At 36.9% G+C, this 164768-nt stretch carries 176 protein-coding genes, 5 tRNA genes, 1 rRNA gene and 2 pseudogenes (1 of these 184 only partly in view); 46 read left to right on the forward strand and 138 right to left on the reverse strand.

All coding sequences use genetic code 11. The annotated features are described in order from the left end of the window. Both QMD71_00325 and QMD71_00330 read right to left on the reverse strand, forming a co-directional pair. A protein-coding gene (locus QMD71_00325) for a HEAT repeat domain-containing protein (GenBank protein MDI6839298.1) crosses the window boundary here: on the reverse strand, nt 1-341 show its start. Its footprint begins 1561 nt before the window's first position; 341 of the gene's 1902 nt are visible here — the first part of the coding sequence; its start codon is at nt 339-341; the stop codon falls past the left edge of the window. A 26-nt stretch (nt 342-367) separates the two neighbouring features. Further along, a complete protein-coding gene (locus tag QMD71_00330; protein ID MDI6839299.1) occupies nt 368-1216 on the reverse strand; it encodes a permease-like cell division protein FtsX in 849 nt (282 codons plus the stop codon). Nucleotides 1217-1386: 170 nt separating this feature from the next. On the opposite strand from QMD71_00330, the gene QMD71_00335 reads away from it, so the two are divergent. The 7 genes and pseudogenes from QMD71_00335 to QMD71_00365 all read left to right on the forward strand — a co-directional run bounded on the left by QMD71_00335 (nt 1387) and on the right by QMD71_00365 (nt 5570). Then, nucleotides 1387-1459: transfer RNA gene (locus QMD71_00335), tRNA-Lys, on the forward strand. A gap of 2 nt (nt 1460-1461) precedes the next feature. Beyond that, nucleotides 1462-1533 (forward strand) — tRNA-Glu (locus QMD71_00340). Between the two features lie 89 nt (nt 1534-1622). Further along, nucleotides 1623-2957 carry a hypothetical protein gene (locus tag QMD71_00345; protein MDI6839300.1) on the forward strand — a complete coding sequence of 445 codons (1335 nt, stop codon included), beginning with the start codon at nt 1623-1625 and terminating at the stop codon, nt 2955-2957. An 11-nt stretch (nt 2958-2968) separates the two neighbouring features. Further along, nucleotides 2969-3106 (forward strand): annotated as a pseudogene (locus QMD71_00350) (dUTP diphosphatase). After that, entirely contained in the window at nt 3081-4157 is a 1077-nt protein-coding gene (locus tag QMD71_00355; protein ID MDI6839301.1) for a glycosyltransferase family 9 protein, read from the forward strand. The pseudogene QMD71_00350 and the gene QMD71_00355 overlap by 26 nt, the downstream one beginning before the upstream one ends. Then, on the forward strand, nt 4135-4860 hold the full coding sequence (locus tag QMD71_00360) for a PASTA domain-containing protein (protein ID MDI6839302.1): 726 nt from the start codon (nt 4135-4137) through the stop codon (nt 4858-4860). The genes QMD71_00355 and QMD71_00360 overlap by 23 nt, the downstream gene beginning before the upstream one ends. Next, entirely contained in the window at nt 4857-5570 is a 714-nt protein-coding gene (locus QMD71_00365; protein MDI6839303.1) for a PASTA domain-containing protein, read from the forward strand. Before QMD71_00360 ends, QMD71_00365 begins: the two co-directional genes overlap by 4 nt. 27 nt (nt 5571-5597) lie before the next feature. Here the strand turns inward: QMD71_00365 and QMD71_00370 are convergent, their stop codons facing one another. The 4 genes from QMD71_00370 to QMD71_00385 form a co-directional block, all read right to left on the reverse strand. After that, a complete protein-coding gene (locus QMD71_00370; GenBank protein MDI6839304.1) occupies nt 5598-5744 on the reverse strand; it encodes a hypothetical protein in 147 nt (48 codons plus the stop codon). A 74-nt stretch (nt 5745-5818) separates the two neighbouring features. Further along, nucleotides 5819-6604, reverse strand: coding sequence for a hypothetical protein (locus QMD71_00375; protein MDI6839305.1), 786 nt, complete (start codon nt 6602-6604; stop codon nt 5819-5821). Then, a complete protein-coding gene (locus QMD71_00380; GenBank protein ID MDI6839306.1) occupies nt 6597-7271 on the reverse strand; it encodes a hypothetical protein in 675 nt (224 codons plus the stop codon). Before QMD71_00380 ends, QMD71_00375 begins: the two co-directional genes overlap by 8 nt. A gap of 282 nt (nt 7272-7553) precedes the next feature. Then, nucleotides 7554-10199: a valine--tRNA ligase gene (locus QMD71_00385; protein ID MDI6839307.1), complete on the reverse strand. Its 2646-nt coding sequence runs from the start codon at nt 10197-10199 to the stop codon at nt 7554-7556. A 145-nt stretch (nt 10200-10344) separates the two neighbouring features. Between QMD71_00385 and QMD71_00390 the strand changes: the two genes are divergently transcribed. From QMD71_00390 to QMD71_00410, 5 genes are all read left to right on the forward strand, one after another. Beyond that, a complete protein-coding gene (locus tag QMD71_00390; protein ID MDI6839308.1) occupies nt 10345-11091 on the forward strand; it encodes an NAD-dependent deacylase in 747 nt (248 codons plus the stop codon). A gap of 86 nt (nt 11092-11177) precedes the next feature. Next, entirely contained in the window at nt 11178-11966 is a 789-nt protein-coding gene (gene tpiA, locus QMD71_00395; protein ID MDI6839309.1) for a triose-phosphate isomerase, read from the forward strand. A 75-nt stretch (nt 11967-12041) separates the two neighbouring features. Further along, nucleotides 12042-13016 (forward strand): 4-hydroxythreonine-4-phosphate dehydrogenase PdxA, encoded by a 975-nt coding sequence (gene pdxA / locus QMD71_00400; protein ID MDI6839310.1) that lies wholly within the window; start codon nt 12042-12044, stop codon nt 13014-13016. Nucleotides 13017-13027: 11 nt separating this feature from the next. Further along, the gene (locus QMD71_00405; protein MDI6839311.1) at nt 13028-13852 is read left to right on the forward strand and encodes a transketolase; all 825 of its coding nucleotides are present in this window, start codon (nt 13028-13030) and stop codon (nt 13850-13852) included. Further along, entirely contained in the window at nt 13845-14777 is a 933-nt protein-coding gene (locus QMD71_00410) for a transketolase family protein (protein ID MDI6839312.1), read from the forward strand. The genes QMD71_00405 and QMD71_00410 overlap by 8 nt, the downstream gene beginning before the upstream one ends. 72 nt (nt 14778-14849) lie before the next feature. On the opposite strand, the gene QMD71_00415 is transcribed toward QMD71_00410, so the two are convergent. Next, nucleotides 14850-15530, reverse strand: coding sequence for a TIGR00153 family protein (locus tag QMD71_00415; GenBank protein MDI6839313.1), 681 nt, complete (start codon nt 15528-15530; stop codon nt 14850-14852). Nucleotides 15531-15910: 380 nt separating this feature from the next. Here QMD71_00415 and QMD71_00420 point away from each other — a divergent pair, with 380 nt between their 5' ends. Then, nucleotides 15911-16036, forward strand: coding sequence for a hypothetical protein (locus tag QMD71_00420; protein ID MDI6839314.1), 126 nt, complete (start codon nt 15911-15913; stop codon nt 16034-16036). Between the two features lie 789 nt (nt 16037-16825). Here QMD71_00420 and QMD71_00425 read toward each other — a convergent pair. The 3 genes from QMD71_00425 to QMD71_00435 form a co-directional block, all read right to left on the reverse strand. After that, on the reverse strand, nt 16826-17467 hold the full coding sequence (locus QMD71_00425) for a hypothetical protein (protein ID MDI6839315.1): 642 nt from the start codon (nt 17465-17467) through the stop codon (nt 16826-16828). After that, nucleotides 17364-17771 (reverse strand): hypothetical protein, encoded by a 408-nt coding sequence (locus QMD71_00430; protein MDI6839316.1) that lies wholly within the window; start codon nt 17769-17771, stop codon nt 17364-17366. The genes QMD71_00425 and QMD71_00430 overlap by 104 nt, the downstream gene beginning before the upstream one ends. Before the next feature lie 385 nt (nt 17772-18156). Continuing rightward, nucleotides 18157-18552, reverse strand: a complete 396-nt coding sequence (locus QMD71_00435; protein ID MDI6839317.1) for a hypothetical protein — start codon at nt 18550-18552, stop codon at nt 18157-18159. Nucleotides 18553-19233: 681 nt separating this feature from the next. Here QMD71_00435 and QMD71_00440 point away from each other — a divergent pair. The 3 genes from QMD71_00440 to QMD71_00450 all read left to right on the forward strand — a co-directional run bounded on the left by QMD71_00440 (nt 19234) and on the right by QMD71_00450 (nt 21949). Continuing rightward, nucleotides 19234-19491, forward strand: coding sequence for an MjaI family restriction endonuclease (locus tag QMD71_00440; GenBank protein ID MDI6839318.1), 258 nt, complete (start codon nt 19234-19236; stop codon nt 19489-19491). Between the two features lie 147 nt (nt 19492-19638). After that, the gene (locus QMD71_00445) at nt 19639-21282 is read left to right on the forward strand and encodes a carbon starvation protein A (protein ID MDI6839319.1); all 1644 of its coding nucleotides are present in this window, start codon (nt 19639-19641) and stop codon (nt 21280-21282) included. Between the two features lie 361 nt (nt 21283-21643). Beyond that, on the forward strand, nt 21644-21949 hold the full coding sequence (locus QMD71_00450) for a sialidase family protein (GenBank protein ID MDI6839320.1): 306 nt from the start codon (nt 21644-21646) through the stop codon (nt 21947-21949). Here the strand turns inward: QMD71_00450 and QMD71_00455 are convergent. Beyond that, nucleotides 21943-23190, reverse strand: a complete 1248-nt coding sequence (locus QMD71_00455) for an inorganic phosphate transporter (GenBank protein MDI6839321.1) — start codon at nt 23188-23190, stop codon at nt 21943-21945. The two genes, QMD71_00450 and QMD71_00455, sit on opposite strands and share 7 nt — an antisense overlap. Before the next feature lie 285 nt (nt 23191-23475). Between QMD71_00455 and QMD71_00460 the strand changes: the two genes are divergently transcribed. The 6 genes from QMD71_00460 to QMD71_00485 all read left to right on the forward strand — a co-directional run bounded on the left by QMD71_00460 (nt 23476) and on the right by QMD71_00485 (nt 28503). Next, nucleotides 23476-24456, forward strand: a complete 981-nt coding sequence (locus QMD71_00460; protein MDI6839322.1) for a beta-ketoacyl-ACP synthase III — start codon at nt 23476-23478, stop codon at nt 24454-24456. Nucleotides 24457-24490: 34 nt separating this feature from the next. Beyond that, entirely contained in the window at nt 24491-25531 is a 1041-nt protein-coding gene (locus QMD71_00465) for a T9SS type A sorting domain-containing protein (GenBank protein MDI6839323.1), read from the forward strand. A 268-nt stretch (nt 25532-25799) separates the two neighbouring features. Continuing rightward, nucleotides 25800-26030: a 4Fe-4S binding protein gene (locus tag QMD71_00470; GenBank protein ID MDI6839324.1), complete on the forward strand. Its 231-nt coding sequence runs from the start codon at nt 25800-25802 to the stop codon at nt 26028-26030. Beyond that, on the forward strand, nt 26027-27136 hold the full coding sequence (locus tag QMD71_00475; GenBank protein MDI6839325.1) for a 3-methyl-2-oxobutanoate dehydrogenase subunit VorB: 1110 nt from the start codon (nt 26027-26029) through the stop codon (nt 27134-27136). The genes QMD71_00470 and QMD71_00475 overlap by 4 nt, the downstream gene beginning before the upstream one ends. 1 nt (nt 27137) lies before the next feature. Beyond that, on the forward strand, nt 27138-27953 hold the full coding sequence (locus tag QMD71_00480; GenBank protein ID MDI6839326.1) for a thiamine pyrophosphate-dependent enzyme: 816 nt from the start codon (nt 27138-27140) through the stop codon (nt 27951-27953). A 10-nt stretch (nt 27954-27963) separates the two neighbouring features. Further along, nucleotides 27964-28503: a 2-oxoacid:acceptor oxidoreductase family protein gene (locus tag QMD71_00485; protein ID MDI6839327.1), complete on the forward strand. Its 540-nt coding sequence runs from the start codon at nt 27964-27966 to the stop codon at nt 28501-28503. A 487-nt stretch (nt 28504-28990) separates the two neighbouring features. Here the strand turns inward: QMD71_00485 and QMD71_00490 are convergent. The 7 genes from QMD71_00490 to QMD71_00520 form a co-directional block, all read right to left on the reverse strand. Then, nucleotides 28991-29062 (reverse strand) — tRNA-Ala (locus QMD71_00490). A 102-nt stretch (nt 29063-29164) separates the two neighbouring features. Continuing rightward, a complete protein-coding gene (locus QMD71_00495) occupies nt 29165-30370 on the reverse strand; it encodes a hypothetical protein (protein MDI6839328.1) in 1206 nt (401 codons plus the stop codon). A 97-nt stretch (nt 30371-30467) separates the two neighbouring features. Beyond that, nucleotides 30468-30541, reverse strand: a tRNA-Ile gene (locus tag QMD71_00500). Between the two features lie 152 nt (nt 30542-30693). Continuing rightward, nucleotides 30694-32195, reverse strand: a 16S ribosomal RNA gene (locus tag QMD71_00505). Nucleotides 32196-32299: 104 nt separating this feature from the next. Beyond that, nucleotides 32300-33292: a recombinase RecA gene (recA, locus tag QMD71_00510; GenBank protein ID MDI6839329.1), complete on the reverse strand. Its 993-nt coding sequence runs from the start codon at nt 33290-33292 to the stop codon at nt 32300-32302. A gap of 49 nt (nt 33293-33341) precedes the next feature. After that, nucleotides 33342-34763: an apolipoprotein N-acyltransferase gene (lnt, locus tag QMD71_00515; GenBank protein MDI6839330.1), complete on the reverse strand. Its 1422-nt coding sequence runs from the start codon at nt 34761-34763 to the stop codon at nt 33342-33344. Between the two features lie 243 nt (nt 34764-35006). Further along, nucleotides 35007-37838 (reverse strand): C25 family cysteine peptidase, encoded by a 2832-nt coding sequence (locus QMD71_00520; GenBank protein MDI6839331.1) that lies wholly within the window; start codon nt 37836-37838, stop codon nt 35007-35009. A 64-nt stretch (nt 37839-37902) separates the two neighbouring features. Between QMD71_00520 and QMD71_00525 the strand changes: the two genes are divergently transcribed. The 4 genes from QMD71_00525 to QMD71_00540 all read left to right on the forward strand — a co-directional run bounded on the left by QMD71_00525 (nt 37903) and on the right by QMD71_00540 (nt 43070). Then, the gene (locus tag QMD71_00525; protein MDI6839332.1) at nt 37903-38058 is read left to right on the forward strand and encodes a hypothetical protein; all 156 of its coding nucleotides are present in this window, start codon (nt 37903-37905) and stop codon (nt 38056-38058) included. 390 nt (nt 38059-38448) lie between these two features. After that, nucleotides 38449-39546 (forward strand): butyrate kinase, encoded by a 1098-nt coding sequence (gene buk / locus QMD71_00530; GenBank protein ID MDI6839333.1) that lies wholly within the window; start codon nt 38449-38451, stop codon nt 39544-39546. 2 nt (nt 39547-39548) lie between these two features. After that, nucleotides 39549-40205: a hypothetical protein gene (locus QMD71_00535; GenBank protein MDI6839334.1), complete on the forward strand. Its 657-nt coding sequence runs from the start codon at nt 39549-39551 to the stop codon at nt 40203-40205. Nucleotides 40206-40232: 27 nt separating this feature from the next. Further along, entirely contained in the window at nt 40233-43070 is a 2838-nt protein-coding gene (locus QMD71_00540; GenBank protein ID MDI6839335.1) for a M14 family zinc carboxypeptidase, read from the forward strand. Between the two features lie 8 nt (nt 43071-43078). Here the strand turns inward: QMD71_00540 and QMD71_00545 are convergent, their stop codons facing one another. The 22 genes from QMD71_00545 to QMD71_00650 form a co-directional block, all read right to left on the reverse strand. After that, a complete protein-coding gene (locus tag QMD71_00545) occupies nt 43079-43264 on the reverse strand; it encodes a type Z 30S ribosomal protein S14 (GenBank protein MDI6839336.1) in 186 nt (61 codons plus the stop codon). 3 nt (nt 43265-43267) lie between these two features. Continuing rightward, complete coding sequence (rplE, locus tag QMD71_00550; protein ID MDI6839337.1) at nt 43268-43840, reverse strand: 50S ribosomal protein L5; 573 nt, start codon at nt 43838-43840, stop codon at nt 43268-43270. Beyond that, complete coding sequence (gene rplX, locus QMD71_00555) at nt 43807-44118, reverse strand: 50S ribosomal protein L24 (GenBank protein MDI6839338.1); 312 nt, start codon at nt 44116-44118, stop codon at nt 43807-43809. Before rplX ends, rplE begins: the two co-directional genes overlap by 34 nt. After that, complete coding sequence (gene rplN / locus QMD71_00560; protein ID MDI6839339.1) at nt 44115-44483, reverse strand: 50S ribosomal protein L14; 369 nt, start codon at nt 44481-44483, stop codon at nt 44115-44117. The genes rplX and rplN overlap by 4 nt, the downstream gene beginning before the upstream one ends. Nucleotides 44484-44485: 2 nt before the next feature. Further along, nucleotides 44486-44722 (reverse strand): 30S ribosomal protein S17, encoded by a 237-nt coding sequence (rpsQ, locus tag QMD71_00565; GenBank protein ID MDI6839340.1) that lies wholly within the window; start codon nt 44720-44722, stop codon nt 44486-44488. Further along, nucleotides 44688-44894 (reverse strand): 50S ribosomal protein L29, encoded by a 207-nt coding sequence (gene rpmC, locus QMD71_00570; protein MDI6839341.1) that lies wholly within the window; start codon nt 44892-44894, stop codon nt 44688-44690. Before rpmC ends, rpsQ begins: the two co-directional genes overlap by 35 nt. Further along, nucleotides 44891-45310, reverse strand: coding sequence for a 50S ribosomal protein L16 (gene rplP / locus QMD71_00575; GenBank protein ID MDI6839342.1), 420 nt, complete (start codon nt 45308-45310; stop codon nt 44891-44893). The genes rpmC and rplP overlap by 4 nt, the downstream gene beginning before the upstream one ends. Nucleotides 45311-45312: 2 nt before the next feature. Beyond that, complete coding sequence (rpsC, locus tag QMD71_00580; protein ID MDI6839343.1) at nt 45313-45936, reverse strand: 30S ribosomal protein S3; 624 nt, start codon at nt 45934-45936, stop codon at nt 45313-45315. Continuing rightward, on the reverse strand, nt 45936-46280 hold the full coding sequence (gene rplV, locus QMD71_00585) for a 50S ribosomal protein L22 (protein ID MDI6839344.1): 345 nt from the start codon (nt 46278-46280) through the stop codon (nt 45936-45938). Before rplV ends, rpsC begins: the two co-directional genes overlap by 1 nt. Further along, nucleotides 46280-46564 carry a 30S ribosomal protein S19 gene (rpsS, locus tag QMD71_00590; protein ID MDI6839345.1) on the reverse strand — a complete coding sequence of 95 codons (285 nt, stop codon included), beginning with the start codon at nt 46562-46564 and terminating at the stop codon, nt 46280-46282. The genes rplV and rpsS overlap by 1 nt, the downstream gene beginning before the upstream one ends. Further along, the gene (gene rplB / locus QMD71_00595) at nt 46565-47383 is read right to left on the reverse strand and encodes a 50S ribosomal protein L2 (protein MDI6839346.1); all 819 of its coding nucleotides are present in this window, start codon (nt 47381-47383) and stop codon (nt 46565-46567) included. Between the two features lie 11 nt (nt 47384-47394). After that, the gene (locus QMD71_00600; protein ID MDI6839347.1) at nt 47395-47571 is read right to left on the reverse strand and encodes a T9SS type A sorting domain-containing protein; all 177 of its coding nucleotides are present in this window, start codon (nt 47569-47571) and stop codon (nt 47395-47397) included. A 2-nt stretch (nt 47572-47573) separates the two neighbouring features. Then, nucleotides 47574-47981 (reverse strand): hypothetical protein, encoded by a 408-nt coding sequence (locus QMD71_00605; GenBank protein ID MDI6839348.1) that lies wholly within the window; start codon nt 47979-47981, stop codon nt 47574-47576. Between the two features lie 26 nt (nt 47982-48007). After that, nucleotides 48008-48298 carry a 50S ribosomal protein L23 gene (gene rplW, locus QMD71_00610; protein ID MDI6839349.1) on the reverse strand — a complete coding sequence of 97 codons (291 nt, stop codon included), beginning with the start codon at nt 48296-48298 and terminating at the stop codon, nt 48008-48010. Continuing rightward, the gene (rplD, locus tag QMD71_00615) at nt 48295-48930 is read right to left on the reverse strand and encodes a 50S ribosomal protein L4 (protein ID MDI6839350.1); all 636 of its coding nucleotides are present in this window, start codon (nt 48928-48930) and stop codon (nt 48295-48297) included. The genes rplW and rplD overlap by 4 nt, the downstream gene beginning before the upstream one ends. Before the next feature lie 3 nt (nt 48931-48933). Continuing rightward, on the reverse strand, nt 48934-49356 hold the full coding sequence (locus QMD71_00620) for a hypothetical protein (protein MDI6839351.1): 423 nt from the start codon (nt 49354-49356) through the stop codon (nt 48934-48936). Between the two features lie 76 nt (nt 49357-49432). Next, nucleotides 49433-50041 (reverse strand): 50S ribosomal protein L3, encoded by a 609-nt coding sequence (gene rplC, locus QMD71_00625; protein MDI6839352.1) that lies wholly within the window; start codon nt 50039-50041, stop codon nt 49433-49435. Between the two features lie 82 nt (nt 50042-50123). Beyond that, nucleotides 50124-50426 carry a 30S ribosomal protein S10 gene (gene rpsJ, locus QMD71_00630; GenBank protein ID MDI6839353.1) on the reverse strand — a complete coding sequence of 101 codons (303 nt, stop codon included), beginning with the start codon at nt 50424-50426 and terminating at the stop codon, nt 50124-50126. Continuing rightward, nucleotides 50427-51620 carry an elongation factor Tu gene (tuf, locus tag QMD71_00635; protein ID MDI6839354.1) on the reverse strand — a complete coding sequence of 398 codons (1194 nt, stop codon included), beginning with the start codon at nt 51618-51620 and terminating at the stop codon, nt 50427-50429. A 99-nt stretch (nt 51621-51719) separates the two neighbouring features. Then, on the reverse strand, nt 51720-53819 hold the full coding sequence (fusA, locus tag QMD71_00640) for an elongation factor G (protein ID MDI6839355.1): 2100 nt from the start codon (nt 53817-53819) through the stop codon (nt 51720-51722). Nucleotides 53820-53823: 4 nt separating this feature from the next. Further along, nucleotides 53824-54291 (reverse strand): 30S ribosomal protein S7, encoded by a 468-nt coding sequence (rpsG, locus tag QMD71_00645; GenBank protein ID MDI6839356.1) that lies wholly within the window; start codon nt 54289-54291, stop codon nt 53824-53826. 277 nt (nt 54292-54568) lie between these two features. After that, nucleotides 54569-55645 carry a dipeptide epimerase gene (locus QMD71_00650; GenBank protein ID MDI6839357.1) on the reverse strand — a complete coding sequence of 359 codons (1077 nt, stop codon included), beginning with the start codon at nt 55643-55645 and terminating at the stop codon, nt 54569-54571. An 88-nt stretch (nt 55646-55733) separates the two neighbouring features. On the opposite strand from QMD71_00650, the gene QMD71_00655 reads away from it, so the two are divergent. From QMD71_00655 to QMD71_00675, 5 genes are read left to right on the forward strand one after another with little or no spacing between them, the layout of a single operon-like run. Then, a complete protein-coding gene (locus tag QMD71_00655; GenBank protein MDI6839358.1) occupies nt 55734-56387 on the forward strand; it encodes a Wzz/FepE/Etk N-terminal domain-containing protein in 654 nt (217 codons plus the stop codon). Nucleotide 56388: 1 nt separating this feature from the next. Beyond that, nucleotides 56389-57300 carry a UDP-N-acetylmuramate dehydrogenase gene (gene murB / locus QMD71_00660; GenBank protein ID MDI6839359.1) on the forward strand — a complete coding sequence of 304 codons (912 nt, stop codon included), beginning with the start codon at nt 56389-56391 and terminating at the stop codon, nt 57298-57300. Continuing rightward, complete coding sequence (locus tag QMD71_00665; GenBank protein ID MDI6839360.1) at nt 57301-58317, forward strand: hypothetical protein; 1017 nt, start codon at nt 57301-57303, stop codon at nt 58315-58317. It begins immediately after the preceding gene. Between the two features lie 6 nt (nt 58318-58323). Beyond that, nucleotides 58324-59457, forward strand: a complete 1134-nt coding sequence (gene amrS, locus QMD71_00670) for an AmmeMemoRadiSam system radical SAM enzyme (GenBank protein MDI6839361.1) — start codon at nt 58324-58326, stop codon at nt 59455-59457. Between the two features lie 9 nt (nt 59458-59466). Further along, nucleotides 59467-61779 carry a spermine synthase gene (locus tag QMD71_00675; protein ID MDI6839362.1) on the forward strand — a complete coding sequence of 771 codons (2313 nt, stop codon included), beginning with the start codon at nt 59467-59469 and terminating at the stop codon, nt 61777-61779. 53 nt (nt 61780-61832) lie between these two features. Here the strand turns inward: QMD71_00675 and QMD71_00680 are convergent, their stop codons facing one another. The 90 genes and pseudogenes from QMD71_00680 to QMD71_01125 all read right to left on the reverse strand — a co-directional run bounded on the left by QMD71_00680 (nt 61833) and on the right by QMD71_01125 (nt 141382). Next, on the reverse strand, nt 61833-62735 hold the full coding sequence (locus QMD71_00680) for a phosphoribosylaminoimidazolesuccinocarboxamide synthase (protein MDI6839363.1): 903 nt from the start codon (nt 62733-62735) through the stop codon (nt 61833-61835). Further along, nucleotides 62736-65498: a tetratricopeptide repeat protein gene (locus QMD71_00685; protein ID MDI6839364.1), complete on the reverse strand. Its 2763-nt coding sequence runs from the start codon at nt 65496-65498 to the stop codon at nt 62736-62738. Continuing rightward, nucleotides 65495-65791, reverse strand: coding sequence for a hypothetical protein (locus QMD71_00690; protein MDI6839365.1), 297 nt, complete (start codon nt 65789-65791; stop codon nt 65495-65497). Before QMD71_00690 ends, QMD71_00685 begins: the two co-directional genes overlap by 4 nt. A gap of 22 nt (nt 65792-65813) precedes the next feature. Beyond that, entirely contained in the window at nt 65814-66917 is a 1104-nt protein-coding gene (locus QMD71_00695) for a diguanylate cyclase (protein MDI6839366.1), read from the reverse strand. A 15-nt stretch (nt 66918-66932) separates the two neighbouring features. After that, complete coding sequence (locus QMD71_00700; protein MDI6839367.1) at nt 66933-67310, reverse strand: hypothetical protein; 378 nt, start codon at nt 67308-67310, stop codon at nt 66933-66935. A 107-nt stretch (nt 67311-67417) separates the two neighbouring features. Continuing rightward, nucleotides 67418-68530, reverse strand: a complete 1113-nt coding sequence (locus QMD71_00705) for an MraY family glycosyltransferase (GenBank protein MDI6839368.1) — start codon at nt 68528-68530, stop codon at nt 67418-67420. Continuing rightward, the gene (locus tag QMD71_00710; protein MDI6839369.1) at nt 68514-69563 is read right to left on the reverse strand and encodes a DegT/DnrJ/EryC1/StrS family aminotransferase; all 1050 of its coding nucleotides are present in this window, start codon (nt 69561-69563) and stop codon (nt 68514-68516) included. Before QMD71_00710 ends, QMD71_00705 begins: the two co-directional genes overlap by 17 nt. Then, the gene (locus QMD71_00715) at nt 69560-70174 is read right to left on the reverse strand and encodes a PIG-L deacetylase family protein (GenBank protein MDI6839370.1); all 615 of its coding nucleotides are present in this window, start codon (nt 70172-70174) and stop codon (nt 69560-69562) included. The genes QMD71_00710 and QMD71_00715 overlap by 4 nt, the downstream gene beginning before the upstream one ends. Before the next feature lie 5 nt (nt 70175-70179). Then, entirely contained in the window at nt 70180-70704 is a 525-nt protein-coding gene (locus QMD71_00720) for an AAA family ATPase (GenBank protein MDI6839371.1), read from the reverse strand. Further along, the gene (locus tag QMD71_00725) at nt 70667-70975 is read right to left on the reverse strand and encodes a hypothetical protein (protein ID MDI6839372.1); all 309 of its coding nucleotides are present in this window, start codon (nt 70973-70975) and stop codon (nt 70667-70669) included. Before QMD71_00725 ends, QMD71_00720 begins: the two co-directional genes overlap by 38 nt. Before the next feature lie 13 nt (nt 70976-70988). After that, a complete protein-coding gene (locus QMD71_00730) occupies nt 70989-71801 on the reverse strand; it encodes an AAA family ATPase (protein ID MDI6839373.1) in 813 nt (270 codons plus the stop codon). 3 nt (nt 71802-71804) lie between these two features. Continuing rightward, nucleotides 71805-72620, reverse strand: a complete 816-nt coding sequence (locus tag QMD71_00735) for an AAA family ATPase (protein MDI6839374.1) — start codon at nt 72618-72620, stop codon at nt 71805-71807. Then, nucleotides 72596-73297, reverse strand: coding sequence for a WbqC family protein (locus QMD71_00740; GenBank protein MDI6839375.1), 702 nt, complete (start codon nt 73295-73297; stop codon nt 72596-72598). The genes QMD71_00735 and QMD71_00740 overlap by 25 nt, the downstream gene beginning before the upstream one ends. Nucleotides 73298-73307: 10 nt before the next feature. Then, a complete protein-coding gene (locus QMD71_00745; protein ID MDI6839376.1) occupies nt 73308-74492 on the reverse strand; it encodes a glycosyltransferase family 4 protein in 1185 nt (394 codons plus the stop codon). Then, nucleotides 74485-75348, reverse strand: a complete 864-nt coding sequence (locus tag QMD71_00750; GenBank protein MDI6839377.1) for a class I SAM-dependent methyltransferase — start codon at nt 75346-75348, stop codon at nt 74485-74487. The genes QMD71_00745 and QMD71_00750 overlap by 8 nt, the downstream gene beginning before the upstream one ends. A 99-nt stretch (nt 75349-75447) precedes the next feature. Further along, entirely contained in the window at nt 75448-76476 is a 1029-nt protein-coding gene (locus tag QMD71_00755) for a glycosyltransferase family 9 protein (protein ID MDI6839378.1), read from the reverse strand. A gap of 3 nt (nt 76477-76479) precedes the next feature. Then, nucleotides 76480-78411, reverse strand: a complete 1932-nt coding sequence (asnB, locus tag QMD71_00760; GenBank protein MDI6839379.1) for an asparagine synthase (glutamine-hydrolyzing) — start codon at nt 78409-78411, stop codon at nt 76480-76482. Between the two features lie 12 nt (nt 78412-78423). Further along, nucleotides 78424-79455: a GDP-mannose 4,6-dehydratase gene (locus QMD71_00765; GenBank protein ID MDI6839380.1), complete on the reverse strand. Its 1032-nt coding sequence runs from the start codon at nt 79453-79455 to the stop codon at nt 78424-78426. A 3-nt stretch (nt 79456-79458) separates the two neighbouring features. Then, a complete protein-coding gene (locus QMD71_00770) occupies nt 79459-80595 on the reverse strand; it encodes a glycosyltransferase family 9 protein (protein ID MDI6839381.1) in 1137 nt (378 codons plus the stop codon). Beyond that, on the reverse strand, nt 80552-80941 hold the full coding sequence (locus QMD71_00775; GenBank protein ID MDI6839382.1) for a hypothetical protein: 390 nt from the start codon (nt 80939-80941) through the stop codon (nt 80552-80554). Before QMD71_00775 ends, QMD71_00770 begins: the two co-directional genes overlap by 44 nt. Before the next feature lie 25 nt (nt 80942-80966). After that, nucleotides 80967-81398, reverse strand: coding sequence for a class I SAM-dependent methyltransferase (locus QMD71_00780; GenBank protein ID MDI6839383.1), 432 nt, complete (start codon nt 81396-81398; stop codon nt 80967-80969). A gap of 70 nt (nt 81399-81468) precedes the next feature. After that, nucleotides 81469-83202, reverse strand: a complete 1734-nt coding sequence (locus QMD71_00785; GenBank protein ID MDI6839384.1) for a glycosyltransferase family 39 protein — start codon at nt 83200-83202, stop codon at nt 81469-81471. After that, entirely contained in the window at nt 83203-83481 is a 279-nt protein-coding gene (locus QMD71_00790) for a hypothetical protein (GenBank protein MDI6839385.1), read from the reverse strand. Between the two features lie 30 nt (nt 83482-83511). Next, nucleotides 83512-83688 carry a glycosyltransferase gene (locus QMD71_00795; protein MDI6839386.1) on the reverse strand — a complete coding sequence of 59 codons (177 nt, stop codon included), beginning with the start codon at nt 83686-83688 and terminating at the stop codon, nt 83512-83514. A gap of 20 nt (nt 83689-83708) precedes the next feature. Then, nucleotides 83709-83915, reverse strand: coding sequence for a glycosyltransferase (locus tag QMD71_00800; GenBank protein ID MDI6839387.1), 207 nt, complete (start codon nt 83913-83915; stop codon nt 83709-83711). Then, complete coding sequence (locus tag QMD71_00805; protein ID MDI6839388.1) at nt 83912-84910, reverse strand: radical SAM protein; 999 nt, start codon at nt 84908-84910, stop codon at nt 83912-83914. Before QMD71_00805 ends, QMD71_00800 begins: the two co-directional genes overlap by 4 nt. An 8-nt stretch (nt 84911-84918) precedes the next feature. Next, on the reverse strand, nt 84919-85275 hold the full coding sequence (locus tag QMD71_00810) for a cobalamin-dependent protein (GenBank protein MDI6839389.1): 357 nt from the start codon (nt 85273-85275) through the stop codon (nt 84919-84921). Between the two features lie 202 nt (nt 85276-85477). Further along, nucleotides 85478-85876: a hypothetical protein gene (locus tag QMD71_00815; GenBank protein ID MDI6839390.1), complete on the reverse strand. Its 399-nt coding sequence runs from the start codon at nt 85874-85876 to the stop codon at nt 85478-85480. A gap of 75 nt (nt 85877-85951) precedes the next feature. Then, nucleotides 85952-86170, reverse strand: coding sequence for a glycosyltransferase (locus QMD71_00820; GenBank protein MDI6839391.1), 219 nt, complete (start codon nt 86168-86170; stop codon nt 85952-85954). A gap of 220 nt (nt 86171-86390) precedes the next feature. Further along, the gene (rfbH, locus tag QMD71_00825) at nt 86391-87704 is read right to left on the reverse strand and encodes a lipopolysaccharide biosynthesis protein RfbH (GenBank protein ID MDI6839392.1); all 1314 of its coding nucleotides are present in this window, start codon (nt 87702-87704) and stop codon (nt 86391-86393) included. Between the two features lie 8 nt (nt 87705-87712). Beyond that, nucleotides 87713-88402: a glycosyltransferase family 2 protein gene (locus tag QMD71_00830; protein MDI6839393.1), complete on the reverse strand. Its 690-nt coding sequence runs from the start codon at nt 88400-88402 to the stop codon at nt 87713-87715. Then, complete coding sequence (locus QMD71_00835; GenBank protein MDI6839394.1) at nt 88399-89460, reverse strand: NAD-dependent epimerase/dehydratase family protein; 1062 nt, start codon at nt 89458-89460, stop codon at nt 88399-88401. Before QMD71_00835 ends, QMD71_00830 begins: the two co-directional genes overlap by 4 nt. Nucleotides 89461-89463: 3 nt before the next feature. Continuing rightward, nucleotides 89464-90522: a radical SAM protein gene (locus tag QMD71_00840; protein MDI6839395.1), complete on the reverse strand. Its 1059-nt coding sequence runs from the start codon at nt 90520-90522 to the stop codon at nt 89464-89466. A 156-nt stretch (nt 90523-90678) separates the two neighbouring features. Further along, nucleotides 90679-91218, reverse strand: coding sequence for a hypothetical protein (locus QMD71_00845; GenBank protein ID MDI6839396.1), 540 nt, complete (start codon nt 91216-91218; stop codon nt 90679-90681). A gap of 247 nt (nt 91219-91465) precedes the next feature. Beyond that, nucleotides 91466-91762, reverse strand: a complete 297-nt coding sequence (locus QMD71_00850) for a glycosyltransferase family 2 protein (GenBank protein ID MDI6839397.1) — start codon at nt 91760-91762, stop codon at nt 91466-91468. An 11-nt stretch (nt 91763-91773) separates the two neighbouring features. Continuing rightward, nucleotides 91774-92889 (reverse strand): radical SAM protein, encoded by a 1116-nt coding sequence (locus QMD71_00855; GenBank protein ID MDI6839398.1) that lies wholly within the window; start codon nt 92887-92889, stop codon nt 91774-91776. Next, entirely contained in the window at nt 92864-93361 is a 498-nt protein-coding gene (locus QMD71_00860) for an NUDIX hydrolase (protein MDI6839399.1), read from the reverse strand. Before QMD71_00860 ends, QMD71_00855 begins: the two co-directional genes overlap by 26 nt. Next, the gene (locus QMD71_00865) at nt 93339-95087 is read right to left on the reverse strand and encodes a radical SAM protein (GenBank protein ID MDI6839400.1); all 1749 of its coding nucleotides are present in this window, start codon (nt 95085-95087) and stop codon (nt 93339-93341) included. Before QMD71_00865 ends, QMD71_00860 begins: the two co-directional genes overlap by 23 nt. A 24-nt stretch (nt 95088-95111) precedes the next feature. Continuing rightward, nucleotides 95112-95696 carry a hypothetical protein gene (locus tag QMD71_00870; GenBank protein ID MDI6839401.1) on the reverse strand — a complete coding sequence of 195 codons (585 nt, stop codon included), beginning with the start codon at nt 95694-95696 and terminating at the stop codon, nt 95112-95114. After that, nucleotides 95693-96181: a hypothetical protein gene (locus tag QMD71_00875; protein MDI6839402.1), complete on the reverse strand. Its 489-nt coding sequence runs from the start codon at nt 96179-96181 to the stop codon at nt 95693-95695. Before QMD71_00875 ends, QMD71_00870 begins: the two co-directional genes overlap by 4 nt. A 37-nt stretch (nt 96182-96218) precedes the next feature. After that, nucleotides 96219-96752, reverse strand: a complete 534-nt coding sequence (locus tag QMD71_00880; protein MDI6839403.1) for a cobalamin-dependent protein — start codon at nt 96750-96752, stop codon at nt 96219-96221. Beyond that, the gene (locus QMD71_00885) at nt 96739-96948 is read right to left on the reverse strand and encodes a hypothetical protein (GenBank protein ID MDI6839404.1); all 210 of its coding nucleotides are present in this window, start codon (nt 96946-96948) and stop codon (nt 96739-96741) included. The genes QMD71_00880 and QMD71_00885 overlap by 14 nt, the downstream gene beginning before the upstream one ends. A gap of 73 nt (nt 96949-97021) precedes the next feature. Next, nucleotides 97022-98158, reverse strand: a complete 1137-nt coding sequence (locus QMD71_00890; protein ID MDI6839405.1) for a methyltransferase domain-containing protein — start codon at nt 98156-98158, stop codon at nt 97022-97024. Between the two features lie 30 nt (nt 98159-98188). Further along, entirely contained in the window at nt 98189-98938 is a 750-nt protein-coding gene (locus QMD71_00895) for a glycosyltransferase family protein (protein ID MDI6839406.1), read from the reverse strand. 225 nt (nt 98939-99163) lie between these two features. After that, on the reverse strand, nt 99164-100984 hold the full coding sequence (locus tag QMD71_00900; protein MDI6839407.1) for a thiamine pyrophosphate-binding protein: 1821 nt from the start codon (nt 100982-100984) through the stop codon (nt 99164-99166). Beyond that, a complete protein-coding gene (locus QMD71_00905) occupies nt 100984-101565 on the reverse strand; it encodes a hypothetical protein (GenBank protein MDI6839408.1) in 582 nt (193 codons plus the stop codon). The genes QMD71_00900 and QMD71_00905 overlap by 1 nt, the downstream gene beginning before the upstream one ends. Before the next feature lie 20 nt (nt 101566-101585). Beyond that, on the reverse strand, nt 101586-103097 hold the full coding sequence (locus QMD71_00910) for an N-acetylneuraminate synthase family protein (protein MDI6839409.1): 1512 nt from the start codon (nt 103095-103097) through the stop codon (nt 101586-101588). A gap of 43 nt (nt 103098-103140) precedes the next feature. Continuing rightward, on the reverse strand, nt 103141-104214 hold the full coding sequence (rfbG, locus tag QMD71_00915) for a CDP-glucose 4,6-dehydratase (protein MDI6839410.1): 1074 nt from the start codon (nt 104212-104214) through the stop codon (nt 103141-103143). Between the two features lie 20 nt (nt 104215-104234). Next, nucleotides 104235-105020 (reverse strand): glucose-1-phosphate cytidylyltransferase, encoded by a 786-nt coding sequence (gene rfbF / locus QMD71_00920; protein MDI6839411.1) that lies wholly within the window; start codon nt 105018-105020, stop codon nt 104235-104237. Nucleotides 105021-105294: 274 nt separating this feature from the next. Beyond that, nucleotides 105295-105624: a class I SAM-dependent methyltransferase gene (locus QMD71_00925; protein MDI6839412.1), complete on the reverse strand. Its 330-nt coding sequence runs from the start codon at nt 105622-105624 to the stop codon at nt 105295-105297. A gap of 62 nt (nt 105625-105686) precedes the next feature. After that, nucleotides 105687-105848: a hypothetical protein gene (locus QMD71_00930; GenBank protein MDI6839413.1), complete on the reverse strand. Its 162-nt coding sequence runs from the start codon at nt 105846-105848 to the stop codon at nt 105687-105689. Nucleotides 105849-105958: 110 nt separating this feature from the next. Further along, on the reverse strand, nt 105959-106792 hold the full coding sequence (locus QMD71_00935; GenBank protein ID MDI6839414.1) for a glycosyltransferase family 2 protein: 834 nt from the start codon (nt 106790-106792) through the stop codon (nt 105959-105961). A gap of 407 nt (nt 106793-107199) precedes the next feature. Beyond that, entirely contained in the window at nt 107200-107532 is a 333-nt protein-coding gene (locus QMD71_00940; protein ID MDI6839415.1) for a methyltransferase domain-containing protein, read from the reverse strand. Between the two features lie 17 nt (nt 107533-107549). Beyond that, complete coding sequence (locus QMD71_00945) at nt 107550-108671, reverse strand: glycosyltransferase family 4 protein (GenBank protein MDI6839416.1); 1122 nt, start codon at nt 108669-108671, stop codon at nt 107550-107552. Nucleotides 108672-108707: 36 nt separating this feature from the next. Then, entirely contained in the window at nt 108708-109433 is a 726-nt protein-coding gene (locus QMD71_00950; protein ID MDI6839417.1) for a class I SAM-dependent methyltransferase, read from the reverse strand. 59 nt (nt 109434-109492) lie between these two features. Beyond that, complete coding sequence (locus QMD71_00955) at nt 109493-109867, reverse strand: hypothetical protein (GenBank protein MDI6839418.1); 375 nt, start codon at nt 109865-109867, stop codon at nt 109493-109495. Between the two features lie 18 nt (nt 109868-109885). After that, entirely contained in the window at nt 109886-110395 is a 510-nt protein-coding gene (locus QMD71_00960; protein MDI6839419.1) for a class I SAM-dependent methyltransferase, read from the reverse strand. Between the two features lie 2 nt (nt 110396-110397). Continuing rightward, nucleotides 110398-111702: a flippase gene (locus QMD71_00965; GenBank protein ID MDI6839420.1), complete on the reverse strand. Its 1305-nt coding sequence runs from the start codon at nt 111700-111702 to the stop codon at nt 110398-110400. A 362-nt stretch (nt 111703-112064) separates the two neighbouring features. After that, entirely contained in the window at nt 112065-112310 is a 246-nt protein-coding gene (locus tag QMD71_00970) for a hypothetical protein (protein MDI6839421.1), read from the reverse strand. 134 nt (nt 112311-112444) lie between these two features. Continuing rightward, nucleotides 112445-112696: a nucleotidyltransferase domain-containing protein gene (locus QMD71_00975; GenBank protein ID MDI6839422.1), complete on the reverse strand. Its 252-nt coding sequence runs from the start codon at nt 112694-112696 to the stop codon at nt 112445-112447. Between the two features lie 239 nt (nt 112697-112935). Next, nucleotides 112936-114297, reverse strand: a complete 1362-nt coding sequence (locus QMD71_00980) for an O-antigen ligase family protein (GenBank protein ID MDI6839423.1) — start codon at nt 114295-114297, stop codon at nt 112936-112938. A 53-nt stretch (nt 114298-114350) separates the two neighbouring features. Then, nucleotides 114351-114725, reverse strand: a pseudogene (locus QMD71_00985) (four helix bundle protein). Nucleotides 114726-114756: 31 nt separating this feature from the next. Next, nucleotides 114757-116652, reverse strand: coding sequence for a polysaccharide biosynthesis tyrosine autokinase (locus QMD71_00990; GenBank protein ID MDI6839424.1), 1896 nt, complete (start codon nt 116650-116652; stop codon nt 114757-114759). A 121-nt stretch (nt 116653-116773) separates the two neighbouring features. After that, entirely contained in the window at nt 116774-117001 is a 228-nt protein-coding gene (locus QMD71_00995; protein MDI6839425.1) for a hypothetical protein, read from the reverse strand. Between the two features lie 107 nt (nt 117002-117108). After that, the gene (locus QMD71_01000) at nt 117109-117504 is read right to left on the reverse strand and encodes a hypothetical protein (protein ID MDI6839426.1); all 396 of its coding nucleotides are present in this window, start codon (nt 117502-117504) and stop codon (nt 117109-117111) included. Next, complete coding sequence (locus QMD71_01005; GenBank protein MDI6839427.1) at nt 117501-117716, reverse strand: DUF5678 domain-containing protein; 216 nt, start codon at nt 117714-117716, stop codon at nt 117501-117503. Before QMD71_01005 ends, QMD71_01000 begins: the two co-directional genes overlap by 4 nt. 24 nt (nt 117717-117740) lie before the next feature. Continuing rightward, nucleotides 117741-118151 carry an aspartyl protease gene (locus tag QMD71_01010; protein ID MDI6839428.1) on the reverse strand — a complete coding sequence of 137 codons (411 nt, stop codon included), beginning with the start codon at nt 118149-118151 and terminating at the stop codon, nt 117741-117743. Nucleotides 118152-118325: 174 nt separating this feature from the next. Next, nucleotides 118326-119558 (reverse strand): nucleotidyltransferase family protein, encoded by a 1233-nt coding sequence (locus QMD71_01015; GenBank protein ID MDI6839429.1) that lies wholly within the window; start codon nt 119556-119558, stop codon nt 118326-118328. 242 nt (nt 119559-119800) lie between these two features. Next, nucleotides 119801-120340: a signal peptidase I gene (locus tag QMD71_01020; protein ID MDI6839430.1), complete on the reverse strand. Its 540-nt coding sequence runs from the start codon at nt 120338-120340 to the stop codon at nt 119801-119803. A gap of 187 nt (nt 120341-120527) precedes the next feature. Then, a complete protein-coding gene (locus QMD71_01025) occupies nt 120528-122093 on the reverse strand; it encodes a UPF0489 family protein (GenBank protein ID MDI6839431.1) in 1566 nt (521 codons plus the stop codon). Then, nucleotides 122083-123297 (reverse strand): hypothetical protein, encoded by a 1215-nt coding sequence (locus QMD71_01030; protein MDI6839432.1) that lies wholly within the window; start codon nt 123295-123297, stop codon nt 122083-122085. Before QMD71_01030 ends, QMD71_01025 begins: the two co-directional genes overlap by 11 nt. After that, complete coding sequence (locus QMD71_01035; protein MDI6839433.1) at nt 123298-124362, reverse strand: radical SAM protein; 1065 nt, start codon at nt 124360-124362, stop codon at nt 123298-123300. Between the two features lie 582 nt (nt 124363-124944). Then, nucleotides 124945-125880, reverse strand: coding sequence for a hypothetical protein (locus QMD71_01040; GenBank protein ID MDI6839434.1), 936 nt, complete (start codon nt 125878-125880; stop codon nt 124945-124947). A gap of 125 nt (nt 125881-126005) precedes the next feature. Continuing rightward, a complete protein-coding gene (locus tag QMD71_01045) occupies nt 126006-127070 on the reverse strand; it encodes a radical SAM protein (protein ID MDI6839435.1) in 1065 nt (354 codons plus the stop codon). A gap of 1 nt (nt 127071) precedes the next feature. Continuing rightward, nucleotides 127072-128082: a radical SAM protein gene (locus QMD71_01050; GenBank protein MDI6839436.1), complete on the reverse strand. Its 1011-nt coding sequence runs from the start codon at nt 128080-128082 to the stop codon at nt 127072-127074. A gap of 91 nt (nt 128083-128173) precedes the next feature. Beyond that, nucleotides 128174-128482: a PqqD family protein gene (locus QMD71_01055; GenBank protein ID MDI6839437.1), complete on the reverse strand. Its 309-nt coding sequence runs from the start codon at nt 128480-128482 to the stop codon at nt 128174-128176. Nucleotides 128483-128780: 298 nt separating this feature from the next. Next, the gene (locus QMD71_01060) at nt 128781-128993 is read right to left on the reverse strand and encodes a hypothetical protein (GenBank protein ID MDI6839438.1); all 213 of its coding nucleotides are present in this window, start codon (nt 128991-128993) and stop codon (nt 128781-128783) included. Between the two features lie 148 nt (nt 128994-129141). Next, the gene (locus QMD71_01065; protein MDI6839439.1) at nt 129142-129426 is read right to left on the reverse strand and encodes a hypothetical protein; all 285 of its coding nucleotides are present in this window, start codon (nt 129424-129426) and stop codon (nt 129142-129144) included. A 19-nt stretch (nt 129427-129445) separates the two neighbouring features. After that, a complete protein-coding gene (locus tag QMD71_01070) occupies nt 129446-131641 on the reverse strand; it encodes a tetratricopeptide repeat protein (GenBank protein ID MDI6839440.1) in 2196 nt (731 codons plus the stop codon). Nucleotides 131642-131701: 60 nt separating this feature from the next. Then, the gene (locus QMD71_01075; GenBank protein ID MDI6839441.1) at nt 131702-132535 is read right to left on the reverse strand and encodes a polysaccharide biosynthesis/export family protein; all 834 of its coding nucleotides are present in this window, start codon (nt 132533-132535) and stop codon (nt 131702-131704) included. 20 nt (nt 132536-132555) lie between these two features. Further along, entirely contained in the window at nt 132556-132807 is a 252-nt protein-coding gene (locus QMD71_01080; protein MDI6839442.1) for a DUF2283 domain-containing protein, read from the reverse strand. Beyond that, nucleotides 132789-133010: a hypothetical protein gene (locus QMD71_01085; protein ID MDI6839443.1), complete on the reverse strand. Its 222-nt coding sequence runs from the start codon at nt 133008-133010 to the stop codon at nt 132789-132791. Before QMD71_01085 ends, QMD71_01080 begins: the two co-directional genes overlap by 19 nt. A gap of 113 nt (nt 133011-133123) precedes the next feature. Next, nucleotides 133124-134089, reverse strand: coding sequence for a hypothetical protein (locus QMD71_01090; protein ID MDI6839444.1), 966 nt, complete (start codon nt 134087-134089; stop codon nt 133124-133126). A gap of 52 nt (nt 134090-134141) precedes the next feature. Next, nucleotides 134142-134477 carry a DUF5615 family PIN-like protein gene (locus QMD71_01095; GenBank protein ID MDI6839445.1) on the reverse strand — a complete coding sequence of 112 codons (336 nt, stop codon included), beginning with the start codon at nt 134475-134477 and terminating at the stop codon, nt 134142-134144. 3 nt (nt 134478-134480) lie between these two features. After that, nucleotides 134481-134780 carry a DUF433 domain-containing protein gene (locus QMD71_01100; GenBank protein MDI6839446.1) on the reverse strand — a complete coding sequence of 100 codons (300 nt, stop codon included), beginning with the start codon at nt 134778-134780 and terminating at the stop codon, nt 134481-134483. Nucleotides 134781-134893: 113 nt separating this feature from the next. Further along, a complete protein-coding gene (locus QMD71_01105) occupies nt 134894-135703 on the reverse strand; it encodes an AAA family ATPase (protein MDI6839447.1) in 810 nt (269 codons plus the stop codon). 614 nt (nt 135704-136317) lie between these two features. Then, nucleotides 136318-136731 (reverse strand): hypothetical protein, encoded by a 414-nt coding sequence (locus QMD71_01110; protein ID MDI6839448.1) that lies wholly within the window; start codon nt 136729-136731, stop codon nt 136318-136320. Nucleotides 136732-137149: 418 nt separating this feature from the next. After that, nucleotides 137150-137455: a PqqD family protein gene (locus tag QMD71_01115; GenBank protein MDI6839449.1), complete on the reverse strand. Its 306-nt coding sequence runs from the start codon at nt 137453-137455 to the stop codon at nt 137150-137152. Between the two features lie 106 nt (nt 137456-137561). Further along, nucleotides 137562-139691: a T9SS type A sorting domain-containing protein gene (locus QMD71_01120; GenBank protein ID MDI6839450.1), complete on the reverse strand. Its 2130-nt coding sequence runs from the start codon at nt 139689-139691 to the stop codon at nt 137562-137564. Between the two features lie 38 nt (nt 139692-139729). After that, complete coding sequence (locus tag QMD71_01125; GenBank protein ID MDI6839451.1) at nt 139730-141382, reverse strand: hypothetical protein; 1653 nt, start codon at nt 141380-141382, stop codon at nt 139730-139732. A gap of 343 nt (nt 141383-141725) precedes the next feature. Between QMD71_01125 and QMD71_01130 the strand changes: the two genes are divergently transcribed. Further along, nucleotides 141726-142973: an IS110 family transposase gene (locus QMD71_01130; protein ID MDI6839452.1), complete on the forward strand. Its 1248-nt coding sequence runs from the start codon at nt 141726-141728 to the stop codon at nt 142971-142973. Between the two features lie 188 nt (nt 142974-143161). Here the strand turns inward: QMD71_01130 and QMD71_01135 are convergent, their stop codons facing one another. Both QMD71_01135 and QMD71_01140 read right to left on the reverse strand, forming a co-directional pair. Further along, on the reverse strand, nt 143162-144976 hold the full coding sequence (locus QMD71_01135; protein ID MDI6839453.1) for a T9SS type A sorting domain-containing protein: 1815 nt from the start codon (nt 144974-144976) through the stop codon (nt 143162-143164). 96 nt (nt 144977-145072) lie between these two features. Continuing rightward, nucleotides 145073-147829: a C25 family cysteine peptidase gene (locus QMD71_01140; GenBank protein ID MDI6839454.1), complete on the reverse strand. Its 2757-nt coding sequence runs from the start codon at nt 147827-147829 to the stop codon at nt 145073-145075. Between the two features lie 156 nt (nt 147830-147985). Between QMD71_01140 and QMD71_01145 the strand changes: the two genes are divergently transcribed. The 4 genes from QMD71_01145 (at nt 147986) to QMD71_01160 (ending at nt 150549) form a co-directional block, all read left to right on the forward strand. Then, on the forward strand, nt 147986-148420 hold the full coding sequence (locus QMD71_01145) for a hypothetical protein (GenBank protein MDI6839455.1): 435 nt from the start codon (nt 147986-147988) through the stop codon (nt 148418-148420). Between the two features lie 145 nt (nt 148421-148565). After that, entirely contained in the window at nt 148566-149471 is a 906-nt protein-coding gene (locus tag QMD71_01150) for a T9SS type A sorting domain-containing protein (protein MDI6839456.1), read from the forward strand. A 59-nt stretch (nt 149472-149530) separates the two neighbouring features. Next, a complete protein-coding gene (locus tag QMD71_01155) occupies nt 149531-149728 on the forward strand; it encodes a hypothetical protein (GenBank protein ID MDI6839457.1) in 198 nt (65 codons plus the stop codon). 617 nt (nt 149729-150345) lie between these two features. Further along, nucleotides 150346-150549 (forward strand): transposase, encoded by a 204-nt coding sequence (locus QMD71_01160; protein MDI6839458.1) that lies wholly within the window; start codon nt 150346-150348, stop codon nt 150547-150549. Nucleotides 150550-150782: 233 nt separating this feature from the next. Here QMD71_01160 and QMD71_01165 read toward each other — a convergent pair. The 3 genes from QMD71_01165 to QMD71_01175 form a co-directional block, all read right to left on the reverse strand. Next, a tRNA-Met gene (locus QMD71_01165) sits at nt 150783-150856 on the reverse strand. A 40-nt stretch (nt 150857-150896) separates the two neighbouring features. Next, nucleotides 150897-151088 (reverse strand): hypothetical protein, encoded by a 192-nt coding sequence (locus QMD71_01170; GenBank protein MDI6839459.1) that lies wholly within the window; start codon nt 151086-151088, stop codon nt 150897-150899. A 24-nt stretch (nt 151089-151112) separates the two neighbouring features. Next, on the reverse strand, nt 151113-151715 hold the full coding sequence (locus QMD71_01175; GenBank protein MDI6839460.1) for a DUF502 domain-containing protein: 603 nt from the start codon (nt 151713-151715) through the stop codon (nt 151113-151115). Nucleotides 151716-151816: 101 nt separating this feature from the next. Between QMD71_01175 and QMD71_01180 the strand changes: the two genes are divergently transcribed. From QMD71_01180 to lpxB, 10 genes are all read left to right on the forward strand, one after another. Further along, nucleotides 151817-152023 (forward strand): cold shock domain-containing protein, encoded by a 207-nt coding sequence (locus QMD71_01180; protein ID MDI6839461.1) that lies wholly within the window; start codon nt 151817-151819, stop codon nt 152021-152023. Between the two features lie 142 nt (nt 152024-152165). Continuing rightward, the gene (locus QMD71_01185; GenBank protein ID MDI6839462.1) at nt 152166-152432 is read left to right on the forward strand and encodes an HPr family phosphocarrier protein; all 267 of its coding nucleotides are present in this window, start codon (nt 152166-152168) and stop codon (nt 152430-152432) included. Further along, nucleotides 152422-154167, forward strand: a complete 1746-nt coding sequence (gene ptsP / locus QMD71_01190; GenBank protein ID MDI6839463.1) for a phosphoenolpyruvate--protein phosphotransferase — start codon at nt 152422-152424, stop codon at nt 154165-154167. The genes QMD71_01185 and ptsP overlap by 11 nt, the downstream gene beginning before the upstream one ends. A 23-nt stretch (nt 154168-154190) precedes the next feature. After that, a complete protein-coding gene (locus QMD71_01195) occupies nt 154191-155204 on the forward strand; it encodes a bifunctional phosphoglucose/phosphomannose isomerase (GenBank protein MDI6839464.1) in 1014 nt (337 codons plus the stop codon). Further along, entirely contained in the window at nt 155201-156217 is a 1017-nt protein-coding gene (locus QMD71_01200; protein ID MDI6839465.1) for a sugar phosphate nucleotidyltransferase, read from the forward strand. Before QMD71_01195 ends, QMD71_01200 begins: the two co-directional genes overlap by 4 nt. Then, nucleotides 156214-157371, forward strand: coding sequence for a methionine adenosyltransferase (gene metK, locus QMD71_01205; GenBank protein MDI6839466.1), 1158 nt, complete (start codon nt 156214-156216; stop codon nt 157369-157371). Before QMD71_01200 ends, metK begins: the two co-directional genes overlap by 4 nt. A 15-nt stretch (nt 157372-157386) precedes the next feature. Continuing rightward, nucleotides 157387-158643, forward strand: coding sequence for an adenosylhomocysteinase (gene ahcY / locus QMD71_01210; protein ID MDI6839467.1), 1257 nt, complete (start codon nt 157387-157389; stop codon nt 158641-158643). Nucleotides 158644-158819: 176 nt separating this feature from the next. Beyond that, on the forward strand, nt 158820-159581 hold the full coding sequence (lpxA, locus tag QMD71_01215) for an acyl-ACP--UDP-N-acetylglucosamine O-acyltransferase (protein ID MDI6839468.1): 762 nt from the start codon (nt 158820-158822) through the stop codon (nt 159579-159581). A gap of 93 nt (nt 159582-159674) precedes the next feature. Next, nucleotides 159675-161405, forward strand: coding sequence for an agmatine deiminase family protein (locus QMD71_01220; GenBank protein ID MDI6839469.1), 1731 nt, complete (start codon nt 159675-159677; stop codon nt 161403-161405). An 8-nt stretch (nt 161406-161413) separates the two neighbouring features. After that, the gene (gene lpxB / locus QMD71_01225) at nt 161414-162574 is read left to right on the forward strand and encodes a lipid-A-disaccharide synthase (protein ID MDI6839470.1); all 1161 of its coding nucleotides are present in this window, start codon (nt 161414-161416) and stop codon (nt 162572-162574) included. Between the two features lie 94 nt (nt 162575-162668). Here lpxB and QMD71_01230 read toward each other — a convergent pair whose 3' ends face one another. From QMD71_01230 to QMD71_01240, 3 genes are all read right to left on the reverse strand, one after another. After that, nucleotides 162669-162812, reverse strand: coding sequence for a hypothetical protein (locus tag QMD71_01230; protein MDI6839471.1), 144 nt, complete (start codon nt 162810-162812; stop codon nt 162669-162671). Nucleotides 162813-162852: 40 nt separating this feature from the next. After that, the gene (locus QMD71_01235; GenBank protein ID MDI6839472.1) at nt 162853-164355 is read right to left on the reverse strand and encodes a T9SS type A sorting domain-containing protein; all 1503 of its coding nucleotides are present in this window, start codon (nt 164353-164355) and stop codon (nt 162853-162855) included. Nucleotides 164356-164485: 130 nt separating this feature from the next. Continuing rightward, on the reverse strand, nt 164486-164768 hold a 283-nt coding region (locus QMD71_01240; GenBank protein MDI6839473.1), incomplete at its 5' end, for a T9SS type A sorting domain-containing protein.

Consider the following 164768-nt stretch of genomic DNA (forward strand, 5'->3'; position numbering starts at 1 on the left):
TCAATATGGGGAAGTCCCTTAGGTTCAGCTTTTTGTTTTTCTGATAAATTACGAAGAAAAGTGTACAACTCTCCTTGAGTGAATCCGGGTTTAAATGTTATACTTTTAATATTGCATGCGTATAGGGAATCAAGAAATATACCTCCTTGAGCCTCAATTGGCTTACCATTAGCAAGAATTTTGCCTTCAGATTCACTTATAATGAATGTCTTTTCCTTTTTGAGTGCATCGGATAAAATTTTGTGGCAAGTAGTCAGAGAGTCTTTAATAAGACGGCTCTCAGGTGGATACAATAATATATTGCTGATAGCAATTCTGAATTCTTTTATTAAATCTTCCATTAGGCTAATAAATTATATCCTAATTATTACAAATTGTCAAGTATTTGAAAGCTCTTTTTTCTAATCACAATTAATGAAATGATAAAAGTTAGCATTCCACAACCACCGATAAACCCTAATATAAAATTAACTGGTAAAAAAGTAACCCAACCTGCTATCTTTACTAAAACAAATTTGTAAATGTAATAAATTGCAAGCATGGCTATTCCACTCAAAAGTACGCCTTCAATAAAGTTTCTTAAACTAAATTTCCATCTGTAACCATTGAATTGATATACTGTTTGAGTTTGTTCAGCCTTCATAGGCTTATCAGGCGTAGTGTTTACCTTAAGTGATGCTAATTTATTCTTTAAAGTGGATGCCCTCTCTTTCAAAGTCACAGCAAGTGTAAATATAAGCGAGAGAAATAATAAGCCACCTATTCCAGATGAAATCTGTTTAAAGTAACTTGAGATTGCACATACACTTTGAGTGTATCCTTTACCATAAACAACTTCTTTGATTCCTTGCAAAGCCTTAATTGAGTGCCTTATTGAATCAATGTATTCAGTTGTTCTACACTCTGGTCTTAAGATAATTTTAAATGAGGCAGGTAGCGGATTTTCATCCATTTCTCTAAGGAATGGAGTGCTATCTTTAAAGTCTCTTTTAAACTCTTGAAGTGCTTGCTCTTTAGAAACAAATATGATTTCTTTAACCCCATCTAACTTTTCAATTTTTGAACTTAATGAATAATAGTTTGCGTCATCCTCTAAAAATGCCTTGACCTCTATCTTGTTCTTAAGGACTTTGATATATAAGTATGAATTAAATTCTAATAGCAAAAAAATTCCAATAATGAGAAAAGTCAAAAAATTCAATCCTTTACTTATCATATCATATATGTTTTTAATTATAAAATAAATTTCCCATAAATCAAGTTTTAATTACTGGAGTTTTCCCCTTTTTTATTTTTCCAGCACACTCAGACTGCTTAACCTTTCAACTGACGCTAATTAAAAAATCCTTGACAACTTTTATTAAAGATAGTATATTAAAATAAAATGGGCCGTTAACTCAGGCGGTAGAGTACTGGATTTTTAATCCAGGAGTCGCGGGTTCGAATCCCGCACGGCCTAATGTCCTCATCGTCTAGGGGTTAGGACACCACTCTTTCAAGGTGGTAACACGGGTTCGACTCCCGTTGGGGACATTGAATTATAAAATATGATTACACAGATGGAAATAGCGATTTATGTTTTAATCTGTGCAATCTCAAATAAATCTGTGTAATCAGGTATTATGCAAATAATCCTAATTATTGCCTTTCTTGTATATCCTGTTAATCCTGATAACAAAGGGTTATTCCACAGTGTATCTCCTTATTTTTACAAAGAGAAGACACTCTACCTATTTAGCGATGTATTTGGGACTTATGGCCCGAGACCTGATATATTGCGTGATAGACATTGGTATGGCGATGGGTTATATGGGGTTGGGTACACAATTTTACCGCAATTGGAGCTGTTCTTGGCAAATCATGGATATGTAAAGTATATAGAGCGGGTAATACTTGGGGATACACGATTTGTGGATATGCCGCAAATCTTACTTGGTGTTAAAACAGGATTCCCGTTGAAGGTTGGTAAATATTCCTTGGCTAACGGATTTATAATATGGGTTAATCAATGGGTAAGTCGATTAGCAGCAAAAGAAATCCCCAGTGATATTGTAGATGAATTTAAGCCGACAAAACTTTATGATTTAGAGACTGGTATTAGATGGCTTCTCGGATTTGAATCCTCAATTGGTACATCTTATTTTAACATTGGATACACGCAAGTCTCTCACTTCCACAATGGTTATCAAAAAGGACTTATCGCATTGGGAGGAGGTACAGAATTTAATTTTCTACCTTATCTTCATCCGGGAATAGAATTTTCAAAAGATGACATAATAACTTCTGTTACTCCACAGATAAAGTTCTTATTTAAAGACATATTAAATCTAAATTTTGGCCTCGATTTTCCAATTTCTGACTTTGACTGGGTTCCAGATGATACGCTTGTAAAAACGCCAAGATTGATGCTTTCTATGAATTTAAACTTTAATTTAAAGAGACCGGCCATACCAAGTGCAAATATATTAGTTAAAGGAAGTGTGTGTGACTTACTATCAAAAAAGCCTATCCCTGGGACGATTACCTTTATAGGGCCGGTTTCTGGAACGATAAAAAGTAAAGGTGGAGTTTATGAGCTTGTTCTAAAAAAAGCCGGTGCATATAGGATAAAGGCAGATTGTCCCAGTTATAAGTGGGAGGAGAAAGTTATTAGGGTGATGGACTGCGATTTAGTAAATTTAGATTTTCAATTGTTAAGGGCAGTGGATTGGTCAATTACTGGCAGAATATTAGATAAAAAGACAGAAAAACCAGTTTATGCAACCATCAAATTAGTTGGCGATGAGGATGCATCAACTTATTCGGATTCCTTATCCGGAGAGTATAGACTATGGGTGCAAGCTGGTTCTTATTATTTACATATTAAAGCACCGGGTTACATAAGTAAAAAGATTCCAATTTTTATTTCAAATGCAACTATTTTACAACAAGATGTACGGTTAGAGCCAAAAAAGTAACCATTAGAGTTAAAAAGAAATTTAAAGTAAAGTATGGAATGCGGATTGCCCAGCCTGTAATTGCAAAGTCATACCGTGTTAAAATAACAGAGAGAGAAATTTCGTCTACAAAACGAGGTTCACATGGATTTGGGTCAACAGGTATCTAACCTGACTGCTGTCAGGCCTACCTTGCCGTCAAGCAGGCAAGTAAAGATTCTTGTATCGGTTTGGCCTGGATTAGGCGACGTTGTATTTGCGACTCCAGTATTCAGGATATTGCGTAAAAAGTTCCCGGATGCCAAAATTGCAGTCTTAACTCAGTCTAAAGGTGGAAAAGAGTTATTAAGCCATACTCCGTACATTGACGAAATTGTATACTCTCCTCTTTTATCAATACCTGCACTTGTTTTAAAGTTTAAAGGATATGATATTGGACTTCAATGTTCAGGTCCTATCCAGTTATTTTTTATACTTTGTAGGATTAAGAAAAGAGTGAGCTTTAGTGGAAATCCATTTTGGTGGCTTTATCCTGTGAGTGATAATAACTATCACTCTACAGAGTATTATCTAAGAGCGGTAGATAAGATAGATGGAGTAAAGTTAAGAGATACAAATGGGTGTGAACTCTTTATTGGAGAAAAAGGAAAGAGGTTTGCACAAGCTATGTTAAAAAATATCCCTCACCCAATTGTAGCTGTACATCCTGGGGCAAGATGCAATAAGAATAAACAATGGGGAGCCAAAAATCTTGTTAAGCTTTGTAACTCCATCATTGAAAAATTTAACGCCCAAATATTGCTAATTGGAGGTAAAAGTGATGTAAAATTATGTAACTATATCCAGAATCATATCCATACAAAAGCTTTAAATCTTGCAGGAATGACGACACTACTCCAATCAGCCGCTATTATTGAGGAGTGTGACTTGTTTATAGGACATGCATCCGGGCCTACTCATATAGCAGCTGCACTTGGCACTCCTGTAGTTGCAATATACGGTGCAGATAACCCAAAAAATTTCGCCCCATTAGGGAGAAGTGTGATAGTTGTGACACCAAAACTTAGATGTGCACCATGCTTCCACTTTTACAGAAACTTTTTATGGGGTCTTAGGCTAAGATATATCCCAGTTTGCAAAGCTATTCAAACAATTAAGGTGGAAGATGTATTTAATGCATGCGCTCAAGTTTTAAAAAATGAGGAAAAAGAAAGAAAGTAAAATAAAGTATTTTTTAATATCATTCTTCACTTCTCTCATAGTAGCCGCTTGTGTTTCATACGGAATTTTTCAATTCTTTTTTAAATTCAAATGGGTTGAAGTACCAAAAATTGATGGAACAACACTTTCGGAAGCAATAACTACACTTGAGAAAAGCGGTCTTGAAATTATAGTAGAAGAAGAGCGCGCTGATACCATCGTCCCTGAAGGTAAGATAATATCACAACAACCACTTCCGTGGAGCATAGTAAGAAAGGGAACATTAATTAGAGTAGTGTTGAGCAAAGGGCCGTTGAAGATAAAAATGCCAAATCTTATAGGAATGCCACTGGACGAGGCAGAATTTAAACTAAATGAAATTGGTCTATCGGTTGGTGAAGTCAAATATGAAATTTCTGATTCAGCTCCTAATTCTATTATATTAAGCTCTCCCGGCCCAAATGAGTTTGTAGAGAAAGGTAAAATTGTAGACCTCATTGTAAGTAGAGGAGCATATTTAATCACTGTCCCAAACTTATTTGGAAAGACATTATGGCAAGCAAGGAAGATTTTAGCGGAGAAAGGACTTAAAATTGGAGATATTTATTATACATGCGATGAAGAATATAGATTTGGTATAATTATACGCCAGGACCCACCTGCTAATACCAAAGTGAGTAAAGAAACTCCTATCTATTTTACTATAAATAGGGAAGAGAAATGAAGACATTTGGGATTGTAATTTTGATAATTGTTGTATCTTTTGCACTTGGTGTGATTGGATTTAATTTCATCGTTATGCCCCTATGGGTGGGACTACATGAGGAAACAACTGTCCCAGATGTTTGCGGTAAAACATTAGAAGACGCAAAAAATACGCTATCTAAACTTGAGCTTAAAAGTGAAGTAAAAGCTCAAAAATTTAGCAATATGCCGGAAGGTGTTGTTATCTCTCAAATCCCTTTACCTACAAGGCGCGTAAGGAAGGGAAGGATTGTAGAGTTATGCATCTCAAAAGGGATAGAGAAAGTTAAAGTTCCATGGGTTCAAGGGTTGCTGGTCTCTCAAGCACAAAATTTAATTGAAAGAACAGGATTTAAGTTAGGCGAATTAAATTACGAATACTCAACTACAGTCCCTGAGGGCAAAGTAATTTATACCATACCATCCACAGATTCACTTGTTCCTAAAGGATATAAGATTGACATCTTTGTAAGTGGAGTAGTGAAACAAAGCACTATGCCCGAACTTACAGGAAGAAGCTTAAAAGAGGTAAAAGAAGAGGTAGATAAACTTGGCTTAGATTTAGTAGTTAAGTATGCTGCAGAACCCTCTTCATTAGGAATAGTTATACTCCAATCCCCACCAGCTGGGGCCACAGTAAAGGCGGGCGATTCGCTATATTTGATAGTTGGGAGACCGTCTCAAAAGTAAAAATAGTAGAATTTAGGGTTTAGGTACTTAACGCAGCAAAATAAGTTTTTCTGCCTTTATGCAATCTTTTGATACAAATTTTGCAAAATAGACGCCAGATGGAAAGCCTTTGGTAGACCAGTTCACATTATAATACTCAGGTTCCTTCTCTCCGTTGACCGTTGTCTCTACCATACAATATAGGAATAGGAAAATATGGGGTCTGTCCTTTGTCCCTTTCTTGTCCTTGTTATCTTAATCACCTTTGCTCAATATTTTTGTATTTTAGCCGTTGTAGTTGGTGAGTAGCCAATTTTGTTATTATAGAAGAATAAATATATAATAAAGTCATCTAGTCTATTGAGTTTAGTAGATATGGTGATGTAAGCTTTTCCGTCTCCTCTTTTAGCAATAGGTGTAATTGTGTTTTTGCTTTCTCCACTGTTCCATATTTTGATTGTAGTCCACGGTTTAGCATCTGGTATCTCATCTTTTTCGTTTATAGTCCATTGTATAATTATGAGATAAGCCTCATCTTCTTGTTTACCGTTAAAGTAGCATTCAGTTTTCCATTGTAATTCTATTTTTCCATTTAAATAATTAGCTTTAGTAATTTGAGCTGTTTCAAGTCTTCCCTGGGTGAGTGTTAGTACTTTAATATCTGGCATATTTTTGCTTCCATATAGTTTGTCTTTATCAGGTATTGATTGATATAAAGGGGTAATATTGTATTTCATAAACAGGTTATGTCCACTCATTGCAACTCTTTTAGCTCTGCATATAGGCTCCCACACAGGTACTATAATGGGTTCAAACAGTTCCTTTCCTATCCAGCTGACTGCGGCAAATACCATTTTAGCATTTATCTCTTTAACTGGTATTTTAGCCATCTCAAGTTCATCCCTTTTAGCTTTTTTAACCATCTCAATTGATGCATAGCTTTTTCTTTCTCTATTTCTTTTTTTAACGACTCGTATTCCTTTATAATTGGAGAATACGAATTCTCCAATACTTCCGTATATTGTTCCAATTATGGATCCTATATATTTAGCCATGTCTATATTTAGGCACTATTGCTGTAGATGTAGAGTATTCGTTGTTCTGTTTAAAATACACATATAGGATTGGGTGATGTAAAAACTGTTTAACCTTTATCCTAATTTCAGTCTCTGTATTGTATTGTTTTGGTTCAATATGTATGAGTTCAAAGTTTTTAGTATCAAGCACTCCAATTCCTATTTCTTTGTTTTCACTTTTGCTATGCTGTCTTGCTTCAATTTTCATTTTTATTGTTTTATTTGAGTATGTACTGTATAAAACTTCTGGTGGTGCTAGTTTTCCTATAGTAATGAGCATATTTTTCCAATCTGGTGGTATTCCTATCCCCTTCATATTGAGACTGACAAACATATTAAATCCTGATATGTACTTGTGGTGAGTCCTATTCTTGTTTCTCTCTTTTGTCCATATTGGGTCGATTAAGTCTTGCATATGTCTACTTCCTATTTTTGATATAAAGCTCATTTTTTTCTCCCTCATTTGTTGCATTTTAGTATTAACCCGTGTTTTAGGCATCAAGCTTCTAATAAATATCCTATTTTTTCTTCTCTGTAGCACTATTCCCTTAGCTCCCTGTTTCATATTGTATCCAAACATAAGGTTTGCCTGTTCTCTTGTGAGCGACAGTTTACCAATTATTTGTATTATATGCTTAAGCCACATCTCTCAATAAAAACTCCAAATTTCAGATTTCAAATTTCATCCTATAATAATATATTTTCTACACTTTTCTTTTTCATTCTATATTTTTCTATTTTTTTTACATCAAGTCCTTATTGGTTTTACATCATCCTAAAAAGTCAAAAAACTTTTCATTGTTCAAACTCCAATCTTGGCGGTTAAATCGAATGGCATCGACTAAAATAAATATCTTTGATTATGTAGATTCTTTATTTTACTCAGGATAACAAGGATAGGTAGTATCCGCAGATTACAAATTACAGATTACAATTTGATTAAATTAATATGCTCTTGTAGTTTAAGTAACTTTTGTTCATATTCTTTTACCTTTTCTCTTGTCTTTTTTACTATCTCTCGTGGTGCTTTTGAAAGGAAATCGGGTGAACTCAGACGGGCTTGAATGCTTTTGAGAAGCGAGCTAACTTCTAACTGCTCTGTTTCAAGTTTTTTGAGTTCTGCTTTTAAGTCTATAAGACCTGAGAGCGGTATAAATATTTCTACTCCTTTTGTGAGTTTAATGGTGCATCCCTTAGGCACAGACTCTGTAAATTCAATTGCCTTAACTTTACCTAATTTCTCAATGTATAATTTATTTTCATCAATAATTGAGCGTTCACGAGTTCCACACTTTACTAAAAGTCTTATCAATTTAGTTTTAGGAATATTCATAGTAGCTCTTGTATTTCTGCATGTTATTATAATATTTTTGATAATTTCAAATCCTTTTTCGGCATCTGAATCAAAGTAACCCGTCTCCGCCTCCGGCCATTTACTTACCATAATTGATGGTTCTTTATGTGTTATCATTTGCCACACTTCTTCTGTTACAAATGGCATAAATGGGTGTAATAACTTCAAACTACGGTCAAGAATCTCCAATGCAATTCCTTTACACTTCTTTATTTTAATAATTTCAAGGTACCAGTCACAAAAGTCGTGCCATAAGAAGTCGTAAATCCGCATAAGTGGCTCTTGTAATTTATATCTTGAAAGTAATTCAGTCACATCCTTAGTAAGTTTATGTATCCGTGATAATATCCAGCGGTCAGCAAGACTAAGAGGCAAGTCAGGAGACCTGCCTCTACCCGGTTTTTCTTCTGCGTCCGGTAGTGATGCAATAAGTCTGTACGCATTCCAAATTTTGTTCGTAAAATTCCTACCACTTTCAAATGTATTAGTTGCAATATGAGGGTCTTGACCTTCACCAGCCGCAGTTATAAGTGAAAAACGCATCGCATCTGTTCCGTAGTCCTTTATAATATCTCTCGGGTCTATCCCATTACCTAACGATTTTGACATCTTCCTACCCTGTGCATCTCTCACAGTTCCGTGTATATACACATCTTTGAAAGGCGGCTTTCCAGTAAATTCGTAGCCCGCCATAATCATGCGTGCAACCCAGAAAAAGATTATCTCTGATGCAGTACTAAGCATAGAAGTGGGATAAAAATAATTAAGTTCATCTGTCTCCTCTGGCCACCCAAATGTAGAGAATGGCCATAGCCAGGATGAGAACCAAGTATCAAGTACATTAGTATCTTGAACTAATGTCTTTGATTCGCAGTAAGGACAATTTTCCGGCCTCTTAGTAGAAACAATAACCCCATTTTGCATTTTACATTTTTCATTTAGCATTTCCTTGCAATACCATACAGGGATGCGATGTCCCCACCATATCTGTCTTGATATACACCAGTCTTTGATATTATACATCCAGTTCAAATAAACACCTTTCCACCTATCTGGATAAAACTTAATTATGCCATTCTCAACTGCTTCTATTGCTGGCTTAGCCATCTCCTTCATCTTAACAAACCATTGTTCAGATAGGATTGGCTCAACTACAGTATTGCACCTGTAACAGTGACCTAATGAGTAACGATAAGGTGTAGTCTTTGCAAGAAGCCCAATAGTTTTGAGTTCAGATAGAATCTTCTTCCTTGCATCAAATCTATCGAGCCCATTATATTTACCACCATTTTCATTAATCACTCCCCGCTTATCCATAATAAGTATTTTCGGTAAATTATGACGAATAGAAAGCTCAAAATCAATTGGGTCATGAGCGGGTGTAACCTTAACCACTCCGGTACCAAATTTTGGGTCAACTACATCGTCTGAAATAACGGGTATTTCACGATTCATAAGTGGGAGTATTGCCGTGCATTTAATAAACTTAGCATTCTTTTTATCTTTTGGATTAACTGCACAAGCAGTATCACCGAGCATTGTTTCAGGTCGAGTAGTAGCTACTTGTATAAATTTATTTTTACCTTTTACCTGTCCGTCGACAGGCAAGATTGGATAATTGATATAGTAAAGTTTACCATTAATTTCTTTATGTTCTACTTCCTCGTCAGCAAGTGCAGTCTCACACCTCGGGCACCAGTTAACAATGTAATCCCCTTTGTAAATCATCCTCTTTTTATAAAGTCTAACAAAAGCCTCATAAACCGCATTGGATAGCCCTTCATCAAGTGTAAACCTTGTCCGCGTCCAGTCACATGAGCATCCAATATCTTTAAGTTGCGCAATGATAGTATCCTTTTTTTCATGCACCCACTTCCACACAAGTTCAATGAATTTCTCTTTACCTATTTTTTCTTTTGATTCGCCCTTCAGTATTTCTTTCTCAACTATAACTTCAGTAGCAATCCCTGCATGGTCGACTCCTGGTAGCCATTCAGCTTCAAATCCCTGCATCCGCTTCCATCTAATGAATATATCCTGTATTGTGTTATTTAGAGCTTGCCCAAGATGCAGGACATCAGTTACATTTGGTGGTGGTATTACAATTGAAAATGGCTTAAGTTCAGGATTAGGGCTTGCATTAAAATAGCCGTTATCAAGCCAAAACTTGTACCACTTACCCTCTACTTCCTTTGGATTGTATATTTTATGAATTTGCATGTGAAACTTTAATAGATTAAAAGAAGCATGTTACTTCATCTTTTTATTTATACTCCAATATTACTCTTTTGTCAACTAATTTTTATTTTTTGTTTGACAGTAAAGGGAAAGCAAAGTATTATAAGTAAATGGTCATTAACCCAAAGTGGAAAATTTAGCCAAAAAAGTTTCCAACTCTAAATTTGTAGTGACACTAACAGGAGCTGGCGTTTCAGCAGAGAGTGGCATTTCTACATTTAGAGATAAAGATGGGCTCTGGAAAACCTATCGTGTCGATGAGCTTGCTACTCCTAATGCATTTGCAAGGAATCCTAAATTAGTATGGGAATGGTATGAATGGCGCAGAAATATAATCCGCAACGCCTCTCCTAACCCAGCCCATTATGCAATTGCAAAATTAGAAAGAACTCTACAAAATTTCCTACTCATCACCCAAAATGTAGACAATCTACATAAAGTAGCGGGTTCAGAAAAAATAATAGAGTTACATGGTAATATATTTAAGAATAAATGCTCAAGGTGTGGCAAAATTTACGATGCAACTAAAGGGCCAGTCCCTTTGGGACAGTCCCTTGAAAATCTGCAGTGTGATTGTGGTGGTCTTTTACGTCCCGATGTCGTATGGTTTGGTGAATCTATTCCCCATATTGAAGCTGCATTTAATGCAAGTTCAACTTGTGATTTTATGTTAGTTGTAGGCACCTCTGGAACAGTGGAGCCAGCTGCTTCTCTTCCCTATATTGCTAAAAGGGCTGGTGCCTTTATCCTTGAGATTAACCTGAATGAGACTCCGCTCACTCAGGTTGCTGATTATTCTATATTTGGTAAAGCAGGAGAAATACTACCAACTTTAGTGCAAAATTTATTGACAGTTCAAAAATTTAAAGTATAATTTAAAGAGTAAAATTATGAATTATAAATGCTGAATGCTAAATTAAGAAATTCATAATTGAGCATTAAGAATTTAGCATTTCTAAAGTGAAGAGGCGTTATCTAATTGCAGGAAATTGGAAGATGAACAAAACAATTGGAGAAGCAGTAGAGTTAGCAACTAAAATAAAAACTGGACTCACCGAGATAGACGATATAGATATAGCCATATTCCCACCATTTACTGCTCTATATCCTGTTTATGAAGTAATAAAGGAGTCAAATATTAATTTAGGGGCTCAAAATTTATGGTACGAATCTAATGGTGCCTATACAGGTGAGATTTCACCTATCTTCATTGTAGATGTAGGCTGTAAGTATGTGATTATAGGACATTCAGAGCGTAGACAATACTGTGGTGAAACAGCTGAACTTGTAAACCGTAAGCTTAAGACAGCACTCAAATATGGACTTATCTCCATTGTTTGTATAGGTGAAACAATAGAAGAAAGAGAGAATGGAAAAACATACGAATTAGTTGAGCGTGAATTCAATGTTGCATTTGATGGCCTTCTACCGGGGACAGTCCCCATACGGGGACAGTCCCCTTTTCTACCTATAACTATAGCTTATGAGCCAATCTGGGCAATTGGAACTGGGTTTACAGCAACTCCTAAAATTGCAGAAGAAGTGCATAAGTTTATAAGGAAATTGGTGGAAACTAAATATGGTTACAAAGTAGCAGAAGAGTTTCGCATCCTTTATGGTGGTAGTGTGAACTCTGAAACCATATCTGGACTCCTCCGTGAGCCTGACATAGATGGCGTCCTTGTAGGAGGGGCGAGTTTGGATGCAAAATCATTCATAGAAATAGTTAAGAAAGCAAACAGTATATGAAAATTATGAATTATAAATGCTGAATGCTAAATTAAGAAATTCATAATTGAGCATTAAGAATTTAGCATTTCTAATGTGAAGATTGGTATAACAATAGGCGACCCATCTGGGATTGGACCTGAGGTAACACTAAAAGCTTTACAATCTCTTAAAACCATAAATGAGGTGCGACCTCAAGAGGTGCAACCTCAAGCTGTTGTAATAGGAGCCCAGTCTATAATTGATGAGACAATAGAAAGATTTGGCATTCAATGGGATGGCGAAGTAATAAATTGTAGCGAGCTCAAAAGAGTGGATGTAGGCTATGGGAAGCTATCAGCGTTAGCTGGTAGGGCAGCTTATAGTTTTATTTTAAAAGGATACGAGCTTATAAACGATAAAAAAATTGACGCCTTAGTGACAGCTCCAATTTGTAAAGCTTCGCTAAATCTTGCCGGTTTTAACTTTCCAGGTCATACTGAGTTGCTTGCAAATCTATCAAATACAAAACGGTTTGCAATGATGCTTTGTGGTGATGAAATTAGAGTAACACTTGTGACAACACATATTCAACTTAAAAGAGTTCCTGAGGTACTAACAAAAGAGCAAATTGTTGAAAAAATAGAACTAACATATGAGTTTTTGAGTACCCGTTTTAACATCCATTCACCCAAAATTGGCATTTGTGCTTTAAATCCACATGGGGGTGAGGGTATTTTTGGTAACGAAGAAGCTCTAATAATAAAACCAGCAATAGATGATGCAAAGAAAAAAGGAATTCTTGTTGATGGTCCCTATGCAGCAGATACTTTATTTACACGTACTGATTTTGATGCAATAATAGCTATGTATCATGACCAAGGTTTAATTCCTATTAAACTCAAGGAATTTGGTCATGCAGTAAATGTGACTATAGGACTACCTTTTGTTCGTACATCTCCAGACCATGGTACAGCTTTTGATATAGCAGGAAAAGGGATAGCAAATCCTGAGAGTATGATTCGGGCAATAAAGCTGGCAGTCCGGCTGGCTCAACTGAAGCCAGAAAGATTAGCTGAGGGTAGGACATAATTCAATTTCTTATGGATGAGTTAAAAGAGATTGCAAAAGATGTAAGAAAGGATATAATTAAGATGCTTACTAAAGCGGGCTCAGGCCACCCCGGGGGTTCGCTTTCCTGTGTTGAGATTCTAGTCACTCTTTATTTTAAAGTGCTGCGTCATAATCAAGCAAATCCTAAATGGGAGGATAGGGACAGATTCGTCCTCTCCAAAGGTCATGCGGCACCCACCCTTTACGCTGTTCTTTCGAGAGTTGGCTATTTTCCGCGTGACTGGCTGTGGGAGTTAAGGAAGTGTGGTGCAAGGCTACAAGGCCATCCTTACTCATTATCTACCCCAGGAGTAGAGGCATCAACAGGGTCACTTGGCCAAGGGTTATCAATTGCAAATGGGATAGCATTAGCTGGTAAGATTGACAAGAAAGATTACCGTGTATATGTGCTCATTGGGGATGGTGAAATTGACGAAGGTGAAATATGGGAGGCAAGTCTAACTGCGTCCAGGTTTAAACTTGATAACCTTTGTGCTATACTTGACCACAATAGATTTCAGATAGATGGCTCAATAAAGGAAATAAAAGACCCTTATCCATTAAAAGAAAAGTGGCAATCATTTGGGTGGGAAGTCTTTGAGGTAGATGGTCATAATTTTAATGCGCTCCCGGATGTATTTTCTAATGCAAAGCATATAAAAGGGAAACCAACAATAATAATTGCAAATACTATAAAGGGAAAGGGAGTCTCATTTATGGAGAATGCTATAGAGTGGCATGGCAAGGCGCCAAATGAAGTGGAAGCAAAAAAGGCGATTGAGGAGATAGAGAGGGGTGAGTCCTCAAATGGATGACCTTATTTCACTCAGGGAAGCTTATGGTGAAACACTGATAGAACTCGGTAAAGTTAATCCAAACATTATAGTATTGGATGCAGACCTATCGTTTTCTACAAAGACCCATTTGTTTAAAGATGCCTTTCCTGATAGATTTTTTGACCTCGGCATTTCAGAGGCTGATATGATGGGTACAGCGGCTGGTTTAGCTTCTTGTGGCAAGACAGTTTTTGTATCCACTTTTGCAGTGTTTGCAACTGGTAGAGCATGGGACCAGATAAGATTAGGGATTGCTTATCAAAAACTACCAGTTAAAATAGTTGCCTCCCATGGTGGGATTGGGATTGGTGAAGACGGGTACTCACATCAAGCTGTCGAAGATATAGCTCTCATGAGAGTTCTACCCAGTATGAGAGTGATAGTTCCCTGTGACGTAGTTCAGACACGTGCAGTTATCCGATTAGTAGCTAATGAAGAAGGTCCATTTTATGTCAGGCTTGTAAAACAGAGGTTGCCAATAATTTATAAATATGGCTGTAATTTTGAACTTGGCAAATCCATAACACTGAGAGCTGGTAATGACATTACTATCGGAGCTATAGGCTCTTTGGTGTATGAAGCATTACAATCATACGAAATTTTAAAATCAAATAAAATAGAGGCAAGGGTAATTGACTTTGCATCAGTTAAGCCAATAGATAAAGAGGCAATAAAAAGGGCTTGTGATGAAACACAAGGTATTATAACCTGTGAAGACCATACAGTAATAGGTGGACTTGGCGATGCAGTAGCTGAAGTAATTTTATCCTATCGACCGATTCCTCATAGGAGAGTTGGGATTCAAGATATTTATGGAGAATCTGGTTCAACTAAAGATTTATATGAAAAATACGGCTTAAGTTCACACCATATAGTAGAGAAAGCAATGGAGTTGTTGAAATGACAGTAGTATGTGTATAGATTGCTTCGCTATCGCTCGCAATGACAGTGGGTAGGTTCACAATGACAGCTCAAATTATCTAACTATCATTGCTATCACTCTATTGCCTGCATTCTCCATATGGTTTGCGAGTGCCCCAATTAAGCGAGTAGCTTTTAATAAATGGTAAACAGAAACTGCATCAATAGAGAGCTCGAAAATCTTCTTTCCTAATTTATGTTCTATAAGGTCTGCTTCTCTCTCTTTTTCGTGTATCGCCTCCATTGCACGAATTGTAGCTTCTCTGCTAATCTTCCTTAAAGACAGTCTTACTATGTCTTTCAAATTCACTATAGCTTCTCCATATTCTTTTATACTCTCAAGTACCTTATAGAAGTGCTGCAGGAATAGTTCCTTAACTTCATCTGCTAACTTTGTATGTTTAAGTGTAAGCCATATAGCAATATCCTCTGCAAAATCGAGTACTGTATCCTGTTCACTTAAGCAAGTGAGAAAATCAGTTTTATCTACTGACATGAATATATTCCTTGGGAGCGATTTTCTAATCTCTATTTTCAAAGTATCAGCTTCCTGTTCAAATTCTACAATCTTTGGAACTATACTTTCACATTTCTCATAATTTCCATTACAGTAACATTCTATAAGTTCTTTCAGCACCTTAACGCATTCCTCAACTTTTGCTGCGTGTGCAAGAAGTCCATCAAATGGTGACTTCTTAATTATGTCTTTCATTGGTGTCCTTATGTGCTCGTCCATTTTTCACCTCCTAATCATTGAGAGGCTGTTTAGCATTCTATAGATACTTATCTACCAGGAATCTATAAGCACCAATAAAAATGCTATCACCTCCTGTTTTCATTTGACCTCCTCTCTATTGTATAATATAATTTGTTACAAAAGAGGCCAACATAATTTAAAACCAAAAAACAACTTTCCTTTGCACTCCTCCCTGCTATTCAAAAGATTAAATCCAGTGACCCCTTAAAGATTATATTTGACTCCATTGGCTGGTCCTTTATTCTACCACTTGTAGAGAAATCATATTCAATACAAGGAAATGAAGCTTATAATCCAATCTCTATCTTCAAATGTTTTCTCTTGCCTTACCTTAGAGAGATGACACTTTCTATCGCATTATGCGACTTCTTATAGCTCAGCTTGTTACAATCGGTATTATAAAAGGCAAGAAAATAGCTATTGATTCTTCTCATATCTCCGCTTATTCCAATCCAAAAAAGCATTCAGATCCTGATGCACAATAGGGTTGTAAAAGTGAGGACTACTATTTCTTTGGATACAAAATCCACCTCGTAGTTGACACAGAATCACAATTGCCTATTGATGTTATAGTTACGCCTAGCAATAAAGCAGATAGTCCTTATGCCCGACCCCTCATTGAGAAAACTAAAGAACTTGTCTCACCAAAATTAGCTGCAATGGATGCTGCTTACGATTCGCACGATAACTACCAACTTTGTAATAGCTCTGATATAATCCCAATCATCGACTTAGGAGTGGAAACTCTTTTATAATCTCAGGACAAGTGTAGAGAGATGTTTTTCAGAACTCAAGGGTCAGCATTTACTTGAAGACCCAAAGGTACGAGGAATTGTAGGAATATCAATTCATACATTTTTAAGCATAATAGCACTAATTATCAAACGAATCAAGGACTTCATTTTCATAGGAGTACATACTTTTACTCAATCCAGCACATAATTTATGTGCTGTGTAGTTCTTTCACATATTTGAATTTCAAAGAGCGTAGTTTTTATCCACTTGAAGTGGATTTAAAATTTCACCTCACAGAACTTTTACCAGAAAAACTGCTCATTTCTAAACAGCCTCTTGAAATTAAAATCATTGCAAAATGATTATTTTGCTTATAGGTTCGAATTCGCTTGCTTTTAATATGCAGAAGTACACACCGCTTGCAACCCTCTTACCATCATCTGAACATTCATCCCATTTGACAGTATGTTTTCCCGCGGGCATTGGCTTATCTACCAAAGTCTGTACCAGTTTACCTGTGACATTGTATATCTTTAAGGTTACACGACTTCTTTTAGAGAGTATATATTGAATATTGACTTCTTTAAAACAAGGGATTGGGATAGGTTTGTAGTAATCTTGGATTTAACATCAAGCATTCTGTATTTTGCGTTTTTCTCTTCTGCACCGGTGGTAGAATAGCGAAGTATTAGACCAAGGTCTCCAACAGCCCAGCCCTCATCTTTGCTTATAAAATAGACAGAACACGGAATGATAAAATGTAGCCCGGGCGTAGTATGCCACTGGTTGTCGTAGAAGTGCAGTATTTTTAGAGAATCCGGCGTGTCCTCAATACCATATCCCACTGCCCAACCTTCCTCTTCAACAGGGAAATGTACACAGTGAAGGTAAAGCTCAAAAGATGGAGGGGGACTCCATACTATACTCCACTCATTTCCATCCCAATGAATTACCTCTCCTCCAACTGCCCAGCCATTAGTAGAGCTTGTGAAATGAACCGAATGCAAACATCCTCCAGTTGGGCTACTTACTTCACTCCAACTTTCACCATCCCAATGGAGTATAACACCGGGTCCATTAACTACCCAACCAACTGCCCACCCATTGGTGGGAGAGATAAAAAAAAACTGAGTATAGATGTTCAGTTGTCGGACTTGTGAATGTGTTCCATATTTCTCCATCGTACTGGAGTATAGTACCAAAGTTACCAACTGCCCAGCCAGTATCTGGACTTGTAAAATAAACGGACCAAAGTACATTACCAGTCGGGGACCCAACAATACTCCAATTATTGCCATCGTAATGAATTATTATTCCATCGTCGCCAACTGCCCACCCATCATCTTTGGCCACAAAATATACAAAACACAACCTACTTGTAGTCGGACTTGCCACTTGTTCCCAAATTCCATCCGTAAACCCAAATACACTTATATTTATAGATAATAAGATAATCACTGTTACTACTGACCTACTTAACTTCATTTTACGCCTCCCGGTGTAATATTTTTACTTATTTTCTCTAATAGGTAAAATAAGAACCGTCTACTTTGAATACCCATCCGCACAATATGCTAATACTTATGGCTAACATTGTAAATACTCTCTTATGCATAATTCCCTCCTACTACTTAAGATTATATCCTACCATTGCCCCCAATGGTGGAAAGCCAAAGAAACAAATACATAGTCCTACTTTCTCTAAAGAATTGGGAGTGCGTTCTCCTACATAATTCATGATCACACAATATCCTCCTATACCTGTGATATATCCTTCTATTACTCCAACTGCAGATTTCCAGAAAGACCCTTCTTGTCCCAAAAGTTTCCCAGTTCCCCACACCGTAGTTGCAGTCAAAGGTATACTTGCTCACATAAAAGAAGTGTATATTATAAAAGGCAAAGGGGTCTCAAGATGAGATTTGTAAGCACTCTCGTATCCCTGAAGTAGCCAGAGAGTATTCACAATCTCTCCTGAAAGAAACTCGATCCCATAAATTCCCGCTTTCTTCCACCTCGATATATTGTTATTTCCGCTCATTTTTGAACCCTGTAAAGATGAATTACTGAAATAAAGATAATCACTCGCGTGTGAATATTGTGAACCCGCTCTGTAGGAAGAAACAGGGAAAGCAAAAGTATTTGTAACCGATGAAGAGGAATATTTTCCAAACACATCACAGGTATAAGAAGCTTCTATTTGGAACACCCATCCTAGCATACCAATACTCACAACTAACATTATAAAAAATTTCTTTTTGTTCATACTTCCCCCTTTTTCTTAAGTATAATATTTATTTATAATCCATTTTTCCAATTTTGCAAGTTATTTTTACACTTCCTTGTAACTTGCATCGTCACTGGAATCAAGAAATCTTATTCCATACCAATCTTCCACACCGGGAGTTTCAGTCGCCGAAGTAAATCTTATTGGATCACTCTCAGTTCCCACTACCAAAAGTGCACCATTTACTATTATTTCACATCTACTAGTATCTACTCCACCTCTCTGGTCATCACTCCAAGGTGAAGCCCAAATCTTAACACCCGGTTTTATTGTGAGCGTGACACCACTATCAATTATTACATCGCCTGTGATATAAACATCACGGTGAAATTGGTGTCGTTTCTCATTTTTCTGTCTTGCTGGCTTGTCAATGAAAAATCAGACCTGACACCATTTTCCGACACCATTTTCCCAACTTTTGGCACAATTTTCTTCTTGACTTCTGACGAAGTCTCTGTTACAATGATACTATTCATGGAAGCCTCCTTTTTTGTTTAAGTTTATCATAGTATCAATTATATCGGAAAGGAGGCTCCTTTCAAGTTTTTTTATTTTCAAAATTTTCACCTATTGGGTGAAAATCTCAAAGTGTGTAATTGCTTATTGCGACAAGACAAAGAACATTCATGTCCTTGTTATCGCTGAATTTGGGTAAATTATATTAAAGAGGTAGTGATTAATAGAACTTTTGATGGCTATCAAACCGAGATTCAAACTGTATACGGTCCACTGCAAAATATTCTTGGTGTCTCCATAAAACCGGCACCAGATGAGTGGGATAGGCTTTATAATGTAGATTTCTTTATAGAGGTGAACGGCAAATATATTGGGCTGCAGATAAAGCCTATTACTTTTGAACATACCTTTGAGGATTACAAATGGAAAGAGATGCAAGAGGCAACTCATCTTAAGTTCTAAGAAAAATTGGGTGGAAGAATCTTTATTGTGTTCTCTGTTAAAGTTGGGGGAAAGAAGATGATAAAAAATTCGGAAGTGATAGATGAGAGTGAAAATGAGATTGAGAAACTAAAAAACTTAAAAAGAAGTAGATTATAGTGAAATAGAATGAACTCACTTTGGCTGGGGGTAATTGGGTTGGTAGCATTCGCTCTGGGGTATAAGTTTTATGGCAAGCTAATAGAGAAGCTGTTTGATGTAGACCCAGAGAGGAAAACGCCCGCCCATACTAAATTTGATGGCATAGATTATGTTCCCGCAAGGCACTGGTTAATGCTTTTTGGGCACCACTTTTCATCAATTGCGGGTGCAGGACCAATTCTTGGTCCTGTAATTGCTGGTGCTATATGGGGATGGGGACCTGCGGTGCTGTGGATTATACTGGGCTCTATACTTTTGGGTGGTGTGCACGACTTTTCTACACTTATGGTTTCAATTAGACACGAAGGGCGCTCTATTGCTGATGTTGCTGAATCTACTCTGGGACGCAGAGCAAGGACTATCTTTGCCATATTTGTTTGGCTCGCACTTATCCTTGTTATAGCCGTGTTTGCCGCCTCTGCTGCAAAAACACTTGAGACTACACCTGAGATTGTGATTCCTACATTCGGAATTATACCTACAGCTATATTAGTGGGGCTTATGCTATACAGGTGGAAGTGGCCATCACCACTTGCAACGGTTTTAGGTGTCGGCATCCTATTTGGACTAATAGTTTGTGGTTATTATTGCCCGATACCAGGGAGCTACCATCTATGGCTTTTTATTTTGCTAATAGCATATGCTTATACTGCATCTATATTGCCAGTAAATATTATACTACAGCCACGCGACTACCTATCATTTTTCATTTTATTCTTTGGCCTGCTTGTCGGCTATATAGGGCTTATATCCACACGTCCACCCATACATGCCCCAATCTTTATCGGTTTTTCTGGTGGTAAACAAGGATGGCTATTCCCTATGATGTGCGTGACAATAGCTTGTGGTGCAGTATCAGGGTTCCATTCGCTTGTGGCAAGTGGCACAACTTCCAAGCAATTGCCAAACGAGAGGTTCGCCAAGCCCATAGGCTACGGTGCTATGCTAACCGAGGGTGTGCTTGCAATCCTTGCATTAATTTGTGTTTGCGCAGGGTTATACTGGGTAGGCGGCCCTGAAGGGCTTGTTTATCCAGAGCTTATAAAAGGCGGCAACTGGATAGTAGCATTCGGCAAAGGGTACGGCGAAATAACCAGACCAATCTTAGGTATGTTAGGTATGTTTATAGGCATAACAATGCTCAAAACCTTTATAGTTACAACACTTGATACTGCTACAAGAATTACAAGATATATAGGGACAGAATTGTTTGCTGATAAGCTGGGTCTCAAATTTATGCGAAATATGTATATAAATACTGCAATTGTAATTGGGTTAGCTACTTGGCTGGCACTCGGTGCCTGGCAGACGATTTGGCCTGTGTTTGGTGCTGCAAATCAGCTTGTTGCTGCACTTACATTGCTTGTGGTTACTGCGTGGTTATTAAGCAAAGGTAAGTATATAAAGTGGACATTATGGCCGGCTATTTTTATGTTGCTTACAACTGTTGTTGCTCTTGTTTGGGAGGTGGTTGGCTTTTTTTCTGGACATAAGGTTTTGTTAGGTGTAATTGCTTGCGTCCTAATCGTGCTGGCATGTGTAATGATAGGAGAAACACTGCGAGTGGTGCTTACCACTAAAGCAATAAAGAGGGGGTGCGTTATGAAATAACGCAAAACTCAAAAAAAGGATTTGAGATGTTTAACTAGAGGATATGTGTAGAAAGGTATTACTGATAGTAAGCGTAGTTGTCTGTGGGTTATTTTCGCAGGGGTTCACACCTAATGTCAGAGGAAATGATGTGACCACGAATAAGCAGAATAGTTAGGGGAACTGTGCGATTGCAGTCAGAGGTGATACTGTCTATGCGGTCTGGAATGATTTACGAGGAGGAGCATACTTGGATTTATAGTTTGCTAAATCAACAGATGGTGGCGCATCATTTGAGCCGAGTATCAAGGTGAGTAGTTTTCCTGATACTGCGTATCAAGCCTGACCATCAATTGTTGTTGACGATGACGGTGTCATCTATGTGAGCTGGTCAACCGATGGTGGCGAAAACTGGGCCTCTCCAGTTATAGTTGACAGCGGAATATGTAATCTCTCATCTATTGCAGTTTATGGGAATGATGTTTATGTTCTAATCTCAAAGGGCTGGCCCTTTATGGATTACTATTTTGCCAGCTCAACTGATGGGGGTGCAAGTTTTGAGCCCTCCTATCAGATTAATGATACTGTAGTGCAAGATTCAGTAAATGAAATGCCTGTCGGTGATTTATGTCAGAATGGTGAAATTGGTGTCGTTTCTCATTTTTCTGTCTTGCTGGCTTGTCAATGAAAAATCAGACCTGACACCATTTTCTGCAAAATTGTATATATGCCAACAGATGTCAACGCTGCTATCGGCAGTGTGATTACCCATGAGATTAATATTTTACGTACTACACCAAAGTCAACCGCATCTAATCCTCTTGCAAGCCCAACCCCAATCACTGAGCCCACAGCTGCATGAGTGGTTGATACCGGCATACCAAGTTTAGTTGCTAAAATGACACTTGTAGCGCCGCCAAAGTCTATAGAATATCCTCTTGTGTTTGTAAGTTCAGTAATCTTAAATCCAATCGTCTCCATCACCCTATAACCCCAAGTTAATACCCCTATTGATATCCCGACTCCGCCTAATACTAATATAAAAAAAGGAATAGGAACTTGTGTCCCAAATGTACCAGTCTTAATGATACAAAAAATCGTAGCTACAGGTCCCATAGCATTGGCAACATCATTTGCACCTATTGAAAAAGCTACGTAACAGGAGGTTATAACTTGCAGTCTCCTAAACGACTCTTCAACTCCTTCAATTTCTCTACTTTTACTCTTGATAACTCCAATTACCCAATGGTAGCCTATCATCCCAGCAATACCAGCTATTATCAATGAAACGCCCAAAATTTCTACTAAATTATTTGTAAATTTACCAAGTCTTGTATTAAGAAGCATAGCTAATGCCATAATAAAAAAAGCAATTCCCATATAAAATGGTACTAATCTTATAGTAGCACTGGCAGGTTCTTTATTATTTAATATAAATTTAACTATTGACTTAAATGTAAAAAAAGAAAACACTCCTGCTATTGCTGGAGACATAACCCAACTTGCTACTATTTCTACAATTTTTTTCCAATTCACACAATAAGGACCACCAATAAGAAGCCCAAATCCAACTAAAGCGCCTACAATTGAATGCGTAGTAGAGACTGGCATTGCCTTCCATGTTGCAAGAGTCACCCAAATAGCAGCTGCAAGTAGCGAGGAAAGGGCACCGAGTATCATAATCTTTGGATTAGGGATAAATGTTGGATTAATAATTCCTTTCCTTATTGTCTCTGTCACATGTGTACCAACAAAAGTAGCTCCTATAAAAGTAAATATAGAAGCAATTAAAACAGCTTGTCGTAAAGTAATTGCCCTCGCCCCAACTGCCGTTGCCATAGCGTTAGCAATATCATTTGCCCCTATTGACCATGCCATATATAGACCAACAGCACAAGCAACTAAAAGTAAAAGTGGGATAGTTACCATTCAACAAAAATATAATCTAAATAAAATTTGTGTCAAGTGAATTAAAATTGAGTTCTAAAACTCTGGGCAAGTTTTTCTTGCTTTGTTGAATAATTCGCTTTACAAAACTTGCAACACCTTGATTGACACCGATTTATGAGATTCTTCATTTCGTTCAGAATGACAATGTCAAAATTGTCTAAAACCAAGTCAGAGGTTGAAAATCAAAGGTGCCAAAAATGTTTATTCAACAAAGCAAATTTTTCTTGACAGCAGTTTATTTTCTCCTTATAATTTAAAATTCTAATGCGTAATATAAAGATTATAGGTACTGGTTCATATGTGCCACCAAAAGTTATAACTAATTTTGATTTAGAGAAGATGGTTGATACCTCAAATGATTGGATAATAGAGCGGACTGGTATTCGTGAGCGTCATATAGTAGAAGGTGATACCGCGACATCTGATTTAGTAGTTCAGGCGGCTAATAATGCATTAGCGCAAGCGGGTCTAAAAGCTACTGCCCTTGACGCACTTATAGTAGCGACTGCGAGTCCTGATACTGCGTATCCGTCAACTGCTTGTTGGGCACAGAAAGGTTTGGGTATCCCTGGTATAGCTGCATTTGATGTAGGGGCTGCGTGTTCAGGCTTTCTTTATGGGCTTGAGGTAGCGGCGGGGCTTATAGAGTCTGGCAATTACAAGAATGTTCTCGTTTGCGGTGCTGAGGTTATGTCAAGGGTTGTTAACTGGGAGGACAGGAACACTTGTGTATTATTTGGTGATGGTGCTGGTGCGTGCATAGTTACAAGTAGTGATGGTAGTAGTGGCATTTTATCTTCTTATTTAGGTGCGGATGGCACTATTGGGCACTTACTTGTTCAGCCAGCGGGTGGGACGCGGCTGCCAGCTTCTTCTGAGACTGTTACTAATAAGCTTCATTCAGTGCATATGGAGGGTAGGGAGGTATTTAAGCATGCAGTGCGTGCTATGGGTAATTCAGCTATCCGTGTACTAAAATTGGCAAATCTAAAAAATGAAGACATAGCCCTGTTTATTCCACATCAAGCTAACTTACGGATAGTGGAGGCGACTTGTAAGCGTGTAAAGATACCGATGGATAAGGCGTATATAATAATAGACAAGTATGGCAATGTGCCAGCAGCTTCTATTCCACTGGCACTGGATGAGGCAAACAGGGTTGGCAGGATAAAGCGTGGCGATATAATCCTATTAGTTGCTTTTGGGGCTGGGTTTACTTGGGGTGGGATGGTATTGAAATGGTGACTGGTGAATGGGCAAGAGTCTAAAAGTCTAAGAAATGATAAATAATAAATACCGAGAGAATGACGAAAGGATATGTGCGATGTATAAGTTAATTGTTAAAGTTGTAATAGCAACTGTGATTGGGCTACCATTATTGTCTAATCCAATAGTTGCTGGCTGGGAAAGGACATATGGTGGAATTAATAGCGACGTTGGCTGCTCAGTGGTACAGGCTCAAGATGGTGACTATATTATAGCTGGAGCAACCAGTTCATACGGTGTGGGAGGAGAAGATGTTTGGTTAATAAAAACAGATGCAACCGGTAATATACTTTGGACTAGAACATATGGTGGAGCTGGTAACGATGTTGGCTTGTCGATCATGCAAACACTGGATAGTGGCTATATTGTAGCTGGAATAACTAATTCATATGGTGCAGGACTGGATGATATCTATCTAATAAAGACAAATTCAAATGGTGATTTAGTGTGGACAAAGACATATGGTGGAACTTATGAAGATGTTGGTCTTTCAATAGCTCACACCTTGGACGAAGGCTGTATTATAACTGGAAGCACTGAATCGTATGGTGAAATATGGGGGGATGTTTGGTTGGTAAGGATAGGTGCAGCTGGTGATACACTCTGGACAAGAACATACGGTGGAAACAGAGAAGATTGCGGCCTCTCAGTGAGACAGACATTGGATGGTGGTTATATTGTAACAGGACGGACTGCTTCATACGGTGCGGGAGCGGTTGATGTCTATCTAATAAAGGTTGATGCTGAAGGAGTAGAAGAAAGTTCAAATGTCAAAGCTCAAAGTTCAAATCTTGAAATCTATCCTAATCCATTTACTTCAGTAGTTAGTGTCAAGTGGTCAGGGATTAGTGAAAGCCAAGGAATTGGCATACAAATTTATGATTTAAGTGGTAGGTTGGTAAAAACACTAATCACTAACCACTCTCCACTGACCACTGCTGTTACTTGGGATGGTACAGATGCGAGTGGAAAAGAGGTTGAGTCAGGTGTATACTTCTGCCAGCTTAAGGTTGGTGATAATAGTGTGATAAAGAAACTGATTATGATGAGGTGAGTCGGTTATGTCCGTTAGGTCGGTTAAGTAGATTTTTTACTGATGAGGTTCTTCGCTTTACTCAGAATGACAAAAAAGAGGGTATAATGATATGGTTGGGATAAGGTTTAACATGGGGCAGGATGGTGCTAAAATGGTAGGGTGTAATTCAAATTAAAAATCAAATATTAAATATGCAGATTGCAAATTACAAATTACAGATTACAAATTAAAAAGCTATGGTTGAGATAAGGTTTCACATGTGGCAGTATGATATTAAAGTAGTGAGATGAAAGAGTCAACTACTAAACTGAAGGCAAAAGTAACAATTTACGAAGAGCTTTGTAAGGGGTGTGGCTACTGTATTGATGCCTGTCCTAAGAAGATACTTGAGATGACATCCAAATTTAATTATAGTGGCTATCATCCACCACACTGCACGAATATAGAAGAATGTATTGGGTGTGGTCTGTGCTATCAGGTATGCCCGGAGATAGCGATTGAGGTTGAAAAGTTATGACTACAAAAGATATAGTGAGGTATAAGACAGGTGAAAAGATATTAATAAAGGGAAATGAAGCTCTTGCAGAAGGTGCTGTTCGTGCTGGGTGCAGATTTTTTGCTGGCTATCCTATTACACCACAAAATGAGATTCCTGAGTACCTTTCCTGGCGTTTATTTGAGGTAGGTGGTACTTTTATTCAGTCAGAATCTGAGATTGCTGCTGTTAATATGATATTTGGTGCTGCTGCTTGTGGTGTCCGGGGGATGACATCTTCATCTGGGTGCGGTATTAGCTTGAAACAGGAAGGTATTTCGTATATATCATCAGCTGAACTCCCTTTTTTTTATGCCAACATCGTTCGCGGTGGTCCTGGACTTGGCAACATTGCACCTGCACAAAGTGATTATTTTCAGGCAACTCGTGGTGGTGGTCATGGGGACTATCGTGTGATTGTGTTGGCGCCCGGTTCAGTGACTGAGATGGGTAATTTTCCAAAGTTAGCATATGACTTGGGAGATAAATACCGTAATCCGTGTATGGTATTGGCAGATGGCTTGTTAGGTCAGATGATGGAGCCGATGCAGTTTGAGTTTGACTGGGTAGACTTAGATAAGTTGCCTCCAAAGGATTACATAACGACGGGCTGCAAGGGTAGAAAGCGTAGGATTATCAACACACTGTATATGGCACCGGGTAGACTTGAAGAACACAACTGGCACCTGTATGAGAAATACCAGAAAATAGAGACAAATGAGGTACGATATGAGGAATTGGAACTGGACGATGCTGAGCTCGCAATCATTGCCTACGGGACTTCAGCTCGGATATCAAAGGATGCAGTGATCAAGGGTAGGAAAAAGGGAATAAAGATTGGACTCTTCAGGCCAATAACTTTATGGCCGTTTCCTAAAGTGGCTATAAATACACTGGCTGATAGGGTGAAGAAATTTTTAGTTGTTGAGATGAATATGGGGCAGATGATTGAAGATGTCCAGATATCTGCTCGTGGCAAGGCTAATATTCACTTTCTTGGTCATCCTGGCGGTGGTCTGCCGACAGGAGATGAAGTCTTGGGTAAAGTAGAAGAAATATTAAGCACCTCCACAGGATACTGCGTATAATATGGGCAAAATTTACAAAAAGCCGGCAAGCATGACAGGAATTACGATGCGTTACTGTCCAGGTTGTGGTCACGGTATCGTGCATCGGCTTATAGCAGAGGTGATTGATGAGCTGGGTATTCGTGAGCGTACTACTGGGATAGCACCTGTGGGCTGTTCTGTATTTTTAGATGAATACTTAGATTGTGACATGATACAGGTTCCTCATGGACGAGGTTGTGCTGCTGCAACCGGGATGAAACGGGTATGCCCAGATTTAGTTGTCTTCTCCTATCAAGGTGACGGTGATTTGGCTGGCATCGGGACAGCTGAAACCATTCATGCTGCTGCCAGAGGCGAAAACTTTACAGTAATATTCATCAACAATGCTATTTATGGGATGACTGGTGGGCAGCAAGCACCAACAACTATGCCGGGTCAGAAGACAAGCACCAATCCTTTTGGTCGGGACCCAAAGGTTGCTGGCTATCCTATCAGGGTGTGTGAACTTCTCTCCTCACTTGACGGTCCTGTCTATTTGGAGCGGACTACTGTGAACAGTGTTTCCAATGTGCTGAAAACGAAGCGTGCTCTGAAGAAGGCATTTCAGATACAACTTGATAGACTAGGTTTTACACTGGTTGAAATTCTATCACCATGTCCTACGGGTTGGGGTGTAACCCCTAAGAAGGCGTGCGAGTTTATAGAGGAGAAGATGAGTAAATATTATCCGCTGGGTGTGTATAAAGATTTGACGCCAGCAAAAGCAGAAATAAGAATTTATGAGGAAAAAATACCACCAGAAAAACCGTCAGAAATAGAGGGTATCGGATTTTAGTATTAAAGGAATGAGACAGGAAGTAATTATCGCTGGCTTTGGTGGCCAGGGAGTTATCAAAGCGGGTGTCTTATTGGCGGCAGCGGCTATGAATGAAGACAAGCACTGCACCCATTTTCCATCTTATGGTGCTGAGATGAGGGGTGGGACTGCAAATTGTTCCGTGATTGTGTCCACGGACGAGATTGCATCCCCAGTGATTACAGAACCGGATACTATAATCATCATGAATGAACCCTCTCTTGACAAGTTTGAGCCCCGTCTAAAGAAGGGTGGACTCCTTATCTACAATTCTTCACTTATCCATAGGAAGCCGAAAAGAGATGATATTCAGGTACTTGCAGTTCCGGCCAGTGAAATAGCAGAAAGGCTGGGCACAGTCAAATGTGCTAATATGACTGTTATGGGTGCTTATGTAGCCAGTACTGGGGCTGTCAGCCTGGATAGCATAAAGGCAGCTATCCCCATAGTCTTTCCCAAGCTCAATGAAGACCTTATTACCATAAACAAAAACGCCCTCCATGAGGGTGCTACAATTGTACAGAAGTAGGTGTTTATTATTTATATCTCTGGAAAATATAGGGTATTATGGATGACTATATTATTTGATTATCGTATCGAGGATAAAAGAAGTTTTGCGGAACGAAGTGGAGCAAAATTTGGACGAGCGATAGCAGAGTCTTTTATCCTCTGTTATACGCTCCCGATAGGGACGAGGAATGCGAAGTATTCCGAAGAGTCGGCGGATGAAACGCTTATTTCTTGAATACGGTATACAATGGTTTTATTGCTAAGAGTATGACCACTGCAATAATCTACCAAACATTGATTTCTATAAGGGAGGGAATTAATGCGGCAAGCATCACTCCAGAAGCAATACAACTAAGTTTTACTAAAATATAATCAGCAAAACTTGCTCATTTCCAGAATTTTTCTTTCCAAATATCACTTAAATTCGTTTTTCCACCTCCTTTTTAATATTTAATTTCTCGACCTTTAAATATATTGTGTCCCGAAGCCGATTGCGTATAACTATGTGGAGGTGAGGGGATTCGAACCCCTGCCCCCCTGCTTGCAAAGCAGATGCTCTCCCTCTGAGCTACACCCCCATATCTCTAAAAATAAATATAATCTATAAACCAAAAATTGTCAATAAAAAAAGCTGGGCACCTGTTAAAGGTAACCCAGCTTTAAATTTCTTAATTCCTATATTACTTACCGAATGTGTATGTCAAACTCGCCAGTGCAGCAGCACATGGGGTTCCACTGATGAGATAAGGGCCTGAGAAGAAGAATGCATTTGGAATCTGGACATCAAATGTGAAGTCACCTAATTTGGCACAGGCACCAAAAGCAAGATTGAACGGAGCATTGAAAGTGGTTATTGTAGTAGCCTTGTCTTTATCTGCTCCACTTTGAGGTGTTACATCCATTTTTACTGGATTCAAGTATTTCCAAAAACCGACTCTCGCCCCAAGCCAGCTCCAAATTTGAGCCTCAGCCCCAAATACAATACCGGGTAGAGTAGTTATGGTGACAGCAGTCTTGCTCTTTGTAGTATCTTCAGGGGTAGTAGTCTCCTTGTCCATCCTGCCAACGAGCCCAAATAGGAGTGTACCATTTTCAAAAATAGGATGAGTACCACCAACTCCTAATGTCACATCCATTAACTTAAGCTCTTCAGATGTAGTATCAATCGTTGCCCTCTCCCAGCTTGCATCTCCTATATTGAGGTGTAACAGAGAGATAAGAGTTTTTTCACTCATCGTAAAGAAAGCTCTGGTGTCTATACCGTAGAAGAGTTTACCTTTAGCATTCCATTTGTATTTGACTCCTTCCAAATCGCACTCCTCAAGTGACCAATTATGAGTACGAATCCCAAGTGCAAAATCAACAAAGTTCTTTTCTCCGAGAGCAAACTTTACCCCAGGTCTTATACCAATTATGCCCATTGATTCTTTCATATCCATAGTATCTCCATGAGGGACATCTATACTAATAGCATTACTAGCTAATTCTACATCAAGTCCAGCAGCAAGTGGGCCAAATTCAGCTCCTCCAACGAACTCTAACTGAGGTAAGGGGGCAACAAAGCCTGGCGTGAATTGGGCGCCTGAATTTGTAATAGCAGTATTTACAAGAGCAGGAAAAGCACTCCTCTGTAAAGCTACTCCATAATTCACAGGTAGTATTCTACCCTTAAAGAAAGCACCTAAAGTTGGGAAAGCACCTGTAGCACCAAGTTCACCTATTACATTACCTGCATAAGCATTCACCCATGCCGGATACCCGTAAATATTAGAGTCGTCAATTAAGAAATCAGACCAGCCTCCCATAGTAGCGACACGTGTATTTGTTGCAAATCCCATTGTTGCAACAAATATTACTGCTATCACAAGCAATGATACCTTTTTCACTTTCTCCTCCTTTCTTTGGAACTGATCCCAATTTATTATTAGGACCGAAGCCCAAAGTCAATGGGCCTAATCTCATGCAGTCATCTTCCCAATTTACTGGGCCTGGGTGGATTCGAACCACCCACCTTACGGTTATCAACCGTACGCTCTAACCAACTGAGCTACAGGCCCCTATCGGGGACTCTAACCGCTCCCTACGAACGTTTAGAAAGTTTTTGGGAACGTAGCTAAAAACTGTAGGCCCAAAATAAAATATAAATAAAGCGCGCACCACTTTTTTGGTCAAAATAATTTTCGTTAAACCTAAAAACCAATCTCCGTAGAAAGGAGGTGATCCAGCCGCACGTTCCCGTACGGCTACCTTGTTATGACTTCGCCCCAGTCATTCTGCTTGCCTTTATTCCGACGAGTCGGAACTTTGGGCATTCAGAACTTCCATGGCGTGACAGGCGGTGTGTACAAGGCCCGGGAACGTATTCACCACGGTATACTTATCCGTGATTACTAGCGATTCCGACTTCATGGAGTCGAATTGCAGACTCCAATCCGAACTGAGGCTAGTTTTAGGGATTAGCTCCACCTCGCAGTTTAGCAACCCGTTGTACTAGCCATTGTAGGACGTGTGTGGCCCTGGACATAAAGGCCATGCGGACTTGACGTCATCCCCACCTTCCTCCGAGTTAACCTCGGCAGTCCCTTTAGAGTGCTTCTCGATAAATCGAGGTTAGCAACTAAAGGCAGGGGTTGCGCTCGTTATGGAACTTAATCCGACACCTCACGGCACGAGCTGACGACAGCCATGCAGCACCTGTGCTAGCTCCCTTTCGGGTCCCTTCCCTTTCAGGTCAGTACCACTAGCATGTCAAGCCCAGGTAAGGTTCTTCGCGTACCATCGAATTGAACCACATCCTCCACCGCTTGTGCGGGCCCCCGTCAATTCCTTTGAGTTTCAACCTTGCGGTCGTAGTCCCCAGGTGGACCACTTAATGCGTTAGCTACGGCACTCCTCGACGAATCAAGGAACACCTAGTGGTCATCGTTTACAGTATGGACTACCAGGGTATCTAATCCTGTTTGCTCCCCATACTTTCGGGTATCAGCGTCAGCTACGAGCCAGAGAGCCGCCTTCGCCACGAGTGTTCCTCCCGATATCCACACATTCCACCGCTACACCGGGAATTCCACTCTCCCCTCTCGTGCTCAAGACCTGCAGTATCAAAGACTTGTTGCAGGTTAAGCCTGCACCTTTAATCTCCGACTTACAAATCCGCCTACACCCCCTTTACACCCAGTAATTCCGGACAGTGCTTGCCCCTTCCGTGTTACCGCGGCTGCTGGCACGGAATTAGCCGGGGCTTCCTCTGGAGGTACCGTCAAAATCTTCCCCCCTGACAAGAGTTTACAACCCGAGAGCCTTCATCCTCTACACAGCGTCGCTGGGTCAGCCTTTCGGCCATTGCCCAATTTTCTAGACTGCTGCCTCCCGTAGGAGTTGGGGCCGTGTCTCAGTCCCCATGTGGCTGGTCACCCTCTAAGGCCAGCTACCCGTCATAGGCTTGGTAGGCAGTTACCCTACCAACTACCTGATAGGACACAAACTCATTCAAGAGCCCCTGACAAGTCAAGGTTTCTCCCTAAAATCATATGATTTTAGGGACTTATGCGGAATTACCCTCGATTTCTCAAGGCTATTCCCCACTCAAAAGTAGATTATCTGTGTATTACTCACCCGTTCGCCACTGCCCGATAAATCGGACCGTTCGACTTGCATGTCTAAGACACGCTGCCAGCACTAGTCCTGAGCCAGGATCAAACTCTCCGAAAAAGACCTCAAAAGTGATGCACGCGTATATAAATTTCAAAGAGCTCTACTTTTATATAACACTTTATTAGAGATTTGTCAAGTTTTTTTTTAAAAAAAGTTAAAATTTAGCTCAATCCAATTATTCCTCTTATTTCTTTTTCAAGTGTAGAACTAATTTCTGGGTGCTGTATTAAGTAATCTATTGCATTTTCCCTACCTTGCCCAATTTTTTCACCCTTGTAAGAAAACCAAGTCCCAGCCTTCTCTACAAGATTATGCTTAACTGCAAGATCAAATATATCACCAACCATTGAAATCCCTTTTCCATAAAGGATATCAAATTCTGCACTCTTAAATGGGGGCGCAAGCTTGTTTTTGACAACCATAACCTTTATATGGTTACCTATCCTTTCTTCTCCCTTTTTAATAGGGGTGACACTTTTTATTTCAAGTCTCACAGATGAATGAAATTTAAGTGCCAATCCACCAGGAGTTGTCATCGGGTTACCCAAAAGTACGCCAATTTTGTATCTTATCTGATTTATAAAGATGGCGCAAGTCTTTGATTTTGATACTACTCCTGTAAGTTTTCTAAGTGCTTGCGACATAAGTCTTGCCTGTAATCCAATGAAAGATTCGCCTATCTCACCCTCAATTTCAGCTCTTGGGACAAGCGCAGCCACAGAGTCAATAACTATGACATCAACTGCTCCACTCCTTGTGAGAGTCTCTGCAATCTCAAGTGCCTCCTCCCCTGTATCTGGCTGTGATATAAGTAGGTTATCAACATCTACACCTAAATTTTTAGCATATACTGGGTCAAGTGCATGCTCAGCATCAATAAATGCGCCTACCCCTCCCTTTTTTTGGGCTTCTGCTAAAATATGTAACCCAAGTGTAGTCTTACCACTTCCCTCTGACCCAAATATCTCTACTGTCCTGCCACGTGGTATGCCTCCTATTCCAAGTGCTGCATCAAGCGAAAGTGAACCAGTTGAGATTGCATCTTTACACACCTTAATCTCCTTCTCACCAAGTCTCATCACAGCACCCTTACCAAAGCTCTTCTCTATTTGGCGCAAAGCCTCATTTATTGCACGCTCTCTTGTCTCTTCCATTTCAATAAAAATATATGTAAAAATTGTCTAAATGTCAAGAAAAAAAAGATTATTTTTTGGACATAAATCTCAAATTAATAAGCAAAAATAGTAGTCCCACACACAGCCACGCAAACCAGTCACCCCATCTTGCATAAAAAGTAAGGTTCTTCCTTAACGGGATATCTCTTATAATAATTTGCTGTGTGAATATTTTGGTAATCTCTTTTACTTCACCCTTTGGAGTCACAAAATATGAGATACCCGTGTTGCCACATCTCACAACTGGTATCCTGTATTCTACTGCTCTCAAAACTGCCTGCTGTGCATGCTGGTATGGGCCTGCAGTCCTACCAAACCATGAATCCTCAGTTATATTCACAAGCACTTGTGCCCCATTGCGGACAAATTTTCTTGAAATTCTTGGGAATATAGATTCAAAACAAATAAGAACAGAGAATTTAAATTTGGGAAGCTCAAAAACTTTGTAATTCTTACCGGGTGAGAAATTACCCTGTCCAAAATTTAGTCTTTGTAGCCCCGTAAATATTTCATCAAAAGGTAAGCGTTCACCGAATGGGACTAAATAAATTTTGTCGTAAAATCCCTTAACCCTATATTTAGGGACAACGAGAAAACAGGAATTGTAAGTCTTTGCTTGCTTCTCACTCAACTCTAATCTCATACCACCCATGATTACTGGGATATTCAATGAATCTACAATTTTAAAAACCTTTTGCCCTAAATCATTAAGGTTGAGATACCCAGGTATTGCAGTCTCGGGCCAGACAAGTAAATCACACGTCCCTACTTTTTCACTTAACTTATATAACAATAATAATCTGTAGTCAAAAGAGTCCTCCTCTCGCTTTATTTCAGGTACTACATTTGGCTGGATAACACCAATCCTAACTTCTGGAGCAGACTCTTTTTGGTCTAATGCGAGTCTACCTTGAAGCCATACAATGCAAACAACAATTGCTGCACCGTATAGGTATCGCAATTTTCTACTCACCATTGTGTAAAAAATGAGCGAGTTTATAAGCAACACAAAAAATGTTATCCCTGGGAGTCCGATAAATTCGGCGAACTGTACAAATTGTAAATAATGGGTAAGTGCATAGCCCACGCTTCCCCACGGGAAACCAAGTTCAGGTGATAATGAACGGATGAACTCTACACTCGTCCATGCTATTGGGATAAAGATGAAGCTTCTAATTCTATTTGAAAACCATGCAGAAAATCCAAATATAAGTCCAAAGTATATGAATAAAAGTAATACACCTGCCCATAACCAGACTCTAAAAGGTACCTCAAGCACAAGTATCCAGTAAAGTAGACCCACAGAAAAGACAAAACCGGATATAAAACCGTATTTGAAAGCATTATTAGATTTATAGGAGACAAAAATGAGTGGTATAAAGCTGACAAACACAACAAAAGGAGCACAGTAAAAAGAGAGGAGCAATAAAATAGAGGTCAATAAACTCATAAAGACGAACATAAGCTAAATAATATTACTATATCAACTTATTGTCAAGCTAAGGTAAAATTAAGAAGTGGGATAAGTAAAAATTCTCCGTAAAAAAAAAGAAAACATGCTATTAAAATGGGGAAAACTTGGCAACTTTCTATAGCTCATTTTGTATCAGAAGTCGCTAAATGCAGATTAGATAATAACCTTATCACTACCCATGTCAAAAATGTTATTATTGGACAGCCTCCCGTTCCTAATTTACTTGAGTAAAATTACCTTATCTGTTGCTTTACTATGATTGTCTACGATAAGTTTTATAAAGTAGACGCCTGTTGCTACTTTTCTACCACTGTCATCTTTACCATCCCAAGAAACAGCAGCAGTCAGTGATAAGTGATTAGTGGGAAGTGTAAAAGACTTAACCAATCTTCCACTTAAATCATAAATTTGTAAGCCAACCCTATCTTTTTCACTAACCCCTACACCCTGAACCCTAATCGCTGTATTATGAGTAAATGGGTCAGGATAATTATCAAGCATTACATAAGTGGACTTATCTTTAGAGATAATATCGTCTTCTTCAACCCCAGTTACGCCAACGCGGAGCACAACTTTCACTGGATACATACCTTCATCTGGGTCATTAGAAGTAATTTTCAGAGTATCACGATATACCCCCTGTGGCAATCCCTTAGGATTTACAAGAACTGTTACTCCACAGGAATCACCGGGGCTAACTGAGAAAGATGAAGGATTAGTTGACACAATCCAGTTCTGTGTGTGTGAGATATTTGATACATTCAATACCCCATCTCCATTATTATGGACACGCATAGTACCGCTTAGATATTCACCACCAACCGCACCAAAGTGATATAAGGCTGGATCTCCATAGAGGACAAAATCGTATAGATTAAGCCAGTGCTCAAACCCTAAATTAGTAACATATTCATTCCTGCCAGCATCAAACGCATCGCCCACTTTTGCATGCGTTGTAGAGGTATCTTTTAGTAAATTCTCAAAGAAATAGTAATCCCAGTTCTCACCTGTTCCCCATGAGACACGTGTAGCTGCTATTATACTGGCACAGCCTTGATACAAAAGGGCGGCACCAAGATTATTGAGTGTCTCTGGATATCCACACAGACATGACATAAGGAAACCAATTGCAGGATGGATATCGTCTACTAATGGTGCACAACTTGTGCTAAATGCCTCAGGCCATTGCATTTCAGCATCCTCCGGTATGTTATTACCGTTATCCCATGCCCATACCTTCCGATAGTATGCTACATTTGCCCCATGATTAAACTCATTAAAGATTCCCCTATTACTCCAGTAATTGATTGTATTCTGCTCAGTAAGTGGTGCAGTACAGGAATGTGGACTTGGAGATAGTCCCTCTTTCTCGTATAGGTAGGCAGCGTTCGCCCTTTCTATAACCCCGTTGTCCATCAAATCTTCCATAACTTTTGCACCATCATAAAAGGGAATGTTGGGGTTTCCGTTCTCATTAGCAAAAAATAGTATTCCACCAGCAAGTAGTGCCATTTTCTTATAAGTAAGGTCAGTATTTTGCTCAAATGCCACTATTTTATCACATATATGCCTTATTTTTTGACCATCACTCCACGGAATCCTACCCAAATGGATATCGGCATGATAGTCTGGTCTATCATCTCCTGGTGGCTCATGGTTTTGACCCCAAACCTCACCGTAGTAACTGTCACCGTCACTATTCCAGGATGTATTGTCTGGGGCTGTCAATTCAGCATAATATAAATCAGTTGGTATAGGAGAGCACTGTGGGTCATTCATTGGACCATCTGGGTCATTATTATAAGGAGTACATATACGCATAGGTATATTATTGTTATCACCTACAATAAGCACATACTTTATACCCCACTGGCTACTTGGATATTTATCACGCAAAAAGTTGCGTATCTTTTGCTGTATATCATTCCCTGTGTAATTAGTATTTATCCATTCTTTTGTCACTACATTCACACTGTAGCCAAGTGAAGTCTTCCAATTCACTAACGTAGCACAGTCGCCAGTATTTGCTTGTGTAGTTATAATCACATAATCATAAGTCTGTTTTGCTGGTATAATATTTCCATACCACTCTCTTGCCTGGCTGTAGTTATAAATAACCTCACTCGCCGCATCATCTGCTAAATTATCAGATAATAGTCTCATAGACTCTTCTTTTTTCTTGCTGTCCATAGTATATCTAATTGTTATCGTAACATCGTGTGTATAATAAAGTTTCTTGGATACAGGTTGATATGTAAATGGATAAATGGCAACATCAACTAAGTTGTATCTTCTCAACCCACCTGTCCCGCGCAGTTCACCTATGACCGCAGGATAAAGTGCAGTAGAGGAGTAAAATTTATCTTTATTCGCATTGTATTGCTCCATTAGCTGTGCTACAATTTCTTGATAATCGTTTAGTGGCAAAGATGGTGGTGTGGGCATAATGTTATAAGTGCCGGGGAGCTCATTTCTTGTCCCAGTCACATCAACAGACTTCACAACTGCACCCGGTGGTATTGCAACAGTGTATATCTTTGCTGGTAGGTATGGTGCACCAATTTTACCAAGATGACCAAAGCCAGCAATGTTGACCTTTTGAGTACCGTCTTCAAGTGACTCAACCTTAAAATCCGGTACATTAACTTTAACACATACCTCTCTATCATTCCAGTATCCATTAACTTTAGCAACCTTTGATGGACCTTCATAATAATAATATAGAGATTCAGGTGTAACATATATATCTGGTGTACCACCCCCTATCCCAATCACAGTTACATAATCTACACCTACACTATTTTGGTCCGGTGTTGCTGTGTAATAATCAAATCCAATTACTACACTTGGTTGACCGTCGTATGCAGATAGGTCAGCATACCAGCCATCCCAGTTAGAACCACTCTGATAAAGATAGCCTAAAGAAGTCCATGTCGGGTCATTTACACCACCACCTTGGGTTACAACCCCAATAACGAGATAATCGTCATAGTTACTGCTCTGCCACGCATAAAATGTAAGCGTACAACCCGTGTAACTTGAAAAATCCAATACAGGTGTCTGTAAAACTTGCTCCTGAACATAGTATTGGTCATAGTTTATCCATGCTACATAATTGCCATCGTGCCCGGCATCCTCTCCTCTAAACCATATATTAGATGATTGGTCCCATGGAGATGAAAACTGGCTCCATCCGGATGGCGGGACTGCAGTCTCAAAGCCTTCAGGACCAAGGATGTTAACTTTACGTCCTTTTGTTGTAGCTGGTTGAGTCTTTGCAAGAGAGAGGGGGCATTATTTACTCTTCAATACCCAAGCCGGTAAGTACGTTCCCGTCTCAATATCTATATATGGAATTGTCTTTCTAATATTAGAACCAGATTTTTTCACAGGAACTGTAGAACTCCCATTAGCCAACGCCCAAAAACAAAAAACAAAAAATACACACCACTTTACTAACCTATATCCTCTCATCTCTCCTCGTTTCAAGCCAATCGGCTTGTGCTATAAATTGCTGGCAGTTCTTTTATCACTTATAATGTCATTTTTATACACATTACAAGCCAAATAAAAATTGTCGAGTTTTTTAATTTTTGCAAATTTGAACTTGACACTCTCCAATTGTAGACTATTATAATATTTATTATAACAGGAGGTAAGGATGCGTAAATATAAGATATTTGTCATAAATCCGGGCTCTACATCAACTATTGTTGCACTCTTTGAGAATGATAAAGAGATAAATAGGGTAAAAATTGAGCATTCACAGGAAGAACTCAAAAAATATTCAAGTGCTATAGAACAGCTTGAATTTAGGAAGCAAATGATTAAAAATATACTTAATGAATGGAGAATACCTGCCCGCCGCTTTGCTTTGACAGGCGGGAAAGATGTCAATGCAGTTGTGGGTAGAGGAGGGCTATTAAAACCATTAGAAAGTGGAACTTATAGAATAAATGAAGCTATGGTTAACGATATCAAAGAAGGACGAGTTCAAAGTGAGCATATATCAAATATAGGTCCGCTGCTGGCATTTGAGATTGGAAATGAGCTTGGTGTACCCTCATTTACAGCTGACCCTGTATCAGTTGATGAATTTGAGCCCCTTTCAAGGGTGTCGGGTATACCAGAAATTAAAAGAATAGCACTACAGCATACCTTAAACATAAAAGCTATGGCAAAGAAAGCATCAAAGGAACTTGGTAAATCATTGGAAGAAATAAATCTTATAGTAGCACATATCGGTGGAGGTATATCTATCTGTCCAATTAAGAGAGGCCGAATAGTGGACAGCAACAATGCAAATGAAGAAGGACCATTTTCACCTGAGCGAAGTGGCGGACTACCCGTATATCAACTTGTTAAGTTATGCTTTTCTGGAAAGTATGACGAAAGTTGGCTTAAAAAGAGAATAGTAGGTAATGGTGGACTTATAGCTTATCTTGAAACAAATAAAGTAGAAGAAGTAGAGGAAAGGATAGCTAAACACGACGAAAAAGCAAAGTTTTATCTTGAGGCTATGGCTTATCAAATTGCAAAAGAGATAGGGGCAATGGCTACAGTACTTAAAGGAAAAGTGGATGTCATAGTCATTACGGGAGGGGCAGCAAATTCTAATATGCTAATCAACTGGATAAAAGAGAGAATCTCATTTATAGCACCTATACTTGTTTACCCCGGGGAGAATGAAATGTTAGCTCTTGCACAAGCAACTTTGAGAATACTAAAGAATGAAGAAAAAGAGAAAATATATAAATAAAAATGGAATTTCATGAAAAAGGTGGGGTAAAACACATTCTTATTGAACTTGCCGAGCACATCCCTTATACAATTTTTGGTGTTATAATTGGCTTAATAAGTATGGGAATTTTAACTTTTATTGTCACAGCGATAGGAAGGGAAGAGCTGTTACCTGAAGCTTCTTACGACCTTTTTCATATATTTCACCCAATCCATTTACTTTTAAGCTCTACTGTGACTACAGCTATGTTTTGGAAACATGAGCGAAAAATTGTAAAGGCTTTTGTTATTGGATTTATTGGCTCAGTTGCGATATGTGGGATAAGTGATATAGGAATACCATTTTTGAGCGGTACTCTATTAGGTGTTCGTATGCGACTGCATATATGTGTGATTGAGCACCCACAGATTATCCTACCATTTGTCATATTAGGTATTGCAGTTAGCTACTTTGTTCCAAATATAGTTGAAAAGAGTACCCAGTATTCACATGGAGCTCATGTATTAGTTAGCAGTATGGCTTCAATACTTTACCTTTTATCATTTGGATTTACCCATTGGATACATCATATAGGGAGTGTTTTTATTATCGCAGTTGTTGCAGTTATGCTACCTTGTTGTGTAAGTGACATAGTTTTTCCATTGTGTTTTACTAAAAAACTTGACAAACTTTTTTAACATATAATTATATTATAATTAAGTGAGATGAACGCAATTTATATTCTTATTACATTACTCTCACTTCAGCTACCTAAAAGGTTAGTTGAAATTCCAATTAAAACTCACAATGAAGTTTATAAACTTGGTAGATTAAAGATTACAATCGTAGATGCAGGTGATTCCTATGCGAGAGCTATTTTGGATGATAAAGAAATAGAGCATCTCAAGTCTTTAGGATACGAGGTGAAGGTCATATTTGAGGATTACAGAGAACTATCCAAGAGAATATTGGAGAAAAAGCAATATCATACATACGAGCAAGTGGTTCAAGAAATGATTGAAGTAGCAACTAATTATCCACATATTGCAACACTTGATACAATAGGCTATTCAGTCCAAAATAGGTTGATACTTGGAATGAAGATTTCAGATAATCCAATAGCTCATGAGAATGAGCCAGGTATTAGATTTACTGGATGCCATCATGGGGATGAACATATTGCAACAGAGATTGTTCTTTATATGATTCACTATCTAACTGATAACTATTCAACAAGTCCACATATAAAAGAGCTCGTTGATTCAAGGGAGATATGGTTTATCCCGATGGTCAATCCTGATGGTGTTTACCATAATACAAGAGAGAATGCAAATGGAGTAGATTTAAATCGTGATTATGGATATATGTGGGAAGGATGGGGTGGAAGTCCTGGCCCATTCTCACAGCCAGAAACTCAAGCGATGAGAAAAAATGTGTTAGAGAATAGATTTGTACTCGGGTTTGATTACCATTCAGCTCCTAATGTAGGCTCTGACGTGAGAATTGTAAACACTCTTTGGGACTATTCACCAATATACCCTCAGGTAGATACTATAATGATGAACATCGGCAAAGATTATGCAGACTCTACAGGATATGAGTTAATTCGAGGCTGGTATTGGTATGGAGTCCATGGTAGTTGCCAAGATGCTATGTATGGATGTGAAGGGATTATTGACTATACAATAGAAACACCTTATCCTGATAATCCAGAAGGTGTTTGTGAGTCCAATAGGGAGGCAATACTTTCAATGATAAATAGGGCTGGTGATATAGGGATTGCAGGAATTGTGACCGACTCAATAACAGGAGCTCCACTGGATGCAAGAGTAGATATTAAGGAAATACACTGGCCAATATACACAGATTCAAGACTCGGTGACTATCACCGTATTCTACTACCCGGTACTTATACTGTTGAAGTCTCTGCTAATGGATACTTAACCAAAACAATACCGGGAGTAACGGTTAGTGATTTGGTTACTCAATTAGATGTTACCCTTACGCCGGGTGGTGGTTGTTATGCACACCGTATTGTATGGGCATGTGTTGCAGACCCTAATGATGCTCATACTAATCGTACCCTGACCACAGATGTACTTGGAGTACCAGATGATGCTTTTCTCTCTATCGGAGTGAGTGGAAACATAGTTCTCGATATGGGTGAGAATACACCAATCACCGGTATTTTCACTGTTTATGAAGGTGATGACGGTGTCTCTGATGAGGGGTATGAAGTTCTAATTTCAAATATTTGGAATGGTCCATTTGTTTCAGTTGGCACAGGATATGGGACACAGAGTTTTGATATAGGAATAGTAGGGTATGATGAAGCAAGGTATGTAAAAATTATTGATGATGGTGATGGCAATCCCAATACCCCCTATGCAGGCTTTGATTTAGATGCAATTGAAAGTAAACCAATATTAGGCCCTTGTCTCACTTATAAAGGATATTTAATTAACGATTCTGGGTCTGGTGGCAATAATGATTCAATCCCAGAACCTGGTGAGATTGTTGGTATTTCAATAATAATTAAAAATCGTGGCACTGAAAATCTATCAAATGTAACAGGAACTATTGTAACGCAATCTCCTTATATTAATATTCTTGTTGACACTGCAAGCTTTGGTGATGTATCAGCTGGTGAAGAGGATACTTCATCCACATATTACACGCTATCAATTGACTCGGGATGCCCTACTCCTTATCAACCTATCTGTGAACTAACACTGGCAGGTGACGGATATTCAACTACAAATAGCTTCTCAATAGTTATAGGAAGCCCTGGTTTCTATGATGATATGGAATGCGATACTTTACAGTGGACGCATTCAGGTGCTAATGACTTATGGCATATAACCGAGCATAGATACGCCTCCCCAACTCATTCTTGGTATTGTGGAAATGAGGGGAGCTGGCAATATGATAACAATATGAACGCATCCATTACGAGTAGAGAAATTCTTATTACATCTAATTCACATCTTGAGTTTGACCACTGGTATGACACAGAGTTGGGCTACGACTACGCTTATTTAGAAATTAGTGTAAATGGAAGTGGATGGACTCAACTTGACCGCTGGGATGGTGGCAGTGATGGATGGGAACACGAAACTTATGATTTTACCTATCCAGCAGGTACAATAGTGCAAATCAGGTTCAGACTGAATACAGACGGTTCTGAGGTTAGAGAGGGCTGGTATATTGACAACGTATATATATGGCCACCAGTGGTTGCAGTAAAAGAGCTCAAGGAGAGACAGGTAAAGATTGTTCTATTCCAGAATTTACCAAATCCATTTACCAAAACTACAGTGATTAGGATTAAGGGATTAAGTAGTAGGTTGATTAATCAAACCCATACGCTACAAATTTACGACATTACTGGCAGATTAGTCAAGTCTTTTCCACTAATCACCGACCACTTGTCACTTACCACTGCCGTTTCCTGGGATGGTACTGATAATTTAGGTAAAAAGGTAGGTTCTGGTGTTTATTTCTATCAGTTAGTGTTAGATAATTACAAATTGTCGAAGAAACTCATCTTTATAAATCACTAATTATAGTTTTACCAGCTTGCTTTTTTAACTCCCGGGAGTTCACCTCTAAGAGCAAGTTGTCTAAAGCAAATCCTACAGAGACCAAATTTTCTGTAAACTGCCCTTGAACGACCACAAATTGCGCATCGTTGATATTGTCTTGTCTTAAACTTTGGTGGTCTCTTCTGTTTAGCTATCCAGCTCTTTTTTGCCATTAGTTACCCCTTGAATGGCATACCAAACGCTTTCAATAACTCACGCGAGTCCTCTTTACGCTCACACTTAACGCATATAGTTATATCCATACCTAAAGTGTGTTTAACTTTGTCATAAGAGATTTCAGGAAATATCATCTGCTCCGAGACTCCAAAGGTGTAATTCCCATAAGCATCAAATGAATTAGGATTAAGTCCCCTAAAATCTCTTATTCTTGGAATAGCAAAATTAATGAGACGGTCAAGAAATTCGTACATTCTATCACCTCTCAGAGTTACTTTGCAGCCTATAGGTTTACCTTTCCTTAATTTAAAGGCAGCTACTGACTTTCTTGCATAAGTAACTAACGGACGTTGACCTGTTATTAGAGCTAAATCATTGACGCCGGCGTCTAAGATTTTTTGGTCCTGTATAGCTTCACCTATCCCCATATTTACGACAATTTTTTCAAGTAGAGGGACTTGATGAGGATTTTTATACTTAAGCTTTTTCATAAGCTCAGGCAAAATATGACTCTTGTATTTCTCTTTTAATCTGGGTATCATGCTTCTATCATTTCTCCACACTTTTTGCATATCCTTGTAAATATGTCTCCTACCTTTTTCTTACCAATTTTTGTTGGCATACCACATTTGGGACAGATGAGTTTAAGGTTTGAAATATGAACCGGACCCTCCTTTTTAAGCCTACCTGCCTGCTGATCTGGTGATGTTGGTCTTTGGTGTTTTATCTGAAAATTAACTCCCTCTACTATACAGACACTGTGTGAAGGAAAAATTCTTAAAATCTTACCTTGTTTACCTTTATATTCTCCACTCATTACACGTACAATATCGCCTTTTTTAAGTCTCATATTACTTCAGATGCCAGTGAGGCAATCTTCATAAATTTCTTTTCCCTTAATTCTCGTGCAATCGGACCAAATACCCTTGTCCCAATTGGCTCACCCTCCTTATTTATTAGGACACAGGCATTTTCGTCAAATCTTATATAACTACCATCTTCTCTCCTACACTCCTTTTTTACCCTCACTATAACTGCTCGCTGTATACTACTCTTCTTCATTTGTGATTGTGGTAATGCATCCTTTATAACAACTGTTATTATATCTCCAAGACTCGCATACCTCCTTGAACCACCACCTGAAATTCCAATGCACATCCCTATTTTGGCACCCGAATTGTCGGCTATTTTTAGCCTTGTAAACCTTTGAATCATTATTACTTACCAGCAATCTTTACTAACCTCCAATGTTTTGTTTTTGATATAGGTCTCGTTGCTTCTATTACTACCTTATCCCCAACTTTTGCTGTATTTTGTGAATCATGGCAGGCAACACGAGTATGACGACGGATGTATTTTTTGTATAGTGGATGAAGAACCATCCTTTCAACCTCCACAATTATTGTCTTATTTTGCTTATCACTTACTACCTTGCCCTCTAATCTCTTTCTCATGTTTAATTGTAAGGACTCTTGCAATATCTCTTCTTAAAGTCCTAAGTTTTAATGGATTTGAGATACTTTGAGTCTTATGTTTAAACCTAAGTGAAAATAGTTCTTCACGCAACTCGTGTAATTTTGAATCGAGTTCATCTGGCAAGAGTTCGCGCAACTCTTTAGCTTTCATCTATAAAATTCACTCCTCTTTAAAAATCTTGTCTTAATTGGTAATTTTGATGCCCCAAGTCTTACAGCCTCTCTTGCTACATCTTCAGCAACACCAGCAAGTTCAAATAAAATTCTACCCGGCTTAACTACAGCTACCCAATATTCTGGTTCCCCCTTCCCTTTACCCATCCTTGTCTCTGCTGGTTTCTTACTGATAGGCTTATCAGGAAAAATACGGAGCCAAACTTTTCCGCCTCGCTTAAGGTGACGAGTTATAGCTACTCTACAAGCTTCAATCTGACGACTACTTATCCAAGCAGGCTCAAGCGATTGGATAGCCCAGTCTCCAAAAGCTATACGAGTACCACCTTTTGCTTTACCTTTCATTCGTCCCCTGTGTTGTTTCCTAAATTTTGTACGTTTTGGCATTAACATAATTAAGTGGTTTCCCCCTTATAAATCCACACTTTTATTCCTATCATCCCATACACTACACGTGCAGTTGTGCATGCATAGTCAATTTTTGCCCTTATTGTATGGAGAGGAATTTTTCCTTCTCTATACCATTCACAGCGCGCAATTTCTGCACCCATTAGTCGGCCCTTAGTTGCAACCCTTATCCCCTTTGCACCCAGCTTCATAGCCTCAGCTACTGCTCTCTTCATTGCTCTACGGTAAGATACCCTTTGCTCAATTCGACGGGCAACACTTTCAGCTACAAGAGTGGCATCAAGTTCAGGATCCCTTATTTCCTGAACTTCAATCGCAACATCACGAGAAACTGCAAGTTTAAGCTCATCCCTTAATCTATCTATTAAAGCTCCCTTCCTACCAATGACTATTCCGGGTCTTGCTGTATGTATTGTTATTATAACACGCTTCGGGGTACGTTGAATCTGTATCTTTGAGATAGCACCACCTTTTATTCTCTTGGTTATATACCTCCTTATCATATAGTCTTCTTGAATAAACTTTGCAACCTCGTTTTTTGTAAACCATTTGGAACTCCAATCCTCAGTGATTCCAAGTCTAAATGCAGTTGGATGTGTCTTCTGTCCCATTATTCACTCTTCACTATCACTGTGATATGAGAAGTCCTTCTCCTCATTATGTCTGCTCGTCCCATAGCCCTTGGGTTGAGCCTCTTATATGCAGGACCACGGTCAATTTTTATGGTATATATCCATAAATCCTCATCTGTAGTAGGAGCGCCGGGACCGAGTTTGTTTTTAAGATTTGATGCTGCAGAATGTATTGCTCTCTGAAGCCACTTAGATGAGGGACTCGGTGAGAATTTTAATATGCTTTCTGCATCACGAACACTTTTTCCCTTGAGAGGCTCTGCAAGTCTCTTTAATTTTTTTGAAGCTACTCCAACATATTTTTGACAAGCTATACCTTCCATCAACTTACCTCCTCAGCTCTTGCTTTTCTTCCACCATGCGCCCTAAATGTACGGGTGGGTGCAAACTCACCAAGTCGATGTCCTACCATATTTTCAGTTATATAAACTGGAACATGCTTGCGACCGTCATGGATAGCAATTGTATGACCAACAAAATCAGGTATTATAACTGACCTCCTTGACCAAGTCTTTATAATCTTTTTTTCTTTTGTTTTATCTATCTTTTTGAGCTTATCAACTAATTTCTTATCAACCCAAACCCCTTTTTTAAGAGACCTTGCCATTTACTTTCTCCGTTTTATTATATACTTATCTGATAGCTTTTTACCCCTCGTCTTGAATCCCTTTGCCGGTACGCCTGTAGGGGAACGTGGGATATGCCCCTTTGATTTGCCCTCACCGCCACCCATTGGATGGTCAACAGGATTCATATGAGTGCCCCTTGTTCTTGGACGTCGTCCCAAATACCTACTCCTCCCAGCCTTACCTAAAACTATACTTCCATGGTCAGGATTAGATGTCCTACCAATTGTTGCGAGGCAATCAAGTCTTATGAGCCTTATCTCACCCGATGGAAGCCTCACATGAGCATAAGGTTCTTCTTTTGCAAGAATTTGAGCAGAGTTACCAGCAGAACGGACAAGCTCACCACCTCGTCCTGGAGTAAGCTCAAGATTATAGATTTCCATACCAAGTGGAATTTCACGTAAAGGGAGTGTGTTACCAATCTTTAGCGGAGAGCCTGGGCCTGAGATAATCTCATCCCCGGGCTTTAAACCTAACGGAGCAATTACATATCTCTTTTCCCCATCTTTATACATAAGCAAAGCTATTCTTGAAGAGCGATTTGGGTCATATTCTATAGCTTCTACAGTTGCAGGAATGCCAAATTTATCACGCTTGAAGTCAATAATCCTATACATCCGTTTATGCCTGCCACCCCTATGTCTTGAAGTTATACTACCAAAGTTACCTCTTCCACCAGTGCGTGGAAGGGGAGCTAACAAAGACTTTTCAGGTTCTCGTTTAGTTATATCAGAAAAATCATCGTAAGTCTGATATCTCTGAGTAGATGTCACCGGTTTTCTCTTCTTTATACCCATTTCTTTTCTTATTACATTAAAATAAGCTTCTTAATTGAAATATAATCGCATGCTTCAAACTTTGCAAAATACACACCAGCCGGAAATCCTTTGGCAGCCCATGTCATATTATAATACCCGTGCTCTTTACTTCCATTTACCAGTGTCTCCACTAACCTACCGGACGCATCGTAAATCTTTAAACTCACTCCTACCTTCTGGGGTCAGTATATTTATTTACTAAATATTCTGTAAATTCTCTTCTTTTCAAACCACTCAGATCCAATTCACCCGTTTTCGTATCAATTTTTATTTCCCACTTCTCCATGGTCATCGCTCCAATAATTGCGTGTAATTTCTTGCCATCAACTGTCCCTAAATCATTAACAGGTATTACATAGGTGTCAAAGTCAAGTCCCTCTATTTTCCCTTTGATTATGCAGGCCTCTTTAACTTCGAACACTGTACCACCAAGAGACACCTTAAACTTTGGAATTTTATAAATGGAGACTCCTTTCAAAATTCGTCTTTCAACATAAGTGTTAAACGAACCTGTATCAAACAATGTGGTTGCATCTTTGCCCTCAATTTCTATTTCCCTTATTATCCGCATGCTCATCCCTCTTCCCTATTAGCTCTCATGTATTACACTCCTTCAAATATTTCTATTTTATTGCCTTCTTCAAGTGTACATATTGCCTTCTTCCAATTTTCTCTTCTTCCTTCAAATCGTCCAAGTCTCTTTGGTTTACCTTTCATCCTTTGTGTAGTTACTTTTAATACTTTTACTTTAAAAAGTTGCTCTACTGCACGCTTTATCTCAATCCTGTTAGCCTCTATAGCCACACAAAAAGTATACTTATTGGCTTTGTCTTTCAACTGTACAGCCTTTTCAGTTACAATTGGATAAAGAATTGTAGTCCTTGCGTCTTTCATCTCTTAATTTCCAAAAAAGATTTAAGTGCATCCAAAGGAAAGACAAGAATATCTGTAGAGAGAACATCAAGTGCATTTAAGTCATTTGCATTTTTAAATTCTACACCTTTTATATTTCTACCTGCTTTATAAAAGTTATCTTCACGCTTTAAGTTGGATGATACAAACAGTATACTCTTCTTTGAGTTTAAGCCAAGAGCACCAAGCATAGCATTAAACAATTTTGTCTTCTGCTCAGTAAAATCAAGTTTGTCAAGCAGTAGAATTTTACCTTCCATTGTTTTATAACTCAATGCAGAAAGAAGGGCAAGTCTTAACTTTTTTCTCGGTATTTTATAATAATAATTTCTTGGTTTCGGACCAAAAACAATTCCGCCACCCGGCCAAAGAGGAGACCTTATTGAGCCAGCTCTTGCCCTCCCTGTATGTTTTTGCACCCATGGCTTCCTTCCACCACCCCTTACTTCACCTCTTGTCTTTGTTGATGCAGTTCCCTGTCTCTTATTTGCTTGATACATACGAATTGCTTCATAAATAGCACCATCGTTTGGCTTTATTCCAAATATATCGATGGGTAGAGTGTATTCCCCTACAATATTGCCATCTTTTGAATATACATTTAACTTTAGCATAATTTAATACTCGCTTATTGACTCAGGTAATTTTAAAATCTCGTCTATAAAACTATTAGCTCGATTTAATTCCTTTTCGATATGCTCTAAATGCTTTATTTCTTCTGCCTCTCCTTTTCTCTCCAGTTTAGACTTTAGGTATTCTGCAGCTAAACGAATCACTTCAAGTGACTCCTGGAGTTGCTCGGTAGTAATTTTTGCAAATTTTTCTGCCGTCAATAATCTCTCTTCCTTTTTCATTTCTGTAAATAGTTCTCTCATAAGACGCTGAATCTCAGCTTCTTTTAATACAGTATAGACTACAAAAAGCGTTATAAGGACGCAAAACCCAATCACATACACTTTTAAGTAATAACTCCTTTTAGCCCAATCTTCAGGATTAGTTCCTATAGTATCTAATACCACATAGACACTTAATATTACCAATATAGCAAGAAAAACAGCCAATAAATGCCAATGCCTCTTTTGTAAATGGAGTAAGTTCATTTTTATGTATTTATTTTTACTTGCATTTTACCAAAACTAAAGCATTTCTTGGCCCCGGAACCTGTCCTTTTAAAAATAGCAAATTTTTAGCCTCATCAACCTTGATTACTTCAACATTTCGCGCCGTTACTTTATTACCCCCCATTCTGCCGGGAAGTGGGTGTCCCTTTACAACTCTTGCAGGAAATTTTCTTGCCCCAACAGAGCCTGGACGTGCGTGAAACTTTGACCCATGAGCTGCTGGGCCACCGGAGAAGCCATGCCGTTTCACACCTCCTGCAAAACCGCATCCCTTGGAATAAGAAGTCACCTCTACTATTGAACCTGTAGAAAATATAGATGCCGTTATTTGTTTACCTATCCCCCAATCTGGTGGAGGGTCTCTTATTTCACGTAAGACATTGGTTGGCTTTATACCCTGCGACTTAAATACCCCAGAATATGGACGATTTGATTTCTTCTTAGCCCCAAATCCAAGTACACAGGCATCATAGCCATCTGTTGATTTGGTCTTACGATGTATAATAACATTAGGCTCTACCATAACCATAGTTACTGGAATAGCTATACCTTTCTCGCTAAAAATCTGCATCATCCCAATTTTTTTACCTATTAATCCAAGCATCTCATTGAGTTAAACTGAATATCATTGATTTAGGCTGAGCCCCCTCTGTTTACCTCAACGAACTCTGTCTACCTCAATGATTTCAAGTTTTTATTTCAACATCTACTCCTGCTGGTAAGTCAAGTCTTGTTAATGCCTCTGTAGTTCGCTTTGTTGGGTCACTAACCTCAATAAGCCGTTTGTGGATGGTAAGCTCAAATTGCTCACGTGATTTCTTATTAATAAAAGGAGAACGTAACACTGTGTACAAGCTACGCTTCGTAGGCAATGGAATTGGACCTGAAACTTTTGCCCCTGTCTCACGAACTACATTCACAATCTCCTGTGCAGACCGATCGAGAAGCGCATGATCGTATGCCTTTAGTTTTATCCTTATCCTTTCCATTTATTCTAATGTCGCAGTCACTACACCTGCTCCTACTGTTTGACCGCCTTCCCTTATCGCAAACCGCATCTCTTTCTCCATAGCCACAGGATAGATAAGAGATGCTTCAAGCTCCACGTTATCACCAGGCATCACCATCTCTACACCTTCGGGAAGTTTTACGCTTCCTGTTACATCCATTGTCCTGAAATAAAATTGAGGTGCATAACCTGTAAAGAATGGTGTGTGACGGCCGCCTTCCTCTTTAGTTAAGACATACACCTGGCCCTTAAATCTCTTGTATGGAGTTATTGTCCCGGGTGCTGCTATCACCATACCACGCTGAAGTTCGTCTTTCTCAATCCCGCGAACAAGTATACCAATATTATCGCCTGCAATAGCTTCATCCAAAACCTTTCTAAACATCTCTAAGCTTGTTGCCACTGTCTGGCGTGTCGGCTTAAATCCAACAATGTCCACGGGGTCGCCAGGTCTTATCTTACCGCGTTCTATTCTGCCAGTACCAACAGTCCCCCTGCCTGTAATTGTAAAAACGTCCTCTACAGACATAAGAAATGGCTTATCTATCTCCCTTGTAGGTTCTGGTATGAATTTATCCACTGCATCCATCAATTCCCATACAAATTTGCAGTCCTCGCAAGTTGGGTCTTTAGCTTCTAAACACTTTAAGGCAGACCCTTTAACCACAGGCACTTTATCTCCAGGAAACTCATACTTTTTTAAGAGGTCTCTAACCTCAAGCTCCACAAGGTCAATAAGTTCAGGGTCGTCAACTTGGTCTATCTTATTCAAGAACACTACCATAGCAGGTACGTTTACTTGGCGTGCAAGAAGAACATGCTCCCTTGTCTGTGCCTGTGCTCCATCTGCTGATGAGACTACAAGAATTGCACCATCCATTTGAGCTGCTCCAGTTATCATATTTTTTATGTAATCACGATGACCAGGGCAATCTATGTGAGCATAGTGACGATTTGCAGTCTCGTACTCACCGTGGTACAGACATATTGTCAGCCCACGAGCCCTCTCCTCAGGTGCCTTGTCTATTTCATCAAAAGGTACAAACTTTGCAAGCCCCTTTGTCTCTAATACCTTAGTGATAGCCGATGTCAATGTCGTCTTTCCATGGTCAACATGCCCTATAGTCCCTATATTCAAGTGGGGCTTAGTGCGTTTAAATTTTTCCTTTGGCATCATACCCTCCTTTCTATAGAAATGCTTAATTCTTAATGCTCAATTATGAATTTCTTAATTCAACATTCAGCATTTATAATTTAGAATTTAGCATTTCATTCAGTAGCCTCTTATCTTCTTCAACACTAAATCTTGCTCCTCCTGGGGTAGTGGTTGATAAGTATCAAACTTCATTAGATGAACTACCCTACCCTGTGTGATAGACCGCAGAACAGTTGCATAACCAAATAATTTGCGAAGAGGACAAGAAGCTATCACTGTATGTCTAACCTCACTTCCCGATAAACTTAAAACTCTGCCCCCCCTGGTACTTAAATCGTCTAATATAGCACCAAGATACTCAGGTGGCACAATTATTTCAAGCCTCATCATTGGCTCCAAAAGCACTGGCTTACCCCTTTCCATACCCTTCTTAAACGCAATTGATGCAGCCATCTCAAATGCGATATCGGATGAATCTATTGAGTGGTAAGAGCCACCAAGTAGGACTACTTCTAAATCAACTATTGGGAATCCACCCAAAACGCCTACCTTCATAGATGCTTCTACTCCTTTACGGATTGCACCCCAATATTCACGTGGAATAGAGCCATCGCGCACCTTTTCCTTGAATTTAAATCCCCCACCTCTTTCCAGAGGCTTAAGCTCAAGCTCAACATCACCATACTGACCACGACCACCACTTTGCTTGATAAATTGACCACGCTCACGTACTACCCTTGTTATAGTTTCCCTATATGCTACACGTGGATTTGTAAACCGAGTTTTAAGAGAAAACTCACGCTCCATTCGCTGTGTCAACACCTCAAGATGTAATTCACCCATGCCCGACACTACTACCTCTCCTGTATCAGAATCTGTTTTAACCTTAAATGTTGGGTCATCAATGGTCAATTTATTCAATATTATAGAAAGCTTGTCTCCATCACTACGAGTCTTTGGCTCTATTGTCGCTGAAATGACTGGCTCAGGAAATTTCAAGCCTTCTAACATTATTGGAAAACCGGGCGCTGAAATAGTATCACCTGTTCGCGACTCTTTAAGCCCATAAACTGCCACAATGTCACCTGCACTCGCTTCCTCTATTATTTCCTGCCTGTCAGCGTACATCAAAAATATTTGTGAAATCCGTCCCTTTAATCCTGTATTCGTGTTTAAAACCACTGAGCCGGGCTTGATTTTACCAGAATAAATACGTAAATAGAAAAGTTTACCATGAGGCGTTGTCTGAAGTTTGAACACTAATGCACAAAATGGAGACTCCGGATCGGGCTTCAGTTTTTCAATTTGGCCTGTAAGAAGATTTTTACCTTCTACCGGACGACGGTCTATGGGGGATGGTAAATAATCTACTATACCATCAAGTAAAGGTTGGACTCCTGTATTCTTTAATGAAGAACCAAAAAATACTGGGACAAACCTATTCTTAATTGTCAGCCTTCGTATAGCTCTAATTAATTCTTCTCTCTCAACTACTTTGCCTTCAAGATATACTTCTCCAATACGGTCATCTTCAATTGAGATAGCCTCAAGTAAGTCCTTCTTTGCCAGCTCAAACTGTGCCTTTAGACTGCTCGGAACCTCACTTACCTTGAACTTCGCTCCGTCACCCCCTGGTGGCCATTCTATTAATTTACCAGACAGTACATCACAAACACCATGAAAACTTTCTTCTATACCCACAGGGAGTTGTAAGATGAGTGGATGACCTGCTAACCTATCTTTTATCATGTTTATACAGTGATATGGGTCAGCTCCTATTCTATCAAGCTTATTTATATAGACAAGCCTCGGAACTTGATACCTATCCGCTTGGTACCATACTGACTCCGATTGTGACTCTACTCCCTCAACTGCACTAAATATCATAATTGCACCATCAAGCACCCTTAAAGAACGCTCAACTTCACCAGTGAAATCAATATGACCAGGTGTATCTATTATATTAATTCTCTTACCCCTCCAGTAGCAAGTTATAGCAGCCGCTGTTATAGTAATACCACGCTCTTTTTCCTCCTCCATCCAGTCCATAGTTGCAGAACCCTCATCTACTTCACCTATTTTATGGATGCAGTGCGTGTAATAAAGCATACGCTCTGTAGTCGTCGTCTTACCTGCATCTATATGGGCAATTATCCCTATATTACGTCCAGCACATACTTTATGCGCGGGATTAAAATTTTCAGTAACTTCAGCCATCTTTTTACCACCTGTAATGAGCAAACGCCTTATTTGCTTCAGCCATCTTGTGCATATCCTCCTTACGTTTATAAGCGGTACCTTCACTTTTAGATGCAAGAATTAACTCATCGGCCAACTTCTCTGCCATAGGATGGCCCTTTTTATCGCGTGCAGCTTGAATTAACCACCTTATAGCTAAGGAGAACCTCCTTGAGGCTCTCACCTCACGCGGAACTTGATAAGTAGCACCACCAATCCGGCGTGGCCTCACCTCTACTGTCGGTTTAACATTGTTTATCGCCTGAGATAAAACAGATGTGCCAGCCGTCTTTGTCTTATCTTCGACAATCTTTAATGCATCATAAAATATACGCTCAGCTAAATACTTTTTACCATCCCACATTAGAGAGTTTATAAACTTACCTGCAATTACATTCTTATACTTTGGGTCAGGTTCAACTTCTCTCTCCTCTGCCTTTCTACGTCTCATTTTAGCCCCTCCTTAATATATATATAAACTTTAATTATATTAAAATTCTCAATCTTGTCAAGCTTTTTAAAAGGGAGAAGAAAAATACCTCTATTTCTCTATACCCCTCCCAAATTTCAGTTTAAGATAGCATAGAACTAAACCTTTGTCAAGTTATTTCCGCCACAAAATTCCTAATTCGCTGACTTTTCTTATATATAAATTATTGTGCAAGTTTTGAGGACAGTTCTCTTTTTATCTCCATCTCTTCTTATGTAATATCTTGAGTTATACGATTTTAAAGCAGACTTTCGGGCATGCGTACTCCCAATCCTTCCTCATCAGTTACACGGTTCTCTCCATTTTCTGTAACTACTCCACCTTCCACTATATCCTTTTTTAACATCAAATGACCATCTAAGTCAGCATATTTCACATTTTTCATCGCCAACCCTAAATGTGTAGCTGCTGAAATGCCAATCTTTGTCTCTGTCATACAACCAATCATACAGGGGATGCCAGCCGCCTCTGCTATTGTTATAATCTTCATCCCTTCCATTATACCACCCGATTTCATAAGCTTTATGTTAAATAAGTCGCATACCTCCTGTCTTATTAAATTGATTGCATCTTCTTTTGAATGCAAACTCTCATCCACCATTATAGGAATGCATGTTTTAGCTCGCACAGTTTTAAGTCCTTGAATATCACGGTAAGCTACAGGTTGCTCAATAAACTCAATATCATAGCGCTCAAGTTTCTTTAATACATCTATTGCATCACTCACTTCATAACCTTGATTTGCATCTACTCTTAATTTTATTGAATAGCCAATCTCCTCCCTTATAGCTTTTATTTTTTCTACATCTTCTACTGGATTTTCACCTATTTTTACCTTTATAACTTTTACTCCATTTCTCACAAACCTCTTAGCCTCCTCTACAGTAGGTATGATTGGTTTTATACCTATAGTAATTGAAGTCGTTATTTTATCTCTGAATCCGCCTAATAGATTCTTAAGAGGTAGATGAGCATATTTACCTAATATATCATGTAGTGCAATATCAATTGCACATTTGGCACTTGAATTATGTAAGATAATTGAGTCGATTTCAGCCATTATATTTTCTATAAGAATTGGATTCTTACCTATTATTGTAGGCCTTATCTTGTTCTCTATAACATCAATAACTGTACCTTGAGTCTCACCTGTCACTGTTGCTGAAGGTGATGCCTCACCGAGCCCAAATATTCCTGCATCTGTCTCTATTTTTACAATTACACCATCATAGGTAACATCTGTGCCAAGTGCAATTTTAAACGGCTGCTTCAACAGTATAGTTACTGGGTTTGTAATTAAATTTGTGATATTCATAATAAAATCATATAACAGATTTTACATAAGTCAAGTAAATTGACCTTGACATTTTATTAAGAATATAGTAGTTTATTTAAACAGCTGGATGAATGAAGAAATAAATATTAGCGATTACTTAAGACCAATAAAGAATAAATGGTGGGTAACTCTATCTATATTTTTAGTTGCTGAACTCACAAGTATGCTCATTACTGTGAGACAACATAAAACTTACGAGTCTACAACTACTATATTTCCACCTAAAGTAGTAGAAATAGATACTTTAAGTACAGCTATTCTTAAGATTAAGCGAAAGGTATCAATAGGACTAAGTCCCACACAATCTATTATAGCTATATTTAAATCAAAAAGAATGGCAAGCGATATAGTGGAAAAATTTGGGCTCCTGAGTTTATATAATACTCAATTCAAATCAGATGCAGTTAAAAAATTAGAGAACTCAACAAATATTTCTGTATCAAAGGAAGGGGCCGTATCTGTCACAGTTAGTTCAATAGACCCTAAATTGGCTGCAGAGATTGCAAACTTTTATGTAGAAAACCTTGATAAGATAAACAATGAGTTAAAGCTATTTTCTGTAAAACCTGTGGTAACCGTCATTGACCCTGCTATACCTGCGGACAGACCATCCGGTCCAAAGGTTAAATTGTGTATGTTTATAACTGGGCTACTCTCTATTCTTGTAGGTATTTTAGTTTCGTTTCCTATCAATTCCATTGAGAGAAGAAAAGAATCATAATATGGGACTTGAATATATTAAGTCATGTGAAATTAAAATTAATGAGAAGTTAAGCTCGCATACAAGCTTCAGAATAGGTGGAACTTGTGATACTTTCATGGTCCCAAAGACTACTACAGGCTTAAAATTAGCAATTAGATATGTTGCTCAAAATAAGCTACCTCTATTAGTAATTGGAAATGGGACTAACATTTTGGTGCCAGATGATGGAATCACGGGTGTCGTTATTAAAATTGGTGAACCATATTTTTGTAAATTTCATCTCCCGACACAGTGTAGGGATACGCCATGGCGTGTCCTTACAATAAGAGTAGGGGTAGGAATTTCACTTCAACAATTATTAAAAATTACTGCTAACCACTCACTATCGGGATTAGAATTTACAGCTGGTATCCCCGGGACATTGGGAGGCGCAATTGTAATGAATGCAGGTGCACAGAGGAAAACGATTAGTGAAGTTATAGAAAGGGTAAAAGTAGTAGATAAGTCAGGCAATGTTTACTGGGTTAAAAATTGTGAATCTAATTTTGGCTATCGGGATAGCAGGTTCAGAAATAGCAGTGAAATTATAATAGAAGCTGAACTAAAATTAAAGAAAGGAGACACTGTTAAAATTAAGAACGAAATCCAAGAAATACTTAAAAAAAGAGAAGCTTCATTACCACTCAAATTACCGAGTGCTGGTTGTGTATTTAAAAATCCTAATAATGCTATTGCTGGCAAGCTTATTGAACTTGCAGGCTGTAAAGGGTTAAGAAGTGGTGATGCACAAGTATCAAGTAAACATGCAAACTTTATTGTAAATATTGGAAATGCTACATATAAAGATGTTAAAACACTTATATCAGATGTCCAACACAAAGTATACGAGAAATTTAGAATTTATCTTGAACCCGAACTTGTAATATTATAAATGAAATGGAACTCACACCTGAGGATTGCAAAATGGGTAGGCTCAGCTTTGAATCTCAGTCAACCAAATCTACTAAAATTAGCTGACGGCTCCGTAGCACCTGATAATAGGTGGGACCACCGATACCACCATAATCATAGATATTTGGATAGTAAAATTAGAAATCATATAATAAAGGCAAGAGGCTTATTCTTAAAAGGAGATGACAAATGCTTTTTTGAGACTGGTGTCGCCCTCCATTACATACAAGATAGATGCCTACCTACAGAGTCATACATTAGGCACTTAAATATTGAAGAAGAATTAGCTAAAATATCGGAAACTAAACCAGGAAGTAGGAGATCTCTATCAACTAAAGGATATCTACAATTAGAAACAGTAAGGAAGAGAATTATGGAATCAAATATAGGGGAGATGGAAAAAGAGTTGTTACTTAGCTTACAATCAGTGAAAGAAAAGAGCTTTACTATATCTTTAGCTTTAATCAATTTACCTGCTAATATTGAGTCAAAGCTACTTCTTAATATCATTACACGTATCTCACTGGGGGTAGCCACTTCTATCCTGTCACATGACCCACCATTTCAACTTTTAGTTGAGAAATTTAAAGTGGTAACTAAAACTTTAACATCAGCTACTACTAAATTTAAAGTTCATATGGGCATAGAGATAATTCTACCATTATTATTTCTTTACTATGGCAAAATTGGAATATTGGCATACATATTAATTACAGTAGTAAATTTGTTATCACTTCTTCCATGTATTGCAATTCTGAAAAAAGCGATTCCAAAAAGAACAATAAAAGCATATATAAGGTTACAAGAAAACTCAAAGCTACTTTTTACATTTTTTGCCCTTGTAACATTAGTTACAATTGTAGTATCTATCATTTTTTTACATAAGGTACTATTAGCTGGATTAATTCTTGCTCTTATTTCATTATTGCATCTAATTTATCCCAAAATATCAATAGATGATGAAGTAACTGATGAGATAGACTGGTATAACTGGTAAATTGGGATGTGTAAAGTATGTGTTACTTTAATTTGTCTTATAACAGCATTAACTTTATATAGTGGTATCAGAACCAGTTTATCACAAGATGCCGTTACCATAGCGACACCAAAAACAAAAAAGTCTGTTGTGAGGGAAGCTATGTTTTATAAAAAGTTAGATGATAATAAGGTATGGTGTCAACTCTGTTTCAGGAAATGTATAATTAATGATGGAAAAAGAGGCTTTTGTAGAAATAGAGAGAATCGGGCTGGCACTTTATATAATGTAGTCTATGCTAAACCATCAGCAGTCCATATAGACCCAATCGAAAAGGAGCCTCAACTCCATATGCTACCGGGAAGTAATATACTCTGCTTTGGGACAGCAGGCTGTAACTTTAGGTGCAGATTTTGCCATAACTGGCACCTATCACAGCGGTCTGTAGAAGAGATGGAATATTGTTATGATATGCCACCAGAAAAGGCAGTAGAGAGTGCTATTAAATATAATACTCCTACTATCTCATTCACATATAACGAGCCTACTTCATTCTATGAATATGTATACGATGTAGCTAAGCTTGCTAAGAAGAAAGGGCTAAAGATATTATGGCACTCAAATGGAGCAATTAATCCGGAGCCTTTAAAAACACTGTTAAAATATACTGATGCAGTTACTATTGATTTAAAGGGGTTTACTAATAAGTTTTACAGTGAAGCATCATCTGCAGAATTAGAACCTGTACTTCAAACTCTTAAGATTATCAAAGAACAAGGAGTTTGGCTTGAGATTGTAAATCTGCTCATCCCTACTTTAAATGATAACCCAAAAGATATCAAGCAAATGTGTAAATGGATAAAGGAGAATTTGGGTCCTAATGTCCCACTACATTTTTCACGCTTTTCGCCCGCATATAAATTGACAAACCTACCCCCTACACCAATTGAGACATTAGAACAAGCTTACAAGATTGCTAAAGAAATAGGCCTTAATTATGTAACAATAGGCAATGTGCCCGGTCATAAGTATAATTCCACATTCTGCCCAATGTGTCAAAAGAGACTGATTCACCGTATACATTTCCAGGTGTTGAGTAATCATATAAAAGATGGAAAGTGTAGCTTTTGTGGTCATTATATTCCGGGAATTTGGGAATAACCTGATATTATGAATAAACGCATCATTTTTGCTATATTAGTAACAGGATTTAGTGGTATGGTTGCACAGTTGTTGCTAATCAGAGAATTGTTGATAACATTTTATGGAAACGAGCTCTCCATAGGGATTATGCTTGCTAACTGGCTTATATTAGAGGCAGCTGGCTGTGTTTCCATTAGAAGGAAAATTGAACATATGGAGAGAAGAGTTGAGTTATTCATTGGACTTCAGCTTATCTTTTCATTATGTCTACCATTAGTAATTTACTTAGCCCGTACATTAAAGGAAATTATCGGAGTCACTTCAGGTGAATCTTTAGGTCTATTACCTATTTCTTTTTATTCTTTTCTTATCCTCCTTCCTATAGCTTTTACTCATGGTGCATTATTTACTTTCAACTGTAAGATATATTCACTGGTATCAAAAGGAGGTGACTCTCAATCTGTAAATGGACAGTCAATTGGTAAGGTATATGTTTATGAGACAGTTGGTACAATTATAGGTGGAATTATTTTTACTTATCTTCTTATTCCTTATTTTCACTCTTTCAATATAGTATTTGGAATAACTTTATTAAATTTTGCAATATGTATACTCTTGCTTGGACACTTCTGGCAAAGGAGGGCAGCACTCTCTAACAAAATCTTGGGTAGTATCTCATTAATACTTTTTGTCCTGTATACTTACACTATTATTGGCACATTGGCGGATAATATCCATATGCTTTCAGCTAGACATCAATGGAAACAGCAAAATGTAGTTTATTACCAGAACTCAATCTACGGTAATGTGGCAGTGACAGAAAGAAGTAAACAATACACCTTTTTCTCAAACGGAATACCAATCGTCGTAGCCCCTATCCCAGATATAGCATTTGTTGAAGAATTTGTTCACCTACCAATGCTTTCACATAAAAATCCAAAAGAGATACTTATTATCAGTGGTGGAGCAGGTGGTGTGATAAATGAAATCCTAAAACATCAAGTAGAAAGAATTGACTATGTTGAACTTGACCCTTTATTATTGAAAGTAATCAAACAGTTTACTACACCATTGACTGAAAAGGAACTCACCAGTTATAGAGTAAATATTGAATATTTAGATGGTAGATTATTTATTAAAAGGACATCAAATAAATACGATATTGTTATGGTCGGACTATTTGAGCCTTCAGACTTACAAGTAAATCGCCTTTTTACGAGAGAGTTCTTCTATTTAGTCAAAAATAAATTGAAAGAAGATGGTATATTAGTTGTCGGATTGCCGGGCTCTTTAACTTACTTAAATAAGGAATTGAAGAATCTCAATGCTTGTATTCTTAATACACTTGAAGCAGTTTATCCTTATGTTCAGGTAATTCCCGGTGATTTTAATTTATTTTTGGCTTCAACCTCTAATAAAATTACTTTAATCAACCATAATTTACTCAGCCACAGGCTGAATGGAAGAGAACTCAAAGTAAGCCTTATAACACCGCCACATATTGAGTATAGACTACACAAAAGATGGCTTAATTGGTTTTTGACTTCAATTGAAAACAGTACAAAGAAGATAAATGATGACTTCTCTCCAATAGGGGTATTCTATAGTCTCTCCTATTGGAATGCTATGTTTTCACCTAATATAAGGGAGATTTTCAATAGGATTGAGCGTGTAAATTTATTGCTATTTGCTATTTTGCTTTCTATATTTACTATACCATTTTTAATTGTTTGTCTTAAAATTAAAAGATTTGCTTATATAGGTGTTCCATTATGTATCGGTACCACAGGTTTTGCTGGTATGATATTTGATTTAGCGCTCGTCTTCACATTTCAGGTACTCTATGGATATATCTTCCGACAGATAGGACTTTTAGTGACTACGTTTATGGTTGGAATAGCAGTTGGTGGGATAACTATGACTTCATTTTTGGGACGAATCAAGAAAGACTTTATATCTTTTACTGAGTTAGAAGTGGCTATAATTCTTTTCTCTATATTACTTCCATTGATATTTCTTAAATTTAGTCCACACTTGGAACAGTCAGCAGTCCGGCACATAAATTTATGTGCCGGACTATTTCTTGTCATGGCCTTCTTTTCCGGTATCCTCATTGGTGCAGAATTCCCATTAGCTAACAAGATATATTTAAAAACTTCTAATAACTTAAGTGGAACTGCTGGTCTACTTTATGGGGCAGACCTATTTGGGGGCTGGATAGGTGGTATTGTTGGTAGCGTAGTGCTATTGCCTGTTTTGGGGTTATTGAAGACTTGTATAGTAGTAATTATGCTTAAAGTAAGTAGTCTCATTATACTTATCACTTCAACTAAGAAGTAGACATAACTTGCTCTTTCTTTTAACTCTTTGTCTTCATTCTCGCTTCCCATTTCTTAATTCTCACTTCTCTCACTAACAAGCCTATTTTGGACTTCAAGGTATTTATCATGTGTTTTCTTTACTATCTCAGGTGGAAGAGTTGGAGCTGGTGGAGTCTTGTTCCAGCCTAAACTTTCTAAATAATCTCTTACAAATTGTTTGTCAAAACTCTTTTGTGCCCTACCAGGTTCATAATCAGCTTTTGACCAGAACCTCGAAGAATCAGGAGTTAACAGCTCATCTACAAGTATAATTTCGTCTCCTATCTTGCCTGTCGGCAGATAGGTCTTACCAAACTCAAACTTAGTATCCGCAATTATAATACCACATTTTTCAGCATAGGTTGAGGCAAACTTGTAAATCTCAATACTCTTTAATTTTATGAATTGTGCAGTTTCATTCCCTAATATTTTTTCAAATTCTGTTTGAGTTAATGGGATATCGTGTCCAGTAGTTGCCTTTGTCGTAGGAGTAAAGATTGGCTCAAAAAGCTTTGATGACTCAACTAAACCTTCAGGCAATCTTATTCCACACACAACACCTTTTTCTTTATATTCCCTCCACCCAGAGCCAGCCAGCCAACCCCTCACTACACATTCTACAGGAAGAACAGCTGCTTTCTTTACAAGCATAGAACGACCTAAAATAAGATTCTTATACTTCCTCACCATAGCAGGAAACTGTGATACTTTAGTTGTTATCAAGTGATTGGGAATGATGTGTTTTGTAAGATTGAACCAAAATTCACATAGAGAAGTCAGAATTTTACCCTTTTCAGGTATCTCAGTTGGAATTACACAGTCAAATGCTGAAATCCTATCTGTCGCTATAATAAGTAGTTCATTACCAAAGTCGTACAGGTCTCTTACTTTACCACACTTAAAAATGGGAATATTGAGGAGTTCCATATTTAGCATTCATAATTTAGAATCCAGCATTTTTCCTATATAGGTTTGGACATAGCTCTTAAAACTACTTAAGTGCTCTTCAGGTATTTGGGGAAATTGTTTATACAAACACTCTTTTAATTCATTAAGCCATTCTTTTTTACCACTACACTCATACATAAACCAATAACCTTTCCACATAATGGGTAAAGATTCCGTCTTGCTACCAATCTCAATCATTCTTTTAGCATAGTTCTCAATTTTAGCAATCTCCTCCTTTTTATTGCTTTTTGCAAGTATCTTACACAACCGCAAGCAAGCAGTTGCTTCACTCATTTGCTCACCAAGTTCAATTGCTTTGTTCAATACTTCCTCAGCAAACCCGATTGCATTTTTAAAGTCGCCGTCTAATTCATAAAGTTTAGACTCAGCAAGTCTTAAATCAAGCATAGGTTTTATACTCTTTAGCTCAGCTACAGTTTTTTCTACCTTTTGTTTCAAAGCTTTTGCACTACCCAAATCACTTTTTCCTATATGGGCTTGAATCATCATTATAAGTGTGGATGCAATTCCACCCTTTGCACCAATTTGCTCAAATAGTTTTAGCGATTGCTGAAAGTAACTCAATGCCTCTTTGTAGTTACCTAAATCCTGATACATGCCACCAATCTCCATAATTGAATCTGCTTCGCCTCTCTTACCACCCGTTTCTTGGTATATTTTCAATGATTGCTGAAAGTAAATAAGTGCTTTCTTATAGTTACCTAACAAAGAATATACAGTACCAATGTTATTGAAAGCCAGTGCTTCACCTGCTCTATTACCTATCTGCTGACTTATCATCAGTGATTGCTGATAACAGGTCAATGCCTCTTTATAATTGCTCAGATTATCATATATATTACCAATGTTATTGAAAGCCATTGCCTCATTTACTCTATCACCTATCTGCTGGCTTATCTTCAGTGATTGCTGATAATAGGTGAATGCTCCTTTGTAGTCACTTAAATTAAAATATATAATCCCAATATTATTGAGACAGTTCGCCTCACCTTGTCTATCACCTATCTCTGGTCTTATTTTTAGTGATTGTTGAAAGTAATTTAGTGCTTCATTATACTCACCCAGATTGTAATATACAGCACCAATGTTATTGAGAGAATAGGCCTCATTCTGCCTATCACATATTTCACGGGATATTTTCAATGATTGTTGAAAGTAATTCAAAGCCTCAACAGAGTTTCCCAAATGAAAGTATGCAATACCAATCCGATTGAGTGACTCTGCTTTACCTTTCTCACATTTCAGCTCTATGTATATATCTAATGCACTTCTGGCTAATTTTAGCGATTCTTCATATTTGCTAAGTGCAGTGAAAATAATAGCTTTGTGTGTAAGACAGTCTGCCTCTGTTTTCCTATTGTTCGTCTTATTTGCTATAAGAAGCGCTTCATCTATGTCTACAAGTGCAGGTTGAGTTTGCCCTATTAGAGTATAGACTTTTGAGCGTTCTTTTAAAACGCTAATTTGTAATTCAGTGTCCACGATTAGCTTACCTTCTATACCCACCACAGAGAGGATTCTGGTATAGTATTCTATCTCTTGTTGATTAGCGTATATAGCTCTTGCCTGTTTAGCTGCCTTTTCTGTATAGTCAAGTGCCTTTTGCCAGTCTTCACCTTTAAAATAATGCCATGAAAGTAAACCGTAGTAATCATCAAGTCTGTCCTTGAACAACACCTCTGTACATTCGCCAACCCTACGATGTAGCTCAATTCGCCTCTTTTTTAAAAGGCTGTTGTAAGCTACCTCTTGAGTCAGTATATGTTTGAACAGATATTCCAATTCTACTAATATTTGCTTTAAAATAAATTGCCTATCTTCCAATAGGTTGAGTGATTTATCAAGTTCTTCTGAGATATCACCTCGAGTTGCATCAGATGCATACTTTAGAACCCGATATAAGAAGCTATGTCCTATAACAGATGCGGTCTGTAAAACTTGTTTAGTATTGTCATCAAGTTTATCTATTCTTGAAGCAATCACACTATGGACAGTATCCGGGACATCAATTTCTTTTATATCAATAGTCAACTGCCATAATCCGTTTTCTTCTCTTAATACCTTATAGTCAATAAGAGAACGGATTAGTTCTTCTACATAAAATGGGTTACCTTCAGATTTATCAAGAATTAGTTTCTTTAAACTATCAGGTACACTCGGTATGTCAAGAAGATTATTTATTAACCCGTTATTATCATCTTCAGGCAGTGGCGTAAGGTTTATTTCAACATAGTTATCCGGTATTCTTTTCTTAGCACACTCCATCAAGTGGACACAGCTACCTTCTTTTTTTGACCTAAAAAGAGAAATAATAAGAAACGGTGCAGATATAACGCCATTTAACAGAAATTCAAGTAAATCAAGTGATGCTGTATCTATCCAGTGTAGGTCTTCAAGTACAAGAATCAATGGACATTTCTTACTTATTGTAATGAATAAATCACGAAGTGACACAAATACCTCAAGTTTTAATGTTTCAGAATTAAGATATTTTACTTTATCTATATATTTATTATCAAGTTTAAGTGAAAGAAAAGTGCAAAGATATGGGATTAGCTCATTTGAGCGTTCACCAAACAGGGATGCGAGACAACTGGTTAGTTTATCTTTTATCTGAGCTTCATTATCTGATTCTGTTATCTCAAGATAAGACTTTACAATCTCAAGAAATGGCCAGTATGGGATTGATTTACCATAAGAGAGACAGTGACCTTCAAGCCAACAAATCATATTTCCTTGATTTTTATTGTCATTGCGAGCGATAGCGAAGCAATCTCTTGAATCATCTTAGAGAGCTCAGTTATAGAAAGTAGCTGTAATTGTATCTCTTTTGATAGTTTGATGATATCGGATAGCTCTGTCCTAGTAGCTTCTCTGATAACCCCAAATATTAAGATACGAAATATGTGAATATTTTGTACCAAATAGTGAAGTAGAGAAAGACTTGCCTCATCTACTAAATGCAAGTTGTCTAAAAATAGGATAACAGGAGACTCCTCTGAGATAGTTGTAAGTAAACCCATAACTCCTTCAAAAAGATAAGCTTTAGAAGCATTCGGGGACTGTCCCCGAATGGCTCAGTAAAAATGGAGGTACACGGCCGAGTGCCTTTTGAGCATTTTTTGAAAGTCTCCCAGACTTGTAAAGGTTTGTAAAAATAATTTTAAACGGTTCATATGGAGTAGATGGTAAAGCGTAACAGGAAGTGGCAAGAATTTGAGCGCCCTTAAATTTAACTATATCTAAAAATTCGTTAGCTAATCTTGTTTTGCCTACCCCTGCAGCTCCACTTATGAAAATTACCTTTCCATCACCCTGCATTACTTGTTTGAACACATCTTCTAATTCTTTTAACTCTCTTTCTCTCCCTATCAACTTTGGAGAATGAATAGATAGATGCACTTTCTCGGGAATACCTATCCCTTTACGAGCTAATTCAAGTAAGAGTTGAGACGTATTTGCATCCTCCGGATATGCAGCTATACCAGTATTTACGGTAAGTCTGATACCATGCTTAAAAGTATAATCTTTAATTATTCCTTTGAGTCTTTCCCCTACACTCAACGCCTCTTCTTTTTCTATTCCGGTGAGCAATAATGCAAACTCATCTCCATTGTATCTGAACAGCATATCTTCTGGACGAGTATTGGTTTTTAAAATCTTAGCTAACTGGATAAGGATTTCATCTCCTGCAGAAGAGCCAAACGAAATGTTTACATCGTTGAATTTGTTGATATCTAAGAAAATTAGCGGCATAGCCAATTTCTTATATTCAGCCTCGCGAATTTTCACTTCTAAATAAGAATTAAGATACTTATAGTCGTGAAGTCCTGTTAGGGAATCGGTAGTTTCTTCTGGCTTTTCTATTTCAACTTCATGTAGAAGTGGTGGCGTAACTTTCTCCTCCATAATGATACGCTCTGTTGCCTCAATTCCCTTTAGTGTTGCAATAGCATGTTCAAGATATTGCTCAGCTAAATGAGGAGAAATCTGTTCAATAGTAGCAGTAACTTTGGGTGGCTCTTTTTTGGCTGGACCTAATTCTTTTGCTCTCTTAATACCCTGCTCAAAGTATAATTCAGTGAGCTCATTTTTCACTGCTTGATTATCAGGAAATTTTTGTGCTATATATTCATAAGCCTCAATCACTTTATCTATATTATTCTACATTCGTTTACGGTTTGCATATTCAATAAGGCTGGTCATTGCCACCAACGGTAATCCAAGTTCACCATACAGTTTACCCAGTTGATTATATATCTCCACTCTATCAGGTTCTATCCTTAGTATCTTATTCCCAATAGCAATGGCATTATTATATAACGATTCCTTTTCATAAGCTAACATGGCTTGCTCATAAGAAATGATTGCATCTTCTATCAAGCCTGCTACCCGATAAGTATCCCCCATATTGTTAAGGAGCTCAGGGTCATCCAGATGTGTTTCCAGTAGCCGATGATATTCAGAAATTGCTTCCTGATACTTACCTTTACGAATAAGTTCTCTTATCTTTTGCTCTACACGTCCTTTAGTCGCCATCATAATGAACTTTATACCCTACTTTGAGTGATGTCAAGAAAAATGCTAACTAAAATTTTAAATTCTATTTTATGGATTTTGACACAAACTGTGTGGGGTCATCAGGCAATTCATGATGACTGTTCTTTCTTTATTACCATTAAGAAAGTTAACAAACCAAATATAACGATAGCTTGGAATAAGAGAAATAATACATTTGATAAAGAAAGAGAAGTTCTTAAGACCATTGCTCCTAAACCAAAACAGACACTTATCAAGTATATGAAAATAACTACTTGACGATAGGTGAAACCAAGCTTAAGTAATCTGTGATGAAGATGGTCCTTGCCCACATACTCTATTATCTCTCTCAAAGTCTTCGTCTCTTTATTTATTATCCTAGAGACAATTATAAACATCATATCAAATATAAAAATTCCAAAGATTAAAAGGGGTACACTCAGAGCCTTAACTCCTACAGTTGACCATTCGCCCATTACAGCAAGAGCCCCAAGAGTAAATCCAAGAAAGCTTGACCCCGCATTCCCTAAGAATATGCTTGCTGGATAGAAGTTATACAATAGGAAGCCAACACATCCACCAATTAAGGCAGCGCCAAGATAACCAAAATATGACTGATGAGTCTGTAGGGCAACTAATAAGAAAAAGGAAGCTACAATAGCTACCATACCTGCGGCTAAGCCATCTATTCCATCAAAGAAATTGACTGCGTTAATAATCAAAATGATCCAAAACATGGTTATTATAAACTCACCAACCTTCCCCCATAGTACGTTGGGTAAAAAGGATATCATAACTCCATACCTTGCAAGAATCAGACAGGCAATGACTTGAATCAATAGTCTCACTGAAGCTGGTATAGGTTTTATGTCATCAATAAATCCTGTTACAAAAAGGAGAGTCCCACCAAGACAAACTCCTTTAAGTAAAAGTGAGAAGCGAAAGTTTACAAGGATAACCAAAGCAAATGCAGCAAAAATAGCAGCCCCTCCAAGTAAAGGCATTGGGCTAATGTGAATCTTACGGGGAGATGGATAATCTAAGATTTTCAATTTGAGAGCTATATTCCTTGATACAGGCGTAAAAGATACAGAAAGTAAGAAGGTAGCACAAAAGATGAAAAAACATTGCCAAAAGAAAATCCCTTTTAATCCACCTATGTGGAGCAATACAAAGGGCACTACTGCTACGGGTACCAGAATGAGATTAAGATAGCCTTTCATTTACTCGCTGTAACGCCTTAATTATAGAATCTATCTCTCTTGTTTGAAGAGATGGGTATATTGGGATAGAGATAGCAGATTGATAAACTTGGTCAGCAGAATCAAAACCTGTTAGCCCCAGGTATCTATGTAAAGGTCTATATACAGGTATATCACACATTACACCCTTTCTCTTTAGTGCTTCTAAATAAACTCTTACATCACTTTTAATTTTTACAACATATCTATAAAATATATGCTCTCTATCTACACAAGAAACTGGAAGTGTAAAATTGCAGTCCGATAAAGAAGCATTATACATGCCTGCTATCTTCTTTCTTCTTGCAATAAAGAAAGGCAGTTTGGCAAGCTGACTCAAAATTAGAGACGCTTCTACATCTGTCATTTTATAATTAAATCTTACTTTAAAGTCATCTTTTGCATCGTAGTCTCTCAAGTCCTTTATTTTTGAGAGTAGTTTACTTTCAGTAGATAAAACCATACCACCCTCACCTCCAGTTATCACTTTAGTAGCATAGAATGAGAAAACAGAGATAATACCAAAACTACCAGTTTTCTTACCCTTATAATGTGCTCCTACAGAATGAGCGCAATCCTCTATTATAGGAAGACCAATCTTTAGTAATTCATCAATATTAGCTGGCTGACCAAACATATGTGGAACAATTATTACTTTAGTCTTTTTAGTAAGTTTTTTTCTGACATCAGAAACTTTCAAATTAAAGGTATCCTCATCTATATCTACAAGCACTGGTTTTGCCCCTACATAGTATATAGTATTTAAAGGGGCAGTACAAACATAGGTCGGAAGAATTACCTCATCTCCATCATTTATTTCCAGAGCTATAAGGGCAAGGTGTAATGCAGCTGTCCCAGAAGAGGTAGCTACACCCGGCTGCATCCCTATATATGAACTAAATTCTAATTCAAGCTCCCTTACTTTGTTACCTTGAGCTATGTAACCGGATTTAATTGTTTCTATTACAGCCTTTACATCAGAATCATCTATTGTAGGTCTTGAGTGTGAAATCATATCTCTATAGCATATCTAAATGAAATAAAGCCTTCGGCATATTTTATTTTACCCTGAAAGCCCCTATAACTGGCAATTGAACGAACAGCCTCTAACATATCAAGCCCAGTTGGGTATGACCTTTTAACCTGTGATTTATGTATACCTAACAGTTTTATCTTTTCCTCTAATATATCTTCTATATTAACAAAGATATTAGGCTCAAAATTTTGTGATGTGTAGTCTTCATAAAAGAGTACCCTTTTTACATACCTTGCAGCCGCTATTACACATTCACTGCAAGCACGGTGGTCCTGGTGGTCATCTTTATAGTAGTTAACATATACCTCATCTGGCTCTACTTCTTTTATTACACTGTCAAGTTTGGAGATTAACGCCCTGCCCGTAGGAATCTTCGTATCCTTAAATTGACCCCAAAATAGTTTCTTTGTTCTTAGGACTTTTGCTGCCTTTTCTTGCTCAATTTTTCTGATATTACTATCACCACCCAATTCACCAAAAGTCAAAACAAGTAGGTATATTTTGTCACCCCTATCTCTATATTTCAATAGAGTACCACCACATCCATACTCTATATCATCAGGATGCGCACCTATGGCTAAAATATTCATTAATGCTATAAACTATCTATTGCTTCTTTTACTATCTCATTATCTATACTTTTAACTTTTTTAACAAAACCAGTAAATAAGCACATGTCACAAATTTGATTTATCCGACGTGGAATACCACCAGCTCTGTCAAAAACCAACCCTAAAGCAGAGAGAGTAAAAAGCTCATTATCACAACCAGCCACTTTTAAGCGATGTTTTACATAGTTAACTGTATCAGCATGATTTAGACCGTCTAAATTATAACGCATAGCAATACGCTGAGCTAATTGCTTATTATCTTCAATTTTTGAATTTAATTCCGGTTGTCCTAATAACACAAGAGTCAGTAAAAATTTATCCTCTAATTGAAAATTTAATAGTAATCTTAACTCTTCAAAAATATTTTTATCTTCAATTGTATGAGCTTCATCAATTACAACTACTGTCTTTTTACCATCTTTAATGTTGTCAGTTAATAGTTTTTCTAAAACAATTAAGATATCGGTCTTCCTATCGGGTAATTCTACACTTTTTAATTGGGTAAGCAATCATTCTCAATAAATCAACATCATTTAAACGTGGATTGTTAACAAAACCAACCTTATAGACATCTTTTTCTAATTCTTCACGAAGAGCATGGCCTAAAACTGTTTTGCCACATCCAAAGATACCTGTCAACATACCTGCACCTTTACCTTCTTTTACCACGTAGATAAGCCTAAATAAAGCTTCCTCATGTTGAGGTGACCGATATAGGAAACGAGGGTCAGGTGTGTTCTCAAAAGGCTTCTCTCTTAGCCTCCAATATTCTTTATACATTAAAGCTTTCTATTTATTCTTCTAAAGTATCGGCTACTTCTTGAATAATGTCATTGTCTATTGTTTTTAAATTCTTGCTAAAACCTGTAAGGAGTGCCAAATCGCAGATATGATTTATTCTCCTTGGAATACCACCTGATTTTTCATAGACAAGCTTACAGGCACTATCTGTAAAGATATCAACACCTCCTACTATCTTCAGCCGATGAGCGATATATTGCTCTGTGTCGGCATAAGTTAAACTATCCAAGCGGCACTTAATAGCAATCCTCTGTGCTAATTGTTTATTGGCATCTATACTCTTCTTCAATTCTGGCTGTCCTAAGAGCAATAAAGTCAAAAGGAATCTATCTTCGAGTTGAAAGTTTAGAATCAGCCTTAATTCTTCCCATACATCCTTATCTTCAATGATGTGAGCCTCATCGATAATGACCACCGTCTTCTTACCATCCCTCATATTGTCTTGCAATATTGAGTTTAGAGTATCCAATATCACATTGGATAGCACCTCTGTCTTTTTAGTAGGTAGACCCTTAGCTCCTAAACCGCTGGCAATAGCCATCAAAAGCTCTATATGGCTGAGATGGGGATTAGTTATAAAAGCTGTTTTATATATATCCTTTCCCAATTCTTTTAGGAGTGTCCGTCCCAGAAGAGTCTTACCGCATCCAAATATACCTGTTAATACTCCTGCCCCTTTGCTTTCTCTTACTGCATAAATAAGTCTAAACAAAGCCTCTTCATGTTGAGGTGACCGATAAAAGAAACGAGGGTCAGGTGTGTTCTCAAAAGGCTTCTCTTTTAATCCCCAGTATTTTTCATACATTGTTCAAAGTATAAGAGCTTCCACTGCTTCTTGAATAATCCTTTCATCTACTTTATCTGCCTTCTTATCGAACCCCACAACCAGGCTCATATCACAAATTTGATTAATTCTCCGTGGAATGCCTCCAGAGTTTTCATAGACGGGCTTAAGGCACTGCTCGGTAAATATAGAGCTCCTTCCTCCTGCTACTTCCAGCCGATGAGCTATATAACCCCATGTCTCCTCCTGGCTCAAAGGATCCAAATGGTATCCCATAGCTATTCGCTGGGCCAACTGCTTATTCTTGCGAATCTTTTCCCTCAACTCGGGTTGACCCATAAGCAAGAGTGTTAGAAGGAACCTGTCCTCAAATTGGAAGTTCAAAATTAACCTCAATTCTTCAAAGACGTCTATATCGTCTATCACATGAGCTTCATCTACAATGACTACCGTTTCTTTGCCATCTTTTACATTATTAACCAAGATATTATTTATAACCTCCAAAAAATAATCTGACGACATCTCAGTTATTTTCTCCGGCAAGTTCTCGGCACCCAATTGGCGTGCAATAGCCCTTAAGAGCTCTACTGATTTAAGATGGGGATTATTTACAAATGCTATCTGATATATATTTTTATTTAACGCATTGCAAAGCGCCCTCCCAAGAACCGTTTTCCCACAACCAAATACACCCGTTAACATCCCTGCTCCCTTTTCTTCTCTTACTACATAAATAAATCTCGATAAAGCCTCATCATGCTGAGGTGAATGATACAAGAAACGAGGGTCAGGAGTGTTCTCAAATGGCTTCTCTTTTAGTCCCCAATAGGCTTCGTACATTTTTGTAAAATTTTTAAACTGTCTTTACCATAATTGAAAAGTAAATCTATCACTGACATATTTGGCTGAAAATTACCATCCAATTTTACCTGAGGATAAATAGGATGATTAAAATTTTGGAAAACTACCTTTATTTTTTCATTTTCAAATAAACTCAAATCTAAATACTCTCTTGCACCTTCACCAGAAAGATAAATATCAGCTTGCAACTTCTTACAAATATTAACTAACCTATCAGTTTTTTGCCCATCTACCTGTAAGTCTGAAGACTTTACCAATTCAGTCTGTATTCCCAAAAATGTAGCTAAATTCTTAATTAAATAAATATTTAGCTCACACAAATACTCCCATTTCTTGCTATAAACTTCTTCAAAAAAGGCTCTGTAATCTTTAAAATACGGAGTTCCACTATAATTGATGACCAAAGAATGCAAATGTTTTTTCCCCCAATTTGTCTTATTATTAATTAAAACTTCATTAATCTTCTGCCCAAATGTATAATGCACTGGCACTGTCAGCCATTGCCAGCCGTGGGATGTGCTAATTTTATTACGATTCTGCCACTCATTCTTTTTATACTGGACATCATCTAAAAGAACAAAAAAGTCACTCCTCAATAGCTTATCAAAATATCCGAGCCAAGGCAAATATTGAGGCTGATGGATAGCACAAATCATTTCCCCTCTGTCATTGCGAGTCCCGATTTATCGGGACGAAGCAATCCGCTTTTATCTTAACACAGGTTTGTTGAGAAGTCAAAAGATTTTTATATAAATTATCAATTTTTTCTATCATTTTATCTGCTGAATACATAAATGCCCTTTCCTTACCATTTTTTCCCATGTTACTGGCGAGTTCTTTGTCTTTAAGAAGGTGTAGAATTGCCTGAGATAAACTCTCAGAATCCTTTGAAGGAATTAATATCCCAGTAACACCATCCACAACAACAGTTGGTATACCACCTACATTAGTAGCTACAACAGGTAACCCCGATGCCATTGCCTCAATAATTACCCTACCCATACCTTCATTCAATGATGCTAACACAAATATGTCTGAAATGGCGAGTAGCTCCGGAATATCAGCTCTATCTCCCAAGAATAGAACAGTCTCTGTAAGACCAAGCTTACATACCATTCTTTCTAATTTTTTTCTTAGTGGACCATCGCCTACTATTAGAAATTTAGTGTCTGGAATAGTTTCAACTACTTTTTTTGCCGCTTCTATTAAGTACCGGTGCCCTTTCACAGGAACAAGACGTGCATTACAGATAATTACTGGTGAGTTCAAATTGAGACCAAACTCCTCTTTCTTAGCTTTCTTATCAACTTTGACATTAATAAATGGATCAAGCTCTACTCCAGAGTGAACTGTTACGAACTTATCTATGTCGCCAGAAATCTTCAGTGAGAGATAGTCTTTAGTTTCAGCAGGAGTAAGGCATATTATTTTATTAGTAAATTTAGCACTAAATCGCTCAAGTAGGATAAAAATTAAAGTAATACTCTTACTAAAGTATCCATAAAATACATGCCCATGAGGTTTATGGATAATAATAGGACAGCCTGCTAACTTTGCTGCAACTCGTCCTAAGAAGCCTGCCTTTGAAGAATGTGTGTCGACTATATCAAATCGCCCTCTTCTTATGAGTTTGTATAACTCAAATACACATATAAAGTCTTTGATTGGTGAAATATTTCGTACCAGTGACGGAATTACAACTACATTGATACCTAATATGTCTATATCTTTTACTGAGCCTGTAGCTAAAGTTATATCATATTTATCTTGTAAACCCTTTACTTTTAACAATGTACTCTGGGCAGCACCACCCTTATCTAATCTCGTGATAATATAGAGAATCTTAGTCATCAGTTTTTCTTGCAAATACTTCAATGCTGGGAGCAAGAGTAATTTTCCTGAAGCTCAAGAAATATACAAATTGGGCAATAAAATAGATAATTTTCTTAAAAAAGTAAACTTTTAAATCAGACGAAAGAATACTGTAAGGGGCACCAGATGTAGGAAGTGAGCTCAGAACATTAATAGGTGCGAAATGACTCCTTTTAAGTAGTTTCTGTAAAGCTATATTTGAGAAGTTAAAAATATGGAATATATATACTTTCTTGGTGACCAACTTCCCCAGCCCAATAGATGAGAGAAACGAATGAATTCTATAAATCATAATATGAAAATCCGCATTAGGAATTCTAATAAAAAGTATTCCGTTTGGGGCAAGAATTCTTTTTATTTCTTTGAGAACTTTTATAGGGCTCATCATTTCATCTAATACATTACATAAGGTGATAACATCGAAATAATCATTAGAATAATCATTTTCTTCAAAAGGGATTGTCTCAATGTTTAAATTGTAGCGTTGCTTTCCCATTCTGGCAAGTGTCTCGCTAACTTCTACTCCGTAACAATTCCACCCCTTTTCTTTTGTAAGGGATAAAAAATACCCAAAACCGCATCCGATATCTAAAATTCTCCGTGGATGAAGATGCTCTATTTTTGAAAAGAAATTGTTATATAATCTTCTTCGGGAGATTGCGACCAACTCAGAAGGGTCAACCTTTTCATAATATTCAGTTATTTTTTTAAGATATTCCTCTTTATTAATCTGAGGAACCTGATAAATAACCCCACAATTCCTACCCTTGAGTAGAGAATAAAAATCGGTTTTGAGCAAGAGCAAGTTTCTATTACTTCCGCATATATTACACATTCCACTTAAATACCTTTCTTTTTCCATAGTTCTCATGGAGACCATTCTGGACATTTCTATATTAATTTGGACTGCTCCTTAAAGCTGTTCTTCTCAATTTTATCCAAACAATCTTCTCACCCCCGACATCACATCTTCTACTGTTATATCCTTGAAACATCGAAGCTCCTTGCACCTTATAGTAGTCCTTGTTATACCCCTGGATGAATAACATGGGCTACACGGTAAATCTTTTCTTACTATTACCGCATTTTTACCCCAAGGACCACTGTTTTTATAATTAGTTGGCCCAAATATAGCTACTACTGGAGTCCCAACCGCACAGGCAATATGCACTATCCCACTGTCATTACTTACGATTAAGTTGGTCCGTTCTATCAAAGCAGCAAGTTGCCCCAAAGTTGTCTTTCCTGATGCAATTATAGGTTTATGGACCATCAGGCTTGCAACTCTGTTTCCAAGCTCAATTTCATCTTTTCCTCCTAATAATACAATTTTAGCATTGTAATCCTCTACAATTCTATCAGCAAGTTTAGCAAATCGGGTCGGAAGCCAACGCTTGAATCTCGCCTGATACCTACCAGAACCAGAATGTATCCCTACAATAATATCTCCAGATTTTACTCCATATTGGGACAAAAAGTTAACTGCAAATTCTTCGTCTTTCTTGTCAGTATGGATATACAGCTCCTTATCAGAAATATTGACCCCAAGCGCTTTGACAAGATTTAGATTTCCTTCTACTTGATGAGCTTCCTCATTATAAGGTACCTTTATGTTATAAAAGAGCCCTCTTCCTCTTATATTTTCTCCTAATCTAAATTTTGCACCCATTAAGAGGGCAACCAAGCCTGCTTTTACTGGATTAACACCTGTTGCAGTTATGACAAGGTCAAAGCATTTCTTTCTTAAATCACCTATTAGACATAGATTTTTAATAACTCCCTTTCTTAGAATAATAAATTCATTCACAAGTCCACTATTTTGAACTACTTCCCCTGGAGCAGACTCCGACAAAAACAGTGTTATCAAGCTCTTAGGAAAAGCATTTCGTAATGCTTTCAAAGCAGGTGTGAAGAGAATCATTTCACCAATCCCACCCATAAGTATTACCCCAATACTTTTCATTGTCTATCCATGTGGTTTATAATTTGTGCCATTATCAATATAAATTCTGTGCCACATCTCAAGTGTCATAAGAGCCCAAATTTGGTCAGATAAATTTTGCCTCCCCTCATAATGCTCTCTTAACATCCATTGAATATAGTCACAATTAAAATAGCCCCTCCTTTTAATACTTTTACTTGATAGCAAATCTAAAGTCAAATCCTTAAGCTCTGTTTGCAGCCAAGAACCAAGGGGTATCATAAAACCTTGCTTCCTTTTGGTAATTATTTCCTTCGGAAGTAACCGAGAAACAGCCCTTTTTAATAGATATTTTAGTCTTAACCCTTTAATTTTAAGCGAGTACGGAATACTGGCAGACAATTCCAATAACTTATGGTCACAAAAAGGGACTCTTAACTCTAATGAATTTGCCATGCTCATTCTATCACCCATCGCTAATAAGTCATCTACAAGGTAAGTCTTTACATCTAAATAAAATATTCTGTCAAGAAATTCAGAAATCCATTCTTTGTCTAAAAGTTCCTTATGTATTTTAAATGGGTCACTTATTAATAGTTCGTTCTTTAATTCCTCTGTAAATAGCTTATTATAGGCCTCATTATCAAAAAAGGATACCCAGCTTAAATACCTTTCATCCGCAGGTAGTATTCCTCCCCGGATAAATCTTTTAAACCGACCGATAATATCTCCGCTTTCAGTAGATTCTGGAAGTTGATTAGTAAGTCTTAATAAAAGATTCTTACGCATAAAGAGAGGCAACTTTTTGTAATAACGAGCTAACTGCAATCCAATATATCTGGGATAGCCACTAAACGCTTCATCGCCACCAATACCTGAAAGTGCTACAGTAATATGCTTTCTTGCTACTTGTGAAACTAAATAAGTGGATATAGCAGATGAGTCTGCAAAGGGTTCATCAAAATGATGTATTATTTTAGGCAAAAGGTCTACAGCATCAGGTTTAACAATGAATTCGTGATGGTCGGTGCCAAAATGCTTTGCTACAAGACGCGAGTATTTGAGTTCGTTATAAGAAGCAAATCTTTCTTCATATCCTATAGAGAAAGTCTTTACCTTGGCGGTAGGGGTTTGATTAATCAAACCCTCACTCATTAGCCCTACAATAGAGCTTGAATCAATACCACCTGATAGAAAAACACCTAAAGGCACATCGCTTATTAACCTGATTTTGACCGCCTCTTTCAGGAGGTCAAGAATTTGTTCACAATAGTAATCCTCCCTCTGTATCTTACCTTTCGAAAAGCCAAGGTCCCAATATTGAGAAATGTCTATTTCACCATTTATATAACTCAAAGTATGGGCAGGAGGCAGTTTTTTAATCCCTTTAAACATTGATAAAGGTGTAGGAATGTAAAGAAATGTGAGGAAATAGTGCATCCCTACCAAATCTACATCCCTTTTTACCTCCTCGCATTCAAGAAGAGCTTTAATTTCTGAAGCAAAAAGCAAGTTCCCATTAACTAAAGTGTAATACAGTGGTTTTATCCCTAACCTATCTCTTGCCAAAAATAGCTTCTTCTTTTCTTTATCCCAGACAGCAATAGCAAACATACCCCTAAACTTTTTAACACACTCTTCACCGTACTCTTCGTAAGAGTGCACTATAGTCTCAGTATCGCTACGGGTAACAAACTTATGCCCTTCTTTCTCTAATACTTGCTTTAATTCTTTAAAGTTATATATCTCTCCGTTAAAGACTACCCAAATCGTTTTATCCTCGTTGCCCATGGGTTGATGTCCAGTATACAAATCGATGACACTTAACCGTTGTATCCCAATAGCTACATTTTCATCTATATAGAAACCATTATCATCGGGACCCCTATGAACCATTGAATTACACATCCTTTGGAGAAGACCTTCGTCTATTGTCTTGTTTCTATTAGGACCGACAATCCCACATATACCACACATTAATCACCACCTCTAAAACAACTCCTTATTAGCTATAACCCACTCTATCAATTTGCTTATTCCCTTATCTATGTTTACCTTTGGAACCCAACCTAACTCTTCTTTTGCTCTTCTTATATCGCTTACATAAACTTTTTGGTCACCCGGTCTCCATTGACTAAAAGAGTAATTTATTTTTTTGTTCAAGAGCCCACCTATTTTGGCAATAAGTTCCAACAATGACAAAGTATTCTCTGGCCCACCACCTATATTATAGACTTTTCCACAGATTTTATCAATCTTCTTAACTACTTGCTCAAAAGCTTCTATAAGGTCATCTATAAATAAAATGTCCCTCGTTTGCATACCGTCTCCATATATTGTTAACTCCTTTCCTAACACCGATGATATTATAAAATGAGCTACCCAACCCTGGTCCTCGCATCCAAACTGCCTCGGTCCATAGATACACGACAGCCGAAACACCACAGTTTTTAAGCCATAAATTCTTGCATAATCTTGGACATATTGGTCGGCAGCCCCTTTAGAACAGGCATAAGGAGAATGAAAATTAAGATTTCTATTCTCTGAAACGCCCTCTTTTAATTCTTTATATTCATACCTATTTTCTTTACAAACTACCTGAATATCTTCCATTGCTCCGTATACTTTGTTAGTAGAGGTAAAAACTAATATCTGTCTATCTTTATTTATTTTTCTCATTGCCTCAAGAACATTCAGAGTACCAAGAGCATTTATCTCAAAGTCATCACGTGGATTTGCTACTGATGTAGTGACGGCTACCTGAGATGCAAAATGATAAATTATATCTACATCATCAATAACTCTTACTAATTTATCAAAATCACGAATATCTCCCACAATAATTCGTAGTGGCAATTCATGAATTGACCCTGCTGATTTTTCCGTTAACCACTTTATATTCTTTTCTACTCCTCTTCTTGACATATTGTCATATATTGTTACTGCATCTCCTTTACCGAGATAATAATTAGCTGTGTTGCTCCCAATAAAGCCTGCTCCGCCTGTGATTAAAATTTTCATTCCTTATTCTCTTTTTCGGGTTAATATGGTATTTACTGCTTCCATAACTTCATTTACTGTTATAAGTTCCATGCATTTATGGTCATTACATACTCCTTTATTACATGGATTGCAAGGTAAATGTTTTCTTATTACTATGTTTCTATCTCCCCAAGGCCACCAGCGAACTGGATTAGTAGGTCCCATAGTAGAAACTGTAGGAGTCCCAATCGCAGTCGCAATATGAAGGGGACCAGAGTTATTACAAATTAAAAGACTGCATCTGTCTATAATAGCAACTAAATTTCTTAAAGGTTCTCTTACATAGATAACAGGTTTATGCTTCATGTTACTTGCTATCTCTTCAACTATTTCCTCTTCACCCGGCCCTCCCATAAGTATAATCTTTGCTTTATATTCATCAATAATCTTATCTCCCACCCTTGCAAATCTTTCAGGTAACCAGCGTTGAGTAGGATAATAGCCACCAGGATGAATTCCAACTAATAAATCATTGTTTAAAATATTGTTATGAATTAGAAAATTATTAACATATTGTTTCGCTTCAGGAATAATTGAGAGCTCAGGCTCCTCGGTAGATATATTTCCACTAACTGCTCTTATTAAGTCAAGAGTGTGTTCTACAAGGTGTTTTTCCTTTTTATCAGGCATCACTCTGATGTTTAAAAAAATACTTTTACCTGCAATATTAAATCCAACCCGATATTTAGCACCACTTAAATAAGCAATGAGCGCAGTCTTCAATGGATAATCAAGATGTAAATCAATTGCAAGGTTAAATTTTTTCCTTCTATTTTTGGAGTGCAATAACGATGTTATTGCAATCTTTCCGTTATATGGAATAACTTCGTCCACATAAGGAGATTGAAGAAGTAAATCTTGAGTTTTAGGTGAAACAAGTATGGAAATATGGGAAATGGGAAATCTTTCTCTAAGCGCCCTTAAAGCGGGAGTTGAAAGGACAACATCACCAATCCTATCAATACGAATTAGAAGAATTCTCTTTATCTCATTAGGGTGAGGAGCTTTACTTTGCTTTGTAAGAAAAATTGAAAGAGTATTAAGAATCTTTCCTCTCAAGAATAGATATAGGCTATTAAGTTTTTGGCGCATAAAAGGCTCGTAGCTTGTTATCTTCATCGTTTGGCTTCCTTAACTTTAGAGTGACTGACTCTGAAAAATGCTTTCCTAATGGTAGAAATTCAAGTATGCAGTCAACTATTAATACAAAGGCAAATAAAACTGGGTGACAATTATATCGGGGACCTCCATATATTAAAGCACCACGCTTAATATCCTCCACTATAAAACCACCTTTTCTAACAATTCTCAGCCATTCATTTAATCCCTTTACAGAAATATGCCCACCTTCTTGTTTAAAATTGGATTTTGAAGAAATACTACTTCTGAATATCATTCCAATAATTCTAATAGCATTAGTTTTGTTTGGAGTAGTAATAATAACTGACCCGCCAGGTTTACACACTCTTTTTATCTCACTTAAACAATTCTCAGGTTTTTTTCAAATGCTCTAATACATCGTTACATAAAATAATATCAAAAGAATTTTGGGGAAACTCAAGATGTTCTGCATCACCAACTCTGAAATTTATATTATTAAATCCAAAGGAGTTATTTACTTCACGAGCAAACTCTATCTCTAACTCTGAAATATCAACTCCATCAAAACTAACTTTTTCTTTTACTTCCTTTAGCATATTAAGCAGGAATATATGATACCCATTACCGCATCTTGCATCTAAGACTTTAAAAAGCTTATCTTTTTTGATTTCTTGTTTAAAACAGGTAACTATATTTTTAAGTTTCTTGTATGTCTCATAGCTTTTAGTATAGCTACCAAGGTTTCTTTGAAAAACTGAATCTTTAAATTGCTCTAAGCTGATTTTAAATCTTCTCTTATATAAGTCATAAATTTCATTCATCTCATTATAGTGCCCACTCCATTGGACATGCGTAGCATCTCTCTAATTAAACTTTCTTTCTAATAAATTATCACAAATCATTTCTATCAGTTCTTATCCACAATGTATACGAACCAATATTCACACTTTTGAAATGATGAATTCGAAAATAATCAGAAATCAAATTAGAGCTAAATACATCTCTATATTGTTCTATAGTGTTCGAGGCTATTCCATAAACTACACAAGTGGGATTTATATCTTTCAATACTTTTATAAAATTTTCTGGTGTTGTTAAATCTCTACTGCTTACAACAAAGCCTGAATTTATTGCATCTAAATAATAAACTATTTCACAAGGAGCAATAATCCTATCATCGAAATTAATTCTTGATTTCAGAAACCTTACTAAATCCTTCGTGCCTTCTTTGCCATAAGTATATATTACCTGATATTTAGCTTTATATTGAATAATATTTAATGCTAAAGAACTGGAGATAAACATAATAAAAAAAGAAATTATACAAGCAGATATAAACCGCTGCTTTCTTCCCTTACGATAAAAAATGAATATTGCCAACGATAGGATAAGCAATGAGAAAAGCTTAAATAGCATATTAAGCGATTCTTTATGTAATATTAAAACATCAAAATGGCTTCTTATAAATCGCTCCTTTATTACATAATTTGTAAGATATAATAAGTCTCCAACAAAAATGATGTTGAAAATTAGCACAAGACCAATGATGATAATGAAACTCCTTATGCTATACAATATATCATGTTTAACCTTTGCTACAATATCTGCTATGAGAATACTCATAATTGAAACAACAGGGAAAAGATATTTCGGAAAACCATGAGTCATAGGTATAAGGCATAAATAAATCATAAAAATGATTATACTTATTATAATCAGTAAATCTTCACTGGTGTCTAAAATTTTACATTGAAAAATTCCATGTAATCTATCAATAATCTTCAATAGCCATAACAATAAAAAGAACGGTGAAAACCATAGGAGGGCACGAAAAATGTCGTATATAAATTGGGGGTCAAAAATATGTGTACCAACATGGCCTGAAGCTAATTCTATAAAAGATTTAAATATAGAAGATGGAGAATAATTAAACTTTAAGCTATATAATATCCAGAACACACCAAAAAATATAAAGCCTAAAATGAAAATTTTTACTATGGAAATACTTTCAATAAATTTTTTATTTATAAGAAGATAAAATAAAATAGCAAAAAGTATAAGGGGAGTGGTAAGTTTAGCACTTAATAATAAAGCAAAAACAAATGATAATTGGATTATATTTTTTGTGTTTAAACATTCCATATTCTTTAAAAATAAAAAAATAAAAGCGAGCATTAAGGTTGTTATTAGCGTATTATCGGGATCTATATGTAACGAGCCTCTAATCATAAAAGGATTTATGGAGAATATAAAACAGGCTATTAATGGAACAAAATAATTGTTTTTATCTCTGCAGAGTTTACTGCTAATAAAATAGATAAAAACAATTGAGATTAAACAACAAATTAGGCCAAATAACCTAAAAAATATAGTATTTGTCCCAGCTAATTTTCTTATAATACTTAATATAATTGAGTATAAAGGTGGGTGTGCAAATCCAGCTTTAGTTATGTATGAGAAATTGAGCCAGTGGCGACTGCCAGAAATTTCATCAGCTCCCATAAGGTATGGCACTGAATCAGCAGATGCCCATTCTTTCAAACTGGGGGTAGCAAAAAAAATATAAATAATTAGTGGTATGATGATTAAATAACGAAGAGGATTATTTGACATGCTATTTTTCATTTAAAAATTAAATTTAAAGTTTTTAGCAATTAAGATACAATATCGAAATAAGGTATCTATTATCTTCATTTTGCTACGTCCTTTAGTCCTTGCGATAAAGGTAATAGGTAGCTCAATCATAGAGAAGCCAGCTTTTTGAGCTATAATGAGATAATCAACATAGAAATCAAAATGCTTTGTTTTAATTTTATCTCGCAGAGTTAAAACTACTTCTTTCTTTTGTAATCTATAACCAGATGATTTGTCTCTTATTTTTAAGCCGCTCAAATATGAAAGCATATCATTTACCAATCTACTTAATACATATCGCTATATATGAACATTCTTCATAGTGCCACCCGGTATATACCTTGAGCCAATGACAACATCAACATCATTGTGCTCAAGCACTTTTAGAAATATTGGTAAATCTTCGGGCTGATGATTAAGATCGGCATCCATAGTCAGAATATGCGTTGCATCTTCAGAAATGTTATGAAAACCAATTTTAAAAGCCAGACCGACTCCTAATGGTTTTTCATAATAATATATATGAGACTTTTGGATTTATTTTTAAAGTCTTGTAATAATTCGAAAGCGCCATCATTGCCTTGAACAACCAAAATTATTTCATAGTCAACCTTAATACTTCTAAATACATTTATTAATCTACGGATTAATTCAATAATATTTTCTTTTTCATTATAAGCAGCTATAACAGCAGAAATTTTCATCTTTTCAATTTTATTGTTAATAAAGTTAATAAACCATTAATATTATTTTTAATCTGTTCCAATGACTTTGTATGTGATAATCTTGAAAAAATATACTTAGGTCTCATATGATATGCAAGATAAATACGCTTATATTCGTTAAACATTGCATCTGGAGAAAAATAATTGGTTCTATATACAGGGAGATTATGAAATACATATTTGCTCCAATCTCTTTCTACGATGTAGCCATTAGCATCGAGTTCATCGTACAACTCAGTACCAGGCAAAGGAATTAACATATGAATATCGGCAATATCAGCTTTGATTTCTTTTAAAAAACTTAATGTTTTATCTATCTCTCTCCGACTTTCGTTAGGAAAGCCGATTATAATAAAAGCTACTGTTTCAATACCAATTTTATGGCAGATATCAAATACCTTTTTAACCTTTCCAAGAGTTTGACCTTTCTTAATATAATCAAATGTTTCTTGATTACCTGACTCTACGCCAAAAGATAGAGAATAACAACCAGCTCTTTTCATCAAATTTAATAAACTATAATCTAAGGTATTAACATGCACTCCATTTGGTGTAGCCCATTTAAGGCGCCAGCCTCTGTTAATAATTTCATGACAAATTCCTTCAATGTGAGTGCGATTCAAAGTAAAAGTATCGTCAATAAAATGTATCTCTTCTATATTATATTTTGCAATAAGTATTTGTATTTCCTCTATAATATTTCTTACACTTCTCTTCCGATACTTACGTGAAAAAACTCCACGGCTACAAAAAGTACACATCAATGGACAACCACGACTCGTAAGTACTGAAGCAAACCGATTTGAGCGCGAGAGAGGATGATGGTAAGCATTCATATCAATTAAGTACCAAGCTGGAAAGGGTAAAATATCTAAATCGTAAATTGGCTCTCTTTCTCCTGTAAAAATTACTTTACCGTTTTTTTTTAAATAAATTCCATTAACTTGAGCCAGCCCATCAGGGTTGTTCAACAATGAATCTATTAACTCGCATATATAGTAATTTCGCCTTCTCCACTCACAACAATATCAACTGCTTCTTCATTAATTGTTTCCATAGGCAGATGCGTAGGATGAGGTCCTATCAATAAAGTTTTGATCTCCTTATTTATTTCTTTTACAATTCTACATAACTCTAAAGCCTTTTTAATCACTGGTGTTGTAGCCGTAATGCCTACAAAAAGAGGATTTTCTTTCTCAATAATTATCTTCATATCAGAATTTATCAATCCAGTAGCTTCCATATCGATAATTTTAACAGAATGAGCATTCTTTTCCAAAATGGCAGCCAAATAGAGTAATCCCATCGGCATAGCTATCCAGGCTGATTTTCTAATCATTCGCGAAGAATCAGAATAAGGGGGATTTACTAATATTATTTTATCTCCCAAGATAAAAAACTCCCTAAAGGGGTATATCGCCCTTATGGTAGTATCACGGCTTCTTCTTTATGGTCCACCAGATTAGAGCTTCTCTTAGACATTAAAATTCACTATTTTTAATCTAATGAGTGCATAAAGTATTGGTCATCTGTTATGCTTTTTAAGTGAAAAACTTTACCCTGAAAAGTGCAACAAGGGCATGTAACATATGATAAGGTTTTATCTTTTTACCCTCTTTTTGAAGTCTAGGTTTATAACCGATAGGAAGCTCACCAATTTTAAAACCGCTTTTACACATTTTGCTTACAAACTCAAAATCAAACCCAACTCCATAAGTATCAAATCTCATCTTTCTAACACTTGAGGTCCGATAAAGTTTTGCACCTATTATATCTGTAAAATTATAGTTATACCATTTATTGATTAAAAAGGTCGAAATGATAGTTGCAAGATACTCAGGTCTTTCTTTAATAAGTTCCCAGTAGGATAAGTTCTCGCGCCCCATTAACCTTGAGCCAAAAACAGCATCGTAATTATCACTCTCAGCCAATTTTATCATATCTAAGCATTTTGTGTGTTCGTATTCTAAATCTGCAAATTGTATAAAAATATGTTTACCTTTAGCAAGCTTTATTCATGCCTTTACAGATTTTCCAAACCCATAATTTCTATCCTGATAAATTATTTTTATGGATTTGTCTCCCATACTCCTAAGTAACTCTCTTGTACCGTCTTCCGAGCAATTATCAATCACAATTATTTCTTTTTCAACATTAAGAGACTGAGCATCCTTAATAGCTTGAAGAATAGTCTTAACTTCGTTATAGACTGTTACAATTATTGTTAACAGCATGATTACTATTTCAAAGGATTAGATTTCAACTCACAAAGATATTTATCTCAAATAATGCGTTAACCACAAATGACACGAATTATCACGAATAAATATAAAGGTTTAGAGAAATACCAAGAACTCCTTTTAAGTGAAATTTTTGACAATTTATTTCCATTCGTGTTCTTTGTGTCCATTAGTGTTAATTCGTGGTTTAAAAGCTTTCATGCATAATCTGGGTTTATTTATTTTTAAAGAACTCTTTAAACTTTTCAATTACAAAATTTATTTCATCCTCAGTTAACCCAGGATACACCCCAATAAAGAAAGTACTGTTCATAATTATATCAGTATTTTTTAAATCACCAATAACCCTATGTTTTATGTCCATGAAAGCTGGCTGTCGTAATAAATTTCCACCAAATAGATTGCGAGTCTCAATTAGATTGCTTTCAAGAAAATTGGTTAATTCATCTCTGGTAAATTTGCTGTTTTCTCTAACTGTAATAGGAAAGCAGAACCAAGAAGGGTCGCCTTTAGGAGTTACTTGGGGGAGAATTAGATGCTTTTCATAAGGTTTTAAACCTTCATAAATTCTCTTGAAATTCTCTTTCCTCTTTTGGGTAAATTTTTCCAACTTGTCCATTTGAGCACAACCTATTGCAGCTTGTAGGTCTGTCATTTTAAGGTTATATCCAATATGAGAATAGACATATTTGTGGTCATAACCATAAGGCAGTGTGCCAAACTGCTGGCTAAACCTTTTACCGCAGGTATTGTTTTTGCCGGGCTCACACCAACAATCCCGTCCCCAATCCTTAAAAGAAGCAATTATTTTCTTTAGTGACAGGTCGTTAGTAAGAACAGCACCCCCCTCTCCTGTTGAAATGTGGTGTGCAGGATAAAAACTACAAGTAGAAATATGCCCGAAAGAGCCAGTATATTTTCCTTTATATTTTGAACCAAGAGAATCAGAGTTGTCCTCAATAAACCATAAATTATGTTCTTTTACTATCTTCATAATTTTATCAAGCTCAGCGGGATTACCTAATGTATGCGCAATAAAAATTGCCTTTGTCTTTTCTGTTATTGCTTCCTCAATCTTATATACTTGAATGTTATAAGTTTCCAAATCAACATCAATAAATACAGGAATTAAATTATTTTGAATAATAGGACTTATCGTAGTGGGAAATCCACAGGCAGTAGTGATAACTTCATCACCTGGTTTTAATCTTTTTTCCCCAAGTTTTGGTGAAGTTAAAGAAGAAATTGCAAGTAAATTAGCTGATGAGCCTGAATTTGTTAATAAACAATATTTTATACCTAAAAATCCAGCAAGTTTCTCCTCAAATTGCTTTGCGTATCTTCCAGCAGTGAGCCAAAAATCAAGCGAGGCATCAACCAAACTTACCATCTCTTTTTCGTCATAAACTCTCCCTCCGTAGTTAATTTTTGTTTCTCCGGGAACAAATTTCTCCTGTTTTTCTCTTAATTTATAAAGTTCCGTAACCTTCTCAAAAATTTCTTTTCTAATTTGCTTTTCTGTTTTCATTATTTCTACTATAATAGTTTTACTCTTATCATTGCAATAATTGCATAAATCATATCAAACCACTTTACCTTTTTGCCTTCTTTAGCTGTCCTTGGTTTATAATAAACTGGAACTTCGCCAATCTTATAACCCTTCTTGCAAAGTCTGCTTACTAATTCAAACTCTAAAGCCTGGTTATCTGAAACACAACCCAAATTTTTCAAAATATCGGTTTTAATTAACTTGGGTGCAATCACATCCGTGAAATTTCTATGGTAAAATTTATTAATCAAGAATGTGGATATAATCGACCCAAGCCAGAATGGACGTTCCTTTATTAACTGTAATTTAGATTTATTTTTTACATTTAATAAGCGTGAACCAAAAACTGCATCCAGATTTTCATCTTCTAATTTTTTTATCATTGTTAACACATCTGTCATTTTATATTCCAAATCAGCTCCCTGTGCATAGAAATAATCACCTTTAGCCATGCGCATACCTAGTCGCCCAGAACGCCCAGCACCATAATTTTTGGGCTGAAATACCATCCTGATAGAACCGTCATCAATAGATTTAAGAATTTCTCTAGTGCCATCAGTACTGCAATTATCAATGACGATAATTTCTTTATCAATTTTTAACTGCTTGGCTTCTTGAATTGCCTGTGCAATAGTCCTTTTTTCGTTAAAACACCCAATTAGAATAGTTGTCTTCATTTTGAATGAAAACTAATTGTTTTTTTTATAGCTGTCATCAAATCCACTTTTACATCTAATCCTAATTGAGATTTCGCTTTTTTCACACTTGGCACATATCTCTCAGGTTTAACACCAACCTTAGGTTTTTTCTTTATAATTACTTCAGGCTTATTTTTAAAGCAATCACGTACCATATAAGCCAGCTCCTTTATCGTAATTGCTTCATCTGAACCCACGTTATAGGGCTCGCAGGACTTTCCTTTAATTAAAATGGTCCATAACCAGATGGCTAAATCAGCAGCGTAGAGATAGGAGCGATAAGGCGTTCCATCGCCGTTGACCTGGATTGGGCCGCCCTTCAATGCATCCCGGATGAAGTTTCCAATGGCGTAATGGATATCTAATGGAAGGTAGGGGCCAACAAAGGAAAAACAACGGGCAATTTTCGCTTCGATACCATACTCTCTTGAATAAAGCGCACAGAGGAATTCTGCTGTCCGTTTACCCTCTCCTAAGGCGGAGTTTGGGTCGGTAAAATGGGGTGCACCACAATAATCTTCCAAAATATGGGTCATGTCGAATGGTTGTTTACCATAGACAGCCCCGGAACTGGTCAGAAGAAATTTCTTGGCATGACACTGAAGAGCAAAATCAAGGGTATGTCTCGTTCCCTCAACAATGGTATCGAACATCAGTAGGGGGGCTTCGTTGTTGAATGTGGCACGGGCCGATGTGCTGGCGGCGTGAATGATATGTGAGAATTCCCCTTCTGGAAAATTGAAATTCCTAACATCTCCAATATGAAATTGGATTGCCGGATTGGCAGCAAGGTGTGGCGCATTCTTTTGGAACGCATCGTAATTCCTTGTAAGGACAAGGGCTGACGCATTAAGATCGAGGTTATCATTCGCCCAGGCAAAACTCTCCAAAAGCCAGCAGCCGAAAAAACCAGTGCCGCCGGTAATAAATAGACATTTCCCTCGGAGGTCTTCCCAAAGGCCTTCAGTATGGGTTAGAATGTGATCTAAATCGCTCGCGAGAGGGTTATCTCGATGTGCTCGCAATGACAGTTCCATTTTTTACCTTGAAAAGTACTGCTCATATTCTAAAGGTTTGGCTATTTGAATAGCAGGTTGTATCTCAAGTGCTCCAAATGACCTTCCATTACAATAATCACATACTTCAAGGAAATCTTTTTCTAAAAGAAACATTCTAATTTTCTTTTTCATCTCACAAATATTTATGGTTTCTATTGGCTCTTGAAAAAGATCTATATAATCATTCTTAAAATCCGGAACTGCCAGAATCCTATTAGCATTTGCTGCAAAAGGACATCTATATAGTCTGCCATTTGATAAAGTGATAGTATTTTTAGCGCAACAATTTTTAAATATTTCTTTTTGTTGTTCAATATTACGATAATGCCTCAATATTTCAGCACAATCAGTCCACCATCGAGCTTTTTCTGCATAAAAAGTTATCTTATTTTGTAGCAATATTTGAGTTAAATCGTTTATTTTTCTTGATAGTATGCCATAATCAGGAATAAGTACCAGTACCTTATTATTCTTTAAATATTCAATCTGATGCTCTCTAGGGACAATTGTTCCATTTGTATAGATTACGAGTTTGTGAACTTTGGGTTCATCTATTAATCTCTTTATTATTAGATGACTTTCTTTATTCATAAATGGCTCTCCGCCAATAACTCGAAATTCGTTAACTTCATCTATAATAGCACAAAACATATCTATGGTTTGCATTAATTCTTTAATATCGCAATCCTTGGGTTTTTTGTAATACTGCATAAGATTAGAGCAATCTCTGCATTTTAAAGAACAGCGTTCAGTAATAATAATATCTACACTTCTCAAAAAAAGTTTATCAGAAGTTAAATAGCTATCGTGACATAAAAGGCATGTACTAACTGCATATTCAACAAAGTCCGTTGGGGCACTGAATCGGTATTTATAGATATCGAAGTCTCTCAACAATAAATTGCTATCATACCATCTGGAGTATCCTAAAACATGTAATTGCTCAACTACATCTTTAATATCTGCGGCAGATATTAAAAAAATGGCATCCTTATATTTCTTCTTTAAATTTTGCGTATGGATTACTTCGATATTACACATAGAAGACTTTGTTTTATTGATATTATTGTCACAAAAGCATTTGACTTTAATTCCTACATGCTTCTCCTACAATTCTAGCACCAAATATTATTACCGGAATCCCTTCTCTCTTAATATTCTCAATAGTCTCTTGGTTTAATGAGTTTCCAATAATAGTCATCTACCGGCTCCTCTTTTTGAATATCTTTTATTAGCTTTATACTTACAAACCAATATAATTGGCCAAACGAGCTTTAATTTCATCAATATAGGAAGAATTCTGCTGTCACCCTTTGAGGGAGAATAAAATTTCAAATTATCTCTAAAATCTGAATCATTGACAATTTCATGAATAAGTTCATAAATCTTTTTTTTATTACTATTATTAATCTGTCCACAAGTACGAACTAACTGGATTATCGTGTAACTAACATATGTATGTCCAACTTCTTTTCTTACGTCGACACCAGAATTACAATTATTAAGAAAATAGCTTATATTTGCGAGAGCTTGCTTATATCCAAACAATTTTTGGAGATTATTGCTTGCCAATATAGTTGCTGATGTATAATTATCGTGAATCAGGTGGTTATATATGATTTCTTTTAAGAAAAATATTTCATTTGTATAATTTAAATAATCAAAATTAAAAGCTACATCCTCAAAAGTATGTAAATCAACATTAAAAAGAATATAATTATTCTTGATAATTGACAACTTAAATAATCTTCCCCAAGAATATACAAATAGTGGGAATCTATTGAGTTTTTTTAAATATAACATCTAATATAATCTATAATATCCTGTTTTTAGCAGTTTACTGCTTGAAAAAACAGCACTATGTCCGGAGTCAGAAATACCATCTTTAATTTTTTTAAAATCCCCTATTATTATGTCTACTTTGTGTTGGTTATAATTTTCAATTAAAATATTTAACGCGTTATTCTCGATGAAATCATCAGAATCAATAAAAAATGAAACTTCCATTTGAATTCTCTATGCCTATATTTCTTGCGGTAGCTGGTCCGTTATTTTTTGTGTGTATTACTCTAATTCTGTTGTCACTAAGTGCATATGCATCACATATTTCGTCGCTATTGTCAGTTGAACCATCATTTATCAGTATTATTTCAATATTTTTATAACTTTGATTAATGATACTTTCGATGCACCGGCGAAAATATTTCTCGCTATTATATACAGGAACTATAACGCTTACTAAATCTGGAATAAATTCTCGAGTATTTCTAACTTCTCTCATTTTTGCTCCATTTAACAGATAAAATCCTCAGCTGTAAATACTTCTTTATAAGGTACCGGGAGCGGTTTGCCATATATTTTTTTGACCACATAGTCATTAATAAATTTTCTGTCCTCTGCAATAAGACAAGTATCTATATAATTACCAAAATATTTAATCTTCAAACCTCTTTCAATAATGTCTTTTAATGGTTCTTTAAAAAAGTTACCCAGTGAGATATAAATATATGGACATGGCATCACATCGCCATACTTTGTAATAGACACCATTCTTTTAACTGCTATACAGCCTAAATTAAGACCATACGCTGGAGTTAAATGCGTAAATACATTATACTTTTTCTCTAATTCTCTTAAATAATTCATATCGTCTCTATTGACAAGGACATCAAAATTCCCTTCCCATTCTCCAACCGGCTTTGCTAATGTTACAAATACTCCAACGCCTTTTTTATTCAAAAATTCCACAAATTCAATGAACTCTTTTGACCTAACTCTTTGCTTTGTAACTACAGTTTGAACAATAATATTTAATCCGGCTTTCAAAGCCGCATCAATAGCTCTTATGGCTCTTTCATGCGAACCTTTTTTACGTCTGAATGCATCATGTTCAGTCGCCGAAAGGCTATCAAGACTCAACTGAATTTTATCAACGCCTATACTTTTTAAATGTTTTGCCTTTTCTGCATCCAAAAACCAACCATTAGTATCCGAAGTTATGTAAAATTTCTCAGGCTGGATAGCTTTAACTACATCATCAAAATCCGGGAATACTAATGGTTCACCGCCTGTAATAACAAAATGCGCAAGCCCCATTTCGTCAGCTTGTCGTGAAAGCTCCTTTACATCGTTAATTGTAAAAAATCTATCTCGCTTTTCGACTTTAGTTTCTGAACAATGTTTGCAACGAAAGTTACACCTATAATCGTATACAAGTCGAATTATAGCTATACTTTCTCCATTTTTAACTTTTTCATCAAATTTCATGACTTTTTCATAGACATACGGTTTTTCTTTTTTTAGCAAGCTCCTTTTTTTTATTTCACTTAATTTTAATTGTTGAGTTGACATAACATTTGTCTCCTTAATAAATCGATTTAAATCATATAAATTTTCGATACATCTCATGAACGGGGATTATGTTGTTTGGACATCCGTTGTGCCACGCCCATTGTCCTGGTTCTGGAATCCCTTTTTCATACTTGAGATTTTTATCGAGTGAACTGATTAATGTACATTCGTATAATAAGCAAATGAAGTGACCACGAACTCTTCTTGAAGGTATTATGACTTCATTAATTGCTAATGGCTCTTTCTTGAACTTTATTTTAGCCCCAAGTTCACTTGCAGCAACAGCATTAATTCTATCAGAAAGTTTTTCCTTATATCTTACGATACCGCCTGGAATATGCCAGCTGGGCGGATAATAACCATCATCCCTCCAGGTTAGAAGTGTATGATTCTGTTCATTTTTTATCAGCAAGTCCACATTAACCATCGGAGTAATTCTGCTTACAAAAAGGAATATATCCTCTGGCAGACCTTCCGTTGGGTTTTTAATCAAAGATTCTAATAACTCAATTATCTTCTTGATTTCCATGGTTAATCTTTCCAGCCTCCCTGTTCCACCAACTTCTCTGGTCTTTTAAGGAAGCTCTACATATTTCAACAACTTCAGGAAATAAATCTCTGTATTTTTCTAAAAGTTCCCGGGATCGAGAGTCATTTAGAACAAGCGCTCTTATCTTTTGTTCGGCAGATTGAGCCTCTTTCTCGTTTCCAAGGAGCCGTTCTGCACGACGGATTCCATCCCAAGCAAAAATATGAAAAGGATAAAGTTTAATTACACTTCTAAATAAAAGCCGAGCTTTGTTATAGTCACCACGTTGAAGATCATAATTATCAGCAAAATTACATTCTAAATTAGCTCTGTAGCACAATTCATTCAATTCGTCAGCAGTAATCCAAGGTGAATCAAAATCTCTATAATTAAACAATGTTTTATTCCACGCTTCAGGGGAATTGGTGATACAACCTGCCTCAATAAACTGGTCGTACATCTCTGAGCCAATAATAGGTGCTGCAATTAAAAACTTTGTCCAATTAGGCTTAAGGTGTTTCTTGACATAAGAAATTGATTGCAACATCTGTTCTCTTGTCTCTTCTGGAAATCCCAAAATTATATTAATTATGACTATAAGTCCTTTAGATTGAGCATAACGTATTAGGCATTCTGCCTTATCAAGGTTGAGATTTTTCTTTATTCGCTTTTGAGTCTCTGGATTGGCAGTTTCGACTGCAAAAGAAATAATGGAAATGTCAATGTAATCAATAAGAGCATCGATGATGTCTTCGTTGGTACAATTGATCGATAATGTTTGAGAAAAGGATACTTTTAAATGTTCTATGCCAGAATTATTCATCCCTTCTAATAATTCCAAAGCCCTTTTGGTTGTCGGGAGTGCCAAATCATCATATATATGAAAGTAATTTGCTCCGTAAGACTTATTTAATTGTCGCATTTCTTCAACTACGTTTTGTACATCTCTTTGACGCATTTTTCGACCATGTACAGTATGAGCTGCACAAAACGTACAGTTAAATGGGCAGCCTCTTGATGTAAGTAGGAATGCATGCTGATATTGCCCCCTATCCACGCCTATCTCATCCTCAAAAACCTGTGCTCCATCAGCATCTTGCCCAACATAACAACTCATTTTTAGTATGCTCCAATCGGGAAACGGCAGGTCGTTTAAATTCTTTACTGGAGTGGCTATTTCAGGTTTACCTGTTATATCATACCGAATTGCATCACGCGAATGAACACCCTTAATATCATGATTTTCTTCTTGGTGTAACAATGAAGAAAGAAGAAGTGGAAAACTTTCTTCGCCTTCACCTGCCACAACATAATCAACATCACGATTTTCAAGTAGATACTCAACAGCGTTGGAGGCATACATTCCGCCAACAATCACTGTAGCACCCGGCCAGATTTTTTTTAATAGAGGTAGGCAACGGCAAAAGAAGTCATGCTGTGATGAAAATGAAAAAGAAAAAGCTAAAATATCTGGAACATATGGGGATATAGCATTGATAGCTTCAGACGTAATCAATTCATCTAAATTTGTCGCAAACTTCGCTGAATCCTGCACGAGATAATCCACACAGGCGATATGCCCTTGGTGCTTTTGTTTTTTAAGAACTGCTGAAAGATATAAAATCCCAAAAGGAAAACATCTAATGACACGATTTGCCGTCCCTTTTATAAGATCCGGGAGTGAGAAAATCGGCATATTAACAAAAAGGATGTGCTGTTCTTTCATTTTTTATTTGCTCCTGTTTCATTTTTAATATCTGACTGGATTGAAATCCACCAGCCGACAGATGTCTATTATTTTCATTACTTTCGGATGGTTTTCCTTGGCTTGGCAGGATATCTGAGCAGCATGCGATGGAACGGCAACTACTACGACCCGAATCTCCTCTTCGTCCAAGATGGCGGGAGCATAGATTTTCTTGCCATAAAGGTCCATTTTCCTTTTGCTCTCGGAAATGTCCACTGGGAACACATTAGAATCGCGAAGCATCCTTGAGCGTCTGAACAGGTTCATGATTGTAAGGGTCATCCCCCAGAGGGCGACCTTGCCGTATTTCTTCAACAGGATAGCAACATTTTTCTCCAGATTTTCTCGAAGCTGTGGCGGACACGGAATATCATATTTTTGTCCACAATGGCTGCAATAAATGTAGTCGTTGGCAAACAACTTGATGTTTTCCCAAATGTTCTTTTGTGAACAGTTAGAACAAATACCCGATATCGTTTGCCGACCCATCTGCGGATCTACCCATTGCAGTTCGATTGAACCTATCTTTATTAAGCTCTGGGCTTCAGAGATATAGCAGAGAATTTCTGAAAATTTCGCATCGCTCATCTTAGAAATATTGATTTGGGGCAACCGTCTTTGAGATATTTCACCCGGTCCTTGATGATTCCATTCTGGCACGCATATTGGTAAATGTATAAACCTGGAAATGGCTTGATCAGTGTCAAATGGATATTATATTTCGAATGTTCTCGCCACCATTTCAAGGTATTGTGCGCGGTTTCAACTGTTTCTTCAATGTCACCGAATATGAAACAACCGTAGAAGGCAATTCCATGTTCATCCACCATCTTAAGTGTGTGCTCAATCTGCTCGATAGTAAAGCCCTTGCGCATACTCTTGAGAATCCGGTTATCCGCGCTTTCTAAGCCAAAGAACATAACATCGAGACCGCTGTCTTTCAGAATCGGAAGAAGTTCGGACGTGACTTTGCCAATTCTGAAGTCTGCATACCAAGGGATATTGTATTGTTTGATACGGGTACAAAACTCTTTGGCACGGTCGAGAGTTGGTGCAAATATCTCATCTGCCATAGAAATGTATTCGATGTTGTAACGAGAAACCCAGTAATCAAGTTCGGCAAAAAAAAATCATCAAGTGGTCGCAGGCGATATTTTTGCCAAGCGTATGACAGCAAAAGGTGCAGTGGTACGGGCAAGATCGACTTCCCAACATACAGATCATTCGATTTTTGTTTATTCCAGCGAAATGTGCCAGTGGAATCTCAAGATACTTTTCAATATCAAATCCCTCATAGTCCAGCCAGGAGATCGTACCAATGCTCTCGATGTCCTTGCGCGGATTCGTCTTTTTGAAACAGGAACAATCTTTGAAGATGAGTCCATCAACCTTCGAAAAATCCCCACCATTTTCCAGGGCGCGTGCAAGCTCACACATTGTCACCTCACCCTCACCGATCACACCAAAATCAACACACTCCAACGATTCCATGGCCGTTTCTGGGTCGGCAGAAATAATTCCACCGCCAACGACGGCCACGATATTCCTATTGACTCGTTTGGCTGATTCAATGACGTTTTTGACAAGATGATACTGAGGCGAAAGCCCCCCAGTCGCAACCACATGGACATTATTCTCTTCCATCGTGCTTTTCTTTTGATGATATCGAAAATATCGCCCTCCGATGATTCAAATTCAACGTAAGGACATTGAATCCTGCTTTTTTCATGCTCGAAGAGACATAGGCAATACCAAGTGGGAAGACATACCCGTCACCAACGCTTTGCACCAGGCGCGGCATGACAAGAAGAAAATTGAGTTTGCGCACATTATTGCTCATAGCGAATCCTCCTTGTTTGCTAAATAATCTTACCGAACTCAGATACTAACAGCGAAAAATATCTTTTGCAGGATTAACGTATTTCCAATCCATAGTCTCTTAGTATAGAAATATTTATATTTTTATCGAACTTCTGTCGTATAATTCTTGCTACTTCATCGGAGTAACTAGCCGCCATAACAATAACAGCATCTACCGGGTCTGAGTCAAGTATATCAGGAGCAACTATAGGAATATGGGTAGCTGGTGTATATTTACCCTGTTTAAATGGTGCAGAGTCAACGACATACTTGATTTTGTCGGTTAAATTTATTAAAGAAATAACTGCAAGTGCCTGATGCCCGGCACCCCATATTGCTACCTTTTTATCCTTAAAACGACGAATATATTCTTCTATTTCATTTTTAAGTTGCGCCTGATGTTTATAAAAATTAGAAATGTCTATCTTCCCCCTTTTCTTTACAACAGCAGAAATTATGTATTCGTACCACACTTCATTACAGTCAATAATTTCAAAACCATTTAGCCTTAATGTTGTATTTAAAGTTTCCTTGGTAAAATAAAATAGATGGTCACCTATAAATTCAGAAAAAAGTTTGTTTCGCAAAATCATATCAAAATTTGGCACCTCGACAAGTCCTATAGCGTCATCTGTCAAATTGTTATATATTCCTCTAAGAGTTGAATTTGGGGCAGGTAGGTGTTCAAGAAAACTCAACATAAAAAAGGCATCAAATGGGGCATAGTTTAATCTATCAGCACTGCTTTGGATAAATCCTGTTGAAACCTTTAGACCATTTTTGACACACTGCATTACCGATTTTTCTGAATACTCCAATCCATAAGCCTCTATACCAAATTCCTGCATAATGGACAGGAACTCTCCACAGCCACAGCCAATCTCAATAACTTTCTTTCTTTTGAGGGAATATTTTTGTATGAAGCTACCGAATTGCTTTCTTCGAAATTCTTTCATTTCCTCTGAAAAAGCAGCGGCGCGTATAACCTCCTTATAATAAGGGACAGGGTCATTGCTTAGCTGTACCAATCCACAACCTGAACACTGCCAGACTTTTAGGTCAACTCCTTTATCGCTTTCGAGCGACTCTGCGTCTGGCAAAAATTGAGCAGATTTTGGCATATTCTCATATCGTAGCAATGGTTCTTCAAAAAATTCATGGTTGCAGACTCTGCATTTGTTTATTGGCATAAAATACTCCTATAGTTCACCTTTTTTCTGTCAGATAATTGTTCTCGGGATACGAGCATTTAATTTAGCGATTTCAGGCCTTCTTTCGAAAAGCTCCAATATATCTTTCATCGTAAATATTTTATCTGGTTCGTAAAGTTCGTTGTAAATCTCAGTTAATAGCCTATAGTCCTGTTCGTAGTCAAGGACCCATCGATGATGGTGTAGACCTTTGAAGAGTTCAAGACAACCTATCCGAAAAAGTTCGGGATGCCTTTGCATATATGGTGTGATATGTTCTCTATCAGATGGTCGTTCTGTGTTTTCCCAGGCCTTTTTGAGTGTAGGATAAGAAAAGACGGTTACATCTAGCCCAGTTGGGAATTCTCCCCCAAGATAACAAAAATCGTAATTTCCTCTAAAATAATATGTAATCACTGCATCAACTACATTAGGCTCTACAACAGGGCAATCGGCCATGATTCTAACAATATGCTGCAAATTATACTTCGTAGCTGCTCGAAAGAATCTATCCAAAGGGTCCTCTTCTCTGCCTCTGAATATTGTAACGTCGAGGTTTTCAAATAATCTCATAATGGCTTCATCTCTTTTATTGATAGTAGTTGCAATGATAATCTTTTTGATATTCATGCAATGCTTTATCCTTTCATAAACATGCACAATGACGGGTTTGCCAGCCAAAGGAAGCAGAACTTTACCAGGTAATCTGGTGGAACCAAGGCGAGCTTGAAGAATGGCTGTGACTCCTTTATCGCTTTCGAGCGACTCTGCGTCTGGCAAAAATTGAGCAGATTTTGGCATATTCTCGTAATTATAGCAATGGTTCGTTGAAGAATTCAGTGCCACATACTCTACACTTGTTTATGGGCATAATATCATTTTCACTTTGATAAGACATAAATCAATATTTTTATCGCAGATAAAATCTGCTCCTACAAGGGCGAACACAGAGGTTCGCCTCTACATTTATGACATTTCAAGACGAAAATGATATAAAATACTCCTTTATTCATCATCAATAATCGGAATCAGCATATTCTCTTTGAATTCTTTCCGGTCCAGAAACGGCGCCATGTCCTCTAACGGCCTGGAAACAAAGCTGCCGTCCTTTTTCTGGTATGAAGATACTTTCGGCGCAGTAACATGTTCATAAGATAATACTACTTCACAAATTACTGGGCCCTCCATATATAATACTTGTCGGACTTTCTCTCTAATATCCTTATGAGAATTCAATTGTATAGAAGGGATTCCAAAACTATCTGCAATTTTCCTTACATTGGGCAATGTTAAACCACTTGCAGGGTCACTAGCCACAAGACGACCTTTAAAGTAATTATTTTGAGTTGCACGTATGGAGGCATAACCTTGATTATTTAAGACAAAAAATTTTATCGGTAGGTTTAATCTCTTTACAGTTTCCAATTCCTGCATATTCAAACAAAATCCACCGTCACCCTCAATGCATACGGTTCTTTTCCTACCACTTGCAATACACCCACCAATACTTGCAGGTATCCCAAATCCCATTGGACCAAGTCCTTCACTGTTAAATATCCGCATCCCTTCTTTTACTCTGAATGCCTGCATAGTTACTTCGCTACATGCCCCTGAACTTCCGGGTATTAACAAATCATTTTCAGACATTTCATCAGATAAAACATCAACCAGTACATAGTTATTTACATGCCCTTCTTGTTTCCAATATTCAGGCAACACGACAGGATACTTTGCCTGCCACTCTTTACATTTTTTTAACCAGTTAGTTCTATCAATGAGTTCTATTTTATCCCTCTGTTTGATAAATTCTTGAATAAACGCTTTCGCATCACTGCAAATAGGTACATCAATAGGCATATCCATTTTATTGATTTCATTTGAATCAATGTCGACCATCACTTTTTTTGCACCCCGTGCAAAATTCCTATGATTATATCCTGTTTGCCCAAAGTCAAGACGTGCCCCAATGATTAAGATGAAATCTGAATTTTGTTGACTAAAATTGGCGCCCCGTTGACCAACAGCACCGGGCCGCCCTGCAAAAAGCTTATGTGTCTCTGGAATAAAATCAATTGCTTTCCAGGTTGTCAGAACAGGCACCTGCAAAATCTCTATAAGCTTCAAGAAATCTTCTATACCATCAGCAAGTCTTACACCGTTCCCAACCAGCATTACTGGCCTCTCAGATTGATTTAATAACTGGATTGTTTTACTTACTTGCTGTCTGAGTAAATCTAAATTTGTTGGTTGCTCTATTTCGTCTGGTTTAAATCCAACTAACTTTTTTTCGTCAATCATCATTGCTTGAACATCCAGTGGAATATCAATCCATACAGGGCCGGGTCTTCTATTTTTTGCAAGATAAGTCGCTTTCTCTAAATGGTATCGGATAGTTGACGGCTCTTTCACAGTAACAGCATATTTTGTAATTGGAGATACAAGTCTTACAATATCAATTTCCTGAAATCCCATTTGTCTAACACCTCTATCTCCAACCATATCAGACCGCTTTACTTGTCCAGAGATGAATATACATGAAGTTGAGTCAAGCCAGGCAGCTGCAACACCTGTGATTGTATTCGTGCCTCCAGGACCGCTGGTAACAAGAGCAACCCCAAAATTATTCGTGTATTGTCCATATGCGTCTGCAGCAATAGCACAGGCCTGTTCATGAAGATTACATATATAATCCAAATTTGGATTTCTCCCCAACGAATCTACAAGATGCATACAAGCGCCACCCGGAAGCATAAAAACATGTTTTACACCAATACTCTCAATAAAATTGAAAACGAAATCTGAAAGCTTGATTAATTTTTTATTCACTATGTAATTTCTGTTAACAAATCTAAAATCTCAGGTAGAGTCAATTCACCATTATTCCATGGTTGAGAAACCAAATATGATTGTATTCCTAATTTCCTTGCACCTTCAACATCTTTGGTTTCGTCATCAATAAAAAAATCCACTTTACCAAACCAATCTAAATATTCTACTTTACTTTTATCATAGATTGGCATGTATGTATTTGGACGACTGGATGGTATGAAACTAATTGTCCTTATCCATTTTCCAAAATGCCACAAAACCCATTCCACTGCTGCAGCAACCGTATGTTTTGGCCTTGTAGTCAATGCTATATGTCTAAAGTCCTCACCGTATTTTTTAAACCACCTTACTACATTTTCATCTGGTTTCATGGCCTTTGCTTTATTCGAGTTTCTGTAAGCATCTAATAGTTTAAAATAATCCTCTTTTCCCAATCCCAACAGGTCATTTGGTGGATTAATTGTTAGATTTTGATAACTCAAGTGGCAATCCGGATTCGAGGGCAGCCAGCTATTTTCTAACCAGGACCTCGTTAAGTCATTTAACACATCATCAATATCCCATACAATCGTTTTCATTGCCCATTTAGTAATTTAAACTATTCCATCCAATAGGTTAGATAGGTTTTACGATTCTTATTCTTTAATATCGTTTTATCAGTATAATAAGAATCCTCATTATAATGCGTAGATGAGATTTCTTCAATTATGGCACCTGTTTTTGTTGCGAAACTATGTCTTACACCACGTTTTATTGTTATAACATCCCCTGAACTGTATTTTTGTTCTTTTCCATCAAGACTCAACAAAATATCACCATAAAGGATGACAAAGGTTTCTTCTTTCTCTTTATGATATTGCTCAGGATGTTTTTGGTTAGGTAAAACGATAATTAATTTTTTACAATATTCACGATTAACCACTGTAATCATAGTAACTCCATATTCATCAAAACGGTCAACTCCATAATGATGGGAAATCTCCAAACTTGCTTTACCAGGGACAATCACTTTTCCTTTCTTTAATAATTTTTTTACCTTTTGCACAATTGAATAAATTTTTTCCCTTGTTTCTGTCACTTTAACATTTTCAAACATTATCGGCTCATTGATATTGAAATCCTTCTCCGCATTATATTCAGTGTACTTGGACATATCATTGGCAACCAGTTGATTATCCTGATTAGGGAATGCAAAAAATGTATTTGATAAATCTATCCTTTCTCCTTTTAAAATCCTCTTACTTGCAAAAACGCCACGTCTAAATTGTCTAAGGTCAGCCAGTTCCTTTTTAGTAAACTTTGCCCTTTCACCACAAATACCACACATTTGAAAAGCTAAATTGGCTGACTTCAACCATTGTGCAATTTGCTCTGGAGTCGCTGAATAAGCATTTTTTGGAAACTCATCTGTCTCAACGGCGACATGCTTCTCAAATATACTCGCACCTTTGGCTATAGCAATTTTTATGGCATCCATATTGTTAGGATCTTCATGAGTTGAAAACCCAACCGTTATATCAGGATATCGTTTTATAAATAAATCAATTTGATTTAATTGTAAATTTTCTGCCTTCGTGGGATACTCTCCAACACAATGCATAATTGCCAGTTGTTTTTCTCTATGCTGGAAAAAACTAACTACTTTATCAATTTCATCCAAAGATGAACCAGCTGTTGAAGCAATAATCGGTTTGTCCGATTTAGCAATTCTCTCCAATAAAGGCCAATCAGTAAAGGAACAGCTGCCAATTTTAATAATATCAAAACCATGTTTTTCTATCAAATCAACTGAATTCTTATCAAAAGGTGTGCAAATTGAGACAAAACCAAGATTAGTAATTTCATTTTTTAACCTCTTAAATTGATTTTCAGTAAGTCGTGTTTCTTGAAAACGTTTGATATACTTTATATCGGTTCTGTTCTTAAAATCTGGATGGATAAATGTATCTAAATGCCGATACTGAAGTTTAAATCCAAAATTGAAGTCAAAATTCTTACTGACCTTATGTATCTCTCTAATAATCCTTAAGCCATGTTCAACACTTCCCATATGGTTATTAGCCATCTCAAAAATAAACAAGTTATGAAAAATATTATCCCTTACTTTCATTTGTGATCTCCTTTATATTCGTATAATTATATGCTTCATTGCTTCAGCATTTCTCCATATCTGAAATGTAATCATTTATTTGGGCAACACAAATATCATATAAATCATCTTTGTCACTCTTTTTATACCACTCAACTGTCTTTTCAATACATTTTTCAATACTCCATATAGGACTCCAATTTAGATAGGTTCGTGCTTTGTTTATATCTAAAGTTAAAGTTTTTATCTCATGGGGAGATTCGTCTGGAGCAGTCCTCCAACTCCCTTGACCGTATTTTTTTATAAATAGTTCCACTAATTTTCTTACTGTAATTATTGAATCGCTATTTGGGCCAAAATTCCATGCCCCACAATATTTTTTTGGCTTTTCATACATTTTTGAACCCAAAAGTAAATAGCCCCATAATGGCTCCAGCACATGTTGCCATGGCCGGATAGCATCAGGGTTTCTTACCTCAATTGGTTCCCCTTTTTTAAATGCCCTTACACAATCAGGGATGATTCTATGTTTTCGCCAGTCGCCACCACCAATCACATTGCCTGACCTTACGGAAGATAAACTTTTTGCGTGCTTTTCAAATTCTTGAGGATTAAAAAATGAATTCCTGTAAGCAGCAGTCACAAGTTCAGAACATCCCTTACTGGAACTATAAGGGTCATATCCTCCCATTGGATCATTTTCACGGTATCCCCAGACCCACCCCTTGTTATCATAACATTTGTCACTGGTCACATTTATGATAACTTTCACTGAATTAGTCTGGTGAGCTGCCTCAAAGATATTGACTGTTCCTAATATATTAGTCTCATATGTTTCTCTGGGATTTTTATAAGATTCTATAACTAAGGATTGAGCAGCAAGATGAAAAACGAACTCTGGTTTATATTTATCAAAGACAGCTTTTAGTTTTTTGTAATCTCTCACATCTCCAATAATATGGGTAATCTTCTCTTTTAGATTAGTAACAACAAAATTATCATCCTTTGTATAAGGCTCCAATGCATATCCTATAACATTTGCACCAAGCTCCTTCAACCAAATGGAAAGCCAAGACCCCTTAAAGCCAGTGTGCCCTGTTACTAAAACAACTTTATTTTTGTAAGAATTGTTGAACATTGGTGTAATCCGTGGCCTCCTCAATCGCTAGGTTGCCATGGTATCTTACCACTTTCCCAAATTTCGTTCAATAATAAATAATCACGATATGTATCCATACATTGCCAGAAGCCATCATGGTGGTAAACTTTTAATTGCTTCTCTCTCGCTAATCGCTCAAGAGGTTCTTTCTCAAAAACACAATTATCATCTGATGTTAGATATTTAAAGAGTTCTTTACGAAATACCATAAACCCACCATTTATATCACCCTCTAAACCATGGACTTTTGGCTTCTCCCTAAATTCTATAACATCATTGCCCTTTGTAATTAATTCTCCCCAACGAGTAGGTGGATTTATACCAATAAGGGTTCCAATAGCTCCATGACTCATATGGAACTTGACTAATTTATTCAAATTTACATCTCCTAATCCATCTCCATAAGTAACCATAAAGTTATCTTCTGAAATATACTTTTCGCACCTCTTAATTCTTGCGCCAGTCATAGCTTTGTCACCAGTTTCAACTAAAGTAACTTTCCATCCAACCTCTGGATGAGTTCTGTGGATTTTGATATTCTTATGACTACTCAAAGTCACTGTAAAATCTGAATTATAAAACTCATAATTAAGAAAATAATTTCTAATAACATCGCCTTTAAAACCCAGTGCTAAAACAAACTCCTTGAATCCATAATGAGCGTATATATTCATAATATGCCATAAAATTGGCTTCCCTCCAATCTCAACCATTGGCTTGGGCCGATATTCGGTCTCCTCTTTCAGTCTCATCCCAATTCCACCACAAAGGATTATTGTTTTCAATTTTCCTCCTTTTTATTTATAATTATAAAAAATAATAAAAGTTTGTCAAGTTTTTATTTATCAAAAGCTCTAAAAAGGTCATAGTTTTAAAACTTTGAGTAAGTTAAGGAGTCTAATCCTTAATGATAATCTCTCTTTTACACTTTATTCCGTGGCCTTCAATCTTAAATGCATCTACAGTAGAGCTCTCAAAGCGTGCAGGTGATATCGCCCTTTAGGTAGTATCACGGCTTCTTCTTTATGGTCCACATAAGATTAGCACTTAATAACCCTTTCAATATAAGAAACTTATAAACTCTCGAATCTCATTAGGAGTAAATATCACTATAGTGCCCACTTCATTGGACACGCGTATCATCTCTTTAACTAAATTTTCTTTCTGCTTATCAGTGATATGTTCAATAAAATCTGCAGCTACTATTTTATCAAAGAGATTCTCTTTGAGAGGTAAAGTTGTTGTTGCATCAGCTAATATAAATCTTACCTTATCTTCCATGTTATAATATTTACATAAATACTTAGCTACTTCAATTGATTTCATTGAATAATCGATACCTAATGCTTGAGCACCAAGTCTTGCCGAGTGATAAGTAAATGTTCCAATACCTCAGCCTACATCTAATATTTTCTCATCCGATTTAGGATTCAAGGCATTCAAGATGATCTCTATTCTTCGCCATAGGGGGAAAAGCCTTGTGGCTGGCAATAATCACCTATTTGAAATTGAAATGATTGAAGTGGTATCCGTTCGTCGTAATCACAAGCAGTAATATTTTCACCTTTCGGGCTCATTTCCTGCCTTAAAAGTTTTACGAATTTTTTTATCATTATCAAAACCTCTCAAAGCTCGTTCCATTCACTTTTTCCAACTCTCTTACATCAACCTCAATTCTCATAATAATCTTCGAAAATTGGAAAAATCTAATCCCTTTTTATACTCAGCCGTTTTTAGTTTTACCAATCTCATCTTTTATTCGTTGCTCCTCTGTAGCTAATGTGCCATTTGAGGATGATTTTCTCTGTCTGTCCCAGAGAATAGCAAGAGGTGCGTAGTAACTTATAGCAGAATTCACGCACACAAGGAATCCAACAATCCCGTCCAGAAAACCTCTTTTTATAATATACTTATGAAGAAAAGCTAAAAATGGTTTAAGACAAAGGTACCATACCCAATTATAATGTGTAACCTTCACTCCCTTTGTTTGATACTCTTCAGCAGTGAGAGACGAATATCTAACCATTTTTGTGAAATAAGATGCAAAACTATCACCTCCATAGTGAATAAAATGATTCTTTAATACTCCAACCTTGCCATGGGGCCGGAAAACATCAAGCACTTTTAAAGATAAATCATAATGTCCCTTCTCTTTGTTAAAGAGTCTTAAATAGCGAGGGTCGTACCATGTACAATGCCTAATTTCACGCCCTAAAAATATAGTTAATCCTCTCATCAAATAGGCATCATATTTAGGGCCTTGCTTTAACACATTTTTTATCTCATCACAAATCTCAGATGGGAAATACATATCCGAATCTACAGAAAGCACCCATTTATAAGATGTCTTTTTTAAAATGAAATCTCGCTCCAGAGGAAAGGTTTCAAATTCTTTTTGATATATCTTATCCGTGTACTTGCGGCAAATTTCTACAGTCTTATCAGTGCTGTAGCCGTCTAAGACTACAATTTCATCTGCCCATTTCAAGCTCTCTAAACATTTCTCTATATTTCTTTCTTCATCTTTAGTTATTATTGCTACAGATAATTTCTCCATATTTACCTCCTCACGCACTTCAAAATTAATATCTCACCCATCAACAGCTCTCTAGAACTTAATATCTTACGCATAAAGTTATCTTTTACCTTAACCAATGTTACTATCTTAGACAAAAGAGCTAAAAACCATAATAGTAAGCGTAGAGGTAATTTCCGAGTAGATATGACATTCCTATTAGTAGTTATACTTTCAATCTCAAATCCTGCTCTTTTCAGAGCAAAATATATTTCAGGGAATCCCATAGGGTTGATGTGTAAAGTATAAAGATGGTTTTCACGGCTAAAAAAACCACCAAAATAATCATAATATCCAATTAGTAAATAGCGTAATCTTGAAAAAATACTTAGTATATTAGGAGTAGTAATAATCAATTTTCCATTAGGTTCAATAATTCTACCATATTCTTAAAATAACTGATAAACGTTCATTAAATGTTCGATACCTTCTACACATACAATATATGTAAAAAAAGAATCTGGGTAAGGTAATCTTTCATTTAAATCAAGTTTTTGAAATTTTATATCTTTCGGTTCAAATACTTTCTCCTCTATATCTCCAGCCCAAACTTCAAATCCCATTTCTCTTAAATGAAAAGATAGCTTTCCCCTCCCTGCTGGAGCATCTAAAACTCGTCCTCCCCGCCTGCAAGATGTCGGGCAGGTCTTCTCTTGAGCTATCATTTTTAAAACTTTATGATGCAACCCCGGTGCTGTACCCATATCTTCAATCTTATCCATTGCCTCCATAATATACTCTATTTATGTGCCAATACTTCTCTATATAATTTTTCTATTTCTTTAATTTGCATCTCTACACTAAACTTTTCTATAACTTTTTCTCTTGCTTTTTTTCCAATTTTATTTCTTAGATTTTGGTTTTGTAATAACTCAATTATAGTTTTAGCAATACTTACAGCATCTGGCTCTAAAAGGAAGCCATCCACCTTATCTTCTATTATCTCCTTTGGGCCACCCATATTTGTAGCTATAACGGGTTTGGCACAAGCCATTGCTTCTATAATTGTCCTACCAAATGCCTCTGGCTCAATTGAGGTATTCACTATTACATTGCACAAATTCATAAGCTCTGGTATATCCTTTCTAAAACCTGTAAATATCATATCCTCTTTTAGCTCATGTATTTCTGTATACTCAAAAAGCTGCTTTTTATAACTTTCTTCCCCTTCCCCTACAACTAAAAATATTACATCTTTATGGAGGTTGTAAACAAGGGGTATCCCCTTGTTTAAACTACCTTTTACAATTCTTGCAGTATCTATAAAAAGCCTATGCCCCTTCCAGGGGTCAAGTCTTGAAAATATACCTACAACCTTCTTTGTCTTTTCAATATTAAATTCATTGTAAAGATACTCTATATCCAACCCTGATTTAAAAACCTCAGTATCTACTGCATTGTAAATTTGCCTAATTTTATCCACTTTTACATACGAAAATTTCTCCTTAACAGCTTCGGATATTGCAATAATTCTGGTTGAAAGCTTTGCAATCACTCTATCACGCCAGCCAGCAGATTCTACAGCCCTTACATGCCAAATAAAGGGGATGCATAAAAGTTTAGAAACTAATGCTGTATAAAAAGCATATCTTGTAGTCGCTGAATTGCAATGTATAATTTCAGGATTAAGCTTTCTTATTTCAGATAATAATTTTAGGGGTCTAACAATTTTATAACAGATATTTTTATTAGTTAATTGTTTTGTAAACTCACACTTATTTGGAATAAATACAATTGGTCGAAAGTAGGGGCTTGATTTATCAAGCCCTTGCAATATTAGCAATAGACTCTGCTGCCCACCTCCTGGTGGCTCAATTGGCGTGTCAACATATAAGATTTTCTTTTTACCAGAAACTCTCATTTTTCAAGCATTTCTGATATATTTTATAATATGCTATTATTGTCCCTTTAAAGCCAGTACTCCTATAGCTGCTCCTGAAACTAGGCGAGCTTTAAAAAATATATTCTTAATGAACTCTTTTGTTTTATCAGGAATCCAGCTCAAAGCCCCATCTAAATCAAATGCTCGCGACGACACGTATATCTTCATTTTTACTATCTTTAGACTACAAATTTGACACAGCTTTTTTACTTTCTCTTCGTCAAATGATTGAATATGCCCATCCTTATAGAACATTTTGAGACAGTGAGGGCATAGAGTTTGTTGCAAGGTCTCTTTGTAAGGAGTTGCGAATAATACATATCTACTTGAAACCCTTCGTAGTTCATACAATGCCTTTAAAGGAACGTCCAAATGTTCCAATACCTCAACAGCACTTACTATATCAAAGAAGTTTGACTTGAATGGCAAGTTAGTTATTTCAGCTACGACAAACTTACACCCCTTGAACTTTTTCTTTGCAAAATGTAGCCGATTCAAGGATAAATCCTCACCTACAACAGTCTTTGCAATACCTTTCTGTAAAAAAGTATTACATAAATAGCCATCACCACACCCTACATCTAATATGCTTCCTATCTTCTTCCTCGGCAATAAAGAAAATACAAGCTGTACACGCTTTTCCTCTGAAGGGTCTTCCTGAGGAATGAACCGTTTAAATTCACTCTCTTTATCATAGAAATTTTTCCAGTTTATTTTATCTTTCAAGCAGATGCTTACCATTATAGTTTGGAATAACTATACTTATACCTCTCACTACTCCTTCTTTGAATAAATAGTTATTATATCGCCACTTCTAAAATAAGAAGAGAAAATATTATACAAAACCAATTAAAAAGACTACGCACAATTCCCCTGTACCATCTTTTCCCAAGAATTCTGATATCTTCTACCTCTCTATTTTGGTTAAATTTATCAAGCCCTAATATTCGGAGAAGACTTATTTTAAAACTTGCAAAGTTTGAATAAAAATTATCTCTGTACGATTTTTTAATGACTTTAAAGCCAGCTTTTCTAAGCATCTCTGAGAGAGTAGACTCAGTAAATTGATAAAGATGGCGTAGAGCATCAAGTGCATACCACTCTTCTTTCCATATTCTTCTCCCAAGAGTGCTAAAGTTTGGTATCTCAATCACTAAAAGCCCATTGCTCTCCATACTCTTATTTACTTTATACTACAGCAACTTTTGCGGGTCATAAATGTGCTCTAAAACATGCCATAGTATCACTACATTAAAGAACTTGGACTCCAATTTTATCTCTTCTATATCACCGTGTATCACATTCTTAAGTCCCAGTGTTTTAGCATAGTTGCAAGCATATTCTGACATTTCAACTCCATAAGGCTCAAATCCTGCCTCCATCATTTTTAACAAAAACTCACCTCGCTGTGAACCAATGTCAAGAATTTTGCCACATTTTATATATTTTTTTGTCATTTTTACTCTCTTAGGTTTTAGGAAGGGATAAGGTTCATTTAACTTTTTCTTTCCTTTGCCATAATATTCATCTGGATAATATTTTAGAATTTCATCTTTTTCTGGTCTTGGATTTAGAAACACGAGCCCACATTTTTTATATCTCACAATATTAAACTCCTCATTAGTAGGGAAAACCCAATCCTTGCCATAGAAAAGGAGCTCTGTATCTTTACCTTCACAAAGATTACAGTTTACTTCTTCCATTTCTATCTTTTAAAGATTTCTTTTTTCAAGAATAATAAATCAGATTTTGACACTACTCCAATTATTTTTATTGGCTCTATCCCAATCCTTTTTTTAATGAAATAAAAAAGTAATATAAGGCCTGCAATCTCTGTAATTATTGTAGCACTTGCTGCTCCTTCCATACCAAATTTAGGGATGAGAAAATAGTTAAGTATTATATTAACTGCAATATTCCCTCCAGCAATCCACATTGGTATACGCTGAAGGGCTGCACTCTGAAGTACACTCCTTGAAAGTGTTGAGAGAAATATAAAAGGCAGTGTCCAGATGACTATTTGGAGTACTCTAATAGAAGATAAATATTCTTTCCCATATAGTATTGGTATTATTTTATAAGCAAAAATAGTAATAATTATGGAAAGTAGGATTGCAATTGTAACAAGAATTTTTGCCACTTTCTCAAAATAAAGGCAAAACTCCTCTCTTTCATTTAAAAAGGTCCTTGAGAATACTGGATATATTGAACTTATGAAAGAACCCGGAATTGGCAAAAATACAAAGATAAACATTGTAGCAACTGAATAAAGACCTACAAAACTCGCTCCCTTCATACTTTGGAGCATCACGATATCAATGTAAAGATACAGCGTTACAAAAAGAAAATCAACCATAAATGGCCAGCTCTCTTTTAGTAGAAATTTACTTAATTGAAGGGTAAACTTTATCCTATTTTTTATAAATATTTTATTACAGATTAATATGTTTATCCCTAATATAAATAGAGCTGTAATTGGTCTAACAGTAGAAATACCAATGAGCCTATAGCCTATAAAGAGAAATGAAAGAATGAGTGCAAAACTCAAAATCCTTTCTATAGCTTGAACGATTGCTGTAATATCGAGCCTCTCAAAAGCTGGATATATACAACCATAAGAAGAACTGACATTTTCTATTATCATAGCCAGTCCAAAGAGGTAAATGATTATCTTCGTATCCACTGGTAATGAAATAAAAGAAGTAATGGCAAAAGCAACCCCAAACATAACGACAGAAGCCACTACCCTCAATAAAAGAGTAGTTCCAACATATACTTCTCTATCTTCCTTCTTCTTTGCCACTTCTCTTATCATAAGCAGACTCAACCCTAAACCAGCAACCGGGCTAAAGAAGCCAATAAATGCGAGACCAAAATTGTATTTACCATAATCTGTGGCTCCAAGATATCTTGCCACAAATATACCAAGCACAAAAGATAAGGCTTTAATTACAGCCTGTGAACTAAGCAGAGAGAGTGTATTTCTAATAAACCTCGTTTCTGTATCCATTATAATACAAAATTAAAATGTAAAAATCAAATATCAAAATTATCCCAATGGAATCGAGACAAAATTATTCCCTCTGCTCATGGGATTGCACACTTCATTTTTGGATAGCTAAACTCTTAACACTAAACTACCTTTTGAGATAATGCACCGCCCCTTTGCTTGTAACCTTACATTAACCTTGTCTATTCTCTTTCTAAGAATTTTACTAAATGCTTCGCAAATTCCCTGATGATTTTAGGGTCATTTTTAAGGTGGTTGAAGACTTTTTGTAAATCAATCTGAAAATATTCATGCACAAGTATGTTACGAAATCCTACCAAATCTTTCATCTTATCGGATAACTTGTTGGTAATAATCTTATTCTAAGCAAGTGTATCAAATAGCCCTACATATTCATCAGGGTGCCCGAAATTCTTCAGTGTAATAAGCCTCATAGTAGCATCCATACACGCCTGTATCCCCTGTTGCAATTGTCTTTCAACAATAGATTGGATTTCCCAACTATTTTTGTATTTCTTAAAGATAATAGATTGATACCCATTTAAGCGGGTACAAGTTTGCTCCATTATGTCAAGAGAGGTCTTTAATTTTTCATTTTGAATATCCAAAAGTCCCCTCTTTTATTCTCTTCACCATCTCTTTCCAAAAGTATTCTCGCATAGGCTTTGTGTCAAAATATTTAAGTTCTGCTTTAAATTCAAAATCAAGTCTTCTTTCTCTATCTCTTTCAAATATAACATTTCTACATTTTATAACTTCTTATAACTTCGTGAACAAAAACTGGTGGTGCATCATTAAGAATAGAGAGGTCAATCTTGCCAAATGATTTGCCTACAAATTCATTAAGTTCTATTTCCATCTTTATTTTTGCCTCCAATGTATCAGAATAAGGATTTTTATCATCAAGTAAAATTCCAACATCTACATCTGGGATGCGTTTTGCCCCATATGAACTACCTGCTAATGAGCCAAAAGATAGACTGCAATAACCCATTTCTTATTCTCTACATGCTCTCGAATTTTGTCTTTAATTGTATTCAGATTTTTAAATCTACCCATTTTTAAACGCATATGAAAATAATATACTTTTAAAATCCAAATAGTCAAGTCTTTTTCTACTCCACTCAAGTAATATAAAACTGTAAATTAAAGTTAAAACCTTCGCCTACAGTTACACCATAGTCCTATGTAGCCGAGCCCTTTAGGACTCGCATCTACAACTTGTAACTCTTTTTATTGGGAAACCAATGTAGATTCTTCAGATTCAAGTGTTGGCATCACCATTATCATTGCTGCCAAAAACCAGAAAGGCTCCATTATTCTTATTATCATAAAAGAGTTAGCAGTTATTGCATGTACAACTACACCTGAAAATGCACCAAGCCCACCAAGAGCTACACCTTTATATAGACCCGGTGGTGTCTTATTATATACAACACGAAAATTATTAAAAATGGATACAAGTAGAAAAATGAAAGCTAAAAAACCAACTGCACCAAGTTCAATAAAATTCCTTACCCATTGCCCATCAAGAAACCCGTAACCAACTAACCCTGTCCCAAATATAGGATGTTTGACATATATCGTCCGGATAGCTTCACGCCAGCTTGATAGCCGAGCACCTGCAGAACTCTCTACTGCCACACCAAAGATACGCTCAGCTTGTCTTCTTTCTGGCTCAGGTACATTAAAAGTATATTTTATTCTACCAATTACAACAACGGGTCTTATTAAAAAGAAAACCAATACTAACGCAAGGACTCCAATTATAAGTCCTTTCTTCTCACTAAAGAAGAGTATGGTCAGATACACAAATGGAAATGCCATATAAGAGGCTCTGGATTGAGTGTAAGCTAAACAGAGAGAAGAGATAGCTAATAATACAAATAGAGAGACCTTTGTTCTAATAGAAGGCTGATGTAACAAAATACCTGTTGCAAGTGCCATCATTATCAGAAGGTAGCCACCAAGAGTATTTGGCTCACCTGCCCCCTCAAATGGGGCTGTTATTCTTTCCATTTTCCCTATTAGGGAAGCAGCATATATGCAAGTTATACCACAAGTTATGAGCAAAAATACAAGGTAAAGTTTTATATGCTTCTCATTTCGTATAAGGTTAACTGCCATAAAATATACAAGAAAATACTCAAGATATTTCATAATATAGAATGAGCCAGATACTAATCTCACATTACCTCTTAACATGCCAAGAGTCGTAAATAACACACAGCAACCTGCATATATTGCAATTGGTTTGTTTAATGGAGTATGCCTAAAAATACCTAATTCCTTATGAACTGCTATACGAGCAAGCCAGGAGAAAAAGATTATCCCCACTATTACATCATCTACTCGAATAGATAACTCCCTTTCAGGAAGCTTAGCTAAAGTCAATTCAGGTGAAAGTAGCATTGAAAGAATTAAGACAACAAGACCTGCATTTGGGTTTATAAAAGTGATAAATGCTACAGCTATCCCTAAGAAGACCACTGCTATAGGTATCTTTGCTGGTAAGAGTGGTATAATTCTACCCATAAATACTGTTAAAAGAATTACTACAAAAAGCAGTATTACAGTATTCCTATCTATCCTCATAATAAATAAAAATGTAAAATGAAAAATTCAAAAATACAGTCCAAAATTCAAAATTATCTTTTACCTTTCAAAGTCGATATACTTGCCCCAAGAATATTAGAAAGCTCCTTTGCTTCTTCCAATAATGGGGCCACCGATTCTGCACTTGTTTTTCCAGAATCTATTAAAAGACTAAGCCAAAATTTACTCTCATTAGCTGACTTTAATGAGTAATTTAAGAAATTAGCAAAATCTTTTTTAGAACTTGAAGCCTAAGTCTCTATAATATTTGCCCCAATACTTGTCGCGCTTCTAAGCAATTGCTTCCCAATCATCTCACAAGGATAGCTGTTCTTGGGTAATTTTTCAATAAATTGAATAATGCCCAAGGCATACCGATAAGTACGGTCTTTTATATCAATTTTTAATTTTGACTTGTGATTTTGCATTTTACTTTTTTAATTTTTAACTTCCAAAGATTTAAACTTTGGTTCGTTTTTTAAAAAATTTACGCACTCTCGGCTTCTCTTCAGTATATTTATACCTGTAATACTTACTATAATAGTAGCCAGTATCAGGCTCCAACTCATATGCCTTAATATTATTCAAAACTATTCCTATTATATCTGTTTTAGTATGCTCTAACGCTATTTTAGCCCTGTATAGTGCTCTCCTTGCTACCTTACCTGCTTGATGTACTAAAATAGCACTCTCTATCTTTGAGCCTAAAACAGCTGCATCAGGTAATGGAAGAATGGGGGGACAGTCAAAAATGACTATATCAAATGCTTTCTTAACTTTATCTACAAAATCTGTAAAGGCACGTGAGTTTAATACACCGATTAGATTAGGAGGTAGGTAACCAGAGCTTATGAAAGTTAAATTCTCAATCCCAGGTGTCTTGGTCACACCCTCCATCCCCATTTTACCCAATACAAAATCAACTGCCCCCTTTTTAACATCCTCAAATTTTAACTTCCTTAATAGTAAATCTGTTAAACCTGGCTCTTTTGATACCCCAAACAATCTATGTAGTCTAGGCCGCCTGAGGTCAGATTCTACAAGTAGTGTCTTTTTACCAGCCTGTGCCATAGCAACAGCACAATTGATTGCACTTAGAGTCTTACCCTCCTCGTGGATAGTACTTGTAAATAAAATGGTATGTATATTTTTGTCCATAAGCGCAAAATCAATATTCGTCTGTAATATACGGTAACTCTCTGCCACAGACGATTTAGGTGAATAATGAGTAATTAACTGCTTTTCCAAAGCAAACTCCGTCTCACCTGTTGTTTTATCAAACTTAATTTGCGGAATTATCCCTAATACAGGTAACTTCAAATAATCCTCTACATCTTCTATCCTTCCAATAGAGGTATCAATATTTTCTGCCACAAATGCAAAGACAAACCCTATAAATAAGCCCATTAATGCACCAATCACAATATTTATCGTCTTACGTGGATTAATTGGTGATACCGGTACCACAGCCGGATTAATGATAGTTACAGGCTCAGTCTTTTCCGCCTCTGCTATAAGTGCTTCTCTATATTTTGTGTTGAGTAAAGAATACATATCTGCTGATAGTGTAACCTCACGAGCAAGACGCTCACGTTCTATTTCACTTGATTCCCAAATTTTAGCCTCTTGTTTTAAAGAGTCTACTTGTGCTTTCAACTGCTGTACCTTTGGATACCAATCTGTATAAGTTTGACGTAGTTGATAAAGGGTAAACTCAAGGTCTGCAACTTTATCTTTGCTACCAGGCAAATACACCTGACCCTCACTCATCCTGTTTTTAACAAATATTCTAAGAGCATCTTCAGCAGTCCTAAGCTTAGATCCAATAATATCAATTTGAGACTCAATGAATTCCCTTGCCTCCTTTACCTGCCGCCTCTTCTCTTCTGTCCGTTTACCCTTATACGCATAGGCTACAGCATTAACTATCTGTGTAGCTACTTCAGGGTCAGAGGATAAAGCTTTTATTTCAATAATATTAGTAGACTTAACCTGCTCCGCTGACACAGCACCTTGCAGACGAGCAACAGCATGCTCAACCTCTAAAGGAGTACTCTCAGCCTTGATAAGTCCTAACCGCCGCGCTGCCTCCTCCATCACGATATGGCTCTTAATCATTTGGACCTCTGAAGCCATCACATCAGCCGGATTATATGCAATCAGGGCAGTGAGTAGTTCCTGTGATGTAGCACTCTCTATCACTTTTACTCTTGTCACCGCTTCATATACAGGATTCTGTCTCCTGGTATAGACTGAACTAACTACAGTAACTACAACAAATGTCAATATAACAATCTTGAAGCGACGACGAAAAATTCGTAGATAATCGTAAAAATTAAAGCCACCCTTATCCATTATTCACCTCCTTAATTCATCTTTAATTAACTTCATAACCCAACTTCTACACTGGCTTCATAACCTTTACTTTTTTATCCATTGTTCTTCTTTATTTGATTTTTGCAATTTAATTTTCCATCTAACTTGACGATATTTTACCTTCCATTCTTTCTAATATTTTGCTATGTTCCAATACCATTTGGGCAATCTCTTTAACCATTTGGGCAATCTCTTTAACCATTTGGGCAATCTCTTTTTGACCAGTCAATATTTGCATCTGCATCTTACCATTACTTCTCCATATATAGGCAAGGATTATCCCTAAGAAGGCTACGCCTACCCCCATTAACCCTATTGCTATCCCCATACTACCTCCATTACAAACTCAATCACACTCCTATTCTTAACAAACACCAACTTTTTGCTTCTATCTTTTCTATCGTCTGTTTTCTGTATAATCTATAGTTTCATTTCCTATCTGCTTTTGAAGTGGAACTCAACAACTTTTTCAGGCTCATCAAAGCATACTCTAAACCTATCAAAAATATCAAGCCTACCGATAATGTTAAAACCAATCCCGAGATGCCTTGAAAATCCTATAGTGGCATCAAATTCTTGGTCTGCAATCCTGACAATAACTTTATGCAAATATACAATTATTTGCGAGCCATCACCAACAATGATATAAACCTTTCTTCCTTTTTGGAGTTCTAAATTTAAAACCTCCGTTATACTTGAATGAAATATTGAATAGCTCGCTCCAGAGTCCACATAAGCTTTAAGTTCTACCCACTCCTCTCCAGCTTTGAATTTGATAGGGACTATGGGGACCAACTTATCCCTGAATTGAATATACGGAAATTTTATCATACTAATAGTAGTAAAGTTACCAACTCTTCATCGGTAGGGAGATATGCTATAGAGACCTCTTTTTCAGGATATTTTTCTTTTGCTCGTTTGAAAACTTCCAGTTCGGAGTCCCCCATCGCTGCTATCTCATTATTTACCAGAGCTAAATATTTGCCAGGATATTTTTCCGATAATTCTTGTGAATGCTTTAGTAAAAATTCATGTGCTTCCATCCTTTTCACTTCCTTTTTACAAAATCAATGCCAAAATCTGAAACCCCGACAAGTCAGGGAATTCATTAACAAGAACAACTCTATCGGCTTCAATTCACCTGTCTTTGTATCTACTGTTGAAGCCATGCCTTCAAGGGCAAGAAGGCCTAACAGCTCAGTATCGTTTTTTTCGCCAAAGATTACATCAGAAACACCTTCACCTTTACCATTAATCATAAAACAAGCATCTCCCCAATCTCTTTCAATAATTTCGCCATTGGCAAGTCTAAGTTTCTTTTTGTGGATTGGTGATACCCCCAATCTTTTGAGTCTTTCTTTTTTTATAACAGAAAAAGCTGCCCCAGTATCAATTATCAAATCCAATTCTTCATATTTAGAGACATCAAGTGGATTAGCAATTTTGACTTTTGTCTTCAATTGTAAATTTGCTTTCATTCTCAAAATATTATATCAAAAATTATAAATTAAGTCAAGAGATTTCTCTATCTTGGCTAATATTTTGCTTTAGCTATCTTAAAGCACTGTTTTTTTCAATATTAACTGCCCAAACTATTTCAGTTTTTCCATGTAAAGTCCTCAGTTAACTCATTATCTTGACAGCCGCTGTAGTCATCGCTGGATTTTAGCAATGGAGTGAAAAACAGCCAGACTCTGATTAAGACGACATTTAAGATGAAATTCGAGTCTATTTCTTTGAGAAGGATACCGTAAAGCCAGGACTGCTGAAGGCGGAAAGAAGCTCTGCCAGACGAATCTTATTTTCTGTAAATTACCTTGACACATAGCTAAATGTAGGAAATAAGAAAGCCCAGTAAAATTGCCCCTTCCTGTCATTCTGAGCCCTTCGCTCTCTGTCATTCTGAACGAAGTGAAGAATCCCCTTCTGCTCAGGGTAAACTCCGCGAAGAATCTCCTCTCCCAATAGCTAAGCTTTTTTGGTCTTAACTCATCCAGCACATCGCCTGGAATGTTATCCAGTCCTATAAGTTTTGAAGTTAGATATAAAGAATAATAAAGTGGACGGTCAAGATTAAACCGGCGTGCTTCATTAATTAGAAGCTCCCAATTCAACTCTTTTTCATATGTCTTGATAGTTTTAGCAATATCATAAAGAAAAATCAATTTGTTAAATGAATGGGCTGGCTTTCCTGCATGCTCAGAGAGATGAATTAGTAAATGGTGGGGAGCAAGGCTTAGAGTACCAACTCCATAAACTTTGACACTAATAGCTTCATTCCAAATCTTTTCCATATCAATCTTGGATGCATACATAAAAGCAGGAAGAGTAGAGTTTACTAAATGCCAGTGAAAGTGGACTGAAACAGTGTCTTTATGATATTCTATACTATTAAAACAATCAACAGTAGAACGTTGGAGACAACTTCTGTAATCCTCGTTAGTTGAGTAGCCAAAAGCTCTCATCTTTTCATCTATTTGTGGTAACTTTTCTTTCTTCACAAGCAGGTCAACATCAGACATCGGTCTTAGGGCTAAATTTTTATACACAAGCTCAGCTAATGCTATACCCTTTAAAAGGATAACTTTGATGTTATTTTTATTGAGCATCTTTAAAACTTGCTCCAATTCCTTATACATTAGAATATTGCGTGTAAGGTTACCATAATATTCTTGCTCTAATTCTTTAAGTACTCTCTTAGGAATGTAGCTCCCATTAGTTTCTTTCAGATAGTGATAAAATATGCAAGAAATTCCATTAGCCTTTGCCTTATCAAGAACAATAGCCCAGTCCAAATCATCATCCAAAAATCTATTTATTTCAGTTTTTTCACCCAAATCAGCCCGAGTTACTGCCACTATTAACTTATTTTCTTTTGTAACCATTTAGCCACCTAAATTAAATTTTTCGTAATAGTTTAGTTTTTCTATCCCGATTTATCGGGACTCTAAAATATTAGTACACAGATAAAAAAGTTAAAAAAATCTTGTGTAAATCTCGTGCTAATCTGTGGTTACTTTTTTCATTTCTTAGCTTCTCTTTCAATCCCTGTTAATTTTATTTAATCAGTGTAAATCTGTATGCTATTTTTATACTTAATCTGTGCTAATCTGCGTATATCTGCGGTTTATTTTATATCTCTGTATTCTCTGTAGTTTATACATATTTTTACCTTATGCCAAACTCTACGCAAAAATAAAGGAAATTGAAATACCGCCTCTTGTCCTAAAGCTAAATAATATGATAGATAAGCAATTAAATAGCCAAGAATGCAGTTAAACTTAGTCTCAAGGTTAATTGACTTACCATTCCTCTCTATTGCTATTACTTTGCCATAGACATCCTCTGCATAAACTGGTGGGTCACCATACTGACTTGCATCACCTTTGGTGAGCAGATTTTCTTTTCCATTACGGTCTACTCTTTTCCTAATTACACGGTGTACAGTAAAATCACCTTTTAAGTCTCTATTATAGACGACAATATCTCCAACCTTTGTATCCTCAAATTTTATTGGCTTAACAGTAACAATATCACTTCTCCTTATAAAAGGATGCATACATCTCCCCTTGATATTCATCCGGACTGGCAGTCCCTTACTCAATTGCTCAACAAATATTTCCCTAATTTTACTAAGCCTGCCAGAACTTAAATCCAGACTATCCATCTTAATCGTTACCTTTTCTTTACTCGTTTTGTAATAGTTTAGTTTTTCTAAAATGTCATTGCGAGCCCTGAACTCGTTTCACTCCTCGCAATGACAACTCTTACCCTTTCTTTTAGAAATACTTACCTAGTTACCTCGCCTTTTGCTAATTCCATAAAATACAGAACACAGGCACTTTAATCTATAATTATCCTTTCCTCAAATGCAAAGTAAAATACAGAGTTTGCCTAAGTTGAAAGATGAGTATTTTCGGCAATAGATTAATTACTCTTTTAAATGCTTCTATTACATTATAAAATGTCCCATTGTGTAGAGTGAGAGTTAAAAGTCTTACAACGACTGCGAGTCTATCGGACCAACCTGTCTGAATAGCCCGGTTATACTCCTGAATAGCAAGAGTTTCATCTTCTATCTTTGAGTAAATGAAGCCAAGCCAGTAATGGGCTACCGAGTTGAGCGAATCTAACTCAACACATTTCTTAAACTCTTTTTTTGCTTCATCCCATTTACCTTGTCTTATATAAACATACCCAATACCATAATGAGCGCTAAAGTCATCTCCAGATAGTTTAATTGCCCTTTCATATTCAACTATTGCTTTATCCCACATTTTGTTTTTACTAAATATGCTTCCTAATCCACAATGAGCATTTGCATCCTCTGGGTCTAATTTTAGTATTTTATTATATTCATTTTTGGCTTGCCCCAATTTTCCATTCCGCTCATATAACCTTCCAAGATTGTTATATGCTGTTCTATAGGTAGGGTCAATCTTAATCGCTTTCTTATAAAAGAGTGAAGCCTTGTCAATTAACCCTTTTTCCAGATATAAGGAAGATAAGTTATAGCAACCTGAGGCATCGTCAGGTTTTAACTTAAGTAAGTTTTCATACTCATAAATAGCATCGTCGATTCTTCCCTCCAACCTATGAATGTCTGCTTGTTTTCTATGATGCGTTATCTTTCTAAAATCTCCTTCTAATTGTGTATTCTTAAGAATCTCCTTAAGTTCGTCTCCCAAATATTTATACCTGAGTGGTGTAAAACCGCCCTCTACAGAATAAGCAATAGTCACAAGATTCGTCCTTATCTCTTTTCTTTTAAGATATTCTACTAATTCTTCTGGGAAGAACCATGGTCTCCTCTCTTTAATAAGGTCGTTATTGGACAAAATTGATTCTAATACAAAGAAGTCAGTGTCTATATCAAGAAGCACTTCTTCTTGAATTCTGGGTAAATCGGGTAATCTACAGGCAGTGAATTTTTTGCCATAAATTCTGGTTGTAATGCAGTTATCCTTAATCTCTACGGGTTCTGACCCTTTAGGATTTTTTTTCATAAGACGCTTGATAATATTTTTAATCATTTTATTTTCTCTTTTTGTAATTTTTTGCTTTGAGTCACCCGGAATAACCCAATAAACCTCTCTTACAATTCCATCTCTTAACGCTGGATAAAGATAATTACCTATATTTACTAAGCTTTCTCTTTTCTTCCCAAACTGCTCCCATAAGATGCTCATTTCTAACATACGCTTAACTTCATTAACACTCTTTGCCTCTTCTAAAATCTGGTACGGGTCTTTTATATCTATCCATGCAAAATCTATATGGGCATCTATATGCAGTAATATCTTATCCCTTTTCCCCATTCTTTGCCAAGTAAAATAGGCTTCATTGTGGTCTTCCATCATGACGACATCCTTTATTGGCTCAACTCCTACTAATTTGCCTTGTGATTGACTAATTGGCATCTTTAATATCTTCAAGAAAACAGATATGCTCTCTTATCTTTTCTAAATCTCTAAGGAAAGTTATCCTTTCCTCAGTAGTTTCTAAATTTAGCTGTTTTATTATATGGAGAAGGGAAAGTAGCTTACTTCTGTTTTCGGAAATTTTTTGAACAAACGAACTCAACTGCTCGGTAGGCGGAGCCGGAACTTTTTTAGAAATTAAAGGAGTATCCAAGAAATGAGATAAGAAGTAAAAGAGCGGATAAAATGTTGAGTATAAATTCATGACAGTAACTATCTCTATTTTTACTGGGTGTACCTTTTTATAAACGAGTAGATAAATATATAGAGAAAGTAATCTTCTTGGTAAGCTGTTAAGTGATAGCTTATAATTAAAAGAAAAGTTATCAGTCTGTATATAAGGGGCAATCCGCAGATAAGGGGTTAAAGCCACAAGTAGGCGGGTTACCTTATTATCTTCATAGGTGGTCAAGCCATCTAAATTCAAGAATTCAGCCCATATTTTTAGCATCTCCGTAAGACTTTTTCTCTCTCTGTGTAGCATAGACTCTGAGATGTGTCTCTTAAACTCCTTTGAGCCAAACTTACTAAAACTTTTGGTACAAGCAATTTGGAAAGCAGAAAAATCAAGATAATTTTTGTCATCCATATACTTTTGAGATTGGTCACGAATAAAAGCTTCCAGGTGTATATATTCACTCCAAGTTTTATCCTCATCTTTATCAGTTTTTTTAAAGTAATTTTTCCTCAGCCATTCTTCAATCAAATTTTCTATCTTATCATATTGAAATTGAATCCCTCTTCTCCTCTTATTTGGATTTGCTATCTTTATATTTGAACATGAATTGAAGTCAAGGTGGATAATAATATGTTTATTATCAACAAAAGTAGGATACAAAGGGTCCTGTCGGCACATCATTGGCTTATTTTTCTCACCATATTTCTTCTGAATAAGACATAAGCCATCCTTATCAAGGAACCAACATCCGCCACGACCCCTTGAGTATACGACTTTCCCATTTTCTTGAGATGAAATAAAATATCTCAAATATGGGTATCTTTTTAATAAAAAGTTGCTGTTTTCAGCATCCATTCCAATATTACCTGGTCGCCTACAACATTTTCCCCTATTATTACACTTTGTACAATCGTAAGAGAAGATATTATTAATAAATGGAGAGTAAATTTTCATGTCTTTAATCATTTAACCATACATAGCTATCTTCTTTTTGGCTCTGAGCTTAGCTAACTCCTTAAAATATGGGACACAGGCACTTAAATCGCCCATCTCTGCCCACCCCTGCACAGGACACCAGCAACAATGACTCCAATATTTACAATCATTACACTTGTAATTCTTATTAGGCTTTGCTGATTTAACCCAATTTGTAAGTTCGTTCCATCCCTCTGCAAGACTACTCTTTCGTAGGTCATAACGAGGAAAATGGAAGTCTAAACAGAGGTTTAGCTCTCCATAGGGATTTATAGCCAAAGAGTTCCTGCCAGCGCTGCAATAAAAAAACTGGTCTTTACTAATGAAGGGCTTGCTCTCTTTTTGAACTCTCTCTTCTTCGGTATCCGCAGACGGGTAATTCTCCATCTCAAGGTCAACCCCTTCTTTTGGTGATAGACGATAAAGAAGCGGCCCGGGTGAACCATCAAAGTTGGGCATGATTATGTAGCTGTATCTAAAACGAATTCCCTGTGCTCCGGCGAGTTCTTTTACCCTGTCAAATTCCTTTAGGTTTGGGGTCATGACCACCATCTTCAAAATAATGGGGATATTCCTATTTTGAAGCAGTTTAATTCCTTGCAAACAGCGGTGGAAAGAACCAGGAACCCTGGTAATCTTTTCAAAGATTTCAGCGGTTACACCGTAAAATGATATTTCTACTTTGTTAATACCTATATCATGAAGATAATCCGCTACCTTGGGAGTAATGAGAGTTCCATTTGTGAGAATGGTGGTGTAAAAGCCTCTCTTCTTGGCATGTGCAAGGATTTCCAAGCAATCTTGCCTGGCAAAAAGCTCACCTCCGGTAAGAGTCAGCATAATGCATCCTGCCTCAACTAATTGGTCTAATATAGAGCAGACCTCTTCTGTGGTGAGCTCCTCCTTTCCTGGCTCAGGCACTATGTTGCAGTGGCAACACTTGAGATTACAATTATAGGTAAGCTCAAATTGTGCCTCAAATGGAATATTCTTCTCGTAGGTCCGGTTGTAAAAGTCTTTCCAGAATGTCTCTTCTCCGATGCTCTTAATATCCATATAAAATCCGACAACTCTTGTTGTCAAGCATAAAAAAACCGAATCTGCTTAAAAAGACCACGTACAGAAGGCATAACTGACTCTGGGAGTGTCATGCTGAACCTTGGCCTGTCGCCAGGACAGGCTCATTTCATTACTTCACACTGTCATGCTGAACTCGTTTCAACATCTCTAAAAGTGTTGGGATTCCGAAACAAGTTCGGAATGACAGGAACGGCAAAAGCAATCGTCCTGACCCTTTTTCAGCAGACTCACACCGGTGTCACATAACCAAAAGAACTGAACTGTGTTAGGAGCTAGCCCCTGAGTCTCCTGCCCTATTGGACTGCCTACATCCTGTTGCTGTGCAGCCTTGCGTGCCAGAAGTCCTTGTGCCTGAGCTCGTCGAGCATGTTCCCAGCACTGCTTGCTCATGGTTTAACTTCACCATAACCACAGCTGGCTCTGTATATTTTTTCTTCTCCATCTTTTTCACCTCCTTTTTATTTCACAAAAAACTTTATCATCAACAGGGATTTTAAGAGATGGAAAGAGATTTTTCTTTTTCATTTTTATCTCTTAAATTCTCTTTCAATCCCTGTCTCATTTCCTCTTTCTTATAAACTCAACCACAGTTTTATCCTTTACAAACCCTAATTTTTTACAGTTTATTTTACTAATTAAGTCTTCGCAAACCTCTAATATAAGGTCCATCCTTTCTCTATCCCAGAATGGTAGGAATAGTAAAGGTAGTAAATCACGCATAGTTCCGCGCCCCAATATTTTATTGACTGGTGCGTGTTCAATAAAGAATATCCTTTTGAGTGGTACACTCTCTGATAATGCAGCCGCAGCCATACCAGGCCACGGAGTCCCATAGAGCAAGAATTTGTCCTTATATTTTTTTATAATGATGTGCTCATCGCTAAGGATATTCACTCTTTCTTCATTCTTATAGAATTCAGCCATAGTACTCTTCCCGGTGCCTGTCCCACCGAGTAGGGCGATTCCCCTCCCTCTATCATTGATTCCTAACCCATGGACCATTATTCCCTGCTTTTTAGCTAATAGATTTACTATAATAAGCTCCACAAGAGGCTGCATAAGCAAAGGAAGTAACCAAATTGCAGCCGAAGGCTTCAGCTTTCGTAGCGCTCTACGAACCCTAAAGGGTTCGGCTACAGAACTTGGCAGATGTAATCTCTCTAACTCAGGCTCAATATACACATCCCCGGAGCTAAAATCAGGCTCCATAAGACAGACTTTGCTCTTCTTATTAGTCATAGTATCGTAGATTTCAATAATGTATCTTGACTCATCACAGTAAAGTTTCCAGTATCCCTCTCTTTCTCCATCAAATAGCATCTTATCTTTTGAGTATTCTGGGAGATGGTCACAGTGGATTCTAAGATTGACATCGGCTTTGTCACTGGAGATAAAGTCCTGATAATACGGATGGGGCCAATCAATTATCTGTGCCCTCTGCCACTTAATTGATATACCAACTCCACCAATCTTAAATTTAAGTTCCTCGCTCATCTTGGTTCTGTAATTTGAAACCACAAGATGTCACCCTGAGCAAAACGAAGGGTCTATGAGATTCTTCGGCTTCGCCTCAGAATGACATTTCTGATGAAATCTTGTGGTTTCATTTTAAATTCATCCTATTCTAGAAGATGACTATTCTGCGCTAATTTATGAGCCAGTTGGCAAAAGTAATCTATAGGTTTCTCATAATCACTATTTTCCAATTTTGCTAAAGCTGGACATTGAGAACAGAGATAAAATATCTTGCAATCCTTACACTTAGAATTAGTCTGATATTTTAATGACCGAATCTCAGGATAAAGGGTATAAAATCCATCCCTAAATGCACCTTTTTTTAAGTCAAAACTCGGTTTTCGCATAAAGGTGCAAAAAATTAGCTCCCCATAAGGACTAATATGGAAAGAATACGTTCCGGCTGCACAGCGGAATAAATTATCTGAAGGAATAAAATTTTCTTTTTTAAGATAGCTTTCCTGACATTCTCCATTATCTTGAAAAAATCTATCAAGACTGGCTATCTCTTCCAGCGAGAGCCTAAAAGAGCAAGGTTCTGGTGAGCTGTCTAATTTGGGATAAAGCATTGCATTTAACTTGAATTCTATCCCTAAACTTTCAATAAAGTCTCTTATTTTATCCAGCTCATGGTAGTTAAGACAGGTTGCCTTGGTCTTGATTTTAAGAGGCAGTTTCTTATCTAAAATCATTTTAATTGCTTCCATTGCCTTTCTGAACGAACCATGTACCCGGCTTATTTTTTCATAGGTATCTTGGGTTACACCATTTAAGGTAAGCTCAATAGAAAAAGGTGGTTCTTGGGCAAGATACTCTACAATTTCCGGCGTCATCAACGTGCCATTGGTTAATATTGAGATGAGAAACCCTTTTCTCTTGGCAAAGCGGTAAATCTCCAAGAAATCGCTTCTCATAAGTGGCTCTCCTCCAGTAAAAGAGAGCCATAGGCAACCTTGTTGGTGTATTTGGTCTAAAATATTGGTTATCTCTTGAAGACTAAGTTCTTCTTTGGTTGTATCCTCTGTAACATAGCAATGAACGCATTTTAAGTTACAGCGGAAAGTAAGTTCCATCTGACCTTTAATTGGTATGGACTTACTTCCCATTTTTTGGTGGAAGTCTAAGCTAAAATCGCGATACTCAACTTCGGTTATTTTAAGGTCGTCCATCTTAATCTACTAATATTGCTTTCATCTGGTTTCGTCTATGAGCCAATTCACAGAAGTAGTTTACCGGTATTTGGGGATCGCCATTTTCCAATTTAGCTCTAGCTGGACACTGAGCACATAGGTACCAAATCTGGCAATCTCTACACTTAGAATTAGTCTGATATTTTGCAGAACGAATTCTGGGAAATAGCTGATAAAATCCTTCTTTAAAGGGACCCTGACGCAAATTGAAACTGGGACTACGCAGTAGATGGCAAAGTTGCAATTCTCCATAAGGGCTGATATTAAATAAACTGACCCCACCTCCGCAACGAAACAGATTATCCGGTTCATAAAGCTCGTGGTCAGCCTGTAAACACTCCTTCCATTCCTGGCGCATATTATTATCGCTATATTCAATATCCATTATCTCTTTAGAAGATAGACGAAACTGGCATGGTTCCTTGGAGCCGTCTAACTTGGGGATAAGGATGGAATCATACCTATACTTTACCTTTCCCAATCCGTCTACCCATTCTTTTATCTTCAATATTTCTCCCCGATTAAGAGTCATACCATTAGATTTCAAGGTCAATGGAAGCTCTTTTTCCATGATAAGATTAATCCCTTGCATACAACTTTGAAATGAACCAGGGACCTGAGTTATAGACTCGTAAGTCTCTGCAGTTATGCCATTAAGAGTAATATCAATCATAAATGGTGGATATTCTGTTAAATAATCAGCAATCTCAGGTGTGATAAGAGTGCCGTTAGTAAATATGGTGATAAGAAAACCTTTATGCTTTGCATATGTATAGATATCTAAAAAGTCGCTTCGTATCAGGGGTTCACCGCCAGTAAGACAAAGCCATAGACAGCCCTCATTATGTAATTGGTCAAGAATGTTAGTAATCTCTTGAAAAGTGAGCTCCTCTTTGGTCTTGTCTTCTACAACATAACAATGGAGACACTTAAGGTTACAACGAAAGGTAAGTTCCCATTGCCCCTGAATGGGTACCCCTTTTACTTGCATCTTATAGTAAAAATCTTCGCTGAAATAATCCTCATACTCTATTTTATGTATCCTGGAGCATTCCATAATAAAAACAACAGATGAGAAGGTACTACTTCCTCTCGCCTACTTCTCTTATTATACCACCTATTTTTTCTAATTCTTTAAAAAATTCTATAAGGTCATTTTCAGCCTTCTCATGACTTACATCAAACTCATCACATATTATCTCTTTAATATCACGCACCTTTCTTTTACCATCAATAAGTTCCCAAATACGAGCTGAAACATCATCTCGCAAAAGATAGATAGCGTTGACATCAGCCAGTCTTCGCCTAATTGGAACTAAAATAACTTCGTCATCAATTACCCTTGTAGGAACATTAGGGTCTTTCTCAAAACATTTTTCTAAGTAATCCATTTAAATTTATACTCCGAATTTTCTTAGCTATTGCGTGATTCTATCATATTCTAAACTTCTAGGGAATACTCTCAAAATAATTACATTACTCTGTTCAATGCCATAAATAATCCGGTAATCACCACTTCTATATTTGTAAATCTTGCCCTTTAAATCCTTAGGCAAATATTTCATCTTATCTCAAATAGAGGGTTTATCTCTAATCTGTTTTATAGCTCCTTGAAACTGTTTCTTAAGCTTAGGATTCCTTCTTGTCAAACTTTTCATCTCTTTAGCTGCTCGTGGGGATATCAGGAGTTTAGTCACCAAAGACCTCACTAATGGATAAGCCTTTTCCAGACTTCACTGCTTTTAATCCCTCCCTCAGCGAATTAAGAAATTCAATGTCCTTAGCCAAAAGAGTATCCTCATAATCTATTTTATTCATCAACTTGATTAATCTTACCCAATCCTCATATCGAATAACGACCTCCTCTTTTTCACCTGATTCTGATAAAACTACTTTAGGCATTTTTATCGCCTCCTATAAAAATACTTCTTATTTATTACATTATCACACAATTTTATTCATTTGTCAAGTCAAAATACAAAAAATGTGGTTAAAAGGTAAAGATTAGATTTGATATTTAATATTTAATTTTTGGTTTGAATATGTGGGACTAATTGGACGATTTTCTACTTTCTATTCTTTCCAATATTTTACCATGCTCCAATACCATTTGGGTAGTCTCTTTGACTATTTGGGAAACTTCTTTAACTATCTGTGCAATTCCAATTTGTCCTTGCTCCATATGCTCTAAAGAAGGCATCATTTGCATCTGGAGTTTACCATTACTTCTCCATATATAGGCAAGAATTACACCTAAGAGAGTTATACCTAACCCCATCAATCCTGTTGCTATACTCGTACTACCTCCATCTCTTATTTTCTGCAGTATTGCCACTTACTGCATAATTTATGCCTTATTTTAGTCTCTCTAATGCTTGTTTGGATTTGGCGGTAAGGTCAGGAACATCGCCCCTTTCTATTACCATTTGATAGAACTTTTTTGCTTCCTCTTTTTCATTTAATGCTTCCTCGCATTTAGCTGATTTATATAATACAGGGGTTATAAATTTATTTTCAGAATAGAGATACTTTACCTTAAGATATGAGGTCAATGCTTCCTTATAATTTTTGAGTTTAAAGTAAACTTCACCAAGTTCATATCTTGCTTCAGGTAATAATTCAATAAATCCACTCTCAAGAACAAGATTGAATTCATCAATTGCTGATTCAAATTTTTCTTGAATTGAAAGTAATTTTCCAAATTCAAGCCTTGCTTGAGCTAATACTTTTGGGTCATTCTCAGTGGCTAAAAGATTTTCAAAAGGCGCTCCACTCAGTAAACAGAAGTGCATAGCCTCATCGTATTTCTTATTAATGTAGGCTACATTTGCAAATTGGTAATAAGTATCTTTATTTGGGTAATGCTCAACTAACAATTTAGAGACCTCGTAAGCTGCATCAGGACGCTTAAGTGCAAGAAAGCTGGCTACCATTCCTTTCCATGCCTCCATTTGGGTAGTAGCACATTTGCTTGCTACTTCATAATTGGAAAGAGCAGCCTCATAACTTTTGTTATGATAGGCAATTTCACCAAGAAGTAATGATACGCGAGAGTCTTTTTCTGGGTAGGTTATTAATAATTTTTCCGCTTCCTTATATTTCTCAAGCTTGTAAAGGGAGAGCGCCATCCAATAAAGGGGTTCTGGTTTTTGAGTCTCCTTGTAAAGTGATTCATACCTTGAGAGCGCTTCTTTGTATTCGCCATTTTCAAAGTAAGCATTGGCAGCTGTAAGTTTTGCAGTGTAAGTAGTTAACTGGCTAAACCACTTAATAGCCTCGTTGTAATGCTTTTGCTCATAGTATATTCTGCCTATTGATTCAATTGCAATATTTCTATATTCTGGGTAATTAAGTAGCTTTTCATATACGGTAAGGGCTTTTGGATAGTCTTTTAAGGCATAGTAAGTCTTGCCCAAACCAGCTATTCCAAGCACAGTCTCACATTTAGAATAGAATTGGATGGCTTCATTGAACTTTGATAAATTATAAAATGTTTCTCCTAATAAGAAATTGGATTGCTCCTCATATTTTCCGCTTATTTTCTTTAACCTTGTAATAGCTTCCTCATAATCACCCTTTTCATAAAACGCTTTTGCAATAAGGAATTCAGTTTGAGGTAGTAGATCTGGTTCAGTTACAGCTTTTAAGTAGGATATACTTTGTTCATAGTTTTTAAGTTCAAGTGAAGCAAACCCAACAGAATACAAGGCATACTCCTGATATTTACCCTGTTTTACGAGTTTATAGAATTCAATAGCTTTTGCATATTCTTTGAGTTTAAAGTAGCCTTCACCAAGCCAATAATAAGCTTCATCCGGTCTCTTATCCTTTATTTCTGTAAATATTGTAATCCCAGAATCTATGACTCCAATCTCATAATAAGAAAGTCCAATACGAAGAGAGGCATCGACTGAGAATTTTGGGTATAACCTCTTTATAAGCTTAAATTCTTCAATTGCATCTTTATATTGATAGGTTCGGTATAAACATTCTGCGGCAAAATATTTTGAATCCGGAACTAATTCAGACTCCTTGTAAGTTTGAGCAAAGTTTATAAACTCACGGCGTGCCAGTTTATACACGCCATCATTAAAGAGTCCCATAGCAAATTTGAATTCATCATCTATTTTAGAAATACCTACCTGAGCCTCAGGTATACCTACCACTCTCTCTTTAGCGGGTGCCTTCTTTTTTATTACCTGCTCTCGTTCTACAATAGACTCTTTTATTATTGCCTCTTGTGTAGAGACATCAAGAACCACAGTCTCTGGTGCTCTCAGAGGTTCAACTGACTCCAGGACTCTTGGGGGTTCAATCTCAACAACCTTGGTAGTTTCAACTAACTCCGGTACTCTCAGGGTCTCAATCTCAGCAACTTTAGTAGTTTCTATTAGCTCTGGTACTATCAAGGTTTCAATCTCAGCAACCTTGGTAGTTTCTCCTAATGCAGTATATAGAGGAGTTTCCATTCTACCACTATGCATTCCCTCACGTGGTGCGCAAGAGAACCCTAAAGTAAAGAGAAGAATTAAAAAACTAAATTTATGCACTTAAACCTCCTTTTAGTATAAAACTGTAAAGATTGTTCAGTTTTTACACTTTAATTAATATTACCTCATTAAAAGATATATAGTAAGACAAAGACTAATGACAGGAACAAATCGGTTAGCAAATTCAAGTGTCTCAATAATGATATTTCTCTTCCTGGGAACAATAACCACATCACCGGGAATCAAAATAGCATCACTACCTTTTTCTAAGTTTATTGTTGAACTTTTCTTACTTTTTATCACTTTTATATGCTTAAGGTCGGCGTCTTTCGTAAAGCCACCTACTTTGTCCATCAAGTCGGATAATACCATCTCTTTGCTTTCTGAAGGTAATGGACCCGGCCGTAAGACTTCGCCAAGAAATATAACATCTTTAAGTGCAGGCACCTGTATTATATCTAAAGGCTCAAGCATCACTTTATAAGCTGCCTTTATATCAAACCTTATCTCCAAGCCAGTCTTCCTTGTTAGGTATATTTTATCCACATCAGCATTTTTAAGTGCCCCCTTTGCAAACCCTAAAGCATCAACAACTGTATTACCATTTTTAAAGCTGTAAACACCGGGCTCCAAAACTTGTCCAAATACATAGACCTTGTTCTTAGCAGGCTGAACCATAAGGACAGAGACAAAAGGATTCTTAACCCAAAGTTCAATCTTCTCAGCTATTTCCTTTTCAAGTGAGTCACAGGTCAAAGATTCTGCTTTCACCTTACCTGCAAGTGGCAAAAATATAGTGCCATCACTACCCACAGCTACACGCTTCTCAGTTAACTCATCTACACCAAGAACAGAGACTTCAAGTATATCACCTACTTCTATAATATCACATTGGGCTGTGAGAGGAATATACAATAAAATGCTAAGAAATGGAAGCAACCAATTTATTCTCATATCGTGATAGTTTAGTTTTTCTATAATCTTTTTATTAATCCATCAGCTGATGGATACTGCTTTACAGCTTCAGCTAATCGTCTTGCAATAGGTTTAGCTAACCTTTTCGTGATTTCAGTTATTTCTAACCCTACTATCTCACCTTTTTCGTCATACTCTAACCTTACACCATCTTCTTTCTCTTCCGAATGCACAGAGGCGCCTTTTTTTAAAGAAACATACAATACATCCACGTCTTCATCAAACCATATCTTTATTTTATCTTTATCCACCGTATTCCCTCATTCCTTTCTATCTCTCGGTTTATATCTCTGCATGGATAAATTGTTACAACCTTTAATTTATCATTTTCCTTAATATATGGAATTACAAGATATGTATGAATACCTCTAATCTTCGTTTTTCCCATCGCTACCATTGCTTTTGAAAATAAATCATAAAAGAGATAATCAGGAGATTCCAACACATTTTTCACCTTGGCCCGCTCAGCTTTCGCTCTTTAATTTTTCTTTTAGCATGGTCAGAAAATATTATTTGGGCACTTTGCATTTAAATCTTTACAAATTAGTTGTAGTAGTTTTAGAGTCATCACGGGCTCTCTTTTGGAAGTTCATTTTCACTAATCATTCTCTTAATAGAAACCACGGGCGACGATACAGACAAATCGATAAGTTTTGCCTCTTTTAACTTTTTACCATCTGTCCCAAACATTACCTCAACAATAGGAGACATTGGTTTTCCTATTGTTTCTTTTGTTACTACTCCAATTTCTTTTGTTGAAAGTTCAACATAAGTACCACGCGGATAAATACCTACTTCTTCAATAAAAGCTTTAATAACACTGGCATCAAATGGGGCACCATTCTTTTCTATTATTGCTGTCAGAGCATTGTATGAAGAACACTTTTTGCTTACCTCTGGGTCCGGGTGTTGTATCATAGTGATGTAGAAATCTACTATAATTAAAATCTTTGTTAAAGGATGAATTTCACCCTTGATATCAAGAGATGGGCATCCTATATCATCTAAGCGCTCATGATGCTGGTATATAATAGATTTGACAGTCTCACTTATTCCGTCTACCTTTTCTAAAAGTTTAGTATCATCAAGCCACTTCTCTTTTGCTATAAGATATTCTTTGTTTTTTATTTTTAATATTTCTGAAGGTGGCATATGACGACCGATACAGTGAAGTAACGAAGCAGTGCCAAGTTCTATTAAATCATTGAAAAGAAGCTTTAGATTATACCCAGTAGCCAGACACAGTATACATACATTTACTGAATGCATGGGGACATAATTCTCTAAAGTAGGCATAGTGTATGCCATATCTATCACACCACTCTCATCTGAACCCACCGTATCTACAAGAAGCTTTACAATTTCTTTTGGAGATTCAAATCTGACCCCTTTTTTATCAACTTTACTAAACAAATCTTTAAGGTATGCAACTGCTTTTTCATACACAGAGGAAACGGTAACTTCACGCTGAGGTGTAAGGGGTTGAGGAAACTCAAATTTGCCACCCCCTTTTAACGCTTCCCTAAATTTCATAGCTACACTTTCCTACTTAAATCACCCCAATAGACTTAAATTTCAAAAATCATTAAAGCCAAAATAATTGATTAATAATGTCCTCTCTTGTCTTTTTGAAAAGAAAATTAGAAAGCTTGACGACGGTCTCGGAAAGAGACAGTTGCTTTGAAACTATTATACCATAATGTCTCTTATTTGTTTTTGTATATTTAAGATGTAGTTTTATAAAATGCCTCACATTAAAAGTAAAAATAGCCTTCTTTTGGCTAATAGCAAATTCAAGTTGCTCCTCATCGTCAAGTCCCCATTTCTGTAATTCATATGCGCTTACCACATCATATCCTTTAAGCCGAAGTGAGATAGCAACCCTCTTATGGACATCTTCGTCCAAATATAGACTTAGCATCTCTCATTTAGGTTTGAGGGTTCTATCAGGAGCTAACTTAAGGTTAAACTCTTTCTCTATATATTCAAGCGAATCCTCCTCAATATCTTCTTCTATTTCATTTTTGTGATCATGGTAGTAAGCAAGTGTATCAAAGAGCTGGGCAGGTGTAATATTTGGGAAACCATCAAGTATATCTTCTATTGACATACCCGCTTTGTAATGGATAACAAGTGCCTTCACAGGTAATTTAGTCCCCTTAACAAACGGGACTCCATCTATTTTCTCTATGTACTTATACTCGGATTTCACAACTAATGGCATATTTATATCTCCATTCAAATAAATTCTACGACAAAGTAAAGCAGATATCAGGCCTCAATTTACTACCCGGTCTTAACGCATCACGAAATTTCATTTGCACAGCATTCTACGAACTATTCAGCCCGGTCTTTAACTACATCACTCACTATATCTTTATCTATCATTTTAACTTTGTTGAAAAAGCCAGATAAAAGTGATAAGTCACATACTGTATTTATACGTCTCGGTATTCCATCAGAGTAGTTGTATATCTCATTTATTGCATCATTAGTAAAAATCTCTCTTTTCAGCCCCACTATACCAAGCCTGTACCGTATATAATTTTGGGTGTCAGTATAATTAAACTTACTGATAGAACATCTGAGTGTAATCCGTTGTGCAAGTGACTTTAGTCTATCAATTGTTTTAATAATTTCGGGCTGACCCGATAGTAAAAGAGTTAATAATTGCCTATTTTCGTAATACATATTAAGAAACAGCCTACACTCTTCAAATACAGCATCGTCATCTATAGTGTGAGCTTCATCTATAATTATAACTGTATTTTTACCATTTAATATACTATCAATTAATAATTTTTCTAAAGTATGTAAAACATCCGACTTTTTATATGGGGCAGAATCACCGGTTAGCCTGTAGACTATTTCTCGCAGTAACTCAATGTTATCCATCAAAGGATTAGATATATAGGCAAACTTCCTACCTGTATTTTTAAACTCATCAGTAAGAGCATTTAAGACAACAGTCTTGCCACAGCCAAACCCACCAAAGAGTATGCCACATCCCTTCTCTCCATTGACCAAGTATTGTAAGCGTATCAATGCCTCTTCATGACTCTCAGACCTGTAAAAGAAACGGGGATCAGGTACATTTTTAAATGGCTCTTCAGTTATTCCCCAATATTCATTATAAACTCCTTGCATACTTTAATATAAAGTAAGCAGTAAAATACAATTTGTCAAGAAAAAAAGTGATTTTGTGTAGTTGCCAATAACAAAATGTTAAAAATAATTACTAAAAAAATGGCGGGGGAGGATTTTACTAAATATTTAATAAACTCTCCAATAGAAATTTCATTCGCTGAAATGCCTATCCCTAAACAGCGGGGGCGTCAGTTGGTTTTAATATAAAGAGAAAAACAATAAGGGCTCACGCCTATTTTCTTTTCACATAATTAGAAAAATTTTTGAAAAATCCTTGCTTTGTTGAATAAATATTTTTGGCACCTTTGATTTTCAACCTCTGACTTGGTTTTAGACAATTTTGACCTTGTCATTCTGAACAAAGTGAAGAATCTCATAAATCGGTGTCAATCAAGGTGTTGCAAGTTTTGTAAAGCGAATTATTCAACAAAGCAATTTTTTGACACTTAATGGGAATAGAAAAATTGTGTAAAAGCAATAAATTCCTTATTTAAGAGAAATATATATCTGTGACTATGGTTTTATTTTCAACCTCCATGGAAAGAGATTTAATTTTTATTAATTTTCTTGAATTTATTTAAATAAAAGAAGTAGGTAAGCTGTCCCCCATCCTCTTACCCCCATTTTACTTTTTTATTTTGTTTTAAGTACTGGTTTTTTGTTCCCTCAGGAATCTCCACAGGAATAGTTGGACTTTCAAGAGTAGATGGACTATATTCTAAAGCTAACTTACTGCTTTCTCCTTTTTCTACACATCTTACCCACTTTACATGTGTCCAATCGAGCCACCCATCATATAACCTTACCCGAACTCTTCTATTTGTGTTATTAATGTATTGGTTTACTGAACTACCTATTGCTTTTACATACCACCAGGCAAGCTCGTGACCTGCAGTCCCAAAGCTATCCCATTTGTTATCGTCATAGTTATATAAATCCATAACAGCCCCACTTATGGGATCCCATCCATTGTCATACATATATGCCATAAACATTAGTGTGGTTGTACCAAAGTTGTGAAATTCCATACAGGACCTACAATTGTTAAAAAATTGCAGAAATGGAATATTGAGATTTCTTTATGTTTTTATCCAAAAATCATTGAGAAGTAGAAAAAAATTATTGAAAGATAAGCGAAAAACATTGAAATTTTTCTGTATTTTATTGTGAAATATAGAAAATTATAGGTTTAAAACTACTACTAAATATAGAAAATTTTGATTTAGTTTGGGCTAGATGTAGTTATAATCCCCTGATAGGATTTGATATTCTATTTGTCCTAGCTTTAAGATATGGTTACAAATCCCGATAAATCGGGAAACCTCCTCTCTTTCACTCAAATATTGTAACCATCACTTAAAGATACTCCATCTAATTTTAACAAAATACAGCCTTATATCTGTCATTCTAATTGTAGTAGAGAATCTACCCAATCACAATAATTTCTTAACGACTACCTGAAATCAGAGTTATTCCACCCAGTTTCTCAATATCTTTAATAAATGTAATTAAATCATTTTCTGCTGTTTTAGGACTGACTTCAAACTTATTAGTTAGATTCTCACTAATCTCTTTGAGACTTTTTTTACCATCTAATAATTCCCAGATGAAAGCTGATGTCTCATTTAAGACAACGATAGAATGCGCTTCCACAGCCTCTGCCTTTATAGGAACAAGGATAACTTCATCCACGACTTTACGATAGACAAAGTTAGGATTTCTTTTATATATACGGGATAAAAAATTGTGCACAGTACCTCATATCTCAAATTTCTCACAAAATCTACTATCTCACTGTCCGGTTTAAACCCTAATTCAAAAATCGGTAAACCCAACCTCATTTGGTCAAAGAGTTTTTTCAAATGAAAACAAATTTTTTAGAAATTGCCCCACTTTCTGTAGTTAATCTTATAAAATATACTCCAGATGTCAAGTCTATTTTTGTATTTATCTCATGCCGACCACTATCAGACACACCATCAAATAATGACTTGATATTCCTACCTGCCACATCATACAAAGATAACTGAATTCTACCTCTTTTAGACATTGAATACCTTATAGTTATCTCTTTTCCGCTGATTATATTTCCTTTTACAAAAAGCAAGTTATCACCTACTGTAGAGAAATCACTACGAACTTCTTCTATACTTACACCCGGATGATACTTTATCGTTACAATATCCATACCCGTAAATGCATCACTGTACGAAGTGCCAGTGACATATATATTGCCAGCATCATCAACCACTACAGCTGATGCGCCATCAGCATAATAAGAGTTGTTATATCTTGACTCCCATAGTAATTCACCAGCCGAAGAATATTTAAGTGTTGCAAAATCACACCCTGTCCGATTGCCATAACTACCACCCGTCAGAAATACATCACCAGCTTCATCAATCGCTATGTCTGTCACAAAATCGTAAGATTTAATTGGACCATTATACTCTTTATGCCAGAGAAGTTCACCATCCGAAGAATACTTAAGAACTAAATAGTCAGCATTATCATTAGACCAAGAAGAAGTGCCACCAATATAAATATTGCCAAAAGCGTCACATTTGATTGCAGTTGGGATATCATTACCATTACCAATAGAATTGTAATACTGCACCCAAAGAAGTTCACCAGAAGGCGAATACTTTATTGTTAGGAAGTCATAACCACCAGTAGCATTATAACTTGCACCTGTTATGTATACATTATTATAAGAATCTTTACAAATTGCACAGGGGTAATCATCACCATTCCCTACACCATTAAACCACTTTACCCAGAGAGTATCACCACTTGATGAGTACTTAATTGTGAGGAAATCATAATTGTTTGTAACTCTGCGAGCCTTGCCAGTTATGTAAATATCATCATTGGACGCCACAACAATTCCTGCAGGTGAAGCTGTACCTCCTAACGGATATCTCCGTGTCCAAATGACATTACCTTGAGAGGAATATTTAATAGTCGCCCAATCATATTCTCCATACACTAAACCACTATATCCAGTGACTATAATATTACCATTATTATCAACAGCTATTGCACTTGAGAAATCACGGTTATAGTCGTAGTATTGAGTCCATAACACACTGCCTTGCTGAGAATACTTAATTAATTTATAATCATAATATGTCTGACTAGAACTTGTCCATCTTGTGCCTAAGAAATAGCAATTACCTTCTTTATCAACCACAAATCCTGCAGGTGCTGAGCCATCAGTCCTTTTCCAAATAGTGTCGCCATCTAATGAATATTTAATAATCATTGAGGCATCCCCATTCTGCCAGAAGGTCTCACCCGGCTGATATACAGGCCAGCCGGTTGGATAACTGTAAGCTCCACAAGTCAGTACATATAGGCAGAAAGGAGTAAGGAATAAGTCAACCGCTTTGTCAGAGCAGATGCTGCCATCCCACTGTGAGTATCTTCTCACCCAGACAGTGTCGGGTAAGTTTTGACTCGGAACAGTATAATGGAGGTACCCATCACGCCGATGATGAGAAATGTGCGACCCAGACAAGCTAATCATTTTATTTGTAAACAGATTAAGTGCAGTAGCTACAGTATCTTTTACTTCAAAAGTTATATATGCTAAGATGCCACTACCAGTTTGATAGTGTTCGCCTAGGATGGCCTCCATGCACATTAGAGATGGGAAAGGACTGTCTTGGAAACTCCAAGAAAAAAACTTTGTGCTAATGCCACCTTGTGATAGGAAAGGTCCTCTTTCAATGTTGATTAATTTTAAATTAGAGCTATCAGTTCCGTTCCACCTCAGCCCTACTTGATAAGTATGAAGCATATTAATATTAGCAACTCTAATCTCAACCTGAAAAGTATCGCCAATCGCTAAATTTTTAACTGTATCGGGATAGACATAAAGCGAACAATTGTCCGCAGGATCCCGTGAATAAGGGTTCTCTCCTGAAAAAGATAAGTGTGAAAACACAACACCCACTGTGATAATATCCACTATCCTTCTACACATATCACACCTCCATTTTTTCTTATTTACACACTTTTAACCTACAACAGACGCACTACTTTGAATGTCCTGTCTATTTCGCCCTCTATCCGAATAAAGTAGACTCCATTAGAGACCCCAGTTGGAAGTGATAAATTATGCTGTCCTTTGCCCATCATACCGTCAAATAGGTAAGCGAGCATCCTGCCAGATAAATCGTATAGTATAGCCTTAATATAGGATGCCTTCTCAAGTGAAAAACTAATCGTCCGACCTAAAAATGAAACGGACTCCTCTTGCATTTCTTTCTGACTCTCTAAAATACCTTGAGACTGTACATACTTTATTGTAGCATAGGCAAACCCAGTAATACTACTTGGACTGCCACCAGTTATATAAACATTGCTCTCGTTGTCCACAGCAATGCCCCACGCCCCACAAGCCCAAGTCTCATGCGCAAACCCAGTGTAACGAGCTACCCAGAGCTCATTACCATCTTTATCATACTTGACTGTTGCAAAGTAATCATTCCAATCTTCTCCACTACTATACCCAGTCACATAAACACCGCCTTCATCATCTACACAAATTGCATTAGCAATGTCCCATTTTGGGAGATGTGTATTCCCTGCATCATACCTTTTCGACCATAAAAGGTCGCCATCAGGAGAATACTTAAGCGTAATGTAGTCAAGACGTGTAGTTGATGTCATACTCACACCTGTCACATAGACATTGCCAATAGCGTCAATTACTAAATCGCAAGCCTCATCGTCATTTTCAGGACCACTATACTTCTGAACCCAGAGCTCGTTGCCATTTCTGTCATACTTAATTGTAGTAATATCTCCAACAAAACCATTCACATAATAACTACGCCCCGAAATATAAACATTACCATAGCTATCTGCCTTAATAAGATAAGAATAATCATCTTTATTATTTGGCCCGTTGTATCTTGCAACCCATAATTCGTTCCCCCAACAGTCGTACTTGATGGTTGTGTAGTCATAACCATAGCCACCACCAAACCCCTTACTTGCCCCGGTTACATAGATATTTGATGGACTGGATGGGTCTACTGTCACCCTATATGCTATATCTGCAGAGTTTGCCGGTCCATTATATTTTACTCGCCACACCTCATCCCCATTTGCATTATACTTTATTGTACAAAAATTTACTCCCCCCTCTGCATTTTTATCATCTGAGCTGCCAGTGACATACACATGCCCCCTATCATCAATTGCTAAATCCAAAGCCTGATTCCAACCAATATTTGCTGTGCCATGATATGTCCTCACCCAGAGCTCATTCCCATCTTTATCATACTTAACTGTCACCCACTTCTCATCCCCAGTACTTGGATTCTTGCTTACACCTGTCACATAAATATTGCAGGAATTGTCAACTGCCATTGTACCCCATGCACTGAAGAAAGGACCGTCATCCCAATGTTCCAGACTATCATAACGAGCTGACCAAAGCTCATTACCATCATTGTCATACTTAATAATTAAATAGTCAGCTCCTGTAACTTTACCTACACTTGACCCAAACACACAGACATTGCCTTCATTATCCAATCTGAGAGCCTTTGCTACATCACTACTATCTGCTGGTCCATTGTATCTTCTCACCCATGCAGTATCTACCTGAGCTAATGCTACTCCATTAAAAAGGAGCCCTAAAATTAGAAACTTATACCAATTCATACTTACCTCCTATAAAGTTCATAGGTAATAGTATTAGTAAATTAATACTAAGACTATGTACCTATAAAGATTATTTTAGCTTTACTGTGCAACTTTTTATGATAAAATATCTAAAAACTTGCATGTCCTTTCAACAGGTCGACAGCTTGTAACCCTCCTTATGGTCCCAATTGCCGGGAACCATTTGCCAAAGATCGCTGCTTCCTGCTGGTCTAACTGGGAACTTTTATTTAGGATACTATGGATCCTGGTTGATACCGGGATAACATTTATTTCCCAGGCTAAGTTTAGTTAGACACTTGCAGGATACTGTTGAAAGCTCATTAGCAAGAAAGGAGAAACCATGTATTACTTAGGGATAGATGTGGCTAAAAGAAGCCATCGTGCCGTAGTACTTGATTCACAGGGAGAAAAGCTGAGTAAATCATTCTCCTTCGACAATTCGCAAGAAGGAATGAAATCTCTCACTTTGTATCTCGAGAAGCGACCCATCTCTAAAACTGAACTCCTTACAGGTATGGAAGCCACTGGAAATTACTGGGAAAATCTGTATTCCTTCCTCACTAATAAAGGCTTTAAAGTAATCCTACTCAATCCATATCAGGTTAATAAGTTCCGTCAGGCGCTTGGTAAAAAAGCTAAAACTGACGACATTGATGCTCTCGTGATCGCAGGGCTTTTGAGATCAAATGAATATCAGAATTCCTATGTCCCCCCAGAGAAGATCGAGAATTTAAGAGAACTTACAAAACTAAGATACGAATTCATAAAGGACTTGAGAAACTACAAACGTCAGGCCATGTCGCTTCTAAACCTTGTTTTCCCAGAATATCAGAAGACAGTTATTAAAAACCCTTCTGCTATCGCTTCCGCTGCAATTCTTAAGGAATATCCAACAGCAATACACTTAGCACAAACTAAGCCCAAGAAAATTGAGCGCATTGTCAGGTCTATAAAGGGCAACAATTTTAACATCAGGGAGATCGAGCATCTTATTTCCACAGCCAAAGATTCCATTTATTCAGGAAAGAGCGCAGAGATAAGAGGTATGAATCTCAAAATGATACTCTCCCATATCCAGAACTTTGAAGAATCTATCAAGACCATCGATGACCAGATAGACGCTATTCTGTTCCCCTCACAGGATGATAATAATCAGCCGGGAGGAAATCTTTTTACCATACCAGGTGTTGGGCCAAAGATAGTTGCTACTTTCCTCTCAATAGCAGGAGAAAATGGGAATGCTTTTGAAAAAGGGACTAAAATCATAGGTCATATTGGGTTCTTTCCTCAAATCTTTGAATCAGGGGAGAAGAGAAAAGATAATAAGATTTCAAATCGAGGCCCAAAGTATGCTCGTTGGGGGTTCTATATAGGGAGTGTAACCTGCATCAAGCATAATCCTGAGTTCCGACAACTATATCATAATAAGATCTCTCAAGGGAAGACTGGAAAGCAAGCGATTATATATGTGGGCAAAAAGCTTATTCACATGATGCTTAGCATGGCTGAATCTGACGAAACTTATAGTCCTGAACAAGTGTTTAAGCCTATTCACTTATACAAATGTCAAAGAGCAACAGTTACTTAAAATTTTTTACTTTTGTACTTGACACTTATAGGATGTCTTTCCCTATCTCTCCACCTTTCGTATTGCAATACACACAGTTAAGATTACACCGATAGGTGAGAAACCACATAACTTCTATAAGTGGTATCTTTGGAATAACTTTATGCATAAGATTTTATTTTCTCATCTCACTTACCAATCCCGAGGTTCTACAGTAAGATAATCTTATTTGTCCTACTTGTATTTCTTCCTTTTATCTGGCAAAAATATATGCCAGATGGGACATATAGACCTTGGTTATCAGTCCTATTCCAAGTAAATGTGTAACTACCTGCACCTAAATTACTGCTAAAAATAGTCTTTACTAAACGCCCACAAATATTATAGATGCTAATAGTAACAGGCTCCATGCCTTCAATAGAGAATTGAATTGAGATAGATTTATGAAAAGGATTTGGATAAATACTAAAATTAGAGGCTGTTGGCAGTGATACTTCAGCTACTCCAACCAAAGGTTGGTTGCTCTTAGCATAATAGATTTCTTCCTTATTTTCTTGGGCCCCATCCGGATATGCCCACCAGGTTATGTGCCCATAACCACTATTGTCAATTGTAAACCATCTAATACTACCAAAAGTACCCCAGTCATAGAAATTATTATTTGTCACACGTGCAGTTTTCCATTCTCCTTTAATATTTGTACCATACAGAACTTCAGGATAAATGGTGGTATAACCTCTTACAAAAACAAAGTGAGTTTTATTATTTCCATCCACAGCAATAGATGGTGACATAGTATGAATTGTCATTTCTAACCCAAGGTCTACACATTCCCAGCTACCACTCTCATTCGTCGCATACCAGATGTAGTGGGGAGCGCTGCGGTCCTCCTTCCAAGTAAGATATATTTTACCATTAGCAGATACAGCAAGTGAAGGACACATATCACCTTTATCACTTGTACTGACCTTTGTACTCACCCAGCTCCCACTTTCATTTGTGATATACCAGATATCAAAAGTGTTAGGAGAGCCCACTACTCCCTTAGAATAAGCAATATGTATATGACCTTGGGGAGAAATAGCAATAGAAGGAAAACAACAGCCCCCAGTCTCATCTATTTTTGAAACCACCCAGCTACTAGTCTTATTTGTAGCATAACAAAGGGCTTTCTGAGGATAATTGCAAAATGCAATATGGGCATAGCCTTCTGCATCTAATGCAAGGTTCGGGTCATCACCACCCATAGTATCAATGATTACACCCTCCCAGTATCCACTCTTGTTTGTAGTATATCCAAGTGCCCGGCGCTGAGAACAGGCAACATTTAATGCAATATGAGCACTGCTATCATTATCTACTGCAATAGAAGGCCATCTCTTAGCACCACTTGGAAGAGAGGTGATCTGCTCAGAAACCCAGCTACCACTTTTATTTGTCAAGTAGAAGAGCTCGTATGTCGTTTGGGATGTCCCTGAACAATAAGCAATATGTGCCTTACCATTTGCGTCTACTGCTATAGAAGGATAAAAGTCACAAATAGCATTGTAAGTGAGACGCTGTATTGTCCAGGTAATCTCTAAAGTATCTTCTGGCGGTTCAGGACCCTCAGTCTTTATCAGCCAGACATCCTGCTGCCCACCATATGTAGTTGTACCAGCTATGATATAGCCACCATCTTTAGTCTGTGCTCCTGAGCGACCGTCATCCGTATGATCTCCACCATACGTCCTTGTCCAAATTGTATCACCAAGCGAATCTGTCTTTATTAACAAAATATCATCCTCACTGTATGGACGACGAGTTGTACCAGCTATGATATAGCCACCACCTGTTGTCTGTGCCATTGAGTAGCTTATCTCGCTATAAGTTCCACCATATGTCTTTGTCCATAAGGTGTCCGGTGCCTGGGCAAGTAACTTTATTACTAAGAGAAGCAGTGCCATCCCAACAAAAAGAATTATTGGGAATTTGTAATTAGTAAATCGTTTCAAAATTTTCTCACCCTTTCTATAATTTTGCATTCCCAACCTGTCCCATGTCAGGACGGATTTGCAATTTGCATTTTTAATTCCCCCATCTTCTCCTTTACATCCTCATACTTTGCTCATCTTGATCTTCTATTCTAATATTATAAGTTTACTTGTAGTCTCAAATCTACCACTCTTAAGCTGGATGAAGTAGATACCTTTAGCAAATTTGTCTCCTTTTAGCTCAATGTGGTGATAGCCTGCCTCTTTATTCTCATTTACAAGAGTTGCTATCCTCTGCCCCAGAAAATTATATATAGTGATATTTATATGTGAATCTTTGGGTAGTCCATATCTGATTTCAGTAATTCCTGTAAATGGATTTGGATAGCTTTGGAATAGTCTGTAACTCGTAATACTTGATTTATAACTTTCTTCTATTCCTATACTGGTACTGACTGCAACATCTATAGTATCTATCCATAAGTTGTTTGAGTCATCTGTTATCGTGAGTTCAAAATGTATAATATACTCGTCTGGGGTAGATAGTGAGACAGTAAATCCATACGAACCACTACTCATGGCAGTATCATTAGGTGAAATGTTACCATAGACTTGGATGGTGTCTTGTATATCAGTGATAAAAGAATCAGTCGTCCCCAAAATCCCTTTCACCCCAAATGAAGTCTTATTACCTAAATTTTTCAAAACAACCTTCATCTCAATTGATTCACCAGGATTGACACACCCATCCCCATTACCACCAATTGAATCATCAATCCTATGACTATTATAACACACATAAGGACATTCAGAAATCACAGTACAAATACCTTCATAAGGATAAAAATTATGTGCCGTGACTGTTACCCATAAGGTCCCTGGGCTATTTGGACTAATATTAAGTGTTACACTCCCTGAGGCATCAGTTGTTCCAGTGGCATAAACATCATTACCCTTCACCAGACAGACACAGGCATTTGGAATAGGTCCAAAATCAGAACACCTAACCTCAAAATTATTTAGTCCCAGAGTAATTTCTGATGGATGCTTTACTTTCAAATTCCTTGGCTCATCTGTCCACATGGGGAGCTCTGGGTCACCGAACACGTTAAGGCAATATATACAAAATCTCCAAACATATCTAATAGTCTCACCACTCAGAGTGTCAATACTGGGAATCTCAACATCTTTTGAGGCTGCATGCGCTTGACCAAGGTGATATAAATTGTCATTAAAGGTTTTCTCATAAAAGTGTAAATCAAGTAACTCAGAAATACCCATACCGCCAGGACGGCCAGCTCCGTATCTGGAATTCATTATAGCAGCAACAGCACCACCGCCTGGATGGTTTACAAGTTGCTCTGCAAAGCAGTCCCCATTAGGAACCTCATCTAATGCACCTGTATAACAAGCTATAGCATTATGAATACCTAATCTATCTTCATTGGTCATATTGTGGATATCGCAGGTATCTAACCAAAAAAATGTTGGTGGGATGCTTCTAATTTCTGTAGGACGTCCATGGGTTGCGAAATGGACGAAGCCAGAGCCCGTATTAATAGAGTCAATAACCATCTCTCTAAGCTGACCAGGAAGCCCATAGATAGTTTGATAGAGCTTCTCATCCTGCCAATTCATAGGTGTCACCTCTGCAATAGCATCGCTTACGATATCACCTGTATACATACTATCCGGAGGAATCCACATGAGCCAAACTGATACAAGTGCAATCTTTTTCAGATATGAAGGCGGTGCGTTTTTCTCATAAGTTAACACTTTGTTCACAAATGTAGAACATTGAAATGTTGTGTATGATGGTGCCCTACCCACATATACATCAGCATATAAATCTACACTGTCCTCTATCTCCCCATAAATATGGTCACCATCGTAATCCCAGGTCCCATCAAGGTCAGAGTAGTAAAGGTCACACGGAATAGTGTCCTCGTCAGGATAAGGTGCCGGACCTCCACAATCCCAGAACCAGACATCTCGCCTTGGGACAACCTCTTGATTATTCTCAAAGTCTGCCTGACCACCAAGTAAAAAGTATATCGAGCCCCAATTTTCATTTGCATATTTGATAAAATTCCTTATCTTTTCTGGACTGTCATATCCAGAATAATTATTATATATCCAATCAGTAGTAACTATGGTTGCTGGGACTCCTTTCTTTGTCTTCCAGTTAGCAAGAGATTGGAATATAGGAGCAAGAGTAGAAGAGGTAATAATTACATATTGATACTCTTCAGATTTTACAATCTCTTTAATAGGAGGTGAAAAAAAACACACATCAAAAGGATTTTCCACTAATGCCTTAACTTCTTTACCAAAGACCTTTAGTTGCTCTTTTGTCCTTGTTTCTATTGGAACAGTATTTTCTTTGTAAATAATTCTTAGGGTTATCCTACTATAAAACATAAGTTCACCCTTAGATGGAATATACTGAATTGGATAAACTCTTATCCCTGCTATCCTGAACCCACTCTTGGACCCAGTACCTGCAAGTTCCACTATCTTACCAGGAAATGGAATTGTAGAGTTATAAATCACACTGTCAGGCTTAACAAATGGGACATCTATGTCAAAAGAGATAGGTCTCCAAGGTTGTGCAGGATAGATTCTATAATTACCTGGAATAATCTCACTATCTACGGAGATTACCTCAATCTTCTCTGCAGTTGCCCCTGGGGGGATAACAAAAGAAAAAGGAACCTGAGGAAGTTGTGGACTGCCAACAGGGACAGTAGAACCATAGTTCTTAAGTCTCACAACATCATAGCCTTCAAGCTTACTAAAGCAAAGGCCACTCCTAGAAAACACCACTGTCTCCACAATTTCACTTGCCTGAAGAGAAAATGGTAAGACAAGTATTAATATAAATGCATACAATATTTTTAACATTTCACACCTCCATTTTTAGAGATTAGTACTGTCAAAAATAGGATATTACTTTGTTAAAACCTTGTCAAGTTTTTTTGCTTTGTTGAATAATTCGCTTTACAAAACTTGCAACACCTTGATTGACACCGATTTATGAGATTCTTCACTTCGTTCAGAATGACAAGGTCAAAATTGTCTAAAACCAAGTCAGAGGTTGAAAATCAAAGATGCCAAAAATATTTATTCAACAAAGCAAGTTTTAACAAAGTAATATCTTTAGCTTTCAGAAAGAAAGGATATAGGACTATAGAGGAGCTACAACTTGATTTAGATGAATTTATGGACGATTATAACTACAGGAGAACTCATCAGGGATATAAGCTGAAGGAAAATGGCTACAATACACCAGCGGAGGCACATTTATCAAAAAATCTAAAACAAGACTTGACAAAGGAGGTGAGAAATAATAAAATAGAAGCAGATAAGATGAGAAGCAAAGGGGAGGTGATAGAAAAAACAATCCTTACAAGACAGGTTTTAGGGGATAATTTTACTAGGAGAAGAAGTGAAAAAGAGGAGGTTCTGACATGCCAATTTGTAACCACATCTTAAAGCCAGGACAGATTATATACAAATTCCAAATTTTATTTGGGAGGGAGGTGATGTTTATGATTGTAGAGAGAATTTTTGTTGAGAGGTTAGGTTTTAACGATTAGATTTAAGGAATTTTTGTTTTCCCTTAAAATGGAGGTGTGAAATGTTAATTGGGTTTATGTGTATTATAACGATGCTTTCTTTGCAGGTAGGATTGACTCAATCAGAGCTTGAATCTAAAGATTTGATAATTCAAAATAATACAGTTGACAGAATTTTTGATAACACAAATGGCATAATTTATGTATCTCCAGAAAGTAACGCTGCATATGTAGGTGATACTTTTGAAGTTAAAATAATGGTAGACAGTATTACAGATCCTGCAGCAGACGAACATCCTGAGGATAAAGGTGCCTGTGTTATAGCTTTTGATATGCGTTGGAATCCCGAAGTGCTCTGTTATGTTTCTGTGGAGAAGGGGACCTTTCTTGATATCCCAGGAGCATCAACTGTCCTTTTAATTGGAGACGTAGACAGTGTTTCAGGCTACATGACGGATGTTACCTATGGCATGTTACCCGGTAAACCTGGTGCACTTGGAGGTGGGTTAGCTTTTGAAGTAAAGTTTAAAGTTGTTGGGTCAGGCACTAGTGTCTTGGATATGACAAGTGCTGAGTGGTATTCCTTTTCTCCTACTGCATATGTTTTCACTCGTATGGGGGACGGCTATTTTTCTACTCCTACAAGTATAGAGACACAATCTCCTAATTCCCTCATTAATAAGAGTTCTATAGCACTTAAGAGTTACCCCAATCCATTCAACCATAAGACAGTGATTAGGGTTCAGGGGTTAGGGATTAGTGAAAGGCAAACAATTAATTTACAAATTTATGATTTAGTTGGCAGATTGGTCAAGTCTTTCCCAATCACTCAACAACTCAATAACTCAATAACTCAACTCTGGGATGGGGCTACTGATAATGGGAATAGGTTGCCAAGCGGTGTCTATTTTTGTAAGTTAGAAATGGGTAAAAAGAGTATAACCAATCAAATACTTTTATTGAGATAAAGTTACAAATAGGTTGCATTAAATCTATGAAATTAATGGTCGAATAGGAGGTGAAAACCATGTTTAGCAGAAAATATAGTGTGAAGTTATGGTATGTTATTTGGTTTTATGTATTTATACTGCTTAGCTTACCTTTCTCTCTTCAAGCCGGTGAGATTGTGAAAACAGTGCGCTTCTCTTATAATGACCTTTCATTTAGTAAGGATGGAGGCTACGATGTTGTGAGACTTAAAACTACGGGTCTACTGTTCCTGTAGGTAGCCCTCAACTTCCTCAAGTACCTCTTTCTTTTGTTATCCTGCCCGGGCAACTGCAGAAAAGGTTGAAATAATCTCTGTAGGTAGCGAGGTTATCCCGGGTACTTACAGAATCTACCCTGCACAGTCTTGGGAACCTATCTCTTTTGAGATAGATATTCCATTTATTGAGCCTGACAGTGTGATTTATAACTCTATAACTCCATTCCCCAGTGAGATAGTGGAACTTGCAAGTACTGGGTCAAAGAGTGGGTTCAGAATAGCAGGGGTGAGGGTTTGTCCACTTCAGTACATTCCATCTAAGGGTGAACTTATACAGCCCTTTGTTAAATCTCATATGAAAATTGCACCTATCTCTTTACTCTGTCTCAAGAAAAGCCTCAGTAGCTTAAAATCCCAATTTTCAAATCCCAAATCTCAAACAATTTCAAAATCCTAATGTCCCAAATTCCAAACCTGTCTTGAAAATTTGAATTTAGAATTTGGGATTTGTTTGAGATTTGGTGCTTGGAATTTGGAATTTTATTGCCAATCATGTTTAACTTTATGAATTACAATGACTTATATATAATTTCACACCCATTTTTAACAAATTTTAACAAAGTACTGCTGTTATTGTGACTAATCGTATCGGGCTTGAGGATAGAGAAATATTCGCAAGATACAAGAGGAGATGGGAGATAGAATGCGTATTTCGTGAACTCAAGGACAACTTTTATTTCGACCAGTATCAAGTGAGAAGTCTCACTGGTATAACGAGGCATTGGCATTTATGCTTTCTTGCATACACTTTCTTTGTTCAATACGAACAAAGACGCTAAACCGTAGGCTATATACGATAGGGGAATCTATTTATCTGTATCGGACTTTTCAATCCATTATCTCTTATATTTGGATTTCAAAGAACACAGAGGCTTATTACAAGATACTACAATTGAATAGCCTCTAATTTACATCTAATTTTAACAAAATACAGATAGACATATATTCTTATAAAAAAGCGGTAGCTCATTTAACCCTAGAGCCACCGCAAGAAGTTTTAAATAATTGTAAATGGCGGGGGTGGGATTTGAACCCACGACCTCCAGGTTATGGGCCTGACGAGCTACCAGACTGCTCTACCCCGCGATCTATGTAAATATAAAATCAAATTCTATTTTGTCAAGTTTTATTTTAAAAATATTCCTACAGGTATTAGGACACAATAACCAAGTACTAAAAGGATAGGAGCGAGTGTCAATGAGCCTTTACTTAAAGTTAGATATCCGACTAAAATAAATAGGACTCCTAAAAGAATAAGAATCCAATTCCTTAACCCTAATTTAATTCTACGAACCTCACCCTTTTTTTGCTTTTTCATAATTGAATGTCCTTTAATATGTTACTAAATCTTTTTAGCCTCTCTCTCATCCGGCAATATTATACCTCCAGAGATGATGACTCTCATAGCAGAGTCAACAGATAATGAGGTTTCCCTGATTTCTGAACGTGGTACAATCGCATAGTACCCGGATGTTGGATTAGGTGCTGTTGGTATGAATACACTCACATTGTCTTCCTTCTCATTAATTCGCCAGCTGGATTCATTTGTCATAAATGCTAAGGTATAAAGCCCTTTTCTTGGATATTCTACAAGGACAACCTTTTTAAATGCAGCCCTATCCACAAATATAGCATTTGTAAACTTTCTTGCCGATGTATAAATTACACGAATAATAGGAACTTTTGAAACTATCTCTTCACCAAATTTAAAAACTCGTCGTCCTATGTAACCCGAGGCTATGGTTCCAATTATATAAATAAGTGCCAGAAAAGCTAAAAATCCTATAAATGAGATAACAATGGAAGGCAAAGTAGATAGTAATGGTATTTTTTTAAAAGCTGCTTCCAAAATGCCACCAATTCTTGTAACTAAAAACCAGACGATAAAAACAGTAACCCCTATAGGAAGCAAAGCTATTATGCCCGTTACAAACCTTCTTTTCATAATTTTATTATACTTTTTTATCTCACAATGTCAAATATTTTTTAAAAATAACTTGACATCCTTTAAAAATTGAGTATCCTTAAAACTAAGGAGGATTTATTATGTATAAAGGCAAGGTGAAGTGGTTCAATGAGCGTAAAGGATACGGTTTCATTGAACGAGAGGATGGGAGTGGCGACATTTTTGTTCATTACTCAGACATCGAAAGTAAAGGATTTAAAGTCCTTAACGAAGGCGATGAAGTTGAGTTTGATGTAATGGAAGGAGAAAAGGGACCAAAGGCAATACATGTAGTTCTCAAAAAGTAAGCTCCAGTCCTAATTTAAAGAGCCCCCTGCTATTACAGTAGGGGCTTTTTTCTTGACAGGCTAAATAATTTGAAATATAGTTTATAATTGGGTTTATTCTGAGCATGTTGAGATTCTTCGCTTTGCTCAGAATGACAGGTGTATGCTAAAAAATGAGCTAACTATAAAAAATACATTGGGGATTCACGCAAGACCTGCTGCTATGCTCGTAAAGATAGCTGGCAAATATAAATCAAATGTAATTCTAACAAAAGATGGCATTCGTGCAAATGGTAAGTCTATTATGGACCTTTTAATGCTTGAAGCCGAGAAGGGGTCAAAAGTTGAAATAATTACAGATGGTGAGGACGAATTAGAGGCTTTGGACGCTGTAATTCAGCTAATTAATAGAGGATTTGATGAGGAATAAGTTACTTCGTGGTATACCCGCATCTCCTGGTATTGTAATAGCGAAGGCTATCCCGTATAAAGAAGAAGAGCTCCTTATACTCACACGAAAGCCAGATGAAATAAGTGAAGAGATAACTAAATTTGAAAATGCACTCCAAAAGACAAGAAGAGAAATTCAACTCATTCAGTCAGACTTTATGAAAAAGACAGACGAGTATCATGCAAGAATCCTTGATGCTCAGCTATTGGTACTTGATGATACAACACTTATAAAGAATACAATTGACATAATTAAGAGAAACGAGTCTGCTGAAAGTGCTTTTAAAAAAGTCGCAGATAGCATATTAAATGCATTTGATAGAGTTGAAGATGAATATCTCAGAGCTCGGATAAGCGATATAAGAGATGTAGCAGGTCGTGTCCTCCGTAATTTGATAGTCCAACCTCATACTCTATTCCCGGCAACTAAACATGCAGTTGTAGCCCAGGATTTAACTCCATCAGATACTGCTGGCTTTTCTAAGGATAGGGTAGTTGGATTTGCCACCGATTTGGGTGGCACTACATCTCACACAGCTATAATGGCAAGAGCACTTGAAATACCTGCTGTTGTTGGACTCAACGAGGTTACAAAATTTGTAGATAGAGGAGACGAAATTATCATAGATGGAAACAGGGGAGTAGTAGTAATTGACCCTGATGAATCAACTCGTAGAGCTTACGAAGATAAACTAAAAAAGTTTCAAGAGTATGAAAAGGAACTTGAGGCTTTGTCCAACCTTCCATGTGAGACACTTGATGGGCAATCAATAGAGTTGTCATGCAATATAGAGATTACTGAAGAAATTGACGCAGCTATTTCTCATGGGGCAAAGGGTATTGGACTTATGAGGACTGAATTTATTTACCTTAAATCTGATAAATTACCAACAGAGGAAGAACAATACGAAGTCTACAATTTGCTTGCCCAGAAAGTACACCCAGACTCTCTAATTATAAGAACATTAGACTTAGGTGGAGACAAAATCCCATCTCCCCACCAAATAAAGGAGGTAAACCCATCTTTGGGGTGGCGCGCAATAAGATTCTCATTATCAGAGAAAAGTGTTTTTATGACCCAACTCAAAGCAATCCTTAGAGCCAGCAGGCGTGGTAATGTAAAGATAATGTTTCCTATGATTGTAGACCTAAGTGAGCTAAAGTTAGCTAAGTCTTATGTAGAGGAAGCAAAATCTGAACTCAAAAATAGTGGTATAGATTACGACCCAGATATTGAAATTGGAGCTATGATAGAAACTCCTGGAGCTGCCCTTATTGCAAGAGCAATTGCTGAGGAGGTAGATTTTCTATCCATAGGGTCAAACGACCTAATCCAATATACACTTGCGTGCGACCGAACAAATCCAAGAGTAGCTCATCTTTTTAATCCATTCCACCCAGCTATACTACGCTTGATTAAGCGTACAATTGAGGCAGGTCATAGTGCAAGGAAGTGGGTTGGTATTTGTGGTGAACTTGGTGCTAATCCTTTAGCTGTCCCAATTTTACTTGGGTTAGGAATTGATGAGTTATCTGTGGCTACTGTCTCTATTCTTGAAATAAAAAAGATTATAAGGGCTTTGAGTATTGAAGAGGCAAAAACAATTGCAAGGGAAGTTATGGCACTTGAAACATTAGAGGAAGTGGAGAGTTTTGTTAAAGGAATAGAAGAAAAAGTTCTAGTTATAAAAGAAGTTATGTCCCTGTCTCGCTAAGCCAAGGCAGGAAAGAGAGAATAATGAATGTGGACAGTTATGACCTGTCTGCCGACAGGCAAGATATGAAAGAGGTATTAATTAATTTCCCAAATCAAATTGAGGCTGCATCTAAGGTGGGTCAAAGCTTAAAACTTCCAGTTATAAGGAAACTAAGTAATATCGTAGTTTGTGGGATGGGTGGGTCTGCAATCTCTGGCGATTTACTATTTCACTACTTAACAGATGAAATCAGTATCCCAATATTTGTAAATAGGGATTACGACTTACCAAATTTCGTAAATCAGAATAGCATTGTCTTTATCTCAAGTTATTCCGGAAATACTGAAGAAACCATTAGCGCATATAGACAGGCAGTAAAGAGGACAAAATGTGTCTTATGCATAACATCTGGCGGTAAGCTTAGTGAAGAGGATACTCCGTACATTTTAAGGATACCAGAAGGCTATCAACCAAGGTGTGCTCTTGGGTGGCTGTTTATACCAATGATTATCGTGCTCACTAAATTAGGTATAGTATCTGATAAAAAAAAGGAATTAAATGAAACTGTTTCACTACTTTATAAGCTGAGTAAAGAATTTAAGTTATTCAATAGTAGGCCATTTTTGATTGCAAAAAATATCATAGGTAAATTTCCAATAATTTATAGCGATACAAGATTCAGTCCGATAGCTAAGCGATGGGTAACTCAGTTAAACGAGAATGCCAAAGTCCTCGCTCATTTTAATGTATTTTCTGAACTTAATCATAATGAGATAGTAGGATTTAGTGATTCATCACCGAATTTGTCGGTTATAATTCTTAAGGACAGAGAATACAACCCTCGAATTCGGCGTCGTATAGAAATCACAAAGAAAATAATTTCTCTATATACTGAAATTCACGAGGTTGAAAGCTATGGGGACTCATTACTTTCAAGATTCTTCTCTCTCATTTATTTTGGCGACTGGATGAGTTACTGGTTAGCAATCTTAAGAGGAGTAGACCCAACCCCTATTGAACACATAGAAAGACTTAAAAAAGAGCTACTCGTATGAAGGTAATAATACCTGCTGCCGGCGTAGGCCAAAGGCTTAGACCTCATACTTATTCTATACCAAAATCACTTTTGATGGTTGCAGGTAAGCCAATTATTGGACACATTTTAGAAAAGTTAAATGGAATTGAATTTGATGAGATTATACTTATAGTGGGCTATATGAAGGATAAAATAAAAAGATATGTAAATCAAAATTATAATTTTAATATCCGCTATGTAGAGCAAAAAGAAAGGCTTGGGCTTGGGCATGCAATCTGGCTTACAAAAGATATAGTAAAGAATGAACCTGCTCTCATTGTCTATGGGGATACTATTTTCTTTAAGGAAGATTTTAAAAAAGCTGTTGACCTGTCTGCCGACAGGCAAGATATGGGGGTAGACGGCTGTCTTGGTGTCAGAAGTGTAAAGGACCCAACTCAATTTGGAATCGTAGAAGTTGAGCATGGATTTATCAAGCACATTATCGAAAAGCCTACGCAGCCAACTACAAATCTTGCAGATGTTGGAGTTAACTTTATCCGTAATACACAACTTTTATTTGATTGTCTTAAAGAAATAATTACAAATGATGTTAAAACAATGGGTGAATTCCAATTAACTGATGCCTTCCAGTTAATGGTAAAAAGAGGAGCAAAACTTAAACCTTTTAGAGTAAAAGGCTGGTTTGACTGTGGTAGACTTGAGGGTGTTCTTTCTACAAATCGTAAATTGTTAAAATTGGAGTGTAACAAAAACATAAAAATAAAAGAACCTGTCTCGCCGAGCCAATGCGGGTCAGTGATTATACCACCAGTTTTTATCCATCCATTAGCTAAAATTACACATTCAATCATAGGACCTTATGTTTCTATTGATAAAGGCTCAACCATAAAGAATTCAATAATATTGGATTCTATAGTAAACTTTAATGCAAGAATAGAAAATTTACTACTAAGACATTCAATTATAGGTCCTAATACAGCGATATTAGGAAGACCCAAAAGATTAGGCATCAGTGGGAGGACACAATGAGAAGATTTATAACTTCAGAGTCTGTAACAGAGGGGCATCCGGATAAAATATGTGACCAGATTTCAGATGCTGTCCTTGATGAGTGTATCAGACAGGACCCAAATTCAAGAGTTGCCTGTGAAACATTTGTGAGTGTAGGACTCGTAGTGGTTGGTGGTGAAATTACTACTTCTGGGTATGTAGATTTACCAAGTATTGTGCGAAAATTACTTAAGAAGATAGGTTACACACACGAATTTGGGTTCTGCTATGAGACATGCGCAATCTTAAACGCCATTGGAAACCAGTCTCCAGATATAGCACAGGGTGTAAATATTGGGGGGGCAGGTGACCAGGGCTTAATGATAGGTTATGCTTGTAAAGAGACACCAGAACTTATGCCACTTCCTATTACCTTAGCTCACTGTATTACAAGAAGGCTTAGCTATGTCAGAAAGAATAAGATTCTGTCTTATTTGGGGCCTGATGGGAAGGCACAGGTCTCTGTTGAATATGATGATAATAGACCTGTAAGAGTGGATTCAGTCGTCCTCGCCGCACAACATACAGAAGATATATTGAATAAGACTAAAGAAAGAATAACAGAAAAAGCAAGAAATGAATTAATAAATGAAGTAATTAAGAAAGCAATTGGAGAGGAATGGTTAGATAATAAGACAAAATATTTTGTAAATGAGACAGGTAAATTTGTAATTGGAGGACCTCAATCAGATACAGGGATGACAGGTAGAAAAATTATCGTTGATACATATGGGGGTGTGATTCCACATGGGGGTGGTGCCTTTTCTGGTAAGGATCCTACAAAAGTTGACCGCTCTGCTTCATATATGGCACGATATTTAGCAAAAAATATTGTAAAGGCGGAACTTGCTGATAGATGTAGAATTGACCTTGCATATGTAATTGGAATACCTGAACCTACTGTAATTGAAATAAATACATTTGGGACAAGTAAAGTAAAAGATTATGAACTCAGAAATGTAATAAAAAAAATTTTTGACCTCACTCCTCGTGGAATTATAACCAAATTAAATCTTCTAAGACCTATATATTGTAAGACTGCATGCTACGGTCATTTTGGACGTGAGGAGCCTGAATTTACATGGGAGTTGACAGATAGCGTAGATTTATTAAGGGAAGCAGTTGGAATGTAATTTTGAGGAAGCAAAATGGAATGCGATATAAAAGATAAAAGATTAAAAACAATTGGCAAAAATAGGATAGAATGGGCTTCACAGAGTATGCCTGTTCTTAAGCAAATTGGTGACAAGTTTTCAAAAGAGAAGCCACTTAAAGGTATACGCATAGCAGCTTGCTTGCATGTGACTGCAGAGACTGCTAATTTAATGCAAGTTCTAAAAATTGGTGGTGCAGATGTGCGATTGTGTGCATCAAATCCTTTATCTACTCAAGATGATGTGGCAGCTTCACTTGTAACTGATTATGGAATACCTGTATTTGCTATAAATAGTGAGGATAACAAAACTTATTATAATCATATAAACCAAGTCATTGACATTAAGCCGCACATAACAATGGATGATGGGGCAGACCTTATCTCAACTATACATTTAAAGCGTAAAGAAATGCTCAAAAATACGATAGGTGGGACAGAGGAGACTACTACAGGGGTAGTACGACTTAAATCTATGGCAGCTAAAGGAGTGCTTAAGTATCCAGTAATTGCAGTTAATGATTCACAAACAAAATACTTATTTGATAATAGATACGGCACAGGACAGTCAACAATTGACGGGATCCTTAGGGCAACAAATACCCTTATTGCAGGCAAGAACTTTGTTATTTGTGGATATGGGTGGTGTGGTCGTGGTGTCGCGATGCGTGCACATGGGATGGGTGCAAATGTTATTGTTACTGAAGTGAACCCAATTAAGGCGATAGAAGCAAGGATGGATGGTTTTAGAGTTATGAAGGGGTCTGATGCATTTAAGATAGCAGATATTGTAGTTACAGTGACAGGTGATATAAATGTTGTAGATGAGCACCATTTTGAACTAATGAAGGACGGCGTTATCCTTGCTAATTCTGGACACTTTGATGTTGAAATAAATAAGAAAGCACTTGCTAAACTTGCCGTAAGACATTACAAAGTTAAACCTGGAGTTGAACTATATAAACTTAAAGGAGGGAAACAAATTTATTTGCTGGCAGAAGGTAGGCTTGTAAATCTGTCTTGCGCTGAAGGACATCCATCAGAAGTTATGGATATGTCGTTTGCAAATCAATCGCTTGCAACTGAATATATAATAAAAAATGGTAAAAAACTCGAGTCCAAAGTATATAAACTACCAGAAGAAATTGATACCAAAATAGCTCAAATGAAGCTAAAAACATTTGGAGTTGAAATAGATAAACTTACGCAGGAACAGGAAAAATACCTCAAAGCATGGGAAATCGGCACATAAAGTAATATTAAATATCAAAAATCAAAATGCAAAATTGCAAATCAAAAATAAAAAATAGCCACTGTGGATTTCTGCGGTTAATGCATAATCTGTGCAATTAGTGACTAAAAAATTTTGCGTTTTTAATACGTTTTAATATGTATTTTTGATATTTAATTTTTAATTTTTGATATTCTATGATACATCCAACTGCTATTATCAATCCACATGCAATTTTAGGAAAAAATGTAAAAATTGGACCTTATTCTATTATAGATGAAGATGTAGAAATAGGCAATAAAACTGAAGTTGGCTCATTGGTTCAAATAAAAGGTAAAACAAAAATTGGTAATGAATGTAAACTCTACGAAGGAGTTTCAATTGGTAATCCACCTCAAGATGTAAAATTTAAGGGTGAAGAAACTGAGGTTAAAATTGGTGATAACAATATTATAAGAGAGTTTGTAACCATCCACGGTGGAGCTCAAGGCACTACAGTTATTGGAGATAATAATTTCTTGATGGCTTACTCTCATATTGCTCATAATTGCAAGATAGGTAATGGAGTAGTAATAGCAAATGCAACCCAAATTGCAGGCTTTGTTGAAATTGAAGATTGTGCATTCATATCAGGACTATGTCCTGTGCACCAATTTGTGCGTATTGGATGCTACTCTATGATAGCTGGCGGATACAGGGTACCAAAAGATGTCATCCCATATGCACTCGCGGCATCTGACCCGCTAAAAATACATGGACTTAATTTGATTGGACTTAAGCGGCACGGTTTCTCAGCCTCTACAATAAAAGTATTAAAAGAAGCGTTTCACATATTATTATTTTCACAGCTTAACACATCGCAGGCAGTTGAGCGTATCAAGAGAGATATACATCAAATACCTGAAATTATGCATCTTATAGAATTTATAGAGAACTCAAAACGTGGAATTGTAAAATGAAAAACTCTAATTTCTTGACTTTATATATTTTTAAGATATAAAGAATTTATGAAAATAAGCGAACTATTTTAAAATATTACTAAAAAAGGAGGGATGATGAAATATGTAAAATTATTAAGTGCAATGTTTACTGTTTGGTTTTTCTTTTTATCCTTTGCTGCAGCTAAGGGGCCATTGCCAATCTGGCCTACTGAAGAAGAACTTAAGCGGATGGATGAAATAGGTACTTATACTGTGCCTACTCCACCACCTACAGAAAAGGTGAAAGCTCCTGGAGAATTTGATAATGCACAGGGTGTGCTATTACGGTGGGATCGAGGTTGGTGGCAAGGTTTATACATTGATATGACCGGTGCTATTGTGGAACACTCAAAAGCATATATTATTGTCGCTAATAATTGGGAACAAAATCAAGTAGAAAACCAACTCATAGCACATAATATACCACTTGACTCAGTTGAATTTGTGATTAAACCAACAAATTCTGTGTGGATAAGAGACTATGGACCTTGGTGGATTTATCATGAGGATGGAACAAGGGGGATAGTAGATTGGGTTTATAATAGACCACGACCTCAAGATGATTCAATCCCAATTAGGTTAGGTGAGGATTGGTCAATACCAGTTTATACATCGTCTTTAGTCCATACGGGTGGCAATTTTATGGTGGATGGTCATGGGGTAGGATTTGCAAGTAATCTTATTTACCAAGAAAATCCTGGACTTACACCAGCTAAAATAGATAGCATAATGGGTGTCTATATGGGACTGGATACCTTCTATGTATTCACTCGAATATATGGCGAGTATACTGGACACATTGATATGTGGGGCAAGCTTATTGATGACCATACATTTATGGTAGCTTACTATCCACCAGGTGACCAAAACCACAATATCCTAAATAACCACGCTGCCGCAATTGCTAATCTTACTAATGGCAATAGTATTCTATTTGATACAGTGAGAATTCCATCGCCTCCCCCCTATTCTGGGGTGTATAGGTCTTACACAAACTCGCTTATTGTAAACAAATTGGTGCTTTTACCAATTTATAACCATGCGTATGACAGTATTGCCGTCCGGATATACCAGGAACGCCTACCCGGCTATGACATCAGAACTTTTGACTGCTCCGATATTATTCAGTCTGGTGGTGCAGTACATTGCATAACAAAACTTGTCATGTCCCCCTACGCAATATTTATCACTCATACTCCACTCCTAAATACAGAAGACACCGTCAACCCATATCGTGTGGAAGCAACTATAACTGCAACAATGGGACTAAACGGAGATTCTACGTTTGTCTACTGGGATACTGATACCAGTCCACCATTCAATATGGTTAAATTAATACCTGATACGGATAGTGTCAATCTTTTCTTCGGATATATTCCTGCACAGCACTATGGAACAACTGTATATTATTATATCTATGCTATGGATACCACTGGATACTACAAAACCAGTCCAAGTAATGCTCTATACGAACTGTATTCATTTAAGGTGGGAGAACAACCGGGTATCGTAGAAAGTGACAAAGCTGTATGTCGCTTTTTGGTTAGACCGTTTATTAATCCATTCAAGGATAAACTTATGCTCTCTATCTATTCAGATGAGCCCAAAACTATTCAATTTTGTGTATTCAATATTACTGGACAGCAGATATTCTCTAATAGCATTCTGTTAAAAAAGGGACTTAACATTGTGACATGGAATCCAAATGATGGAAATAGTTATTCTATTCCAGCTGGAGTTTACTTTTACCAAATTATAGCGGGAGAAGAAACTAACTTAGGAAAAGTATTACATTTAAAGTAATCCCCTGAATGACCAAACTCTTGATAGTAACTGGTGAGAGTTCTGGTGACTTACACAGTGCATATGTAATTAAAGAACTTAAAAAACTCATCCCTAATTTAAGGGTATTTGGAATAGGGGGGGATAGGCTCAAGGAAGAGGGAGTTGAACTTGTATATCATATAAAGGATACAGCTGTTGTTGGTTTTTTAGAAGTCATACCAAAGTTTTTCAAGATAAGACGTGCAATGAAATTGCTCTACAAAAGAATGATAGAAGAAGAACCAGATTTATGTCTACTTATTGATTATCCCGGGTTCAATTTAAGGGTTGCAAAATTAGCTAAACGAAGGGGTATTAGAGTAGTCTATTATATACTTCCACAAGTTTGGGCTTGGGGGCGGTGGAGGCTTCGTACAATTTACCGATGGGTAGACAAGGGAATCTCAATCTTACCATTTGAGTTAGAATTTTATAAAAAAATGGAGGTTGAGTTTGTAGGCCATCCATTACTTGACATAGTAATTCAAAATTCAAATAATGTAGGAGGGGCAACCCTTGCGGTTGCCCAAAATGAAAGGGTAGGTACAAGACCTACCTCTACAATTGCTATTCTGCCGGGGTCAAGAAATGATGAAGTAAAACATATACTGCCTGTGATGCTTGAGTGCACAAAACAACTTAAGGAGTTTAATTTTGTTCTCCCTGTGGCTCAGGGAATTGATATAGAATGGGTTAAAAAAATGGTGAAAAACCAAGTTCACTCTGACGAATTGGAACGAGAAAGGGTACAGATAGTTCAAGATAATACTTATGAAGTGTTAAGTAACTCAAAGCTTGCACTCGTTTCATCTGGAACCGCTACCCTTGAGGCTTGTATCTTAGAAGTCCCTATGGTAATAATTTATAAGGTCTCTCTCATATCATACATTTTAGCACGCTTGCTTGTTAGAGTTCCATGGATTGGGCTTGTAAACATAATTGCTGGAACTAAAGTGGTGCCCGAGTTTATTCAGTTTAATGCAACGCCCAAAAAGATAGTAAAATCAGTAAATGAGATTTTAGCTCACGGTGAAGAAACAATTTCAAAACTTATAAAAGTAAAAGAGAAACTCGGCCCTAAAGGAGTATCTCGCAGGGTAGCTCAAATTCTATACAAAACTATTCTATACCCATTAAACCAAATTTAACCCAAGAATAAATTGTATATCTGTACTCCACTCTGTAATGGAAGGTAAGCAGTAAGTGACTTTAAACTTACATGCCCACCCTTGGGAGTCAATTCTACCTCACTGACACTGACTTATGAATAAGCATTTTACCATTACATTCAAGTTTGCAAAAATACACACCATTCGCTAACCCTTTTGTATTCCAGTCAGTAGAGTAACAACCAGCTTCTTTCATTTCATCAACAATTACTTCCACCAATCGGCTTGAATTAATCTAAACATATCACGCCCATTAGCTACCTCATAACAATCATTTTCTTTGTTATACTTCTATCACCAACTGTAAGTTGGCAGAAGTACACACCCGAGTCCACATCTTCTCCGGCTGAATCTGTACCATCCCAAGATACAGTTGTTAGTGGAAAAAGTCTAACTACTCTGCCAGTAACATCGTAAATTTGAAGAGTAACTCTCCCGCAGCCATTTGGGATGTAATAACTTATTTTAAAATTACTAGTTCCTACGGTAGGTACTATATTTAGACTAAAACAGCCAGATTTATTAGGCTCAAACACACTCTCTTCTGCTACACCACTACCATCATCAACCTTTATGAGATAGACATCGCCTTCAGTAGTACCACCGGGTTGAGCTTTCTCTCCAGTTATGATATAGCCACCATCTAATGTCTGTGCCACTGAGTAGCCGTAGTCATTACCAGTTCCACCGTATGTCCTTGTCCAACTTGTATCACCATTTGGTTTTGTCTTTATCAGATAGACATTGCTGGAATCAGGCGTCCCTATACCGAACGACTTAGTACACCCAGCTATAATATAGCCACCATCTGTTGTCTGTACCACTGAGTAGCCACGGTCATCACCAGACCCGCCATATGTCCTTGTCCAAGTTGTATCACCAGCTGAATTTGTCTTGATTAAATACACATCATATCCTGCCCCATATGAGTCAGTATATCCAGCTATAATATAGCCACCATCTGATGTCTGCGCCACTGACCGGCCATGGTCATTACCATCTCCACCAAATACCTTTTCCCAGCTGGTATTTCCATCTGAATCTGTCTTTATTAAATAGACATTATACCCGCTTGCGCCATATGAATTAGTCGCTCCAGCTATAATATAGCCACCATCTGATGTCTGCTTCACTGAGTAGCCACGGTCACTGCCAGACCCGCCGTATGTTCTTGTCCAAATTGTATCACCATCCGAATTTGTCTTGATTAGATAGACATTATAATAATCAGGCGTCCCTATACCAAATGACTTAGTATACCCAGCTATAATATAGCCACCCGATGTCGTATCTACTGACCTGCCTTCATCATACTCAGTTCCACCGTATGTCCTTGTCCAACTTGTATTTCCAGCTGAACCTGTCTTTATGAGATAGATATCATCCTTTGTTGATTCGTTGTAAAGCTCTCCAACTGTAATATACTCGCCAGTTGTTGTTTGAATTACTGACCAGCCAAAGTCAAAATCAGCTCCACCGTATGTCCTTGTCCAACTTGTATCACCGGCTGAGTTTGTCTTTATGAGATATACATCATAGAATCCTGCACCATATGAACGAGTGTATCCAGCTATAATATAGCCACCATCTGTTGTCTGCTTTACTGCTCTACCACACTCATCTTTAGTTCCACCATAAGTCTTTTCCCAACTTGCAAATACTGTATTGGAAGAAATTAAAAATTGGGAAATAGAAAATAGAAATAAAATTGGTAACCTAATCACATCTGCTGTCACAACTTTAGCAATTAATCTAAACATTTTGTACCCCTTATTATTATATATTTCTTTGTTCTAAAAAGCAAGTGTTTTTTGATTTTTTATATATCACATAGAGCATCTTTTGGCACTACCTCATTTCGCACATCAAATTTTGTGCTACCGAAATACTTTATTTCACCAATACCAGCTTTTCATTAATAACTTTACCACCAGCCTCAAGTTTCAAGAAATAGATACCAGCTGATATCCCTTTACTATTCCAGCTAATAGAGTAGTAGCCAGCTTCTTTGGTCTCATTAACAAGTACCCTTATCAATTGACCTGAAATATTGTAAACCCTTAACAATACTTTACTCTTCACTGGTAACTGATAATTGATAACTGTAAATTGAGTAAGTGGATTTGGATAGCTCTGTAATAATACCTCATTTATTTTGCCCATAGAAGCTTCT

This window comes from bacterium, from assembly GCA_030018315.1.
GTDB lineage: Bacteria > Hydrothermota > UBA3073 > JACQXS01 > JAGMCI01 > JASEGA01.

Excerpts from the sequence above, each read along its gene's own strand:
- QMD71_00330 (MDI6839299.1), bottom strand. The coding sequence starts at position 1,216 with ATGATAAGTAAAGGATTGAATTTTTTGACTTTTCTCATTATTGGAATT.
- QMD71_00345 (MDI6839300.1), top strand. The coding sequence starts at position 1,623 with ATGCAAATAATCCTAATTATTGCCTTTCTTGTATATCCTGTTAATCCT.
- QMD71_00355 (MDI6839301.1), top strand. The coding sequence starts at position 3,081 with ATGGATTTGGGTCAACAGGTATCTAACCTGACTGCTGTCAGGCCTACC.
- QMD71_00360 (MDI6839302.1), top strand. The coding sequence starts at position 4,135 with ATGAGGAAAAAGAAAGAAAGTAAAATAAAGTATTTTTTAATATCATTC.
- QMD71_00365 (MDI6839303.1), top strand. The coding sequence starts at position 4,857 with ATGAAGACATTTGGGATTGTAATTTTGATAATTGTTGTATCTTTTGCA.
- QMD71_00370 (MDI6839304.1), bottom strand. The coding sequence starts at position 5,744 with ATGGTAGAGACAACGGTCAACGGAGAGAAGGAACCTGAGTATTATAAT.
- QMD71_00375 (MDI6839305.1), bottom strand. The coding sequence starts at position 6,604 with ATGGCTAAATATATAGGATCCATAATTGGAACAATATACGGAAGTATT.
- QMD71_00380 (MDI6839306.1), bottom strand. The coding sequence starts at position 7,271 with ATGTGGCTTAAGCATATAATACAAATAATTGGTAAACTGTCGCTCACA.
- QMD71_00385 (MDI6839307.1), bottom strand. The coding sequence starts at position 10,199 with ATGCAAATTCATAAAATATACAATCCAAAGGAAGTAGAGGGTAAGTGG.
- QMD71_00405 (MDI6839311.1), top strand. The coding sequence starts at position 13,028 with ATGGATGAGTTAAAAGAGATTGCAAAAGATGTAAGAAAGGATATAATT.
- QMD71_00410 (MDI6839312.1), top strand. The coding sequence starts at position 13,845 with ATGGATGACCTTATTTCACTCAGGGAAGCTTATGGTGAAACACTGATA.
- QMD71_00415 (MDI6839313.1), bottom strand. The coding sequence starts at position 15,530 with ATGGACGAGCACATAAGGACACCAATGAAAGACATAATTAAGAAGTCA.
- QMD71_00420 (MDI6839314.1), top strand. The coding sequence starts at position 15,911 with ATGCGACTTCTTATAGCTCAGCTTGTTACAATCGGTATTATAAAAGGC.
- QMD71_00425 (MDI6839315.1), bottom strand. The coding sequence starts at position 17,467 with ATGGAGAAATATGGAACACATTCACAAGTCCGACAACTGAACATCTAT.
- QMD71_00430 (MDI6839316.1), bottom strand. The coding sequence starts at position 17,771 with ATGAAGTTAAGTAGGTCAGTAGTAACAGTGATTATCTTATTATCTATA.
- QMD71_00435 (MDI6839317.1), bottom strand. The coding sequence starts at position 18,552 with ATGAACAAAAAGAAATTTTTTATAATGTTAGTTGTGAGTATTGGTATG.
- QMD71_00445 (MDI6839319.1), top strand. The coding sequence starts at position 19,639 with ATGAACTCACTTTGGCTGGGGGTAATTGGGTTGGTAGCATTCGCTCTG.
- QMD71_00455 (MDI6839321.1), bottom strand. The coding sequence starts at position 23,190 with ATGGTAACTATCCCACTTTTACTTTTAGTTGCTTGTGCTGTTGGTCTA.
- QMD71_00460 (MDI6839322.1), top strand. The coding sequence starts at position 23,476 with ATGCGTAATATAAAGATTATAGGTACTGGTTCATATGTGCCACCAAAA.
- QMD71_00465 (MDI6839323.1), top strand. The coding sequence starts at position 24,491 with ATGATAAATAATAAATACCGAGAGAATGACGAAAGGATATGTGCGATG.
- QMD71_00470 (MDI6839324.1), top strand. The coding sequence starts at position 25,800 with ATGAAAGAGTCAACTACTAAACTGAAGGCAAAAGTAACAATTTACGAA.
- QMD71_00475 (MDI6839325.1), top strand. The coding sequence starts at position 26,027 with ATGACTACAAAAGATATAGTGAGGTATAAGACAGGTGAAAAGATATTA.
- QMD71_00480 (MDI6839326.1), top strand. The coding sequence starts at position 27,138 with ATGGGCAAAATTTACAAAAAGCCGGCAAGCATGACAGGAATTACGATG.
- QMD71_00485 (MDI6839327.1), top strand. The coding sequence starts at position 27,964 with ATGAGACAGGAAGTAATTATCGCTGGCTTTGGTGGCCAGGGAGTTATC.
- recA (MDI6839329.1), bottom strand. The coding sequence starts at position 33,292 with ATGGAAGAGACAAGAGAGCGTGCAATAAATGAGGCTTTGCGCCAAATA.
- lnt (MDI6839330.1), bottom strand. The coding sequence starts at position 34,763 with ATGAGTTTATTGACCTCTATTTTATTGCTCCTCTCTTTTTACTGTGCT.
- buk (MDI6839333.1), top strand. The coding sequence starts at position 38,449 with ATGCGTAAATATAAGATATTTGTCATAAATCCGGGCTCTACATCAACT.
- QMD71_00535 (MDI6839334.1), top strand. The coding sequence starts at position 39,549 with ATGGAATTTCATGAAAAAGGTGGGGTAAAACACATTCTTATTGAACTT.
- QMD71_00540 (MDI6839335.1), top strand. The coding sequence starts at position 40,233 with ATGAACGCAATTTATATTCTTATTACATTACTCTCACTTCAGCTACCT.
- QMD71_00545 (MDI6839336.1), bottom strand. The coding sequence starts at position 43,264 with ATGGCAAAAAAGAGCTGGATAGCTAAACAGAAGAGACCACCAAAGTTT.
- rplE (MDI6839337.1), bottom strand. The coding sequence starts at position 43,840 with ATGCAAAAAGTGTGGAGAAATGATAGAAGCATGATACCCAGATTAAAA.
- rplX (MDI6839338.1), bottom strand. The coding sequence starts at position 44,118 with ATGAGACTTAAAAAAGGCGATATTGTACGTGTAATGAGTGGAGAATAT.
- rplN (MDI6839339.1), bottom strand. The coding sequence starts at position 44,483 with ATGATTCAAAGGTTTACAAGGCTAAAAATAGCCGACAATTCGGGTGCC.
- rpsQ (MDI6839340.1), bottom strand. The coding sequence starts at position 44,722 with ATGAGAAAGAGATTAGAGGGCAAGGTAGTAAGTGATAAGCAAAATAAG.
- rpmC (MDI6839341.1), bottom strand. The coding sequence starts at position 44,894 with ATGAAAGCTAAAGAGTTGCGCGAACTCTTGCCAGATGAACTCGATTCA.
- rplP (MDI6839342.1), bottom strand. The coding sequence starts at position 45,310 with ATGTTAATGCCAAAACGTACAAAATTTAGGAAACAACACAGGGGACGA.
- rpsC (MDI6839343.1), bottom strand. The coding sequence starts at position 45,936 with ATGGGACAGAAGACACATCCAACTGCATTTAGACTTGGAATCACTGAG.
- rplV (MDI6839344.1), bottom strand. The coding sequence starts at position 46,280 with ATGGAAGGTATAGCTTGTCAAAAATATGTTGGAGTAGCTTCAAAAAAA.
- rpsS (MDI6839345.1), bottom strand. The coding sequence starts at position 46,564 with ATGGCAAGGTCTCTTAAAAAAGGGGTTTGGGTTGATAAGAAATTAGTT.
- rplB (MDI6839346.1), bottom strand. The coding sequence starts at position 47,383 with ATGGGTATAAAGAAGAGAAAACCGGTGACATCTACTCAGAGATATCAG.
- QMD71_00605 (MDI6839348.1), bottom strand. The coding sequence starts at position 47,981 with ATGAGCATGCGGATAATAAGGGAAATAGAAATTGAGGGCAAAGATGCA.
- rplW (MDI6839349.1), bottom strand. The coding sequence starts at position 48,298 with ATGAAAGACGCAAGGACTACAATTCTTTATCCAATTGTAACTGAAAAG.
- rplD (MDI6839350.1), bottom strand. The coding sequence starts at position 48,930 with ATGCTAAAGTTAAATGTATATTCAAAAGATGGCAATATTGTAGGGGAA.
- rplC (MDI6839352.1), bottom strand. The coding sequence starts at position 50,041 with ATGCTTGGATTAATAGGTAAAAAAATTGGGATGATGCAGATTTTTAGC.
- rpsJ (MDI6839353.1), bottom strand. The coding sequence starts at position 50,426 with ATGGAAAGGATAAGGATAAAACTAAAGGCATACGATCATGCGCTTCTC.
- tuf (MDI6839354.1), bottom strand. The coding sequence starts at position 51,620 with ATGCCAAAGGAAAAATTTAAACGCACTAAGCCCCACTTGAATATAGGG.
- fusA (MDI6839355.1), bottom strand. The coding sequence starts at position 53,819 with ATGGCTGAAGTTACTGAAAATTTTAATCCCGCGCATAAAGTATGTGCT.
- rpsG (MDI6839356.1), bottom strand. The coding sequence starts at position 54,291 with ATGAGACGTAGAAAGGCAGAGGAGAGAGAAGTTGAACCTGACCCAAAG.
- QMD71_00650 (MDI6839357.1), bottom strand. The coding sequence starts at position 55,645 with ATGAATATCACAAATTTAATTACAAACCCAGTAACTATACTGTTGAAG.
- QMD71_00655 (MDI6839358.1), top strand. The coding sequence starts at position 55,734 with ATGAATGAAGAAATAAATATTAGCGATTACTTAAGACCAATAAAGAAT.
- murB (MDI6839359.1), top strand. The coding sequence starts at position 56,389 with ATGGGACTTGAATATATTAAGTCATGTGAAATTAAAATTAATGAGAAG.
- QMD71_00665 (MDI6839360.1), top strand. The coding sequence starts at position 57,301 with ATGAAATGGAACTCACACCTGAGGATTGCAAAATGGGTAGGCTCAGCT.
- amrS (MDI6839361.1), top strand. The coding sequence starts at position 58,324 with ATGTGTAAAGTATGTGTTACTTTAATTTGTCTTATAACAGCATTAACT.
- QMD71_00675 (MDI6839362.1), top strand. The coding sequence starts at position 59,467 with ATGAATAAACGCATCATTTTTGCTATATTAGTAACAGGATTTAGTGGT.
- QMD71_00680 (MDI6839363.1), bottom strand. The coding sequence starts at position 62,735 with ATGCTAAATATGGAACTCCTCAATATTCCCATTTTTAAGTGTGGTAAA.
- QMD71_00685 (MDI6839364.1), bottom strand. The coding sequence starts at position 65,498 with ATGATTTGTTGGCTTGAAGGTCACTGTCTCTCTTATGGTAAATCAATC.
- QMD71_00690 (MDI6839365.1), bottom strand. The coding sequence starts at position 65,791 with ATGGGTTTACTTACAACTATCTCAGAGGAGTCTCCTGTTATCCTATTT.
- QMD71_00700 (MDI6839367.1), bottom strand. The coding sequence starts at position 67,310 with ATGATGGCGACTAAAGGACGTGTAGAGCAAAAGATAAGAGAACTTATT.
- QMD71_00705 (MDI6839368.1), bottom strand. The coding sequence starts at position 68,530 with ATGAAAGGCTATCTTAATCTCATTCTGGTACCCGTAGCAGTAGTGCCC.
- QMD71_00710 (MDI6839369.1), bottom strand. The coding sequence starts at position 69,563 with ATGATTTCACACTCAAGACCTACAATAGATGATTCTGATGTAAAGGCT.
- QMD71_00715 (MDI6839370.1), bottom strand. The coding sequence starts at position 70,174 with ATGAATATTTTAGCCATAGGTGCGCATCCTGATGATATAGAGTATGGA.
- QMD71_00725 (MDI6839372.1), bottom strand. The coding sequence starts at position 70,975 with ATGTATAAAGAATATTGGAGGCTAAGAGAGAAGCCTTTTGAGAACACA.
- QMD71_00730 (MDI6839373.1), bottom strand. The coding sequence starts at position 71,801 with ATGTATGAAAAATACTGGGGATTAAAAGAGAAGCCTTTTGAGAACACA.
- QMD71_00735 (MDI6839374.1), bottom strand. The coding sequence starts at position 72,620 with ATGTACGAAGCCTATTGGGGACTAAAAGAGAAGCCATTTGAGAACACT.
- QMD71_00740 (MDI6839375.1), bottom strand. The coding sequence starts at position 73,297 with ATGATTTGTGCTATCCATCAGCCTCAATATTTGCCTTGGCTCGGATAT.
- QMD71_00745 (MDI6839376.1), bottom strand. The coding sequence starts at position 74,492 with ATGACTAAGATTCTCTATATTATCACGAGATTAGATAAGGGTGGTGCT.
- QMD71_00750 (MDI6839377.1), bottom strand. The coding sequence starts at position 75,348 with ATGTGTAATATATGCGGAAGTAATAGAAACTTGCTCTTGCTCAAAACC.
- QMD71_00755 (MDI6839378.1), bottom strand. The coding sequence starts at position 76,476 with ATGAAAAGTATTGGGGTAATACTTATGGGTGGGATTGGTGAAATGATT.
- asnB (MDI6839379.1), bottom strand. The coding sequence starts at position 78,411 with ATGTGTGGTATATGTGGGATTGTCGGTCCTAATAGAAACAAGACAATA.
- QMD71_00765 (MDI6839380.1), bottom strand. The coding sequence starts at position 79,455 with ATGAAAATTTTAATCACAGGCGGAGCAGGCTTTATTGGGAGCAACACA.
- QMD71_00770 (MDI6839381.1), bottom strand. The coding sequence starts at position 80,595 with ATGAAGATAACAAGCTACGAGCCTTTTATGCGCCAAAAACTTAATAGC.
- QMD71_00780 (MDI6839383.1), bottom strand. The coding sequence starts at position 81,398 with ATGAATGAAATTTATGACTTATATAAGAGAAGATTTAAAATCAGCTTA.
- QMD71_00785 (MDI6839384.1), bottom strand. The coding sequence starts at position 83,202 with ATGAAAAATAGCATGTCAAATAATCCTCTTCGTTATTTAATCATCATA.
- QMD71_00790 (MDI6839385.1), bottom strand. The coding sequence starts at position 83,481 with ATGCTTTCATATTTGAGCGGCTTAAAAATAAGAGACAAATCATCTGGT.
- QMD71_00800 (MDI6839387.1), bottom strand. The coding sequence starts at position 83,915 with ATGAAAATTTCTGCTGTTATAGCTGCTTATAATGAAAAAGAAAATATT.
- QMD71_00810 (MDI6839389.1), bottom strand. The coding sequence starts at position 85,275 with ATGATTAGAAAATCAGCCTGGATAGCTATGCCGATGGGATTACTCTAT.
- QMD71_00815 (MDI6839390.1), bottom strand. The coding sequence starts at position 85,876 with ATGATAAAATTGGCTGAGAGTGATAATTACGATGCTGTTTTTGGCTCA.
- QMD71_00820 (MDI6839391.1), bottom strand. The coding sequence starts at position 86,170 with ATGCTGTTAACAATAATTGTAACAGTCTATAACGAAGTTAAGACTATT.
- rfbH (MDI6839392.1), bottom strand. The coding sequence starts at position 87,704 with ATGAAAACAGAAAAGCAAATTAGAAAAGAAATTTTTGAGAAGGTTACG.
- QMD71_00830 (MDI6839393.1), bottom strand. The coding sequence starts at position 88,402 with ATGAAGACAACTATTCTAATTGGGTGTTTTAACGAAAAAAGGACTATT.
- QMD71_00835 (MDI6839394.1), bottom strand. The coding sequence starts at position 89,460 with ATGGAACTGTCATTGCGAGCACATCGAGATAACCCTCTCGCGAGCGAT.
- QMD71_00840 (MDI6839395.1), bottom strand. The coding sequence starts at position 90,522 with ATGTGTAATATCGAAGTAATCCATACGCAAAATTTAAAGAAGAAATAT.
- QMD71_00850 (MDI6839397.1), bottom strand. The coding sequence starts at position 91,762 with ATGAGAGAAGTTAGAAATACTCGAGAATTTATTCCAGATTTAGTAAGC.
- QMD71_00855 (MDI6839398.1), bottom strand. The coding sequence starts at position 92,889 with ATGAGATGTATCGAAAATTTATATGATTTAAATCGATTTATTAAGGAG.
- QMD71_00860 (MDI6839399.1), bottom strand. The coding sequence starts at position 93,361 with ATGGAAATCAAGAAGATAATTGAGTTATTAGAATCTTTGATTAAAAAC.
- QMD71_00865 (MDI6839400.1), bottom strand. The coding sequence starts at position 95,087 with ATGAAAGAACAGCACATCCTTTTTGTTAATATGCCGATTTTCTCACTC.
- QMD71_00870 (MDI6839401.1), bottom strand. The coding sequence starts at position 95,696 with ATGAGCGATGCGAAATTTTCAGAAATTCTCTGCTATATCTCTGAAGCC.
- QMD71_00875 (MDI6839402.1), bottom strand. The coding sequence starts at position 96,181 with ATGGCAGATGAGATATTTGCACCAACTCTCGACCGTGCCAAAGAGTTT.
- QMD71_00880 (MDI6839403.1), bottom strand. The coding sequence starts at position 96,752 with ATGGAAGAGAATAATGTCCATGTGGTTGCGACTGGGGGGCTTTCGCCT.
- QMD71_00885 (MDI6839404.1), bottom strand. The coding sequence starts at position 96,948 with ATGAGCAATAATGTGCGCAAACTCAATTTTCTTCTTGTCATGCCGCGC.
- QMD71_00890 (MDI6839405.1), bottom strand. The coding sequence starts at position 98,158 with ATGCCAATAAACAAATGCAGAGTCTGCAACCATGAATTTTTTGAAGAA.
- QMD71_00905 (MDI6839408.1), bottom strand. The coding sequence starts at position 101,565 with ATGAAAACGATTGTATGGGATATTGATGATGTGTTAAATGACTTAACG.
- QMD71_00910 (MDI6839409.1), bottom strand. The coding sequence starts at position 103,097 with ATGAAAGTAAGGGATAATATTTTTCATAACTTGTTTATTTTTGAGATG.
- rfbG (MDI6839410.1), bottom strand. The coding sequence starts at position 104,214 with ATGTTCAACAATTCTTACAAAAATAAAGTTGTTTTAGTAACAGGGCAC.
- QMD71_00930 (MDI6839413.1), bottom strand. The coding sequence starts at position 105,848 with ATGATAAAAAAATTCGTAAAACTTTTAAGGCAGGAAATGAGCCCGAAA.
- QMD71_00935 (MDI6839414.1), bottom strand. The coding sequence starts at position 106,792 with ATGGAGAAATTATCTGTAGCAATAATAACTAAAGATGAAGAAAGAAAT.
- QMD71_00940 (MDI6839415.1), bottom strand. The coding sequence starts at position 107,532 with ATGGATAAGATTGAAGATATGGGTACAGCACCGGGGTTGCATCATAAA.
- QMD71_00945 (MDI6839416.1), bottom strand. The coding sequence starts at position 108,671 with ATGAGAGTTTCTGGTAAAAAGAAAATCTTATATGTTGACACGCCAATT.
- QMD71_00950 (MDI6839417.1), bottom strand. The coding sequence starts at position 109,433 with ATGGTAAGCATCTGCTTGAAAGATAAAATAAACTGGAAAAATTTCTAT.
- QMD71_00955 (MDI6839418.1), bottom strand. The coding sequence starts at position 109,867 with ATGGAGAGCAATGGGCTTTTAGTGATTGAGATACCAAACTTTAGCACT.
- QMD71_00960 (MDI6839419.1), bottom strand. The coding sequence starts at position 110,395 with ATGGAAGAAGTAAACTGTAATCTTTGTGAAGGTAAAGATACAGAGCTC.
- QMD71_00965 (MDI6839420.1), bottom strand. The coding sequence starts at position 111,702 with ATGGATACAGAAACGAGGTTTATTAGAAATACACTCTCTCTGCTTAGT.
- QMD71_00975 (MDI6839422.1), bottom strand. The coding sequence starts at position 112,696 with ATGGGTTATTGCAGTCTATCTTTTGGCTCATTAGCAGGTAGTTCATAT.
- QMD71_00980 (MDI6839423.1), bottom strand. The coding sequence starts at position 114,297 with ATGAGGATAGATAGGAATACTGTAATACTGCTTTTTGTAGTAATTCTT.
- QMD71_00990 (MDI6839424.1), bottom strand. The coding sequence starts at position 116,652 with ATGGATAAGGGTGGCTTTAATTTTTACGATTATCTACGAATTTTTCGT.
- QMD71_00995 (MDI6839425.1), bottom strand. The coding sequence starts at position 117,001 with ATGGGGATAGCAATAGGGTTAATGGGGGTAGGCGTAGCCTTCTTAGGG.
- QMD71_01000 (MDI6839426.1), bottom strand. The coding sequence starts at position 117,504 with ATGATAAAATTTCCGTATATTCAATTCAGGGATAAGTTGGTCCCCATA.
- QMD71_01005 (MDI6839427.1), bottom strand. The coding sequence starts at position 117,716 with ATGGAAGCACATGAATTTTTACTAAAGCATTCACAAGAATTATCGGAA.
- QMD71_01010 (MDI6839428.1), bottom strand. The coding sequence starts at position 118,151 with ATGAAAGCAAATTTACAATTGAAGACAAAAGTCAAAATTGCTAATCCA.
- QMD71_01015 (MDI6839429.1), bottom strand. The coding sequence starts at position 119,558 with ATGGTTACAAAAGAAAATAAGTTAATAGTGGCAGTAACTCGGGCTGAT.
- QMD71_01020 (MDI6839430.1), bottom strand. The coding sequence starts at position 120,340 with ATGGATAGTCTGGATTTAAGTTCTGGCAGGCTTAGTAAAATTAGGGAA.
- QMD71_01025 (MDI6839431.1), bottom strand. The coding sequence starts at position 122,093 with ATGCCAATTAGTCAATCACAAGGCAAATTAGTAGGAGTTGAGCCAATA.
- QMD71_01030 (MDI6839432.1), bottom strand. The coding sequence starts at position 123,297 with ATGATTAAAGACATGAAAATTTACTCTCCATTTATTAATAATATCTTC.
- QMD71_01035 (MDI6839433.1), bottom strand. The coding sequence starts at position 124,362 with ATGGATATTAAGAGCATCGGAGAAGAGACATTCTGGAAAGACTTTTAC.
- QMD71_01040 (MDI6839434.1), bottom strand. The coding sequence starts at position 125,880 with ATGAGCGAGGAACTTAAATTTAAGATTGGTGGAGTTGGTATATCAATT.
- QMD71_01045 (MDI6839435.1), bottom strand. The coding sequence starts at position 127,070 with ATGGACGACCTTAAAATAACCGAAGTTGAGTATCGCGATTTTAGCTTA.
- QMD71_01050 (MDI6839436.1), bottom strand. The coding sequence starts at position 128,082 with ATGCAAGTAAAAGGGGTACCCATTCAGGGGCAATGGGAACTTACCTTT.
- QMD71_01055 (MDI6839437.1), bottom strand. The coding sequence starts at position 128,482 with ATGGATTACTTAGAAAAATGTTTTGAGAAAGACCCTAATGTTCCTACA.
- QMD71_01060 (MDI6839438.1), bottom strand. The coding sequence starts at position 128,993 with ATGCCTAAAGTAGTTTTATCAGAATCAGGTGAAAAAGAGGAGGTCGTT.
- QMD71_01075 (MDI6839441.1), bottom strand. The coding sequence starts at position 132,535 with ATGAGAATAAATTGGTTGCTTCCATTTCTTAGCATTTTATTGTATATT.
- QMD71_01090 (MDI6839444.1), bottom strand. The coding sequence starts at position 134,089 with ATGAAATTTAGGGAAGCGTTAAAAGGGGGTGGCAAATTTGAGTTTCCT.
- QMD71_01095 (MDI6839445.1), bottom strand. The coding sequence starts at position 134,477 with ATGCTAAGTCTATATTTGGACGAAGATGTCCATAAGAGGGTTGCTATC.
- QMD71_01100 (MDI6839446.1), bottom strand. The coding sequence starts at position 134,780 with ATGCCATTAGTTGTGAAATCCGAGTATAAGTACATAGAGAAAATAGAT.
- QMD71_01105 (MDI6839447.1), bottom strand. The coding sequence starts at position 135,703 with ATGCAAGGAGTTTATAATGAATATTGGGGAATAACTGAAGAGCCATTT.
- QMD71_01110 (MDI6839448.1), bottom strand. The coding sequence starts at position 136,731 with ATGGAATTTCACAACTTTGGTACAACCACACTAATGTTTATGGCATAT.
- QMD71_01120 (MDI6839450.1), bottom strand. The coding sequence starts at position 139,691 with ATGTGTAGAAGGATAGTGGATATTATCACAGTGGGTGTTGTGTTTTCA.
- QMD71_01125 (MDI6839451.1), bottom strand. The coding sequence starts at position 141,382 with ATGAATTGGTATAAGTTTCTAATTTTAGGGCTCCTTTTTAATGGAGTA.
- QMD71_01130 (MDI6839452.1), top strand. The coding sequence starts at position 141,726 with ATGTATTACTTAGGGATAGATGTGGCTAAAAGAAGCCATCGTGCCGTA.
- QMD71_01135 (MDI6839453.1), bottom strand. The coding sequence starts at position 144,976 with ATGCAAAATTATAGAAAGGGTGAGAAAATTTTGAAACGATTTACTAAT.
- QMD71_01140 (MDI6839454.1), bottom strand. The coding sequence starts at position 147,829 with ATGTTAAAAATATTGTATGCATTTATATTAATACTTGTCTTACCATTT.
- QMD71_01145 (MDI6839455.1), top strand. The coding sequence starts at position 147,986 with ATGACAAGGTCAAAATTGTCTAAAACCAAGTCAGAGGTTGAAAATCAA.
- QMD71_01150 (MDI6839456.1), top strand. The coding sequence starts at position 148,566 with ATGTTAATTGGGTTTATGTGTATTATAACGATGCTTTCTTTGCAGGTA.
- QMD71_01155 (MDI6839457.1), top strand. The coding sequence starts at position 149,531 with ATGTTTAGCAGAAAATATAGTGTGAAGTTATGGTATGTTATTTGGTTT.
- QMD71_01170 (MDI6839459.1), bottom strand. The coding sequence starts at position 151,088 with ATGAAAAAGCAAAAAAAGGGTGAGGTTCGTAGAATTAAATTAGGGTTA.
- QMD71_01175 (MDI6839460.1), bottom strand. The coding sequence starts at position 151,715 with ATGAAAAGAAGGTTTGTAACGGGCATAATAGCTTTGCTTCCTATAGGG.
- QMD71_01180 (MDI6839461.1), top strand. The coding sequence starts at position 151,817 with ATGTATAAAGGCAAGGTGAAGTGGTTCAATGAGCGTAAAGGATACGGT.
- QMD71_01185 (MDI6839462.1), top strand. The coding sequence starts at position 152,166 with ATGCTAAAAAATGAGCTAACTATAAAAAATACATTGGGGATTCACGCA.
- ptsP (MDI6839463.1), top strand. The coding sequence starts at position 152,422 with ATGAGGAATAAGTTACTTCGTGGTATACCCGCATCTCCTGGTATTGTA.
- QMD71_01195 (MDI6839464.1), top strand. The coding sequence starts at position 154,191 with ATGAATGTGGACAGTTATGACCTGTCTGCCGACAGGCAAGATATGAAA.
- QMD71_01200 (MDI6839465.1), top strand. The coding sequence starts at position 155,201 with ATGAAGGTAATAATACCTGCTGCCGGCGTAGGCCAAAGGCTTAGACCT.
- metK (MDI6839466.1), top strand. The coding sequence starts at position 156,214 with ATGAGAAGATTTATAACTTCAGAGTCTGTAACAGAGGGGCATCCGGAT.
- ahcY (MDI6839467.1), top strand. The coding sequence starts at position 157,387 with ATGGAATGCGATATAAAAGATAAAAGATTAAAAACAATTGGCAAAAAT.
- lpxA (MDI6839468.1), top strand. The coding sequence starts at position 158,820 with ATGATACATCCAACTGCTATTATCAATCCACATGCAATTTTAGGAAAA.
- QMD71_01220 (MDI6839469.1), top strand. The coding sequence starts at position 159,675 with ATGATGAAATATGTAAAATTATTAAGTGCAATGTTTACTGTTTGGTTT.
- lpxB (MDI6839470.1), top strand. The coding sequence starts at position 161,414 with ATGACCAAACTCTTGATAGTAACTGGTGAGAGTTCTGGTGACTTACAC.
- QMD71_01235 (MDI6839472.1), bottom strand. The coding sequence starts at position 164,355 with ATGTTTAGATTAATTGCTAAAGTTGTGACAGCAGATGTGATTAGGTTA.